This is a genomic window from Clostridium kluyveri, assembly GCF_001902295.1.
Classification (GTDB): Bacteria; Bacillota; Clostridia; order Clostridiales; family Clostridiaceae; genus Clostridium_B; species Clostridium_B kluyveri_B.
Window position 1 is genome coordinate 4,260,630 of sequence record NZ_CP018335.1, and the last position, 193,724, is coordinate 4,454,353.

At 30.6% G+C, this 193,724-nt stretch carries 174 protein-coding genes, 8 tRNA genes, 6 rRNA genes, 1 other RNA gene, 2 pseudogenes, 1 riboswitch and 4 other annotated features (1 of these 196 only partly in view); of the genes and pseudogenes, 33 read left to right on the top strand and 158 right to left on the bottom strand.

All coding sequences use genetic code 11. From position 1 onward, the window contains the following. The 6 genes and pseudogenes from BS101_RS20885 to recD2 all read right to left on the bottom strand — a co-directional run. A pseudogene (locus tag BS101_RS20885) lies at nt 1-414 on the bottom strand (reverse transcriptase domain-containing protein); its annotated part reaches 309 nt to the left of the window's first position; the annotation flags it as partial. A 96-nt stretch (nt 415-510) separates the two neighbouring features. Continuing rightward, entirely contained in the window at nt 511-711 is a 201-nt protein-coding gene (locus tag BS101_RS23070) for a hypothetical protein (protein WP_156876098.1), read from the bottom strand. A gap of 444 nt (nt 712-1,155) precedes the next feature. Next, nucleotides 1,156-1,278 carry a hypothetical protein gene (locus tag BS101_RS24335; protein WP_265872806.1) on the bottom strand — a complete coding sequence of 41 codons (123 nt, stop codon included), beginning with the start codon at nt 1,276-1,278 and terminating at the stop codon, nt 1,156-1,158. A gap of 752 nt (nt 1,279-2,030) precedes the next feature. After that, entirely contained in the window at nt 2,031-2,711 is a 681-nt protein-coding gene (locus BS101_RS20895) for a ComF family protein (RefSeq protein ID WP_073540653.1), read from the bottom strand. Continuing rightward, the gene (locus tag BS101_RS20900; RefSeq protein WP_242951353.1) at nt 2,684-3,694 is read right to left on the bottom strand and encodes a hypothetical protein; all 1,011 of its coding nucleotides are present in this window, start codon (nt 3,692-3,694) and stop codon (nt 2,684-2,686) included. The genes BS101_RS20895 and BS101_RS20900 overlap by 28 nt, the downstream gene beginning before the upstream one ends. Beyond that, nucleotides 3,681-5,933 carry an SF1B family DNA helicase RecD2 gene (gene recD2, locus BS101_RS20905; protein WP_073540657.1) on the bottom strand — a complete coding sequence of 751 codons (2,253 nt, stop codon included), beginning with the start codon at nt 5,931-5,933 and terminating at the stop codon, nt 3,681-3,683. Before recD2 ends, BS101_RS20900 begins: the two co-directional genes overlap by 14 nt. Before the next feature lie 564 nt (nt 5,934-6,497). Here recD2 and BS101_RS20910 point away from each other — a divergent pair. Both BS101_RS20910 and BS101_RS20915 read left to right on the top strand, forming a co-directional pair. Next, nucleotides 6,498-7,076 carry a hypothetical protein gene (locus BS101_RS20910; RefSeq protein WP_073540659.1) on the top strand — a complete coding sequence of 193 codons (579 nt, stop codon included), beginning with the start codon at nt 6,498-6,500 and terminating at the stop codon, nt 7,074-7,076. Between the two features lie 41 nt (nt 7,077-7,117). Then, entirely contained in the window at nt 7,118-8,221 is a 1,104-nt protein-coding gene (locus tag BS101_RS20915) for an ABC transporter substrate-binding protein (RefSeq protein WP_073540661.1), read from the top strand. A 76-nt stretch (nt 8,222-8,297) separates the two neighbouring features. On the opposite strand, the gene metK is transcribed toward BS101_RS20915, so the two are convergent. The 6 genes from metK to BS101_RS20945 form a co-directional block, all read right to left on the bottom strand. Continuing rightward, a complete protein-coding gene (gene metK, locus BS101_RS20920) occupies nt 8,298-9,473 on the bottom strand; it encodes a methionine adenosyltransferase (RefSeq protein ID WP_073540663.1) in 1,176 nt (391 codons plus the stop codon). A 68-nt stretch (nt 9,474-9,541) separates the two neighbouring features. Then, nucleotides 9,542-9,647: riboswitch (SAM riboswitch) on the bottom strand. Nucleotides 9,648-9,722: 75 nt separating this feature from the next. Then, nucleotides 9,723-9,807 (bottom strand) — tRNA-Tyr (locus BS101_RS20925). Nucleotides 9,808-9,812: 5 nt separating this feature from the next. Beyond that, nucleotides 9,813-9,888, bottom strand: a tRNA-Thr gene (locus BS101_RS20930). A 20-nt stretch (nt 9,889-9,908) separates the two neighbouring features. Then, nucleotides 9,909-9,984, bottom strand: a tRNA-Val gene (locus BS101_RS20935). A 9-nt stretch (nt 9,985-9,993) separates the two neighbouring features. Further along, nucleotides 9,994-10,078, bottom strand: a tRNA-Tyr gene (locus BS101_RS20940). A 5-nt stretch (nt 10,079-10,083) separates the two neighbouring features. Next, a tRNA-Thr gene (locus BS101_RS20945) sits at nt 10,084-10,159 on the bottom strand. A 410-nt stretch (nt 10,160-10,569) separates the two neighbouring features. On the opposite strand from BS101_RS20945, the gene yyaC (BS101_RS20950) reads away from it, so the two are divergent. Next, the gene (gene yyaC, locus BS101_RS20950; RefSeq protein ID WP_073540665.1) at nt 10,570-11,109 is read left to right on the top strand and encodes a spore protease YyaC; all 540 of its coding nucleotides are present in this window, start codon (nt 10,570-10,572) and stop codon (nt 11,107-11,109) included. Nucleotides 11,110-11,209: 100 nt separating this feature from the next. Here yyaC (BS101_RS20950) and BS101_RS20955 read toward each other — a convergent pair whose 3' ends face one another. From BS101_RS20955 to BS101_RS21105, 30 genes are all read right to left on the bottom strand, one after another. Beyond that, entirely contained in the window at nt 11,210-12,241 is a 1,032-nt protein-coding gene (locus BS101_RS20955; protein ID WP_012103999.1) for a rod shape-determining protein, read from the bottom strand. A 96-nt stretch (nt 12,242-12,337) separates the two neighbouring features. After that, on the bottom strand, nt 12,338-12,592 hold the full coding sequence (spoIIID, locus tag BS101_RS20960) for a sporulation transcriptional regulator SpoIIID (RefSeq protein WP_012104000.1): 255 nt from the start codon (nt 12,590-12,592) through the stop codon (nt 12,338-12,340). A 208-nt stretch (nt 12,593-12,800) separates the two neighbouring features. After that, nucleotides 12,801-13,532 carry a M23 family metallopeptidase gene (locus BS101_RS20965; protein ID WP_073540666.1) on the bottom strand — a complete coding sequence of 244 codons (732 nt, stop codon included), beginning with the start codon at nt 13,530-13,532 and terminating at the stop codon, nt 12,801-12,803. 145 nt (nt 13,533-13,677) lie between these two features. Next, nucleotides 13,678-14,715: a stage II sporulation protein D gene (gene spoIID / locus BS101_RS20970; protein WP_073540668.1), complete on the bottom strand. Its 1,038-nt coding sequence runs from the start codon at nt 14,713-14,715 to the stop codon at nt 13,678-13,680. 138 nt (nt 14,716-14,853) lie between these two features. Beyond that, nucleotides 14,854-16,113 (bottom strand): UDP-N-acetylglucosamine 1-carboxyvinyltransferase, encoded by a 1,260-nt coding sequence (gene murA / locus BS101_RS20975; RefSeq protein ID WP_073540670.1) that lies wholly within the window; start codon nt 16,111-16,113, stop codon nt 14,854-14,856. A 320-nt stretch (nt 16,114-16,433) separates the two neighbouring features. After that, nucleotides 16,434-17,168, bottom strand: a complete 735-nt coding sequence (locus BS101_RS20980) for a hypothetical protein (RefSeq protein WP_073541452.1) — start codon at nt 17,166-17,168, stop codon at nt 16,434-16,436. Nucleotides 17,169-17,449: 281 nt separating this feature from the next. After that, a complete protein-coding gene (locus BS101_RS20985) occupies nt 17,450-17,851 on the bottom strand; it encodes a F0F1 ATP synthase subunit epsilon (RefSeq protein ID WP_073540672.1) in 402 nt (133 codons plus the stop codon). Nucleotides 17,852-17,901: 50 nt separating this feature from the next. Beyond that, nucleotides 17,902-19,296 (bottom strand): F0F1 ATP synthase subunit beta, encoded by a 1,395-nt coding sequence (gene atpD / locus BS101_RS20990; protein ID WP_073540674.1) that lies wholly within the window; start codon nt 19,294-19,296, stop codon nt 17,902-17,904. Between the two features lie 12 nt (nt 19,297-19,308). After that, nucleotides 19,309-20,160: an ATP synthase F1 subunit gamma gene (gene atpG / locus BS101_RS20995; RefSeq protein ID WP_073540676.1), complete on the bottom strand. Its 852-nt coding sequence runs from the start codon at nt 20,158-20,160 to the stop codon at nt 19,309-19,311. Between the two features lie 26 nt (nt 20,161-20,186). Continuing rightward, a complete protein-coding gene (gene atpA / locus BS101_RS21000) occupies nt 20,187-21,701 on the bottom strand; it encodes a F0F1 ATP synthase subunit alpha (RefSeq protein WP_073540678.1) in 1,515 nt (504 codons plus the stop codon). Between the two features lie 4 nt (nt 21,702-21,705). Further along, nucleotides 21,706-22,251, bottom strand: a complete 546-nt coding sequence (locus tag BS101_RS21005; protein WP_073540680.1) for a F0F1 ATP synthase subunit delta — start codon at nt 22,249-22,251, stop codon at nt 21,706-21,708. Between the two features lie 4 nt (nt 22,252-22,255). Continuing rightward, a complete protein-coding gene (locus BS101_RS21010; protein WP_073540682.1) occupies nt 22,256-22,735 on the bottom strand; it encodes a F0F1 ATP synthase subunit B in 480 nt (159 codons plus the stop codon). Nucleotides 22,736-22,796: 61 nt separating this feature from the next. Continuing rightward, nucleotides 22,797-23,042: an ATP synthase F0 subunit C gene (atpE, locus tag BS101_RS21015; RefSeq protein WP_012104011.1), complete on the bottom strand. Its 246-nt coding sequence runs from the start codon at nt 23,040-23,042 to the stop codon at nt 22,797-22,799. Between the two features lie 49 nt (nt 23,043-23,091). Beyond that, nucleotides 23,092-23,775 carry a F0F1 ATP synthase subunit A gene (locus BS101_RS21020; protein ID WP_073540694.1) on the bottom strand — a complete coding sequence of 228 codons (684 nt, stop codon included), beginning with the start codon at nt 23,773-23,775 and terminating at the stop codon, nt 23,092-23,094. A 32-nt stretch (nt 23,776-23,807) separates the two neighbouring features. Continuing rightward, nucleotides 23,808-24,176, bottom strand: coding sequence for an ATP synthase subunit I (locus BS101_RS21025; RefSeq protein ID WP_073540696.1), 369 nt, complete (start codon nt 24,174-24,176; stop codon nt 23,808-23,810). A 412-nt stretch (nt 24,177-24,588) separates the two neighbouring features. Beyond that, complete coding sequence (locus tag BS101_RS21030) at nt 24,589-25,770, bottom strand: acetyl-CoA C-acetyltransferase (protein WP_073540698.1); 1,182 nt, start codon at nt 25,768-25,770, stop codon at nt 24,589-24,591. 734 nt (nt 25,771-26,504) lie between these two features. Further along, nucleotides 26,505-27,680: an acetyl-CoA C-acetyltransferase gene (locus BS101_RS21035; RefSeq protein WP_073540700.1), complete on the bottom strand. Its 1,176-nt coding sequence runs from the start codon at nt 27,678-27,680 to the stop codon at nt 26,505-26,507. 857 nt (nt 27,681-28,537) lie between these two features. Beyond that, entirely contained in the window at nt 28,538-29,713 is a 1,176-nt protein-coding gene (locus tag BS101_RS21045) for an acetyl-CoA C-acetyltransferase (protein WP_073540702.1), read from the bottom strand. A gap of 180 nt (nt 29,714-29,893) precedes the next feature. Then, a complete protein-coding gene (gene wecB, locus BS101_RS21050) occupies nt 29,894-31,042 on the bottom strand; it encodes a non-hydrolyzing UDP-N-acetylglucosamine 2-epimerase (RefSeq protein ID WP_073540704.1) in 1,149 nt (382 codons plus the stop codon). A 51-nt stretch (nt 31,043-31,093) separates the two neighbouring features. Then, nucleotides 31,094-32,122, bottom strand: a complete 1,029-nt coding sequence (locus tag BS101_RS21055) for an MraY family glycosyltransferase (protein ID WP_073540706.1) — start codon at nt 32,120-32,122, stop codon at nt 31,094-31,096. Between the two features lie 149 nt (nt 32,123-32,271). Next, nucleotides 32,272-32,688, bottom strand: a complete 417-nt coding sequence (locus tag BS101_RS21060; protein WP_073540708.1) for a deoxycytidylate deaminase — start codon at nt 32,686-32,688, stop codon at nt 32,272-32,274. Nucleotides 32,689-32,887: 199 nt separating this feature from the next. Next, complete coding sequence (gene upp, locus BS101_RS21065) at nt 32,888-33,517, bottom strand: uracil phosphoribosyltransferase (protein ID WP_073540710.1); 630 nt, start codon at nt 33,515-33,517, stop codon at nt 32,888-32,890. A 75-nt stretch (nt 33,518-33,592) separates the two neighbouring features. Then, complete coding sequence (rpiB, locus tag BS101_RS21070; protein WP_073540712.1) at nt 33,593-34,042, bottom strand: ribose 5-phosphate isomerase B; 450 nt, start codon at nt 34,040-34,042, stop codon at nt 33,593-33,595. Between the two features lie 97 nt (nt 34,043-34,139). After that, nucleotides 34,140-34,598 (bottom strand): low molecular weight protein arginine phosphatase, encoded by a 459-nt coding sequence (locus BS101_RS21075; RefSeq protein WP_073540714.1) that lies wholly within the window; start codon nt 34,596-34,598, stop codon nt 34,140-34,142. 21 nt (nt 34,599-34,619) lie between these two features. Then, nucleotides 34,620-35,672, bottom strand: coding sequence for an L-threonylcarbamoyladenylate synthase (locus BS101_RS21080; RefSeq protein ID WP_073540716.1), 1,053 nt, complete (start codon nt 35,670-35,672; stop codon nt 34,620-34,622). Nucleotides 35,673-35,738: 66 nt separating this feature from the next. Beyond that, a complete protein-coding gene (locus tag BS101_RS21085) occupies nt 35,739-36,461 on the bottom strand; it encodes a ZIP family metal transporter (protein WP_073540718.1) in 723 nt (240 codons plus the stop codon). 72 nt (nt 36,462-36,533) lie between these two features. Then, nucleotides 36,534-37,169, bottom strand: a complete 636-nt coding sequence (locus BS101_RS21090) for a hypothetical protein (protein WP_073540720.1) — start codon at nt 37,167-37,169, stop codon at nt 36,534-36,536. 60 nt (nt 37,170-37,229) lie between these two features. Beyond that, on the bottom strand, nt 37,230-38,303 hold the full coding sequence (gene prfA / locus BS101_RS21095) for a peptide chain release factor 1 (protein WP_073540722.1): 1,074 nt from the start codon (nt 38,301-38,303) through the stop codon (nt 37,230-37,232). Between the two features lie 117 nt (nt 38,304-38,420). Next, nucleotides 38,421-39,284 (bottom strand): peptide chain release factor N(5)-glutamine methyltransferase, encoded by an 864-nt coding sequence (gene prmC / locus BS101_RS21100; RefSeq protein WP_073540724.1) that lies wholly within the window; start codon nt 39,282-39,284, stop codon nt 38,421-38,423. Beyond that, on the bottom strand, nt 39,284-40,225 hold the full coding sequence (locus BS101_RS21105; protein WP_073540726.1) for a DUF1385 domain-containing protein: 942 nt from the start codon (nt 40,223-40,225) through the stop codon (nt 39,284-39,286). Before BS101_RS21105 ends, prmC begins: the two co-directional genes overlap by 1 nt. Before the next feature lie 260 nt (nt 40,226-40,485). On the opposite strand from BS101_RS21105, the gene BS101_RS21110 reads away from it, so the two are divergent. Further along, a complete protein-coding gene (locus BS101_RS21110; protein WP_073540728.1) occupies nt 40,486-42,486 on the top strand; it encodes a methyl-accepting chemotaxis protein in 2,001 nt (666 codons plus the stop codon). Nucleotides 42,487-42,612: 126 nt separating this feature from the next. Further along, the gene (rpmE, locus tag BS101_RS21115; protein WP_012104031.1) at nt 42,613-42,825 is read left to right on the top strand and encodes a 50S ribosomal protein L31; all 213 of its coding nucleotides are present in this window, start codon (nt 42,613-42,615) and stop codon (nt 42,823-42,825) included. 55 nt (nt 42,826-42,880) lie between these two features. Here rpmE and rho read toward each other — a convergent pair whose 3' ends face one another. The 6 genes from rho to ypeB form a co-directional block, all read right to left on the bottom strand. Continuing rightward, on the bottom strand, nt 42,881-44,311 hold the full coding sequence (gene rho, locus BS101_RS21120) for a transcription termination factor Rho (RefSeq protein ID WP_416232354.1): 1,431 nt from the start codon (nt 44,309-44,311) through the stop codon (nt 42,881-42,883). Between the two features lie 220 nt (nt 44,312-44,531). Then, complete coding sequence (locus tag BS101_RS21125) at nt 44,532-44,876, bottom strand: hypothetical protein (protein WP_073540740.1); 345 nt, start codon at nt 44,874-44,876, stop codon at nt 44,532-44,534. 284 nt (nt 44,877-45,160) lie between these two features. Further along, nucleotides 45,161-46,774, bottom strand: coding sequence for a CTP synthase (locus BS101_RS21130; protein ID WP_073540742.1), 1,614 nt, complete (start codon nt 46,772-46,774; stop codon nt 45,161-45,163). A gap of 255 nt (nt 46,775-47,029) precedes the next feature. Beyond that, nucleotides 47,030-47,338, bottom strand: a complete 309-nt coding sequence (locus BS101_RS21135) for a ribose-5-phosphate isomerase (protein ID WP_073540744.1) — start codon at nt 47,336-47,338, stop codon at nt 47,030-47,032. 229 nt (nt 47,339-47,567) lie between these two features. Beyond that, nucleotides 47,568-47,981: a DUF1934 domain-containing protein gene (locus BS101_RS21140; protein WP_073540746.1), complete on the bottom strand. Its 414-nt coding sequence runs from the start codon at nt 47,979-47,981 to the stop codon at nt 47,568-47,570. A gap of 415 nt (nt 47,982-48,396) precedes the next feature. Further along, nucleotides 48,397-49,767, bottom strand: coding sequence for a germination protein YpeB (gene ypeB, locus BS101_RS21145; RefSeq protein WP_073540748.1), 1,371 nt, complete (start codon nt 49,765-49,767; stop codon nt 48,397-48,399). A gap of 276 nt (nt 49,768-50,043) precedes the next feature. Here ypeB and BS101_RS21150 point away from each other — a divergent pair, with 276 nt between their 5' ends. Continuing rightward, nucleotides 50,044-51,252, top strand: a complete 1,209-nt coding sequence (locus tag BS101_RS21150; RefSeq protein ID WP_073540749.1) for an MGDG synthase family glycosyltransferase — start codon at nt 50,044-50,046, stop codon at nt 51,250-51,252. Nucleotides 51,253-51,422: 170 nt separating this feature from the next. Here BS101_RS21150 and spoIIR read toward each other — a convergent pair whose 3' ends face one another. The 11 genes from spoIIR to BS101_RS21205 form a co-directional block, all read right to left on the bottom strand. Next, a complete protein-coding gene (spoIIR, locus tag BS101_RS21155) occupies nt 51,423-52,058 on the bottom strand; it encodes a stage II sporulation protein R (RefSeq protein WP_073540751.1) in 636 nt (211 codons plus the stop codon). A gap of 76 nt (nt 52,059-52,134) precedes the next feature. Then, nucleotides 52,135-54,378, bottom strand: a complete 2,244-nt coding sequence (locus tag BS101_RS21160; RefSeq protein ID WP_073540753.1) for a Ger(x)C family spore germination protein — start codon at nt 54,376-54,378, stop codon at nt 52,135-52,137. A 53-nt stretch (nt 54,379-54,431) separates the two neighbouring features. Continuing rightward, on the bottom strand, nt 54,432-55,889 hold the full coding sequence (locus BS101_RS21165; protein ID WP_073540754.1) for a spore germination protein: 1,458 nt from the start codon (nt 55,887-55,889) through the stop codon (nt 54,432-54,434). Between the two features lie 15 nt (nt 55,890-55,904). Then, a complete protein-coding gene (locus BS101_RS24480) occupies nt 55,905-56,099 on the bottom strand; it encodes a CLC_0170 family protein (RefSeq protein WP_073540756.1) in 195 nt (64 codons plus the stop codon). A 144-nt stretch (nt 56,100-56,243) separates the two neighbouring features. Beyond that, nucleotides 56,244-57,086 carry a 4-(cytidine 5'-diphospho)-2-C-methyl-D-erythritol kinase gene (gene ispE, locus BS101_RS21175; RefSeq protein ID WP_073540758.1) on the bottom strand — a complete coding sequence of 281 codons (843 nt, stop codon included), beginning with the start codon at nt 57,084-57,086 and terminating at the stop codon, nt 56,244-56,246. Nucleotides 57,087-57,207: 121 nt separating this feature from the next. Further along, nucleotides 57,208-59,832, bottom strand: a complete 2,625-nt coding sequence (cphA, locus tag BS101_RS21180; protein ID WP_073540760.1) for a cyanophycin synthetase — start codon at nt 59,830-59,832, stop codon at nt 57,208-57,210. Nucleotides 59,833-60,120: 288 nt separating this feature from the next. Next, nucleotides 60,121-60,921 carry a cyanophycinase gene (locus BS101_RS21185; protein ID WP_073540762.1) on the bottom strand — a complete coding sequence of 267 codons (801 nt, stop codon included), beginning with the start codon at nt 60,919-60,921 and terminating at the stop codon, nt 60,121-60,123. A 423-nt stretch (nt 60,922-61,344) separates the two neighbouring features. After that, nucleotides 61,345-62,898 carry a DUF3794 and LysM peptidoglycan-binding domain-containing protein gene (locus tag BS101_RS21190; RefSeq protein ID WP_073540764.1) on the bottom strand — a complete coding sequence of 518 codons (1,554 nt, stop codon included), beginning with the start codon at nt 62,896-62,898 and terminating at the stop codon, nt 61,345-61,347. A gap of 492 nt (nt 62,899-63,390) precedes the next feature. Next, nucleotides 63,391-63,627 carry a Veg family protein gene (locus BS101_RS21195; protein ID WP_012104047.1) on the bottom strand — a complete coding sequence of 79 codons (237 nt, stop codon included), beginning with the start codon at nt 63,625-63,627 and terminating at the stop codon, nt 63,391-63,393. 204 nt (nt 63,628-63,831) lie between these two features. Next, complete coding sequence (yabG, locus tag BS101_RS21200) at nt 63,832-64,719, bottom strand: sporulation peptidase YabG (RefSeq protein WP_073540766.1); 888 nt, start codon at nt 64,717-64,719, stop codon at nt 63,832-63,834. 124 nt (nt 64,720-64,843) lie between these two features. After that, nucleotides 64,844-65,851, bottom strand: coding sequence for a CotS family spore coat protein (locus BS101_RS21205; protein WP_073540768.1), 1,008 nt, complete (start codon nt 65,849-65,851; stop codon nt 64,844-64,846). 113 nt (nt 65,852-65,964) lie between these two features. Here BS101_RS21205 and BS101_RS21210 point away from each other — a divergent pair, with 113 nt between their 5' ends. Then, nucleotides 65,965-67,092 (top strand): glycosyltransferase family 4 protein, encoded by a 1,128-nt coding sequence (locus tag BS101_RS21210; protein WP_073540770.1) that lies wholly within the window; start codon nt 65,965-65,967, stop codon nt 67,090-67,092. A gap of 213 nt (nt 67,093-67,305) precedes the next feature. On the opposite strand, the gene BS101_RS21215 is transcribed toward BS101_RS21210, so the two are convergent. The 4 genes from BS101_RS21215 to BS101_RS21230 are packed head-to-tail and all read right to left on the bottom strand — an operon-like array spanning nt 67,306 to nt 70,381. Then, a complete protein-coding gene (locus BS101_RS21215) occupies nt 67,306-68,331 on the bottom strand; it encodes a CotS family spore coat protein (RefSeq protein WP_073540772.1) in 1,026 nt (341 codons plus the stop codon). A gap of 26 nt (nt 68,332-68,357) precedes the next feature. Then, nucleotides 68,358-69,119 carry a spore coat protein gene (locus BS101_RS21220; RefSeq protein WP_073540773.1) on the bottom strand — a complete coding sequence of 254 codons (762 nt, stop codon included), beginning with the start codon at nt 69,117-69,119 and terminating at the stop codon, nt 68,358-68,360. A gap of 34 nt (nt 69,120-69,153) precedes the next feature. After that, on the bottom strand, nt 69,154-69,351 hold the full coding sequence (locus BS101_RS21225) for a hypothetical protein (protein WP_073541454.1): 198 nt from the start codon (nt 69,349-69,351) through the stop codon (nt 69,154-69,156). Nucleotides 69,352-69,373: 22 nt separating this feature from the next. Further along, nucleotides 69,374-70,381, bottom strand: a complete 1,008-nt coding sequence (locus BS101_RS21230) for a CotS family spore coat protein (RefSeq protein ID WP_073540775.1) — start codon at nt 70,379-70,381, stop codon at nt 69,374-69,376. Nucleotides 70,382-70,563: 182 nt separating this feature from the next. Between BS101_RS21230 and BS101_RS21235 the strand changes: the two genes are divergently transcribed. Then, nucleotides 70,564-71,682: a glycosyltransferase family 4 protein gene (locus BS101_RS21235; protein ID WP_073540777.1), complete on the top strand. Its 1,119-nt coding sequence runs from the start codon at nt 70,564-70,566 to the stop codon at nt 71,680-71,682. Nucleotides 71,683-71,947: 265 nt separating this feature from the next. Here the strand turns inward: BS101_RS21235 and BS101_RS21240 are convergent, their stop codons facing one another. Both BS101_RS21240 and BS101_RS21245 read right to left on the bottom strand, forming a co-directional pair. After that, nucleotides 71,948-73,213 (bottom strand): ABC transporter substrate-binding protein, encoded by a 1,266-nt coding sequence (locus BS101_RS21240; protein ID WP_073540779.1) that lies wholly within the window; start codon nt 73,211-73,213, stop codon nt 71,948-71,950. A gap of 103 nt (nt 73,214-73,316) precedes the next feature. Continuing rightward, nucleotides 73,317-74,699: a radical SAM protein gene (locus tag BS101_RS21245; RefSeq protein WP_073540781.1), complete on the bottom strand. Its 1,383-nt coding sequence runs from the start codon at nt 74,697-74,699 to the stop codon at nt 73,317-73,319. Nucleotides 74,700-74,907: 208 nt separating this feature from the next. Here BS101_RS21245 and BS101_RS21250 point away from each other — a divergent pair, with 208 nt between their 5' ends. Continuing rightward, entirely contained in the window at nt 74,908-75,519 is a 612-nt protein-coding gene (locus BS101_RS21250; protein WP_073540783.1) for a DNA-3-methyladenine glycosylase, read from the top strand. 21 nt (nt 75,520-75,540) lie between these two features. Next, nucleotides 75,541-75,792, top strand: a complete 252-nt coding sequence (locus tag BS101_RS21255; protein ID WP_073540785.1) for a GIY-YIG nuclease family protein — start codon at nt 75,541-75,543, stop codon at nt 75,790-75,792. A 66-nt stretch (nt 75,793-75,858) separates the two neighbouring features. On the opposite strand, the gene BS101_RS21260 is transcribed toward BS101_RS21255, so the two are convergent. Further along, nucleotides 75,859-76,926, bottom strand: a complete 1,068-nt coding sequence (locus BS101_RS21260) for a mannose-1-phosphate guanylyltransferase (RefSeq protein WP_073540787.1) — start codon at nt 76,924-76,926, stop codon at nt 75,859-75,861. Nucleotides 76,927-77,129: 203 nt separating this feature from the next. Then, nucleotides 77,130-81,185 (bottom strand): AAA domain-containing protein, encoded by a 4,056-nt coding sequence (locus BS101_RS21265; RefSeq protein ID WP_073540789.1) that lies wholly within the window; start codon nt 81,183-81,185, stop codon nt 77,130-77,132. Between the two features lie 281 nt (nt 81,186-81,466). On the opposite strand from BS101_RS21265, the gene BS101_RS21270 reads away from it, so the two are divergent. Further along, nucleotides 81,467-82,081, top strand: a complete 615-nt coding sequence (locus tag BS101_RS21270) for a TetR/AcrR family transcriptional regulator (protein WP_073540791.1) — start codon at nt 81,467-81,469, stop codon at nt 82,079-82,081. Continuing rightward, the gene (gene ppsA / locus BS101_RS21275) at nt 82,078-84,702 is read left to right on the top strand and encodes a phosphoenolpyruvate synthase (RefSeq protein ID WP_073540793.1); all 2,625 of its coding nucleotides are present in this window, start codon (nt 82,078-82,080) and stop codon (nt 84,700-84,702) included. The genes BS101_RS21270 and ppsA overlap by 4 nt, the downstream gene beginning before the upstream one ends. Before the next feature lie 177 nt (nt 84,703-84,879). Here ppsA and BS101_RS21280 read toward each other — a convergent pair whose 3' ends face one another. From BS101_RS21280 to BS101_RS21295, 4 genes are all read right to left on the bottom strand, one after another. Further along, nucleotides 84,880-85,488 (bottom strand): DedA family protein, encoded by a 609-nt coding sequence (locus BS101_RS21280; protein ID WP_012104069.1) that lies wholly within the window; start codon nt 85,486-85,488, stop codon nt 84,880-84,882. A 138-nt stretch (nt 85,489-85,626) separates the two neighbouring features. After that, nucleotides 85,627-86,625: a LacI family DNA-binding transcriptional regulator gene (locus BS101_RS21285; protein ID WP_073540795.1), complete on the bottom strand. Its 999-nt coding sequence runs from the start codon at nt 86,623-86,625 to the stop codon at nt 85,627-85,629. A 66-nt stretch (nt 86,626-86,691) separates the two neighbouring features. Further along, on the bottom strand, nt 86,692-89,796 hold the full coding sequence (ileS, locus tag BS101_RS21290; RefSeq protein ID WP_073540797.1) for an isoleucine--tRNA ligase: 3,105 nt from the start codon (nt 89,794-89,796) through the stop codon (nt 86,692-86,694). Between the two features lie 160 nt (nt 89,797-89,956). Next, nucleotides 89,957-90,180 (bottom strand) — a binding site (T-box leader). 83 nt (nt 90,181-90,263) lie between these two features. Continuing rightward, on the bottom strand, nt 90,264-92,063 hold the full coding sequence (locus BS101_RS21295) for an N-acetylmuramoyl-L-alanine amidase (protein WP_073540799.1): 1,800 nt from the start codon (nt 92,061-92,063) through the stop codon (nt 90,264-90,266). A gap of 227 nt (nt 92,064-92,290) precedes the next feature. On the opposite strand from BS101_RS21295, the gene BS101_RS21300 reads away from it, so the two are divergent. After that, entirely contained in the window at nt 92,291-92,923 is a 633-nt protein-coding gene (locus BS101_RS21300; RefSeq protein ID WP_073540800.1) for an MBL fold metallo-hydrolase, read from the top strand. A 66-nt stretch (nt 92,924-92,989) separates the two neighbouring features. Here the strand turns inward: BS101_RS21300 and BS101_RS21305 are convergent, their stop codons facing one another. The 3 genes from BS101_RS21305 to BS101_RS21315 form a co-directional block, all read right to left on the bottom strand. After that, the gene (locus tag BS101_RS21305; protein WP_073540802.1) at nt 92,990-93,355 is read right to left on the bottom strand and encodes an ArsR/SmtB family transcription factor; all 366 of its coding nucleotides are present in this window, start codon (nt 93,353-93,355) and stop codon (nt 92,990-92,992) included. Between the two features lie 34 nt (nt 93,356-93,389). Next, nucleotides 93,390-93,914 (bottom strand): anaerobic ribonucleoside-triphosphate reductase activating protein, encoded by a 525-nt coding sequence (nrdG, locus tag BS101_RS21310; protein WP_073540804.1) that lies wholly within the window; start codon nt 93,912-93,914, stop codon nt 93,390-93,392. A gap of 152 nt (nt 93,915-94,066) precedes the next feature. Further along, the gene (locus BS101_RS21315; protein ID WP_073540806.1) at nt 94,067-96,172 is read right to left on the bottom strand and encodes an anaerobic ribonucleoside triphosphate reductase; all 2,106 of its coding nucleotides are present in this window, start codon (nt 96,170-96,172) and stop codon (nt 94,067-94,069) included. A gap of 264 nt (nt 96,173-96,436) precedes the next feature. On the opposite strand from BS101_RS21315, the gene BS101_RS21320 reads away from it, so the two are divergent. Next, entirely contained in the window at nt 96,437-96,628 is a 192-nt protein-coding gene (locus BS101_RS21320) for a hypothetical protein (RefSeq protein WP_073540808.1), read from the top strand. A gap of 104 nt (nt 96,629-96,732) precedes the next feature. Here the strand turns inward: BS101_RS21320 and BS101_RS21325 are convergent, their stop codons facing one another. The 12 genes from BS101_RS21325 to BS101_RS21380 all read right to left on the bottom strand — a co-directional run bounded on the left by BS101_RS21325 (nt 96,733) and on the right by BS101_RS21380 (nt 107,898). Continuing rightward, a complete protein-coding gene (locus BS101_RS21325) occupies nt 96,733-96,921 on the bottom strand; it encodes a ferredoxin (protein WP_073540810.1) in 189 nt (62 codons plus the stop codon). A gap of 160 nt (nt 96,922-97,081) precedes the next feature. Next, nucleotides 97,082-97,921, bottom strand: coding sequence for a hypothetical protein (locus BS101_RS21330; RefSeq protein ID WP_073540812.1), 840 nt, complete (start codon nt 97,919-97,921; stop codon nt 97,082-97,084). Nucleotides 97,922-98,035: 114 nt separating this feature from the next. Then, nucleotides 98,036-98,632 carry a hypothetical protein gene (locus tag BS101_RS21335; RefSeq protein WP_073540814.1) on the bottom strand — a complete coding sequence of 199 codons (597 nt, stop codon included), beginning with the start codon at nt 98,630-98,632 and terminating at the stop codon, nt 98,036-98,038. A gap of 4 nt (nt 98,633-98,636) precedes the next feature. After that, a complete protein-coding gene (locus tag BS101_RS21340) occupies nt 98,637-99,965 on the bottom strand; it encodes a hypothetical protein (protein ID WP_073540816.1) in 1,329 nt (442 codons plus the stop codon). A gap of 91 nt (nt 99,966-100,056) precedes the next feature. After that, nucleotides 100,057-100,902, bottom strand: a complete 846-nt coding sequence (gene rsmA, locus BS101_RS21345) for a 16S rRNA (adenine(1518)-N(6)/adenine(1519)-N(6))-dimethyltransferase RsmA (RefSeq protein WP_073540818.1) — start codon at nt 100,900-100,902, stop codon at nt 100,057-100,059. Then, complete coding sequence (gene rnmV, locus BS101_RS21350; protein ID WP_073540820.1) at nt 100,895-101,455, bottom strand: ribonuclease M5; 561 nt, start codon at nt 101,453-101,455, stop codon at nt 100,895-100,897. The genes rsmA and rnmV overlap by 8 nt, the downstream gene beginning before the upstream one ends. Before the next feature lie 59 nt (nt 101,456-101,514). Beyond that, nucleotides 101,515-102,570 carry a 3D domain-containing protein gene (locus BS101_RS21355; protein WP_073540822.1) on the bottom strand — a complete coding sequence of 352 codons (1,056 nt, stop codon included), beginning with the start codon at nt 102,568-102,570 and terminating at the stop codon, nt 101,515-101,517. Nucleotides 102,571-102,936: 366 nt separating this feature from the next. Further along, a complete protein-coding gene (locus BS101_RS21360; protein ID WP_198039531.1) occupies nt 102,937-103,710 on the bottom strand; it encodes a TatD family hydrolase in 774 nt (257 codons plus the stop codon). Nucleotides 103,711-103,844: 134 nt separating this feature from the next. Next, nucleotides 103,845-105,809 carry a methionine--tRNA ligase gene (gene metG / locus BS101_RS21365; protein ID WP_265875010.1) on the bottom strand — a complete coding sequence of 655 codons (1,965 nt, stop codon included), beginning with the start codon at nt 105,807-105,809 and terminating at the stop codon, nt 103,845-103,847. Between the two features lie 38 nt (nt 105,810-105,847). Then, nucleotides 105,848-106,094, bottom strand: a binding site (T-box leader). Nucleotides 106,095-106,116: 22 nt separating this feature from the next. Next, the gene (locus BS101_RS21370; RefSeq protein ID WP_073540826.1) at nt 106,117-106,695 is read right to left on the bottom strand and encodes a uracil-DNA glycosylase; all 579 of its coding nucleotides are present in this window, start codon (nt 106,693-106,695) and stop codon (nt 106,117-106,119) included. Between the two features lie 88 nt (nt 106,696-106,783). Beyond that, the gene (locus BS101_RS21375; protein ID WP_012104087.1) at nt 106,784-107,302 is read right to left on the bottom strand and encodes a spore maturation protein; all 519 of its coding nucleotides are present in this window, start codon (nt 107,300-107,302) and stop codon (nt 106,784-106,786) included. A 20-nt stretch (nt 107,303-107,322) separates the two neighbouring features. Next, nucleotides 107,323-107,898: a nucleoside recognition domain-containing protein gene (locus BS101_RS21380; RefSeq protein ID WP_012104088.1), complete on the bottom strand. Its 576-nt coding sequence runs from the start codon at nt 107,896-107,898 to the stop codon at nt 107,323-107,325. Between the two features lie 285 nt (nt 107,899-108,183). Here BS101_RS21380 and BS101_RS21385 point away from each other — a divergent pair, with 285 nt between their 5' ends. Continuing rightward, nucleotides 108,184-108,426, top strand: coding sequence for a metal-binding protein (locus BS101_RS21385; protein WP_073540828.1), 243 nt, complete (start codon nt 108,184-108,186; stop codon nt 108,424-108,426). A 77-nt stretch (nt 108,427-108,503) separates the two neighbouring features. Here the strand turns inward: BS101_RS21385 and BS101_RS21390 are convergent, their stop codons facing one another. Further along, complete coding sequence (locus tag BS101_RS21390; RefSeq protein ID WP_073540834.1) at nt 108,504-109,997, bottom strand: N-acetylglucosaminidase; 1,494 nt, start codon at nt 109,995-109,997, stop codon at nt 108,504-108,506. 36 nt (nt 109,998-110,033) lie between these two features. Then, nucleotides 110,034-110,624, bottom strand: coding sequence for a polysaccharide deacetylase family protein (locus BS101_RS21395; RefSeq protein ID WP_242951355.1), 591 nt, complete (start codon nt 110,622-110,624; stop codon nt 110,034-110,036). Nucleotides 110,625-111,509: 885 nt separating this feature from the next. On the opposite strand from BS101_RS21395, the gene BS101_RS23075 reads away from it, so the two are divergent. Next, nucleotides 111,510-111,671, top strand: a complete 162-nt coding sequence (locus tag BS101_RS23075; RefSeq protein ID WP_156876117.1) for a hypothetical protein — start codon at nt 111,510-111,512, stop codon at nt 111,669-111,671. A gap of 63 nt (nt 111,672-111,734) precedes the next feature. Then, complete coding sequence (gene ispF, locus BS101_RS21400) at nt 111,735-112,229, top strand: 2-C-methyl-D-erythritol 2,4-cyclodiphosphate synthase (protein WP_073540838.1); 495 nt, start codon at nt 111,735-111,737, stop codon at nt 112,227-112,229. A gap of 80 nt (nt 112,230-112,309) precedes the next feature. On the opposite strand, the gene BS101_RS21405 is transcribed toward ispF, so the two are convergent. Both BS101_RS21405 and BS101_RS23585 read right to left on the bottom strand, forming a co-directional pair. Continuing rightward, on the bottom strand, nt 112,310-112,906 hold the full coding sequence (locus BS101_RS21405) for a DUF1836 domain-containing protein (RefSeq protein ID WP_073540840.1): 597 nt from the start codon (nt 112,904-112,906) through the stop codon (nt 112,310-112,312). A gap of 294 nt (nt 112,907-113,200) precedes the next feature. Then, nucleotides 113,201-113,620 carry a hypothetical protein gene (locus BS101_RS23585; RefSeq protein WP_198039532.1) on the bottom strand — a complete coding sequence of 140 codons (420 nt, stop codon included), beginning with the start codon at nt 113,618-113,620 and terminating at the stop codon, nt 113,201-113,203. A gap of 282 nt (nt 113,621-113,902) precedes the next feature. Here BS101_RS23585 and BS101_RS21415 point away from each other — a divergent pair, with 282 nt between their 5' ends. From BS101_RS21415 to rbr, 5 genes are all read left to right on the top strand, one after another. Beyond that, on the top strand, nt 113,903-114,553 hold the full coding sequence (locus BS101_RS21415; protein WP_073540857.1) for a PspA/IM30 family protein: 651 nt from the start codon (nt 113,903-113,905) through the stop codon (nt 114,551-114,553). An 8-nt stretch (nt 114,554-114,561) separates the two neighbouring features. Further along, the gene (locus BS101_RS21420; protein ID WP_073540859.1) at nt 114,562-115,215 is read left to right on the top strand and encodes a DUF1292 domain-containing protein; all 654 of its coding nucleotides are present in this window, start codon (nt 114,562-114,564) and stop codon (nt 115,213-115,215) included. Between the two features lie 563 nt (nt 115,216-115,778). Beyond that, a complete protein-coding gene (locus BS101_RS21425; RefSeq protein WP_073540861.1) occupies nt 115,779-115,919 on the top strand; it encodes a zinc ribbon-containing protein in 141 nt (46 codons plus the stop codon). Nucleotides 115,920-115,987: 68 nt separating this feature from the next. Then, nucleotides 115,988-116,362 (top strand): desulfoferrodoxin, encoded by a 375-nt coding sequence (locus tag BS101_RS21430; protein WP_073540863.1) that lies wholly within the window; start codon nt 115,988-115,990, stop codon nt 116,360-116,362. Between the two features lie 21 nt (nt 116,363-116,383). Continuing rightward, entirely contained in the window at nt 116,384-116,968 is a 585-nt protein-coding gene (gene rbr / locus BS101_RS21435) for a rubrerythrin (protein ID WP_073540865.1), read from the top strand. 112 nt (nt 116,969-117,080) lie between these two features. On the opposite strand, the gene BS101_RS21440 is transcribed toward rbr, so the two are convergent. Beyond that, complete coding sequence (locus tag BS101_RS21440; RefSeq protein WP_242951356.1) at nt 117,081-118,481, bottom strand: HD domain-containing protein; 1,401 nt, start codon at nt 118,479-118,481, stop codon at nt 117,081-117,083. Between the two features lie 383 nt (nt 118,482-118,864). Here BS101_RS21440 and BS101_RS21445 point away from each other — a divergent pair, with 383 nt between their 5' ends. Beyond that, nucleotides 118,865-119,110, top strand: coding sequence for an AbrB/MazE/SpoVT family DNA-binding domain-containing protein (locus tag BS101_RS21445; RefSeq protein WP_012104103.1), 246 nt, complete (start codon nt 118,865-118,867; stop codon nt 119,108-119,110). Nucleotides 119,111-119,274: 164 nt separating this feature from the next. On the opposite strand, the gene BS101_RS21450 is transcribed toward BS101_RS21445, so the two are convergent. The 13 genes from BS101_RS21450 to BS101_RS21510 all read right to left on the bottom strand — a co-directional run bounded on the left by BS101_RS21450 (nt 119,275) and on the right by BS101_RS21510 (nt 129,396). Next, a complete protein-coding gene (locus tag BS101_RS21450) occupies nt 119,275-120,363 on the bottom strand; it encodes an NlpC/P60 family protein (protein WP_073540867.1) in 1,089 nt (362 codons plus the stop codon). A 348-nt stretch (nt 120,364-120,711) separates the two neighbouring features. Continuing rightward, complete coding sequence (gene rsmI / locus BS101_RS21455; protein ID WP_073540869.1) at nt 120,712-121,551, bottom strand: 16S rRNA (cytidine(1402)-2'-O)-methyltransferase; 840 nt, start codon at nt 121,549-121,551, stop codon at nt 120,712-120,714. 15 nt (nt 121,552-121,566) lie between these two features. Next, a complete protein-coding gene (locus BS101_RS21460) occupies nt 121,567-122,307 on the bottom strand; it encodes a tRNA1(Val) (adenine(37)-N6)-methyltransferase (protein ID WP_073540871.1) in 741 nt (246 codons plus the stop codon). Nucleotides 122,308-122,436: 129 nt separating this feature from the next. Next, a complete protein-coding gene (locus BS101_RS21465; RefSeq protein WP_073540873.1) occupies nt 122,437-123,201 on the bottom strand; it encodes an OmpA/MotB family protein in 765 nt (254 codons plus the stop codon). After that, entirely contained in the window at nt 123,198-123,992 is a 795-nt protein-coding gene (locus tag BS101_RS21470; protein WP_073540875.1) for a flagellar motor protein, read from the bottom strand. Before BS101_RS21470 ends, BS101_RS21465 begins: the two co-directional genes overlap by 4 nt. Before the next feature lie 258 nt (nt 123,993-124,250). Beyond that, nucleotides 124,251-124,424 carry a DUF362 domain-containing protein gene (locus tag BS101_RS21475; RefSeq protein WP_012621042.1) on the bottom strand — a complete coding sequence of 58 codons (174 nt, stop codon included), beginning with the start codon at nt 124,422-124,424 and terminating at the stop codon, nt 124,251-124,253. 89 nt (nt 124,425-124,513) lie between these two features. Continuing rightward, complete coding sequence (locus BS101_RS21480; protein WP_073540877.1) at nt 124,514-124,717, bottom strand: heavy-metal-associated domain-containing protein; 204 nt, start codon at nt 124,715-124,717, stop codon at nt 124,514-124,516. Between the two features lie 11 nt (nt 124,718-124,728). After that, nucleotides 124,729-125,637 (bottom strand): PSP1 domain-containing protein, encoded by a 909-nt coding sequence (locus tag BS101_RS21485; RefSeq protein ID WP_073540879.1) that lies wholly within the window; start codon nt 125,635-125,637, stop codon nt 124,729-124,731. Nucleotides 125,638-125,644: 7 nt separating this feature from the next. Then, the gene (locus BS101_RS21490; protein ID WP_073540881.1) at nt 125,645-126,589 is read right to left on the bottom strand and encodes a DNA polymerase III subunit delta'; all 945 of its coding nucleotides are present in this window, start codon (nt 126,587-126,589) and stop codon (nt 125,645-125,647) included. Between the two features lie 15 nt (nt 126,590-126,604). Then, nucleotides 126,605-126,934, bottom strand: a complete 330-nt coding sequence (locus BS101_RS21495; protein ID WP_073540883.1) for a cyclic-di-AMP receptor — start codon at nt 126,932-126,934, stop codon at nt 126,605-126,607. Between the two features lie 125 nt (nt 126,935-127,059). After that, a complete protein-coding gene (locus BS101_RS21500; protein ID WP_073540885.1) occupies nt 127,060-127,746 on the bottom strand; it encodes a dTMP kinase in 687 nt (228 codons plus the stop codon). A gap of 19 nt (nt 127,747-127,765) precedes the next feature. After that, nucleotides 127,766-129,205 carry an aminotransferase class I/II-fold pyridoxal phosphate-dependent enzyme gene (locus tag BS101_RS21505; RefSeq protein WP_073540887.1) on the bottom strand — a complete coding sequence of 480 codons (1,440 nt, stop codon included), beginning with the start codon at nt 129,203-129,205 and terminating at the stop codon, nt 127,766-127,768. Beyond that, nucleotides 129,184-129,396, bottom strand: coding sequence for a sigma factor G inhibitor Gin (locus BS101_RS21510; RefSeq protein ID WP_073540900.1), 213 nt, complete (start codon nt 129,394-129,396; stop codon nt 129,184-129,186). The genes BS101_RS21505 and BS101_RS21510 overlap by 22 nt, the downstream gene beginning before the upstream one ends. Before the next feature lie 312 nt (nt 129,397-129,708). Here BS101_RS21510 and BS101_RS21515 point away from each other — a divergent pair, with 312 nt between their 5' ends. The 4 genes from BS101_RS21515 to BS101_RS21530 all read left to right on the top strand — a co-directional run bounded on the left by BS101_RS21515 (nt 129,709) and on the right by BS101_RS21530 (nt 133,435). Continuing rightward, nucleotides 129,709-130,650, top strand: coding sequence for a magnesium transporter CorA family protein (locus tag BS101_RS21515; protein WP_073540902.1), 942 nt, complete (start codon nt 129,709-129,711; stop codon nt 130,648-130,650). 18 nt (nt 130,651-130,668) lie between these two features. Continuing rightward, nucleotides 130,669-131,583, top strand: coding sequence for a S66 peptidase family protein (locus tag BS101_RS21520; RefSeq protein WP_073540904.1), 915 nt, complete (start codon nt 130,669-130,671; stop codon nt 131,581-131,583). A gap of 162 nt (nt 131,584-131,745) precedes the next feature. Continuing rightward, nucleotides 131,746-132,489: a peptidylprolyl isomerase gene (locus BS101_RS21525; RefSeq protein ID WP_073540905.1), complete on the top strand. Its 744-nt coding sequence runs from the start codon at nt 131,746-131,748 to the stop codon at nt 132,487-132,489. 220 nt (nt 132,490-132,709) lie between these two features. Continuing rightward, the gene (locus BS101_RS21530) at nt 132,710-133,435 is read left to right on the top strand and encodes an NAD-dependent protein deacylase (protein ID WP_073540907.1); all 726 of its coding nucleotides are present in this window, start codon (nt 132,710-132,712) and stop codon (nt 133,433-133,435) included. Between the two features lie 70 nt (nt 133,436-133,505). On the opposite strand, the gene rrf (BS101_RS21535) is transcribed toward BS101_RS21530, so the two are convergent. From rrf (BS101_RS21535) to BS101_RS21550, 4 genes are all read right to left on the bottom strand, one after another. Then, nucleotides 133,506-133,622: ribosomal RNA gene (gene rrf, locus BS101_RS21535) — 5S ribosomal RNA — on the bottom strand. Nucleotides 133,623-133,679: 57 nt separating this feature from the next. Next, nucleotides 133,680-136,576 (bottom strand): 23S ribosomal RNA (locus tag BS101_RS21540). A 574-nt stretch (nt 136,577-137,150) separates the two neighbouring features. Further along, nucleotides 137,151-138,663, bottom strand: a 16S ribosomal RNA gene (locus BS101_RS21545). Together the 16S, 23S and 5S rRNA genes form the textbook arrangement of a ribosomal RNA operon. An 809-nt stretch (nt 138,664-139,472) precedes the next feature. After that, nucleotides 139,473-140,621: a pyridoxal-phosphate-dependent aminotransferase family protein gene (locus tag BS101_RS21550; RefSeq protein WP_073540909.1), complete on the bottom strand. Its 1,149-nt coding sequence runs from the start codon at nt 140,619-140,621 to the stop codon at nt 139,473-139,475. Between the two features lie 157 nt (nt 140,622-140,778). Here BS101_RS21550 and BS101_RS21555 point away from each other — a divergent pair, with 157 nt between their 5' ends. Continuing rightward, a complete protein-coding gene (locus BS101_RS21555; RefSeq protein WP_073540911.1) occupies nt 140,779-141,375 on the top strand; it encodes a uracil-DNA glycosylase in 597 nt (198 codons plus the stop codon). Here BS101_RS21555 and BS101_RS21560 read toward each other — a convergent pair. The 24 genes from BS101_RS21560 to BS101_RS24690 form a co-directional block, all read right to left on the bottom strand. Further along, nucleotides 141,372-141,809, bottom strand: a complete 438-nt coding sequence (locus tag BS101_RS21560) for a VanZ family protein (protein WP_073540913.1) — start codon at nt 141,807-141,809, stop codon at nt 141,372-141,374. The genes BS101_RS21555 and BS101_RS21560 overlap by 4 nt on opposite strands. 10 nt (nt 141,810-141,819) lie before the next feature. After that, entirely contained in the window at nt 141,820-142,773 is a 954-nt protein-coding gene (locus BS101_RS21565; protein WP_073540915.1) for a hydrolase, read from the bottom strand. Nucleotides 142,774-142,795: 22 nt separating this feature from the next. Next, entirely contained in the window at nt 142,796-143,815 is a 1,020-nt protein-coding gene (locus tag BS101_RS21570) for a M42 family metallopeptidase (protein WP_073540917.1), read from the bottom strand. Beyond that, nucleotides 143,806-144,837, bottom strand: a complete 1,032-nt coding sequence (locus BS101_RS21575; RefSeq protein ID WP_073540919.1) for a M20/M25/M40 family metallo-hydrolase — start codon at nt 144,835-144,837, stop codon at nt 143,806-143,808. The genes BS101_RS21570 and BS101_RS21575 overlap by 10 nt, the downstream gene beginning before the upstream one ends. A gap of 191 nt (nt 144,838-145,028) precedes the next feature. Then, nucleotides 145,029-145,104 (bottom strand) — tRNA-Lys (locus BS101_RS21580). 7 nt (nt 145,105-145,111) lie between these two features. After that, a 5S ribosomal RNA gene (gene rrf, locus BS101_RS21585) occupies nt 145,112-145,228 on the bottom strand. 57 nt (nt 145,229-145,285) lie between these two features. Then, a 23S ribosomal RNA gene (locus BS101_RS21590) occupies nt 145,286-148,182 on the bottom strand. 678 nt (nt 148,183-148,860) lie between these two features. After that, a 16S ribosomal RNA gene (locus BS101_RS21595) occupies nt 148,861-150,373 on the bottom strand. An 849-nt stretch (nt 150,374-151,222) separates the two neighbouring features. After that, nucleotides 151,223-152,470: a DUF1015 domain-containing protein gene (locus BS101_RS21600; protein ID WP_073540921.1), complete on the bottom strand. Its 1,248-nt coding sequence runs from the start codon at nt 152,468-152,470 to the stop codon at nt 151,223-151,225. Nucleotides 152,471-152,492: 22 nt separating this feature from the next. Next, the gene (locus BS101_RS21605) at nt 152,493-153,425 is read right to left on the bottom strand and encodes a D-2-hydroxyacid dehydrogenase (protein WP_073540923.1); all 933 of its coding nucleotides are present in this window, start codon (nt 153,423-153,425) and stop codon (nt 152,493-152,495) included. A gap of 19 nt (nt 153,426-153,444) precedes the next feature. Further along, complete coding sequence (locus BS101_RS21610; protein WP_073540925.1) at nt 153,445-154,515, bottom strand: pyridoxal-phosphate-dependent aminotransferase family protein; 1,071 nt, start codon at nt 154,513-154,515, stop codon at nt 153,445-153,447. 97 nt (nt 154,516-154,612) lie between these two features. Then, nucleotides 154,613-154,814, bottom strand: a binding site (T-box leader). A gap of 34 nt (nt 154,815-154,848) precedes the next feature. Then, nucleotides 154,849-155,047: a binding site (T-box leader), on the bottom strand. Between the two features lie 344 nt (nt 155,048-155,391). Next, complete coding sequence (locus tag BS101_RS21620; RefSeq protein WP_073540929.1) at nt 155,392-156,174, bottom strand: EFR1 family ferrodoxin; 783 nt, start codon at nt 156,172-156,174, stop codon at nt 155,392-155,394. 85 nt (nt 156,175-156,259) lie between these two features. Then, on the bottom strand, nt 156,260-156,949 hold the full coding sequence (locus BS101_RS21625) for a hydrolase (protein WP_073540931.1): 690 nt from the start codon (nt 156,947-156,949) through the stop codon (nt 156,260-156,262). A gap of 56 nt (nt 156,950-157,005) precedes the next feature. Further along, complete coding sequence (locus BS101_RS21630) at nt 157,006-157,524, bottom strand: NAD(+) diphosphatase (RefSeq protein WP_073540933.1); 519 nt, start codon at nt 157,522-157,524, stop codon at nt 157,006-157,008. A 143-nt stretch (nt 157,525-157,667) separates the two neighbouring features. Then, nucleotides 157,668-158,360, bottom strand: coding sequence for a DNA/RNA nuclease SfsA (sfsA, locus tag BS101_RS21635; protein WP_073540935.1), 693 nt, complete (start codon nt 158,358-158,360; stop codon nt 157,668-157,670). A 364-nt stretch (nt 158,361-158,724) separates the two neighbouring features. Then, nucleotides 158,725-158,982, bottom strand: coding sequence for a pro-sigmaK processing inhibitor BofA family protein (locus BS101_RS21640; protein ID WP_073540937.1), 258 nt, complete (start codon nt 158,980-158,982; stop codon nt 158,725-158,727). A 126-nt stretch (nt 158,983-159,108) separates the two neighbouring features. Beyond that, nucleotides 159,109-159,396 carry a DUF2508 family protein gene (locus BS101_RS21645; RefSeq protein WP_073540939.1) on the bottom strand — a complete coding sequence of 96 codons (288 nt, stop codon included), beginning with the start codon at nt 159,394-159,396 and terminating at the stop codon, nt 159,109-159,111. A gap of 75 nt (nt 159,397-159,471) precedes the next feature. Then, nucleotides 159,472-160,068: a recombination mediator RecR gene (gene recR, locus BS101_RS21650; RefSeq protein WP_012104138.1), complete on the bottom strand. Its 597-nt coding sequence runs from the start codon at nt 160,066-160,068 to the stop codon at nt 159,472-159,474. Nucleotides 160,069-160,117: 49 nt separating this feature from the next. Then, nucleotides 160,118-160,462 (bottom strand): YbaB/EbfC family nucleoid-associated protein, encoded by a 345-nt coding sequence (locus tag BS101_RS21655; RefSeq protein WP_073540941.1) that lies wholly within the window; start codon nt 160,460-160,462, stop codon nt 160,118-160,120. Nucleotides 160,463-160,542: 80 nt separating this feature from the next. Continuing rightward, the gene (gene dnaX, locus BS101_RS21660) at nt 160,543-162,204 is read right to left on the bottom strand and encodes a DNA polymerase III subunit gamma/tau (protein WP_073540943.1); all 1,662 of its coding nucleotides are present in this window, start codon (nt 162,202-162,204) and stop codon (nt 160,543-160,545) included. A gap of 104 nt (nt 162,205-162,308) precedes the next feature. Then, nucleotides 162,309-162,574, bottom strand: an RNA gene (gene ffs / locus BS101_RS21665) — signal recognition particle sRNA large type. Between the two features lie 11 nt (nt 162,575-162,585). Then, a tRNA-Ser gene (locus tag BS101_RS21670) sits at nt 162,586-162,675 on the bottom strand. A gap of 218 nt (nt 162,676-162,893) precedes the next feature. Continuing rightward, nucleotides 162,894-164,321: a [FeFe] hydrogenase H-cluster radical SAM maturase HydG gene (hydG, locus tag BS101_RS21675; protein WP_073540945.1), complete on the bottom strand. Its 1,428-nt coding sequence runs from the start codon at nt 164,319-164,321 to the stop codon at nt 162,894-162,896. Nucleotides 164,322-164,739: 418 nt separating this feature from the next. Next, nucleotides 164,740-164,919 carry a transposase gene (locus BS101_RS24690; RefSeq protein ID WP_431732558.1) on the bottom strand — a complete coding sequence of 60 codons (180 nt, stop codon included), beginning with the start codon at nt 164,917-164,919 and terminating at the stop codon, nt 164,740-164,742. Nucleotides 164,920-165,486: 567 nt separating this feature from the next. Between BS101_RS24690 and BS101_RS21685 the strand changes: the two genes are divergently transcribed. Next, nucleotides 165,487-166,257, top strand: coding sequence for a hypothetical protein (locus tag BS101_RS21685; RefSeq protein WP_073540949.1), 771 nt, complete (start codon nt 165,487-165,489; stop codon nt 166,255-166,257). 448 nt (nt 166,258-166,705) lie between these two features. Here the strand turns inward: BS101_RS21685 and BS101_RS21690 are convergent, their stop codons facing one another. The 3 genes from BS101_RS21690 to BS101_RS21700 form a co-directional block, all read right to left on the bottom strand. After that, nucleotides 166,706-167,041, bottom strand: a complete 336-nt coding sequence (locus tag BS101_RS21690; RefSeq protein WP_073540951.1) for a type II toxin-antitoxin system PemK/MazF family toxin — start codon at nt 167,039-167,041, stop codon at nt 166,706-166,708. A 233-nt stretch (nt 167,042-167,274) separates the two neighbouring features. Next, the gene (locus tag BS101_RS23590) at nt 167,275-167,424 is read right to left on the bottom strand and encodes a hypothetical protein (RefSeq protein ID WP_198039534.1); all 150 of its coding nucleotides are present in this window, start codon (nt 167,422-167,424) and stop codon (nt 167,275-167,277) included. A gap of 479 nt (nt 167,425-167,903) precedes the next feature. Next, nucleotides 167,904-167,979: transfer RNA gene (locus tag BS101_RS21700), tRNA-Thr, on the bottom strand. 278 nt (nt 167,980-168,257) lie between these two features. On the opposite strand from BS101_RS21700, the gene hsp18 reads away from it, so the two are divergent. Then, nucleotides 168,258-168,704, top strand: a complete 447-nt coding sequence (gene hsp18, locus BS101_RS21705) for a heat shock protein Hsp18 (RefSeq protein WP_073540953.1) — start codon at nt 168,258-168,260, stop codon at nt 168,702-168,704. Nucleotides 168,705-168,773: 69 nt separating this feature from the next. On the opposite strand, the gene BS101_RS21710 is transcribed toward hsp18, so the two are convergent. The 11 genes from BS101_RS21710 to BS101_RS21760 all read right to left on the bottom strand — a co-directional run bounded on the left by BS101_RS21710 (nt 168,774) and on the right by BS101_RS21760 (nt 178,187). Further along, a complete protein-coding gene (locus tag BS101_RS21710) occupies nt 168,774-170,108 on the bottom strand; it encodes a replicative DNA helicase (protein ID WP_073540955.1) in 1,335 nt (444 codons plus the stop codon). Between the two features lie 49 nt (nt 170,109-170,157). Beyond that, on the bottom strand, nt 170,158-172,017 hold the full coding sequence (gene lonC, locus BS101_RS21715) for a Lon family ATP-dependent protease (protein WP_198039628.1): 1,860 nt from the start codon (nt 172,015-172,017) through the stop codon (nt 170,158-170,160). Nucleotides 172,018-172,065: 48 nt separating this feature from the next. Then, nucleotides 172,066-172,509, bottom strand: coding sequence for a 50S ribosomal protein L9 (gene rplI, locus BS101_RS21720; RefSeq protein ID WP_012104217.1), 444 nt, complete (start codon nt 172,507-172,509; stop codon nt 172,066-172,068). Then, nucleotides 172,510-174,495 carry a DHH family phosphoesterase gene (locus BS101_RS21725; RefSeq protein ID WP_073540970.1) on the bottom strand — a complete coding sequence of 662 codons (1,986 nt, stop codon included), beginning with the start codon at nt 174,493-174,495 and terminating at the stop codon, nt 172,510-172,512. A gap of 18 nt (nt 174,496-174,513) precedes the next feature. After that, nucleotides 174,514-175,500: a YybS family protein gene (locus tag BS101_RS21730; RefSeq protein ID WP_073540972.1), complete on the bottom strand. Its 987-nt coding sequence runs from the start codon at nt 175,498-175,500 to the stop codon at nt 174,514-174,516. A gap of 11 nt (nt 175,501-175,511) precedes the next feature. After that, complete coding sequence (locus tag BS101_RS21735; protein WP_073540974.1) at nt 175,512-175,829, bottom strand: MazG-like family protein; 318 nt, start codon at nt 175,827-175,829, stop codon at nt 175,512-175,514. A gap of 143 nt (nt 175,830-175,972) precedes the next feature. Then, entirely contained in the window at nt 175,973-176,227 is a 255-nt protein-coding gene (gene rpsR / locus BS101_RS21740; RefSeq protein WP_012104221.1) for a 30S ribosomal protein S18, read from the bottom strand. Nucleotides 176,228-176,248: 21 nt separating this feature from the next. After that, nucleotides 176,249-176,689, bottom strand: a complete 441-nt coding sequence (locus tag BS101_RS21745; RefSeq protein WP_073540976.1) for a single-stranded DNA-binding protein — start codon at nt 176,687-176,689, stop codon at nt 176,249-176,251. A 12-nt stretch (nt 176,690-176,701) separates the two neighbouring features. Next, a complete protein-coding gene (gene rpsF / locus BS101_RS21750; protein ID WP_012104223.1) occupies nt 176,702-176,989 on the bottom strand; it encodes a 30S ribosomal protein S6 in 288 nt (95 codons plus the stop codon). Between the two features lie 129 nt (nt 176,990-177,118). Continuing rightward, nucleotides 177,119-177,328 carry a DUF951 domain-containing protein gene (locus BS101_RS21755; RefSeq protein ID WP_073540978.1) on the bottom strand — a complete coding sequence of 70 codons (210 nt, stop codon included), beginning with the start codon at nt 177,326-177,328 and terminating at the stop codon, nt 177,119-177,121. A 4-nt stretch (nt 177,329-177,332) separates the two neighbouring features. Next, complete coding sequence (locus BS101_RS21760) at nt 177,333-178,187, bottom strand: mechanosensitive ion channel family protein (RefSeq protein ID WP_073540980.1); 855 nt, start codon at nt 178,185-178,187, stop codon at nt 177,333-177,335. A 221-nt stretch (nt 178,188-178,408) separates the two neighbouring features. On the opposite strand from BS101_RS21760, the gene BS101_RS21765 reads away from it, so the two are divergent. From BS101_RS21765 to yyaC (BS101_RS21775), 3 genes are all read left to right on the top strand, one after another. Further along, nucleotides 178,409-179,791, top strand: a complete 1,383-nt coding sequence (locus tag BS101_RS21765) for a DDE-type integrase/transposase/recombinase (RefSeq protein WP_207649440.1) — start codon at nt 178,409-178,411, stop codon at nt 179,789-179,791. 626 nt (nt 179,792-180,417) lie between these two features. After that, nucleotides 180,418-181,473, top strand: a complete 1,056-nt coding sequence (ytvI, locus tag BS101_RS21770; protein WP_073540984.1) for a sporulation integral membrane protein YtvI — start codon at nt 180,418-180,420, stop codon at nt 181,471-181,473. A 76-nt stretch (nt 181,474-181,549) separates the two neighbouring features. Then, on the top strand, nt 181,550-182,137 hold the full coding sequence (gene yyaC / locus BS101_RS21775; RefSeq protein WP_073540986.1) for a spore protease YyaC: 588 nt from the start codon (nt 181,550-181,552) through the stop codon (nt 182,135-182,137). 184 nt (nt 182,138-182,321) lie between these two features. Here yyaC (BS101_RS21775) and BS101_RS21780 read toward each other — a convergent pair whose 3' ends face one another. The 12 genes and pseudogenes from BS101_RS21780 to rpmH form a co-directional block, all read right to left on the bottom strand. Next, nucleotides 182,322-182,825: a DUF4446 family protein gene (locus BS101_RS21780; protein WP_073540988.1), complete on the bottom strand. Its 504-nt coding sequence runs from the start codon at nt 182,823-182,825 to the stop codon at nt 182,322-182,324. A gap of 125 nt (nt 182,826-182,950) precedes the next feature. Beyond that, nucleotides 182,951-183,811, bottom strand: a complete 861-nt coding sequence (locus BS101_RS21785; protein WP_073540990.1) for a ParB/RepB/Spo0J family partition protein — start codon at nt 183,809-183,811, stop codon at nt 182,951-182,953. 7 nt (nt 183,812-183,818) lie between these two features. Next, a pseudogene (locus BS101_RS21790) lies at nt 183,819-184,544 on the bottom strand (ParA family protein); the annotation flags it as partial. A gap of 150 nt (nt 184,545-184,694) precedes the next feature. Then, nucleotides 184,695-186,083, bottom strand: coding sequence for a reverse transcriptase/maturase family protein (locus tag BS101_RS21795; RefSeq protein ID WP_073540994.1), 1,389 nt, complete (start codon nt 186,081-186,083; stop codon nt 184,695-184,697). An 877-nt stretch (nt 186,084-186,960) separates the two neighbouring features. Then, complete coding sequence (gene rsmG / locus BS101_RS21800) at nt 186,961-187,674, bottom strand: 16S rRNA (guanine(527)-N(7))-methyltransferase RsmG (protein ID WP_073540996.1); 714 nt, start codon at nt 187,672-187,674, stop codon at nt 186,961-186,963. Nucleotides 187,675-187,698: 24 nt separating this feature from the next. After that, a complete protein-coding gene (gene mnmG, locus BS101_RS21805) occupies nt 187,699-189,585 on the bottom strand; it encodes a tRNA uridine-5-carboxymethylaminomethyl(34) synthesis enzyme MnmG (protein WP_073540998.1) in 1,887 nt (628 codons plus the stop codon). Nucleotides 189,586-189,595: 10 nt separating this feature from the next. Further along, nucleotides 189,596-190,975 (bottom strand): tRNA uridine-5-carboxymethylaminomethyl(34) synthesis GTPase MnmE, encoded by a 1,380-nt coding sequence (gene mnmE / locus BS101_RS21810; RefSeq protein ID WP_073541000.1) that lies wholly within the window; start codon nt 190,973-190,975, stop codon nt 189,596-189,598. A gap of 70 nt (nt 190,976-191,045) precedes the next feature. Next, on the bottom strand, nt 191,046-191,672 hold the full coding sequence (gene jag, locus BS101_RS21815; protein ID WP_073541002.1) for an RNA-binding cell elongation regulator Jag/EloR: 627 nt from the start codon (nt 191,670-191,672) through the stop codon (nt 191,046-191,048). Between the two features lie 16 nt (nt 191,673-191,688). Further along, a complete protein-coding gene (locus BS101_RS21820; RefSeq protein ID WP_073541004.1) occupies nt 191,689-192,354 on the bottom strand; it encodes a membrane protein insertase YidC in 666 nt (221 codons plus the stop codon). A gap of 20 nt (nt 192,355-192,374) precedes the next feature. After that, complete coding sequence (gene yidD, locus BS101_RS21825) at nt 192,375-192,584, bottom strand: membrane protein insertion efficiency factor YidD (RefSeq protein WP_012104237.1); 210 nt, start codon at nt 192,582-192,584, stop codon at nt 192,375-192,377. Next, complete coding sequence (gene rnpA, locus BS101_RS21830; protein WP_073541006.1) at nt 192,581-192,919, bottom strand: ribonuclease P protein component; 339 nt, start codon at nt 192,917-192,919, stop codon at nt 192,581-192,583. The genes yidD and rnpA overlap by 4 nt, the downstream gene beginning before the upstream one ends. A gap of 50 nt (nt 192,920-192,969) precedes the next feature. Beyond that, nucleotides 192,970-193,104, bottom strand: coding sequence for a 50S ribosomal protein L34 (rpmH, locus tag BS101_RS21835; protein ID WP_012104240.1), 135 nt, complete (start codon nt 193,102-193,104; stop codon nt 192,970-192,972). Nucleotides 193,105-193,724: the final 620 nt, after the last annotated feature.

A 193,724-nucleotide genomic window follows, 5' to 3' on the forward strand; every position in this document is an offset into this window, starting at 1 on the left:
ACATTGCTGCATTATTCTATCATCTATGCAGGGTATCCCCAATGGTCTAGTTTTACCATTGTTTTTAGGGATTTCAATACGTCTTACACTTTTAGGTTGATAATTTTTAAATTTATCTTGAATATATTTGATATATTTTTCAATACCCATATTTTTTATAAATTCAATATTTAAACCATCTGTCCCCACAGTTATGGAGCCTTTGTTTTTCTTGATATTCCTATAAGCTAGTAGGATGTTTTGTTCAGAGACTATATACTGCATCAGGTTAGTAAATTTATTATCTTTACTGCTTTGGCTATACAAATTATCAAATATTTCTTGCATGTCATAGTATTCATTGTTTCTTAGTTTCTGTTTCTTCTTTAATAAGCTTTCCTTCAAGTCTATTACTCTCCCTTCTGGGGATTTCATATCTCTTAGTCATACCAGAACCTTGAATTATTCAGTATTTAATTTTCAAATAACAACTTGTCTAGTGGCTATTGCTCTATTTCCATTACAGAAACTTCACTGCTTCATGCCACCACTCTCACTTAGATTAAGATAAGTTATACATTGACTGCTTTCCTTATCACTACTTCTTCGGTAATAAAACCTCCATATTCTAAGCTTTCCTTGTTCCGTTATTGCTATCTGTACATATATCCGTAGGTCATCAGTATGAGCCTGTAGGCTTGATAATGCCTTTAACACTATATGGATTTTCATAGATTAAAGTTTTACTAATCCACACCCACTACACATATGTGTTATACCCATTTCTAGGTATTCGTTGTTTAGACCCGTACATTCCTGATTTCGTCAGTTCCCTTTGGAACATCCTAACCATAGATATTTTATAGACCCTAGCTCTATCACTACTCGACCACCTCTGGTTCGCATTTCGTGTAAATATTTGTATTTACTTACGGTAGCTCTCAAGCCATTTAACGAGCTTTTAACCCTCTGATGTTTACTCATCAAAACGCTAATCGTATCCTTTGAGAAGGCATTTCAAGGCGTTACCCTATCATTCTACCTTTCACAATAACAGTTCTAATTTCTGAATTTAACCAGCTAATTAGGCTAGTTTTGTAGAAGACCCTCGCCTTCCTTTGTCTAGCAACAAGTCACACTTAATCCAACTTCTTCTCCATATCATCCACTCCAAAACTATATTTTGATATTGTAATCTAAACTTAATTCATCTCCTGGTAATCCCCTTATTCCACAATTATGGCTAGGAGTTTCAAAAATAGCAGTTAAAAGTTCTATAAAATAAAAAGAACACTTCACCCTATAAGGGCAAAATGAACATTCTGCTATACCACCTTAATATAAAGTCAGCTTTTTCAGGTACGGAGATTACTCGATACCCTGTCCTTTTAACGGTGGACTATCCGTTTATTGCTACTGCTATTTCACATCACATCTCAGAGACCCATTCAATATAGACTACAGTATTTGGCTCTCACTATCCCAAATTCACTTTAACTAAATTTCCATATCTACTACTTCTCTTCACTGACTTTTACTCTTATTTTTTACATCATATACCTGTTGGGGTAAAAAGTCAATATGTTGGTAAATTTTAATTTTATGAAATAAATTATACTTACTCTTTAAATCACATTGTTTATTTTACCACATAAAAACACTGAAAAATTCAACTATAAATAATTTTGCACCATATCATAATTACAGTCATAACCTTATTGAAGCAGAAATACTACCCAAAAACATAGTCATTTTTTTCTAAGGCGGGAATATTTAAAATTAAATTAATATAGCAGCCTTAAAAAAGGCTGCTGTGCCGCACAAATAGTGCTATCGCTAAGTTAGTTGACCTGGTCTTTGCCCCCACACTCGCCTGCTGGAACGTTCACTACCCGGAATTACCCTCTCACTATTAATTCTCTCGTAATTTTACGGCAGGACTTACTTCTAAGCCGCACCATGCTCATTAAATATTTTATTTAACTTACGTGGATCGTTTTGCCTGCGACTGGCCTCGATTTTCAACCACAAACCTAACTCAACTAATAAAATTATACCTTACTTTTAGCTCCAGTCAATATATTAATTTTCCCCACTTTAGCTTTAATAAGTTCACTACAACAATAAAAGGCCGTAGCACCAGTAGTTAATACATCGTCTATTACTAAAATGTTTTTATTTTCTATAGAATGTTCATTATTAATCCTAAAACTTCCTTGAATATTATCCCATCTATTCATTTTGCTCAATCCAATTTGATCTTTGGTATCTTTTATTTTATCTAGGCAGGATACAACAGGTTTATCCACATATTTCCCCAGCAATCTTGCCAGATATTCACTTTGATTGTACCCTCTTTTTTTAATACTTTTCTTTGTCATAGGTACATAAGTTATAATATCAAACTCAATTCTATTATTAAATATTGTATCTTTCATGTACTTTGCTATAACTTCTCCTGCCCTAAAGGAATTTTTATATTTTAACTTTAAAATAAGTTCCATCATACTTCCCGAATAATAGGCACTGCTATAACATCTACACTGTTTATTATGAACTTTTATATCAAAGCTATCTTTACAAATTTTTATATTACTTTTACAAGTGGTACATATAATTTTATCCTTATATAGTTCTTCTCTGCATAATATACATTTTTCATCTCCACAATACACTAAATCCAGTACACACTCTAATAAAAATCTTAGACTTTTAACAAACCCATTTTCCATGCTTTCCTATTAAAATTTCTAGTTATATTTTTAGTTTCTTCTATATGTATACTTTCTAAATTAGCTAATAATATAACCTCTTCTTTTAAGCTATTTTCACCTCTTCCTGTATCTCTTCCCCTGCACAAATAGACAAACCTTTTATAATCAAACTGTGGATTATCCGCAAAATATACCATTATATCACATTTTTTTACACTGCATATATTTCTATGAAAAGAATTAGTTATTAATATGTCATTTACTCCATGTAAAAATTCTTTAATCAACATTTCATTAGATTTTCCATCAAAAAAAGTTATAATATTTTTACTAAAGTTTTTACAATATTTATAAACATATAGGTATACATTTTGTAATTTTTGTTCATCAGGAACATATATTATAGTTTTTTTTCCTATATCCATAGACCATCTTAAATATTCGTATACAACAAATGGTATATCCTCATTCATATCAAGCCTTGTAGATATCACCCTTGGTTCTACTATTTGTATTCCTTTTCTAACGGGCATAAATATTTCTCTGGAATGTTTGAATATATTCTGTATAGAACATATAATAACTTTACTATCTTTACAGCTTAATTTATCAATCAAATCGAATATTTCATATTTATTGTATTTGGAAAAACTATTTATGTCATCATATATAATCAATTTAAACTTTTCCTTTAGTCTTATGGCATTTTCAAAATTGCATATTTTCAGCTTACATTCTGTAAAATTTTCTGAATTCTCCACATAGGCATAATCTACAATTTTTCCATACTTTTCTATATTCTTTATTATATCAATATTACCCAATTCCTCATTAGTTATATAAATTACATTCTTATTTTCAGTTACATAATTTTGAATAATCTGAATAAAACTCTTAGTTGAATTATACGGAACAGAAATAACACTTAGAAAAGACTCTTTAGTAAAACTCCACTTTAATATCTCTTCACTTATTTCTTTTTTCCTATCAGCGAAACTCATTTTGTTCCAAAGTAACATCCACTTCACTCTCCATTATATCCATTATTCTATATTTTAATAAGGAATACCTCTCAAAACTTTTATTATTACTTATCATGAAGGTTAAAGCTCTTAAATCTCCTACAAGTACCACCATCTCTTTCGCCCTAGTTATAGCTGTATATAGTAAATTTCTATTCATAAGTAAAACCGGTCCCATAAACATAGGAACAATAATAACTGGAAATTCACTCCCCTGACTTTTATGTATAGTTATTCCATAAGCTAAATCTAATTCATCTAAACATATATTATCATATACAACCCTTTTCTCTTCGTCAAATATAACAGTTACTGTATCCTTCTCTTCATCAATATCTTCAATATATCCAAAATCTCCATTAAAAATGCCCATACCTTTTTCCTCTTTTTCTCCTGAAATTACTGTCCACTTTAAAGTATAGTTATTTTTAATTTGCATTACCTTATCTCCAACTCTAAAAATCATATCTCTAAAATACTTTTCTTTTTTATTATTACTTTTAGGATTTAAAGCTTCCTGAAGTTTTCTATTTAAATTTGATACTCCTAAAATTCCTTTTCTCATAGGAGATAGTATTTGAATATGTTTCATTTTATCCCAATGCCCATTAAATGCGGGTAATCTTTTATTTGCTAATTCTACTAAAAGATTTAATATATTGGAAAATTCCAAGGCTTTTATAAAATAAAAATCTTTAAGTTTTTTATTTAAGATCGGCATTTCTCCTAAATTTATTTTATGAGCATTTACTATAATCATGCTCTCTCTTGACTGTCTAAATATTTCTTTTAATCTGACTACCTTAATGCACCGGCTATCTATAAGATCTCTAAGTACATTTCCAGGTCCTACAGAAGGAAGCTGCTCTGAATCTCCTACTATTATAAGTCTAGTTTTTAATGAAATAGCCTTTAATAAATTATTCATCATTACTATATCTATCATAGAGGCTTCATCTATAATTACCACATCACATTGAAGGGGAGATTCTTCTCCACGAGAAAAAAATAATGCTTCATCATCACTTTCTACACCTATTTCAAGTAATCTATGTATAGTTTTCGCCTCTCTTTTAGTTGCCTCCGACATTCTCTTTGCAGCCCTTCCAGTAGGTGCCGCCATAAGGACTTTCAAGTTTGATTTTTCAAATAACTGAATCATACAATTAATTATAGTAGTCTTTCCTGTTCCAGGCCCTCCTGTTATTATTTCTACACTATTTTCTACTGATCCTTTAATTGCTTCTTTTTGTGAAAAAGCAAATTTTATGTTATTGGCCTTTTCAAAATTTTTAATTTCCTCATATATATTTAAATCTATATCTTTACACTTATTAAAAGCTAAGGTCAATATCTTCTTAGTTACACTTAATTCGCAATAATAATACGTCATGGAGAATACACAAATCTTATCTCCATATTTTTCTACCTTTATTTTTCCATTTAAGGAGCTTTCATATATATTTTTTTCCAGTTCTTTTTGACTCACTCCAAGTATACTCATTCCATTTCTTATCAATACGTCTATAGGCACATAAGTATTTCCCCTGCTGCAAAATTTATTTATTAAATATTTTATACCACTTTGTACTCTAAAGGGAGAATCTTTTTCTATACCAAGACCCCTTGCTATTTTATCTGCTATTTTGAATCCTATTCCTGATATTTCTTCTGTAAGAATATAGGGATTTTCTTTTACTATATTTATTGAGTTAGCTCCCAACTTTTTGTATATTTTTACACATTGATTAGGGGTTACTCCATAAGTTTGCATAAATATCATTATATTTCTTATTTCATATTGCTTGGAATAAGATTTTTCTATTAGGGATATCTTTTTTGATCCTATACCCTCTATCTCTTTTAACCTTTCTATATTGTTATCTAATATATGGAGTGTGTTTTTTCCAAACTTCTCCACTATCTTTTTTGCAGTAACCGGTCCTATGCCTGATATAATACCTGAAGACAAATACTTTTCTATGCCAACTAAGGTATTTGGAATTATTTCCTTAAATAGTTTAACTTTAAATTGATGGCCAAATTCAGGATGAACTACCCACTCTCCTGAAACCTCCAAATTTTGTCCTTCTATTATATAAGGTATACATCCAACTATAGTTATTGTATCTTCTTTTTCTTTTATCTTAGCCACTGTATACCCATTATCCTTATTTTGAAATATTATATCTTCTACAACTCCCTGTAATTCCTGCATATAACTCACCTTAATACAAAATTATTTATAAAATTTAAAAACATAATAACACTATTCACCATTATTATACACTTACACGTTATAAAAATATATATAAATGTGTTCGTGCAGCATTTAACCCTATAGTACTTTATGGGCAATAATCTAATCCTTTAAAACAAAATCCAGAAAAATTGTATCTAAAATATTATATTGAAAAATAAAGTTCATCATAAATGATAAATTATCAAAAAAATATTGAAAAAATTATTGAAATATAATTTTTCTTATATTATAATAAACACAAAATTATACGAAATATAATAAAATTGTATTAAACATAATAAAACATTACAATAATTATACTAATACCTTCTACCTAATTGCTATATATTATCAAATTACTATTTGAAATATATATTTTAAGATCTCAAAGGGGGGGAATTTCTACGTATAAAGAAAATTTCCAATATAATACACATAACCTAACTTTTATGCAATGTGCAGAATGTCAGTCACCTATTATTTCAAGTATTCTTTCTACAATAAAAGATAGTGTAGTAATTATTCACTCACCTTTGGGATGTGCGTTGTGGTTCGGGAACAACAGCACTAGATATACAAAATGTTATTGATTCTATCCAGGATAATTATTCAATTCCTTTAATCACGGTCACCTGCGAACTTTACAATTCTAAAACATGGGGTTCTGGATTTAACTCCAAAAAAGCTGGGGGCTTCAATAAACTTATAAAAACTATCCATAAAGAGGAAAAATTTTATAATGTTATTAATTTTAGTGGTAATGATGATATAAAAGAAATACTTAATGGTTTAAGATCCTGGAGTGCTAGAATGGGCATATCAACATTATGGATTGAAAACGAGTTGGAGTTTTATGGTTACAAAGGAATGTTAAAATTTGCACAAAAATTATTAGACTTAATCAATAACAGAAGTTTTGTAGAAAATATTAAGAAATACGCAACATTACCGTATCAAAAATGGTGGATGAAAGAAAATCTATTAAAAAGGAGGCAATGTTTTATTTCTATGAGTCCTCCTATTTCAGATAGGTTGATACTCAATAAAAGTTATGTTGGATATGAAGGAGGGCTAGCTTTTATAGAAGATATTTTTTCCTACATATTAAGAGGATCATAAATCAAAAAAATATTACAATAAAATAATAAAGGAGAGCTAATATGAAAAAAACAAATTCAAAAATTTTAATTTTATTTACAGCAATTACAGTCATGCTCATGTCAATTATTAGTACAGGCTGTGGAAATGAAAAAAATAGTACATCCACCAAGCAAGAAAATTCAACATCCTCAACAAGAAAAATAGTTGATGGTACTGGTAAAACAGTCACAATACCCTATGAAGTTACTAGAATAGCTGCATCTGGAGCTTTAAATCAGATAGTCTTAATACTTGGTGGAGCAGATAAATTGGTGGCAACAGCCCAAGGGGTTCAAACAGGTTTTTTTCCTAAAGTTTATCCTAGGATAACAGAAATTCCCGCTGCCTACACAGGTTCAGGCCCTGGAACTTTAAACATGGAGACTTTACTTAAAGCAAACTCACAAGTAGTTTTTGGTACATTTACTCAAACTGAACAAGAAAGATTACAAAAAGCTAATATAGCTTTTCTAGGACTAAAATTGGAAACCCCTGAAGATATAAAAAATACTATCACTATGGTTGGAAAAGTACTTGGAGAAAGCGGTGAAGAGAAAGCTAAAAAATTTAATGAATACTATGATAATAATATAAAATATGTTAGTGACAAGACTAAGTCTAGTGAAAAAGTTAAAGTATTTGTTGCCAGTGGTACCCCAAAAGGGTCACTTACCACAATTGGTTCCAATGACATAAATACTTCCTACATAGAGGCTGCTGGAGGTATAAATATAGCCGCAGAAAATATTTCTAAAGAATCTAGCACTAGCAATGAAGGTACCAGTGTTGATTTTGAGTTTCTATACAAAAATCAGCCAGATGTGATTATAGCCACAAGTAAGAATACTTACGATTATATCATGGACACAAGCAGTTCAAATCAATGGCAATCTCTAACGGCTGTAAAAAATAAACAAGTTTATCTTAATCCTAAAGGAGTATATTTATGGTCTGTAAGAAGTGCAGAAGGTGCATTACAACCTTTATGGCTAGCCAAAAATCTCCATCCTGACTTATTTAATGATTTAGATATTAAAGAAAAAGTAAAGGAATTTTACAAAAATTATTATTATTATGATCTATCAGATAATGATCTGGAGGATATATTAAATCCAAAAAAATAAATATACATTATAGATACCTATTCAAAATAATTAAAATAAAAACTCTGTACTATAAATTATACAGAGTTTTTTATTATTAAAGATAATTTTTTATATCGTTAACCTTATTTAATTTTTCCCAAGGTAAGTCTATATCAGTTCTTCCAAAGTGTCCATAAGCTGCGGCCTGTCTGTATATAGGCCTTCTTAACTCTAATTCTCTTATTATTACTGCTGGTCTTAAATCAAACACTTTATTTACTATATCAATTATCTTCTTCTCAGATATCTTTTCAGTACCAAATGTATCCACATTTATTGAAACAGGTTCTGCTACACCTATAGCATAAGCAATCTGTATTTCCAACTTATCAGCAACTCCTGCAGCAACCAAATTTTTAGCTACCCATCTAGCGGCATAAGCAGCGGATCTATCAACCTTAGTAGGATCCTTTCCGGAAAATGCTCCTCCACCGTGTCTTCCGTAGCCACCATAGGTATCAACTATTATTTTTCTTCCTGTAAGCCCAGAGTCTCCTTGTGGACCTCCAACTACAAATCTTCCTGTTGGATTTATAAAATATTTAGTGTTAGAATCTAAAAATTCCGGTGGAACAACAGGTTCTATAACATTCTTTATTATATCTTTTTCAATTTGTTCTTTGGTGACAAATTCATCATGTTGGGTAGACACCACTATTGTGTCTACTCTAACTGGCTTATTCCCCTCATATTCTATAGTAACCTGTGTCTTTCCATCAGGTCTTAAATAATCCAATATGCCCTCTTTTCTAACTTGTGATAATCTCTTTGAAAGCTTATGAGCCAAGTTTATGGGCATAGGCATATACTCTGGAGTTTCATTTGTTGCAAATCCGAACATCATACCCTGATCTCCAGCCCCTATAGCGTCCACCTTTTCCATCTTGCCTACTTTAGCTTCCAAAGATTCATTAACTCCCATAGCTATATCTGAGGATTGTTCATCAATTGAACTAAGTACTGCACAAGTGTCACAATCAAATCCATATTTAGCCCTAGTATATCCTATTTCCCTTATGGTTTTTCTAACTATTTTAGGGATATCAATATAACAATTAGTAGATATTTCCCCCATAACCAAAACCATACCTGTAGTAGTTGCAGTCTCACATGCCACTCTTCCCTGAGGATCCTGTTCCAAAATAGCATCTAAGATAGCATCTGAAATTTGATCGCACATTTTATCAGGATGTCCTTCCGTAACTGATTCAGATGTAAACAGCTTTCTCATTCTTAATACCTCCCTCTATAAAATAAAAAAACCACTTCAATAAGAAGAGGTTAAATAAATTAACTACTCTCTTATCTTGCAGCCTTTAAAACTGCTGGAATTGGCACCTTAATGATTAAAGCACTGGTTGCCGGGCTTCACAGGGCCTTTTCCCTCCACCTCTCTTGATAAGAGCTTCATATAATAAATTTTATTAGTTATGAAAACAACAAATTAAGTAAAATAAAAAACACCCAAAAGTGCCTTTTATGGTGGAGGAAGATGGATTCGAACCATCGAAGTCACTGACAACAGATTTACAGTCTGCCCCCTTTGGCCACTCGGGAATTCCTCCGCATTTGGTGCTGGCAGTAGGCTTCGAACCCACGACCTACTGATTACAAGTCAGTTGCTCTACCTGCTGAGCTATGCCAGCTTATTTTATTATTAGATAAATGGTGGGCACAACAGGGATCGAACCTGTGACCCCCTGCTTGTAAGGCAGGTGCTCTCCCAGCTGAGCTATGCGCCCCAATTTTTGTGGTGGAGGAAGATGGATTCGAACCATCGAAGTCACTGACAACAGATTTACAGTCTGCCCCCTTTGGCCACTCGGGAATTCCTCCATATTTGGTGCTGGCAGTAGGCTTCGAACCCACGACCTACTGATTACAAGTCAGTTGCTCTACCTGCTGAGCTATGCCAGCTTATTTCTTAACTATGTATTTTATATAATACAAACACACATGCCTAACGTAAATTAGTATACATTCTCATTCATTTATTTTCAAACCTACTATACCCGTATAATGTAATATTAAAGGTTTATTACTCCATATTTCTTTAGATTTCTTTGAAAATCATATGTATATGGTTGAAATTTAATATTTTACCGCTTCTCATCATATACATTATATATAATGTTCTCTATAAAGTTATTTATAGATTCAGGTGGAAGTTTGTTCATAAATAATGCTTACCTCCATCTGAACCTTAGAAGAACTTATCCAGAACACAGCAGCACTCATCTCCCCATTTTAAAGAAACCGGGTATTAGCTAGTTGCTCCCTTTGGATAAAAACACTTATAGAGTTATACATAAAGGAAGGTGAATATATTGAATAGAGTAAAAGTCAATTATAAAAATCCTTTGTCCTATCATGAACTTGCCTATTTTCTAAAGAATTATATTAATAAAGATACTATTATTGTATGTATTGGTACCGATAGATATATAGGAGACTGTTTAGGTCCTTTGGTAGGTACTCTACTAAAGTGCAAACACTTTCCTCTGCCTACTTATGGTACAATTTCAGATCCTATACATGCTTTAAACATAGAAGACAAATTAAAACAAATAAAATCACTTCATCCCTATAGTACTATTATAGGGATAGATGCTTGTTTAGGAAATTTAGAAGCCATAGGAGAAATTCAAGTAAGGGACTTCCCTGTACATCCTGGTAAGGGCGTGGGAAAATCTCTTCCAAATGTAGGGGATTTTTCAATAATAGGCATAGTTGATTCAAATGAAAATGAAAATCTTTTTAATAATTCTAATAATATACGTCTCAATTTAATTTTAAATATGGCTGAAGTAATACTTTATTCATTAATTCATTCATATTATTTATATTATAACAATATATTATCTTAAGCCTATGCAATAAAAAAACTAACTCAACTAAACTTAATCTACAATATAATAAGTTAGAATTTACCCCTTTAATATCTTAAAAATATATTTTTGTATACATTTAATCTATTAATGTTATGTCATCACCGGTAAAAAAAACTTCCATCTTATCTAAATATTCAAGAACTTTGCCTGTGCCTAAAGCCACACAGGATATAGGGTCTTCAGCCACATAAACGGGTACTTTTGTAACTTCCCTTATTAAATCACTTAGCCCATTTAACAATGCTCCTCCACCAGTCATAAAGATACCTTTTTCAGCTATATCTGCTGCTAATTCTGGTGGAGTCTTTTCTAATACTGCATGTGTTGTATCAGCTATAGAATTTACAATTTCCTTTAAAGCTATTCTCATTTCCTCTGAAGATACTGTTATGTTTTTAGGAAGTCCTGTAATCAAATCTCTTCCTCTTATTTCCATAGTCACTTCCTCTTCCCTGTCAAAGGCAGAACCTATATTTATTTTTAAATCCTCTGAAGTTCTTTCCCCAATCATCAATTTATGTTCTTTTCTGATATATTTCATTATGGCCTCATCAAATTTATCTCCTGCTATTTTTATAGAAGACCTTACAACTATTCCTCCTAGAGAAATCACTGCTACATCCGTAGTTCCTCCACCTATATCTATTACCATATTACCACTGGCTTTAGTTATATCAATTCCTGCTCCTATAGCTGCAGCTAAAGGTTCTTCAATCAAGAATACCTTTTTTGCGCCTGCATTTTTAGCCGCATCAATTACAGCTCTCTTTTCAACTTCAGTAGATTCACAAGGGACACATACTACTATTCTAGGTGCCGACATTCTTTTTTTTCCACAAGCCTTACTTATAAAATACTTTAACATCTTTTCTGTTACATCATAATCAGATATAACCCCTTCCCTCAGTGGACGAATAGCCACAATATTTCCTGGTGTCCTCCCTATCATCTGCCATGCCTCTTCTCCCACAGCAAGTACTTTATTTTTAATCTTATCTATAGCAACAACTGAAGGTTCTTTTAAAATTACTCCCTTCCCTTTAATATAAACAAGTACTGTAGCTGTTCCCAAATCTATACCCATATCAGTTCCTATATTAAAAAACATTCCTTTTTCACTCCTAATCTTACTAGCTTTTCACAATAAAAATATAAATTATCATATTTATTATCATATCATATTCTAATTGTAATGGGAATGTTTTTACCCCTCAATAGCCTTATATTTCATCTTCGTAGCTTTTCCACCTCTTATATGCCTTTCTGCCTTGTTATAGTCCAATATATTCTTAGCTTCCTGGGCGATTTGCGGATTTATCTTTGGTAACCTTTCTGTCATATCCTTGTGTATAGTACTTTTACTTACTCCAAAAACTTTAGCGGTTTTTCTTATAGTAGCTTTAGAACCTATTATATACTTGGCAACTTCTAAAACCCTTTCTTCAATATAATCTTTCAAATTTATTCAACTCCTTTATACACTTCACCGCAATAAATAAAAAACTTCTAAAATATATTTATAAACACTTTCTATTTATATATAATCTATGTTCTCATAATTTTTCACAGTTGCTCGTCCCCCTATATTTATAAATATGCTCATTAACATTTTTAAATTCATGATGTGTTGGCCATTTCTCCATAAAATGGTGAGAAATGGCCTAATACTAATATTTTATATATTTAGCTGGATCTACAAACTCACTGCCTTTTAAAATTGCAAAATGCAAATGATCTCCATATTTTTCATAGGCCGCTCTCAATGTACTTCTTCCTACTATTCCTATAGCAGTTCCTTTTTTCAATGTTTGCCCCACACTAACTTCAACATTATCGTCTAGGTTAGAATAGACAGTCTTTAACCCATTTTGATGATCTATAATAACTTCCACTCCATCTTGGGTTGCTTTATTTACTTCTTCTACTTTTCCATCCATAGCCGCAAATACAGGTTTTCCCAGCTTTGTTTGTATATCGTATCCTAAATTTGGTCTATAGGTACCTGTAGAATCCCAATATACAGGATCCTCAGAATATGCTCTTGCAATATTTCCTTCCACTGGCTTTTGAAAAGAAGTACTAACTGAACTAGATACACTTTTTGAAGTTTCTTCGGATTGATTAGTATTTGTTTTTTCGCTAGTATTTGTTTTTTCACTCTTTTTTACCTGGAGAGCATTATCATAATTAGAAGAAGGCTTTTCATCTGTTTGGGCTGTTTCTTTGGTCTGCTTTTGTTGTAAACTTACACTTTTCTGCAACTCAGCACTTTGATTCTTATTATTTCTAGCAGTTATTATTGCAACTGTTGCTACAACACAAAGACAAATAAATAAGATTATATAAAAACCCTCCTTCTTTAAAAAGTTAAATGCTCTACTAAAAATTTTTCTGTCCATATGAACACCTCCTTTTTGTAGTTTGTCCAGACAATAACAAAAAATACATATTTTATAATTTTTTCTTCATAATTTTTGTAAAAATAATAAAGAGACAAAATGAAATCTCATCTTATCTCTTTATTATCTACTCCTTAGATAAACTTTATTTATCATAAAATACTTCTAAATTTTGAAGTTCCGTCTTATTGTAATAATGAGCTAATATCTCTTTATAAGTCTTACCCTGCTTAGCCATAGCATTTGCTCCCCACTGACTCATTCCCACTCTATGGCCATATCCGACACACTCAATAATGATATCATCTTTAAAATATATATTAAAATCTGAAGAATTTAATGACATAATAGTTCTAAATTTTGCTCCTGATATGGTAACTGATCCTAATTTAATTTCTTTAACAGACCCTCCTTCATTTCTAGATTCTATAGATACTTGATTAGATAAATTTTTTATAGACAATCCTGAATTGGAGTATTGAGAATTTACTTTATCTACAAAATTGGCATAAGATACTTTTATAGAAGTCCTATACTTAGATGCATCTTCTTCACCAGGACTTTCTACACTCTTTAAATATTCTTCCCCCTTTCCAAATACATCCACTGCATTTTCCGTTTTTCCCCCACTTACCGCAAAATAATAAGGTTCCATAACCAATTCATTTTTATAAGTTAACACCTGGCCTGAAGTAACTTTTACTGCACTTACTATCTTATTCCAATACTCCTCTCTCTTAGACTCAGGCCAATTTTTCATTCTTTCATCTTTACTTGTAAATACTTGACACTTAACTGTATCACATACGTCCGCCCCTGTATTACTTTCGTATTTTTCCCCCCCATATATCTCCATATGGGCTGCTCCAAAAGTTCTAGCTGCTACAGCTTGGGCCTTAATTGCTTCTTCCGAAAATTCTGCTGGCATTTCGGCCGCTACAACTCCTACTATGTATTCTTCTAAGTTCATTTTTTCTATTTTATTTTTTTCAGTTATATACACTTTTATATACTGTGGATTATAATTATAACTTTTACTTATGGATTTCATTAAAAATTCAGGTACGATGTATTGGCTAATTTTCATACCATTTATACCCACGGAAAGTAATATTATAAATGCTGTGCTCATGGATATTAAAATAATAAATTTTTTAAAAAAATTTATAATGTATCTTCTCATTTTGTTCTCCCATATTATGACTTAATATATTTTTATTACATCATAATTTAAATTATTCCACTGGAGACCTTTTGAATATTAAAAAAAGAAGAAAATTTTTGTTATTTTTTTCTCCTTTTTCTATTAACAATATAAAAATTATTCATTTACCCTTTCAATATCAGCTCCTAATGATTTTAATTTTTTTTCAATATCTACATATCCTCTATCTATATGATATATATCTATAACTTCTGTTTTTCCTTCTGCTGCTAATCCACAAAGTATGAGTGCTGCACCAGCTCTGAGATCCGTAGCTTTTACTTCTGCTCCTGTAAGCTTATCAACTCCTTCTATAACTGCACTTCTTCCATCTATCTTTATATTTGCTCCCATTCTTTTCATTTCCATTACATGCATAAATCTATTTTCAAAAATGGTTTCAGTTATAATACTTGTACCTTTAACTGTACTTAATAAACCAGTTACTTGTGATTGCATATCAGTAGGAAATCCTGGATAAGGCATGGTCTTAATATCTATAGGATTTAATTCTCTATTTCCATCTACAATTAAACTATTTCCCTCGCATTTTATATATACCCCTGCCTCAGTAAGTTTAGCAATTATAGGCTTTAAATATTCCTCATTTATACCATTTATTCTAATCTTACTTTTTGTTATAGCTGCAGCTACCATAAATGTTCCTGACTCTATCCTATCACATATGGGGCTATGACTACTTCCTTTTAAATTTTTTACTCCTTTTATGTGAATAGCTCTAGACCCTGCACCAGTAATATTTGCACCCATACTATTCAAAAAGTCTGCCAGATCCTTTATTTCCGGTTCTTCCGCTGCATTTTCTATTATAGTTTCCCCTTCAGCAGTTACTGCTGCCATCATTATATTTTCTGTAGCCCCTACTGATGGAAAATCCAAATATATTTTATTTCCTATTAATTTTTTAGCTTTTGCTTCCACAAATCCATGCTCTACATTTACCTTTGCACCAAGAGCAGCAAATCCTTTTAAATGTAAATCTATTGGTCTAGATCCAATATTACACCCTCCAGGAAGACATAATTTAAATCCTCCAAATCTGGATATCATAGGTCCCATTATTAAAAATGACGCCCTCATTTTTTTCACTAGTTCACTACAGGGATCGCAATAACTTATATTAGAAGTATCTATAATAATCTTATTTAAATTTTTATCTATAATTACATCTGCAGATATACTTTTTAATATATTACTTATTACAAAAACATCTTCCAACATTGGAACATTATCTATAATGCATTTATCTCCACTTAAAATGGAAGCCGCTATAATGGGCAATACTGAATTTTTAGCAGCACTGATGTTAACTTCTCCATGGAGGCTACTTCCCCCCTTAATTACTATTTTACTCATAGTGTTCCTCCATTCTATAATTGCTGATATGTTAATTAATTTTTACCAATTCAATGACTATTCTTTGACTATAAACAATGTTTATTTTTATATTAAATAGTATAAAAATAACTCACAAGTCAAAGATGGTAAACTCATTTCACTTAGAATTAAGGAAATAAGATCCTTTGATAGTTTTCTATCACATAGGATTTTATTAACAAAATATTATGTAAAATAGCTTATTCAGCCCACAATTATTTTTGAACACATAATAAGTATTAAAGAGACAGTACCTATGCTTAAAATTAAAATCTATTATAATTCAATAATATATATTATTAATATGGCGCCATTATCTGTGGAGTTCCCATAATTATATAAGTATCCATATCATATTTCATAACTGCATAATTAAAATCTATTAAATCTCCATTGCTTTGTATACTTTCATATCTATGGGTATATGCAGTATTAGTATATCCCTCTTGTAAAGTCACAGTTTTAATATTACATGCATGCTGATATTCTAGAATTTCTTTTATCTGCTTATTTAAGGTTTCAACCTTTCCATTTTCAACTTTTGCCTTAACATATTGAAAATATTTATACTTTTTTACTTCCTTTGGAATACATTTATTTAAATTGTTTTTTATATTTTTTAATTCGTATACATTACTTTTTTGTACGATGTTAACCGTTACAATATTATAGTCTTCATATTTCACACTCTGTATATAACCTTCAACGTAGTCATTGTTAAAATCCACAGAATACATTTGATCATTTTTACATACATTCTTATTTAATTTGTAATATTCATTTAATTTCATAAATATCTTGTTTGCCGTTTTTTCCCCACAATCAGTAGTAGTAAAAACTAACATACCTCCCCATTCTGTGGGATAGCTGTGAGTTCTATCCAATATGTCTTTAAATAAGTCTACTTTTTCTAAAGAGGTGCTGTCTCTTTTAAATATCTGCTTATTATAATGGCTGTTTACTGATGTTCCTAGATAACATTGAAAAGATATTAAATATATTATCAAAAAAAATATTATTCCTAGTTTCTTCATAATAATGTAATTCTGCAAGTACTATACAGAACTTTTCACCTCCTTACCTTTACTTTAGAAATTATGGACAACTTTTCCATTACTATTCGCAAAAACTTTTATTTTATATTATTTTTACCTTCAAAAAATAAAAATTCCATAAGGAGGACCTTATATTAATATATAAATTTACATAATAGAATGTGCATATTTAAACTAAAAAAACACTATTAAGATTTATCACCTGTTACGGTGTTCTTAATAGTGTTTTTTATTTTTACCAAATAGACTAATTTACTGAATTATTTTAGTAGATTAATTCTAGCTAAGGCCCTATTTAACGCTAGCTGTGCTCTCTTTACATCTATTCCATCTTTTTTATGGGCCAATCTTTGTTCCGCTCTTCTTTTGGCCTCTTCTGCTCTTTTTAAGTCTATTTCTTCTGGCCATTCACAAACATCACATAAGATTTTCAATTCATTATTTTTTATTTCTAATATTCCATTTGAGGTAAATGCCTTTAATTCCTTGCCGCCTTTTTCTATTATACGAGTATCTGTGGATTTCAAAGTAGTAATTAAAGGCATATGTCCCGGAAGAATAGTTATATTACCTTGAATGCTATCTGTTATTACTTCTAATACCTCTCCTTTATAAAATTCTCTATCAGGAGTAAGGATAGTTAATTTCAGAACTTCTGCCATATTAATTCTCCTTTTTAAAGTACCTAAACTTTATCCTTTTTAACACACATTTAACTTTTAACCATATTTTTAGCAGATTCAACAACTTCATCTATGCTTCCCTTAAACAAGAAAGCTGTCTCTGGTAAATCATCGTACTTACCTTCAAGTATTTCTTTAAAACCTCTTATAGTTTCTTTTATAGGTACATATTTTCCTTCATATCCTGTAAACTGTTCTGCCACAGAAAATGGCTGTGACAAAAATCTCTGTATTCTTCTCGCTCTTATAACTACCAATCTATCTTCTTCTGAAAGTTCGTCTACGCCTAAAATTGCTATAATATCTTGAAGTTCACTATATCTTTCAAGTATATGTTTAACATCTGAAGCCACTTTATAATGTTCCTCCCCTACAACTCTAGGATCGAGTATTCTTGATGTTGAAGCTAGTGGATCAACTGCAGGATAAATACCAATTTCTGATATAGACCTTGAAAGCACCGTAGTGGCATCAAGATGTGTAAAAGTTGTGGCTGGTGCCGGATCTGTTAAGTCGTCTGCTGGAACATATACTGCCTGAACAGAAGTAATAGATCCATGTTTTGTAGAAGTTATTCTCTCTTGAAGAGAACCCATTTCTGTGGCAAGTGTGGGTTGATATCCAACAGCACTAGGTATTCTTCCAAGTAATGCCGAAACTTCCGAACCTGCTTGAGTAAACCTGAATATGTTATCTATAAATAAAAGTACATCCTGTCCTTCATCTCTAAAGTGTTCCGCCATAGTAAGCCCTGTAAGTGCAACTCTCATTCTTGCACCTGGTGGTTCATTCATTTGTCCAAATACTAAGGCAGTTTTATTTATAACTCCTGATTCCTGCATTTCATAGTATAAATCATTACCTTCTCTGGTTCTTTCTCCTACACCCGTAAAGACAGATAATCCACCATGTTCTTTTGCAATATTATTTATAAGTTCTTGTATAATAACTGTCTTACCTACACCTGCTCCGCCAAACAACCCTATTTTACCACCTTTTTGATATGGTGCAATGAGATCAATAACTTTGATACCCGTTTCAAACATTTCAGGTTTAACAGATTGATCTTCAAAACTTGGTGCCGGTCTATGAATAGGAGAATATTCATCTGCTTCTACTTCTCCATTTTCATCAATAGGCTGCCCTAACATATTAAAAAGTCTCCCTAAAACCGGTTTTCCAACAGGCACAGATATAGGTGCTCCAGTATCTAAAGCATCCATGCCTCTCATCAACCCATCTGTACTCTCCATAGATATAGTTCTTACTATATCATCACCTAAGTGCTGTGCTACTTCCGTAATAATTTTTGCATTTCCCGATTCTATACTTATGGCATTATATATATCTGGAAGGTTTTCTTCATCAAATTTTATATCCACTACAGGTCCTATAACCTGAACGACCTTGCCTATATTAGGCATGAACATCCCTCCTTACTTTAGAGCTTCTGCTCCTCCAACTATTTCGGTTATTTCCTGCGTTATAGCAGTTTGTCTTTCTCTATTATATTGAAGATTTAGTTTATCTAATAAATCATTTGCATTTTTAGTAGCTCCATCCATCGCCGTCATTCTAGAAGATTGTTCACTAACCTTTGAGTTTATAATACAATTAAGTACTTTTTGTCTTAGATGAAGTTCCACTATACCTTCTATCATTTCGTCCGCAGATGGTTCAAATTTCACAATAAAATTTCTTTTTTCTACTTCCCTAACCTCTAATGGAAGTAATTTTTCAACAATCACATTTTGTTTAATAGTTGAAATAAACTTAGTAAATACTATATTGATTTCTCCAATCTCACCACTTCTATAAAGCTCCAATGCTTTATAGACTACATCTTCTGTTTCTTTTATTGTGGGAACATCCGGAATATCTATGTATTCTGATTCTATATTATAATTGAGTCTTCTAAAATACATTTTCCCTTTTTGTCCCATGGTTATTAAAAGAAAATCTTCCTTCTCTTTTGACCTTATGGAATTTAACTCATTTACCACATTAGCATTGAATCCTCCACACAATCCTGTATCAGAATTCAAAACTATATATAATTTTTTATTGCTTTTATTACCCTTTATATAAATATTATTTTGTTCAGCTTCCATTGCCAATTCATTTACAATAGAACTAAAAAGCTCGCAATATTTATTATTTGCCTCAAGTTTTTTTCTCACTTTTCTAAGTTTAGAGGTGGCGATAAGTCCCATGGCCTTGGTTATTTTTTGAGTGCTGGTTATTGATTTTATTCTTCTTTTGATTGTAACAAGTCCTGCTCCTGCCATATTTCACCTCCCTGAGATAAATATACCTATCCCTCTATTAAAAATATTTTTTTGAATTCTTCTACAGCATTTCTAAGTTTATCACTTAATTCATCAGATATAACTTGTTTTTCCTTTATTTCATCTCCTATTTCTCTATGATGGGTATCCATATAATCAAGAAATTCTTCTTCAAATTCTGATATCCTTTCTACCGGTATATCCATTATGTAATTTCTGCTGGCTGCAAACAATATCATTACTTGTTTTTCCACAGCCATTGGTTTATATTGAGGCTGCTTTAATATTTCTGTTAATCTCTTACCTTTTTCAAGAGTTCTCTTTGATTCTTTATCCAAATCGGAGCCAAATTGTGCAAAAGATGCAAGTTCCCTATATTGTGCCAAATCTATTCTAAGGGTACCTGCTACTTGCTTCATAGCCTTAATTTGTGCATTACCTCCAACTCTAGATACAGATATACCCGCATTTATAGCAGGCCTTTGACCGGAATAAAAAAGTTCTGTTTCTAAAAATATCTGTCCATCCGTTATAGAAATAACATTAGTAGGTATATATGCGGTAACATCTCCTGCCAGTGTTTCTATTATAGGCAGTGCTGTAAGTGATCCTCCTCCCAACTTATCTGAAAGTTTAGCAGCTCTTTCTAAGAGTCTTGAATGGAGATAGAAAACATCTCCCGGATATGCTTCCCTTCCCGGCGGTCTTCGAAGTAACAAAGACATAGCCCTATATGCCACTGCATGCTTAGATAAATCATCATATACTATAAGCACATCTTTTCCTTTATTCATAAAATATTCTCCCATGGAGCAGCCTGCATAAGGAGCAATATATTGAAGCGGTGCTGATTCAGAAGCAGATGCAGATACCACTATAGTATAATCCATGGCATTTGTCTCTATCAAATTATTTACTATATGTGCTACTGTAGATTGTTTTTGTCCTATAGCTACATAAATGCATATTACATCTTTTCCTTTTTGATTTATTATGGTATCCATGGCAATAGCAGTTTTACCAGTCTGCCTATCTCCTATTATAAGTTCTCTTTGCCCTCTGCCAATTGGTATCATAGCATCTATAGCTTTTATTCCTGTCTGCAAAGGTTGCTTAACTGCCTGCCTGGTTATAACCCCCGGTGCCACAAGATCTACAGCTCTAGTTTCAGTAGTATTAATAGCACCCTTGCCATCAATAGGATGTCCTAATGAATTTACAACTCTTCCTATAATATTTTCTCCTACAGGTACTTCTACAACTTTACTTGTTCTCTTTACTGTATTCCCTTCCTTTATTCCCTCCTGAGAACCTAAAAGAACACAGCCTACATTATCCTGTTCAAGATTTAGAGCCATAGCATAAACATCATTAGGAAACTCCAAAAGTTCTCCTGCCATACATCCATTAAGACCATAAACTCTAGCAATACCATCACCAATTTGAATTATTGTACCTGAATCAACTGTCTCTATTTTCTTTTCATATTTTTCTATTTGACTTTTTATAATTGAAGTTATTTCTTCAGGTTTTACGTTCATAGGCTCACCTCTGTTCTCCTTTAAGCATTATTTTTTTCATTTCAGAAAGTTTTGATTTTACAGTTCCGTCAATAACCATATTATTTACCTCGACATAAACTCCACCTATTATTTCAGGATCTAATTCTTCTTTAATCAAAACTTCTTTATTAAACTTTCTCTTTAATTTTTCAGTTAGAGTCTCCCTCTCATCATCTTCTAAAGGAATAACAGTTTTTACTGTAGCAATAACTGTATTATGATTTTCAAGATATATCTTTCCCATTTCTTTAAGCTTACCATACAATTGATTAATTCTTCCTTTATCAATAAGTATTAATAAAAACGAAAGTATATCTTCATTTATTTTACCTTCAAAAATATTTATAAATGTTTTTTTCTTTTCAGCAGTACTAATTTCAGGATGCTCTATAAATTCTAAAAATTGAGTATTATTATTTATTATATCTGCAACATCCTTTAATTCCTCTAAATATTCTTCAACTTTTCCTTTTTCCTCTGCAATTTTATAAAGTGCAAGAGCATATCTTCTATCTAAATATTCATACATCTTTTTAGATACCTACCTTAGCTATAAAGTCCTTAATAAGTTTTCTATGTTGTTCTTCATCAATAGATCCTTCTAAGGCTTTCGATGACACTAAAATAGCTAAATCTACCACTTGATTTTTTATGTCATCCTGGGCTTTTTCTCTTTCTCTATCTGCTTCATTCTTCGCCCTGTCTAGTATTAACTGTGCTTCCCTGCGTGCTTCATTTAATACATTTTCTGAAATTTGTTCTGCTTTATTTTTATAACCCTCAACAATATTTTTACCTTCTTCTTTTGAGCCTTTCAATAATGCCTCATGTTTGGTAATCAGCTCTTTGGATTTTTTTTCATTTTCATAGGCATTTTTAATCTTTGAATTAATTTCCTGCCGTCTACTGGTAAGTACATTATCAACTGGTTTAAAAAAGAAATGTCTTAAAATAATGTATAATACAATAAAATTTATTATCGTTATAACAACTGTAACCCAATTAACTTGCATGTTAAACTTCAATCCTCCCCTCTAAAATGTATGTTTAAATTTGGTGAGGTATATAATAAAATCAAACTTTAAATGCTAAAATAAGAGCTATCAATAGGGAATAAATAGCTGTTACTTCTGATAAGGCTGCACTTACAAAGAACATACTTAATATTTTACCACTTGCCTCTGGCTGTCTTGAAACACCTTCAACTGCCTTTCCCGTAGCGATACCAATTCCAATACCTCCGCCTAAGCATCCTATAGCTGCTAATCCCGCTCCTATAGCTGCCATACCTGATATAAATGATTGTGAATCTAAATTCATAATAAAAATCCTCCTTGAAAATAAATTAAATATTAAAAAATTAAATATATTAGTGTTCAGCAACAATTTTTATATTCATTACTGTTAACATAACAAATACTATCATTTGTATTGATCCATCAAATAAATCAAAGAAAGCATGCAAAGGAATGGGTATCAAAAACTGTGAGAACCATGCGATATTTCCTAATCCTTCATATACTATTCCAATAATTACAGCTCCTGCAGTTAAGTTTCCAAACAGTCGGAGACTTAAAGACACTGGAAGAACTAATCTCTCTACAATATTAAGAGGTAATAACATTACAACTGGTTTAGTATAACCTATAAAATAATTTTTCAATCCAGTTTTTTTAATGGCATTAAATTGAACCAATACAAAAGTTATAAGTGCTAAGCCTAATGTAACACTCAAATCTTCCGTAGGAGCTTTTAATCCTATAATTACTGGTACAATATTCATTACCAATATATATATTGCGAGAGTTCCTATATACGGCACAAATGATATGTACTCTTTTCCCATGTTATTTTTAACTAAATTTTGTACTGCCTCAACAATCATCTCAACAACATTCTGTCTTCCATCCGGCAGTCTTTGCATATTTCGTGTAAAAAACTTTGCTAAAACAGCTAAAATTAAAATAATACCCCATTGTACCACAACACTAGAAGTTATAGGAATATCAAATGATCCCAAATGTATTGAAAACAATGGTGAAAAGTGTTCCACTTCATCACATCCCTTCTATAATTATTATAAGTTTATGTTTTGTTATTTTCAAAAGCTAAATATATATATACGCCTAATAGATTACAAGTATAGCCAAATAAATATGCTATTGCATTATATTTGTTGTATCTAAAAGTAATATACCCTATTCCTGTAGCAATCATAATTCTAATAATAAAACCTATAAGATATAAAAATGCCGATGAACTTTTAAATTTATGTAACATTGATCTACCTAGTATATTGTTAACAAAAAAATTAAACATAGCTATAGACATTCCAAGTAGAATAAATAATCCATATCTCTTGAAAAACAACTGTGATAAACCCGCTAATAATATACCTATTATTACATTAATTAAAAATACCATCTTTGTATTTCCTAAAATATTTCTATCCATCAATTCCTCCTTTTACAAATAAGTACATATTAAAAATTAGATTACTGTTTTTAAACATATTTTATCATAATATAGAAAATTTCAAAAGCTTATTACATACTTTTACTAAGGTATGTAATAAATTTATAATACTATTTAATCCTTTACAGCTAATATAATACACAGCTTTTGTCAGCATACAACTTTAATTATATACCCTAAAAATATAATCTAAAAGCTTGATTTTTCTCTAAATTGTTTATTTTTCTTTAATCTAAGTAAATTAATGCTATATTTTGCAGTAATTACTCATTAAATCTGTATATTTAAAATTTTATATGGTAATAAATATTTAATGACACGTAAAAATAAAGAAAGCATTAAATCAATACTTTCTTTATTTTCCCTCTTAAATATTTAAAATATGTTTAAATTATCTTTCAACTATTACAGCAGTTCCTTGTCCTCCGCCTATGCAGAGTGTTGCAAGACCTTTCTTGGAATCTCTCTTTTGCATTTCATGAAGTAATGTAACAAGTATTCTTGCACCTGATGATCCAACTGGATGTCCAAGAGCTATAGCTCCTCCATTTACATTTACTTTGCTCATATCAAATTCTAAATCTCTTGCTACTGCTATACTTTGAGCAGCAAATGCTTCGTTTGCTTCTATTAAATCTAAATCTTTTATTGTCAAATTAGCTTTTTTAAGTGCTATTTTTGTTGCATAATATGGTCCATATCCCATTATAGCTGGGTCTAATCCTGCACTTCCGTAAGAAACATATTTTGCAAGTGGTTTAATTCCAAGTTCTTTTGCTTTATCTGCACTCATTAAAACTAATGATGCTGCTGAATCATTTATTCCTGAAGAGTTACCTGCTGTAACTGTTCCTGTTCCATCTTTCTTAAATGCTGGTTTTAATTTTGCTAATGCTTCCATAGTTGTTCCGAATCTTGGATCTTCATCAGTATCAAAAACTATTTCTTTCTTTTTCTGCTTAACAGTTACTGGAACTATTTCATCTTTGAATCTTCCTGATTTTATAGCAGCTTCTGCTTTCTGTTGTGATGCTAATGCAAATTTGTCTTGATCTTCTCTTGTTATTCCCCATTTTTCTGCTATATTTTCAGCTGTAATTCCCATATGATAATTGTTAAATGAATCTATAAGGCCATCATGTAACATAGCATCATATATTTTTCCTTCTCCCATTCTATATCCATATCTAGCTTTTGGAATTAAATATGGTGAAGCAGACATATTTTCTGATCCTCCAACTACAACTACATCATCGTCTCCATTTTGTATAAGACTAGCTGCTAAACTTACTGTTCTAAGTCCTGAACCGCAAAGCTTGTTCACTGTGAAAGCTGGAACTTCCACTGGGAGTCCTGCATATACAGTTGCTTGTCTTGCTAAACTTTGTCCAACACCTGCTTGTATTACGTTTCCAAATATAACTTCATCTACATCTCCTGGTTTAATACCAGCTCTTTTTACTGCTTCCTTTACAACTATAGCTCCTAAATCTACAGCAGAAACATCTTTTAAAGTTCCCCCAAAGCTTCCTATAGCTGTTCTTACAGCACTTACAATAACTACTTCTCTCATAACAAATCCTCCTATAATTTATTTTTTATAATATTTTACATTCAGATTATTGTAAAATTACAATTATGTTAAATTTCATAATTCTAACTAACTATTATTACAACTTTTACAAAAATGTCGTGTTTATCTTGATAAAACTTTTACAAATCCTGAAATCTCCCATACGAATTTCACAATTATCTAAACTTATTTAAAATATTGATTATTTCAAATAAGCAATTTAATTCACACAATTATATTATACTAGTTAATTGATATTTAATCAATATTTCTTGTTAAAAAAAACACAAAGTCATATAAATGAAAGCATATGTGAACATTTTCATTTATATTTGACTTATTCCTTTATATTTTAATATTTTAACTGTAAATGCCATAATATACGATATTTTATAATATATTAGAAGTTTCAAATTACTTATATTAACTTTTATGAATATTATTACACTTATCTGCACAACCTATTTTATTGAAGTTTACATTCTCAACAAAATCTCCATGCAGTTAGGACATGTCTGAAAAGTCAAAGTTCCTATACTATTTGCATAAAATAAATATAGAGGCACAATAAATAAAGGCAAGAAAAGCAGTTGAATTGATGATTACTGCCCTATTTTAGCTACAGGAAATAAAACTTATGTACATTACTCTAATAAAAAAAGCAAAGTAAGTAATCATTACGATACTTACTTTGTTCTTTATTTTAGACTACAAATATAATCCATTATATAAAATTATCTTTCAACTATTAGTGCAGTTCCCATTCCTCCTCCTATACATAATGTTGCAAGTCCCTTTTTCGCATCTCTTCTCTGCATTTCATAAAGTAATGTAACAAGTATTCTTGCGCCAGAGCAGCCAACTGGGTGTCCAAGAGCTATTGCTCCACCATTTACATTTACTTTGCTCATATCAAATTCTAAATCTTTTGCTACTGCTAAACTTTGTGAAGCGAATGCTTCATTTGCTTCTATTAAGTCTAAATCTGCAACTGACAAGTTAGCTTTTTCAAGTGCCAGCTTTGTTGCATAGAAAGGTCCGTATCCCATTATTGTTGGGTCTAATCCTTTACTTCCATAGGAAACAATCTTTGCAAGAGGCTTAATTCCAAGTTCTTTTGCTTTATCTGCACTCATTACAACTAAAGCTGCTGCTGCATCATTTATTCCCGAAGCATTACCTGCTGTAACTGTTCCATCTTTTTTGAATGATGGTTTCAATTTTGCTAATGCTTCTATAGTTGTCCCAAATCTAGGGAATTCATCAGTATCAAAAATTATTTCTTTCTTTTTCTGCTTAACGGTTACTGGAACTATTTCATCTTTAAATTTTCCTGCCTTTATGGCTGCTTCTGCTTTTTGTTGTGATGCTAATGAAAATTCATCCTGCATCTCTCTTGTTATTCCCCATTTTTCTGCTATGTTTTCAGCTGTAATTCCCATGTGGTAATCGTTAAATGCTTCCCAAAGTCCATCTTTTATCATGGCATCAACTAATCTTCCTTCTCCCATTCTATGTCCCCATCTAGCCTTTGGAATTAGATATGGTGCAGCGGACATGTTTTCTGTCCCACCAACTACAACAATATCATCATCTCCAATTTTTATGAGCTGAGCTGCCAAACTTACTGCTCTAAGTCCTGAACCGCAAACCTTATTTAGTGTAAACGCTGGTACTTCTACAGGAATACCTGCTTTTACAGCAGCTTGTCTTCCTGGACTTTGTCCAAGACCTGCCTGTATTACGTTTCCAAATATAACTTCATCTACTTGTTCTGGTTTGATACCTGCTCTTTTTACTGCCTCTTTTATGACTATTGCCCCCAAATCTACAGCAGGAATATCTTTTAAAGTTCCACCAAAACTCCCTATAGCTGTTCTTACTGCACTTACAATAACTACATCCTTCATAAAATGAACCCTCCTAAAATAAATTTATTTAAACCTAAATCTTTAGTAAAGTTTAAATCACTTAAATTTCAAGTGTTTTGAATCTTAGTGCTCATATTCTTAAATATAAGCTATATTAGTTCATCAAAAAATTTTTATAAATGATGAAATTGTATGATGTTACTTCACAATTATTTAAGTTTATATCTTAAACATCATTATTCAAAATAATTTAATTAATTCATACAATTTGAATATATTAATTATACTAACTAATTAATTTTTTATCAATATGTATTGTTAAAAAAAACACAAAGCTTATCAAAGATATATTTATAGACAGCTTTTACACTGTTTTTTAAGTTATTTAATCATATGTAAACATATTGACTTAAAATAAGCAAATATGCTTTATTTTAAGATATTTCAAACTAGAAAACAAATGAATTTACATTTAAATGTTTAGTCCCCAAAATAAACATAGAAAAATATAACTTAAATATAAATACATTAATAGCATCTATTTGATTTTTAAAATAAATTACTATATAAGGAATTATTTTAATTTGTTGTATAATTTAGAATTATATCCTAGTATTAAATTTAAAGTTAACTACTTTTTTGGTTATTCTGATATTTGTTAGAAAGATTATACTTCCTATCTTGACTTTTAAGATTTCTTATGAACACTTTCTAACTTCATTTTCTGTAATCATAAGCTCCCGTTCTCCTTTATAATCATTGCTGAATAGTCTAAACAAATACTGAGCTCCATTTTTCTCTAAAAAGTGAACTAATACAACAAATAAAAGACTGCCGACAAATTTTGTCGACAGTCTAAATCATCTATTTTTCATGTCTAAAGTAACATTTTTTATTTATCTCTCTACTATTAAAGCAGTTCCCATTCCACCGCCTATACATAATGTTGCAAGGCCTTTTTTTGCATCTCTTCTCTGCATTTCATGAAGTAATGTAACAAGTATTCTTGCTCCTGATGCTCCAACTGGATGTCCAAGAGCTATTGCTCCTCCATTTACATTTACTTTGCTCATATCAAATTCTAAATCTTTTGCTACTGCCAAACTCTGTGAAGCGAATGCTTCATTTGCTTCTATTAAGTCTAAATCTGCAACTGACAAGTTAGCTTTTTCAAGTGCTGCTTTTGTTGCATGGAAAGGACCATATCCCATTATTGTTGGATCCAATCCTGCACTTCCATAGGAAACAATCTTTGCAAGTGGTTTAATTCCAAGTTCTTTTGCCTTATCTGCACTCATTACAACCAAAGCTGCTGCTGCATCATTTATTCCTGAAGCATTACCTGCTGTAACTGTTCCATCTTTTTTGAATGCCGGTCTCAATTTTGCTAGTGTTTCAGCAGTTGTTCCTGGTTTTATATACTCATCAGTATCAAAAACTACTTCTTTCTTTTTTATCTTAACAGTTACTGGAACTATTTCATCTTTGAATTTACCTGCTTTTTGAGCTGCTTCTGCTTTTTGCTGGGATGATGCTGAAAATTCATCTTGCTCTTCTCTTGTTAAACCCCATTTTTCTGCTATGTTTTCAGCTGTAATTCCCATATGATAATTGTTGAATGCCTCCCAAAGTCCATCTTTTATCATAGCATCAACTATTTTACCTTCTCCCATTCTATGTCCCCATCTAGCTTTTGGGAGTACATATGGAGCAGCAGACATGTTTTCCATTCCACCAACTACGACAACATCAGCATCTCCAGCTTTTATAACCTGAGCTGCCAAACTTACTGATCTAAGTCCTGAACCACAAACCTTATTTAATGTGAATGCTGGAACTTCTACAGGAATACCTGCTTTTACAGCTGCCTGTCTCGCTGGACTCTGACCAAGACCTGCCTGTATTACATTTCCAAATATAACTTCATCTATTTGTTCTGGCTTAACATTTGCTCTTTTTACTGCTTCTTTTATAACTACAGCTCCTAATTCTACTGCTGGAACATCTTTCAAAGTTCCACCGAAACTTCCTATAGCTGTTCTCACTGCACTTACAATAACTACTTCTCTCATCGTAAATCCTCCTAAAAGTTTATTTTATTTTTAACTAAAATTTAACCTATCCGATGTTTAATATCCTGATGACAAGCTAATTATACTAAGTAATCATAACGTTGTCAATGTTGTTGTTAAAAAAAACACAAAGGTTTTTTATACTCCTATAATTAACTTACTAACCTAAACATAGTATACTCAAATAAACTCTTCATATTCCCCTTTTTCTATATTAAAATACTGCAAAATAGCTGCAGCTATTCTCCCTGATGCCTTACCATCCCCATAAGGATTTACGGCTTTACTCATCACATCATATTTACTGGAATCTGATATAAGTTCACTTGCCAGTTTTATTATATCCCTCTTCTTTGTTCCAACTAATTTTACTGTACCTGCTTTTACCGCTTCTGGTCTTTCAGTTACATTTCTAAGTACCAATACAGGTTTGCCAAGATGTGGAGCTTCTTCTTGAAGTCCTCCAGAATCAGTCATAACCATATAACACCTATCCATCAAATTATGAGTTTCTTTAGTATCTAAAGGATCTAGAAGATGAACTCTAGTAACATTTCCAAGTATTTTATATACCATATCTTTCACTTTAGGATTTAAATGTACAAGGTAGATTACCTCTACTTCTTTATTTTCTTCTACTATTTTTTTTAATGCATTACAGATATTTTCAATGCCTTCTCCCCAATTTTCCCTCCTATGAGCAGTTACCATTATTACTTTACTTTTATGATAATCTATATTATTTAATTCATTATTATTAAACACATAGTCTTTATCCACAGTAAATTTCATTGAATCTATTACTGTATTTCCAGTAACAAATATTTCATTCATAGGTACTCCTTCCCTAAGGAGGTTCTCTCTGGAACCAGATGTTGGTGCAAAATGAAGATCAGCTATAGCTCCTGTAAGTTTTCTATTCATTTCCTCCGGAAAAGGAAAATACTTATCATAAGTTCTAAGGCCTGCTTCTACATGACCTACTCTTATCTTTTTATAAAAAGCTGCTAGTGCTCCTGCAAATGTAGTAGTAGTATCTCCATGAACAAGCACCAAGTCTGGATTTTCTCTATCAAACACTTCTTCAAGTCCTTGAAGTACCCTGCTGGTTATACCTGTCAATGTTTGATTGCTTTTCATTATATTTAAATCAAAATCAGGTATAATATTAAAAAGTTTTAGAACTTGATCCAGCATCTCTCTGTGTTGGGCTGTAACACATATCTTATTTTCTATATTATGTCTTTTTTCAAACTCTTTAATTAACGGAGCCATTTTTATTGCTTCAGGCCTTGTTCCAAATATCGTGATAATTTTAAGTTTATTCATATTAAACCTCCATTTTTAGGTATCTAAAACAACTAGAAAATGAAAGATACCTTAATCTCTATGTTCAAAAAACCCCGCCCTCCAGGCTATAAAAACTAAAACCACCATAATTATCGCCAGAAGAAAATAAGATAGTTGTGCATTTATTTCCATAGCTATTATAGAAAAACTGCCTAATACTGCACTTATAGCATACATTGTTCCAACAGCTTGTTTCTGACTAAATCCCATGTCAAGAAGTCTATGGTGAAGATGTCCTCTATCAGCTTGCATAATAGGTTTACCATTTATCTTTCTTCTTATCACGGCAAAAAGAGTATCGTATATTGGTATTCCAAGTGCAAGAATAGGAACTGCTATAGAAAATGCTGCAGCGGATTTTATAGCTCCTTCAATGGATATAGATGCAAGTAAAAATCCAAGCAGCTGTGCCCCCGTATCTCCCATAAATATAGAAGCAGGATTAAAATTATAGGGTAAAAATCCAAGTATAGACCCACATAGTATAATGGCAAGTATTGCAGGCTCATATCTATTATTTAATAATGCTATAATCAAAATAGTCAAAGAAGATATCAATCCAATACCTGATGCCAGACCATCTAAACCATCTATCAAATTCAAGGCATTGGTAATGCCCACTACCCAAATTATAGTTAATGGAATGGACATCACTCCCACATTGGTAAATTGATGTAAGCTATCAAAGGGATTAGTTATTCGTACTATTTTTACTCCATATATAATTAAAATTATAGAAGCTGCAATTTGAAATATTAATTTATATCTGGGCTTTATATCAAATTTATCATCTAAGAATCCACCTATTACTATTATTGTAGCACCTAATACAAGCCCCACCTCTTCTCTTGTAAAACTTCCTTTTTTTAATAATAATGTAATTACAAAGGAAGCATATATAGACAATCCTCCTAAAAGTGGGGTAGGCTTACTGTGTATCCTTCTATCCCCCTCTGGCACATCTATAATCTGTAACTTTAAAGCAATCTTTTTAACAATTGGCGTAAATATAACTGAAAGCACTGTTGATACTATTGCAAATAGGTATAAACTACTCATATTAACCTTCCTTAATCATATCTTCTGTTTATCCCAAGGCTATTATTGTTAATCCCCTATTCCTGAAAATTGGAAATTAGCGCTATTATGCCTCTTTATGATCTATTTTAAGATTCAGAAGAATAAAAATATTTCATCCAGATATTATATTATTTTACTCTTTCTATACATATTAATTCAATTTCAGGTACTTTTTTAAACCAATTAATTTCTGGTATATAATCTTCACAATATATAACCCTTTTAACTCCACAGTTAATTATTAATTTTTGGCATTCCGGACAAGGCATATGGGTTACATATAGTGTAGAGTTTTCCCTATCATCTGGTGATACTTCAAGCAAACAATTCACTTCTGCATGAATGGTTCTTATACAATGATTATCTTTCATATAACATCCTGCTTCATCACAATGTTCTAATCCCCTAGGACTACCATTATATCCCGTACCTTTTATTCTTCTATTCTTTACAAGAACTGCCCCTACATGCAATCTAGGGCACGTGCTTCTCTCTGCAACTTGAAAAGCAATATCTATAAAATAATTATCCCAATCTTTCCTCATAGTTAGCAATTGTCTCCTTAATATATAATAATACATTATATATTATAAACTATTAGATAATGTTTTGGAACAATTCCTTTCCTGTTATAGGTCATATATTAAAATCTTGCTACTTTAAAAATGAATTATCATAAAATACTTTAAGAAAAGCCCATTAAATTATAAATTGGGCTTTTCTTACTAAAAATTAAAATAATTTTTACTTTGTTCCATATAACCTATCACCAGCATCTCCAAGGCCTGGAACTATATATCCATTTTTATTTAACTCTTTATCTATGGCTGCCGTATAAATATCAACATCTGGATGTGCTTCTGTAACTGACTTTATACCGTCTTCTGCAGCTATCAAACACATAAGCCTTATATTCTTAGCACCTTTTTGTTTTAACATAGCTATAGCATCTATAGCTGAGCCTCCTGTAGCAAGCATAGGGTCTGTAACAATCACTTCTCTTTCCCCTATGTCTTGAGGTAACTTACAAAAATATTCTACAGGTTTTAATGTAGTTTCATCCCTATAAAGCCCTATATGTCCCACTTTTGCTGCAGGTATAAGTTTTAACATTCCTCCCACCATTCCGAGGCCTGCCCTTAATATAGGCACTACTGCCACCTTTTTCCCTGAAAGCATCTTACAAGTTGTATCACATATAGGGGTCTCTATTTCTACTTCTTCTGTTTGAAGATTTCTAGTTACTTCATAAGCCATAAGCATAGCTACTTCTTCTACAAGTTCTCTAAAATCTTTAGAGCCTGTTCGCTTATCTCTTATCAAAGCTAATTTATGTAATATAAGTGGATGTGTTATTTGTGTTACTTTACTCATTAAATATATCCTCCAATTCCATTAAGGTATTCCTTAATAATTTGCAGTAAATAATTATAACTAATCAGTTGTATATTATCTGCTGTATTTTTTTTCTATTTCTCCTATTTTATCTATCCTCTTCTGATGTCTACCTCCTTGAAACTCAGTAAATAAAAAATTATCTACTATATCAAGGGCAAGTCCTACACCTACTACTCTTTGACCTATAGCTAGTATATTAGCATTATTATGCTCCCTACAGGCATGTGCACTGAAAGTGTCCCCACAAAGTGCAGCTCTCACTCCCGGTATTTTATTTGCAGCTATACTTATTCCTATGCCGGTCCCACACACCAATATTCCAAAATCATAATTTTTATTTACAACCTGTTCTCCAACTTTTAATGCATAATCTGGATAATCACAGGATTCTTCCGAGAAAGTTCCAAAATCTTCAAACTCTAAACCTTTATTCCTTAAATGTTCTATTATTTCTTTCTTCAAAGGAAAACCCGCATGGTCACTACCTAAAGCAATTTTCATAAAAAATACCTCCAAAAATATATAATATATTATTTAAAATTATATTGCAAATAATTTAATAAAAACATAACCTCGCAAAAAAAGAAGATAACAACATTTAATTAATGCTTATATCTTCCTTTAATTTCTTTATTAGCAACGAAATACTATTTTCCAGTTCAGCATAGACAATTCTATATTTATATATATCCTGTCCAAAAGGATCCTTTATATCTCCTTTCAATGAAACAAATTCATTTAAAGTATATATTTTATTTTTGAAATTGGTAAAATTTTGTCTTAATATATCTCTCATATAAGCAGTCATTGTTAAAATAATTTTTGAATCTTTTATCATGGAATTACTTAACTGCAGGGCTTTTCTGCTGCTTATATCTACATCAATATTTTCTTTTAAAACTACTACTGAATTTCTAGAAGCAATACTATTTGGTACTACTGACAATCCTGCAGAAACAGCTTTTATGTCTTTTATATCAGATTTAGAATTAAATATAACTTCTGCCATACAGCTCCTACAAGTATTCCCAGTGCAGACAAATAATATATTTTCCATCTGCTAACCTCCCCTAAAAAATTATACTTTTATAATATCAAAACCAGCAGATTTATTCAATCTGTTCATTATTGCTAATCCTATGCCTTTTTCCTCAAAAGCCTCCGATATTATAATATCAACTTTATTATCATCAAAACTCCTAAGTGTTTCAAATAAATTTTTAGACACACTTAACATATTATGTCTACTTCCCACAGATATTACTAACGCATTCTTATAAAATTCTCTTGTCTCATCTGTAGCAATTATTCCTACAGTTTTATTTTCACTTATATAATTCTCTACCATTTCATTAATTTTTGCAATAGTTTTATTTAAATTTCCTTTAACTATTTTTACTGGAGCATTAGGGGCATAATGCCTATACTTCATTCCAGGAGACTTAGGCCTATTATTACCCTCGGCTTTTTTCATTACAGCCGGATCAATATAAACTTCTTTTTCTATTTCCCTCAACATCTCAAGAGTTATACCACCAGGCCTTAATATACAACTAGGACTTACAGTACAATCTATAACTGTAGATTCTACTCCAACATCACACATGCTTCCTCCTAATATAAGATCTACTTTACCATTTAAATCTTCTATACACCTGTCTACATCCGTAGGACTTGGTTTTCCTGATACATTTGCAGAAGGTGCTGCAATGGGAACCTTTGCTGCTTTTATAAGTTCTCTGGCTATAATATTAGATGGCATCCTAATTCCCACACTATCAAGAGATGCACTTGTAATATCTGGAATAATAGAGGATTTAGGAAGAATTATAGTCATAGGACCAGGCCAAAAATTCTGTATGAACTTAAGAGCCACAGGTGATATATCTATAACCAACGGTTTCATATCTTTTATTTCAGCTATATGTACAATCAAGGGATTGTCCTGAGGCCTACCTTTAGCTTTAAATATTTTCTCTACCGCTTCGGAATCAAGCGCATTTGCCCCAAGCCCATATACAGTTTCCGTAGGGAAAGCCACCAATCCTCCATTTCTTATTATTTCTCCTGCTTCTTTAATAATTTCTACATCCAAATTACCTTCATCTAAAATTTTTACTTTTGTATTCATAAAACAATATCCCTTCTTTAAATTAAAACAAATTTTTAATATGCTCTTTTATTACATTTTATAGATTTATAATATCTGTACTATTACAAGTCCTAAAATAATGCCACTTAAAGTTCCAAGTGTACTTGTTATACCTTCCCAAAGCTTTGAAGATTCCGGTATCATCTCTCCACATATAACATACAGCATTATTCCAGAGGCTATAGAAAGACACATACCTAATACATCAGGAGAGATGTTTGCTATATAAGCACCTGTAAAGGTTCCTATGGCAGTAGGAAAAGCTGTAATAAAGGCATAAAAAAGTATCTTTGAATTTTTTACTTTAGATGCCACAAGGGGTGCCGCTACCGCAATGCCTTCTGGTATATCATGAATTGTAATTATAATACTCATTTTTATTCCAAGTGTACTACCTGCTGCAAAGCCACATCCCACTATTATTCCTTCCGGGAAATTATGAAGCATAAGTCCTAAAGAAGCCATAAATGCCGTTCTAATATGCCGATTAGAATTATTTATATTTATTTTGTCATCAACTATAGCAATAATTATAACTCCTAAAATCACAAATAAAATAGTATACGATAAACTCCACTTACTAGTGGCCTCTGGGATCAGATCAAATACTACCACCGATAACATTACTCCTCCTGCAAAACCAATTATAAACCCCAGTAACTTATTAGACGGGTTTTTAACTGCCGCTCCTAATGAAGCACCTATCATAGTCCCTAAAAGAGATACTATGCTTCCTATTATTACTATATAGAACATATCTATATGCAAAATAAACTCACCTTTATCTATTATTTATATTTCATATTTATTGCAATAATCTATAATATATGAATTATATTTTCAAGTAGTTATATTTTTCTTATATAGATTGTAATTTTCCGAATTCTCCCTATAGTATTTTATTTTTTCTATGGTTTCTTTAGTAAAATAGGCATAAACACAACTTTTATAAACAGTATCCAAAAAAAGATATTTATTTAATCTTCCATTTTTTACTATAGTATAATAAAATTTTGCATTGGGACGTAAAATTTTAAGCTTATTGTACTGATGAGCTAAATAAGGGTGTTTTCTCAAAAACTCTCTATTTACAGGAATAATTCTATTATTTCTAGATTTAGCTGTAGATAAAAAGATAACTCTAAAGTCTACTGATTTACTATTTTTTACTATATAATTTTCTACATGTACTAATACAACCTTACTACATATTATGTTTAATTTAACATTTCTCACTCCCATATTTATTTTTAGCCTATATCCATCATACTCAAATTTTAAAAACTCATTATTAATTGTAATAATAATTGTTAAAAAAATTAGGCTCTCTAAAACTATAAGATAAAACATATAAAACACATAAAATTTTCTGTTTAAAATAAAAACTATTGGTAAAAGAAAAAAAATAAAAACCATTGACAGCATAAATATCTTATAAGATTTTTTTTGCTTTCTAATGGCTTTATCTATATTCATACTTTCCCGTTAGTGCAATTTAACGGTTTCCATCTCCTCTCTGAATTATCCTGATAATTTTTATCTGCTGCCTATAGATTTCATCTTCTGGGCTTGATCTTCTGTTATTAATGCATCTATTATTTCATCTATATCCCCATTTAAAAATGAATCAAGTTTATATAAAGTCATTCCTATTCTATGATCTGTAACTCTTCCCTGTGGATAATTATAAGTTCTTATTCGCTCACTTCTATCCCCTGTACCTACCTGATTTTTTCTATCTTCTGCAATGCTTGCATTTCTTTCTTCTTGAGCTTTTTCATAAAGCCTTGATTTAAGTACCTTCATAGCCTTCTCTTTATTTTTAAGCTGAGATTTTTCATCCTGACAGGATACCACAAGGCCTGTTGGTAAATGTGTGATTCTCACTGCTGAATCAGTAGTGTTGACACACTGTCCCCCATGACCTGATGCCCTAAATACATCTATCCTTATATCATTTTGATTAACTACTATATCTACATCATCAACTTCTGGCAGTACAGCTACAGTAGCCGTTGATGTATGAATCCTTCCACTGGATTCTGTATCTGGAACTCTCTGCACTCTGTGAGTGCCACTTTCATATTTCAACCTGCTATAGGCATCCTTGCCTTTTACCATAAATACAATTTCTTTAAATCCTCCTATATCAGTAGCACTTAAACTTATAGTTTCTACTTTCCATCCTTTAATTTCTGCATACCGTGTATACATTCTTGTAAGATTTGCTGCAAATAAAGCTGCTTCTTCACCCCCTGCACCGCCTCTTATCTCTACAAATACATTTTTATCATCATTTGGATCTTTAGGAAGAAGTAATATTTTAAGCTCATTTTCTCTTTTTTCTATAACATCCCCAAGCCTTTTTATTTCTTCCTGTTCCATCTCCCTCATATCTTTATCTGTTTCTTCCCTCAGCATTTCTTTATTGTCTTCCAAATCCTGCAGTGCTTCTTTATATTCTCTATATTTCATAACTATTTCTTCTAATTCTGCATGTTCTTTACACAATTTTTGCCATTTTTTTTGTTCTGCTATAATTGTGGGGTCACTTATTTTAATAGACAGTTCTTCATATTTATTTTCTATGAAATTAAGTCTTTCTAACATAATTTTATCACTCCGTATAAATATTTTCACAACTAATTATTATATCATATCATTTCTATTCATCACAATAAATGTTATAATCTTAAAAAATAATATCTGTTGCATAACATTTAAATGTTATGCAATCACTGCTTTAATGACTCTATCTTTTCCTGCTAAATCTTTTATACAGGTTATATTTTTAAATCCATATTTCATTAGTATACTTGTAACATCTTTTTTCTGATCATATCCTATCTCAAACATAAGTATGCCGTTTTCAATTAGGACTTTTAGACTCTGTTTAACTATTTTCCTATAAAACTCTAATCCATCTTCTCCTCCACTTAAAGCTTCATGAGGTTCATAGTTCTTTACATCCTCCATTAAAGTATCTATGACACTTTCTTTTATATAAGGAGGATTACATACAATCATATTAAATTTTATTTCGTTCAAAATAAAATACTCCATTAAATCACTTTTAACAATACTTATTCTTTTGCTTAAGCTGTACCTTCTTACATTCTGTTCTGCCACCTCACAGGCTGTATCTGATATATCACAACATATTACATTTATATGTTCCACAAACTTAGCCAATGATACTCCAATAGCTCCTGTGCCACAGCACAAATCGCATATATTATAAAACTCATTACTATCTATCTCTTTTAAGGCCTGTTCTACTAAAGTTTCCGTATCTGGCCGTGGTATTAATACTCCAGGTTTTACTATAAAATCCATTCCCATGAACTCACATTGTCCTAATATATATTTTACAGGCATTTTTTCTTCTCTTAATTTTAAATAGTAATAATATTTTTCGGCTTCTTCTTTAGTAACTTTATAATCTGCATTTATAACTATAAATAGTCTATCCTTATTTATAGCCTTCCCTAATAAAAGCTGGGAATCTAAAATATAACTGATGATTTTTTTATCCTTTAAAACTTTATAGCCATATTTCAAAAGTGTACTAACATCATAAAATTCAACCATTATAGTAATTCTCTACTTTCCTCTTGTTCTTTATCTATTCCTTCTGCACTCTTTAATGCTCTAATTGCTACTTCCAATTGTTTATAATCTGGTTCTCTTGTAGTAATTTTCTGAAGCATAAGTCCAGGATAAGATATAATTTTAGATAAAAAATTATCATTTTTTCCTACCCATTTTATAAGTTCATAGGTAACTCCAGAAACTACAGGCAATAAAATTATTCTGTATAAAATTCTCTCCCAGATGTTTCCCCATCCTGTTAATGAGAAGAGTATTATACTTATTATCATAACTAAAAATAAAAAATTAGTGCCGCATCTTGGGTGGAGCCTGGTAAACTTCTGTGCATTCTCCGGTGTAAGTTCCTTTGAATTTTCATAGCAGAAAATAGTTTTATGTTCTGCACCGTGATACTGGAACACCCTTTTTATATCCTCCATATTCCCTATTAAAAACAAGTACATAAGGAAAACAATTACCCTAATTACTCCCTCAATTATATTAAGAATTATACTATCATATACTGAGAATTTTTTAAATATATTTGCCACAAAGGTGGGAAATATAAAAAATAAAACCGTGGCAATAACTAAAGATATAAATAAAGTTATTACCATAATTATACTTTCAGTTTTTTCCTTAAATATATTTTGAAACCACCTGTCAAATTTAGATGGCTCATCATACTCTTCAAAAAAAGAAGCAGAATAATTTAATGAACGTATACCTATAACTAGAGATTCTATCAAGGATACGAATCCTCTTATAATAGGTAATCCTAAAAAAATACTTCTTTTACTGTAGGGTATACTTTCTTCTACATTAACAATAATCTCACCATTTGACTTTCTTATAGCTGTAGCTATACCGTGTACGCCCCTCATCATAACACCTTCTATTATTGCCTGTCCTCCAACAGATGTACTTTTCACTACTAACATCCCTCCTTTTAAAAGCTTTTTAAATTATTAAATATATTTTAACAAAGTCATAACATATATAAAAGTATGTATTTTGGTATTACTCTTTTTAAAGAAGTTAAAAACCCCAAAATATATATGATACTTTCATAAAAAAACTATATATAACATATCAAATTATCAAAACAACCGCCGATATATAAATAATATCAATGATATCATCATATAAAAATACTTTTAGAATACTTTATTTTTTATTATAGCAAAAAGGAGGACTGATTATGAAAAGTATTAAAAGTAAAATGACCCTTTTAACTTTATCACTAACTATATTATTACTACTTTGTTCATCTATAGGAAGTTATTTAGTATCTAGAAATATTATTATAAATCAATATAGTGACAAAATGATTATATCATCACAGAACTATTCAAATATAGTAAACAGTTGGTTAGATAAAGAAACTGCTCTATTTAAACAAATTGTACAGACTATGTATGATAACAATATTGTAGGTGATAATACTAAATCACTTGCCTATTTTAAAGAAAAGCTTAAATCAAATTCTAACATATCTGACTTATACATGGGACTTCCAAGTGGAGGTATATTAGATGGAGCAGGTTGGGTACCTCCAGATAGTTATAACTGTACAAAAAGATCCTGGTATAAGAATACAATAGAACAAAATAAAATATCATATATACCATATTTTGATATGTATACTAAAAAAATAGTTGTATCCATAACAATGCCTGTAGAAAAGGATGGGCAGCTTATAGGAGTAATGGCAGAAGATTTAAAGATGGATGTTATTACGGAAGTAATCGGGAAGGCAACCCCTGTTGAAAACAGCTATGGTTATTTATTAAATGAAGAAAATAACGTACTTGTTCATCCATATAAAGAACTTAAACCTTCGGGGGAAACACTTAAAAATTTAAATACTTTCAGTGGCGGAAAATACATTGAAATTGCAAATAAAAATAATAAGTTATTATCTTTGAAAGACTATGATGGTATAAATAAATATTTTTTATCCTCTAAAGTGAAAATATCCAACTGGACCGTAGGATTTGCGGTACCTAAAAGTGAATTTACTAAAAAATTAAATTCACTTGTAATTTTAAATTTAATTATTTTCATTGTATGTATAATCGCTGCTATTATAGTCTCTAGATATATTTCAAACATTATATCTAAACCTATAAAAAATATAAGATATGTTATATCTGAAATAGAAAAATTAAATTTTAAATATGATAAAAATAAATTAAATGATACAATTAAAAATAAGGATGAATTAGGTGTAATAGCAGCAGATATAAAATCATTATCAGGTACTTTAATTGCCATAATTAAAAATATCAAAAACAGCTCTAACAATATATCCACTCATTCATCTAGTATAGCCGCTTCATTATATGAAACCTCAAGGTCAATAGATGAAGTTTCTAAGACCACAGAAGAAATGGCCAAAGGTTCCATTATTCAAGTAAATAATGCTAATGATGGAGTAAATAAATTGGATGATTTATCCTACGAAATTAAAGACGTGTCAAATGCTGTTGAGAAAGTTAAAAAATACTTTTATACTACAAAAGATACAAGTTCCCGTGGAGTACAGACAATAAAACTGTTAAGCTCAAAATTGAAGGACAATAACAAAGCATCTAATCAGGTATCAAAAAGTATGCATAATTTAACACAAAAATCTCAATCTATAGGTGAAATAGTAAGTACCATAACATCTGTATCAGAACAGACCAATCTCTTGGCATTAAATGCTGCTATTGAAGCTGCCAGAGCTGGAGAAGCTGGAAGAGGATTTTCTGTAGTTGCAGATCAGGTAAGAGCTCTTTCAGAACAAACTAAACAAGCCATAGGTAAAATTTCAAAAGTAATACAAGAAATACAAGATGAAATAAAAATGGCACAAAAAAATGTTATTGATTCCAATAAAATCAATTCTGAAGTCACTGAAAATATGGAACAATCCAATAAATTATTCTTAATAATTGAAAACTCTATAAATGATATGTTAACAAATGTAGATATATTGACTGAAAAGATTAATCGGGTAGAACTAAATAAAAATTCCGTTATACAGGCTATAAAAAATATATCTGATATTTCACAGGAATCTTCTGCTGGAAGTCAGCAATTGGCCGCTTCAGTGGAAGAACAAAATAACTCCATAGAAGCTATAAATGAAAATATGCAGGAACTTAAAAATATCTATGTTGAATTAAATGATATAATAAACAGATTTAATTTATAACTTGAATATAGTTTTTTAATACTAACAGTGTTATAGAAAAGCAAAATTTGACTTAATTTCACCTCTATGTTATAATACAGAAGTTAAAATTTAAAGTTCTCTTTAAACTTGAAAGAGGTGAATATTATGAAAAAAGGCATACATCCAGAATACTATCATGATTCGGTAGTTAAGTGCGCATGTGGAAACACTTTTACAACTGGTTCAACACAAAAAGAATTAAAAGTGGAAATATGCTCTAAGTGCCATCCTTTCTTTACTGGTAAACAAAAATTAGTAGATGCCGGTGGAAGAGTTGATAGATTCTTAAAGAAATTTAATTTAAAAAATGAAGAATAAAGTTTCTCACTTTACTTATAAACCTGTCTTTTTTTAAGACAGGTTTTTATCTTAATTATTTATTTGCATATTTTCCCATATCCATTTTATTAGCAATGTTAATAAGCTGCATATTATTCTTAGTTTTTGACATTAAACTTATCAACTGTTCTAAAATATTTTGATTATTATTTTCATCATATAATACCTTTCTTATGTTAAAAGCAGTCTCTTTTTCTGCTCCGTTCTCAAAGAGTAAATCATCTCTTCTTGTACCTGATTTATACACATTTATAGCAGGGAATATTCTTCTTTCCTGAAGCTTTCTGTCTAGATGAACTTCCATATTACCAGTTCCTTTAAATTCCTCAAATATCATATCATCCATTCTGCTTCCAGTTTCAATAAGAGCAGTGGCAAGTATGGTAAGACTTCCCCCTTCTTCTATGTTTCTTGCTGCGCCAAAAAATTTTTTGGGCATTACAAGTGCTCCAGGATCTAATCCTCCTGAAAGAGTCCTGCCTGTGGGAGTTATGGTTAAATTATAAGCTCGTGAAAGTCTGGTAATACTATCTAAAAGTATTACTACATCCTGTCCTTGTTCTACCATTCGCTTTGTTCTCTCAAGTACCATATAAGCAACTTTAGTATGATGTTCTGGTTCTTCATCAAAAGTTGAATAAATTACTTCTCCATTTATAGACCTTTGCATATCTGTGACTTCTTCCGGTCTTTCATCTATAAGTACAACTATAAGTTTTATTTCTGGATGATTTTTTGAAATACTTTGGGCTATTTTTTTTAGAAGAGTAGTTTTACCTGCTTTAGGAGGGGCAACTATAATTCCTCTCTGACCTTTTCCTATAGGCGAGATTATGTCCATAAGTCTAGTAGATAAATCTGAACTATTAGTTTCTAGCCTTAGTCTTTGATTGGGATATATGGGAGTAAGGGTTTCAAAAGGTTTTCTTCCAACTGCTCTTTCTGGATTTTCTCCATTTACTCTCTCAACATACAATAATGCCTTAAATTTTTCTCCTTCTTTTGGAGTTCTGACCTTTCCACAGACTTCATCTCCAGTTTTTAAGTTAAATCTTCTTATTTGAGAAGGAGATACATATATATCGTCAGGACCTGTTAAATAATTTTTTCCTCTTAAAAATCCATAATTATTATTTTCAATTATCTCAAGTACTCCCCTTGCACTATCTGATTCATTTATCATTTCTTTAAGTTTTTCTTTTTTTTCACCACAATTTATTTTTGATTCTTCTATTTTTGGTTCCTGAAGCTTCACTTCATCCAATTTTGAAGTGGGTTCTACTTCCCTACACTTTCCTATTGATTCATTCTTAGGACTTATTTTCTCTCTAAGAATGACTCCATCTTTTTTTATATGTGCTGGAGAAACTTTTTTTATTTCTTCAATTAATTCAACCTTTTTATACCTTGATATATTCTTTATTTGTAAAGCCTTGGCAACTTCTCTCAACTCAGTAACTGTCATGTCATTTATATCTTTATCCTTCAAAAGGTAACACCTCACAATTATTTAAATTCAAATCATACTATAATTTAATTAGGGAATACTAAAAATAAATATTGAATACATATATGAATATATTTAATCAACTAAAAAGATTTTATACAGAAAGGATACTTTTAACATACATTATACCCTTTTTTCATAGTTTAATCCATATTTTTTGTATAAATAATAAAAAAAATCATATCATTGCATATATTTTGGTGTTAACTTTATTGTGTTTTAGAATTTCATTTTCTATGATTTTACAGTTGCCTATATATAATATAGGTAATCCTAATATATCACATCCTCCGATTATCATACCTTTTCTAATAAGTTCACCTATACTGTATTTATAATAATGTGTATTTTCACAAAATATACATTTTACTTTTAAAGACAATATTTTATTATTTAAAAAGCTCACATCTAAGGAAGTAGAATTTTGATTAATTTTATTTAGATTAAATGCGGAAAAATTTTTAAGAATATAATTTCCTTCTAAGGTTTTTATGGCAATACCCATATTTGTTTCAAATATCATAAAACTCACCTCCTGAATTGTATCTTGAACTTTTTATCAAGTAATTCTAGGGCTCAGGTAGAGTTTGCTGTAGAGAAATGCTTATCTCCATCTGAACCTTAAAAGAACTTATCTAAACAACTATTTATATATTTAATTTCTATAAATATCATCAAAATCCTTCATAAAATTCTCTATAATAACCTATAATTATATTATTTTCTTTCGACAAAAATTTATTATGGTTACCGCACTATAATATCCAAAAATTAACAACTAATTAAATATATTAAATAGTTAGTTGTTTAATCAAACTTATGCTTACTATTCAAAGATGCTTTTATAAAATCTCTAAATAAAGGATGGGGTCTATTAGGTCTTGATTTAAGTTCAGGATGAAATTGTACACCTACAAACCATGGATGCTCCTCTATTTCTATAATTTCTACTAGTTTTGAATCAGGACTTGTTCCTGAAAGTATTAAGCCCTTTTCTGTTAATTCATCCCTATAAATATTATTAAATTCATATCTATGCCTATGTCTTTCATATATGACATCTTCCCCATAAGCTTTAAAAGAAATACTATTTTTCAAAAGTTTGCAAGGATATTTTCCAAGTCTCATAGTGCCTCCCTTTTCATCTATGTCTTTTTGATCCGGCATTAAATCTATAACAGGATATTTAGTTTCAGGGTTTATCTCTGAACTATGAGCTCCTTCGTATTTAAGTACACTTCTAGCAAATTCTATTAAAGCACATTGCATTCCAAGACATATACCGAAAAAAGGGATTTTATTTTTTCTAGCCCAACCTGCTGTTAATATTTTCCCTTCTATTCCCCTATCACCAAAACCTCCTGGAATCAATATTCCATCTATGTCATTTAAATACTCTTCTATATTGTCCTTTGTGATATCCTCAGAATTCAGCCATTTTATATTTACATTTGCATCATTAGCATATCCCCCATGACTTAATGCTTCCACTACAGATATGTATGCATCATGAAGTTCTACATACTTTCCTACTAAAGCTATATTAACATTTTTAGATAATTTTTTTATTTTGTTTACCATACTGATCCATTCGGTATTATCTGTCTCATTACATTGCAACTTCAATTTTTTACATACTAAGTTATCCAGCCCTTCTCTATGAAGCATTAGTGGAACTTCGTATAAATTTTCTGCATCCAAGTTTTGTATCACCGAATCTCTTTCTACATTACAAAATAACCCTATTTTTTCTTTTAGATCATTGGAAATTAATTTCTCTGAACGGCACACTATTATATCTGGCTGTATACCTATACTTCTTAATTCTTTAACTGAATGTTGAGTAGGCTTGGTTTTCAATTCTCCTGATTTTTTTAAATAAGGTACTAATGTAACATGTATAAAACATACATTTTCAACACCAACATCATATTTTATCTGTCTTATAGCTTCTAAAAAAGGTAGTGATTCTATATCTCCTACGGTACCTCCAATCTCAGTTATAACTACATCTATATTTTTTTCTTCTGCAACTTTATATACTCTTGCTTTTATCTCATTTGTTATATGAGGAATTACTTGAACCGTACTCCCTAAATAATCTCCCTTTCTCTCTTTTGATATCACTGCCCAATATATTTTTCCTGTGGTAATATTATTGTTTCTACTTAAACTTTCGTCTATAAATCTTTCATAATGGCCTAAATCTAAGTCTGTTTCTGCTCCATCATCTGTAACAAAAACCTCTCCATGTTGATATGGACTCATAGTCCCTGGATCTATATTTATATATGGATCAAATTTCTGAATTGAAACCTTAAGTCCTCTATTTTTTAATAATCTTCCTAATGAAGCAGCCGTTATTCCCTTTCCTAATGAAGATACTACTCCCCCTGTTACAAATATATATTTTGTATTCATAAAAATTCCTGCTTTTAAAAGCAGCGTCACCCCCTACATTTTTATCATAATAAAATTCATTATTTTATAAACTTTTAATTACATCGTCTAAAATAAAATTCTGAAAACTATTGACAAAATATTTAATTAGTCTTATAATTAAAAGTACCCTTATAATACGAATGGTATGTTTTTATGAAAAACATACTTAATATGATAGCATATTTTTTCTTTATATTCTAGTTATTTTATTTTCTTATTAGAAAATTATTTATTTTATTTTGCTCTATTCATTATCTCTTCTGCTTCAAAGTACATTTCTCTTATGTGTTTATTTAATAACAATTTCTCTTCTGCCTTTTTTATATTATTCTTTATGTTATTCTTATTTAATAGAGGAAAGTCTTTTTGAATCAATTCTAAATCACAGCATTTGTATTTTTTTATAAGTAAAAAATATAAGTGTTTACAAGATCTATCCTTTAATATTTGAAGTAAATCCTGTTTATCCAAACCTTTATATTCACATAATATATTAATTATTTTACAATATACCTCTTCTTTATCTGTAAAATATCTTTTCATATATGCTCTCCTTTTAATTTTGTCCCAAGGTTGCTATTGCCAATGCTTTTGTCTTTTTTTGATAAAGAATAATCACTGCATTATCTCCGAATAAGTTTTTCTTATGCCTCTTATGCCCATTCACAGAAAAGTATTACTTATGGCAAACTTTATTTGAGTATAACACTCATCTAATATTTAATTAATTGCCATATATCAATATTTTTAATCACAAATAAACACAGGAAATTTAATCCTGTGTTTTTATATTTATCTTTAATTGTGTATTTTGGGGAGCTTGTCCAGCAGCACTCATACTATAGTTGACAAATACATCCCCTCCTGCCTCATTTACATTTATATTTAATTTACTAGTTTCTATTTTTAGTTCTATAGTACCGTAAGGTGTCTTATAAATTGAAACACTCCCTTTATCCTTGTTAAAATCCATTTTAGTACTGGTACTTCCCATTCTTATAAGAGAAAATTTATTATCTTTTATTCTCAATGTAGTAGTAGTTCCCTCCATACCGGAAAGCTCAGTTTCCTCATAAACAGCATAATAAGAATCATCTTTTCTGTAAAAATTGCCTGGAGTAACAACCTCTATAACTTCATTATCAATTTGCTTACTAGATACAGATATAATAGCCTTTTTTTTCATGATATACTTATACTTTACTAAGATATAAATATTACACTGTATACTTAAAATTACATATAGAATCGATTCTTAGTAAATCTATAAGATTTCTCACCTTCCCTTCTTAACATTTTCACACCCTCCAATTTATCATTTCTTTTTTCATTCCAGTACTATGTTAATATCTATTACTATAGTATTTTAATTATACCAAAGTAATTTTCATATTTAAATGTATTATCAATTGATTATTATATTAAAATATATTTTAAAAAATCACACTCACTATTACAAAGGAGTGTGATTTAATATTTATGTGGTGGCTGTCATTATTAAAATCTAAACTTTTTCAAAGAGATACCTAATCACTATGACATCCATAGATAAAGTCATTTTTATGAATAAATCTACCTAAATCCAAGAATCATTTTACAAATTATATGGTAAGCTGACCATTTGGGGTATTTATTATTTGAATTATTCTTTCTTCATATCCAGTTTCCGTATTTATATAAACTTTAAAATCATCATCATTATAGTTACCGGAAAACTCATAACATAATACTTCTTTATTAGTATCTGTAGGAATTACAGTAATCCTTTGGTTTGATATATTTAACCTGCTTCCAACTTTTTCTTTAGCTTTTTCATAACTTATTTTAGGATTGGATATTTTCCTGATATCTTCATGGGCTACTAAATATTTCTCTGATTCCACCCCTATAATTTCTCCATTATCTAAAGCTACTTTTAACTTTATTTGATCTGGATACATAACAATTCCATCCTGACTATACACATAATTTATAACTGCTACATTGCCATATTTTAAAGAATATGTGGAGATCATATTCTGATACCCTAAGTCATTTAAATACTTCAATCCAATGTCCACCGCTTTTGCTACATTTATTGAACTATTATTTATACTTCTATCATTTATTAAGTAAAATATTTTTCCTCCATTTTTGCTTATTTCACAGACTACCCTATCTTCTTTTCTAGCTCTACCTTTAAGTGCTGCTGTAAATCTATAGGTCTTTATATCGGTCTTTCCATTAACTTCTGATACTTCTAGATTTTCTATTTTATTTTTTCCTATGACTCCTCTGGCTATTTTCTCTGCATCACTTTTCGATACCTCTTTTTGTGAGTTAATTTTAGGTGTTATTTCAAGTACATTATCTGAAAACGGTCCATCATAAATTAGCGCAGGATATTGAACTACTTGCTTTTGTATTCCTTCAAATTGCTGAGATACAGACGTTCCATTACTTTTGGCAAGAACTCCAGTAATCTTCTTCCTTATTTCTCCCCACCCTACTTTTCCTTGATTTATGTTATCCGATACAGATTTCAATTGATTTTCTAAAATAACAGATTCCTTTTTTAATTCTTCTATATTTTTATAATCTTCATCAGTTAATTGATTACCTTCTGTAGAGGATTTAGCTAGACTATAGCAAAAATCTCCAGTTTGAGTCAAAAATTTACTAGTATCCGATATTGTTGGCTGTGATACCGGCAGTGAATGCAGTTTATCACTTGCTACAGCAGAATGCCTAAATATTTCTTCAAAAACGGCTATTTTCTGTTCCCTTGAACCAACTATAGCTGCTTTAGTTAAATTTACCCTTATATTTTCAACTGCATCTATTAATTCATACATACTTTTACCATATTCACCTTGTAAATAATTTCTATAATCGTTCCTCTCAAGAGTCATTAAAACTGCAAATGTACTTGAAAATACTACAATAAGTGTTACTAGGGCAGTATATATTATTCTCTTTTTAGTAGTCCTCATGAATTTACACCTCTTCCTTACAAGTATTTTTGTAGTAATTATAATAAGAACACCTTTAATATATGTATCATTAGTGTATATACTATATTATCTGCATTTATCTAATTGTTATGTATTATTTGATTAATATATATGTAAACGCTAATACTACTATTATATTTAACTTTTACTAGTATTCTTTATTATTAATTTTTTCTTAAATGTTTGTTAAACTAGTTTATTATTTTTGCTGCATTCTATATAATAAAATTACACATTGAATCAGAAGGTGATTAAATGAAGGTTTTAATTCTTTCAATTTCTGCTGGTGGTGGTCATGGCACCGCTGCAGAAGCCCTAAAAGATTACATAGTTTTAAGAGCACCACAATCAGAAATACAGATTATTGATACTCTTAAATATATAAATCCTATAATAGATAAGGTAGTAATAGGAGGATATTTGAAATCTTTAAAGGTATATCCTTATTTATATGGAAAATTATATACATATTCGGAATATGACTATAAAATTACAAATGTTATAAGTTCAAGACTTATTGAAGCTATGACTTGTAAATTACTTCCGCTTATTAATGATTTTAATCCGGATATATTAATATCCACTCATTCGTTTTCTGCTGAAATGTTGTCAGTGCTAAAATCAAAATATAATATGACCATACCTTGTATGTGTATAATTACTGATTATTATCCTCACAATTCCTGGCTTCATCCTTATTTAGATGCCTATGTAGTTTCTAACGAAGATATGATTGACAAAATGATATCTAAGGGCATCCCAGAGAATACCATTTACAATTTAGGTATACCTGTTAAGCCTGAATTTAGCATAAATTATTGCAGAGAAGATATTTTAAAAAGCTTACAGCTATCTCCTGCTAAATTCACCATATTAATCATGGGTGGAAGTTTAGGTATGGGAAAAATATTAAACATATATAAACAGTTGGATAAAGTTAATGCAGATATTCAAATAATAATAATAACAGGTAAAAATAAAAAACTTTATTCAGAACTTTTAAAAATTGGAGAAAGTTCTCTAAAAAACACAATAATTATAGGTTTTACTCAACATGTGAACAAATATATGCAAGCTAGTAATCTTCTTTTGACTAAACCAGGAGGACTTACTATTACCGAAGCTTTAATATGTAAAATACCCATAGGTCTTCTTTCTCCTATACCTGGTCAAGAGGAAAAAAATGCAGAATTCTTACTAAAACATAACCTTGCTATAGATTTAACTGACATAGAAAAATTCAAGGAAAATATAGAAAAGCTGTTAAATTCTAAAGATATCCTGAACATCATGAGTGAAAACTGCTATAAATTTTCTAAACCTTATGCTAGTGATGACATATTTAATTTAATTGATAGACTTGTACAAAAAAAATTAATTGAACCTTATTTTTTAAAACCAAAAAAGTCAATGTTAAAGGTAACATTGGAGCATTTTCTAAATGCTCAGAAAAATATTTTCTAAGAGTTATCTTAAAATTATTTTACAGTATACAATGTTTTGTTAAGAAGTATACTGTATAAATTTTCATTTAAATTAATGCCACATTTTAAGCTTAGAATTAAGAGTAAATATTTAAAATAAATTATAACTCTTAATTCTATAATTCAATTCTTATGCTATATATCATATCTTTATATTCCCATACCTTTTAATAATTCTAATATTTTAAATTTAACTTTTATATTATTTTTATTATTCATATTTAACGCATTATTATTAACCATTTTATATTCTTCTGGTGTTAAAACTTTTTTCATTTCATCTGATACTTTTTTATAAGATACTTGTCCTTTTGTAATGTCTACAAAACACAAAGGAGGGAACATTACACACCACCAGTTCTGACCTTTTCCATTACCTATAATTATTCTATAAGCTTCATAGGTGCCCTGTGGAAGAGTTATGTTACCATAACTCTTTATAGGAAAATTAACCTGGGATAAACTACCTTTAGCTTGATAATCATAACCCTGTTCTTTTATCACCTTATTTGCTATATCTAATATTATTTTATTATTTTCTTTTATAACTCTCCTTGAATCATCTATATTTTTACAATTCTTTAATTTAGGTATCATATATTTTAATACCTCATCTCTAACTTTTAATTTAAGATTCTGATCATACTCTGAATCACTATTTGCTATAACGTGAAATCTTATGATTTTAGAGGCTACATCATCCTGTATATTATTACTCTTTACTTTAACTAAATAAGAACATATAATACATATGCTTATAATAAATACTAATACAAATTTTTTCATAGACTATACCCCCATTTTCTAATCTTGTAATATATTAGTAATTATTACCATTTACTTCTTTTATATTCATTCTATTTTATTTTACTACGCCAATTCTTCTTATTTTCGTATCTACATTCACATTTACAACTGCATTTTTATATACTTCTTCCCAGTTACCCTTTATTTGTTTCCATACATGGGGATGATATTTCTCAATATATTCTCTAAATCCTATAGGGTCAATTTCTAAATCCCTTTGGGTGAATTTTACCACTTGCTCACATTCTCTAGATATAACCTCATTAAAATTTTTCTCAATATAGCTTAATTTGTCTACAGATAAAATATTATTGTTAGTATAGTAGTTTTTTATCTGTCCCTCTATATCTAAATATATATAAAATGATAATTTCCCTTTGCTTTGGTACATTCTCATTTTTCTCATTATATTATCCATTGTTATATCCACAGGATGATTATCTACATATATCATCTTTTTCCCACCTTTTAAATTACCTCTCAATAATTCTATATCAGCGGTTTCTATTTCATTTAAACTCCCTTTTTGTTTAAAATCTTTAATTGCAGTTGTTCCTGCAATCTTTATATTTTTATTATCATTATCCATAACAATTCTAGGTAATATGCTGTTTCCATTTTCACTCATTTGGATTAAAAAATCATTTAAGGTAACAGGTACAATCTCACTACTTTTAGCATCATTTTCTATTAAGCCTAGTATATAACTCTCAACACTATTTTCTACTGAAGTCTTGAATTTTACATACTTTTGTGAACTTCCTTGTGATGTAACTATATACATATTTCTATTTAAAGAAGGTTCTCTCTGAAGATAATCAACTACTTCCTTTACCACATCAGGATACATCATCAAATTTTGTCCTAGTACTAGCAACTTTGTATGACTAAACCTTACAGACCTACTGCTTTTAAGCATAGCACTACTTATTGCATCCTGTATTGAGTATGAATCTACATCTATATATTTATCTCCAGATATGCCACCTTTATCCGGTCCTAATTTGCTTAAGTCTGGGGTTCCAAAAGTTACATGAAGCTTTTTTAACTCCATATCTGTTGGCTTAACATTTTTAGACTCCTTTCTTTTTCCTATATCCTCCCCTGCATCTATTCCTACTACAGAAACTAAATCAGTGTTTTCTATTTCAACTTTATCCCAACATCCAGTTAGAAGTACACAAATCAGAAGTATAGACATTACTTTTCCACTATGAAATCTTTTTTTAAATTTTCCTGCCAAAAGTATAATTATAGGAAGTATGACTGAACTGTATAAAAATAATATAGGTATAAATCTATCCCCTACATTATATACTTCTGCTATATTTTGGGGATATAAAGACATTATATATATCACAGGAGCTATTATGGCAGATGAAAGTTTTATATCATCTAATTTAAATATATCCTTTATTATATCAGAGGATAAATAATACACATTGGAAAAGGTAGTAAAATAAAATATGATCCAAATAGCCATTATTGCGCCTTCCCATCTTTCTATAAAAGCTCCTTGTATATTTATAGAATTTATCATAGTTATAGTAGGCCACAATAATATTTTAGTTTGTTCTTTAGAGAAAATGGCTAAAGAAAAAATGACGATTATAACATAAAATAAAGTTATGAATACAATACTCTTTAAAACTGTCTTAGTTATAGTTGATTTATTTTTTACAAAAGGTCCTATTAAATATATTATTTCTATACCTGCAAAGCTGTATATGGAACTTTTTAATGCATCTAGATGACTGTAAATGCTGCTATTGAATACAGGCAGAATATTAGTAAAATCCGTTTTATTCAAAGCACATAATAAAACTAATATCACAGGTATAAACATTACCCAAAAACAAACTTCATTAAATTTTATCAAAGTCCCCAATTCATTTCTTACAAGATAAATTCCTGCAAATATAGTTATGATTATTAAAAATTCTGTAGGAGTTTTTTCAAGCAAATACATCTTTATAACTTCCACAAATATTCTCATACCTAAAGATATAGAGAATATACTATATACAACAAAAATAAGAGCTAAAATACCCCCTAATATTTTTCCAAAGTTTTGTTCAAGTATAATGTTAAACTTATTATATTCATTGGCTTTTATACTTTTATAGCAAATATAAAATATAAAATAAATTATTATTCCACCTATTATGGCTACAATCCACCCATCAGTGCCCACTTTGCTTGCCAATTGTCTTGGGTAGGAGAATATTCCCACCCCCACAATAGTTGCTATAATGGTACTAAATAATCCAAATTCCTTTATAAAATTCTCATGCTGCATCTAATATATCCCCCTCCCTTTTTTAAATTTAAAACCTATGTGATTAAAATTTTTTATCTTTGTCTTACTTTATCTTGAGTATTCATATACTTAGGTCTTCTTTTTAAAAAATTAATAGGTACTCTTATATACATGTCTTTGAAATCATTAGTATTTTCATTTACCATTGGAGATAAATAGGATACCCCAAAACTTTTAAGTCTAATTAGATGTATTAAAGTGAATATAAGTCCAATCATAATTCCGTAGAACCCTGCTATTGCCGCAAAAATTATAAGTAAGAATCTAATCATCCTAAATGCTGAAGTCATTTCATAATTAGGGGTAGTAAAACTAGTTATGGCCGTAATAGAAACTATAATTATCATTATAGGACTTACTATTCCAGCCTGAACTGCTGCCTGACCTATAATTAGCCCTCCCACTATACCTGTAGTAGCACCTATAGCTTTGGGTAATCTAGCTATGGATTCTAATAATAATGCCAAACTCACTTCCATAATTATAGCTTCAATAAATGCAGGGAATGGAACTCCTTCTCTAGAAGCTGCAATAAAATATGCTAATTTAGTAGGTATTATTCCTGTATGGAAAGAAGTAACTGCTACATAAAGAGAAGGCATTATAAGTGAAATTATAATAGATATAAATCGTATTATCCTTATAGTTGATCCATATATCCATCTCTGATAATAATCATCTGGTGACTGAAATAAATTTGCCATTGTGGTAGGTACTATAACAGCAAAGGGAGAGTTATCCACTAACACTGCGATTCTTCCTTCATATAATGCGGAAGATACCACATCAGGTCTTTCAGTACTTTGAATCTGAGGAAAAAAAGACCATTTATTATCTTCTATAAGCTGCTCTATATATCCACTATCTAAAACTGCATCTATATTTATATTGTCTAATCTTTTCATGAGCTCTTCCAATACCTTAGTATCCACTATATCATTTATATACATCACCACTAAATCAGTCTTAGATCTTACTCCCAAAGGCTTAGATACAATCTTAAGCCTAGTATCTCTTATTCTTCTTCTTATTAATGCTGTATTAAATCTAATAGTTTCTGTAAATCCATCTCTAGACCCTCTTAAAACAGTCTCTCCTGAAGGTTCCGATACCCCCCTTGCAGGCCATAATCTTGTTGAAAGTATATAAAAGCTCTTCAATCCCTCAAGTACCATCAGAGTATCACCTGATAGTATTAGATCTATTCCTTTTTTGAAATCTTCTAATTCTTTTACATCAGATATAGTTATCAACTTATCTTTTATACCCTCTGCATGTTGCACATATCGGGCTCTAGTCATTAGCCCCCTTAATAAATCACTTAAAAGTATTTTATCTGCCATTCCATCTATATATACCAGAGCACATTTAACATCCCCTATATAAAATTCTCTGAAAACTATATCTGAATTGTCTTTAAATAATTCTTTTAAGTAGCTTATATTTTTATCCACCTGGGGATATATAGAACTTATTACTTCTTCTTTCATGGTAGTCACTTCCTTTTAAAAAGAATATATAGAAAAAATATACATTGCAGTTGAAAATACTATGAAAAATATTCCAATTAACCTAGATTTTAAAGCTGTTTTTCTTAATTTATCTCTTTTAAACTTTTTAGGATCAATAAATGTTAAAAAAATTCCTTGGACTATCATAAGTATAAAAAAATATTTATTAAACAAGTGAATCAGTTTCACACTTTTTCCTTCTTTCCTTCATTATTTCAGACGTTATTTTAAAATAATCTTAAATTATTCTTTGCCTATTAAAGGCTATTTATACATAAAAAACTGCTGACAATATAATCTGCCAGCAGTGAATTAATTCATATTATTAAATATTTATACAGTTCTTGTAATAAACACTTCTTTATATTTAGTTTTCATTTTATCATAACATATTTGTGCTTTTAACATATCATCAAAAAAAGCAAAGATACTTGGACCACTTCCGCTCATCAAAGCACCTAATGCACCAAAATCAATTAGTTCATTTTTTATTTTTCTTAATAAAGGGTGTTTTTTTAAAGTTACATTTTCCAATACATTTTTCATATTTTTACTCACTTTTGATAGCGAACCTGAATTTATAGCATTTATTAACATATCCGTATCGGGATGAATCTTTATTTTATTTATATCCAAACTTTTATATACCTCTGCAGTACTTACGCCAAAAAATGGTTTGACTAATACTAAAACATGATTTTTAAAAGAAGAAATAGATGTAACTTTTTCTCCTATTCCCTGGCATAGAGCAGTTCCCCCTATCATACAATAAGGTACATCTGCACCTATGCTTGTTCCTAATTTAATTAAATTCTTATATTCTAATTCAGGTATGTATATATCTCTCATAACTTTTAATACTGCGGCTGCATCTGAACTTCCTCCCGCAAGTCCAGCTGCTACAGGTATATTTTTAATTATATCTATACTTACTCCACTTTTTATGCCATAGCTGCTTGCAAATAATTCTACTGCTTTATATACTAAATTTCTCTTATCACATGGAATATATGACTTATTACATTTTATTTCTATTCCTTTTTCAATAGGAGTTATGTTTAAAAGATCATATAAATCTATAGTTTGCATTATCATCTTTAAAAGATGATATCCATCTTCTCTTTTTCCTATTACATCTAATGAAAGGTTTATTTTGGCATAGGCTTTTATTAACATAACGCATTATTACTCCTTCCAAATCATTTCACCATAATAACAAATTAAACAAGTTCTAAAATAGTATAATACTATTTTGAAATTAAAGCTATACTTTTATTTATGAAGTATAGCTTTTCTCCTATATCATGGCTATGGAATTTAACTTTTTATTTATTTCATCCAATCTATTGTCTAATAGTTTTACTAAAGATTCCATTTCCTCAAAAAATATTATTATAAAATCTCCTTCTTTAGCAGTATTTATTGCCTTTTCCAGAGCCATTTTTTCATTTAATATGGTCTCTACTTTTTTTGTGCTAAAACCTGTTTTTATTATACCTTTCTTTAATATGGAAGCTATGGTTCCAGATTTCCTACCCCTTTTGTCTTTATCCTCTTTAATATATATGTAATCAAAGCTTTTTCCTGCGATCCTACCAACTTTTTCAACGCTTTCATCATTTCTGTCCCCTGGTACTCCAATTATTCCAACCAACCTTTTATAATTAAAATTTTTAGCCGCATTTATCACTGACTTATATCCTTCTACATTATGACCATAATCTAAAACTACTTTTACTCCATTTAAATCATATACATTAAACCTTCCAGGATTAAAACAAGCATCACAATAAAAACTTTTCAATCCTTCCTTTATAACAGAATAATCTATATTAAGTCCAATTGCAGCTGCACAAGCAGCCATGGCATTTTCTATATTGTAAACTAATTTTCCACCTAAGGATATCTTTATGTCCTCTACGGATATAATAGGTATAATTTTATTTTTTTTCTCTAAATACATAATGGACTGATCAATATATACACCATACCCTCCCATATTTATATTGTTCCTGAGAATTAAATTGTTCTTATCTTTTGAAAACATTATAATATTACTTTTCATTCTATTAATTATATTTTTACTTACTAAATCATCTGCATTTAAAACTACATATCCTTTTTTCTTTACAGCCTCTCCAACCAAAGCTTTTACATATGCTAAATCCTCCAGGCTATATATTCCATCAATACCTAGATGATCTTCTGTTATATTAGTTATTACTGCCACATCTGCCAGATCATAAGCAAGCCCTTTTTTTATTATGCCACCTCTTGCAGTTTCTAATACTGCCGCTTCTACTTCTTCATTTTCTAAAACAGTTTTAGCACTTAAGTATCCTGTAGTATCTCCCCTGCATAGACACTTATTATCTATATATATTCCTCCTGTAGTAGTCATGCCTACTTTATATCTCGCCTTACTTAAAATATGTGCAATAAGCCTAGTGGTAGTAGTCTTGCCATTAGTTCCTGTAACTGAAACTAATGGTATAGATTTAGATTTAGGAAACAACATATCTAGTATGGCTCCTGCTACATTTCTACTCTTACCTTTTCCCGGATAATGATGCATTCTAATACCTGGTGCTGCATTTACTTCTATTATGGCTCCGCCACTTTCAAATAAAGGCTTGCCAATATCACTACAACAGATATCTATGCCACATATATCCAATCCAATAGTACTTGCTGCCCTTTCACAAATATCTATATTTTCCTTACATATTAAATCTGTACAATCTATTGATTTTCCTCCTGTAGATAAGTTTCCATTTTCCCTTAGTGTAAGCCGCTTATCCTTTGGAAGAATACTATCTAAAGTATAATTATTTTTATTTATATAAGCTTTTAATTCTTCATCTATTTTTATTCTAGTTAAAGGCTTCTCATGCCCCTCTCCTCTCATAGTATCTTTATTTATATCTTCTATCAATTCCATTACAGTTTTTACTCCATCTCCTATAACATATGGAGGTATCCTCTCAGATACAGCTACCACATTGCCATCAACCACACATACTCTGAAATCCTTACCATATATGTTCTTTTCCATCATTATATCTCTAAAACTTTTAGATAATATATTATAAGCCTCCATGGCTTGTTTTTCATTTTGTATGTTTACAAATACTCCTCTACCTTGATTCCCACAACAAGGTTTTAACACTATAGGATACCCTATTTCCTTGGCTGTTATAAACAATTCCAATGGATTTTTTATCCTTCCCCCTTCAGCTACAGGTAAACATTGATTTTTAAGCATTTCTTTAGTCAACATCTTATCACAGGATATATCTACACCTACAGCCTTTGTATCACAAGATATGGTAGCTTCTATAATTTTACTATATTTGCCGTATCCTAATCGAAACATACTTTCATTTCCTATTCTAGTTATAGGTATCCCTCTTTTTTTAGCTTCTAATAGTATACATAATGTGCTAGAACCTATCTTTTCATATTTTAATACTTCTTCCAAATGACACATAGCCTCATTAAAATTATAATCTGTTCCTTTTATAAAAGAATTTATTAAATTAACAGCTATTTTTCCAACTTCCACTGCTGTATTTTTATATATATATTCATATATTATATAATACTTATCTCCTCTTATCTCTCTTGACTTGCCATATGATACATCAATACCTAAGTTATTTTCCACAGCAATTATGATGTGCTCACAGACATGGGCTAAATAGGTTCCTTCTATTAATCTCTTTTTAAAACCCTGTCTTTCATTTATACCGCATCTATGTTTCTCCAATTCCGGTATGGTCTTTAATAATCTTTCATTGAATTCTGGTATTTTATTAGTTGGAGTTTCACCATATCCCTCCAAATCTACAGACATTTTTATGCACTTTTTATGAGCAAATATATTTCTTCCCTCAAAAATTATAAAATCATCTATTCTCATTTTTGCGTATATTGCCCGTTACGTAAACAATTCAATTTTTAAATTTGTATAAAAACCCTGTTTACTTCCCCATTCACAGTATCCGATTTAGCACAATAGCTCCCTCGTTTGGTCTGATACTCCAAGGGCTTAAAATCCCGTTTAATTTACGGTATATCAGCATTAATTCATATGCTACTTACTGATTTAACGGTTTTTTCAGACTCCTCCCTTATATCTATTTGACCTTTTATCAATATATAGTTTGAACTTTATCAATAACATAACTTATGCCAATTCATAAAAATATTATGAAGGTAATTTACTTGTAAAATTAAATCTATTTCCCTGTTTAAGCACATGTACTTTTACGTTAAATATGGACAATATATCATCTGGATATTGTTCTGATACATTGCTGTAAGTTATATCAGAGCCATCTATCACATATACTGCTCCAGAGCCCATTACCACAAATTGCCCATTATCTTTAACTATAATAGCTGTATCCTCATCTATTCCAATACCCAAACTTTGAGGATTTTCCGCTATCCCCACTAAAAGCCTTCCTATTCTTCCTCTTTGCGCAAAGTGCTGATCAATAATTACTCCTTTTATAAATCCTAATCCGGGAGCCATCTTCAAAGTACATTTTTTCGGAGATTCATCATTAGGACCTGTTATTATCATAGTATCGCTCATAATAGAAGCTCCTGCAGAAGTTCCAACAAAAGTACATCCATTTTCATATAGTTCTTGAATTTTTGAATATAATGGTGTTCCGCCTATAAGACTTGTTATCCTAAGCTGATCTCCTCCTGTAAAGAATATTAATGAAGCATTTTCTATTGTCTTTATGCTGTTCGTAGCAAAAGCACCTTTTCTATCTACTATATTTAATATTCTCACATTTTTTATACCTAGTTGTGTAAATATTTTATAATATTCATTTCCCAACTCCTCAGGTACTTCAGAGGCAATAGTAGCAATTACAAGTATATCTCTGTCTTTTGCTAATTTATTGCAAACCTCTTTTAATATTTTTTTTTCACCAGTTTTATCTTCTGCTCCTCCTATTATTATTAAATTTCCTTCCAATTTTTCTTCCAAAGTTATACACCTTCTTTTGTGGATATTTTATATTTTTTCCACATTCTTAATTATTATGCGCAGGATATATGAAAATAAGGCCTCATTAACTCCTCTTTAATTATCTTCTAACCATATATTAAGTGATTCAGAGGTTTGGGTGGAGTTTGCTTATTTAGATAAAATAAAAACTTCAGCAGATCACTACTGAAGCATAATTTTCTTAAAATATCAAGTGATTCTTAGGCTCAGGTGGAGTTTGCTCATAAGTCCTACCTTTCCAGCTGAACCTTATTAACAGTATTCTTAGTGTCTTTAGCACTTAGAATACGTTATCCTTTAGGAGAAGAACTTATCCAGGGGCGTAGCAGTGCTTATACCCAATTTTGAAGAAAATGGGGATGTTAGCAATGGTAGCCTTCGGATAAATTTAAACTTTTTTAATTATATTATAGCCCTTCCAGGTATAATAAGTTTTCCTCCTACTTTTATAATATCTGGATCCTCTATATTATTTAATTTTATTAAATTTTCTATAGTGGTGTAGTACTTCTTCGCTATTTTCCACAGAGTATCATCCTGTTGAATCACATATATAGTCAAACTAGACTTTTTAGTAGGGAATTCTCCCTCAATGGCCTCTATATCTACTAAAAATTCTTTTCTGGTAACATAATTTACTCTTGCATAAACTTCAACTACTGCTTTTATAGCTATGGTATCTATTTCTATACTTGCTTCTATACTTTCTAAAGATATTTTCGATATACACTGCATATCGATTTTACTGTCAGGTATATCTACACTACAACTAAAAGGTATTTCATCGCAAATCTTATTTACCTGGTTATCCGAATCTTTATACAATACTTTTACGTTTAAAACTCCTTCGACAATAACTTTATCCTCTACTATTTTTTTATCGGTAATACATACATCTCCATAACACATAAGTATTTCCACAGGATTAGACTTACCTTCTAATTCTATATTGGATTTAATTATACTAGGAACAGTGTTCTGTCCATGAACTACATTCAATCCGTAATCTTTTCTGTCCATTTGCATAAGATTAGATGGAGAATAGGCATCCTCTATTATATCAATATCTTCTTTATACATAACCTTGGTATTAGCTGTTATAAGAGCTTCTACTTCAATAGTTCTATTCTCTCCCAAATCATCCTCCCTAACATCCCGTTCCACTTCACTTATATTAAAGTCAGTATAACTTTCCATGGAAGGAAGTGCTCCCTCTAGCGGAAGTTCCTTATTTACAAGCACATCTCTTTCCACACATACAATATCCTTAGTATCTTTTCCTCTATAAAGGAATCTTATAAGTACATAAGCTTCTATAGCTATTCTATCTTCTAATATTGTTATATTTTTTTTATGCACATTCACATCATATTGCAATATACTTCCTACCTGCGGTTTATCCATAGGTATTGGTATCTCAGTCTTTGCTACTAAATCTCCCGAAACCGTACCTACTATTTTATCTATAGTAGCAGGATTTTTTAACATCTGTACATTTTCAGAACCTGTAATATCTTTTATAACCTCAAAATTATATTTTTTATATACTTCTGCCTTTAATTTTATGATTCCTTCAATAGATACTTTTCTTTCATTTACAGCTGTACAATTCATATGCTCCACATAACAATTAGAATCACAGGACATCATATGCTCTGCTCCTGGCATTTCTACATAGTTAGAAAAATTTCCAGTATAAATCACACTATAAATACCCATATCCTCATCTTCTTTAGCGCGATAAAGTATAGTATATTCAACTTTACCCTCCAAAAATATTTTATCTTCCATTACTTCCTTATTAGTTATAACAGGTCTCGCTTCAAGAATTAAGATATCTGTTACATCCGGGTGAGTATCTGGTATTACATATTCTTCTTTTATAATAGTATCAGAGAAATTTTCAGACAGCATCTGTTCACATTCTATATTTTCCTTAACAAAGTCTATATCCATATTTATCTACCTCCCCATAAGGCCTACTATTTATATATATAAATTGAAAGTAGAAAATATGCTAACATTATAAATAATTTTATACTATCCATTAATATTGACATTTATAAAGTTTTGACGTAATATTAAATTGGTTGTTAACCATATAACCTCTCATAAATTCTCAATACCCTTTTATACCATAGAAGAAAGATGGAAGCTTGCCATCTTTCTTCTTACCCTATAATATATATTTATATTTTAACTTGAAAATTTATAAACAAAAGTAGCATCCAGAACAACCTCTGCTCTACATACTACTTCCAAATTAAATTATAAAATTTTAAATACCACACACAAATGATGACTATATCATAGTTTTGCATGGGTAAACTTTATATCTAAAGATTTAATTAAACTAAATGATTATCATTGGGATAAAAAGAATAGCAGTTTCACTAAATTGATTTAACAAATATTGTGAAATAAACTGGCACTAAGTCAAATACCACTTTACACTGAGAAAACCAATTGAACTGTTTTAGTTAAAACATCCGAATAACTATATGTCACTTTCCTTTGGGTGTCATTCTCTAACCTAATTACAAATATGCTAGGATAAGCTTTTTCTATTATTCCTTTATTTATAAAAACTTTTCTCCTACCCCCATTTGCTTTTAAGGTTACCTTATCTCCTACATGATTTTCTATATTCTCTCTTATAGAAGCTAATACGTTCGAACCATCCATTCCAAACACCCTCTTTCTACAACTTATATTATACACTTTAAATGTGTTTATGTCAACTAAACACTTTAGTATATCCTTAATAAATTACTTTGTCAATATTAAATCTTTGTTAACAGACTTAACTTGCCTTTATTTATACTATTAAATATGATTATTTCCTTAAGTGTCTTATCTATATAATAATATTTACAATTTTTATAATTTTTATACATATGGTGATTTTGGAAATCCCTCTCTATATTTCCCTCTTGTCTGTAGTCCTCCTATACCATTGGTTCTTGTTATAGTATTTTGCAGGGCTTCTTGAATTGACACAACCTTTTCTATATTAGTATAAGCTATTTTTTCACACAAGAACACTGGATCTAAACAATGTATAAGTACTCTACTAGGTGAACTTGCAAAATTTGCACCTGAATCTAAAATTTTTTCATAGCAGGATTGACAGGCTCCTGCAAATATCACTAAATCATCGTAATTAGATTTATAATTTCTGAGTTCTGATACTGTTTGAACGAAATATTTGGAATTTTTGTAATTATTTAAATCCATATAATCCTGTGTATCTTTTACTATAGCGTCATGTCCTGTAATTACAATTATATCTGGTTTAACTTCTTTTACTAATTCTATAACTTTTGTAGGTTGTTCCTTTTCCACTATATTTTTACCAACTACATCTAGTAAAAGCTGCTTATATACTTTAATACATACATCTAAATATTCTGCATCTCCATCTATGTGAAGAATCCTTCCGGGTCTTCCAAAAGCCAATTCATTTTTAGAGTTATGGGATGCAAATTTTGTTACATTATATTCCTGCCTAGAATTACCCCTATATCTAAATCCCCCTCTATTCATTAAAATATTCTTAATTGATTCATTCACTTGTTTATTAAATACTTTTTCCTCTTCTGTGAGGGTATTTTCAGGGATAACTTCTAAGTCATCTTCTTTGGAATCTGCAATTATCCTTAAATTTATCCCTTTCAAACTATATATAACACCCTCTTTAGTATGTTTTGAATCTATTATTTTAAAAGTTATATCTTTATTATAGGATTTTCTTACCACTACATCACCTATTTTCATATTATATACATCCCCATATATAAAAAGTCATGATATATATTATGATCATATGTCATTTTAAGTGCAAGAAATAAGGTCTATACTGGATTAATTTAAAACCCAGATATAGACCTTATTTTTTAATTCAGATATTTTTTTCACTATAGATTTCTTTAAATTTTTCAATAAAGCCAATATATTTCTCCTGTTCAGCTATTAATTCTTCCAATTTTTTATTGAAAGTATTTGTTGGCCAGTTGACCTCATTATAATAATATCTATTTGCTAGTCTCCAAAAACGTTGAGGAAATAGTAAGAAAGCGTATATAACCTTATATTCCTCTTCTTTAATCGGACTAACTTCATTATATGAATCAATAATAAGCCGTGCATTTTCTATATTCCAATTAGATCTTTTTAAAACTTTAATCATAAAAGAGGAAATATCATAAGAGCGTAGTTCCCTCTTACAATAATCAAAATCTATTACATTGAATGTGTCATCTTCATCTACTACTATATTGTGGTAGGTAAAATCATGATGGCAAAATCCTTTTTCTCCTTCGGTAATGCTGCATAATTCATCATATTTAGAATCTCGTAATACTTCAATAGCCTTTTTACCAAAGTCTTTATAAAATTTAACTGCTTTCATATAATTTAAATCAAAATTTCCCTTATTATTTTTTTTTCTCCCCATATCTTTCATCTTATCCAAGGCCTTAACTCTTTTTTCCATAAGGTGATGCCATCTTCCAAGATCAGTCTTTAACTTACTATTCTCAGGTGGTTCATATCCTTTAGAGGCTATATGCATATTTGCTAAACACTTAGCAGCATTTATAACATCTTCCCTATTTTTAAAATCACACTCTCTCCCTTTAATCCATTCTGATAGCGTATATATATCTTCATTAATGATTGCATATGGATTTCCTTCTATATTAATAGAGTACTTATCCACATGTGGAAATCCATTTTTTATAAGATGTTCTTTTGCCCCATAAACAAACAAAAGTTTTTGAGTTCCATAATTTATCTTTTTGAGACATTTCATTCCTTTGTCTGTTTTTAATAAATATACTCCTCTACTTGGTTTTATATTTTCAATTTTTACATTGAATTGTCTTTCTATTTCAAATTCTCGCATCATACTAATCACCCCTATATATTTATATGAACACCTAAATTAATTTAGAAGAACATTAACATTTTTAACTTCAAATTAATATAATGAAATATATTAATTTAGAGAGGGACAATTTTATGAGAATAGGCATTGATGGACGTGCCGCTAAATGGTATAGAGGTACTGGCATAGGAACTTATACTTATCAATTAATAAAATGTTTAAATAATATTGATAGTATAAATAATTATTTACTTTTCATGCCTGAAAGCTTTAAGAATGATATATACCTTAAAAAAAATTTCAAATTAGATAATGCCCCACAAAGTGATAAAATTAATTTCTGGGAAGAGATTAATATACCTAATATAATAAAAAATAATAAAATAGATCTATATCATGTACCTCAAAACGGAGTTGGACTTCCTATTAATAAAAATTGTAGGTTTATAATAACACTTCATGATGTGATCCCATATAGAATGCCTGAAACTGTAAGTAATAGATATCTTAAAATTTTCTCAGAATATATACCTAAAATAGTACCTCTATGTGATGGCATTATTACAGTTTCTAATTTTTCTAAAAAAGACATAGTTAAATCTTTTAATTTTCCTGAAAATAAAATATATGTTACTCATTTAGCTAGTGAAGATATCTACAAACCTATGGATAAAAGAATAAGTAGATATGTAGCTAAAAAATACTATTCTATAACTGAAGATTATATACTTTATGTGGGTGGATTTAGTCCTCGTAAAAATATATTGGGACTTATTGATAGCTTTAGTAAACTTATAACTTCATATAAAAAACCTTTATTTTTAGTAATAGCCGGTAAAAAAGGTGAATCGTACAGCATTTACAAAGAACGTACTGAAAAACTAAATATATCTGATAAAGTTTTATTTCCTGGTTTTATTTCTATAGAACATCTCCCTTATATATATAATGCAGCTAAATTATTTGTATATCCTTCCTTTTATGAAGGGTTTGGGCTCCCTCCTATAGAAGCCATGGCTTGTGGAATACCTGTAATAACATCAAACACTACATCCCTCCCTGAAGTGGTCGGTAAAGGTGCCCTGCTTATAAATCCCTTAAATAAAGCTAATTTATGTGAAGCTATGCTAGAAGTACTTTCAGATAATAATCTTAAGAATAAATTGATATCTTCTGGTATTAAAAGAGCTTCCGAACTAAGTTGGAAGAAAACTATTAAAAATACTATAAACATATATAACAAAATTATGAATATCAAATAATATTCTTTGTGTTACTTTTAAACACCTATATTCCATATAATATTGCAAAATTGTAAAAACCGCTTACAACATGTTTTTGCGGTTTTTATTGTTGCTTCCTAATTGATAATTTTCACGATTTAAAATATAATTTTTATGTAAAAAAACTGCCACACTAATTATTTAGTGCGACAGTCCCGTATTCTTCATTTTACCAGTGCTAAATATGATCTCCTATTTAATTAAAATTTTATTTTTGAATTCCTCCAAAAATTCTTCTCTATCTTCTTTATATCTGATTTTTCTTTTTAATCTATCCAAAAATATTTCTTCCCTCCAATCTTTTCGCTTAGTATAATAGTCTCTAGATATAGTATAAAAATCATTAGGAAAATTTAACATAGCATATAATACTTCTAATTCCCTATTGCTCAATGTGTTCTTATTACAATAACTATCTATTATCAGCTTTGCCTTTTCTATATCAAAAGCAAAATTTTTAACGACTTTATTTATAAAATTACATAAATCATGTACTTTGAGATCTATAATAGCATAGTCAAAATCTACAAAATAAGCTTCATTATTATTTATTAATATGTTATGGTAAGCCAAATCATGATGACATACTACTATTTTGTCCTCCTCACTACATAACTTATAATAATAAGATTCTTCAAGCATACTTTCACTTTTTCTTATTTGCTCTATATAATAGCTAGAGTTTTTTATAAATATTTCATCAAATTCCGTTTTCTTTTCATGTATATTAGCTATATTTTGGAAAAATTCCATTTCCTGAATTCTTCGATTAAAAATATCAATAAGTTTTCCATTATTATATTTATTTTGTATATTTGTTTTGAAACCTTCAGATGCAAGATGAAACTCTCCAAGTCCCTCAGCTGCAATACTCAAATCTACAGGATTACTAAAATTACATTCCCTACCATAAACTACATCCATTATACAATACATATCTCCATTCCATATGGTATATATATCTCCTTCTTTATTTTCTACGAAATTAACTACTCTTGGAAATTTACTTCTTACATAAGTTAAAAGTTCATCTATAAAATTCAACTCATCCAAAGTATACTCTAATTTCTTGAATATTTTCTTACCCTTATCTGAAGAAACCATATACACTTTTCTAATAGGTATGACATCATATACTTTTAAATCAAATCTATCAAAAAGTTCTACACATAGATCATATTCAGTTAAATATTTTTTTTCACTATATCTATCTATCAATTTAAAAGCCTCCTATTAACTATTATTTAAATTAAACTTTCTCCATCCTCATTAATGGATTTATCTAATCTAAGTAAATATTCATCTTCTGTCCAGTTTTTTGTATTATATCTATATTTATTGCAGCATTTCATGAATTGATAAGGATAAGATATTATAGATAATATAAATTGCAAGCTATTATCATCTAAAGACTCCTCAATACAAAAACTTTTTATAAGTTCACTAAAATTTATATCTATGCCTTTTCTTTTTATCTTATTCAGAAAATACACTAAATCCATTTCAACCATATTATAGCAGCAATTTTTTATATTTATTACTTGTATATCTTTTGTTTTCCTCAAATTATCAAAGTAAATATCTGTGAGACACATTTCCACCCTACTCATACTTCTAAGTATCAAATCTATATAATTGTTTTTGTATAGATTTTCCATACATCTTTCTGCCCTAATTAAATACCCTTCTCCCACTTTATTTAGTTTTTCTTCAAAATTACTTCTGTTTTTATAACTGGATATCTGTTCTAAATATTTTTTTAATTTCCTTATATATATCTTATAACGTTCTACTACTCTTCCTATATTGTTATCTAGACGTTTATTCATAACTCCTGTATAACCTAAAGTTCTCTTATGAAATTCACTTATTATAGATATTTGCTCCTTTATTCTATTTAAAGTTAAGGATTCTTGTTTTAAATCCCTATTGAATTGCTTCACCACATATATTCCTTTTGATTTTAAATATTCTATAAAACACAGTTCAACATTGTCACTATACACCTTTAAACCACCTCACCCTTATAATGTCACTATTTCATCTGTGTTTCTTCTTCATTTCCTTTAACATATGTCTTCTCTTTTTTTCAAGTTTCATGACTTCTTTTTTTCTTTTATTAATTTTTTCTAAATGTTTAACAGTTTTCTTAAGACTTTCTACTTTATTATCATAGAAACCTAAATCTTTATTTTCAGTTTCTTCTTCATTTTTATGACGAGATTTTTTATGTGACATAAGTGATTCCCCCTTAAACCTTTTAATTGTATTTCCAATTTCTAAATTCATCTATAAACTCTAATTTTTCTTCTTTATCTTTAAGTATCTTCTTTAATTTTTTCATAAAAAAATCTTTTCCCCAAGGCTGCTTCTCCATGTAATACTGTATTCCAAGCTGCCAAAAATCTTGAGGAAATTCTATAAAAGCAGCCATAATAGGTATATCTTTCTCTTTTACATCATTTATGGAACTATAGGTGTCAATAATAAAAAATGCATTATTTATATTCCATCTTCCATTTTTCATTCTCCTTAAGAGCAAACTTGATAGATCATGCAGATGAGTGTCTAATATACAATAATCAAAATCTATTATATTAACTTCTCCTTTAGTATCTATTAAAATATTGTGATTTGCATAATCATGGTGACAGAATCCCATATTTTTTATTTCTTCTTTCATATTATCCATATAATTACTTTTCTTTAAATGATTTATAGATTTTTCTGCCAATTCGATTTCTCTATCAATATGGTTTAAATATAATGTATCAAATTCTGATTTAGATTCTTTTTCCAGTATTATTTTTCTAAAGCTTATCATTTCCTCTTGACGATGCTTAAAAGTATCTATCCATTTAAACCATCCTATCCTTGGATTCATATCTTTGGTAATCTGAAAATTATAGCTTTTTTTGTGCAGTTCTCCTAGTTTAGAGGTGGCTACTAAAATATCTAAAGGATTATCATAATTGCACTCTCTACAGATAATCCATTCACACAAATAGGCATAAGAATTTTCCATTTTTATATAATCTTTTTCATCTTTAGTCTTAATTATTTTAGGTATACTTCTGAATCTTTTATTTTGGAGATGTTTTATAGCAGAAATTATAAATAAGAAATGCCCGTAATCATAATTTATTACCTTTAAACAGTATTCATTACAGTTGGTATGGATTCTATATATACTTTTTATTTTTTCTATAAACTCAATATGGAGATCGTAAGCATCTTCAACATACTCTCGAACTTTTAATATATCCAAAAGCTTTTCCTCCAAAAATTATTATATATGTAGTATATGACTAATCATATATGTATGTGATAAAAGAAGTTTACTTGAATCTTAATCTGAAAGTTCTGGTCACCTTTTTATAGTAATGTTAATAATATGTAATATAACAGTTTTAATTACTTTAAAGTTACTGGAATGTGGAGGTATGAATAATGAAAATTGCCATAGACGCAAGGGGAGCTAACTGGTATAATGGTACCGGTATAGGAACTTATACCAGTAAAATATTAAAATATATAATAAAAAATCACAAAGAAAATTTTTATCACATATACTGGTCAGGTAGTAATTATAATAAATTACAGCAAGAAAATACTAAGATAATAATAGCCTCTAAAAGGCAGCATAGATTTTTTGAGCAATACTACTTTCCAGTAAATTTAAGAAAAGAAAACGTAGATATATACCATATTCCTCAAAACGGTATTGGCATATCCGAAAATATAGGATGCAAAAAAGTAGTCACCATCCATGACTTGATACCTTATATACTTCCTGAAACAGTGGGAAAAGGATATTTATCAAAATTTTTGAAGGAAATGCCTAGAATTATTAATTCAGTTGATGGGATAATAACTGTTTCTAATTGTTCAAAAAAAGATATTTTAAAATTTTTTCCTATAAATGAAGATAAAATATTTGTAACTCCTTTAGCTGCGGATAAAAAATACAAACCCCTAGATAAAGATAAGTGTAAATATAAAATACATCTTAATTATAACATAGAGAATCCATTTATCCTCTATATAGGAGGTTTTAGCCCAAGAAAGAATGTATCATCATTAATTACTGCCTTTTCTAAAATTCATAAAAAACTAGATAGAAATTATGATTTAGTAATTGTAGGCTCCAATAAAGATGATTCTGATATATTAAAGAATTTAAGTATAGATTTGAACATAGATAAAAATATTAAATTTACAGGATTCATAGAAGAAAAAATGATGCCTATTTTTTACAATGCCTGTGATATATTCATATATCCATCTTTATATGAAGGTTTTGGACTTCCTCCCCTAGAAGCTATGAGCTGCGGTACTCCTGTGATAGCTTCCAATATTTCATCTATTCCAGAAGTAGTAGGAGATGGCGGAATTCTTATAAATCCCTTTGATATGGAAAACTTTATGTATTCCATAGAAGCTTTGATTAATGATATCAATATAAGGAAAGACTTAAGCTCAAAGGCCTTAAAACAAGCAGATAAATTTTCTTGGGAAAAAACTTCTGAAGAAACCATTGAAGTTTACAAAAAAGTTTTAAACAGATAAAAATTTATCTAAAATCTACAACTAGCTAATATAAGCAAAAACCTTTTAACTATTTACGCTCCTAGTTAAAAGGCTTTGCTTATATGTTAAAATTCCCTATATGATTAATCCCTAAATATATTATAGCTTAAATTTAAAATTTTGTAAACGTTTTATGATATTTATTTTAAAATAATTTTATCCAGAGGATGTTATCTACTCTGCTGGCACATCCATGCTTACTGAAAATAGTGGTTAAACATCTCTGTTCCCCTTTGAATAAGTTTTATTTATGCTTTAAAGAATTCTCTATATTTTTAACTATAGTTTTAAAATCCTGAATTTTCATATTATAACTAGTTAGTGTATTCTCTGTTACTTCCCTTACTTCTGGGAAGTCTTTAGTATAATTTATACTAAAAGATCCTGTTTCTATGCCGGCAAATAAATTCCATACCTCACTATTAAAATAGGAAATATTTTTATTAAAATCTACAAGGTTATATATATTCATATTTACTGGAAATCTACCATAATAGTTTAACAAATCCATTTGCAGTTTATCATCCATAAGCGTAAATTTTACAAATTCCTGTACTAGATTAGCTGACGATGTGCTTTTGTTTATAAGCAAATTTACTCCTCCTAGAGATACATCCCTATTTCCACCGGATTCAAAAGCTGGTAATTTTATTATTGCCCACTTACCTGAACCCTCAGAATACTTCATCAAATCTGTGATGCAAGCAGGATCTCCTATAAATGACACTATTTCATTTGCTTGTGCTTTAGCTATAATTTCACTTTCAGAATCAAAATCTTTAATTAACCCTTCTCCATATAAAATCTTAGGTATCTCAACTAGTCTGTTCCAATTTGAAGACTGAAAATCTAATTCTCCTTTTTCATTAAAATAGCTAGTCCCTAATTGATTGGCAAGTAATAAATATATATCATTATTATCATCTAAAGTATTAGCTACAAATACTTTTCCTGTATTTTTATTTATTTTTCTACCTGCCTCTATATAATCACTCCAGGTTTTTATAGCTTCTGCATCTATCCCTTGACTTAAAAATATATCTTTTCTATATATCAGAGCTCTAGGATAAGTATCCCAAGGCACTGCATACACTTTTCCTTTTGTACTATTGTTATTAATTTTATTACTTAAAAGTATACTTTTATAGGGATTAATCAGATCTGTAACCTCTAAAAATCTGCCTGAATTTTCAGAGAGCACATATTTTACATAACTATCATCTACAGTTATTATATCTGCATTATATTGAGAATTATTTAGTATGGATTTAACATTACTATTTACATCTTTTAATACTTTAATATCCACGTTAACCTTCTCATGTAACAACTTAAATCTATCTGCAGCTAATTTTAACTGTGGCCTATGAACTTCGTCAGTAATAATCTCAATCTTTCCTTTTAATATTTCTTTATTTGTTTCTCCATTTTTTCTTTGACTATAAAAAAATGCTAATATTATAATAATTACCAGTATTAAAAACACTACTATTTTTCTATATATTTTCATAAGAGTTCTCCTATTACTTGTAACTTAATATATATGTTTTATACTAACAAATATAATTTTATCTTTCAATACGTTATTTGGAATACGTACCTAAATATGATATTTAACCTTTAGACATATCATAATTACCTTTGGATTTAAAACTCTCTTCCCATGCTTTTTGTGCATAAGGCTTAAATTCCTGAGATATTTTATCGAGTTTTTTTTGAAATTCTAAATCTTGAAGCATCATCTGTGCCCCTTCATCTGTGGGCCTTGCTCCTGTTTTTTTTGCAATACTTCTAATTTCCTCTGTATTATCAATCATCATGCAAGGCAATAACAAATTAGAATTATAAGGCTGTCTATGCCTAAGTTCTCTAAAAAAGTTTGAATTAAATACATCCTCAAGCTTTTTCCCTTTTAAATTATCCACTGAAAAATGAGCAAATATACAAGGCTCTACATCTTCTTTAGAATTTATATGGCAATAATACTTTCCTGCAATACACCCCCCTACATATGGTGCATCGTTAAAAAAGTCTATAACAAAATACGGCTTTGTGTTTCTCATTTCTCTTATTCTCTCGCCTAGATATATTCTTTGCTCTGGAGTAAGCATTAAATTTACATCAGGCTCTTTACCCACTGGCATAAATATAAAATACCATCCCATCTTTGCTCCTTTTTCTATAAGCATATCTATAAACTCGTCTGATGTAACCTTATTTATATTATATCTACTAACAGCAGTAGATACCCCAAATAAAACGCCTCTATCTTTTAAGAGCTTCATAGCATTCATAACTGAATTAAATACACCTTTTCCTCTCCTCCCATCAGTTTCCTCTTCAAACCCTTCAACAGAAAACATAGGAAGAACATTTCCGAGTTCTTTTACTTTATCTGCTAACTTTTCATTGAAAAGTGTACCATTTGAAAAGGGTACAAACATACAGTCATTATACTTTTTATATATGTTCAACATATAATCATTTATAAAAGGTTCTCCTCCAAGGATTACAAAAAAATAGATTCCAAGATCTCTAGCTTCTTTAATAATTCTATCTACTTCTTTTTCTGGAATATCATCCTTCTTACTGTAACTTGCAGCATAACATCCCCTGCATTTCAAATTACACCTCATAGATGGACTTATGAGAATAGTAAAAGGTATTTTTATATTTCTTTCATTTAAAATTTTTTTTCTTTTTGGCATTCCATACCATACTGCATTTCCAAAAAAGTTTGCAAAAAATTTATTCTTACATTTTCTGTTTGAATCTTTAATGATATTTATGACAAGTTCATGAACTTTAGGATTAGTTTTATATAATTTTTCTACCTCCTCAATTTTAGTTAAATTATCTTCATCTTTTCTTATTGCTTTTTTTATAAGAGCAAATAGTCTGTAAATATTTTCTTCAGGATTTTTATTAAGCAATTCTATACCCGTTTTAACCAAAGCATCTTTAACCGTTTTTTCCAAGATTTCAGTGGTTTTCATATGCTATTCCTCCCAATTATTTTGTAAAACTATTTCCATTTAGTATTTCTCTGCTATTTGATATATATTCAATAAATTAATTTTTATTCTATAAAATGGTTATTAATTTGCACATTAACAACATACTCAGTTATTCCTGAAGTTTGACAAAATATCTTATTCATATATAATTATTATTAAATTTAAATATTAAAGGATTGTGTTATTGTTGAAAAGATTACAGCGAAACTTTTACAGTAAAGATACTTTATCAATTGCCAAAAATCTTTTGGGAAAAATATTGGTTCATGAAATAAAAGGCAAAAAATTATCTGGTAGAATAGTTGAAACAGAAGCCTATAAGGGAATTACGGATAAAGCCGCTCATTCTTACATGAATAAGAGAACAGAAAGGACGGAAGTAATGTATGGTCCTTGTGGATTTTCATATGTATTTATGATATACGGTATGTATCATTGTTTTAATGTTGTAACTGAGGCTGAAGGTATACCTGAAGCAATCCTCATAAGAGCCATAGAACCTATTCGTTGTATAGACGATATATCCCTTAACAGATATAAAAAGAAATTCGCCCATTTAAATAAAAACCAAATAAAAAACCTGACCAACGGTCCGGGCAAATTATGCAAGGCACTACTCATAGATAAGAACCAAAACAAAAGAGATCTCTGTAATAGTAATCTCTATATTGCAGAAGATAATTTTGAAAACTTTAAAATAAAAAGTGCAAAAAGAATAGGTGTGGACTATGCAGGAGATGCAGCAGATTACCTCTGGAGATTTTATATAGAAAATAACTTTTACGTATCTGTAAAGTGAATTTAAGAAAGTGGATTATATATGGATTACGTTTATATAGTAAAATGTAGTGATGAAACATTATATACAGGCTATACTAATAATTTAGAAAAAAGGGTACAAGCTCATAACAACAAAAAAGGAGCCAAATACACTAAGGGCAGGCTCCCTGTACAACTTATATATTTTGAGAAATACAACTCCAAAAAAGAAGCTCTACATAGAGAATACATTATAAAAAAAATGACCAGAAAGAATAAATTGGATTTAATTAAATCATTTAAAAAAAGATAATAAGAGTATGCTTACATTTATATAAACATATTTATTGATAAAATTTGGAATATATATCTCAGTTTTTTATAAGTACTTTTTTAAATTGTTTTTCTTTTTTAAAATATCCACTAGATATTTTATTTCTTGATCTTTATTTTTATCCATAATTAAAAGTACATCCTTGCAATCTACTACTATTAAATCTTTTACTCCAAATACTATAATCAGCTTATCTTCCCCATACACAGTACAGCTTTCACTGGCTTCCAATACTGCATTACCCTTTACATTATTACCATCAAAGTCTTTCAGAAATCTTCCTAAAGCATTAAAAGTTCCTATATCATCCCATAAGAACTCACATTTAATTACATAAGCCTTTCTAGTTTTTTGCATTACTCCAAAATCCACAGATATTCCGTCTATAGAATTATATTGTTCTTTTATTATTTTTTCTTCTTGTTCTGTGTCCAAATTTTTATATATTGAAAGCATACACTTATACATTTTAGGGAGATATTTTTGCATTTCTCTCAAGAATACATCTGCTCTCCACACAAATATACCACTATTCCATAGATAAGTACCTTTAAGTATCAAATCTTTGGCAACTTCTAAATTAGGCTTTTCTAGAAATCTTTCTACTTTAAAAGTAGCAATCCTAGCGTTTATTCTTTCTCCCATATTTATATAGCCATACCCCGTTTCAGGTCTTGAAGGTTTAATTCCCATAGTTACAAGACCTTTTCTTCTTTCTGCTATTTCTACGGCTTGAAAAATAGTATCTATAAATAATTTCTCATTTTCTATATAATGATCCGATGGTAAGATTATCATAGTGGCAGAAGGATCTCTTTTTAACAATTTTACTGCGGAAAATCCTATACATGTAGCAGTCTCCTTGTTCTCTGGTTCCGCAAATATATTTCCTTCGTTTATATCTGGAAGTTCTTCTTGAACTTTATCTATATATTCTTTATTAGTAATTATATATATATTCTCTTCATTGACCAAAGGCTTAATTCTATCTACCGTATTTCTTAAGAAACTTTTATTATTTATAATTTTTAGAAACTGCTTAGGATTTTTAGCCCTTGATAATGGAAATAATCTTGTTCCTTTACCACCTGCAAGAATTAGCGCATATAACAATAACTTCACTCCAAAAATGCTTGCTATGCTTTATAATATGTATAGGTTATTGTAAGTGTGAAATGTAATATAGCATTTAAATGCTAAAAGTATATAAAATAGAAAAAAGCATTTCAAAATCACTTTTGAAACACTTTTCACCTTATAATTGACTTTATACTTATTTTAATAATACAATGCAAACCCATAATCTTTAAAAATAACTATACTACTCTGAGATTTTTGGCATCAATTTCTTCTATTTTATACTGTTCTATTCCTATATCTCTTAATTTTTCCCATAATTTATTCATAACCCTTTCTGGGTCATAATAGAACTCACTTCCTCTTATCCTATAAAATATCCATCCCACCCTTTCTAAATCTAATTGTCTCTCTATATTTTCCTTCCAATTATATTTCTCTGAATACATATCCCCCTCACATATAATAGCTACCCTATTTCTAGATCCTTCTACTATAAAATCCACTTTATATTTACCTATTTTTACCTCTGGAATTACATTATATCCTTTATTCTTTATAATATTATAGATATCCTTTTGGAACCTAGACTGGAATATATAGTCTACATTTTTATTATTGGCATAATATTTATCATAATTTAGACAATAGTTTAAAAGACAATAACGTGCACACTCTACATTTAAATCTTCTAATTCTATAGAATAAAATAGCCACATTTGATTTCTGGCTCTGCTAGCTGCTACATTAAATCTTCTAATATCATTTTCTCTCATAAGAGGAGCAAATTTCACATCATTTGAAATTACCATGGACAAGAACATTATATCCCTTTCATCCCCCTGGAAAGAATAGGCATCCCCACATATGAGCTTTCTTTTTATCATTTCTTCTACGCCTATCTTTTCCCTAAGCATGCCCTCTATTAAATGCCCTTGAGCTTCTCCAAGTAAAGATATAACCCCCATAGTCATATTAGAATATTTTATGTCATTACAACAAGCTACAACTTTCTCTACCAGACATTTTGCTTCTTTTACATTAATAGGCTTAGCAGAATCTCTCACTCCATCTTTAACTTTAATGGCATTTATAGGAGGATAAAATTTCTCATATGCTTTAGGATATCTCAAAGGTATTATCTCTCCCGAATAGCTTAAATCATTGCTAAAATTTATTATTTCAGGAATACACCTAAAATGCTCTTTTAACATTAATCTACTTGGAAATACTCTAAGGGCTGTATCATAAAGACTCGTTTGGAGATCAAACCATTCTTTTTGAGGTATATCTTTTAGATATTTATCTATCAAATTATATATGTTACTCTGGTCAATTCCAACAATTTCTGGACTTATTTGTTTGTCATCTCCTACTATTACTGCCCTTTTAGCTCTCATGAGTGCACATAATGAAAATATATCACTTTGACTGCTTTCATCAAATATTATTACATCAAACATATTTTTAGACAACTTTATATTTTCAATGATTCTATTTAAAGGCATAATCCATACTGGAATTACTTCTTTACATTTTTCCATTTCATTTTGAGCTATTTTCCTATATTCAGGTACCATTTTACCTCTACCCTTGCCAATTCTCTTTACTGCCTGAAGCCATGAAAATAAACTTCTTTTTTGATTTTCAGTAGTTTGACGTATTTCATTATACCAAGTTTTTTTGGAAACTATATCCTTTATTATTATCTTTTCTTTATTTTTTTCCTCTTCTATACTTTCTTCTAAGGCTTTTGGGCTTAAACTATACATATCATTTAAAAAATTATTCCATTGAGTCCATCTCCATGCTTGTTCCCAATTCTTAAATTTTTCTCCTGATAAATTCCAATTTTCCATTATATTTTCAGCAGTATTAGGACATACTTTACTAATTCTACCTAATAATTCATCTATTTTAGAGGATTTATTCTTTATAGCACTCATTTCCTTCAATCTTCCCAATGTTTGTTTAATTTTATCCGTATTCAACTCTTCTATAGCCTTATGAAGACCTTTCAACCTTTCTGAATTACTTATTGTTTTTTTGAAAACTTCTATATATGCCTTAGCCTGATTATATTTATTTATATTTTTTATAGCTTTTACACACTTAATTAAATATTCATAAGTTTCTTTTTTATACCAATTGATATATGGAGGAATTGATATTCTTCCAAAACCTTCCATAACGCGCTTTTTATATTTTGTATTCCAATTTACAATTTCGCTCAAATATTCTAAATTTTTTTCAATGGAAATGAGATCAGTTTCTTTTAGGTTAGCACTTATAATTTTTCCGCCATAATCTTTTATAGTGTTATTCCAAATAGCTTTTAATTCTTTGAATATTTGTTCCTGCTGTGTATACAGCTTAACTGTCATAGCTTGATTCATAGTTTTTAAAGGCTTACCATCTACTTTACAATTATCTAATATATAATTATATTCTGAATGGAGCATAATAAAAAATTTACTTATTTTGCCACTGTCATTTAAAGAATTGTACAATGCATTAAACTTTTCTATGAACTTGTCCATATTAATATCTTTAGGAATTTCCACCTTATGATTTCTCAGCTGATTCCTGATCCTGCCAAGCATTAATATATAGTTATTGCTTTTATATAATAAATCCTTAAGTGTTTCCCTTGTTATATTGCTGCTGTAATAATTATACATCATGTTTCCCCACATGCCCTCTTCAAAATATGAAATTCTATTTTTGCACTCCTCAATTAATTTTAATAGTTTATCGTAATCACATCTATCATTATAAGGTATATGCCATCCTTCTACTGTTTCAACGCATTTTTCATATTCCATAGTCAATTGCTTATATTCTTCTACTTTTTCACAAAACTCCTCCTCATCAGGTAGTCTGGTTACTATATTCTTTATACTATCGAAACGACATTTTTCAGTCTTATCCAATTCTCTTAACAAATAGATTAATAGTTCAAACTCTTTTTCTGAAATAGGTATATTTTCATTAATATCCACTTTGTCATCTATCCAACTATACTTGTCCTTATTATCTTTTACCCATTTTGCCATATACATAGTATTATAATTTTTTCCCTTATAATTCACACTATAGTTTTCTAACTTCTCTACCTGTTTAAGCTTTTCGTACAAAATCTGCTGATTTTTTCTACAATGGTTCAACTTTCTTTCTAGTAGTTTGATATTATCATACATCACTTCAGGATCCTCTGATAAATTATCTGCTATTTTCCTTACAGACTCATTGAGATCATTTAAAGAGTTAGCATCATTACCCAATATGCTTATACATAATGGCTTTATTTCATCCGGTATTTTCTCTGTTAATACCTTAAGCGCTCTGCTTGTCTGACTTGTTACCAATACCCTTTTACCATAGGCAAGAAGATGACATATTAAATTTATTATAGTATGACTTTTACCAGTACCTGGAGGACCCTGCACAACTACCCCATAATTTTCAGATATACGTTTTATTATTTCTTTTTGATCTGAGTTTGCCGGCAATGGAAAAAGTAAATCTTGTCCCACATTTCTCCATTGATTTATATCTTCTTCACTATAATCTATATCTTTCTCATCTACTAAAGCTTTAATAGTTTCAGGTATCTTATATCCACTATCTATTCCTCTTATTATATTATTAATTTCCACTTCCCATAATTTCATACTATTTTTTCTTGCTAAAATAACAGAAGTATCATAGATAACCGGAAATTCTTCAAAATTAATTTTTTTCCTTGAAAATTTATTTTTATTAACCACTCCCCTAGTATCTATATTAGAAAGTAACTCTAAGAATATATCCTCGATCTCTATCATGTTCCTAAGATCTAAATTACTCTCGTTCACTTTATCCTCCAACTTAAAAATATTAGCTACATCACATTGTTTTAAATCTTCAAATAGAAAAGTTTCCAAAGCCGTTTTGCCAGAAGGAATTAGCATAAAGCTTCCTTTTACCTTGTTAAACTCTATTTTCATCCTGGTTGTTAGAACTGGATAAATAATTTTATCGTTTTCCAGCTTCCATACTATTAATCCGTGCCCGAAAACTATCTCAAAATTCTCTCCATTTTTTTCATTCTCTTGATATAAGTTAAAAAATTCTCTATATAGCTTATTATCCTTATTTACTTCTACCCAAGATTCACTGTTAGGTGTATGGCAAAATTCTTCTTCCCAGTATAACTTATCACAATCATAAATATTTTTTATGCATTTTTGATTCAGTTCCTTTAAATTTAACAAGTAATAAAATATCCTTTTTACCTTATCCCTATAATTCATAATTCCCCTCCTATAATGGCAACCAATAATTATATTTACTTTTATGTTAAATTATACCATCAATTAGAAAAAATTTCAAAAATTTCGTTAAACAAAATTCAGATATCTGCGACAATATTTTTTTATAATGTCTAAATATAGAAAAAGAATTAGGATATTTATTAAATAGAACATAATGATTGGAATTATTCATAAAAGTACTATTGACCAAATCGGTTGATAATAATATACTTATATCATTATCAACCGATTCGGTTTATAAATTTTGAGAGGTGACTTTTGTGAAAAAATTTTTAAATTTGCCTGTAAAAAAACAAAAGACAATTATAGATGCTGCACTTAAATCTTTTGCTGCCAATGGTTATAAGAAAACCTCCGTAAGCGACATTGCTGCTGCTGCGGAAATTTCAAAAGCAATGGTATTTCATTACTTCGGTACAAAGAAAGCCTTATATCTTTATTTAATTGAGCTGTGCGGAAATATTATTATGAAGGAAGTTAATGAAAAATTTGATTATACCATTACTGATTTCTTTGACAGGATTAAAATTTCATCTAATATTGAAATTGCAATTATGAGAAAACATAATGCAATTCCGGCCTTTTTAACAAGTATGTATTTTGAAAATGATGAGGAAGTAAAAGAAGACATAAGAGGCATCTTAGCGAAAGGAGAGGGTTTCAGAAACAAAATTGCTTTTGATGGTATGGACTGTTCAAGATTTAAAGAAGGTATTGATCCAGAGCTAGTTATGAAAATGCTTCTCTGGCTTACTGATGGGTACATGAATCAAGTATCCAGTAAGACAGAGATCGATTATGAAGACTTTTTAAAAGAATTTGAGGAATGCATAGATTTACTTAGAAACAATTTTTATAAGGAGGAATATATATGAGTTTATATGTGTTAGGTTTTCAAGAGATTGATAAATCAAAACTTCCGGTAGTAGGAGGCAAAGGTGCCAACCTTGGGGAATTGTCCAAAATTAAGGGAATAGCTGTTCCAGATGGTTTTTGCATAACTACTGAAGCATATAAAAGAATTGTTGACAACAATCCTGAATTTAATGTATTGATTGATAAATTATCCCTTTTAAAGGTAGATGACAGGGGAAAAATCGGCCAGCTCTGCAAAAAAATCCGCGAGGTTATAGAAGATATGGACATTTCAAAGGATATTGTAGAAGAGGTATCACAATATATTTTAAAGCTTGGGAAAAAAAATGCCTATGCCGTGCGCTCAAGTGCCACAGCAGAGGATTTGCCCCTAGCTTCCTTTGCAGGTCAGCAAGATACCTATCTGAATATTATGGGAAAAAATAACATACTGAAGTATATCAAAAAGTGCTGGGCATCACTTTACACAGACAGAGCAGTAATTTATCGTATACAAAATGATTTTTACCACCGCAAAGTTTATCTATCTGTAGTAATACAGAAGATGGTTTTTCCACAGACTTCAGGAATAATGTTTACTGCAGATCCTGTCACCGCAAACAGAAAGGTTGTATCCATTGATGCAAGCTTTGGGCTTGGGGAAGCTCTTGTATCTGGTTTAGTAAATCCAGATATCTATAAAGTGCGGCAAGGCAGAATACTAGATAAAAAGATATCTGCCAAGAAATCGGCCATATATGCACTAGAGACAGGCGGCACAAAGGAGCAAGAGATTGAAGCTGCACAGCAAAATAATCAAGCACTTTCAGATGATCGGATTTTACAACTGGAGAGTATGGGTAGAAAGATTGAGGCATATTTTGAATGTCCACAAGATATAGAATGGTGCTTTTATGAAGATAAATTCTATATTGTTCAAAGTCGTCCTATCACTACATTATATCCTATACCTTCGGAAACTAAGGATGGGAAGAATCATGTATATATCTCATTTGGACACCGGCAGATGATGACCGAAGCCATGAGGCCGCTGGGAATGTCTCTTTTCCAGACTTTATTCAAACAGATGATCAGCGGCGTCATGAGTGAGATGGGTGGAAGACTTTATATAGATGTATCTCGTGAGATTTCTTCCCCCTTTGGCAGGATGACATTTATAAAAGGTCTTGATACGGTGGATGTTCTAATGAAGAGTGCTATTATTAATCTAACGAAACGAAAGAATTTCATGAAAACTCTGTATAAGGGAAAGACAGTCATGCCTCCAAAATCAATGTGGCTGAAATGGTTAAACCTTACCATAAAAGACTATAGGGCAAACGATCCAGCTATAGTGGAAAGATTAATGAATAATAATAAGGCTCTGATGCTGGAACTTGAGCAAAATATTACTAAAGTTTCGGGAGATAAACTGTTTGATTTTATTCTAAAGAGTATGAAGCAAATAATGGATACTATTTTTGATAGCTATGGAGTGGTTTTTGCGGGAGCCTATGCCTCTTATTGGATAAACAAGAATATTCAAAAATGGCTGGGTAAAAAAAATGCAGCTGATATCCTTGCTCAATCTGTATCTAATAATGTTACATCTGAAATGGGACTTGAGCTTTTGGATGTAGCGGATGTTGTCAGACAGTATCCAGAAGTGATTGAATATTTCCAGCAGCCGAAAGAAGCTACTTTTTTTAAAGATTTAAGAAAACTAGAAGGTGGCTTAGATGTTACTAATTCAATTAAAGCATATCTTAAGAAATATGGTATGCGTTGTTCAGCTGAAATTGATATAACAAGAACGAGATGGAATGAAAGACCAACCATACTTGTTCCTGCTATTCTAAGTAATATCAAAGCTTTTGGGCCAAATGCACATGGTATTAAGTTTGAACAGGGACTAAAGGACGCAAAGCAGAAGGAGCAGGAAATTCTAAGTAGCCTTGAGAAATTGCCTGGCGGAAAAAGAAAAGCCAAGAAGGCAAAAAAAGCAATCAGTGTTTTACGTAACTATGCCGGTTACCGTGAATTCAATAAATATGTCCTCATATGGTTTGATTGGATTATCAAACAGGCGTTAATGAAAGAAGCTGATATTTTAGTTTATAAGGGTATAATAGGTCATAAAGAGGATATATATTACCTGACTTTTGATGAACTTAGGGATATTGTTAAAACAAATAGGCTGGATTACAGTATTATAACTAAGAGGAAAGAAGAATATGAAATCTTTAAAAAACTTACACCTCCTCGTGTGATAACATCTGAAGGAGAGATTATATCTGGTGAATATGATACCAGCAGCATACCTCATGGAGCATTAGCAGGGGTACCCGTTTCTTCAGGCGTTGTGGAGGGGCGTGCAAGGGTTGTTTTAAAAATGGAGGATGCCAATATAGAGGAAGGAGATATTTTAGTCACAACATTTACTGATCCTAGTTGGACTCCGCTATTTGTATCGATTAAGGGCCTGGTTACCGAAGTAGGCGGGATGATGACCCATGGGGCTGTTGTTGCAAGAGAATATGGCCTACCTGCAGTGGTGAGCGTTGAGAATGCTACAAAATTGATTAAAGACGGACAGAGAATAAGAATAAATGGAAAAGAAGGGTATGTAGAAATTCTGTGATAAACAAGTTAAAATATACAATTCTAAGGAAGAACAGCCTTATGAAAAGAGTTAAAAAAACTTTGAATACGAATTTCATGCCTTATTCATATGTTACTTTGAAAAACCAGCAAATTAATTGCTGGTCTTTCAAAGTAACATTAATATTTTTTAATCAAATGATATTTATATACGTGCCTATGAATTTTCTGTCTGTACCTTTTTAGATATCAACTTATAAAGAATAAATGCAATTATTAAAATCACTAAAGCTATATCTGCAAAATGGAACCATTCACGTATAATCGTCCAATTTTCTCCCATTTTATAACCAGCATATCCTAAAAGTACACTCCATATAGCGGATCCTAATAAAGTATATATGGTAAATTTTTTAACATCCATTTTACTTATACCTGCCGGAAGAGAAATAAATGTCCTAATTATAGGTAAGAGCCTAGAATAAAATACTATTTTTTCTCCATATTTATTAAAATAATAATCACTTTTTTCAATATGGGACTTAGATAATCTAAGCTTATCAGCATATTTTTCAACTAAGGGTCTTCCACCTATTTTACCAATATAATATGCCCCTATAGAACCTGCTGTTCCTCCGAGCGTTCCAAAGATTATAACAAGAGTTAGATTTAATCTTCCTGTAAAGCTTAAATATCCTCCAAAAGGTAATATAGCTTCACTTGGGATAGGTATGCAAGCACTCTCCAAGGCCATAGCTATGAATGTGCCTGCATAACCTGTTTTGTCCAGGACAAAAATAACTACATCAATTATTCTTTCTATCATCATACGTTCCTTTCCCACGAAAAATATGTATTTTATTTATACTCTATTATATATTATATCCCGGAATTTTTGTATTAATTTTCTATAAACAGTGTTAATAATGAGTTTATCAAAGCCAACTACACTTAATTTTGCATATTATTTTTTACAAGAGTCTCTTTCAATTAGCTGATGAGGTAATACATAATTTGTATTATCCATTTTCTGATTGTTTATTAATTTTATAAGCATTCTCATACCCACAGAACCCATATCATAAATAGGTTGGGCTACAGTAGTCAATTTAGGATAAAATATAGATGCTGAATATATATTGTCAAATCCCATGACATCTACATCTTCCGGCACTTTAATGCCCCTATCTCTTAGCGCATTTATGGCTCCCATGGCAATTTCATCACTACTGCAAAATATGGCATCTACATCTACCTTATCTAATATTTTATTTATACCCTCATACCCATCTTTTGCTTTTAGGTTACTAAAGTAAGTTCTGTTCTTATCAACTTGTAAATTATTCTCCTCAAGGGCTTTCTTATATCCTTTATACCTTACTGCACTTGCATTAGCCATGTTTCCACTGGCACCTATATAGGCTATTTTTTGGTTCCCCTTATTTATTAAATAAGTCACTCCATCATATGCCGCCTTTTCATTATCAATAGTTACACTAGGAATATCCTCTTTGTCATTTGTGGTTTCTACTAATACCATTGGAATCTGAAGTTGTTTTATAAGATTTAGCATATCTTCTTCCAAAGAATTACTCATATATAAAACTCCATCGGACATTTTTTCTTTTAAAACTTTTAAATATTCCGTTTCCTTTTCTATATCCAAATCAGTATTACACAGCATTATATTATAATCATATATATTTGCTACATCCTCAGCTCCTCTTACAATCTCAGGATAAAATTGATTGGATATATCAGGAATTATTATTCCTATAGTTCTCGTCTTTTGGGTTTTAAGACTTCTCGCTACTATGTTAGGTCTATATCCTAGTTTTTTAATAGCTGCTAAAACCTTCTTTTTAGTTTCCTCATTCACAACATCTACATCATTGAGTACTCTGGAAACTGTAGCTATAGAAACCCCTGCCTCCTTAGCAACGTCTTTAATTGATGTGGCCATTTTATCACCTACCGATTTGTTTTTTATAATTATACTTACAAAATTACTTTATTACAAGGTAATTTATTATTTTAATACCTCTGCTGCAATATTAAATTTTTCTCCATTAATATTACAACCACTATATTCCCTATTTTCATTATAAACAACTTCTACTGCAAGAGTTTCTTTTTTAATTTGAGCTTCAAATTTTTTAACTACTTCTTCAAGTTTTTCATTATCTGAAACATATAACTTTATTTTATCCGCAACTTCAAATCCACTTTCTTTTCTCATATTTTGTATTTTACTTAATATTTCCCTTAGATTTCCTTCTTCTTTAAGTTCTTCTGTAATTGTAGTTTCTAGAACTATTCCTGTACTCCCTTCTCCAGCAAAAGCAAAACCTTCTAATCCTTCCATGGTAATAAGTAAATTTTCTGAATTCAACTCTATTTCAGTTTCATCTATTTTTATTTTTACCACTTCATTATTATTTATTTTACCCGCTAAATCCATTTGATTCATAGAAGATATACTTTGTTTTATTTTAGGTATCATCCTTCCATATTTTTTTCCGAGTACAGGAAGATTAGGTTTTATATTAAAATTAACGTATTTTGATAAATCTGCATTAAAAACTATATTTTTAATATTTAACTCACTTTTTATTATATCATCATAGTATTCAGGAAGTGTTTTTACACTTATGAGCATTTCAGATAGAGGCTGCCTGTTTTTTATATTAGCCGCATTTCTAGCACTTCTTCCTAATTTCACTATTTTATAACACTCTTCCATATTTTTTTCTAAATCACTATCTACTAGATTTGAATCATACTCCGGCCATTTACACAAATGTATACTTTCCGGTACATCCTTGTTTAAGCTTAAAACGAGATTTTGATAAATTTCTTCCGTCATAAATGGTACAAAAGGTGCTGCAATTAAGCATAATTTATTCAATACATTATATAAAGTTACATAAGCTCCTATTTTATCTTCTACCAATTCTTCATTCCAAAATCTAGTTCTATTTCTTCTTACATACCAATTTGAAAGTTCATCCACAAAATTTCCGATACTTTCTGCAGCCTGTGTAATTCTATAGTTATCCAAGTTCCCCTCTGTGGTTTTTATTAGTGAATTCAACCTTGAAATAACCCATTTATCCATTACATTTTCACTTACAAAATGTGAATATTCCAAAGGATTGAATTTATCTAAATCTGCATAGAGCACATAAAAGGAATATACATTCCAAAGTGTACCTAAAAACTTTCTCTGACTATCTTGAACTGCTTCTTCATAGAATCTAGATGGAAGCCATGGCGCACTTTCTGTATAAAAATACCACCTAACAGCATCTGCTCCTTCATTCTCTAGTACCACTTCAGGACCCAATACATTTCCCTTGTGCTTTGACATCTTAAGGCCATGTTTATCCAATACGTGTCCTAAGACCAGACAATTTTCAAAGGAACTTTTATCAAATAACACTGTAGATATGGCCATAAGGGTATAAAACCATCCTCTGGTCTGATCTACAGCTTCAGATATAAACTGAGCTGGAAAATTCTTTTCAAAAAGCTCCCTATTTTCAAATGGATAATGATGTTGTGCAAAAGGCATAGAACCTGAATCAAACCAACAATCAATTACTTCTGGTACCCTTTCCATTTCTTTGTGGCATTTATCACATTTCAATTTAACTTCATCTATATATGGTTTATGAAGTTCTATATCATCTGGTACATCAATTCCCTTTTCCTTTAATTCTTCAATACTTCCTATACATTCCCTATGGCCGCACTCACACTCCCATATAGGCAGTGGTGTGCCCCAGTATCTTTCTCTGCTGAGTCCCCAGTCTATTACCCCTTCAACAAACTTCCCAAATCTTCCCGTTCTTATATTGTCAGGATACCAGTTTGTATCATTCGTATTTTTAATAAGCTTATCCCTCATAGCTGACATTCTAATGAACCAGGTATCTCTTGGATAATATAGAAGCGTAGTATCACATCTCCAGCAAAATGGATAAGAGTGAGTAAATTTCTCTGCCTTATACAATATGTCCTTCTCTTTTAAGTATGCTATTATTTTAGGGTCTGCATCTTTTACAAAGAGTCCCTTCCATGGGGTAACTTCATCTTTAAATTTCCCTTGTGTAGTTACAGAATTTATCATAGGTATATTGTGCTTTATGCATGTAATACTATCATCTTCACCAAATGCCGGTGCAGTATGTACAATTCCAGTACCATCTGTCAAGGTTACATAATCACCATGAACAACATAATGGGCTTTCCCCTCAAAAGGTGTAAAATTAAACATAGGTTCATACTCTACTCCCAGCATTTCTTCACCTTTAAATTTCTTTACAATTTCATATTCCCCTTCTAACTTTTCAAGAAGTCCTTCTGCTAATATCAAGTGCTCTCCATTATTGATTACTTCTACATAATCATAACTTTTATTTATTGTCAAAGCCATATTATTAGGTAATGTCCATGGGGTTGTAGTCCATGCAAGAATATATTTGTCTTCATTCTTAATTTTAAATTTAACATATACAGATATTTCTTTTACATCCTTATACCCTTGTGAAACTTCATGTGAGGAAAGGGCAGTGCCGCATCTAGGACAATAAGGTACTATTTTATGCCCCTTATACAAAAGATTTTTATCCCATATTTGTTTCAAGGCCCACCATTCAGATTCTATATAATGGTTGTCATAAGTTACATAAGGGTCATCCATATCTACCCAGAAACCTATTCTGTCAGACATCTTTCTCCATTGACTTACATAAGTAAAAACACTATCTTTGCACTTTTTTATAAAATCCTCTACTCCGTATTTTTCAATTTGAGGTTTTCCTGAGATTCCAAGGCTTTTTTCAACTTCTAGCTCAACAGGAAGACCGTGTGTATCCCACCCTGCTTTTCTTAAAACCCTATATCCTTTCATAACTTTATATCTAGGTATAAGATCTTTTATAACTCTGGTTAAAACGTGTCCTATGTGAGGTTTCCCGTTGGCAGTTGGAGGTCCGTCATAAAAAGTAAAATATTCTCCATCCTCGTTAGAATTAAAGCTTTTCTCCACTACTTTTCTATCCTGCCACAATTTTAAAATATCTTTTTCCACCTGTACAAAACTTTTATTATTATCAATTTTTTTATACATAAATTGAGCTCCTTTCATCTTCAATGTTAATTTTTTACTATTTGTTTTGTTTTATACATGACTTGAATATGCTACTTGGAATGCATACAATTATATTCATATTTAAAGCATTATTATTTAAATTAATTTTTAGATTATTTACAATAAAAAAACTTCATCCAAATAGGACGAAGTTAAATTCGCTATACCACCTATGGTAATCCTAGAACACTAACATGGTATTCTATAACGCAGAATTACGTAAAAATTTACTCAGATAGTTAAATACTTTTCAATTTTCAAACTCCCAGGTGATTTTCTCTAAGTTACCCTACGGATTCTCACCACTGGCCGCTCTCTGTAAATGATATAAACCCAAATACTTTTCCTGTTCAAAGTTTTTAAAATGTTTACTATTGAATTTTTCTCTATTATATTATATGAAAATTTTATTGTCAATTTATTTACAACAAAATTTTCAAACTCAATTAATATCCAAGAGCTTTCAGTATTCCATCGGCTATAGCTTGTGCAAATTTTGCCCTGTATTCATCACTGCTCAATTTTGCAGCATCCTCAGGATTTGTTACAAAACCTAATTCTGTTAATACTGCCGGTGCAGTTGTATTTTTTGCAATATAAAGCCAGCTTCCATCTTTTAAGCCTCTATTATAAGTTCCTACTTCTTCTACAATGCTGTTTTGTATATATGTGGCTAGCCTTTTACCTTCTTCATTTCCTGTATAATATAAAGTCTCTGTACCATTAGCCGAAGAAACATCAAAAGAATTGGTATGGATACATACAAAATATTTAGCATTGACACTATTTGATATATCACAACGCTTTTGAAGACTCTCTGTAACACTCATTGGAGTGGAACGCATATCTGTTGTCCTTGTATATACTACATTTATTCCGTGTTCTTCAAGTATTTTACCTGTTTTTAACCCCACTGCCAGTGTAATATCATCTTCTTGAAGTCCATTTATTCCGGTAGCACCCACATCACTTCCCATTCCATGTCCTGGATCTATAACTATTATAGGAGCTGTACTTGAAGGCGGCGTTTGCTGAGCCTTTGCAACTATAGTTAAAGTAAGAGTTACTTGTTTTTCATATCCTGCTGCAGTGCCCTTATATGTAAATGTACCAGTTTTAGATGAATCCACTTTCTCTGAATCCCATATGACGCCCACTTTTTGGGTAGTTCCATTGCTCATAGTAGCTTGTACACTAATTGGAAGAGAGTAATCATCCCCCTCAGTTATCTGATTAGCTAAATCTGATATGGAACTTACCATCAGTTCTTTATTTTCATTTAATGAACTTAAGGATTCTAAAACTCCCTTTGCAATAGCAGCTGCACTTTTATTTTGATAATCATCACTTCCAAGCAAACTGCTTTCCTCAGAATTAGTCATAAACCCTAATTCTACCATAACAGCTGGTGATAAAGTTCCTCTCAGTATTTCATGCTGAGACTGTCCCTCTTTAACACCCCTACTCGCACGTCCAGTATAGCTGACCATTTCATTTTGTATTTTGTTGGCAATATTTTTAGCTTCATCACTATACCCTGCATAATAAGTTTCTATACCATTTACTGCTGAATTTTCAGCATAAGAATTACAATGTATAGTAACAAACACATCTGACTTTGCATTATTTGCTATATCAAAACGAGATTTTAAATCTGAACTACTATCCCAGGAAATATTATCATCTTTTCTAGTGTACACCACATTTACTCCATTTTGCTCCAGTATGTTTCCCACCTTTAATGCTACAGCTAAATCTACATCTTTTTCATTTAAACCTGATCCACTAATATTTCCTTTATCATTTCCTCCATGACCTGCATCAATAGTAACTGTATATTTTGCACTAGAAATTGGATTTGATTTTACACTAAATTGCATTTTAGATTCACCATAACTTTTGCCACTTATAGATTTTAATCCGCTTTTCACAATTAAATTATAAGTTTTACCATAGGTATACTGAGTTTTAGGTGCAACTACCAAATCACTTCCATTATCCGCTAATTGTACAGATATCGGTACAGAATTCCCATCACCATCTACAACTACTATATTTGAATCATTTACTGTACTCTCATCTAACTGCATATTGAACTTTATTTTCCATGATTTATCGATTTCTATGTCTTTTCCTATAACTGTTCCATTATATGCAGAAGCATGAACCATACTGATTTTTACAAAAGTCATAAATATAAATATAAAACTTAAAAGCATAATTTTATAAACTTTTGTATCTTTCAAAAAATCACCTCCTTATCATAAATTTCTAGATAATAAGATTTTAAAACTTGCATCTATAAAATTTTCCATGTAACATATACTATTATAATATAAAAAAGGTTAATTTTATAGATTTTTATAAATAAAGTTACCCTCGTTTAAATGTTAACTTTAATATAATTTATTTTTTACACCAATTGTCACAATTCAACTTTCAAAAAATAGATAAAAAGAAAGGAAAGGATTTTATGGAAATACAATGGATGGCTCATTCCTGTTTTTTATTAAAAGATTCAAAAGGGAAAAAAGTTTTAACAGATCCCTTCGATGAAACTGTTGGATATAATACTTTTCAGGGGGATGTAGATATAGTCACCACAAGTCACAATCACTTTGATCACTGTTATACTGAAAAAATAAAATATAAACATCTTATAAACACTGTAGGCTCCTATAATTTATTTGAAATAAATATTAAGGGTATACCTTCTTATCATGACAAAGTACAAGGTGCTAAAAGAGGAAAAAATATAATATTTATTATAGAAATGGATGGGTATAGAATATGCCACTTAGGAGATATAGGCTATATATTGACTGAAAATGAATTAAAACAATTAGGTAATATTGATATACTTTTCATTCCCATAGGAGGTAACTTTACTATAGATGGCAGGGAAGCTGCTAAATTAGCTAAAGCTATCAACAGCCACATAGTAATTCCCATGCATTATAAAACCTCTTGTTTAACCTTCGAGCTGGAAGGATTAGATCAATTCCTTAAATATATGAAAAATGGAAAAAGAGTTAAAAGTAATACACTAAATATAGAAAATAAATTATCCAATTATAATGTGGTCACTATACTTGATTTTACATAAAATACAAAACACATCTCTCTTTTAAATGAAAAAATTTCTAAAAATTATTTTAAATCTTTAGAAATTTTAATTGTGTTCCACATGTTCTAGTCCTGCATTAAATAATCTATCTATATGTTCATCATCCAAAGAATAATAAACGGATTTTCCTTCTCTTCTAAACTTGACTAGCCTTGCAGCCTTTAGAATTCTTAATTGATGTGATATAGCAGACTGGCTCATTTGAACTACTTCTGCTATATCACATACACATAGTTCTTTTTTAGATAAAGAATATATTATCTTAATTCTCGTATAATCACCCAAAATTTTAAAAAGTTCTGATAACTTCATAAAAGTTTTTTCACTTAACATATTTTCTTTCACATATTCTATATTTTGTTTATTAATTTTAGTACAAGAGCAAACTTCAATCTTCGAATCATCTTTCAAAAATACCACCTCACTATGAGATATTATATTATATTTATCTATAATCTTTCAACTTAAAATTCTTAATTATGGTATTACCATACTGTAAACTTTTTTTAACATCAACAATTCTCTGATTTCTAGAACCCTTAAACTTCAATCTATTGTCCTTTTTATCTTCTTCAAATTTTCCATCTACCAATACATCTATATTTTTCAATAACTCTTGCCAGGACTTGTTATCTTTATTGTCTAATATATATTCAAATGTATATCCTGTATAACACCATATATTTAGATCTAATTCTTTAATTTTATGGGCCATATATGCAAAAGCTTCTGCCTGTTCAAAAGGATCACCTCCTGAAAAGGTAACTCCCTTTATAAGAGGATTAATCTTCACATCATGGATTAAAATATTTATATCTTTTAATTCTCCTCCATTAAAACAATGGGTGGATGGGTTAAAACATCCCTTGCAGTTATGTCTGCATCCTTGTGCAAAAAATACTCTCCTCATACCAGGTCCATTTACAAGACTTTCGTGAGCAATACCTGCTAATCTAACCTTATTATTCACTATTATTCCACTTCCCTTATTAAAATATATAAAGTAAATAATAAATTGAATATTATCTGGTCTATTTTACATAATGTTTTTACTATACATAAAATTTTATGTAAAAATCATTAGGTAAAATAGACAAATTCAACTTTTACAAACATGTCGGTTTAATAATAAACTATTTTATTACTACCTTGTGCTATTCTGTCCTTTCTCTCTGCAGTTTTTCCTGCTCCAAATCTTTCATCCAAGGATAAATATCCTGTTACCCTTGATATGCCTTGTATATTGCCACTACCACAATGAGGACACTTATTCTCTCCATGTAAATAAGTACCACATTCCCTGCAATATCTTATATGAAAATTTATTCCTATATAGGATATATTTGTATTGTCATAGGCATAGTTGATTATATCCCTAATAATTTCTTCCGATGGATAATCATCTATTTCTATATAACTTATATGTCCACCATTACAAATTTTGTGATAAGGAGCTTCAATATCTATTTTATCTTTTATAGATATTGGAAATCCTACAGGTATATGATAAGAATTAGTATAATAGTCTTTATCCGTTATACCATGTATTTCTCCAAATATTTTTTTATCCTGTAATATGAACTTCCCACTTAAGCCCTCTGCAGGTGTAGCATAACAACTCCAATTCAGATGAGTCTGTTCTATAAATTTATCTGTATATTTTCTGATATAAGAAATTATTTTCACTCCAAGTTCCCTTGAATTTTCATCCTCACCATGATGTTTTCCCGTTAGCGCAATTAATGTCTCCGCAAGTCCAATAAATCCTATAGCCCAGGTACCCTGCTTTAATATAGGCTCTATAGAATCATCTAATTTTAAATTTTCGGAGCCTTTCATAAGTCCTTGACCTACTACAAAAGGTAAGTCCTTAACTTTTAATCTTTTTAAAATAACATACCTATGCATTAGAGATTCTTTGGCTAAATTTAACCTATTATCTAATAGTTCAAAAAATTTATCTATATTCTTCTTAGCCAAAATTCCTAGTCTAGGTAAATTAATTGTCACCGGCGCTATGTTTCCTCTTCCTTTTGTCCCTGGTTCTCCATTCACATTTGAACACACATAAGTTCTGCATCCCATAGTAGCTGGTATCACGCCTTTATCATAATACGCTTTATTAAAATCAGCATCTAAATTCATAAAAGTAGGATTCATTCTCTTTGAAGCTACTCTACATGCAATTTTAAATAGATAATAATAAGGATCATCTTGTTCTTTGTTTACTCCTTTTTTAACTCTGAATATTATGTTGGGAAATATAGGCTGTTCTCCCTTTCCCAGCCCCTTTTCATATTCAGTTAAAAATACCTCGCATACTAAAGCCGCATCTTTGGATTTTGGTATCCCTAAATTTATTGAGCTAAAAGGTACCTGTGAGCCTGCCCTTGAATGCATAGTATTTAAATTGTAAATTATCCCCTGCATTGCCTGCTCTACATTTTTTCTTAACCGTTTTTCCGAAATATGTTTTATCCTATTTTCTTCTACTCCTACTTCCCTAAGATACTGTATTATTTCTCTTCTCGTAGGTTCCACAAAAACAGCCATATCATTATCAAAATCAGGATGAGACTGTCCGCCAAACATGTCATTTTGAGATGATTGCAGTAATATACAGGAAAGTTCTGCCGCAGATTCTATTCTCTTTGGAGTTCTAATATTCCCATATCCCGTATTAAACCCATATAAGAGCATTTCTTTAGTTGGTATATGAAGGCAGTTAATAGTTAAATTATAGCTATCTAAGTCATGATAATATATATCTCCATTTTCATGAGCTTTTGCTAAATATTTCGGCATAGCCCCCAAATTATGCCATTTATTTGATTCACTAGCTATTCTAAGCAGTTTAGAACTAAAATTATTTCCTACATTAGCATTGTCTCTATCCGTTTCTACACCTATCTTATCAATAACCTTCATAAGATCTGATTTTATATCTCTTATTTTAGTTCTTTCACTTCTATAATTTGAATATACCAATCCTATTTTTCTATGACCATTTTTCAAAAGAATTTTTTCAACTATATTTTGTATTTCTTCAACCTCTATTTCTTTTACATTACGCTCTTCTATTTCTTTTATAACTTTTTGAGTTAAATCTATAAAATCACTCTCTTTTAATTCATAGCCAATTTCTTCTGATGCACTTTTTATGGCATTAGTTATTTTTATAGAATTGAATTCTACTTTTCTACCATCTCTTTTCACAACATGTAGCATACACTATGCCTCCTAACTACTATATATTGTGTATATGTCTTATTCATTATACTATGTAAAATTTAAAATATCAATTTTGCAATTTAGCTTTATCACAACTTAACAAACTCTCTAAGTCATATTTCTTCCATTTCTTTTAATTATTATCCCTAAATGGTACTTGATATTTTATTATGTATTATATAGTAAAATATGAATAATAATTAAATACATAGTTAACACTAAATGAAGTATGTAAATTAAATTTTGAGGAGGAAATATTTTATGATTGGAGAAATAATTGATATGAATGTTTCTCATGCTCTTATAAGTTTTCAAGATGGAACCACTAAAGATGTAAATATTACTCATCTACCTTCAAATTCAAAAATAGGTGATAGAGTAAATATAAATCCTAATTCCTCGCCTACTTTAAATGATAAACTAAATGATACATATCCTATAAATATATTATAAAAACACAAAACAATAAAAAACTGTGTATAAACCCGCTTAAAAAATATTAATTTAAATACTTCACGACAAATTTATACACAGTCTATTATTTAATTTTACAATATCTATTCTACTGTAATAGCAGAAACAGGACAGCTTTCTGCCGCTTCTTTAGCAGAATCCTGAGATGTTTTTGGTACTTCATTTGCCGCAGCTACTGCTTTCCCATCATCATCCATATCAAACACATCTGGACATACCTCTGGACATAATCCACAACTTATACAGGTAGCTTTATCAACTAATGCTTTCATAATATTATCCCCATATTAATTATAATATAATTAATATATAATGGGATTTTCACCCCTTTCATCTATAATCATGAAATTATAAAACATACTTTCTATATCCAAGAAAGCTTATTTTAGTATTCTCAAAAATATGATTTATTATAGATGAATTAAAATTATTTTAAAATCCTTCTAATTTGTCTTCAGATATAGTAACATTCCATCTTCCATTTTCATAAACGTCCTTTATATAATAGATCTTCTCGCTTTTCTTTTTTACATCCCAAAATTTAATAGTAGCTTTATACAATGTAGTCTTATATCCTTCCGTTTTTACTGTAACCCATACATCATACTTTTCCTTATCATTATTTCCAATATTAGCATTCTTAAATTTATCAGTAAGCTCAGATTTAAATTCCTCTAAGTCTGTAGATAATATGAATCTTGCCGCATCTATATCTTCATTGAAATTTATTCCAATTTTTTTATCCTTATCCTTAAAATATTTATTTAATGTTTCTATTATGGAACCATAATATACTTCTGTAAAGTTACTTGGAGGCATTCTTATATTCCAAAAACTATTTATTATATTATTATCTATCCTCTTTGGTACTATGTATATTTGCTTTCCATTATAGAGATTTCCTGCTTCATCCTTATCAAGTCCTGCTATATATGAAAATTTATGAATCTTATTATTTGTCTCCATTATTTCCAGTGTATAATCTGGTTGCAGAGAAGATTTTTTAGATACCTTTTTAGCTGAAGCCAAAATATCATATAAATCCTCAATAGTATCTTGATCAGTAACTACAAATTTAAAGCCTTGATCTCTGGTACTTTGAATAGTTATCTCTTTTACCTTGCCTTGCTTTATATACTCAAAATCAGAATTTTTTAGTCCAGCTTTAACCTTTAACTGATCTAATTTACTACATCCGCATAATAAAAATATTCCTATTAAAACAATTAATATGAAAAATATATTGATTCTTTTTTTTACAACCCCATCCATTACCTTCACCTACTGTCAACAATATTAAAAATCTCTAAATAATTATATCATATTTAAATATAAAAAATCCCCTTCCATAATGATAAACTGAAAGGGAACAAATTATACATATCTCTATTTATACTCTAGTGTTTTAACGATAGTTTCAAATATAGTTGGCATATTTTCTTTAAAATCTGACTCATTTACAAAAAAAGAAAATCTACAAAATTGAGTTCCTTTTTTTAAAAAATACTCTATACCTTTATAGCTATCTCCCACTTCCTTTGTAATAGTATATTCAATTAAGTACCCACTGACCCCATTAATTTCAATCTCACTTATGTGATAATTCTTATATAAATTCTGCTTTTGAGATATAATTTTACTATTTTCTAAAAATGATTTTAGACTTCCATCTAAATTCCATACTTCAACAAATCCTCTTATTTTATTATCTTCACTTTTAAAATCACTATGATATAATATTTCATTTCCAGACATATCTTGATTCTCAGAGGACCACTTAGAAGGTAGTTTATATCTTAATTTACTTTGCATTCCTTCATATTGAGTTAAATATTTTATATTATTTTGCATAAGAGCTGTAAATTTTAATTTCATATCGAAATTCTTTTCAAGTCCTAAAAGTACCATCATAAGACCTATTATAATTATGGTGACTCCCAGTTTTCTCTTATTTATTACTATTGATTTAATAATAGGTGTCATAGTTTCACTTTTTTACTGGTATAACTATGGTGTTTGTTTTAAAATCATAGAACATTAACCAGTACCCCATTTTATCTTTACCTTCCTTAGGTATCCATGTAACAAATCCTGATTTACCTCCATAAGGCTGATCCTTTTTACTATTAGTGCCTGGTATACCATATATCAAATATTTTACTTTATTATTCTTATCAAATTTATACCCTGTTAAATAATGAAAATGTTTCTTTATATAAGGATAATATCCTATCATAGGATAGTAAACTAAGGCATATCTACTATAATTATCCATATTGTACATGTCTTCTATAGAATTTGCAGGTACCTTATACCATTTACATCTTTTTAATTCTTTGTTTAAACTCTTTATTTCTTTAAAACCATAAACAAGTCTATTAAAAAAATTCCCTTGTGAATTTCTTTGGTAATTTCTATTCATACCTCTATCTTCACATTTATTATCATTTGCTTTTAATTTTTCACAATGATTTTCTGCAAAATTGTCTATATATAGAGAGTCCTCTTCTCCCAACTCCTTTTTTAAAGTTATATTTTCTTCCTGAAGATCTTCTCTGATTTTTGACTCAAACATATCCTCTGATATTGGTTCTTCTTTTTCGTCTGCAAAAGTCTTTTTACTTTTTTGATTATCTTCCTCGTCCTGATTATTTTGAATTTCCTCCGAAAGTTGCTTGTCTTCTTCATTATCTTTTTCAATTTCAGTTTTTTCTCTATCCCTTTTAGCTTTTTCTATACTTTCTTCATATTTATCAAATATACTCTTTTCATTATTTTCTGCCGCTTTTTCTACTATTTCATCTTCATTTACTTCTACTTCATCTTCGTTTATTTTATTTTCATCTTGTTCCACATAATCCTTTGTTTTATCATCTTTGTCATCTTTGTCTTCTATTAATTCAAAAGACCTCCAATTTGGTATTTCAGTACTCGAGAACCCACTCATTACAGGTATTATATTATTATCTAATATTCTGACTATAGCAGCTCCCGACACTTTATCCATGGCTATTCCACTTCCTGCTACATCATTTATTGGATATTCATAAAATGTATCTGCTCTTCCATAATCATCTATGTTCATTTCACCAATTTTAATTATATTTTTTATACCTTTTTTATTACATATTAGCATCATATAATAGGGGGTTTTTTCTTTTTTCAAATTTTGTACGTAATAAGATATTTTACATTTATCATTTTTTGTCTCCAATTTTGCATATCCTGAAGCAATCTTGTCAGAAGCTAAAGAGTACCCTTTTTCATCTTCTTGTAATATTATAAAGTACCTACTATAACTCTTTTTCTGTGCCAACTTCTATACCTCCATATATTATCTTCATTATAATATATGAGATAACTCTCAAAAAGTGAACAAATAGTTTTGTCCTCAATTATAAAACATATTATAACCCATATATTAATTCATATATGCAATCTGATAATAGGCCGAATTCCTCTATGGAAAGAGTTTCTCCTCTCCTCTTGGGATCTATTCCAGATTTATCAAATGCTTTTTCTATGTATTCTCTAGATAACTTTAGTGCTTTTAAAGCATTCCATAAAGTTTTCCTTCTCATATTAAAAGAACATCTTATTATCCTAAAAAATAAATCTTCACTTTTAATCTTAACTCTAGGATTACTTAACTTAGTTAACTTTATAACTATAGACTCAACTTTAGGCGATGGAATGAAAGCATAAGGACTAACTTTTCTAAGTACTTCTACATCGCAATAATATTGAACCAATAAAGAAAGTGCCCCATATCGCTTACAATTAGGTTCCGATATTATTCTTTCACCCACTTCTTTTTGAATCATTATAGTTAAAGTTTTGAAATTATACTTATTATTTAGAATTTTTGAAATAATAGGTGTAGTAATATAATATGGAAGATTAGCTACAATTTTTATACTTGATTCATCTTTTATTATCTCATTAAAATTTGTCTTTAATACATCTTTATGTATTAATTCAAAATTTGGATAATGCTTTAACTCTTCCTTTAGTATGGCAATTAAATCTGAATCCACTTCTATGGCACAAACTTTCTTAGCCCTTTTTAAAAGTTCCTTTGTTAATGTTCCCACTCCTGGTCCTATTTCTATAACAAAATCATTTTTATTTATATCTGTGCCTTCTAATATATCCTGTAATACTGAATTATCTATCAAAAAATTTTGCCCTAAATTTTTTGAAAATCTAAAATTATATTTTTCCACTATTTCCTTAGTAGATAAATTACTCATCTTTCTTCTCCTTCATTAAATTACTTACCTTATCTATTGCTTTATCAAACTCTTCCCTAGCTATACCATAATTATTTAGTCTCTTTAGAAACTGAGATGCATTACAATAGCCTATACCTAATTCTCTGCCAAGCATATCTCTTTTCATCTTAGATTTTATACATCCTGTAAGCTCAAAAAATACCATATCTTCCACTTTGAATTCTTTTCTCTCTTCTTTTAATTCACATTTAGCATTTTTCAAAGCATTTATTATAGTTTCAGGCAATGCATTTTCAACACCAATATTTCCATTTTTTATCCCATCTTCTTGAGATATATAGGCATGTTTTATCCCTTTAACTCTTTTAGATATAATTTTCCTTATTTTTTCTCCTGCAAAGTCAGGATCTGTCATAACTATTACACCTTGTCTATTTTGAGCCTCTTTTATTTTATCAATAACTTTTTTATTTATTCCAAAGCCACCTACAGCTATTAATTCTGCATCTACAGCTCTCTTAACTGCGGATATATCGTCCTTTCCTTCAACGATTATTACTTCCTTAATCATATTCTCCCCCATTAACATTTAATTTTTTTCATCAAAAGAAAAAATAGGAGCACGTGCCCCTAATCCATAACATAAACATTAATCCATTGCACACCCCAGTTATTTGCTTCAGAAGCAGAATTAAAAAACAAATCTACCCTATTACCTTTAATGGCACCTCCTGTATCTTCAGCTATGGCATATCCATATCCTTCTATATAAAGTTTGGTACCAAGTGGTATAACTCTGGGATCAACTGCTACAGAGCTGTAGCTTCCACTATTTCTCCTTGCCACAGTTCCTGAAGCTGTTATACCAAAGTCTGGATGCCCAGGTCCCTTGCCTGTACTTTCATAGTCTGCAGTATATGCAGTTGCTTTCATCTGCAAAAATTTAGCATAACTAAGGTTTCCTCCTCTAGAAAAGGTATAATCACTATTTAATGTTCCCACTGCTACTATTTTCTGTACTGGTTCTTTCTTTACGATTTCACTTATAACCTTCCTAGAGACTTCTTTACCATCCTCATATATTATTCTGGTAATAGTTTGCTTCTCTCCATTTTGCCCCTCTTGTAAAACTTTTTTAGCCCCGCTTTCAACTTCACTATCATTTTTTATAACTATATCATAGCCTATATTTGTAATCTCTTTTATGTCTTTAGTCTTTACCCTAGTCACTACTACTTTTAATCCTTTTTTAATTGCATAATTTTTAGATGGATATACTTTATCAAGATTTGAAAGTTGAATTTTTTCTGCCCGCAACATATTTTCCACATTATGTTCAGCAGACTTTATATCTAATTTCTTACCATCCACTTTTACTTCAATTAAAACTGCTCTTGTAATTAATAATTTACCTTTATCTTTCACTCTACTGTCTAGACTAGGCTTTACTTTATCCTTTGATCCCAATTTAATCCCATTATTATCCAAAATTTCTTTGTAAGTACCACCAAAAGTAGTAACTTTCTTGTCACTGCCATCTACTGAGATAGTTATAGTTTTTATCATATTAAATATTATTAAACTTATAACTACTAAACTTATTGTTAAACCTATAACTATAATAGATTCTATCTTAGGACCATCGGAAAAATATTTCTTTAAGTAAGTCTTAAACCTTTCCATCATAAAAATACCTCCTCTGGGCAAGAGCGACATACCTCATTATAAACGGATCTTAAATTTATGTCAAATATCGCCCAGGATAAATTGTAAAAAAATTCTAAATGCAGCTTTGTGCATAAACTATAAATAAAAAATATTTATTTATGATACCAGTATTATTAGTTAATAAAGTATAAATTTATACCTCAATTTAGATAAATATATAATTCATGCTTAATTACAAAACTAAATTATATTTTTAAATTACAATTTATGTTATTTTTAGGTGGTATTATTGTGATTTTATTACATCTTATGCTATAAATATATTTTAAATTACTTATGAGATAACTAATGGATATAATTATAGTATATTCATATTTATAAATATTATGTTACATTAAGAAGATGTTTAGTATTGGCAATTGTTATTTTACTTACTTCCTCTTTTGTAATTCCTTTTATCTCAGCTATTTTTGATATGATAAACTCTATATATTCTGATCTATTTCTCTTCCCCCTGAAAGGTACCGGAGCCATATAAGGACAATCAGTTTCCACTAAAATTCTATCCATAGGTATTTCTCTTACTACATCTAGTGATTTTTTTGCATTTTTAAAAGTTACTACTCCAGTAAATCCTATATAATAACCAAGCTTTATACATTCTTTTGCAAACTCTACGCTTCCTGAGAAACAATGTATTTCTCCAACAATACCTTTAAATTGTTTTATTATATCTAAAACATCTTTATGTGCTTCTCTATCGTGTATAATTACAGGAAGGTTTAATTCTCTTGCTAATTCCATTTGTCTTATAAATACAGATTTTTGTACTTCTTTAGGTGGATTTTCTTTATAATAGTAATCAAGACCTATTTCTCCGATAGCCTTTACTTTTTGGTTTTGAGACATAATTTTTAACTCATTTTCCGTGCTGCTGTCAAATTCATCTGAATATTCTGGGTGTATGCCTACCGCTGCATAAAATATATCATGTTCATTTGCCAATTTAACAGAAGTTCGGGCACCTTCTATGGAAGAACCGCAATTTAATACCCCAATTATATTATTTTTTTTCAATTCATTTATCAATATATTCCTATCACCATCAAATTGTTCATCATCATAATGTGCATGAGCATCAAATATATTCAACTTCACGTTATCTCTTCTCCTTTTTTAAATCAAACTCTTCCTAGATCCAGATGGAGGAAATTATCCACCACCTAAACCTAAAAATTACTTAATTGGACTTAGAAATCCTATATTTATATCAGAAACTACTTAAATATATTTTATTTTACTATACTCCCAGTAGGAAGTTCTCCTTGAATAGATAGCGTAAATAATTTACTGTCATCATTTGAAGCTGCACATAATATCATTCCTTCTGAGAGTTCTCCCTTTAATCTTACTGGCTTTAAATTTGCTACAACCACCACATACTTTCCTAAAAGTTCTTCTGGCTTGTAATATTTAGATATGCCTGATATTACCTGCCTTTTTTCCTGCCCTAATTCAAGCTGCAGTTTAAGTAACTTTTTAGAACCTTTTATGGCCTCACATTCCAATACTCTTGCAATCCTAAGATCTAATTTTTCAAAGTCATCTATGGCTATTTCTTCTTTTATAGGTTCTACTTTGAAATTCTGTAGGGCACTTTTTTCTTCTTTTAGACTATTTAACTCTTCTATCTTCTTATCCACATCTATTCTAGGAAATAATATATCTCCTTTATTTACTTTAGTTCCTGACCTAGTTCCATCAAAAGAAGCTATGCTGTCCCAAGATGTGACCTCCACATTAAGCTGTTTATAGATTTTTTCACTGGTTTCAGGAAGAAATGCCGAAAGACATACAGATATTATTCTCAATGATTCTGATAGATTATAAAGTACCGTTCCCAATCTATTCTTTTTACTTTCATCTTTGGCTAATATCCATGGAGTAGTTTCATCTATATATTTATTAGTTCTTGATACAAGTTCCCATATGTTATCTAGCGCCTCAGGTATTCTTAAATGGTTCATATGTTTTTCTATTTTTATAGGTGTATCTAAAGCTAAACCTATAAGTTCATCATCTATATCTTCTTTTTCTTTTGGTGCCGGCATAATGCCATCAAAATATTTTTCTATCATAGTACAAGTTCTTGATAATAAATTTCCTAAATCATTAGCTAAATCTGAATTAATTTTCTTTATAAATATCTCATTATTAAATAATCCATCAGCACCAAAAGGAATTTCCCTAAGTAGATAATATCTAACTGCATCTGTTCCAAAATGATTTACTAAAACTACAGGATCCACTACATTTCCTTTAGATTTTGACATTTTTCCTCCATCTACTAGAAGCCAACCGTGTCCAAATACTTTTTCAGGTACTTCTTCCCCTAAAGCCATAAGCATTATAGGCCAGTAAATCGTATGAAACCTCAATATATCTTTACCTACTAAATGTACATTTGCCGGCCAGTATTTTTTATATAACTTGTCATCTTCACTGCCATAACCTAGTGCTGTTATATAATTTGCAAGTGCATCTATCCATACATATATTACATGCTTGTTATCAAAAGTCACAGGTATTCCCCAGTCAAAAGAAGTCCTTGAAACACAAAGATCCTGAAGCCCTGGTTTCAAAAAATTATTTAACATTTCATTTTTTCGAGACTCAGGTTGTATAAAATCAGGATGAGTTTTAATATGTTTTATAAGAGCAGGTGCATATTTTGACATTTTAAAGAAATAAGCTTCCTCTTTAGCTTTTTCAACCGCTCTACCACAATCAGGACATTTTCCATCTACCAATTGAGTTTCAGTCCAAAATGACTCACAGGGTGTGCAATACCACCCTTCGTAATTTCCTTTGTATATATCTCCTTGCTCATATAATTTTTTAAATATTTTCTGAACTGCTGCTATGTGATATTTTTCTGTAGTTCTTATAAATTTATCATAATTTATATTCATTATTTTCCACAAGTCTTTAATTCCTGATACTATTTCATCTACATACTCTTTAGGAGGAACTCCTTTAGCCTCTGCCAACCTTTGAATCTTTTGTCCATGTTCATCTGTACCCGTTAAAAGCATTACATCATAACCTGTAATTCTTTTAAATCTAGCAAGGGCATCTGCTGCAACGGTAGTATATGTATTACCTATATGAAGATTTGCCGATGGATAATAAATAGGCGTAGTAATGTAATATGTTCCTTTGGTCATGTTTATATCTCTCCTTCTCTTGTAATTTATATTAAAAATAAAAAGCCTCTATATGAAAACTTTTTCCATATAGAGGCGTAAAATACGCTTTACCACTCTATTTCATCTTTATCTCACAATAAAGATATCTATAAGTAACTAACATTACTTTTCAATATAACGGTTGCTGCCGTACCATCCTAATTATTAATTCTAGTACTTCAAATGGTATACTCCAGAGCCATATTCATAAATCATTTTGTTTCCGACTTTCACCAAATTGTCGGTTCTCTTTGAACAAAACCAATTTACTACTCTTTCCTTCATGGTATTTAACATTATAATATGTCATATACTTTTATGTGTCAATATTTTTTATTTCAAAAATCTCTTCATATTTTCTTCTTATATTTTTTAAGTCTTGCCAAAATAAAGGTTTTTTATTCTCATCTCTCAATATAGCAGAGGGATGAAAAGTAGCGGTTATATAAAATCCTTTTCTTTCAACCCATTTCCCTCTATCTCGTGTAATTCTCCAATCTTTACCCAATATACAGCCCATTGCAGTAGCTCCAAGACAAACTATTATTTTAGGTTTTATAAGTGCTACCTGATTTCTTAAATAAGGAAGACATGCTTTTTCTTCATCTTCATAAGGAGTTCTATTATTTTTAGGTCTACATTTGCAAATATTACATATATAATAATCCTTTTTTCTGTACAAATCCAGTGCTTCAAGGGCTTTAGTCAAAAGCTTTCCTGCCTTTCCCACAAAAGGTAATCCAATTCTATCCTCATCTGCTCCAGGTGCTTCTCCTATAAACACTAAACCTGCTTTAGGATTTCCATCTCCAAAAACCATGTTTATTCTACTATCACCTAAACCACACTTATTACAATTTATACATTGTTCATATAGCTCTCTCCACTTTAACAACTTTAATCTCACCTCAAGGTACCATTATAAGTTATATTATACAACTAAAAACTTAAAATAAATACATCCTTTTTATATAAAAATCTCATTAAAACATAATTTTAACTACTGTTACCGCCATTATTACTGATACCAAATCTGCCATTATGGCTGCCCAAAGAGCATGTCTTATTTTTTTTATGCCTACTGCTCCAAAATAAACTGTTAATGTATAAAATATAGTTTCCGTTGAACCCATAATTACAGAAGCTACTCTGCCTATATAACTATCAGTCCCAAAATTACTTAGTATTTCACTAAATACACCAAGAGCACCACTTCCAGATAAAGGTTTTATAAATACAAGAGGTACCACTTCTGCTGGAACACCTATAAAATTTACTATTGGTTTTATAAACCCTATAAAATAATCTAAAGCTTTAGATTCCCTAAATACACCTACGGCTAACAACATAGCAAGCAAATATGGAAATATCTTAATACATATAAAAATGCCCTCTTTAGCCCCTTCTACAAAGCAATCATATACTTTAACTTTTTTTATTATGCCATAAGTAACTATGGAAACTATAATTATAGGAATTATACTCTTTATTATGTAATTCAAAATTTTCCTCCTTTCATTCATCAAAAATATTTATCCATTATTTTACAACATATCACTCCAACTATTGCCGCTATAGTAGTGGTAATCACAGCTGGTATTATTGTTTCCGCAGGATTTTTGGAACCCATGGCAGCCCTAATGGAAATAACTGTGGTAGGCAGAAATTGTATACATGCTGCATTTAATACCAGGAAAAGCACCATATCATCACTGGCTTCTTCTTTTTCATTATTTAAACGACTTAATTCTTTCATGGCTTTTATTCCAAAAGGAGTGGCTGCATTTGATAGACCCATCATATTAGCAGTGATATTCATAACTATTGCTCCCATCGCTTTTTCATCTTTAGCAGCTTTTTTAAACAATAGTTTTAATATTGGCTTCATAAGCTTGGCTATTTTATACGTAAGCCCACTCTTTTCTGCTATTTTCATTATTCCACACCACAAGCACATTATTCCCACAAGGTTTATTATAAGCTTCACTGTTGAATCTGAAGAAGCTATAATAGATTTAGATATTTCCGCGCCTCTGCCGCAGACAATACCAAATATTATTCCAAAAGCCAAAATAAAAAACCATATAATATTAATCATAATTAACTCACTTTCTATCCTTAAAATTGTTATAAAAAATTATTTTACTTTTATATAATTAATATATGATAGTTGTTATACATAAAATTCCTATTTAAAATATGTAAAATTTATATTGAAAATATTTTTTAAGAGTGTTAGTATTTTTGATATGATGTTTTTATCCAAATGCAGCAATCAGCTAATACGCGCCTGGATAAGTTCTTCTAAGATTCAGGTGGAGAATAGCATTTCTTATGAGCAAACTTCACTCAAAACTGAGAATCACTTGATGGGAGGTCAAAAATGATATTTAACGATATAATGAAATACATAGAAAGTGAATATTCAATTATAAATTATACTCCTTGTAAAGTATGCGGTGGCAATTATATAGTAAAATATTCAAATGAAATTTTAATTGATGATATTCCTTATGATATATGTCACTGTGTATGTTCAAGCTGCGGTTATGAAAAGATTTTTCAATTTTGTGCACCTTTTGTAAAAGGAACTCTCCCTGTAAATATAAGAGCTATATTAAATTAAAAACTTTAATCTTAGAATAAATAAAAAACCACTATGAAGCTTAATTAGCTCATAGTGGTTTTTATATTATTAAAATTTTATTTTAATCTAGGTATTTCAAATTTCAATGCAGTATTAGAATTTGAAGATATGGCCTTTATTCCATTTACTATATTCGGAATTTGTTTATATGCCCAAGCTATGTCTGTAGCATATTGATGCTCCCCTGGATCCTCAGGGTTCCATCTCATCTTATAAAGTGTGTCTTGATTTTTTTCAGGGTTATTTATATACTGGGATGCTATCCATGCTGCTCCCCCTGAAAGAGCTTCTTCTGGAGTAAACCACCCCTCGGCATATGCTTTTTCGGTGCCGTTAATTAGTGGGTTATCATCAGTAGCTCCTATGCCAAAAAAGTTATATACTGGTTCTCCATGCACATAGTTACCGCTGTCATCAACAGCTCCTCCTGTAGCCAATTCTGAAGTTCCATATCCCGTCTCAAGCATTGCATGAGATATTAGGTAGGCTACGCTTACATTATTTTTCTTGGCTGCATCTAAAAATGTTTGTCCCATTCCTTCAAAAATTCCTTTCCCTTTTAAGTAACTATTTAAATCATCTACTGTAATTCCTTCTGAATATGTAAGTTTTAAAAATTGATATTTTCCATAGCCATCTAGAAAATTATCTGGATTGACATAATACTTTATTTGATTTTTAGTTGCAGCATTATCCATTATACTGGTCTCTACAAAAACTGGCTTGCTATATGAATTAAACTGTTTCTGTACCATATCATCTAAAGTTATACCATATTCCACGTATTCATTGTTATCATTATTAACACTATTAACACACCTAAAATAATTTACTATGTAATTATCATAATCTGTATTTATATCCTTATGTGCTCCTGTTACCCCCTGTCTCTTCACATATATAATCACCTTGTACTTTTCTCCATTAGTTCCTGAACTCAATGTACTTAGCGCCGTTATTTTTCCCTCTACTGCAGTAGTATATCCTTTAGTAAGTTCTGTATATACTCCACTTTCTCCCGATTGTTTATTCACAAAAACCCTGTATTGAACATTTGATGTATCAGAGTTTACTAAAAATCCCTGATATTGAGATGACAGTAAAGGTGTATATTCAAATTTACTGGAAGTTATTTTTGGAAGTCCTGAATAACTTGTACCATCTGAATACTCATTTATCGTTGTAAATTCCAAACTTGCTGGACTGGATAGGCTTTTACCCGAAATTGATTGAAGTCCTGTTCCTATAACTAAATTATATGTCTCACCAGGATCATATCCTGATACTCTAGGACTTATTATTATAGTACTTAAATCACTTCCTTGGGTTATTACCACAGGTACCTGAACATTGTTTTTATCCATAACCTTTATATTAGTATTATTTACAGTAGTTGATTTCAATTCAATGTTAAATTTAACAGTCCACTCTTTATTAGTATTAATGTCTACCCTAGGTTCCGTCAAAGAAGAATCTGCATGTACCTTGAATTGAGAAAATGTTATAAAAAATAACATCACTAAAATAAGTGCTTTTACTCTCTTTTTCAAAACTACACCTCCTAAAAATACAATTAAAAATTTTACTTAATTTGAAACTTCATAATGACTATTTGTCAGCCTTCTTTTAAATTCATCCATATTGTGATTATTACTCACATATACTCTATTTAGAGTATATAATCCCTGATCTTTATTGGACCATCCTCCTACGGTAGTAAAGGCCATATTATATCCTGCTGATTTTACAGCTTTCAAAGTATTTTCATTCCATTTTCCATAGGGATATGCAATATATTTTACTTCTTTACCTAAAATCCTTTCTAGAAATTCTTTTGAATCTTTGAGAGTCTTTATTTGAGCATCATAATCCAAACTATTTAAATTATCGTGATTTACAGTATGACTTTCAATACTTATATTACAGCTGGACATTTCTTTTAATTCATTAGAAGTTAAAAAATTCTTTTCTTTATCTATAGTACTTGTAATTACAAATATAGTAGCTTTAAAACCAAATTCTTTTAATATAGGAAAAGCATTTTCATAATTATCTTTATAACCATCATCAAAAGTTATAATTACAGATTTATTAGGTACTGGGTTATTGTTCACTAAAAAATTATAAAATTCATCTAAACTAAGTGTAGTGTACTTATTATCCTTTAAGTATTGCATTTGCTGTCTAAATTTTTCTTCTGAAATTCTAAGCTCATTTCCCTTTTCATAATCTATAGAATGATAATATAATACAGGGATAGATTGTGAATTATATATTAAATTACCTTCTATAGATTGAGTGTCTTTATCTACAACTTCGTTAGTATATTGTTTTTCCTTGTGACTTTCAATCTGGTTAGAATTTAAGTTTTTAGTTATATCACTTTTTTTTTTCCATCTGTAAATAAAAATGCAATTTTATAAATCACAAATATTCCAGACAAAATAAATAATATTATCATTAATTTAATTAAAATTTTTCTAATATTATTTTTCATTTTTTCACTTCCCTGTTAAAATATACTTAATATTTTATGAATTATACACATTATCCACAAACAACTGTGGACAACTTCTTATTTTTATAATTACCATAACTTTTAAAATTTTATATACATATACACTATTACTATAAAATCTTTATTTAATGTAGATTATACTAAAAAATTATTAATTTGTCTAAATTTAATTAAGTACACATAAAACACAGAAGAGAATATTTATTAACAGTCTCCATCTAAATATGAAAATATCCTGACATTTTAAATAAATATATTTATTTAAAATAGTAGTAACTAAATTACACCCATTACCATATAATATTAATACCCACACAGTTACAAAGCTCATATATTAGAACTAACATTTCCTCGTACAAAAAATATACCTTTTTATCTCAAAAAATTAAGAGGAATATATTTCCTCTTAATTTCTTTAATTTACTGACTTCAAATAGGTTTTTTTCTAAAATAATTTTTATATTTCTTATAATTTTATTAACATTTGTTTGAATTTATGCTATTATTTAAATAAGTAAATATTTTATGAAAGGTGGGGTTATTTATGAAAGATAACGTTACCAAAGTAGATTTTTCAAAAAATAAAAGAACTGAAAAAAAGACATTACTTATTTCAATAAAAAGATTTTTTATTGGTCTTTTCAGTTCCAAAAATGCCAATAAAGAAGATAATAAAATAATTCCATATTCTCGTTATATATCCTAGGTGCTGATGACGCACCTTTTTTATTTCATATATATAAAATATACTAAGAATGGAGGATTTACTATGAGAGTAGGACTTGGCTATGACGTACATAAATTAGGTTATAATACACCGCTTATATTAGGTGGTGTAAACATCCCTTTTAACAAAGGATTGATTGGACATTCTGACGCCGATGTACTTGTTCATGCAATAATGGATGCTTTATTAGGAGCTTTATCTTTAGGAGATATAGGAAAACATTTTCCCCCTAGCGATATGAAATACAAAAATATATCTAGCCTCAAATTATTAAATTATGTATCAAATCTAATAAAAAGGAAAGGATATTCTATAGGCAATATAGATTCCACTATAATAGCTGAAGAACCCAAGTTATTTCCTTATATACCTGACATGAGATTAAATATAGCTAAAATCTTAAAAGTAGATACATCTATAATAAGCGTAAAAGCTACTACTGAGGAAGGTCTAGGATTTACAGGTAAAAAAGAAGGAATAGCTGCTCAAAGCATATGCTTATTATATAATAATTTAAAGCAACCTATAGATTTCTAATTTATTCTAACTTTATATATTGTTAAAAACTTCCTTAATTATAAACTCTGACAAAAGCCACAAGGAAGTTTTTAACAATTTTATTTTTCTTCATAATTATTTACTATATTTTGAACTAACTTTTTAATTGCACTTGCTTGACAAATTAAAGACATTACCATGAAAAAAACCATTATTTTTTCTTCTTCATGAATTTTTAAATCCATACCTTTTACTATACTCTGAAATTTATTTTCATTAAAATATTCCTTTTCTATTAAGTTTTCAAAGCTATCCTCCTGCAGATCAGAAAATATCTTATATGCGTTTTCCCATGATATTATATCATCTTCTCCATTATTTATTTCATTAAATGCTAACCTAAATACTTTTTTTATCTCCTCCGTAGTTAATATAGGCCTCATATAACTCAATAAAGTGAGCTGAACTAAATGAACTTTGGTATAACCTCTTTTTTTTCCGTCCTCCGGTTTAGATATAACTTCATTTTTTATATAATTTTGCACTATATTATTAGTATATTTTTCTCCTTTAAATTTATCATTTAAATAATCTGTTACCTGAGATAAAAATAGATCATATCTTGGTAAGTCTTCATAGGGTACTATACTATTATCTGATATGTTTTTAGCAATCTTATTTATATATTCTATTCCAAACTTATGTTCATTCAACATTAACATCCTCCAAACCAATGTATTTCTACAAAAAATTCAAAACATTAAACCATATATATATATTATATTGTATACACATGTTGTTTACAAATCAAACATTCTATAAAAATATAAGATTTCATTAGAATATCTTAGATATGCAGTATTATTCTACTCTAAATAAGTTAATATTATACTTGTTATATGTTATAATATACTATATACTAAATTGTGTACAGTGTTGAACATATTATGTTACTATTATAGTGGAAAACATATATTGTTTTAGGTATCTATTCATTAATCAACGAATAGCTAAAGATGCCTAAAGAGGGAGGTGTGTAAAATTAAGTTAAATAAAAAATATTTTATCATATCTCTGTTACTTACTTTTTTATTTTTATGGGTATACGTTGTTACTCCACAATTGATTACTTTAAGAACAACTACAGATTCTATTACTGTACATGCTAAAAGTTCAAAATCCAGAAGTTCTTCTTCAACTAGAAGTACTTCAAAATCTTCTGGAAATAGCTTTAAATCCAGTAATTTCTCTTCACCTAAATCTAGTACTAGTAGTAGTTCTAAAAGTAATACTAATTCTAGTTCCAAAAGTAGCACTAGTGGAGATTTTAAATCCGGAAGTTTTTCTTCGCCTAAATCCAGTACTAGTTCTAATACTAATAATAGCTCTAATTCCAGCAATAGCTCTAGTGGAGACTTTAAATCTGGCAATTTTTCTTCATCTAAGTCCAGTAGTAGTTCTAATACATCATCTGCTAATAATAACTCACAATCTAGTAAAGGCTATACCGATGAAAAAAAACGATCTATTTTACCTATACCCATCCCTATATTTTGGGGCAATAACCACTATACAGGTAACAGCAGCAGTCTTTTATCAAGTTTCTTCTGGGGTTTTGTTAAATTTATAATATTTATTATTATATTAATATTTATCATCAATATAATAAAAAAGCACAAAAGAAATAAAAAATAAATTGTAGGAGGATTTTTATGGGAGTATTAAAAAGAATATCTAATATTTTTAGGGCAAAGGTAAATGACACTTTAGACGGGATAGAAAATCCTATTGAATTACTTGACCAAAAACTTAGAGATATGGAGGACAGCCTAAATAAAGCTAAACTGTCTTCTGCCCAAATACTAGGTAATGTACATGAGATTAAGAAAAAAATGGAGGATTCGAAAAGAATATCTTTAGAATTTGATGAAAAAGTTAAACTTGCCTTGAGTAAAAATAATGAAGAATTAGCTAAAAAGGCTCTGGAGCGAAAATTAGAAGCTGATAAAACTTATACCTCTTTAGAATCAAGTTATAAAGATGCCTGTGAAAAAGCTGAAGCAATAAAAGCTAAGTTAAAAGAATTGGAAGAAGAAATTAGGAAAACTAGAGCATATAGAGACGAAGCTGCCGCAAGATTTAACAATGCTGAAGCCTCTAAAAAAGTAAATGAAATATTAGCAAATGTAGAAACAGGTGGTAATAAAATAAATATGGAGGACATTGAAAGAAAGATTCAGAAAAAGGAAGCTTTAGCTGAAGGGCTTGGCGATTTAAGGCAGGAAGACTCCCTAGAAAAAGAATTTGAAAAATTAGACGAAATCAATATAGATGAAGAATTAAAAAAATACAAGCAAAATTAGGTGATACCATGGGAAAAACAGATCAGTTTATAAAAACAGAAAAGGATAAATACGGAAAAATATTTGTAGATATAAACTACGCTATAAGTTCTGTTTCTCCTTTTTTGGACAAGGACACTTTAGATATAAGAAAATATGCAGCTAAAATATCAATCTTAAAAAAATATATAGATTTAATTGAAGAAACAGAAAGGGAATTTAAAAATACGAGCTTCTTAAATAAATTAAAAGGTACTAAGTATATATCTCCAATAAAAGACTATAAAAATGATAATTATGACTCTCTATTACAACTTGAAAAATGTTCTACTTGTGAATGCTTAAACTGCACGGCACCCTGTAATTTCGATAGTTGCCTTGGATGTAAATCCGCTTCTAAAATTGTATATTGTGATAGAAAAAGAATAAATGCTTCAAAATATGATGCTTTCTTTGTAGATTTAATTAATAATAAAACTGGTGAAAATAATAGATATACCGTACTTTCAACTCTTCAAGATGTACAATTAAATAAAAGATATATAATTATCGAAAATATTGCCTTAAAAGAAAAATTCATATTATATTATTATCCTGGAATTTCCGAAGATAGTTATGGAGAAATATCAAATAGCCAAGAATTTGACTTTATAGTTTCAACTTTTCAAGTCATAGAAGAATAAATATCACTAATTTAAAATATTTGTCCACAGAAAACATAAAGTTATCAACAATTTCTGTGGATAACTTATATATATTACATCAAAATTAAAAGAATACTTATTTATATTGTAATTAAGTGTTCAGACTACTAACAAACATGTTTTGTCATCAGTTTTTTGTTTTAGACAAAAAAGATTTTGAATTTTTATGGGGCTGTCACATAATTTAATTATGCAACAGCCTCTTTTATTTTTGTTTTTAGTATACTTCACCACATGGACTTACAGCAAATCCAAGCGCATACATAATAGTGTTTATCTCCCACTTTAGAGAAGGTGGCAGTATTATCTAATTCTAGTGTTCGGATAAATCAAAAGACTCCATATAGACTGTATAATTAATTTTAAATTATTATTATTTAAAATTAATTATTAAAAAATTATAATAACTATTGAATATTATATTTTCTTAGAGTATAATTAAATAAATGATGGGAGCCCTTTATGGCACATACCCATATAAAACCTGTTATTATAAGCATTAAATTCAATAGGTTAATTTATTTTATTTAGGAGGGATACTTATGAAATATACTATAGGTAATAAGCCAGGCAAAGGTAACTATAAATGTACTACATGTGGTGAAATAGTAGTTCTCGAAAAGGATACAGATTTTTTACATCGTTGTCCTAGGTGCCATCGTATAGAATTTGAAAAAATTTAATATTACCAAGTGATTCTTAGATTAATGCAAAAAAAATTTTTAATTATAAATATTAGGGAGGAATAATTATGATAGAAGTTAAGCAAGTATATAAATGTGAAGTCTGTGGAAACATAGTGGAGGTTCTTTATAATGGAGGAGGCACTTTGGCTTGCTGTGGCCAACCAATGAAGCTTATTGAAGAAAATACTGTAGATGCAGCTTCTGAAAAGCATGTACCCGTAATTGAAGAAATAGATGGAGGAGTAGTAGTCAAAGTTGGATCAGTTGAACATCCAATGCTGCCAGAACATTATATTCAATGGATTGAAGTTCACACTGAAAATAAAATTTATAGAAAGTATTTAAAACCAGGAGAAAAACCAGAAGCTACATTTAAATTAGATGAAAAATTAGTAATGGTACGAGAATATTGTAATTTACATGGACTCTGGAAAAAATAATAAAAATAGGAGGTAATTTTTATGGCATCTTTAAAAGGTACAAAAACTGCTGAAAATTTAATGAAGGCTTTTGCGGGAGAATCTCAAGCAAGAAATAGATACACTTATTATTCATCCACTGCTAAAAAGGAAGGTTATGTTCAAATTTCTAACATATTTTTAGAAACTGCTGAAAATGAGAAAGAACATGCCAAAAGATTTTTTAAATTTTTAAATGAAGATTTATTAGGAGAATCTGTAGAAATAAATGCTTCTTATCCAGTTGCTCTGGGAGATACCAAAACAATTCTTAAAGCAGCTGCAAAAGGTGAGAATGAAGAATGGTCGAAACTTTATCCAGAATTTGCTGACGTAGCTGATAAAGAAGGTTTTTCTAATATAGCAGAGGTCTTTAGAAAAATAGCTGAAGTTGAAAAACATCATGAAGAAAGATATTTAGCTTTGCTTAAAAATATAGAAAACAATACCGTATTTAAAAAGCAAAAAGCACACAAATGGAAATGTATTAACTGTGGATATATTTATGAAGGAGTATTTGCTCCTGAAGTTTGTCCTTCCTGTGCACATCCTCAATCATATTTTGAAATATTTATAGAAAACTATTAGTAACTTCAAAAGGAGTATTGCAAAACCACTTTAAAAGGTAGTTTTGCAATACTCCTTTTGTAATCAATATAAATACTTATTTATATCGTAAATAAGTATTCTTTTAATTAAGTTAAATATAAATTTTAGAAGTCTGTGATTTTAAATAATTTAATGCATCTTCTCTAGTAATTATTTCTCCTAAATATCTAAGCCTACGAATACTTTCAATTGCAGTCTTTACCTGAGGTCCTGATTTAACCAGTACTTCGACAACCTCTTCTCCACTTAGAATTTTATTATCTCGTATACTACAATATAATTTATATTCTTTTAACATTTCCTCAATAAATTCTTTAAACCCTGAATTTTTATCTTTTATCTCTAATAACATTTTGGTAGCACAATTATCACAAAACGCAGTAATAATTATTTCTACTACATATCCATCATATTTATTAAAAAATTTATAAAAAGCCTTTTTTCTATTTACAGTTTTATTAGTAAAAATGTTTAATGGATACATATGCCCTTCTACTATATTTTCTATATATTTTACTGCCTTTTTAGATAATTTCATATAATTGCAAAAATCTCTACATATGGCTGCCCCTTTTATTTCATGCTTGTGAAAACTCACTTTATTTCCTACCTTTTTATATACTTCATATTTACCTATATCATGTAAAAAGCATGCTAAAGCTGCATATTCTTTTAATGTAAATTCACCCATTTTAGTATCTAACTTACTAATATCTAAATTTTGAAGATTTATACTGCCATTTAAAATATCCTTAAATATTCCATAAGTTAAATTCAAGTGGGTAAATACATCCTCCACATGATATTTACATTTTCCTATAGTTTTAGATTCTTCTATATAGGGAACTATATTTTTTAATATTCCGTAATTATCAAGAACTTCAAAAGCCCTTCCATATTTATCGTTTTCTATTATAAGCATAAACTCATTAAAAACTCTTTCTTTAGGCAAATCCATTATTTTATCTTTAAATTTTTCAATATTATTCTCAGTTTCTAAATTAAAATGCATTCCCAGAGTTATACAAAATCTGATACCTCTTAATATCCTACACGGATCCTCTTCTAAGCTCCTATCAGTAACATTTTTTAATATCCTACTTTGAATAGCTCTTCTTCCGTAAAAAGGATCTATTATTTTATTATCACTAAATCTTAGCGCTAAAGCATTAATAGTAAAATCTCTATTTCCTAAATCTTCTTCAATAGAATTTCCTTTCATAAGGGATACGTCTATTTTACTTTTATCTTTTATACATCTATATATAGATACACTTTCTTTTATAGGGAAAAATTTATATCCTTTATTTTGAAGCCTACTTATAAATTCATGAATATCCCCATTAAACACAAAATCTGCATCTTTAGGCTGAGAGGCTATATTCATCAATTTATTTCTTATATATCCTCCTACTAAATATAATTCTCCTTCTACTTCATTAATTGTATCTTTTGCATCATAAATAAATTTTTTTATATAATTCAAATTCATCACCTACTCCCCTATTTATTTTATCATACAAGAATACTGAATTTCTACAGATAAAATTTCCTTATTTTAAAATCAGTATATTTTAAATAACTTATTTTAAATTTCGACATATAATATGAATTATCCATTTAGTTACTTTTTTCTTATATATATTTCAAAAATCATCTAATTTTTTCTTTTATTTTATTATTAATCCTAAAATTAAATCATTATAAAATTGTAATTATTATTGACTTTTGTATATTCTGGTAGTATATTAACTTTAGATGGAATTTGATAAGAAATTTGTAAATATATTATGAAAATGTGTTGACTTTTAATGTAATTTTTGCTATTATTTAATTGTATCTATGTCGAATTATGGAATCAAAGGGGGAAAACAAATGAAATCGACAGGTGTTGTAAGAAGAGTAGACGAGCTAGGAAGAATTGTTATTCCTATAGAATTAAGAAGAACTCTAGACATCGCTGAGAAGGATGCCTTAGAAATATATGTAGATGGCGAACAAATCATATTGAAAAAATATGAACCTGCATGTATTTTCTGTGGGGATGCACGAGATGTAGTAAACTACAGAGGCAAAAATATTTGCAAAAGCTGTCTAAATGAATTAAAAGAAGGAAGATAACAATCACATAAAAAACTGACATCGAAATTTAGATGTCAGTTTTTTATTTCTTTTTAATGATTAATATACTTATAAAACATCACAGCTAAACTCCTTGTGGTACAAAATAAAGCTAACTATGTATATATGCTTCTATTCTGACTATATATTCTATGTGTATGTTATTATCTAACTCGTCTTCCCCCACTAAAATCAGATCTAGCATCCAAAGATGATATCTTCACTACATCTCCTGTCTTAGGTGCATGAATATACGCTCCATCACCCACATATATTCCAACATGGTGTGCAGGGTAACCAAAAAATACTAAATCTCCCGGTTCAAGTTCACCCCTGGATACAGCTGTGCCTGTATTTTGCTGATCTTGTGAAACTCTTGGAAGACTAATTCCAAAATGTGCATATACATACTGAACTAAACCTGAACAATCGAAACCTGAAGGAGATGTTCCTCCCCATACATATGGAACTCCTAAAAAATTAGAAGCATATGCAACCACTGCACTAGAGGATACTAATTGTTCTCCTCCTCTTGAAACACTTATACTGGAACTTCCATCTGAATTTGTGATTCTTGGAGCGGAATCCCTCATCTGCTGTACATTATTTGATGCCGTGGCTATTAATTGTGAAGTACTAGTATCTACCGCTTTAAGAGCTTCTTCTTTTTTATTTAAATCCGCTATTAAATTAGTTTGAGTGTCTTTGTCACTACTAAGCTTGTCCAGTTTTTGTTCATTTTCAGTCTTCAGTGCCAAAAGTCTATTATTCTCACTATCTAATTTTTGCTTGTCCTTATCTAATTGTTCCTTTTTATCTGTTAAACTGCCTATAACTTGTTTATCAAAACCCATTATCTTTTTTATATTATCTATTCTGGATATAAAATCATTCAAATTATCTGCATCAAGTATAACACCAAGATAACTATCCATGCCATTTATATACATGACCTTTACTCTCTTGTTAAATAACTCCTGCTGACTTTCTATATTTTTCTCCGTAGTTGCTATAGTCTCCTGAGTCTTTTTTATATTATCTGAAACTTTAGCAATATCCTTTTTATTTTCATCAACCTTCTGCATAACTTGTACTATTTCATTGTCTAATTTTTCAACTTTAATTTCTAACTGTTGTTTTTCCTGTTTAATTTCAGCTAGTGAATTTGAACTGCCAGGTGCCGCTAGTACATTTCCAGTTATTGATAATGACATTGCTAGGGCAATTACAACAGATAATGTCCTTTTATTCAATATTTCATACCTCCTTGTAAAATATTTAACAAATTTCTCTCCTAATATACATAAGCAGAGTACATGTTTTACTCTAAATTATGGGTTTAGAGCCTCCTTTAAACAAAACTTAAAACCATACCTAATTGATATTAAGTATAGTTTTAAATTTAACATGTGTATATTATATCATTAAATTGGAATACTTCTCAACGCTTATATTAAATTTTCTTAATAAAAATTAAATTTTTACTGCAAATCCATAATTTTTATTGATAAACTCATTATTTTTTGTTGTATTTTTTAATAAAATAATAACTATATAAGATATTATTTTTATTATTTCATTTTAATTTCATATTTTTGCTATTATAAATTAATAGAATATTTATAAATTTGAGATTTACAAATATTTCTGTCTTTGGCCACTTTTTTTACGGCTTCTTTTTTATTTAAACCTTTTTCAATATACATTCTTATGTGATCTTCTATGGACAAATCCACCCATTTTTCCATTTGTTCTTTTAAAAGTTCTCTTTTATCCCTACCTTCTATTACAAGAACAAATTCTCCTTTTATGCTGCTTTCTGAATAATATTTTATAGATTCTTCTATAGTAAATCTTAATATTTGTTCATAAACTTTAGTAAGCTCTCTACATATAGCTATACGCCTGTTATCTAAAATATCTTTCAGAATCTCTAAAGTATTTATTAGTCTATGTGGAGATTCATATATTATAAGAGTTTCACTTCTATCTTTTACACTTTGTAAAAAAGTTCTTTTGTCCTTATTTTCTCGAGGTAAAAATCCCATAAATATAAATTGAGAAGTATCCATACCCGAATAGACTAAGGCTGTGGTTACAGCAGTAGCACCAGGTAATACTTCAAAATCTATCCCTTCTTCTATACATTTACGTACAATGATGTTTCCCGGATCTGATATTCCCGGAGTACCTGCATCACTTACCAATGCTATATTTTTTCCATCTTTTAGTTTTTGTATTAACAATTCACTCTTATCATTTTCATTATATTTATGATAGCTCATAAGAGGTCTTTTTATATTAAAATGATTCAATAATTTTAAACTCTGCCTGGTATCTTCTGCCGCTATCAAATCTACATTTTTAAGTGTATCTAAAGCCCTTAAAGTAATATCTTTTAAATTTCCTATAGGAGTTGCTACTAAAAAAAGTTTACCCATATTTAACCTCTCCTCCTATCTTCCATATATTTCATTAATTTCTTCACTATAACTTCCATCTAACTCACGTATATATATAGGCACACCCCATTTTAAAAATCGCCCTCCATTATTTTGTCCTTCTATAAGCACCATGTTAGGAGCTTTATTTATACTGGGTTGAACCATTCTTATGAATTTAGGTTCTATCCCATGCTGTCTCATAGTACAAATAATATCTGCCATTCTATCCGGTCTATGTATCATATAAAATTTACCATTATCTTTTAACACGGCTTTCGCTGCCCTTATAACATCTTCTAATTCACAACATATTTCATGTCTGGCAATAGCATTTTTTTCTTTTGAATTTATTATTCCAGAACCTTTTAATTTATAAGGTGGATTAACTGTAACTACATCTGCTTTAGGTATACTCTTTAAATAATTTAAATCTTTTAAATCCTTATTAATAAACTCTATGATATTCTCCATATTATTGAACTTCACAGTTCTTATGGACATCTCTACCATATCTTTTTGTATTTCTATACCTATTATTTTACTTGCCTGTGTTTTTCCGGATAATATAAATGGAACTATTCCCGTACCACTACATAAGTCAATTATCCTAGCTCCCCTTTTTACTCTAGCAAAATTAGCAAGAAGTACCGCATCTACCCCAAACCTAAAAGCATCTTTTTTTTGTATAATACATAATCCTTTCAATTGTAAATCGTCTAGAGTTTCATTATCTTTTAATAAATTATTATTCACATAAATACCTCATTTTTGAATTGATATTTTTAATTATGATTTAAATATTCTTCATTGTCAAATACTCATAAATTTATATATAAAAATTCCAGGATATATACTCCTGGAATTTTTGAGTGTTATACTATTCTATTTATTAATGGAATTACTATTAATACCATTTTCCTCAACTGCATTAAATTTGCTATTTAATATAACTATATCAACTCTTCTATTCTTAGCTTTGCCTTCATCTGTGGAGTTATCTCCCACAGGTCTATATTCCCCATAGCCAATTGCAGATAATTTTTCTGGTTCAATTCCAGCATTTTTTATAAGAAACTCAGTGACATTAGATGCCCTATCACAGGATAACTTCCAATTAGAAGAATATTGATTATTACTAATAGGGATGTTATCTGTATGTCCTTCTATCCTCATATAGTTCCCAAGTTGATTTAAAATTTTACCTATTTCTACAAGCTTTTGCTGAAACTCCGGTTTTATATCAGCTCTTCCCGTATCAAATAGCAAAGTATCGTTCATACTTACAATAAGTCCTCTTTCATTTATGCTGGTAGATACACTTCCACTCATTTCACTATTTTTCAGATATTTATCCACTTCTGATTTTAGTTCAGATAATTTCTTTTCCTGATCATCTGTATCAGTTTGCTGTGTTTCTTCAGGATCTACAGTTTCTTTTATACTTGAAGTATCATCACTTCCTATTACACTTTTTCCTCCACCCATAGACATCTTTAAAGACTCTGCTACCTGCTTATATTTAGATGCACTTATATTGCTCATAGAATACATTACAACAAAAAATATCATAAGTAAAGTTATTAAATCGGAATAAGTAAGCAGCCATCTTTCTGAATTTTCTTCTGCATGCTTTTTTTTCTTTTTCATAATTGCTGTTTACCATCCATTTCTTCAAATCTAACTAATTCTTCTTTATTTAGAAAGCTCTTCAATTTCTCTGCTATGGTATTCGGATTTATTCCTTCTTGTATGTATAATATTCCTTCAACTATCAAAGTTTTTTCTTTTACTTCTTTATCATCGAGCACATTTAATCTATTAGCTATAGGAAGCCATATAATATTTGCAGCGCCAATACCATATAATGTTGCCAAAAACGCTACTGCTATCTTAGGTCCTAATGTAGATGGATCTTCTAAATTACCCAAAACATGAACTAGTCCCATAACTGTACCTACTATACCCATAGTAGGAGAATATCCACCCGCACTTTGAAATACGGCTGCTCCCTGTCTATGTCTTTCTGAGGTAGATTCTAATTCTAACTCCAATATGCTCCTAACTGCTTGAGGATCTACTCCATCTACCACAAGTTGTAATCCTTTTTTTATGAAAGGATCTAGATTAGGATCACTAGATATTTCTCCTTCTAAACTTAAAAGCCCATTTTTCCTGGTTCTATAAGATACATCTTTAAAATAGGATATTAAAGAAGGCAACTCCGTTTTTGGAGGACTTATCATAACTTTAACCATTTTTGGAATTCTTTTTAGCAACTCTAAAGGAAAAGACACCCCCACAGCCCCAATTGTTCCACCAAATACTATCATAGCTGCTGTAGGCCCCAAAAGAGCTGAAAGATGTCCTCCATCTAGTATGAATCCCCCACCTAGGGCTAATAGTCCAAAAATTAAGAATAAAATAACAGATATATCCATATTATACCTCCATTTAATGCATTTTGCTACTAAAACTCTTATTTGAATCCTTTCACCTATATTTTATTAATCGGTTAAAATGACCTACTCTTTATACAATGTTTTATGTATTTATAGATATAAGAATATAGAACTTTATCCAAATATATAAACTCTACCTAAGCCTAAGAATTACTTGATGCTTGATATAAAAACTTGTCCCAAAATTAAAAAGACTACCCTAGGCAGCCTTTTTAAAAGTAACTCTAATCATTTACACTAGTCCGCTTGAACTGGTGCTCCTACAGGACAGACACTAGCACAGCTTCCACAATCTATACATGTACCATCATCTATTAAAAATTGAGTATCTCCTTGACTTATGCATTCAACTGGACATTCTGAAGCACATGCTCCACAATTCATACATGCATCTGTAATTTTATATGCCATTATACTACACCTCCTTAGATTTTAAGAATCAATATGTTTTTATATCCTATAACATTTTATCATATTTATTATAATTTTTAAAGATAATTTTAGAACACCGCATAACCCACATCTTCAAGACATTGTATTATTTTATCTTCTGTTATGAAGTAATCATCATATACTATACTTACCTCACATTTTTGTGTATTTATCTGACATGCTATTACTCCCTCATTATTAGAAATAGCTTTTCTTATATTATTTACATCTCTATTATTACGTATATTAGGAATTTTAAATACAGATTTCATACACTAACCCCCTAGTCCTCATTAAATAAGTGTTTAATTATATCCTCATCTTCAGCTTCTTCTATATCAATCTTTATTTCATCCTCATTTATATTTCCTTCAAATCCCCCAGATATCATGTGAATATCATGTATAGATATATCCTTTATCACATCTTCTCCATCTTTAACTCTTATTTTTACTTTAATCATCTCTTTCACCACAGAATTACTTGTAACTTCCCCCTGTCCATATGATGTATCCACAATGGAACCTACCTTAGGTAATTTCTTTCTTATCCTTTCGTAAGTATCCTGTTCATAATTTAAACAGCACATAAGCCTTCCACACATACCTGATATTTTTGTGGGGTTTAAGGACAAATTTTGTTCTTTAGCCATTTTTATAGAAACTGGCACAAAATCTCCTAAAAAAGTAGAACAGCACATGGTTCTGCCACAAGGTCCAAGACCTCCCACCATTTTAGCCTCATCTCTTACTCCTATTTGTCTAAGTTCTATTCGGGTTCTGAATATTGAAGCAAGATCTTTTACCAATTCTCTAAAATCTACTCTTCCATCTGCAGTAAAATAAAATATAACTTTATTATTATCGAAAGTATATTCTACATCTATAAGTTTCATTTTCAGATCATGCTGTTGTATTTTTTCAATACATACTTTAAATGCTTCACTTTCTTTTTCCTTATTTTCATTATGTTTTTTTATATCTTCTTCTGTAGCCACTCTCAATACATTTTTAAGTGGTGAAACTATATTACTTTCATTTATAGCCTTAGGAGCTATAACACATTTGCCAAATTCTACCCCTCTAGCCGTTTCCACTATTATGTTGTCATATTTTTTTATATCTAAATTATCCGGTGAAAAATAATATATTTTTCCAGCCTTTTTAAATCGCACTCCTACAACTGTTACCATGTTTTATTTATACCTCCTGCATTTTCATCAGCATAGAATCAAAAACCAAGGTTGAATTTACATTTTTATCTAACTTTTCTCTAATACTTCCTATAATATCAATAATAGCATTTAACTTATTAAATGAAAACATTTCTCCTATATCTTTTAGCTCTTGAAACTTATCCCTATTTATAATTAAATCACTATTACCCGTTTCCTTATATATGAGAACATCACGTATATAAGACAACATACAGGTAAGTATCTCTTCCCAATTATCTTTTTCTTTAAATAAGCAATTAGGAAATTCTAAAGTAATGTTTATATCTTCATCATATAATTTCTTAAATATTTTTATAGTTATATTCCTTATTTCTTTTAAAACTGAACTTGAAATAAATTTTTCTGCTCTTCCAGGTATACCATCACTAAAAGCCATAATAGAATTTAATTCTTGTTCATATAATCCAGGGAATTTATTATTCAAAAATTTTTTCATATCTTTTGAATTTAGCCTATTAAGTTTATATATCTGACATCTGGATTTTACTGTGTCTAAAATTCCATCCAGTTTTTCACACAATAGTATAATGAAACTTCCTTTTGGTGGTTCTTCTATAGTTTTCAATAATGCATTCTGAGCAGTTTCCGTAATTTTATCAGAATTATATAGTATTATTACTTTTTTGTCACCTTCATATGGTTTTTTATTAATCTCCTCTATTATATATTTTATTTCTTCTATACCAATAGATTTTTTATTTTTAAATAACTTAAGTTCTATTATATCTACATATTGTTTAATTTCATTTTTACCTAGTATTTTTATGGCCAATTCTTCAGCAAACAAACTCTTTCCAAGTCCATCTTCTCCTACAAAAATACTAGCATGAGAAAGTCTATTCAGTTTTATAGAATTTTCTATCTGAGATTTTATCATGTCATGACCTATTATCCTATAAAAACTCACCCTTAAATTTACCTCCTAGATTTTAATAAACTTATCCACATCTACTACAAATATATTTGCTCCTCCAACTTCTATTTCCATGGAATAAGGCATATATATCCCTGTAGCACTTGCAACCGAAGAAGGAGCAGTTATAACTTGTTTTCTAGTTTTACATACCTGTTCAATATAGGCTACCACTTTATCTACGCCATCTTCTTCTACCCCTATCATTAAAGTTGTATTACCTGCTTTTAAAAACCCTCCTGTGGTGGCAAGTTTAGTTACTTTAAATTCATGCTCCGTTAAAACTTTTAATAAATCTCCTGAATCATCATCCTGAACAATAGCTATGATTAATTTCACAAGGCATCCCTCCTTCTGGTTTTATGTGAAAATCATCTGAATTTTTAAAATTAACTTATAATAATTATAGCATAAGTACTTATTTTAATTATATAATCTTATATTAGACTATTTAATACGGGTTATTATATTATTATGTTTTTTACTAAACTATATATATTCTCATGAATTTCATTTACTGTGTTTATTCTATTATTTTCTATACAAGAAATTTTACTCCAACCATATTTATCTGCCACATATACCGCATTATTATATGAATTAATTAAATATTCATAATTACTCTCATGTATATCTTTCTTAGCATTACCTGTAAATTTGTTATTCCTCTCAATCATGAGATTTTTACTATACTCAGGGGGCATATCTAAAAATATCACACAGTCAGGTACTGGCAGCTTAAATATATTGAATTCAAAATCCCACAGCCATTTTAAAAACTTATCCTTTTCTTCTATATTATCAATTTTGGAAGCCTGATGTACCATGTTGGATGTAGTATATCTATCTGATAGAACTATGCCTCCACCTTCATAGAACTTTTTCCACTGTGTTTTATAAGAAGCAAATCTATCTACACCATAAAAAGTAGATGCAACATAGGCACTTACATCTTCAGGATTTTCTCCAAAGTCTCCATTTAAGTACATTTTTACCAAGGCGGATGATTCACTATTATAATTGGGATATTCTACTTTTTTTACACTGTATTTTTCACCTAAAAGTCTATTATAAAGCTTTCTGGTCTGTGTAGCTTTACCACTGCCATCACATCCTTCTATAACTATAAGTTTCCCTTTTAATGATTCCATTTAAACTTCCCCCATTAATTTATTTTACAACTGAAATCTTATTATCTTTTATGCCTACTATAGCCACTCCAGATTTTACATAGTATTTTATAATTTTTAAAATATTTCTATCTATTATCTCCCCCATCAACAATAAAGGTACTCCTGGAGGATAGGGTGTTACATTAACTGCTGATGTTCTTCCCAATGAACTTTCTACATTTATTATCTCCATTTCTGAATTTATAACTTCATAAGGCAATACATCCATTTTGGGCACTTCATACTCCATCATATCTATTCTTTTATATGTAAATTTTTCTAAATTACAATTTTTTAATGCTCTATACAATTTTTCAAATTCTTCTTCTTTATTAAAAGGAGAAAAAATTAATATTACATTAAAATTATCACTCATTTCAGCTTGAATTTTTGATTTTCTTAAATAGTCCAATAATAAATTTGCACTATAGCCTTTTCCCAAATTTATAGTATATCTGGTGGAATCCATATTCCACACATTTGACGGTAAATTTTCATCATATACTAATATATCCTTTTTTCCAATTACATTGAATCCTTTTATAAGATTTATTTTATCCCTATAATATTGGCTTATTTCAATAAGTTTTTCATAATCTTCATGCCCATATTTTTCAAGATAAAATCTGGCATAATCCATAGAACAAAGTGCTATATAAGAGGGACTTGTACTTAAAAATATTTTAGAATAAAAATCAACTTTATCTAAATCCTCTTTATTATTAATATGTAAATAAGCAGTTTGAGTGAAACTTGGCAGTGTCTTATGTACACTTGTAACTACCATATCAGCTCCCATCTTAACTGCACTCTTAGGTAAACTTTTATGAACCCCAAAATGAGCGCCATGAGCACAGTCAACTAAAATTTTCATATTATATTCTCTAGCTTTTTCTATTATAAATTCTAAATTACTGCATATGCCATAATAATTAGGATATGTAATAATTATTCCTTTTGCATCTTTATTTTCATCTAAGGTTTTTAAAAAATGCTCCAAATTTATACAAACAGGAGCATTTAATCTTGTACTTATAATATTTTTTAAATATACGGGATTTAACTTTCTCATAATTATCCCATTAAATACAGAGCTATGACAGTTTCTTTCTACCAAAACTTTATCTCCCTCATTAAAACTGCTAAATAGCATTATCATGTTTCCTGAGGTGCTGCCATTAACCAGAAAATAAGATTTTTTACTTCCATAAAAATCTCTAAGACGCTCGCTGGCATCTAATATTATACTTTTGGGATTATGAAGATTGTCTACTCCATCTACTTCTGTAATATCAAACTTTAAAATATTATCTATAAACTTCCTTCCTATTGAAGTATTAAAAAATCCCCTGCCATTTTTATGTCCAGGCATACAAAATGATATATTATTTTCTTCGATGTATTTTAAAACTCCTTCTAAAAGCGGTAATTCTGACAATGGATTATCTCTCCTTTTATAATAAAACGTACTATAGTTTTTTTTATTCTCTGTTTATAATACTCATAAAAATCTACATTATTTTCTAACTTTAATAATCTTTTTTCACAACTTATACATATTCCTCTACCATATATTATTATACCATTACTCAAAGGCTTTCCGCATATTATACAATACTTTTTTTTCATTCACATCCTCCTAGCAAGTCCTAATTATGAATTAATAAATTAATTTTATCATTTAGATTCTCGCCTTTTAATGTATATAATATTCAATTGAATTTTATTTTATTTTTTTATCCTAATATTATATAATATTCAATTTATCCTTAAATTTATTTTGTCCACATAAATAAATTTAAATTTTAATATAGTATTATTATGTAGATATTAATAATATCATATTCAAAAGTATACTTCATAAGCTATAATGTAAATAGCCATCAACAATCACTTAGCTAAAGATAATAATTATACCATATTTACTTAGGAGGACATTATATGATATCAATTTATAAAACTATAGATACATCAAACAAGTTGCAATCTTTAGACACTATAGAACATGGCTGTTGGATTAATATTATAGCACCTTCTGATGAAGATTTACTTTTAATATCAAAAAAAACTGGTGTTTCACTAGATTTTTTGAGAGCTGCCCTTGATGAAGAAGAAACATCCCGTATAGATACAGAAGATAATAATTTACTTGTAATAGTTGATATTCCTTTTACTGAAATGGAGGTCAATTCTTTAACTTATGACTCCTACCCTCTGGCAATAATTCATACTGAATTTATTTTAATAACTGTTTGTTTAAAAAACAGTAAAATTCTTACAGATTTTATAGCTGGTAAAGTGAAATCATTTTATACCTTTAAACGCTCTAGATTCATATTACAAATACTCTATAGGATAGCAAGTTATTATCTACTTTATTTAAGACAAATAGATAAAAAAAGTGTGATGATTGAACAGAGACTTCATAAATCTATGAAAAACAAAGAATTTATTCAACTTTTATCTTTAGAAAAATCCCTAGTTTATTTTTCTACATCTTTAAAGGCAAATGAAATAACCCTAGAAAAAATGTTAAAATTAGAACTTTTACAAAAATATCCTGAAGATCAGGATATCTTAGAAGATGTTATTATCGAAAATAAACAGGCTATAGAAATGACCAATATTTATAGCAATATTCTAGCGGGAACTATGGATGCATTTGCTTCAGTTGTATCTAATAATTTGAATATAGTTATGAAACTTTTAGCATCTGTAACCATAGTTATGTCTATACCAAATATAATATTTGGTTCTTTTGGTATGAATGTATCCGGCATACCTTTTGGAAAACATACAAATGCTTTTTGGATCATATATGGAGTTACAGCTTTAATTTGTGTTATATCCATAATATTTCTGAAGAAAAAGGATTTATTTTAATTTTGGAAGGTGATAGTTTTGTTAGGGAAAAAGCTAAAAAAAGGAGATACTATAGGAATCGTATCTCCTTCAAGCAGTGAGGAGCCCAAAAAAATAGAAGAAAGCATTAAGTTTTTAGAAAACTTGGGGTTTAACGTTAAAAGTGGAAAACATATTTACGATAGATGGGGCTATCTAGCCGGCAAGGACAAAGATAGAGTACAAGATCTTATGGATATGTTCTTAGACAAAAAAGTAGATATAATACTGTGTATAAGAGGTGGATATGGTGCTATGAGACTTCTTCCTCTTATAGACTTTGATATTATAGAAAAAAATCCAAAAATATTTGCTGGATTCAGTGATATAACTACTTTACTGAATAACATATATCAAAGATGTAATTTAATTACCTTTCACTCTCCTATGTGCAATTCTCAATTTGATTCCTCTACATTAAAAAGCTTTTTAGATACACTGATGTTTGGATATAATCCTTTTACTATAGAAAATACTGATAATATACCTACAGATTATTTTAATGGTGAATATGTTAAAGGAGAGCTTGTAGGAGGTAATCTGTCTTTAATATGCAGTACACTTGGCACACCTTATGCCATAAATACCAAAGACAAAATACTATTTATAGAAGAGGTAGAAGAAGAACCTTATAAGATTGATAGAATGCTTACACATTTGTCTCTAAGTGGAATTCTTCAACAATGTAGAGGTTTCATTATAGGTCAATTTAAAGACTGTGAATTTTCTAAGTATAAAGAGAGCTTAACTTTATCTGAAATATTTGAAGATAGAATATTGAGTCTTAGAAAACCAACTTTAACTAATTTTCAATCTGGCCATTCATATCCTAAAATAACTATCCCAATTGGTGCAGAAGTAGAAATAGATTTGAAAAATGGCAAAATACATTTATCGGAACCCGTGGTAAGATAAAGTAATTTTTAGACTTAAGTAAGGTCTGACATAATAAATGCTTTCTTCCATCTAAATCTTAAGTAATTGAATATTTTACTACCTTTTATTTTGTATAGAAAAACTATGCAAAGTATGTAATAATTAATTATGAGTTATAAATTATATTTAAGGAGAAAATGTATGCAAAATAATGTATTGGCAATTGTTAATAATGTGGAAATAACCGAAAATGATTTCCAAAATATAATAAAGAGATTTCCTGCAGAAAGGCAGCAATATTTTAATACAGATGAAGGTAAAAAACAGTTATTAGATGAAATTATATCTTTTGAACTTTTTTATAATTATGGTAAGGAAATTGAATTAGAAAAAGATAAAGATTATTTAATTAAGTTAGAAATGACTAAAAAGGAATTATTAATTCAAGAGACAATATCTAAAGTTATGGAAAATATTAAAGTTACTGATAAAGAGGTAGAAGATTATTATACCAATAACAAATCTATGTATAAAAAACCTGAAAATGTCACTGCAAGACATATATTAGTGGATTCTTTTGAAAAGGCTGCTCAAATATCCAATGAGATAGAAAAAGGTCTGTCTTTTGAGGATGCAGCAAAAAAATACTCCTCATGTCCATCTAAAGCCCAAGGTGGTAACTTAGGTAACTTTACTAGGGGACAGATGGTACCTGAATTTGAAACAGCAGCTTTCCAATTGGAAATAGATACATTAAGCAAACCTGTAAAAACTCAATTCGGATATCACCTTATAAAAGTAGAGAAAAAAGAAAAAGATTCTATAAAAGGTTTCGACGAAGTAAAAAATGCTATAAAAAATGGGCTATTACAAGAAAAAAGAACTCTTGAATATTCAAAATGCATTAATAACTTAAAAGATAAATACCCAATTCAAATCAAGTGATTCAGAGGTTCAGGTGGAGCTTGCTATAAATAAATGCTTATCTTCATCTGAACCTTATTAACAGTATTCTTAGTGTCTTTAGTACTTAGAATACATATTCTTTAGGAAAAGAACTTATCCAAGTGCCTAGCAGTTCTTATCCACTTTGAATAAGTTGGGGATATCGGCTAATTATAGCGTTTGGATAAAATAATATTTAATATAAATTAGGGGTGATTTTATGAGTTACGAAAAGTTAAAATCAGTTGTAGACTCAAGTGAAAATATTGTATTTTTAGGAGGTGCTGGAGTTTCTACTGAATCAAATATACCTGATTTTAGATCTGAAGCAGGTATATATAAGACTAAAAATAATTTTTCATATCCTCCCGAAATAATGCTAAGTCATACATTTTTCATGTCTCATACTGAAGACTTCTTTGACTTCTACAGAAAAAAAATGATATATAAAGATGCAAAACCCAATGATACGCATTATGCTTTAGCAGAATTAGAAAAAATGGGAAAGCTAAAGGCCATAATAACCCAAAATATCGATGGACTTCATCAAATGGCAGGATCACATAATGTGTTAGAATTACACGGTTCAATTCACAGAAACTACTGTACTAGATGTAATAAATTCTTTGATTTAGATTATGTAATAAAAAGTACTAATCTTATTCCGAAATGTGATAAGTGTAATGGATTAGTTAAACCAGATGTAGTTTTATATGAAGAGAGCTTGGATATGGATGTATTAAATAACTCTGTGGAGTATATACGTAAAGCAGATATTTTAATTGTAGGAGGTACATCTCTAGTAGTATATCCTGCAGCAGGACTGGTTGATTATTTTAATGGCAGTAATTTAGTTCTTATAAATAAATCTACTACTCCTTATGATAATAAAGCTAATATAGTTATACATGACAGCATAGGAAAAGTTTTAAAAAGTATACTTTAAAGTATACTTTTTAAAATGCTTGTTTCAGTGATAAAAATAGAATGTCAATAAGACATTCTATTTAAAACATATCCGGCAGCGACCTGCTCTCCCACAGGGCCTCCCCTGCAGTACCATGGGCACTGTGGAACTTAACCTTCCTGTTCGAAATGGTAAGGGGTGTTGCCTCCACGTTATTGCCACCAGATTTGTATTCTCTTGTTCAGAAGACTTTATCCCCTGAAAATTGCACAGTAAATATTATTTGGTCAAGCCCTCGACCTATTAGTATCAGTCAGCTTAACATGTTGCCATGCTTACACCCCTGACCTATCTCCTCCTCTTCTCGGAGGGGTCTTACTGGCTTTCGCCATGGGAAATCTTGTCTTGGGGTGGGCTTCACACTTAGATGCTTTCAGCGTTTATCCCTTCCCGACTTAGCTACCCAGCTGTGCTCCTGGCGGAACAACTGGTTCACCAGCGGTCAGTCCATCCCGGTCCTCTCGTACTAGGGACAGCTCCCCTCAAATTTCCTACGCCCGCGACGGATAGGGACCGAACTGTCTCACGACGTTCTGAACCCAGCTCGCGTGCCGCTTTAATGGGCGAACAGCCCAACCCTTGGGACCTACTCCAGCCCCAGGATGCGACGAGCCGACATCGAGGTGCCAAACCTCCCCGTCGATGTGAACTCTTGGGGGAGATCAGCCTGTTATCCCCGAGGTAGCTTTTATCCGTTGAGCGATGGCCCTCCCACGAGGTACCACCGGATCACTAAGCCCGACTTTCGTCCCTGCTCCACCTGTGTGTGTCGCAGTCAAGCTCCCTTTTGCCTTTGCACTCTCCGAAGAATTTCCAACCCTTCTGAGGGAACCTTTGTACGCCTCCGTTACTCTTTTGGAGGCGACCGCCCCAGTCAAACTGCCCGCCTATCATTGTCCCGTGTCCAGTTTCATGCACTCCGGTTAGAATTCCAGTACTGCCAGGGTGGTATCCCAACGTTGACTCCAGAAATGCTGGCGCACTTCCTTCTCTGCCTCCCACCTATCCTGTACAGGCAATACCAAAATTCAGTGATAAACTGCAGTAAAGCTCTACGGGGTCTTTCCGTCCAATCGCGGGTAGCAAGCATCTTCACTTGCACTTCAATTTCGCCGGATTTGTTGTTGAGACAGTGCCCAAATCATTACGCCATTCGTGCGGGTCGGAACTTACCCGACAAGGAATTTCGCTACCTTAGGACCGTTATAGTTACGGCCGCCGTTTACTGGGGCTTAAGTTCTTGCCTTCGCTTACGCTAAGCAGTCCCCTTAACCTTCCAGCACCGGGCAGGCGTCAGCCCCTATACTTCAGCTTTCGCTTTAGCAGAGACCTGTGTTTTTGATAAACAGTTGCTTGGGCCTTTTCTCTGCGGCCTCTTTCGAGGCACTCCTTTTCCCTAAGTTACGGAGTCAATTTGCCGAGTTCCTTAACAACAATTCTTCCGATGGTCTTAGGATTCTCTCCTCACCTACCTGTGTCGGTTTGCGGTACGGGCACACTCCTGCTCCATAGAGACTTTTCTTGGCAGTGTGAAATCAGATACTCGTCCTTGCGGACTCCCCTTCAAAGCCCAGGATTATCGGACATACGGTTTTTCCTTTATGTCCTCCCTCACTCCTTGGACACACATCCATTCGTGTGCACATCCTATCCTTCTGCGTCATCCCTTCTGTTCTTTTTCGCAAAAATGTGGTACCGGAATCTCAACCGGTTGTCCATCGCCTACGCCTTTCGGCCTCGGCTTAGGTCCCGACTTACCCTGGGCGGACGAACCTTCCCCAGGAAACCTTAGGTTTTCGACCAATAAGATTCTCACTTATTTCTCGCTACTTATGCCAGCATTCTCTCTCCTGCACTGTCCACCATTCCTTCCGGTATGGCTTCTGCCTGTGCAGCATGCTCCTCTACCGCCCTTTCAGGCCCATAGCTTCGGTGGTAAGTTTTAGCCCCGGACATCTTCGGCGCATGACCTCTTGACTAGTGAGCTATTACGCACTCTTTAAATGTATGGCTGCTTCTAAGCCAACATCCTAGTTGTCTTCGAAATCACACATCCTTTTCCACTTAACTTACACTTCGGGACCTTAGCTGTTGATCTGGGCTTTTTCCCTTTTGACTACGGATCTTATCATTCGCAGTCTGACTGCCGGGATTCAAGTATATGGCATTCGGAGTTTGATAAGGTTCGGTAACTGTTGTCAGCCCCTACCCCAGTCAGTGCTCTACCTCCATTACTCACTCCCGACGCTAGCCCTAAAGCTATTTCGAGGAGAACCAGCTATCTCCGAGTTCGATTGGAATTTCTCCGCTATCCACAGCTCATCCCATGGTTTTTCAACACCAACGTGGTTCGGTCCTCCACGAAATTTTACTTCCGCTTCAACCTGGCCATGGATAGGTCACCCGGTTTCGGGTCTACGGCATACAACTCCCCGCCCTTTTCAGACTCGGTTTCCCTTCGGCTCCGTACCTTAAGTACTTAACCTTGCTGCATACCGTAACTCGCTGGCTCGTTCTACAAAAAGCACGCCGTCGTACTTTAACGTACTTCGACTGTTTGTGGACACACGGTTTCAGGTTCTATTTCACTCCCCTCCCGGGGTTCTTTTCACCTTTCCCTCACGGTACTCCTCCTCTATCGGTCACCAGGTAGTATTTAGCCTTGGGAGGTGGTCCTCCCTGCTTCCCACAAGGTTTCTCGTGTCTCGTGGTACTCCGGTACAGGTTTTTTTGTTTCTGCTTTTCACTTACAGGGCTTTTACCTTCTGCGGCCCAACTTTCCAGTTGAATTCAATTAAGCTTCCACATTTTTTATTACCTGACCTCTACCCCGGAAACAAGTTTCCGGTTTGGGCTCTTTCCCTTTCGCTCGCCGCTACTTAGAAAATCGATTTTTCTTTCTCTTCCTCCGGGTACTTAGATGTTTCAGTTCCCCGGGTTTTCCCCTCCATGCCTATATATTCAGCATGCAGTACCTATTGTTTTATAGGTGGGTTTCCCCATTCGGACATCTCTGGTTCTCTGGCTATTTGCGCCTACCCAGAGCTTTTCGCAGCTTATCACGTCCTTCTTCGGCTCCTGGTGCCAAGGCATCCTCCATGCGCCCTTTGTAGCTTGACCTTGTTACCGAAAATTACTGCTAACTTCGCACAGCTTCGTCAAGCCTTTCCCTGCGGTGCTCATTTACACAAGTAAACTCTGCTCCTCACTCAAGTCTTTCCTCGCTCTGCTCGTTATCACTAATTTTCTTTTAAAAATTGCTACTAACTTCGTACAACTGCGTCAAATGCCTCACTGTGGTGCTCATTTACATAAGTAAATTCTGCTCCTCCTTCGGCCTTTTCCTTGCTGTACTCGTTATTATCAATTTTTATCCTTAGTTATTTATTATAACTGTTTGTTATAACCTATCTATAAGCATAACTTTAATTATACTTAATACTACAAAGGTTATTTCTAACCTTAGCTTTACTTCTTTTATTTACTGTGCAATTTTCAAAGGACAATTTCTTTCAACCTACAGTGCTTATCTAAAACTTACACCCTAAAATGAAAGCGGAATCTAGCTTTTAGTTGTCAACTTTCATTGCCAACTGACTATGATCCCTCAAAATTAAACAGAATAAAGGGTAACTTATTTATCTCAAATTCCAGCTTTTAAGGCAGGTTATTTTCCAGCCTTTCGACTCCTTAGAAAGGAGGTGATCCAGCCGCAGGTTCTCCTACGGCTACCTTGTTACGACTTCACCCCAATCACTAACCCCACCTTCGGCCGCGTCCTCCTTTTGGTTAGACTACGGACTTCGGGTGTTGCCAGCTCTCATGGTGTGACGGGCGGTGTGTACAAGACCCGGGAACGTATTCACCGCGACATGCTGATTCGCGATTACTAGCAACTCCAACTTCATGCAGGCGGGTTTCAGCCTGCAATCCGAACTGGGGGCAGTTTTTGAGATTTGCTCCTCCTCGCGGTATTGCTTCTCTCTGTTCTGCCCATTGTAGCACGTGTGTTGCCCTGGACATAAGGGGCATGATGATTTGACGTCATCCCCACCTTCCTCCACGTTAACCGCGGCAGTCTCGTTAGGGTGCCCACCTTTACGTGATGGCAACTAACGACAGGGGTTGCGCTCGTTGCAGGACTTAACCTAACATCTCACGACACGAGCTGACGACAACCATGCACCACCTGTCTCCCTGCCCCGAAGGGCTTCCTCCATTACGAGTTATTCAGGGGATGTCAAGTCCAGGTAAGGTTCTTCGCGTTGCTTCGAATTAAACCACATGCTCCGCTGCTTGTGCGGGTCCCCGTCAATTCCTTTGAGTTTTAATCTTGCGATCGTACTTCCCAGGCGGAGTACTTATTGTGTTTACTGCGGCACAGGGGGGGTCGATACCCCCTACACCTAGTACTCATCGTTTACGGCGTGGACTACCAGGGTATCTAATCCTGTTTGCTACCCACGCTTTCGTGCCTCAGCGTCAGTTACAGTCCAGAGAACCGCCTTCGCCACTGGTGTTCTTCCTAATCTCTACGCATTTCACCGCTACACTAGGAATTCCGTTCTCCTCTCCTGCACTCTAGATATCCAGTTTGAAATGCACTGCCCGGGTTAAGCCCGGGTCTTTCACATCTCACTTAAATATCCGCCTGCACACCCTTTACGCCCAGTAATTCCGGACAACGCTCGCCACCTACGTATTACCGCGGCTGCTGGCACGTAGTTAGCCGTGGCTTCCTCTTCCGGTACCGTCATTATCGTCCCGGATGACAGAGCTTTACGATCCGAAAACCTTCTTCACTCACGCGGCGTTGCTGCATCAGGGTTTCCCCCATTGTGCAATATTCCCCACTGCTGCCTCCCGTAGGAGTCTGGACCGTATCTCAGTTCCAATGTGGCCGTTCACCCTCTCAGGTCGGCTACGCATCGTCGCCTTGGGGGGCTTTTATCCCTCCAACTAGCTAATGCGACGCGGGCCCATCTCAAAGCGGATTTCTCCTTTAAGGTATTTACCATGCGATATTTACCTTTTATGCGGTATTAATCTCCCTTTCGGGAGGCTATCCCCCTCTTTGAGCCAGGTTACCCACGTGTTACTCACCCGTCCGCCGCTAATCCATCCCCGAAGGGACTTCTTCGCTCGACTTGCATGTGTTAGGCACGCCGCCAGCGTTCGTCCTGAGCCAGGATCAAACTCTTAATTTAAAAGTTTCATTGACTCTGTTAAAAAATTAATACTAACTTCATATTTCTGCGTCAAGCCTTTCGCTGCGGTACTCATTTACCCAAAGTAAACTCTGTTCCTCACTCAAGTCTTTCCTTGAACTATTCGTTATTATTAATTTTTTGAAAATCACTATTAGCTTCGCCCAGCGACCTCATATGCCTCATTCCGGTGCTCAATTACATAAGTAAGTTCCGCTCCTCATTCAGCCTTTTCCTCGCTGTACTTGCTACTAGCAATTTTAGTATATCTCTTCCAGTAAAGTACCGGATAAACATACTTTATTACGAAATTACTCTCTCTACTGCTCTCGCAGCTCAAAAGAATTGCTGGTTTATTCTTAATAAATAAGTTTACCTATCTTCTTCATTCTGTTTAATTTTCAAGGATCATATCTAACCTTTACTGCCGCCTGTTTTCCCAGACAGCTTTTATAGTATATCATCTCATTTTCCCTTTGTCAACACTTTTTTTAGCATTTCAAAGATTAAAATTTTGAAGGTACACATGCTGCTAAAATTACTATTCTATATTTCGCAGCAACATGTGATATTCTATCATAATTTATTTTAATGTCTCTGTGAGATATATCCATTATATAAAAATAACTTTTATATACACCATATAATTCTTATTTTCTATAATATACTTATATTGATACGCTAGGTTATGTTTATTTATCTGAAGTCCACTATATTTTAAAACTTTATCCTGAAACTACCATTACTGGTACTCCAACTTTCTTCAAAGTGGGAAATAAGCATTACCCTATAGCAAGCTCCACCTAAGCCTAAAAATAACTTGCTCCGAACTGTCTTAGAAAAAATTGAGGCATATCACATTTACATTGAAATCCCATATGCTTTAAAGCTTCCTGAAGAGCATAAAGACTATAACTTATTAAGTCTTTTTTGGCATTTTCTCCCATATGACCTATTCTTATAACCTTATTTTTCAAATATCCAAAAGAACCTGCTATCATAATATTAAAATTAATTAACATGAATTCTCTGAGCTGCTTTTCTTCTATACCTTTTGGAACCTCAATAACGGTAACTGTATTAGAATAACCTTTTTCCACATATAGATTAAGGCCTGCTTCTATAATAGTCTTTCTTAAACTTTCAGCAATTATTCTATGTCTTTCCAAAATATTTTTATCTTCTAGAATATTATCTAAAGCTACTTTAAGTCCAATTATATTACTTATTGGAGGGGTATATGGAAACCATTTATTTTCATAGTATTTTTCCCAAATTAGTAAATTACAATAAAAAGACCTTATGGGCTCTTTTCTACTTTTCATAGCTAACAAGGCTTCTTCACCCATACTAATCAGAGTAAGCCCCGGAGGAGCTGAAATACATTTTTGCGAACCACCTATAACTATATCTATATCCCAATTATCAACTTCTAATTTTTCTCCTCCCATTGCAGAAACACTATCTACTAAAGTCAATATACCTCTTTTTTTAAGCAAAGGACATATTTTTGACACATCATTCAATACTCCTGAAGGAGTATCACAATGTACAATAGTTGCATATTTGAAATTACTATCTTTATCTAAAAATTTTGCCAATTCTATTACATCTATTTCTCTCCTCCTATTTCCTTTAAAAAATTCCACCTTCCCACCATATAATTTTACTAAATCAGCAAATCCTTCTCCAAATATGCCATTATCAATCACAAGAACCCTATCTCCTTCTTCTGTAAGAGAAGCACAGGCTGCTTCTAATCCTAACATGCCCTCTCCACCTAATATTATAGTCTGATTTTTAGTTTTTAATAATCGGCCTATTTCTTTACAGGCATCTCTATAAAAATCATAAAATTTTACATCCAGATCTGGATTAGTAGTCCTCATACTCATTGCAAGCCTAACATTTTCTCTAATTTCTGTAGGCCCTGGAGTCAGTACATATGGAATGTTCAAGAAAATCACCTCTTTAAATAATTTTAGTAGTATTATAATACTATTGTTTTTTTTAATGAAATGTATGGATACAATTTATTAAAAGTCAATTATATATTTGACACTTATGTTAAAATATAAAAAAGATTATTTAATTATTGAAGAAAGGAATTCTTTTATGAAAGCTGAAGAAAAAATTAGAGAAAAAATTAGAGAGATATGTGAGAGTTATAAGGATACACCTACAGAAGGATACATTTCTGGCAGTGGACCTATTCCTTGTCCTATACTATTTATTGGAGAAGCTCCAGGAAAAACAGAAATAATACAAGGAAAACCTTTTGTTGGTATGGCAGGAAAAACTTTTGAGAATTATTTAACTTCTATAGGGTTAAGAAGAGAAGAAGTAAGAATCACAAATACTTGTTTTTTTAGACCAATTAAGATTAAAATATCAAAAGATGGTAAAGAAACTATAAGCAACAGAACTCCTAAAATATCAGAAATTAAATTATTCAAAGAAATATTAAATGAAGAAATTAATCTTGTAAATCCTAAAATAATTATTACATTAGGGAATATACCTTTAAAAAGTTTTACTGAATTTGACTCCATAGGAAAATGTCATGGTACTATCTATTTTAATGAGAATCTAAAGAAACCCGTATTTCCTATGTACCATCCTTCTGCTTTGACTTACAATAGAAATAAAAATTTTCAATCTATATATGAGGAGGACTGGGAAAAATTAAAAGGAGCTCTAAATACCCTTTAGTTCTCCTTTTCACAAAAAATTTTTTTATGAATAAAATAACCTACTAATAGTCCCATACTACCTCCTATTATGTCTATAAATATATCTTTTATTCTGGCTGTTCTTCCAGGTATAAATATTTGATGAATTTCATCCGTACATGCATATAGAACTACTATAACAATGGAAATTATAAATACTTTTTTTATTTCAAACTTACCTTTTATAATATTAAACAATAGTATAGCTAGTATAAAATACTCAAGAAAATGGGAGGCCTTTCTAACCATAAAATTAGATAAATTTCCAAAGAAAGCATTTAAGTCCAAACCTAAAGTTTGAATTAGATATATAAAAAATCTACTTTTTTCATTTGACATGGTAGATGTTTCATTCGAAAAAATAAATATTACTACCATCCATAGTATAACTAAAATCCATTTAATTTTCTTCATATAACTTTTCTTATATTAGCTCCTTAAAATTTTCTAATTCATTTAATACCTTTATAGTATTTTCTATATCATAAATAGATATCATCTCTGAAGTAGAATATTTATATCTACATGGTACTGCAATCTCGCCAGTTCTTATGCCTATCCGCTCTTTATGTACAAGTCCTCCTTGGGATTTACTTGTGCTTATACTGTATTGAAATTTTACATCCGCTCTTTCAGCAGCATTTTCTAATATATCTTTTATATCTTTATGCATTATCAAAGAACTATCCATAATCTTTAATACGGGACCATCACCTATATCTATTTTTGTTTCCTCTTTATTTTTTGTGTTTTCAACGCCTACTATTATACAATAGTCAGGATTTATAGTATTTGCAGCTATTCTTGCACCTATTCCTCCAATTTCTCCTTGAGAAGCAAATACAAAGTTAAATTCGATATCATTTATTTCAATACTTTCTAAAAGCTTCAAAAGTATATAACATCCTACCTTATTATGAAGTAGAGGACTTATTATATTATTATTTCCCACTTTTAAATAAGGTCCCACAAGTGATGCCATGTCTCCTTCTTTTATCTTTTTTAATGTATCTTCCCTGTTACTTGTGCCTATATCCACAAAAACACCTTTTGAAGATGTACACACTTTACCCAGTGTACCATTATGAAATCTTATAAAGCTATGTGATATATCCTGAGTATTAAACTCTCCTATACTATTTACTTTTATCATTCCATCTTCTTCTATATCATTAACTATAAATCCCACTGAATCCATATTGGAACATATCATAACTTTATTTTTACCAGTTCCCACTTTCACTAATATATTACCTATATTATCTTCATGTATATCATGATCAGATTCCTTTAAACTCTCTTTTATCACTTGTCTAATTTCATCTTCTTTTCCACTAATCCCAAAAGAATTAATTAATTTTAACAAAAGCTTATCCATAATTTTCACCCCTTATACCATTCTAAATATTTATACTATAGTCCTCTAAATAGCTTTTTAATAAAATTAAAGTATTATCATAATCAGCTAAGCTGCATATAGAAATATTAAAATTCATGTATCTGCATGGCAATAATATCGATGCAGTTTTGCAATTATTAACAGTAAGATACGCTGCTTTAAGTTCTCCTTCTCCGTGAGTATCTCCAATTTTTTGATATGGTATTCCTATGTCATCTGCCTTATTCCGGATAGATTCTACAATGCCTCTATCGAATATACACTGTCCACCTTTAAAAGGTATAACAGGACCTTCTCTTAATTTACTTGTCCTGAAATAACTGGGAATTTCCATATAATCTATACTATTTATGGTGTCTAAAATTATGACCATATCTGGATTAATATTGTAAGCAGCTGCATGAATTCCTCTTTGGTCTATATTTCCCTGAACATTAAATACACCATATAAGTTGCAATTTAAATCTTCTTTCAATAACTCCATAAGTATAGAACATCCTACTCTATTATCTAAAGCTTTCCCTTTTAAAAGGTTATCTCCAAAATGAGAAAATTCATTATTAAATACTACAAAATCTCCTAATGATATAATCCTCCTACATTCCTCTTCAGAAGAAGCGCCTATATCTATACACATATTTTCGTAGGATATATTTTCATCTTTTTCTTTCTTGCTCTGAATATGTATTGGCTTCATTCCAATAACCCCTGGTATTTTTTTATCTCCAATTAAAACAGCCTTAGCAGGAAGTGAATTTTTATCTATATCCCCCAATGTGGAAAATTTTAATGTTCCATCTTTATTATAGGCTGTTATTATGAGACCTAATTCATCTACGTGAGAAATCACCATTATTTTAGGTAAAGAATCATTTTGTCTATCCTTATGAACTATAATATTTCCCATTCTATCTATAAGTATATTATCAGTAAAAGTACTTAATTCATCTCTTATTACATTCCTAATGTGTTCCTCATATCCCGAAGGCCCTATAGAATTACAGAGTTTTTCTAAAAACAAAATAATCCCTCCAATTCACTCTCTTTTAAATCCTGAATAAATCTTGCTAACAGTCTTCCTGTATTTCTTATATCTTCGATGTTAACTACTTCCACTGATGTATGCATATACTTTATAGGAATAGATATAAGAATTGTAGCTATTCCTCCCACGGAAGTTTGAATATCCCAAGCATCCGTTCCTGTATTTCCTGGTTCTACTTCAACCTGATAAGGGATATTATACTTATCTGCTGTTTCTATTAATCTATTTCTGATTTTAGCATGTATATTAGGTCCTATGCATATAACTGGTCCTTTGCCCAGCTTATTTTCTCTATTATTATCTCCTAATATTCCACCATCAAAGGTTACATCAAGTGCTATACCTATATCAGGCCTAATATCATAACTTACCATTTTTGCTCCTCTATGACCCACTTCTTCCTGGCATGAGCACACGAAATATATATCCAAATCAGAATTTACATTTTTAAGTTCTTCTGCACAAACGTACATAGCAAAAATACTGGCTCTATTATCTATAGATTTACAGCTTACATTATTATTCAAAAGATATATCATCTTTCTATCTAATGTGATATAATCCCCTAATTTAACTATACCGTTTAACTTCTCTTTATTAAATCCAGTTTCTATATATAAATTTTTCATAGAAACTTTACTTTTCTCTTTATCATCATAATTATATTTTAATGCTACAATTCCAGATATATTTTCTTTTCCATGAATGATGACTTCCTGAGACACAAGACTTTTAGCATCTATTCCAAAGCCTTCAAATTTTATAAATCCATCTTCTGAAATTTCTTTTACCATTAAAAAAACTTCATCCACATGGGACATTATCATTAATTTATTAGAAGTTATACCTTTCTTGTGTATATACATGTTATTTAATTTAGTTATAGTTGTGTTTCCAAATTCATTAAAATTGTCCTTTATAATAGAATACAACCAATCTTCCCTTCCACTTGGTGCATGGGCTTCACATATTATTCTAAAAAAGTCTAAATCTTTCATATTTGCCTCCAATCAAATATATTAGTAATGTAATTGTACTTCAGCTAATCGTTATGGATCACTTTAATTATAACATAATTATAATGAAAATTTTTCAATTATCGGAATATAATAATTTATTGTGAATCTAATTAAATATATGATTTTTTGTAAAAATAATAAGGAAGCATATTATTAATATGCTTCCTTATTGGTGGCTCACCGGGGAATCGAACCCCGGACAACATGATTAAAAGTCATGTGCTCTACCAACTGAGCTAGTGAACCAAAACATATCCGGCAGCGACCTGCTCTCCCACAGGGCCTCCCCTGCAGTACCATGGGCACTGTGGAACTTAACCTTCCTGTTCGAAATGGTAAGGGGTGTTGCCTCCACGTTATTGCCACCAGATTTGTATTCTCTTGTTCAGAAGACTTTATCCCCTGAAAATTGCACAGTAAATATTATTTGGTCAAGCCCTCGACCTATTAGTATCAGTCAGCTTAACATGTTGCCATGCTTACACCCCTGACCTATCTCCTCCTCTTCTCGGAGGGGTCTTACTGGCTTTCGCCATGGGAAATCTTGTCTTGGGGTGGGCTTCACACTTAGATGCTTTCAGCGTTTATCCCTTCCCGACTTAGCTACCCAGCTGTGCTCCTGGCGGAACAACTGGTTCACCAGCGGTCAGTCCATCCCGGTCCTCTCGTACTAGGGACAGCTCCCCTCAAATTTCCTACGCCCGCGACGGATAGGGACCGAACTGTCTCACGACGTTCTGAACCCAGCTCGCGTGCCGCTTTAATGGGCGAACAGCCCAACCCTTGGGACCTACTCCAGCCCCAGGATGCGACGAGCCGACATCGAGGTGCCAAACCTCCCCGTCGATGTGAACTCTTGGGGGAGATCAGCCTGTTATCCCCGAGGTAGCTTTTATCCGTTGAGCGATGGCCCTCCCACGAGGTACCACCGGATCACTAAGCCCGACTTTCGTCCCTGCTCCACCTGTGTGTGTCGCAGTCAAGCTCCCTTTTGCCTTTGCACTCTCCGAAGAATTTCCAACCCTTCTGAGGGAACCTTTGTACGCCTCCGTTACTCTTTTGGAGGCGACCGCCCCAGTCAAACTGCCCGCCTATCATTGTCCCGTGTCCAGTTTCATGCACTCCGGTTAGAATTCCAGTACTGCCAGGGTGGTATCCCAACGTTGACTCCAGAAATGCTGGCGCACTTCCTTCTCTGCCTCCCACCTATCCTGTACAGGCAATACCAAAATTCAGTGATAAACTGCAGTAAAGCTCTACGGGGTCTTTCCGTCCAATCGCGGGTAGCAAGCATCTTCACTTGCACTTCAATTTCGCCGGATTTGTTGTTGAGACAGTGCCCAAATCATTACGCCATTCGTGCGGGTCGGAACTTACCCGACAAGGAATTTCGCTACCTTAGGACCGTTATAGTTACGGCCGCCGTTTACTGGGGCTTAAGTTCTTGCCTTCGCTTACGCTAAGCAGTCCCCTTAACCTTCCAGCACCGGGCAGGCGTCAGCCCCTATACTTCAGCTTTCGCTTTAGCAGAGACCTGTGTTTTTGATAAACAGTTGCTTGGGCCTTTTCTCTGCGGCCTCTTTCGAGGCACTCCTTTTCCCTAAGTTACGGAGTCAATTTGCCGAGTTCCTTAACAACAATTCTTCCGATGGTCTTAGGATTCTCTCCTCACCTACCTGTGTCGGTTTGCGGTACGGGCACACTCCTGCTCCATAGAGACTTTTCTTGGCAGTGTGAAATCAGATACTCGTCCTTGCGGACTCCCCTTCAAAGCCCAGGATTATCGGACATACGGTTTTTCCTTTATGTCCTCCCTCACTCCTTGGACACACATCCATTCGTGTGCACATCCTATCCTTCTGCGTCATCCCTTCTGTTCTTTTTCGCAAAAATGTGGTACCGGAATCTCAACCGGTTGTCCATCGCCTACGCCTTTCGGCCTCGGCTTAGGTCCCGACTTACCCTGGGCGGACGAACCTTCCCCAGGAAACCTTAGGTTTTCGACCAATAAGATTCTCACTTATTTCTCGCTACTTATGCCAGCATTCTCTCTCCTGCACTGTCCACCATTCCTTCCGGTATGGCTTCTGCCTGTGCAGCATGCTCCTCTACCGCCCTTTCAGGCCCATAGCTTCGGTGGTAAGTTTTAGCCCCGGACATCTTCGGCGCATGACCTCTTGACTAGTGAGCTATTACGCACTCTTTAAATGTATGGCTGCTTCTAAGCCAACATCCTAGTTGTCTTCGAAATCACACATCCTTTTCCACTTAACTTACACTTCGGGACCTTAGCTGTTGATCTGGGCTTTTTCCCTTTTGACTACGGATCTTATCATTCGCAGTCTGACTGCCGGGATTCAAGTATATGGCATTCGGAGTTTGATAAGGTTCGGTAACTGTTGTCAGCCCCTACCCCAGTCAGTGCTCTACCTCCATTACTCACTCCCGACGCTAGCCCTAAAGCTATTTCGAGGAGAACCAGCTATCTCCGAGTTCGATTGGAATTTCTCCGCTATCCACAGCTCATCCCATGGTTTTTCAACACCAACGTGGTTCGGTCCTCCACGAAATTTTACTTCCGCTTCAACCTGGCCATGGATAGGTCACCCGGTTTCGGGTCTACGGCATACAACTCCCCGCCCTTTTCAGACTCGGTTTCCCTTCGGCTCCGTACCTTAAGTACTTAACCTTGCTGCATACCGTAACTCGCTGGCTCGTTCTACAAAAAGCACGCCGTCGTACTTTAACGTACTTCGACTGTTTGTGGACACACGGTTTCAGGTTCTATTTCACTCCCCTCCCGGGGTTCTTTTCACCTTTCCCTCACGGTACTCCTCCTCTATCGGTCACCAGGTAGTATTTAGCCTTGGGAGGTGGTCCTCCCTGCTTCCCACAAGGTTTCTCGTGTCTCGTGGTACTCCGGTACAGGTTTTTTTGTTTCTGCTTTTCACTTACAGGGCTTTTACCTTCTGCGGCCCAACTTTCCAGTTGAATTCAATTAAGCTTCCACATTTTTTATTACCTGACCTCTACCCCGGAAACAAGTTTCCGGTTTGGGCTCTTTCCCTTTCGCTCGCCGCTACTTAGAAAATCGATTTTTCTTTCTCTTCCTCCGGGTACTTAGATGTTTCAGTTCCCCGGGTTTTCCCCTCCATGCCTATATATTCAGCATGCAGTACCTATTGTTTTATAGGTGGGTTTCCCCATTCGGACATCTCTGGTTCTCTGGCTATTTGCGCCTACCCAGAGCTTTTCGCAGCTTATCACGTCCTTCTTCGGCTCCTGGTGCCAAGGCATCCTCCATGCGCCCTTTGTAGCTTGACCTGATAATTTAGTCCAAATCTTCGATTTGGTTACTAAATTGCACTCCTCAGCCTCAGCTGAGTGAGTTTCATTAAAAAATTGCTATTAACTTCGTACAACTGCGTCAAATGCCTCACTGTGGTGCTCATTTACATAAGTAAATTCTACTCCTCCTTCGACCTTTTCCTTGCTGTACTCGTTATTATCAATTTTTATCCTTAGTTATTTATTATAACTGTTTGTTATAACCTATCTATAAGTATAACTTTAATTATACTTACTACTACAAAGGTTATTTCTAACCTTAGCTTTACTTCTTTTATTTACTGTGCAATTTTCAAAGGACAAAATTCTTTCAATTCACAGTGCACAATTTACTATTACTGTTTACACCGTACAATTGGAATGGGAATCTAACTGTCAATTGTCAATTCTTTATTGTCAACTGACTATGATCCCTCAAAATTAAACAGAATAAGCAGGAAGTTGCTAATAACTTCACAATCCATCGTCAAAACTTTCCCTGCGGTGCTCATTTACACAAGTAAACTCTGCTCCTCACTCAAGCTTTTCCTTGACTTGTTCGTTATTATCAATTTCTGGTCTATACTCACATTTTAAGTATAAACTCGGTAAATCTTATTTATCTCAAATTCCAGCTTTTAAGGCAGGTTTTTTCCCAGCCTTTCGACTCCTTAGAAAGGAGGTGATCCAGCCGCAGGTTCTCCTACGGCTACCTTGTTACGACTTCACCCCAATCACTAACCCCACCTTCGGCCGCGTCCTCCTTTTGGTTAGACTACGGACTTCGGGTGTTGCCAGCTCTCATGGTGTGACGGGCGGTGTGTACAAGACCCGGGAACGTATTCACCGCGACATGCTGATTCGCGATTACTAGCAACTCCAACTTCATGCAGGCGGGTTTCAGCCTGCAATCCGAACTGGGGGCAGTTTTTGAGATTTGCTCCTCCTCGCGGTATTGCTTCTCTCTGTTCTGCCCATTGTAGCACGTGTGTTGCCCTGGACATAAGGGGCATGATGATTTGACGTCATCCCCACCTTCCTCCACGTTAACCGCGGCAGTCTCGTTAGGGTGCCCACCTTTACGTGATGGCAACTAACGACAGGGGTTGCGCTCGTTGCAGGACTTAACCTAACATCTCACGACACGAGCTGACGACAACCATGCACCACCTGTCTCCCTGCCCCGAAGGGCTTCCTCCATTACGAGTTATTCAGGGGATGTCAAGTCCAGGTAAGGTTCTTCGCGTTGCTTCGAATTAAACCACATGCTCCGCTGCTTGTGCGGGTCCCCGTCAATTCCTTTGAGTTTTAATCTTGCGATCGTACTTCCCAGGCGGAGTACTTATTGTGTTTACTGCGGCACAGGGGGGGTCGATACCCCCTACACCTAGTACTCATCGTTTACGGCGTGGACTACCAGGGTATCTAATCCTGTTTGCTACCCACGCTTTCGTGCCTCAGCGTCAGTTACAGTCCAGAGAATCGCCTTCGCCACTGGTGTTCTTCCTAATCTCTACGCATTTCACCGCTACACTAGGAATTCCATTCTCCTCTCCTGCACTCTAGATATCCAGTTTGAAATGCACTGCCCGGGTTAAGCCCGGGTCTTTCACATCTCACTTAAATATCCGCCTGCACACCCTTTACGCCCAGTAATTCCGGACAACGCTCGCCACCTACGTATTACCGCGGCTGCTGGCACGTAGTTAGCCGTGGCTTCCTCTTCCGGTACCGTCATTATCGTCCCGGATGACAGAGCTTTACGATCCGAAAACCTTCTTCACTCACGCGGCGTTGCTGCATCAGGGTTTCCCCCATTGTGCAATATTCCCCACTGCTGCCTCCCGTAGGAGTCTGGACCGTATCTCAGTTCCAATGTGGCCGTTCACCCTCTCAGGTCGGCTACGCATCGTCGCCTTGGGGGGCTTTTATCCCTCCAACTAGCTAATGCGACGCGGGCCCATCTCAAAGCGGATTTCTCCTTTAAGGTATTTACCATGCGATATTTACCTTTTATGCGGTATTAATCTCCCTTTCGGGAGGCTATCCCCCTCTTTGAGCCAGGTTACCCACGTGTTACTCACCCGTCCGCCGCTAATCCATCCCCGAAGGGACTTCTTCGCTCGACTTGCATGTGTTAGGCACGCCGCCAGCGTTCGTCCTGAGCCAGGATCAAACTCTTAATTTAAAAGTTTCATTGACTCTGTTAAAAAATTAATACTAACTTCATATTTCTGCGTCAAGCCTTTCGCTGCGGTACTCATTTACCCAAAGTAAACTCTGTTCCTCACTCAAGTCTTTCCTTGAACTATTCGTTATTATTAATTTTTTGAAAATCACTATTAGCTTCGCCCAGCGACCTCATATGCCTCATTCCGGTGCTCAATTACATAAGTAAGTTCCGCTCCTCATTCAGCCTTTTCCTCGCTGTACTCGCTACTAGCAATTTTAGTATATCTCTTCCAGTAAAGTACCGGATAAACATACTTTATTACGAAATTACTCTCTCTACTGCTCTCGCAGCTCAAAAGAATTGCTGGTTTATTCTTAATAAATAAGTTTACCTATCTTCTTCATTCTGTTTAATTTTCAAGGATCATATCTAACCTTTACTGCCGCCTGTTTTCCCAGACAGCTTTTATAGTATATCATCTCATTTTCCCCTTGTCAACACTTTTTTAACATTTTTTTATATTAATTAAATCCGTTGAAGTTACTTACTTTCAGGTACTATCGACATGACGAAGGTTATTATATCACAGCCTTACATATTAAAATTTATTTCTGTGGTAAAATTATAAGGTTACCTTATTATATCTTGTATATTCTATTCATTTCTACATCTTTTACATAAAGATACACAAGGATATGTTTATTAAAGTCCTACTACTTCAAGTCTCCATATAATACTTAAAAATTCATTAGCTTATACAGATATATTACAAAAAACACTAAAAGATATAGAAATTTACCTTAAAATAAATTTATATATCTTTGCATATATACTCTGAATACAATAACTGATTTAATTAAGTAATTATTTTAACTTGTGAATGAACAGACCACTTCTAAGCTTTGGCTCAAACCAAGTAGATTTAGGAGGCATTACTTCTCCAGCATCTGCAATATTCATTAAATCTTCCAATGTAGTAGGATACATTGAAAATGCAACACCTGTATTCTTCTCATCTATTCTATGCTCTAATTCCTTAAGCCCTCTTATCCCACCTACAAAATCGATTCTATTATCTGTACGAGGATCCTTTATCCCCAAAATTGGATTTAACAAATTATTTTGAAGAATAGATACATCTAATCTTTCAACAGGATCAAGGGGATCATAAGTTCCTTCTTTAGCAGTGAGTCTATACCACCTGCCATTTAAATACATTCCATAATTATGTTTAGAAGAAGGCTTATATGGCCCTTGGCTCTGACATATATCTATATTAAACTTCTCTAAAATTTTATTCATATACTCTTCATTAGAAAGACCATTCAAATCCTTGACAATTCTATTGTAATCTATAATATTTAAATGTGAGTGTGGAAAAATTACCGATAGAAAAAAATTAAATTCCTCACTTCCTGAATAGTTGGGATTTTCTTCTCTTCTTTTAAGTCCTACTTTTACTGCTGAAGCTGCCCTATGATGACCATCTGCTATATATAAACTATCTACATTTTTAAATAAATCACAAATATTATTTATTGTTTCCTCATCATCCACAACCCATACAGTATTCTTAACTCCATCCTCTGCTGTAAAATCATAAACAGGATCTTTTTGTATCCAGGTATTTATCAGATTATCAATTTTATCGTTATATTTATAAGTTAAAAATATAGGTCCCGTATTTGCATCACAAAAATCTACGTGATTTATTCTATCTTGTTCCTTATCTTTTCTCGTATGCTCATGTTTTTTAATCTTATTATTAATATAATCATCTATAGATGTACATGCTACTATACCAATCTGACTTTTTCCATTCATAATTAACCTATAAATATATAGATTTTCCTTTTCATCTTGTATTAATACCTTACTGTCTATCATACTTTGTAAATTTTCATTAGCTTTTATATAAACTTCCCTATCATATAAGTTTATATTTTCATCTAAATCAATTTCTGATTTATCCACATGTAGAAAAGAATATTTATTACCTTTTGCAATTTCTTTTGCCTCTTTGCTATTCATAACATCATAGGGAAGTTCAGCAACCTTTTGAACTATATCCGCTCTGGGTCTTAGTGCTTTAAATGACTTTAAAGTTATCATTTCTTTCTCCTTTTATAGTATATTAACATACATTAATTAAATTTTTATCAAGATAATATTGTTCTACTATATTCACTATTTCCATGCCTATTCTCTTTTGAGCTTCACAAGTTGATGCTCCTATGTGAGGTGTTGCTGATACTCTATCATTATTTAGAAGCTCCTCACAGGGGCTAGGTTCATTTTCGAATACATCTATTCCAGCCCCCGCAACTTTACCACAATCTAATGCATTTATCAAGGCCTTCTCATCTATTATTCCGCCTCTTGCACAATTTATTATATATACTCCATCTTTCATGATATTAAATTCTTCTTCTCCTATTAAAGCTTTCTGGTCTTTACTAAACGGAATGTGGAATGTTATATAATCTGCTCTTTTCAATAAATCTTTAAATTCACAAAATTCATAATTATTATATCCCTTTGCCATTCCAAGTTTATCTGTATATATTATTTTCATCCCTAATGCATTTGCTCTTTTGGCAACTTCTTTTGCAATCCTTCCAAAACCTACAATTCCCAAGGTTTTACCATATAATTCTACTCCTTTGTATTGGCTTTTATGCCATTCATTATTTCTCATAGTCACATTAGAAATATTTACATATCTTGATATAGCAAACATATGCGCAAGTGTTAACTCTGCCACTGAAGCAGCACTGGCATTTGGAGTATTCTTAACAACTATTCCATTTTGAAGTGCATAATCTACATCGATATTATCTACTCCTACTCCTCCTCTTATTATAAGCTTTAATTTTCCGTCTTTAGCTGCATCTATGAGTGGTTTTCTTATTTTAGTAGCAGATCTCACTATTATAACATCAAACTCTTTTATTTTACCTTTTAATTCTTCTTCATCAAAGTGTTTATCTATGACTTCATACCCGTCTTCCACAAGTTTATTTAAAGCTTCTTTATCCATTCCATCACTAACTAATATCTTTATCATCATTAAAACCTCCCAAAATCTATAATTTTAATATATAATTAATATTTTCTAAAAGTTCCTTTATATCTGAAATATGACAATCAGCCATATGAGCTATTCTAAATGTCTTTTCTTTCAATTTCCCATAACCATTGGAAATTTGAAATCCTCTTTCACCTAGTTCTTTATTCAAATCTGCTACACTTATATCTCTAATATTCTCAATATTAGTAAGGGTATTTGAAAGATACCTTTCATCAGCGAACAATCTAAAATATTCTCTAGCCCAGCTTCTAACATATTCAGCCATCTCTAAATGTCTTTTATATCTATTTTCCAATCCTTCTTCTAGTATTTTATCCAACTGATAATCCATAGCAAACATATGTGAAATAGAAGGTGTTGAAGGATACTGATAATTTTTTTTCTGTATATAATCATAAAGTGAAAGTAAATCCAAATAATACCCTCTAAATTCTACTTTTTTTGCTCTCTCTACTGCTTTCTTTGAAAAGGAACAAGCTGCTATCCCTGGAGGAAGTCCTAAAGCTTTCTGACTGGATGTCAAACATATATCTACACCAAGTTCATCTACTTCTATTTTAGTACCTCCCATAGAACTAACTGTATCTAGACACCATACAACCTCTGGATATTTCTTTACAACTTCAGATATTTCCTCTACAGGATTCATTACACCAGTTGAAGTTTCATTATGAGTTATACAAATTACATCATATTTATTGGAATCTAATACTCCATGAATCTTTTCTACATCTAAGGCCTTTCCCCATTCCACTTCATATAAATCTGCTGGCACATTGTTATTTTTAGCCATTTCATACCATCTTTTTCCAAAAGCACCTATTGAAAAAACTGCTGCTCTCTTTGCTGTACAGGTCCTTACAGCGCCTTCCATCAGTCCACTTCCTGAACTAGTAGATAATAATATCTCTTCATTTGTATTAAATAAAATTCTTAATTTATCACTAATTCTCTTTTGCAATGCTGAAGCTTCTTTAGTTCTATGCCCTATCATGGGTTGAGACATTTTTTTTAGCACATCTTCTTTTACTTCTACAGGTCCTGGAATAAATAATTTTTTATGCATACTTGTACCTCCAAAATTTACGTAATTACTTAAAATGAACACTATAATTAATATACAAAAATCAATATAAGTATAAAATAAAAGAGTCAATCATCCCTTTAGGGACGATTGACTCGCGTTGCCACCCTTATTAATTATACTTTTTATGTATAATTCTCTCAACTTAAATAACGGTTTTCCGTATTATTCATCATAATAATCCTCCGAGGCGGATTCACAAAAGTATGGGTACCAGTTTACACCAACCACTGACTCTCTTTTACCTGAACTTATGTTACTATTCTCTTCATAGGATAATATTTAATTTTAATATAAAAAAGCCAATCAAACCCCATTAGGGACGATTGGCTCGCGTTACCACCCTTATTGATTATATAAAAATATAATCCACTCATTAAAATAACGGACTTTCCGTACTACTCATCGCAGTAAATCTCCAAGATGGATTCACAAAAGTGTGGGCATCAGCTTCCACCAGCCGCTGACTCTCTTTTACCTAAACTTATGTTACTATTCTCTTCATAGAATGATATTTAATTCATTAAGTTTTAAGATTTGTTATTTATTATATGTTGTATTCTTATATATGTCAATACTTATTTTAAAAATAAATTATACTTTTTATTTTTAGACATTTTTTAATTAATACTTATCATCTTTCCAATCTTATTAAATAGATTTTTTGTGCATGTATTGTTAGAAAAGTTTATACAATTACTACAATCATTGGAAATATAACTGGTTTGTAAACCTAGCATATAGCTCTTAGCTCTATATTCTTTACAATTCTCTGCAATAATCATTTTATTTTGCAATGAAAACATTCAATTCACTCCCCAAAATATTATAACCTTAGTATTGTCTAAATTTTAAATTTTATTTATTCAAATTTAATACTTTCATTATATTTTTTTGGGTTTGATCTATTTTTTTATTTTTATATCTTATAGCATTTATAGGGCATATATGTATACACCTAAGACATAGGATACATTTACTATGAAAAATTGCACGTCCTCCTTCAAATGTTATATTTCCCTGTGGACAATTTCTTAAGCACAATCCACACTTATTACACTCTTTTGTGGCATATATGTTCTTAGATAATTTAGGAATCATATTTTTAAACACACAATACGTTATTTTATCTAACTGGAACTTAACAAAAAAAGTATTTTCCTTAATAGTTTTATTTTTTATGAAATTTTCTATTATATTTTTAGTTTTTTTATCAGCTTTAATTAATAAATTTTCTATTTCATTTTTCGTAGGTTTTTTACCTATAGAAAAATAATAGTTATTTGGCATTTTCACACTAATCTGTGCTGAAATAATATATCCCTTTTTCTTTAAACATTTTGCCATAAAACAACATGCAGAAGAAGATTCAGCTGCTTGTGTACAATATATTATAGCTCTTTTACTTTCCTTTAAAGAATCAAGCTTATTTAAAAAATCCCTTACAACTTTAGGCGGAAACTCTACATGAACTGGTGAACCTATAATTATAAAATCACATTTTTTAACTTCTTTATCTTCTATATATTGAATATCTATTAAATCTACATCTATATTATAAGGTTCAAAATTCTCTTTAAATCTATCTGCCACCCATTTAGTATTTCCGGTGCCACTAAAATAATATAAAATGCCTCTCATGCCATAATAACCTTAACTTTTATATTTACTAAACTTACAAAATACAAAAGAAATTATTCCTCTCTAAATATAATATATTTTTATTCTAATCAAATTTTTTATTTGCCTCGGCATATATTTGTCTGTTTCTAACCATAATCTTGCTTAAAATCTCTGCTGATGTAGGCGGAGTAAATGCTATTGCATTAGCTCCTGCTAAAATAGTTTCTTTTATGGTTTCCTCTGTTGGACCACCTGTAGCTATTATAGGAAAACTAGGATATTCATCTCTAATTTTTTTTACTATTTTAGGAGTTTCTTTAGCACCCGATACATTTATTATAGTAACTCCAGCTTCCACTCTTTCTTTTACATTCTCATACTCTGATACTATTGTTACTATTATAGGTATATCTATGGTATCTCTTACCTGCCTTATAACCTGATTTGGAGTAGGGCTATTTAAAACAACTCCCATAGCCCCTTTAAATTCTGCATCTAAAGCTAAGTTTGTAACTCTTCTTCCTGCCACAGCTCTCCCGCCAACCCCACAAAATACAGGTATATCGGCAGATAAAAGAATTGCTTGAGTTATAAGAGGCTGAGGTGTAAATGGATATACTGCAATAACTGCATCCGCATTGCTATTTTTTATAACTGCTACATCTGTAGTAAATAAAAAAGATTTTAACCTTTTACCAAATATTCTTATACCACTTGCTTCTCTAATAACCTCAGGTACTTTAATCATATGTCTTATAGGGATCCCTTTTATTTCGGGTATATATTTAGCCATATTTTCTCCCCCTTTTTGTTCTTCAAACTATTAGCCTATTGCAGTATTAAAAATACCTATTTTATAAATTCTTCAGCATATTCTATTTCTTCTAAAACTTTTCTTATTATTCTTTTTCCAACTTCATTATCTTTCATTTCATTTAGGACATCTTTTACATGAATCCAATGAGCTTCCTCCACTTCAGCAGATTTTTTTATATATCCACTGCCATAGTTGGCCATAAACATAAGCATTAATAATTCTTTCTTATTGTTAATTACATATTCACTTCCTAAATATTTTAAATCTTTTATTTTAATACCAGCTTCCTCATATACTTCTCTATGAACAGTTTGTTCTACATTTTCACCATTTGTAACATATCCCGATAATAAAACCCTGCAATTTTTAAATATATAACTCTGTTTTAATAATAATATATAATTTCCCTTTACAACCGCCACCATTACACAGGGTCTTGGAGTATCAAAATACATTATCTTGTCCTCAGGACAGTACGGCACTCCCCCTTCGTCCCAGCTGTATTTTTCTTCTAATTTTCTTCCACACATAGGACAATATATAAATTTCATAAACACGCTGCTATAAAAGCAGCTACACCCCCTTTGATTTTAATAAAATTTTTATATGTCATATTTTAAACATTAATATATTAATATTATAAACTACATATACAAAATTAAAAAATAAATTTAATATCTATATATGCAACTTATTATAATTGTACCTTTATTTCATCTTTTAAAATTATAAAATTTTCACCTACATCACAATCATAGGCAATTACCTGAACATAATTCTCCTTTGCATGTCTCAAAGCTTCTCCAAATTTTTTATCCATTTCATCATGAGGTCTAAAATATTTAACATCTTTCATTTGAATCAAAAACAACACTGCTGCATCCATTCCAGATTTTTTTACTTCTATTAATTCTAACAAATGCTTTCTTCCTCTTTCTGTGGGTGCATCTGGAAACATAGCCACTCCTTTTTTTTCTAAGGTAACCCCCTTTACCTCAACATAACATTTTAAATTTTCATCTCCCGAAAGTTTAAAATCAAATCTGCTATTTCCAAAAGTCTTTTCTCTCTCTATTTTATTATATTTGGTAAAATAACTTATCTTTCTATTTTCTAATGCCTCTTCTACAACTTTATTTGGAATCTGTGAATCTATATTTATTAATTTATTTTCTTTATATCCAGCTATCAAATCGTATTTAGTCTTCCTATTGACGCCATTTTCTTCTCTTAATAATATTGTAGCTTTTGGAAGAAGTATTTCTCTGCATCTTCCTGTGTTGGGTACATGGACCATTATCTCTGAACCATTCAACTTTACATAAGCTTGAAATCTATTAGGTCTTCTAATAAATTCAGCTTTTACTATATTTTTATGAAATATCAACCTACCAACTCCAGTAAAACTAAATTTATTTAATTTATATATTTAGATCATACCAGATTCTTATATACAACATACAATTTATTTTTGTTATATTTTTATGAATAAGTTTTTATCCGAAGGCTGCCATTGCGACACCCCCATCTTCTTCAAAGTGAAGGATAAGCACTGCTACGCCCCTGGATAATTTCTTTCCCTAAAGGATAATGTATTCTAAGTGCTAAAGACACTAAGAATACTGTTAATAAAGTTCAGATAACGATGTGTATTCCTTACAAACAAACTCCACCTGAACCTCTGAATCACTTGATAATAAAAAAACTTCATCTAGAAAGTAAAAAGATGAAGATTTCATACACTAAAATTTTTAAAAAAACAATTTAAATATTATAAGAAATATTACCCCTGGTATCCCAAGAAAACCTGCAATAAGCGCAGTAACGGCATTAATTCCTATACTAAATCCAAAGTAACTTCCTATTAAATTTACAATTACTAAAAGCACCACGCCAAGCACTGCATTTATAATGAGTTTAAATAATATTTTTATAGGCCATGAAAATACTTTTACAATAACATATAATCCCACTATAGCAATTAAAAAATATCCTATATATTCAACCATACTTATTCCTCCCATATAACCCACTATTAGTATAATTATCTGCTTAATTATAAATTACCACTTAATTTATATTCTAACAGTAAAAAAATATTAATACAAAAGAAATAAGTCTAAATTTTTTATTTTTTAAGATAACTTTCTAGTATTATCTAAGTTCTTAGATATATTTTTATATTTTAATTTAATTTTATTCCTTCTCATTTCATTTAATAGATACATATATTTTGCTTTTGCTGCTTCTTCCATATATATAGCATAATCCACCAGATGAGGATCTTTTACAGTATCAAAATATATTCTACATCGCTCTAATTCTTGCCTGGCCATTTCTATATCCTTTAACAATTTTTTCTGCTTCGGTGTGTACTTTGAACCTTTTCTCAGTAAATACTGAACTACACTATACTTATTCATAGAACATAAAACCTCCTAAAGTTTATACATTATTTTAATAATTAACATAAACTATATATAATATACAAATTTTACTTATATTTCTGTTCTACCTTCCAGTGCCTTCAATAGTGTAACCTCATCTGCATATTCTAAATTTCCTCCTACTGGAATGCCATGAGCTATCCTGGTAACTTTTACTCCAAGGTGTTTTAGTATTTTAGATATATACATAGCTGTAGCTTCTCCCTCTACATTAGGATTAGTAGCTACTATAACTTCATTCACATCACCATTTATTCTTCTTATAAGTTCTCTAAGTTTTATATCTTCAGGTCCTCTTCCTGCCATAGGTGATATATTACCATGTAATACATGATAAACTCCATTATATTCTTTTATTCTCTCCATGGACATTATATCTTTAGGTTCTTCAATTACACAAATTATACTTTTATCTCTATTAGGATTTGAACATATGGCACAAGGGTCAGAATCTGTAAAATTTCCACAAATAGAACAATACTTTATAGTACCTCTTGCCTTAACTAAAGCTTTGGCAAATTCTCTTACCTCATCTGCAGGTAAATTCAATACATGTAATGTAAGTCTCTGGGCTGTTTTACGTCCTATTCCTGGAAGTTTTGCAAACTCTTCTATTAATTTTTCGATAGCAACAGGATAAAAATCCATAACATCACCTCAATTATAAAGCCCCATCTTTTAAGATGGGGTTGTAAATTTAAAACATTCCTGGAATATTAAGTCCACCAGTTAACTTCTTCATTTCAGAAGCAGTTTGATCTTCCGCATTTTTTAATGCCTGGTTACATGCAGTTAATACCAGATCCTCAAGCATTTCTATATCTTCTGGATCAACAACCTCTGGTTTTATCTTTATACTTACTATTTGTTTCTTTCCATTTACTACTACTGTTATGGCTTCTCCACCGGCAGTAGCAGAAAACTCTTTATTTTCAAGCTCTGATTGCATATCCTCCATCTGTTTTTGAAACTTTTGAGCCTGTTTCATTAAATTATTCATATTTCCCCCGCCACCAAAGTTAGGGAATCCTCCTCTTGCCATAGCATATTTCCTCCTCAATTAAGTAATATCCATTTAATTATATCATATTTCTATGAAATCCTGTTTGCGTTTCACATATATTATTCATCAAGTATTTCTACTACATCTTCTCCAAAAGTATCTTTTAAAAGTTGTTCCCTTGAGGGACTATTGTCTTGTGTATCATTCTCTATAGAATATTTAACTGTAACTTTTTCTTTTAGTATTTCTGAAAATATCTGTTCTACTATCTTTATATTTTCTTGTTTTTCCAGTCTCTGTTTATGAAAGGCATAATTCTTATCATACTCTATAGTTATTATTCCCTTTTCACAATTTACTATTTTACCTGTAGTAAGTGCTGCAAATAATACCATGTAATGTCTACTCTTAAATAATTCAAGTATATCTTTCCATCTTTTTTTTACTATATCTAATGTAATTTTTGAATACATATTCTCTTCTATTATAGATTGTGTTCCCTTACTTATCAAATTTTTTTCTCTATTATCATGACGGTTGACTTCCCCAATTATGATATCTTTCTTAATTATATCCCTAGATATTCCTAATTCTTTAGAAGGTATTTTCTCATGAAAAACTTTCATTCCCCCTTGTTTAAAAGCTTCTTCCAATTTATTTAGCCTAGAAAGCATTATCTCTTTGGATGTATCATACTCTATCTTGCACATTTTTATTACTGCGAGTTCTAGATAAATTCTACTCTGTTTAACCCATTTAGATTGCTCCTCGGCATCCTGAAATATATTTATATGTCTCATTATTTCTTCTACACGTATTTTCTGTGCCTGCTCTTTTAAAAGTTCTATATTCTCCTCTGATATATCTAAAACCTCTTCTGGATTATTAGATACCTTTACCATCAATAAATTTCTCAAATGTACTATCATTTCTTTAATAAAATTATATATATCTTTTCCACTTAAAACTATATCATCAATTACCTTCATAGATAGTTCTACATTTTTTTCTATTATGCTGTCCGTAAGATGAAATAAATTTTCATTTGTAACTAACCCCAGCATATCAATAACACTATTATATTCAACTTTTCCATTTCCCATAGATATGGCCTGATCCAATACACTTAGCGCATCTCTCATAGCTCCATCACATATCCTTGATATCAAATTTAAACTTCTATCGTCTGCAAATATTCCCTCTTCATTAACTATAACTCTAAGTCTATTAAATATCTCTGAGCTTTTTATTCTTCTGAAATCAAATTTCTGGCACCTGGAAAGTATGGTTACAGGAAGCTTTTGTGGATCTGTAGTTGCAAGTATGAAAATTACATTTAAAGGGGGTTCCTCTAGAGTTTTTAAGAATGCATTTACAGCTTCTTGAGTAAGCATATGTACTTCGTCCATTATATACACCTTATACTTACCTTCCTGTGGTGGATACTTTACATTTTCTATTACATCTTTTATATCTTCAAGCCTTCTTTTAGATGCTGTATCCATTTCAATTACATCCATTGAAATACCTTGACTTATCTTTTTGCACATTTCGCATTCATTACAGGGTTCTCCTTGTTGAACATTTAAACAATTTACTGCCTTTGCCAGTATTTTTGCCATTGAAGTTTTTCCCGTACCTCTAGTTCCAGAAAATAAATAAGCATGAGCTACTCTATTATTTAGTATTTGATTTTTTAACGTAACAGTTATATGATTCTGACCTACTACATCTGTGAAATTTTTAGGTCTCCACTCTCTATATAGGGTAGTATAAGACATATCATCACCTTCTTATTTATAAATCTAATATTATGTTTAAAAATATATAATTTTATATAATAAAAAAGATACCTCATGGTATCTTTAAATGCAAATTATTAAAGTCGTGCACCTTGCTTCGTCTAATAAAACACAAGCGTTACCCATACAGTTAACTCAAACCAGGTTTATCCACGGCACACAAAAATATTCACTTACCGCTGCTTCCTTCCGGACCTGACGGGGTTCATGAGTTTTTGTTGCGTGGGACCAAGCTCTCAACGCCACTTTTATGGGTCAGACCTCACATTTTAAAGTCTAAGCTAGGAATTCAACCCTGCTATAGCGGATTGCAGGTTACAGGGCACCGCTAACTCCCCATCTAGCACGACAAAGTTAAAATGGCGGAGAGAGGGGGATTCGAACCCCCGGTAGAGTTTCCCCTACACACGCTTTCCAGGCGTGCTCCTTCAACCGCTCGGACATCTCTCCACAAAGTTTACTCATGAAAATAAATTAGGTATTTAATTTAAAACTAAATACTTCAACAGAACAATCAATATTATACTATTAAAATTATATAATTTCAATAGTGTAATTAAGATTTATTTTTATAAATTTAACATCCATATTGTAAAAATAAAAACTGAGATATCTCTTAGGATTTCCCAGTCTTTAATTTACCATTGTTGAAAAGATATTTAATTATTTTAGAACCTTAAATCCCTTTCCCCATTTCTAATACGATTAAGATAATTCACAGCTTTTTCACGCTGATTTTCATTTGGAACATTTTTAATTTCATTATCGATCATTTTCTGACCTATGTCTTTTAATTCATCATCTGCATAATCTTTTAAATATTCCTCAAAAGTTAATAGTGCATTTGGTAGGCAATAATTACCTATATTACCAGACTTGGCTAGGGGCATAAACCTATCTCCTGTTCTGCCTGCACGATAACAGGCCGTACAATAGCTTGGCACATATCCATCCTTTACAAGTCCTTTAATCACATCAATAGGTTTTCTATGATCTGCCAAATTAAACTGCGGCTTTTCTTCAATTCCATGATCATCTATAGTTTTTCTTTTAGCATATCCTCCCACCCCTACACAAGAACCTGCACTCATCTGAGAAATGCCAACCTCTAAAAGCTCCTTACGGAACTCAATACTTTCTCTGGTAGAAAGAATCATTCCCGTATAAGGAACTGCAAGTCGAATAGTTGCAACTACTTTTTTAAAATCTTTATCCTTTACTAAATAAGGAAAATTACTATAATCCACACCTTCTGCTGGTAAAAGTCTAGGAAAGGAAATTGTATGTGGCCCAACTCCATGAACTGCTTCTAGATGTTCAGCATGCATTAAAAGAGCTACTGTTTCATAGTGGTAATCATATAGGCCATATAGAGGGCCAATTCCTACATCATCAATGCCGCCGCCTCCCATTGCCCTATCCATAGCTTCTGTGTGCCATTCATAATTATGCTTTGGTCCAAAATGCATATCAAGGTAGGTAGGTTTGTGGTATGTTTCTTGAAATAAAATATATGTTCCTATTCCTACGTCTTTTAATTTTTTATAATTTTCTTCAGTTGTAGCAGCAATATCTACATTTACTCTCCTAATAGCACCATTTTCGAATTTTTCATTATAAATGGTCTTTATACACTCTAAAATATATTCAATTGGACATTTTTCATCATCCTCACCTGCCTCAAGAAGGAGTCTTTTATGTCCCATAGCTTCCAATGCCTTAACCTCTTCCCTTAGTTCATCCTGTGAAAGCTGATGTCTGCCAATTTTATTTGCACACCTATATCCACAATATTTACAGTTATTCACACAATAACTTGATAGATAAAGTGGTGCAAACAATACAATTCTCCTGCCATAAATTTTTTCCTTGACTTCTTTCGCAATCTTATACATTTTTTCAAGAGTTTCCTTATCATCAATCTCTAGCAAAACAGCTGCTTCTCTATGGGTAAGTCCTTTATACTCTTTTGCTTTAGATAAAATCCTATTAATTTCATTTTTGTCTTTAACAAGTTTTTGGGCCTCATTAATTGATTGTAAAACCTCTCCATCCTCGATGAATTCATTAGAATCCATTGATTTTACATTATACATATTTTTACCCCTTTCTAAAATAATTTTACAAAATATCCCCTTAAATATTTATAATCTCCATTGTCATTCAATTATATTAAAATAAAAACTCCCTTTCCGAAACTCATTCAGAAAGGGAGCAGATTAGCAAAAATAGAAATAAACCATGCCAAATGCACGCCTTTCCGCTGGAAATGCCTCACGGTCAGGTAAATCAACAAGCCTTGTATCCCCAAGTAAATTTAATACAAGCAAATACAATGCATACTAGAAAATAATTAACTTTCTTATGTTAGTTTTAACATACATATTTGGCTTTGTCAAACACGTATTAGATAACTGCAATAAGTAACATATATGTATAACGCATTGTGCTAGATCCTATATTCCAAAATATTGAATTTAAAAAAAGCACAAAAATTTCTTGCTGGTATATCCTTTATCTCCTAGTATTTTTAATGTGTTTATTTGCTTCAACTAATTCAAACACAGCTGCTCTATCATCAACATTTGCAGTGGTTATAATAAAGTTTGTTATAAAGCCCTTCATTGAAACTAAGGCATGAAGCTTTAATCCAAAATAAGTTTCTTTTTGTTCTATTAAATCTTGTTCTATCACCAATATTAGAAAATAAATCACGATAGTTCTTTTTTACAAAGTCAAACAATGCTTTTTCAGAGGCTATTGTGGCAGCTTGGCCTACAATACTAATTGTTATAGTTTCTTTTCCTAATTTAATTATAATCCAGGTGATTAGTTTTTGTTAGGGTTTTTCTTATAATATATTAACTAGCACAATGCGTTATGTATAATTATATTTAATCTTTGTGTATAAAAACAGCATATTATACATCTATTAAATATACACTACTCTGTTTTGTTTGCCACTGGCTTGCCAGCAGTCCCTAATCCTTTCTAAATACCATCCCAGTAAGTGCAAAAGACATATTGAGTAAATATATAGTTATTTATTATATAAAATTCCATATATGTATTAACCTCCTCTTAACATATACGATAAAGTAATGAGGTGTATAGTTATATATTAGTAAAAATATGGATTGATTCCTGAAATTACATTTCAATATATTTATCCTGTATTACCACAATAATTTGTAAATTTATTTTTAAGTATTATTTATAAACTATACACCTTTAAACAAATATGAGAGGAGTTAATTAATATTGAAGCTAAATACCTACCTATATTCTTTATTTAATAAAAACATATATAATGATTTAAAATATCAACAATTGAATTTAATACAGTCTTTAAATAACACAGTTAAGAGAAATTTGAATACTTCAAGTTCAGATAATATATCTATTACTAATGGAAAGCAGCTAATTGAAAACCAACAGCATCTTTTATCCCTTAAGGAAATTCAAGGTAGCGATATAAAACAGTTAACTGCTTCTAATAATATTCTCGAATTGAGTGAAGGCTCATTTTATAAATTAAAAACAAATTCTGGTACACTAGCAATATATACAGTTGATAATAGTGGTAACATTTATATGCCTTATTCACAGCTTGGTCTTGACGATAATTTAACTTTACCATCATCAGATTATGGGGAAATAAGTAAAACATCAAGATTGCTTTCAAGCCTTGCAAAAGATAAAACTGCTTTTCTTGTTCGAACTGGAGGATACAGCGATACAGAAATAAAAGAAATATTAAATAATGTTGGTATTACTCCTGGGTGGTTTGAAATTAAAAGTGGTTCACAATCCAATAAATTTTATCTATTGGATAATGGACTTATATATCCAGAATATCAAGTAGAAGCTGAAAGGCGTGGATTTAATCAATCTAATTGGTTTGAATATGGTTATACAAAAGATTCAGTATTTATAGTTGAGGGAAAAGAATATAAATTAGATGAAAATGGCCATTTGAATATTCCAGAAGGTTTAGGATGTCTTATGGATAATATGAAGATTATAAAATAATATTATGACTTTATTTATATTTTAGCTTGTTGAATAATTCATAATCTGGAATTCATGTGATATTATGTGCATTGCACTAACCGCATTAAAAATTGCTAAATTTACTATATTAAATGGATTATTATTAGAATCTTTAAATACTCCAGGGATACTTTCTTGATGTTATTCCTTACTCTTTTTCATTAAATTCATCTATTAGTGTATGTATGATAGAAGCACCCATTTAATATGATGTTCATAACACTTTTTACCATAGAACCTTGGGTTTTCCAAGTTATATAAACCCTTAAGTACAGAAAATAATTGTTCCATTTTTATTCTATGTCTATATAGACTATTACCTATTGGAGATTCACGAAATAAAGCATTCTTATATCATAAAGTGATGACTTATTTAGTTTTACAATTACTGTTATTCAACAAGCTACGTTATATATAATAAAAATATTTACTCTTCTGTTAGAATTTCAATAACCGTTTCGGTTACTTTTTTCATTTTTTCGTTAGCCAAATGCCCAATTCTATAAATAATTATATTTTCATCAGCCGTAAATATTTTATTAGGTCTTATATTGCTATCTTTCATTAATGCTTCTTTAGTAAAATCGTCATTTCTGAGCTTAATTGAGTATATATCACATATATTTTGACTTGTTATTTGTGAAAGTATTAAATCATGACCTTCTGGGTCAGCTAATACCAATGCCGGACGTCTCTTTGAATTGGATAAATCAGAAAATGGAAAGGGTACAACAACCACATCACCTTTTATAAATTCTCCCATGCTTTATCCTCCTCTGGATCAAGCCAATCCTTTGCTAAACTCTTTTCACTTGCAAGTGTTATGTCATCTATTTCTAGATTTCTGTCTTTATTCTTCTTAAATTCTATATAATCTATATAATCTGCTACTTCCTGTAATAAATAAGGTGGTAATGCTTCAATTTTTTTACTACATCATCTATTTTAATCATCTATATCACCTTCCCCAAATCAAATTTATATTATCATTATATATTATTTTTTACTAAATTCCATAGTTCTTTCAACTTCATTCTTGTACAATTGAATAAAGATATCCATGATTGTATTATTCTTTAAATTTTCAAAATTAATGTTATTTTCACATTTTACATCGTCATCAGTTTTATATAATGAATAATACATAATTTCATCATGTTTATAAATACAGTAAAATTTTTCAATTCTATGCTTTCAATACTCAAAATTGTATCCTCCTTATTATCCATCAATATATACTATTCCTTTATTATATTATATCCTATAATTTACCTGCTTAAAATAAATATATTTTTAAATTTTATATATCTCTGATGCAACGTAGAAAAGTCACATAATGAAGTTTATTCCACCATGTGACCTACTTTTATATCCATCTTAATATGTCAGTATTATATACATATTTAATCAAGAATAGAATCTATGCCCCTCTCTAATATATCTGATTTATCCATGCCCTTACCTTATCTCTGTGTCATTAGGTCAAAATAGATCCACTAACAACTTGTCTGAATTTTCATCAACAGGTCATATTTCATAGACTTCACATTATGCTCATTTTGTCCAATTCTAAACAATCAGGCCAAAACCAATACAATCCTGCATCCATTTTAGCCTGACAACCTTGGTGCTCCCAACAGGAGTCGAACCTGCGACCTATTGATTACGAATCAATTGCTCTACCATCTGAGCTATAGGAGCAAAATATACAATATTATTTTAATACAAATTTTCTTTATAATCAAATATAAAAAATTTTTTTATATTTCATCTACTTAAGCAGTAAAAATCATTAAAATTTTTAGTTTACTTTTAAATATATTGTTTATACTAAATTATATACTCTTTAATAGCAATTTCTAATTCTTAGTAGAAAAATCTATACTTTTTAGACTTTGACTTTCTTTGACTTTTAGTATACTATATAGATGTAATAAAAATTAATAAATAATAAAGTCATATACAAGGAGGTATGTATTATGTTTGATATGGTTCCATTTAGAAAAAATGATTCTATAAGAAGAGGTGATGATGCTGAGAACTTCTTCAATTCTTTCTTTAACAATGATTTTTTAACGCCATTTAACATGAACTTATTTAATAATGGACTTAAAGTTGATCTTAAAGAAACTGATACTTCCTATCTGATTGAAGCAGATCTTCCAGGTATAAGAAAGGATGCTATAGATTTGAATTTTGACAATAACTATCTAACAATATCTGCTAAACGAGATGACACTATAGAAGATAACAAAGAAAATTTCATAAGAAGAGAAAGAAGATATGGTGAATTTAAGAGAAGCTTTTATATTGACAATGTAGATGAAAAAAATATTACTGCTTCTTTTGAAGAAGGAGTTTTAAAAATTGAACTTCCAAAGTTAGAAAAAGGAAAGGGAACTAATAATAAAATAGAAATACACTAATTTACGCCTTCCTCTATAAACTCATAATAAACTATAAGGAACTATATTAAAAGTATAGTTCCTTATAGTTTATTCCTGATGTATTACATCCAGATTTCCAAATTTACTGAATTGCCCCATCCAAGCTAATTTTATGGTACCAGTAGGACCATTTCTTTGTTTTGCAATAATGCATTCTGCCACATTTTTTTCTTCTGTTTCTTTATTATAATATTCATCTCTATATAAAAACATAACTATATCTGCATCCTGCTCTATAGAACCTGATTCTCTTAAATCTGAAAGCATAGGTCTGTGATCCGATCTAGCCTCTGGAGCACGGGATAATTGTGAAAGCGCTATAACAGGACACTGCATCTCTTTTGCAAGTGATTTTATAAATCTAGATATTTCTGATACCTCCTGTTGTCTACTTTCCGAATTTCTTCCACCACTCATAAGCTGCAGATAATCTATAATTATAATATCTATACCATGCTCTATTTTTAATCTTCTACATTTGGATCTCATTTCCATAATGGATATTCCTGCAGTATCATCTATAAATATTTTTGCTTCAGCCAAAGGTCCTGAAGCTCGGGCAATGTTTTCCCAATCCTTATCCTCTAAATTTCCCGTTCTAAGTTTTAGCATATCTATATGTGCTTCAGAACATAATAATTTATATGCTAATTGCTCCTTTGACATTTCAAGAGAAAATACAGCCACTCTCTTACCCTCTCTTAAAGCTGCATATTCTGCTATATTCAATGCAAAGGTCGTTTTACCCATAGAGGGCCTGGCAGCTACCAAAACCATATCACCCTTTTGAAATCCTGAGGTTTTAGCATCTAATTCCCTAAACCCAGAAGCTACCCCTGTAGTCTGCCCTTTATTGTTGAACAATCTTTCTATCTCTAAAAATCCTCTTTCAAGTACAACATTCATAGGCTCAAAATCAGATACCTTTCTATTATTGGACAAATCAAATATAGATTTTTCGGCCATATCAATAGTTTTCTCTACATTATTTTGATTATTATAACTTTCCTCTATTATCTTTGTAGAAGCTTTAATAAGTTTTCTAAGGGTAGATTTATCTTTTATAATCTTTATATAAGATTGTAAATTAACAGTTGATACTATAGAGCCACTTAACTCACTTATATATGTTATTCCCCCTGCAGCTTCCAATTTAGATTTAGATTTCAAACTTTCAGTCAATGTTATTATATCTACAGCTATATCCCTCTTATATAAATCTAGAATAGCTTCAAATATAACCTTATGTGATTCTCTATAAAAATCATCAACTTTTAAGATTTCCATAGATTCAACTATGGAAGACTTATCAACAAGCATTGAACCAATTACACTTTGCTCAGCTTCCAAATTATGAGGTATACTTCCTAAAGGTGCATCCATGGATATCCTCACTCCTTAAACTTATATACAATTACTTCTATATTATTTACTAAAATACTATTTTCATCAATTCTTCAATATTAGATACTGGTTCAACTTTTATATCCTTAATATCCGTAGGTACCTCTTTCAGGTTTTCTATAGGTATAACCATTGTTTTTATTCCATTCCTTTTAGCACCATAGGTTTTCTCGAAGATTCCGCCTACAGGCTTTATATTACCTCTTAAAGATATTTCTCCTGTAATAGCAATATCCTGCTTTAAAGGCTTATTTAAAAGAGAACTTATTATGCAAACTGTAATAGCAGCTCCTGCAGAAGGTCCATCAATTCTTCCTCCTCCTATTATATTTACATGAATATCATAATCACTTATATCCTTATCCGTTATTTTTCTTATTACTGAAGCAGCGTTAAATACTGAATCCTTTGCCATACTTCCTGCTGTATCATTAAATCTTACAACTCCTCTTCCTTTTTCCTTGGCTTTAAATGCCACTGATTCTATTTCTATAGTAGAACCTATGTATCCACTTACTCCCAATCCATAAATATGGCCTACTTCATATTCTGATTTTAAAGACACCTCTTCAAAAGATTTAAACCTACCTATAGATATAATCTTTTTTAAATCTTCTACTGTAATCTTAATTTTGTTATTTAAATCTTTAACGCCGCTATTATAAAGTACATATCCATACACATCTGATAATATATTAATAGCCTTTCTTCCCTCAATAGTATACTTACTTATAAGTTCAGATACTCCACTTTCCATTTCTATATTCAACTTTAGTGCTGCATTTTCAACTATACTCTGTATATCTTTTATAGAAAGAGGCTCAAAATAAACTTCTGTACATCTTGACCTAAGAGCTGGATTTATTTCTCCTGGCTCCCTAGTAGTAGCCCCTATTAGTAAAAAATCTGCCGGAGCTCCCTTATCAAATAAATATTTTATATACTTTGGAATACTTTCATCATCAGGATCATAATATGAAGATGAAAATTCAACTCTCTTATCCTCTAATACTTTTAATAATTTATTTTGAAGCATTTCATCTAGCTCACCGATTTCATCTATAAAAAGTACCCCTCCATGTGCTTCTGTAACAAGTCCAAGCTTTGGTTCTGGTATACCCCCTTCTGCCAGATCCCTTCTTGTACCTTGATATATAGGATCATGTACAGAACCTAAGAGAGGATTTGTAATTTCTCTAGGATCCCATCTTAAGGTAGTACCATCAACTTCTACAAATTTAGCATCTTTATTAAAAGGAGTAAATTTTAATTTTTTTGCCTCTTCAAGAGCAATTCTGGCAGCAGTAGTTTTACCTACACCAGGAGGTCCATATAAAATTATATGCTGTGGATAGGGTGATGCTATTTTAGAAAGTATAGATTCCACAGCTCTCCTTTGACCTATAATTTCATCAAAAGTTTCTGGTCTTAAAAGTCTTTGTATATTTTTACTAAGACTTTTAGAATCTAATACTTCAAGTTTTGCATACTTTTTTAAAGTTTTAGCATTTTCTGGTCCTCTTTGCTTCTTTATAATACTTAATCTTACCTCGTCCATGTACTTGTCCTGACGTTCTGTAACATTCTTTTCTACTTCTCTTTCAATTTTAGTTCTTACATACCTCTCTGCTAAAGTCTCCGCAAGCCAATTATTGGTATCCTCTAAAGCATTATATATGTTAGACTGATTTGGTATAATACTTAATCCTTTTCCATCACTTACTATTTTATTTAAAGCATATATTCTTTTGAATACATCCTCACTGTTTATGTAATCTTGAAGATTATACTTTTCCACCTTGTCATTTATAGTGGCTTCATCCATAACTTTCTTTAATAAATCATATAATACTTTAACTTGAATATCTATTGGTATGGAATTATTCATTTCTTTATCCAAACCATCAATAAATTGTAACTTCACGAGTTTTCCTCCTTATTTTTCTGCAATAATTACTTTTATTTTTGTAGATATTTCAGGATATAATTTAACTTCCACATCATAAGTACCAAGCTGTCTTATATTATTAATTACTATCTTTTTCTTATCTATATTTATTTTAAATTTTTTATTTAGTTCATCTGAAATATCCTTTCCGGTTATAGAACCGAATATTCTTCCATTTTCTCCTGATTTAACAGTTAAATTTATTTCCTTTCCCTTTAATTCTGCTGCAAGCTTTTGTGCTGCTTCAATTTCTGCAAGCTTCTGTTTTCTTTCAGCTTCCTTTTTATTGTTCCATATATGAAGATTAGTTTTATTTGCCTCTTCTGCAAATCCTTTTGGTATTAAATAATTTCTGGCATATCCATCTGAAGCATTTATAACTTCACCTTTTTTCCCTAGAGTTTTTACGTCTTTTAATAATATAACTTTCATTTATTTTTCACTCTCCTTAACATATTTCTTTATGGCATCTTTTAATTTCAACAAGGCTTCATCTATAGTTACATATTCCAATTTTGCTCCTGCCATAGTAATATGTCCTCCTCCGCCTAAGGTTTCAAGTATAACTTGCACATTTATATCTCCTAGGGATCTTCCGCTAATGAATATTTCATCTTTTATTTTAACAAAAACAAAAGACGCTTGAATACCTGTAATATTTAGCAATTCATCTGCCGCTTGAGCTGCTAATAGTATACTTTCTATTTGCTTAGGACATACCGCTATAGCAATATTATTATATATATTAGCTGACCTTATAATTTCAGCCCTTTTCAAATAAGTTTTTAAATCATAAGAAAAAAATTTTTTTATTTCTATAGTATCCGCACCAAGTCTTCTTAAAAATGAAGCAGCTTCAAAAGTCCTTACTCCAGTTTTAAAATAGAAATTTTTAGTATCTACACATATCCCTGCAAGAAGAGCTTCCGCTTCTATAGTTTTTATGTCAGGCTTTTCTACCATATATGGCAGCATTTCCGTAACTAATTCAGAAGTAGATGACGCATACGGTTCAATATAACTTAAAAGTGAACCTTTAATAAAATCTGTAGTTCTTCTATGATGGTCAATTATAACCATCCTGCTAAATTTATTCACTAAATCCATACTTTCTACATAGCCTTCACTGTGAACATCTACAATTATGAGAAGACTGTTTTCATCCATTTTATCCTCACAATCTCTGCTATGTATAAATACATCCTTATATTCTTTTTCTTCCTTTATCTTAGCCAATATAAGTTTTGTACTTTCATTTGGATTATTTAATACAATATAACACATCTTACCCAGTAGACCTACCACACTGTGTATTCCTACTGCAGCACCTAAACAATCTATATCTGGCTTGATATGTCCCATTATAAATATACTACTGCTATCATTTATTATATCTACAAGTGCTTGAGCTACCACCCTTGCCTTTACCTTAGTTCTTTTTTCAACTTCTTTGGCTTTTCCACCATAAAATAGTAACTTATCTCCATTTTTTACGACCGCTTGATCTCCACCTCTACCTAATGCCAATTCTTTAGCCGATACCGCATATTTTTCATTTTCTAAAGGAGTGTCTCCTCCTCTGCCTATACCTATACTTAAAGTTACTGCAAGCTTGTTTCCCATGTTTATTTCTCTTACAGTATCTAATATTTCAAATTTTTTTTCCATTTCTTTTTCTATATACTTATTCTGTATACAAAATATATATTTATTGGATTCATACTTTCTAATCATTGCATTTAAACTCTGTGCATAAATATTTATAGTTCTTTCTATCTCTGCTATTATAAGTGGCCTATCATCTTCATCCATAGCCTTAACTACATCATCAAAATTATCCACTTCCATAAGCATTATAGTATCTTTATTTGCATTTATTGAATTTACCATATCATAGGATTGGCTCACATCGTAAAGATATAATATAACAATCTTATCCTTAGATTTTTCAGAAGTACCTACTATATTTGTGTATATATCATAATATTTATCCTTGATTTTTATATATTTAAATACACTTTCCTTGCCATTTACCGCCTGTTTAATATTAAAATCTCTTGCAATATTTTTAATATTTTGACCTAATATATCTTTTCCTTTTAATATAGAGGAAAAGTTCTGATTATACCAAAGTACATCTCCAGTTACCTTTATTATAACAAGGGGAAATGGGAATTTAACAAGTGTACTTGTAGTAGCTATATCAAGTTTAGATGAGAAATCTTCTATGAATTTTTTCCATTCATTTTTCCTGAATTTTGTATTTTTTATATTATAGATTACAAGCAGCACGTACAAAGCAATAGTTATGCTGCCAATTATTATATGTCCATACAGCATTAATAATAAAATCAGCACTGCAATTATTATCATATATACTTTATTACTAGTTATAAAATAATTATAATTATCTTGCATTAAATAAAACCCCCGGTACTATTTTTTTAACTTTCTATAAGGGTCGAGTTTTCTAAAATCAAATATCATATCTATAAATCCTATAATAGTATAAAATAAAGATAATCTTGACATGGCTGTAAATATTATTATTAAGGCAGCAATCTTTTTAGACATTTTGTACTTATCTATTAAATAATATGTAATCAATGCTATCCCATCTAATAAAAGTACGAATTGAAGTATAGTCCCTGATGAATTAGCCAGATATTCTCCTATAACTATATTTTTTCTATCGAGCAGCATTCCTATAACAAGAATTAAACCAACCAATGTACCTATTCTGGTATTCATATACCATTGACCAATTGGTTTAATTTCCTTAACTTCGTATCTTAATTTTTTAAGTACAACTAACGTTACCATATAATTTAAATAAGACGAAATAAATGATAAAATTACAACCATAGCTGGAATAAGTCTCATAATATATTCTGGTGTAAATACCTTAAATATTTCTTCGATTACAGCAGCTTCACTGCTTGACATTCCAGCTCTTTTATACATATCTTTGCTTAATTCCATTGACTGCTTTAAACCTGCCAGCATTTCATTAACAAATCCATATATTCCACCTTTATTTATGAGCATAGTATAAATAAACAAATAAAATATTATTCCTAAAGCAAAAGATATAGCTACAAAGATAATTGTATTTCCAAACTCTTTTTTATTTTTTATACAATATCCTAAAGTCATTCCTGTAAGCCCTATTAATAATATTGAAGCTAATGCACTTATAGGATTATAAAGCATTGCTATAAATATACCACTAGCTGCTACAGAAATCAAAGTAACCTTATAGTTTTGCCTTATATATAATATTGTTATAGGAATAGGTATTATAAAATTAATAACTATAGATAATATAGGTATATATATATTTATAAGAACTATTACTACTGTAAATGCCGTTATAATACCTGCTTCTGCTAAAGCCTTTACATTATACGTTTTACCTTGCATATCTACCTCCATTAATTTCTGTCTTTAAGATAATTATATAATTTGGTTAAATCTTTCCCATCTTTTTCTATTTTATCTTCTTCAATTATACCAATTTTTAACTTTCTTTTTATAGTTTCATCTACGGCTGTATGAGAGTATCCTAATCTTTCTGCAAGCAAGTATAATATTATTATTGCTCCAGAAATACAATCTAATATGGCTTCTTGTGCTACATTACTTCCTTTTGTAAGTAATTTAAAAAAATCTCCTATTATACATAGAAGATCCGCCTTTAAATCCTCTATCATTTTAACATTATACATTATGTTAAAATTTTGTTTTTTCATACAGTTCTCCTCCTATTCTTTAATTATATTTTAGTTTCTTTTATATTTTTGTGCAATAAATAGAAGTAATAGATTTAAACTTAATTGTATAATTTCAGATTAGGTTTAAAAAAAGTGAAGAATACAAATTCTTCACTTTTTAACTACTCTGTTGTAAATGGTAATAAAGCTATGTTTCTAGCCCTCTTAATCGCTCTAGTCAATTCTCTTTGATGCTTTGCACAGTTTCCAGAAATTCTTCTTGGAAGAATTTTTCCTCTTTCTGTAACATATTTTCTTAATTTATTTATATCTTTATAGTCTATAAACTCAGACTTATCCATACAAAAAGCACAAACTTTTCTCTTGGCTCTTCTTAATTTTCCGGAATTTCTTCTTCCGCCTTCTCTATTTGCCATACTGCTTCTCCCTCCTTACTCTTAAAATGGGATATCTCCCTCATCAACTGGAGTAATATCTTCTCCGTAGATATCTTCATTAAAACTTGAGTCTTTACCAAAATCTTCAGATAGAACTTCAGTGTTATTGTCTCTTACAGACTTCTGTCCCCATTCAAGAAATTGGACTTCTTCTGCAATAACTTCAGTAACATATTTTCTAATACCGTCTCTAGATTCATAACTTCTAGTTTGGATTCTGCCACTAATGCCTATAAGCTTTCCTTTACTCATATAATTAGCAGTAGATTCAGCTTGTTTTCCCCATACAACAATGGGAATAAAGTCTGCCTCTCTCTGTCCATCTCTAGTAAATCTTCTATCAACAGCTATAGTAAAGGTAGTAACTGCTTTTCCCATTCCTGGTGTAAATCTTAATTCCGGATCTTTAGTTAATCTTCCAATTAAAACAACTTTATTCAATTAAAACACCACCTATTTTTCATCCTTTACTATTATATGTCTAACAACTGTATCTGTAATTCTAAATACTCTATCTAACTCTTTTGGCAAAGTAGGATCAGCATTAAAAGTTATCAGGGTATAATATCCTTCGTTAACTTTTTTTATTTCATAGGCAAGCTTTCTCTTACCCCAAATATCAACGTTTTCTATTACACCTCCACCATTTTCTATTACACCTTTAAATTTTTCTACATTAGCTTTATAACCTTCCTCATCTAATGATGGGTGTAATATAAATATAGTTTCGTATTTACCCATTGAATTCCACCTCCTCCCCTCGGACTAATGGCTGTGATTTTCACAGCAGGGACTACGTTTTCTTATTTTACTACTTTTTCTATATAAAATCAATTAATTTTTTTAACAGCTAAAATTCACAATATATAATCATACTTCCTGTATATCAGGTGAGTTTTGCTTTATAACCTTTTTTATATTTTTTTCAAATTTACTTCTTGGAAGCATTACTATCCTGCTGCAACCACAACATTTTATTTTTATATCAGCACCAAGTCTTATCACTTCCCATTCATTACTGCCACAAGGATGACCTTTTTTCATCTGCACTATATCACCAATATAAAAAATTTTTTTCATATATTTATTCCTCCTTTAAAATTTTTACTGATGAATAAGGAATTTTAATATTTTCTTGTTTTAATACTTCCCATATTTGTTTTCTAAGTTTCATTTCCATATCCCATTGTGTCATTGTCTTTGTCTTACCGGCTATTCTAATAGTCACTCTATCATCTTTAATGCTTGTTATCCCCTGAACAGTCGGTCCTTCTACAATAACAGAATTTTCATTCTTAAACTTTTCACATAATTCCGACATTATACTCATAACTCTATTTATATTTTCATCATATGCAATATCTGTATCTATAATAATCCTAGCATTCCCTTTTGAGTGATTAGTAATTTGGGTTATAAGGCTATTTGGTATTATATGTAAATCACCATTAAAATCCCTTATTTTAGTAATTCTTAATTCTACACTTTCTACAATACCACCTTTGTCATCTATATTTATATAATCTCCCACTGCAAATTGATCCTCAAATAATATAAAAAAGCCATTTATTATATCTTTTATAATACTCTGTGCTCCAAGTCCAAATGCCACTCCACCTATACCTGCAAAAGTCAGACCGGTTATACCTATTTTAGGCGATATTATGGCAATTATACTAAATATGCCAAAGAAATATACTGCATATTTCAATACACTTCTTAAAATAGCTCCTATGGTTTTAGCTTTTTTATCATCCAATGAAATTTTAAAATTCTTCTGTTTTGAAACATATTTATTTATTATTTTATTTCCAATTTTAACGACAAGATACATAATGATTAATATAATTATTATTTTAAGGACTGTCTCTCCAAAATTATATATACTTTCTTTAGGTATTTTCAATTTTTTATATATTTCAATTAAACTTTCTTTCATATTTCCCCCCCATTTTTAAAAATGGTATTGTCAAAAATTTTAATATAATTTCTGACGTAACCCTTTCATTTTTAACAATTTTATATAAATAACTTGCTCCCCCCAAACTTTTAGGGTAAATTAGTGATTTGCAAAGTCATAATTTCCAGCAAAGAAGAAAGGAGCAAGCTACAAGCATGATTAACGAGTTTCTTGTTAAATACATTATTTACCTACACAATATGATTAACCTATTATTTATTCTTTTAGTTGGCAAACCCATGTTTACCCCTGCCTCTGACGAACCAGTAAAAAAGGAATATAGAAAGCTTCAGGTAGACAAAATACCTATATTTGAAATACCTGAAAAGCTTGATTATAAAGTTCTTCTACATAACTATTTTGAAAGTCACAAGAAAGAACTTACACCTGTTAAGCCACGTAAGAATAAAACTATCATTCCTAAAGAAGTTAAGTGTCCTAAATGTGGTGCTCCCCACCAGTATCTTTACGATAATAATGGTGGCAGAGGTCAATACCTTTGTAAGGTGTGCAACACAGTATTTAACCCTAAAAATTATTTTCAAAAGTCCGTTATTTTAAAATGTCCTTACTGTGGTAAAACACTTGAAAAAATCAAAACTCGCAAGGACTTTTATGTGCATAAATGTAAGAATGATGAGTGTGATTTTTATAAAACCAATTTAGCTTCAATGACTAAAAAAGAAAGAGAAGACTTTAAAAATAACCCTCACAACTATAAAGTTAGATATATAACTAGGGAATTTACTTTTGACTATAAGCCTTTTAGCAGTAAAAGCCCTGTTAAATCTAAAATTAGTCTGCCTAAAATAATGGTTTCGTCTCATACTTTAGGATTAATTATGTCTTACTACGTAAACTACCATATGTCTTCAAGACAGACGGCTTCAATAATGAGGGATATTCACGGTATTAAAATATCTCATCAAACAGTTTTAAACTACGCTGATGCTGTATCCCATGTGGTAAAGCCCTTTGTTGATAACTACAATTATGAGTTATCTAATTCTTTTTGTGGTGATGAAACATACATAAAAGTTAACGGTAAATGGCAGTATATCTTCTTTTTCTTTGACTCTGTTAAGAAAATTATTCTTTCTTATAGAGTTTCACCAAATAGAGATACTCTTTCAGCAGTTGAAGCTTTAGACGACGTTTTATCAAAGCTTAAGGATATACCTAAAAAACTAAATTTCATTGTTGATGGTAATCCAATCTACTTGTTGGCACAACATTTTTTCGCAAGCGAAGACATTAACTTCGATATTACTCAAGTCATAGGTCTTACAAACAATGATGACGTTTCAAAGGAATACAGACCTTTAAAACAGATAATTGAACGTCTTAATAGAACCTTTAAAGGCAGTTATAGGACAACCTGTGGTTTTAATAGTTCAGATGGTTCTATAGCATTTGTAACATTATTTGCTGCATATTTTAATTTTCTAAGAACTCATTCAACACTTAATCATAAGGTTCCAGTTCAAATACCTGTACTTCAAAGTCTTCAAACCATGCCAGCTCGTTGGTGTAAGCTTGTTGAACTAGCTCAAGACTATTGTATATCACAGGCTACCTCCTAAGATTTTATATCTATTTAGCTGAGCCCTAAAGCAGCTGTTGGCGTCAGCGAACCCTTGACAAACCGAATTAGACAAATTTTAAAATTGGTTTTCAGAGGGCTTTTTGTCATGTCTTTATATCTTTTCCCTTCGCCCTCTTCAAGGTAAAACAAAATTTGGATAATGTTTGTCAAGGGCAACTGCGGTTATTTGTAACAAACTTACATTTATGGGTGCCCTAAAAATTTATTATTTTATAGTTTTTCATAAACTTTTTACACTACCTTAAAAATTATAAATAAATTTAGATTATTTATAATTCATATTATTCCTTAGTCCATGCTAAAACATAGTACATTAATTAAATACTTCTTAATCTTTCATTAATTATGCAAAATTTTACTATTATAAGTATATACAAGGCTATTATATTATTTTATAATTATTATACATAGATTATTTTAACACATGAATTTTATTTAGAATTCATATGTTAAAATATTTTAGTCCACGATATAATTATATAACAAATATGTTTTGTTTTTAATAATATATATATGATTATTATGTAAATTAAAAATATATATTAGAATTATTATTAATAATCAAAATAATAGTAAAAATTTTATAGGAGTTGATATATACTCATGAGTGATTTGATAAATAAAATTGATAAAATTAGTATATTTTTTATAGTCTATACCATACTCTTCTTAACATTTTTTAATACTCTTGACTACACTTTACCTTTTGTCCTAGCTTTTTTATGTGCATTAGTACTTAGAAAGCCTACAATTTTTATTTCACAAAAACTAAAAATTAAAAGCGGAATTGCTTCTTTAATTACAACCTTGGTATTCTTTACAATAATAATAACTTTGTTAGTTTTAGGAATAACTACCATAAGTCAAGAAGCTATACAACTTGGGAAAAACACCCAAACATATATTTCTAAGAATTCAACTGATATATATAACTCATTTTATAAATTGCAAAAATATTATAACGATTTGGATCCTTATATAATAAATACTTTAGAAAAAAACTTTACGAATTTTGTTACTAAGACTTCAAATATAATAGTAGATTTTTCTGGCAAACTAGTATCTTATATAATAAATCTAATAGCCACAATACCTTACATATTGATGGTGGTGCTTTTTACTTTATTAACTACATATTTTTTTACAAAGGATATGAGTTCCTCCAAGATAAATATGCAAAATTTAATACCAAACAACAAAACAGATAAATTATTAAAAATATATTCTGAAACCAAAAAAATGTTAGGTAATTATTTACTTTCCTACATGATTATAATTTTATTTACATTTTTGGAAACCATAATAGTATTTTTAATTTTCAAAGTTAAATATGCTGTAATACTTAGCGTAATATGTGCTATAGCAGATTTACTTCCTATTCTAGGAATTGGAGCTATATATATACCTATAGCTTTTATCTACTTAATAGTATTTAAAAATTATGTTACATTTATAGGACTACTTATATGTTATATATTAGTTTCTATAATAAGGCAAATTATTGAGCCTAAAATAGTTTCATCTTCTCTTGGAATACATCCTGTAGCAGTTCTCGCAGCATTATTTATAGGATTAAAAGCAAATGGCATATCTGGAATGATATTTTGCATATTTTTAGTAGTATTTTTTAATATATTTAGAAAACTGGATATGTTCTAAATTTTATAACAAAATATATAAATTTATAGTATAAAAAACCTCTATATGGTAAAGATTCTAATATAGGAGGTTTTTTATGATTAAGAAATTAATAATAGATCCCACAGCTAAAAATTCAATATATACTTTAAGAGACACTATTAGTAATGAAATATTTCCTATAGTCAAATCTAAAAGAACCATAGTAATACTATGTATAGGAACAGACAGATCCACTGGAGATAGTTTAGGACCTATAGTAGGAGATAAATTAAAGTTTTTAGTAAGAAATAGAGTTGCATTATATGGAAATTTACAATATCCAGTACATGCTAAAAATATTTCCGATATAATAACTGAAATAAATTCTAAATATAATAATCCCTTTACAATAGCAATTGACGCTTGCCTCGGTAATATTCAAAATGTAGGTAAAATAATACTAGAGTCCAAACCTCTTCATCCTGGTTCTGCTATGAATAAATCACTTCCTAAAGTAGGTGATTTAAGTATAACGGGTATTGTAAATATATGTGGTGCAATGGAGTTTATGGTTTTACAAAACACCCGATTATTTACTGTTATGCAATTAGCTGATACAATTTCTAAAGGCGTATATCACTCTATATTAAAAACTATAGGTGGAAAAAGTAATACTAGTTTTCTCCGAAATGTAGAGGCTTGATATATAAAATATTTACTACTAATTTGTCTTTTTAATAAATAACATTTCATTAATTACAATATCTTTAAAAGTTCCATATGTCATTCATTCATAAAACCAGATGATTATAATAACCTTTTAATACAAACACAAAAAACTCCTTAAATTTATAAATATTCCAAAGGAGTTTTTTATTGAAATAAGACTATATTCTTTTATTTATGCAATCTTCTAAAACTTGTTGTTCCTCTTGAGATAAACCATATCTTGATAGACCACTATCTATAGGTTTAGCATAAGTAGTACTTTCATCTCTTCCATATATTCCTGTAATTATTACACCATCATTTTTTTCATCCAATAATGCTATTGAAAAACTCAAATCACTTCCTACATCTTCAAAGGCTCTATATCTTATAACAGATATTTTTTGTATACAACAACTTACTTTAGAATTCAAGTCGTTATAAAGATTTTTTATATTTTCATATTGATTTTTTACATTATCTATACTATCCAAATATCCAATAATAAATTCTTCTAAATTTTTATTATTAGAGCCTCTCATAAATTTTCTGTATCTTTTTTCCAATCTATTTAAAGACTTCAAAATTACTAAATTCATAATAAATAATATTATTATAATTATAATTAATCCAATTGTAATGTATACGTGTAATCCATTTATTAGGTTAATGATATTTTGCATATTTTTCTCCTTTCATAGAGATTAAAATGAATAATACTTTCTTTAAATTTAATAACATACCCATTATATATATATGAAAAGAATTTTTGTTTAAAAATGTTTCATGTGAAACATTTTTAAACAAATTAGATTTTTAATATATCCAATATTCTCTGCAAATCCTCCTGAGAATAATATTCTATTTCTATTTTACCTTTATTTCTTTTATCCATTAATAAAACTTTTGTACCAAATAAGTTTTCTAACTTGTCTTTTATATCTAAATAATAAACATTTTGTTCTTTAGTCTGATTTTGCTGTGGTTTTTTATGTGAATTAACATTTTTAATAAGTTTTTCTACATCTCTAACAGTAAGATTTTTATCTATAATAGTTTGAGCTAGCTTATATTGTAAATCATTACTTTCTAAGCCTAATAGGGCTCTTCCATGTCCTTCAGTAATGACTCCATCTATAAGATAATTTTGAACTCTATCATCTAAATTTAAAAGTCTCATACAGTTAGTAATCTTAGTTCTAGATTTTCCAATTTTATTACTTAACTCTTCTTGAGTTAAATTTAACTCAGTAACCAATTTTTTATAGGCTAGAGCTTCTTCTATGGGATTTAAATCCTGTCTTTGTATATTTTCTATTAGAGAAACTTCTAAAATTTCATTACCTGATAAATTCATTATAATTACAGGTATCTCTTTTATATTAGCTAATTTAGCAGCTCTCCATCTTCTCTCTCCTACAATTATACTGTATGTATTATCTTCAATTTCATTAACTACAAGAGGTTGTATTATACCATACTCTTTTATTGATTGAGAAAGTTCTAATATCTTGTCCTTGTCGAACTTTTTTCTAGGCTGACTTTTATTTGCAACTATGAAATCAATATCAATATATTTAATATCTTTTTGATTTTCTTCTCCAATGTCCAAAGTATTTTCAGGTATTAGTGCCCTAAGTCCTTTCCCTAATCCATATTTTTTATTCAAATCACATTCACTCCTTTTGCTTATGTAAAAATTCTTTAGTCAATCTCTCATAAGCTTCCGCACCTTTACACTTATCATCATAAAGTACTATAGGTAGTCCAAAACTAGGAGCTTCCGCCAGTCTTATATTTCTAGGTATAGTAGTATCATAAACTTTATCTTTAAAATACTTTTTCACCTCTAAAACAACTTGATTTGATAAATTAGTTCTGGTATCACACATACTCATAATTACTCCCTCAATTTTTAAATTCGTATTCAATGACTCCTTAACTAATTTAACTGTGTTTATCAATTGTCCAACACCTTCCAAAGCATAAAACTCACATTGAATTGGAATAAGCACACTATCTGATGCAGTAAGTGCATTTATGATCAATAGTCCTAAAGATGGTGGACAATCTATAAATATAAAATCAAAATCCTGTTTCAAGTTCTTTAACTTGCTTTTCAATATTTTTTCTCTGTTTTTCTTACTTATTAATTCTATTTCACATCCAGCCAATTCCATTATTGAAGGAATTATATAGAAATTATCTATAAGCTCACAGGGTACTATTGCCTCATTTATGTTAACCCTTGATGTCAAAACATCATATATAGAAATCTCTATATTTCTCTTATCAAAACCCAATCCGCTGGTAGTATTACCTTGAGGATCAATATCTATATTTAATATTTTATATCCTTGCATAGCTAAGTATGCACTTAAATTAATACAAGTGGTAGTTTTGTAGGGTAGGAACCCAACGTCTTACTGTAACCAAATCACAGCAGATTTTTGTGAACCCCCCTCCGAACCGAACGTACACCTTTCAATGTATTCGGCTCTCCAGTTATTTATATTAAAAGGTAAATCTATGTTAAGTTCTCCTTGTTTAAGCTACTTCCAAATTATATCATTCACATTTGCAAGAGGCTTATTTTTCCTCTCTAAGGACTCATTACAATAAATTATAGTTTCCATACCGTTTTTTGTCATATAATTGATTCCCACAACTTTTTTTAATACATTTTTATCTTTTCCCTTAAAGACTATACCATATTTATTTATTACCTGTTTAACTGATATTTGTTCTTTTCTTGCCAGAGTCTTTACCAAACTTAAATAATGATAAAATTTAAATTTTCTAACTTTTACATTCACATCTGAGGCTAAACAGTAATAATTATATAAATCTATGATTTCTCTATTATAGAGAGAAATTATTTTAAATACGGATAAGTTAATTCTAGAATTATTATGTATTGGCTTTCCATTTAAAATAAAAGGTTTAATTATTTTTCTTATCACTTCAGCAGGTATTAATAATTGTATTATTTCAGTATCTCTTTTTTCTTTAGATTTATCAATTTTATTACCTTTAAAATTATTATTTAATTTAGTTATTTCATAGCCTAAAAATTTCACTCTCTGTTTATTTAAATCAATGATAAAGATTTCTTCTTCGGTAATTTCTATATTTAACTTATCTTTTAAAAAAACTTTTATATTTTCTATCATATATTCAGCTAAATCTTTAGTTTCAAAAATAAAAATAATAAAATTATCTAAATACCGTATATATTTTACTTGTCCAAATTCTTTATTTATATATTTATCAAACTTATCTAAATATATATTAATCAATATATTAGCCAAATTTTCTCTTTGTGGTATCCCTGACCATGTATCATAATTTTTTTTTCCTTTCATATATCCTGCCGCAAGAAACTTACGAACAAGATTTATAAAACGTCCGTCAGATATTTTTTCACATAATAACTTTATAACAAAATCATAATTTATATTATAAAAACAACTTTCTATATTACCCTTAACAGCCCATCTAGCACCATTACAAGTAGTTTTTATCTTATAAAGAGCAGTATGACAATTTTTATTGGGAATAAATCCATGAGAATTAACACTAAAATTAACATTGTATATAGATTGGAGAATTTCCACAATTATTTGCTGTATTAAATTATCATATAAACCTTTTATTTGAGAATGTTTTTTATTTTGCTTATCTGATTTTTCTAATGACTCTGGATAATAACTTTCATTCTTTAATTTTTCAATTATTTTATGAACACCTTCAGTATTAAAACTATGTACTTTTTCTGTAACAACATTGCCTGTATTTTCACCTGCAGAATAAACTTGAAAATATGCCCTTAAATAGAAATCCATATTAAATAAATATCTATATATTCTTTGAAATTTATAATTTGGGTTCTTATTAGATTTATCTTTTAATATTGCCAATATTAATTCAGCTTTTTGCATTTCGCATACCTCCTTAATTAGACAATAAAAATAACCTTCCTTCCTTCGCCATGTAATAGGCTTTCCCTATCTCGGACTACTATGAAGGTTCCGTAATCATAATGGATATTTAAAATTTTTCAATTCACAGTACTTAAAATATTCCACCTTAGACTATCTCCGTTTAGATTAATAAAAGCGATAATATGACTTAGGTCTTCTGTTCGTTTCTCGTACACCTCATAATAAGATGTTGGGAATATCTACAACGTTAATAAAACACAGGTAAAATTTTATTTTTAAATATTCCGTTTACGTATTCAAATGGTCTTCGTAAACCCCGGCAGTTAGAGCTAAGAAACTAGAATTCAAGCAATCCAGCCTTGACCTTATCATATCCTAACCTTGCATATCAGTATCTTAACCATCTTTAGAAACTATATGCTTTAATAGACATGCTATGGTTCCCTTGATGTTTCCACCTTCAGGTAAGTCTATTGGTTAACAAGGTATCGTTGTAACCTTGACTGTATTTAAACAGCATTCTTTTATAACCCATTACGGACGCACACCTACGCCGCCTTTTTGATTAAATATGGATATTATTTTCATTTAAGTTCCCCCTTTCTAGGTTTTCTATTTTCTTATTTTTAATTATATATTTTTATTTACAATAATAAAAGAGTTTTTGCTATAAATTCTTTTATTTATAGCAAAATACATATAAAATTTATAATTTTATCCATCAATTTTATATGTACAATATAAAATTGAAAAATACAAAAAATTAAAGTAAAATGTTTCACGTGAAACATTTTACTTTTTAAGAATTATAATCACCAATTAATATCATCCAATTCTTTATTAACAAGTTCTCCTAAAGATTTTTTAAATTCAGCTACCTTAATGGATTCTTAGATACGATACCTGCTTTTCTTGGATACTTACCAGAAGTATGTATTATTTTTTTTATTACTACTAAATTATGATTGAACTCATCATCTTCAACTTTTATTATATCTTCAATTTTACCACCTAAAATATTAATTGCATTCTTGCTTTCTGTAATCTCATCTTCAACAGAAGGCCCTTTCATTGCTATAAAATATCCTCCCACTTTTATATAAGGAATACAAAATTCACTTAAAACTGTTAAATTAGCCACGGCCCTTGATACTACAACATCACTCTTTTCCCTATACTCTATTTTTCTTGCAAAATCCTCTGCTCTTCCATGTATACATGTTACATCATTTAATTTAATATTTAAGATAACTTGATTTAAAAAATTTATTCTTTTATTCAAAGAATCCAAAAGTATAAGTTTTACTTCTGGTTTAATTATTTTTATGGGTATACCTGGAAATCCTGCACCAGTTCCCACATCAATGATACTTTTAGCATCTTTTAAAGGCAAAAATTTAAATACTCTGATACTATCTATGAAATGCTTCTTAATTATATCTTTTTCATCTACTATAGCAGTAAGATTCATCTTATCATTCCATAATTTAAGTATATCCTTATATTCAATAAACTTATTATACTTTTCTTGGTTAAAATTTAGTCCTAAATCTTTACATACAGTGTCCATAATCTCAAAATAATCCATAATATTTTCTCCCAAATTGTTATTTTATAGAAGTTTTTCTCTATGTTTTTTCTCCAGATGAACTAATAAAACAGAAATATCTGCTGGTGAAACTCCTGAAATTCTGGAAGCTTGACCTATACTTATAGGTCGTATTTTCTTTAACTTCTGATTTGCTTCTATTCTTAATCCCTTAACTTCATCATAGTCTATATTTTCAGGTATAAACTTACTTTCAAATTTCTTAAACTGTTGAACCTGCTCTAGCTGCTTTTTTATATATCCCTCATATTTTGAAATGATATTCACTTCTTCTTGAACATCTTCATTTAATTCAGGTCTATCCCTATCAAGCATCTGAAGTTTAAAATAATCAAGTTCTGGTCTTTTTATCAATTCGTATAAACTTACACTTTTTTTCAATTCAGATGAATTCAATGAATTTAAAAACTCAATTACTTCTTTCTTAGGTGTTATATAAAGATTCTTTATTCTTTTTATTTCAATTTCTATATTATTTTTTCTCTCTAGATATTTATCATATCTTTCTTTAGTAACCAACCCTATTTTATATCCCATTTCTGTAAGCCTTAAATCTGCATTATCTTGTCTAAGTATAAGCCTGTACTCAGAACGGGATGTCATCATTCTATAAGGCTCTTCCGTTCCCTTTGTAACTAAGTCATCTATTAAAACTCCTATATAAGCATCAGATCTTTTTAAGATAAAAGGTTCTTTTCCTTTAACTTTAAGGGCAGCATTGATACCTGCAACTATGCCCTGTGATGCTGCTTCTTCGTATCCAGAACTTCCATTTAACTGACCTGCTCCAAATAACCCTTCAACTTTTTTAAATTCTAAAGTAAGTTTTAACTGCAGTGGATTTATACAATCATATTCAATAGCATACCCTGTCCTTAAAAATTCCACATTTTCAAGGCCTATTATAGTCCTATACATAGCAATCTGAACATCTTCAGGCATTGATGTAGATGCACCATCTACATATAACTCATTTGTATCTTCACCTTCAGGTTCAATAAATATTTGATGATTTTCCTTATCTGGAAATCTAACTATTTTATCCTCAATAGAAGGACAATATCTTGGTCCTACTGACTTAATGGAGCCATTAAAAAGAGGAGATCTATTTATATTTTCTCTTATAACTTTTGTAGTATTTTCTGTAGTATATGTTAAATAACAAGACACCTGTTTTCTATCTAAATTCTCACTCATAAAAGAAAAAGGAACTATTCTTTCATCACCTGGCTGTTCTACCATTTTAGAAAAATCCACGCTGCGTCCATTTACTCTAGCTGGTGTACCTGTTTTAAATCTTCTGATTTCTATTCCCAAATCCAATAAGCTTTGTGAAAGATCATTGGCGGGCATAAATCCATTTGGACCTGAACTATAGCTTACGTCACCTATAATTACCTTACCTTTTAAATAAGTTCCTGTAGATAGAACGATAGTTTTTGTTTCAAAATACGCCCCATTCTTGGTTATAGCGCCACAAACTTTACCTTCATTGTCAATTCTTATACCTATCACTTCTAATTGTTTTAAATCTAAATTATGCTGTCTCTCAAGTACACTTTTCATTCTTCCTGAGTAATTTCTCTTATCTGCTTGTGCCCTTAATGAATGCACAGCAGGTCCTTTAGAAGTATTGAGCATTCTTGACTGTATAAAAGTAGCATCAATATTTACTCCCATCTCTCCACCTAAAGCATCTATTTCTCTTACTAAATGTCCCTTAGCAGTTCCCCCTATATTAGGGTTACATGGCATAAATCCTATGCTATCTAAATTCATGGTGCACATTAAAGTTCTACAACCCATTCTAGCTGCAGCAAGTCCTGCCTCACATCCAGCATGACCTGCACCTATAACTATTACATCATATCTTCCTGAAAAATACTCCAAATCTAATTACCTACTTTCCTAAACAAAATTGTGAAAATATTTTATCTATTATATCTTCTTCTAAAGTATCACCAGTTATTTTTCCTAAATTAATCCATGCATTTTTTATATCTATAGACACTAAATCTATAGCTAAAGTACTTTTTAATGTTTGCAGGGCTTCAATACAACTTTCCTTAGCTCTAATTAGTCCTTCTTTATGTCTGGTATTAGTTATAAACAAATCTTCTGACTTAATTTCTCCTTTAAAGAATAATTCTTTAATACAGTTCTTGATTTTATCCAAACCTTCTCCATTTTTAATAGAGGTTTTTATTATAAATCTTGAATTTAAATTACAAATATCATTTAAATCTATTTTATCACCTATATCAGTTTTATTTAATAAAATAATGTATTTTCTATGATTTACATAATTTATTATTTCATTATCTTCCTCGTCCAACTCTTTACTTGAATCCAACATTAATATAACTAAATCCGATTCATCTATTTTTTCTTTAGACTTTTCCACACCTATTTTCTCTACTATATCATCAGTTTTTCTTATACCAGCTGTATCAATTATTTTTATAGGAATTCCACCTATATTCATATACTCTTCTATAACATCCCTAGTTGTACCAGGTATATCTGTAACTATAGCTTTATTTTCTTCAATTAAAGAATTCAATAAAGATGATTTTCCTACATTAGGTTTTCCTACAATTACTACACTCAAGCCCTCTCTAACTATTTTTCCTTCTTCTGCATTACTCAATATATAATTTATTTTATCTAATATTTTATTTATCTTTAAGTAAACCTGCTCTGAAGTGATTTCTTCTAGATCTTCTTCTGGATAGTTGACAGTAGCTTCTATATGTGCAATTATCTCTAAAAGTTCTTCTCTCAATAAATTAATTTCTTTAGAAATTTTACCTTGTGATTGCTGTACAGCCGATTTTACTGAAATATGGCTTTTCGCCCTAATTATATCAATTACTGCTTCTGCCTGACTTAAATCAATCCTTCCATTTAAAAATGCCCTTTTTGTAAATTCGCCAGGTTCAGCAAGTCTAGCACCTGCTTTAATAACTTCTTCCATTACCTTTCTTGTGGCTAATACTCCACCATGACAGTTTATTTCTACTATATCTTCAGCAGTATAGCTTTTAGGACTTTTCATAAAGCTTACAAGCACTTCATCTAATATTTCACCAGTATCTTTCTCTATTATAAAACCATATCTCATGGAATAAGGTTTTATATCTAATAAGTCTCTATGATTTTTTCCTCTAAATATACTATTAGCTATACTGAGAGAATTTTCTCCTGAAATTCTTATAATAGATATACCACCTTCTCCTAAAACGGTAGCAATAGCTGTTATTGTATCAAATTCTAACATAATCTTAGTTTCCTCCAAATAAAATTATATAACTTTTAAAGATTTAAAAAAAGAAAGCCTTTAGGCTTTCTTAGAATTTCTTAAAATCTACTACAACTCTTCTAAAAGGTTCTTGACCCTCACTATAGGTATTTACATAAAAATCATTTTGAAGTGAAGAATGAATTATTCTTCTTTCATAGGGATTCATTGGTTCTAATTTTACAGTTCTACCTGTCCTTTTAACCTTTTCAGCAACTTTTCTTGCAAGTCTTTTTAATGTCTCTTCTCTTTTTAATCTATAATTTTCTGTATCTAAAATAACTCTTTTATATTCCATATCATGATTTTTATTTACTACAAGACTTATAAGATATTGAATAGCATCTAATGTTTCTCCTCTATAGCCAATAAGTATTCCCATATCAGAACCAGTTAAACATATTTTTATAACATCATTATTCTCTTTAATTTGTATTTCAGCTTTTACTTTCATACAATGCAGAATATTTTTTAAAAATACATTTGCCTCTTTTATGTAGTCTCTTTTTACCTTAACCTTTATTTTAGCGGGCCTAACCCCTATAAAGTTCAAAAAACCTTTGTTACCTGGATCTAATATTTCAATTTCCACTTTATCTCTTTCAACTCTTAACTCCAGTAATGCATTTTTGATTGCTTCTTCAACAGTCTTTCCAGTAACCTCTATAATTTTCATAATACGCAGCCACCCCCTAAGCTTTACTAGGACTAGTGTTCTTCTTGGTTCCAATCCTCTTTATAACTAAAGTTTGTGCTATTTGAATCAAATTACTAACAACCCAATACAATACCAATGCAGATTTAAAACTCAAGCTCATAAATACCATAAATCCAGACATTCCTATATTCATAGTTTGTGTCTGTTTGGCCTGTTCACTATTATTTGAAGACATCATAAAATATGTAGATAAATAAGTAGTTATTCCAGATAAAATAGCAAGAAATATATCTCTTTTAGCTAAATCACTTATCCATAAAAAACTAACACCATTTATTCCAGATAAATTATTAAAAACATAGTAGAGGGCAATTAAAATAGGCCATTGAATAAGAAGTGGTAAACATCCGCTGAAAGGACTAGCACCTTTTTCCTTATATAATTTCATCATTTCCTGCTGAGCTCTTTGTGGATCTTTTTTATATTTTTCCTGCAACTTTTTAACTTCTGGCTGAATTTCATTCATTATAAGTGACGACTTCAACTGTTTTACACCTAATGGAAGTATTATAATTCTAATTATTAAAGTCATTAAAATTATTGCTATGCCATAAGATACATTTTGATTAGGTATAAGTGAAGTCACATTACGATGTAAAAACTCAAAAAACTGAACAAAAGCATTATTTAGATATTGCAAAACTTTACTCCTCCTGAAATTTATTTAACTGGGTCATATCCACCCTTACAAAATGGATTGCACCTCAATATTCTCTTTATAGACATAAATCCACCTTTTATAATACCATGTTTTTGTAAAGCTTCCAATACATATTGTGAACAAGTAGGATAAAATCTACAACAAGGTACCTTTAGAGGGGAAATGTATTTCCTATATACTTTGATTAAAAAAATTAAAAACTTTTTCACTTATACAAACCTGCTTTTTTAATTAAATTTTTCACAGAATTATTTATCTCCACATAACTTTTTCCGTTAGATGTCTTTCTAGCTATAAATACTAAATCGTACCCATTTTCAACTTTTATATAGTCCCTATTTAGTCTAAAACTTTCTTTAATTAATCTTTTAATTCTATTTCTAATAACACTTTTACCTACTTTTTTACTTACCGATACACCTAATCTATTTACATTCTTTCTATTCATATATACATATAATACTAACAAATTATTAGAAAAAGATTTTCCCCTTTTATATACAGCCCTAAATTCTGCATTTTTTTTTATCCTATAAACATCCATCTGTCTTTGCTCCTTTTTTCTGCTTGCAGAAAAAGGCCACAAAAGCGGCCTTATGCTGTTAATCTTTTTCTACCTTTTTGTCTTCTTCTCTTAATAACATTTCTTCCTGATAGAGTTCTCATTCTCTTTCTAAAGCCATGCTCTCTTTTTCTTTGCTTCTTTTTTGGCTGATAAGTCATCCACATAATCCACACAACTCCTTTCTTCAAGTTTAATATTTAATAACATTTATTTAACATTATAAAATTCAATAAGCATAATTACTTCTGAAACCGAATATTAAAAACAAAAATCTAACTTTTTAAATACATTTACAGTAGAAACACTAAATCCATCCTAAAGTTTCACTATTAAATTATATATTCACTAAGTTACAATGTCAATACAAATTAAAAAGTATAGAATTCAATAAAAAAGTTCACATATCAACATTTTTATTTATTTTTGTGGATAACTTATTGAATAGGTAGTTGCGTTTTGATATTATATTATAGGGACTTGTGGATAAATTTATAATTCATATCACTTATCCACACTTGTGGATAAGTATGTGTATAACTTTATAATTTATGTGTATAACATATTTCTATATATGCATTATTGCCCAATTTATCTAGTATTATTCACTGTTGATAATGTTGATATATATTTTGTTAATAATGTGGATAACTTTTTTTATTTAAAAATATCCACATTATTATACACATGTGAATATTTTTATCCACATGTGTCAAAAAAATATAATATACTTATAATTTTCTGTGGATATATTGTGAATTATTTTTATAAGACTGGAGGATACAAA

Excerpts from the sequence above, each read along its gene's own strand:
- dnaX (WP_073540943.1), bottom strand. The coding sequence starts at position 162,204 with ATGTCTTATACTACCCTATATAGAGAGTGGAGACCTAAAAATTTCACA.
- BS101_RS21320 (WP_073540808.1), top strand. The coding sequence starts at position 96,437 with ATGATTGGAGAAATAATTGATATGAATGTTTCTCATGCTCTTATAAGT.
- BS101_RS20895 (WP_073540653.1), bottom strand. The coding sequence starts at position 2,711 with ATGGAAAATGGGTTTGTTAAAAGTCTAAGATTTTTATTAGAGTGTGTA.
- BS101_RS21475 (WP_012621042.1), bottom strand. The coding sequence starts at position 124,424 with ATGGCATATAAAATTACAGATGCATGTATGAATTGTGGAGCATGTGCT.
- BS101_RS21600 (WP_073540921.1), bottom strand. The coding sequence starts at position 152,470 with ATGATAACTTTAAAGTCATTTAAAGCACTAAGACCCAGAGCGGATATA.
- BS101_RS21560 (WP_073540913.1), bottom strand. The coding sequence starts at position 141,809 with ATGAAGAAAATTAAATGGATTTTAGTTATACTATGGATGGTAGTAATA.
- BS101_RS21385 (WP_073540828.1), top strand. The coding sequence starts at position 108,184 with ATGATATTTAACGATATAATGAAATACATAGAAAGTGAATATTCAATT.
- BS101_RS21655 (WP_073540941.1), bottom strand. The coding sequence starts at position 160,462 with ATGGCAAGAGGAGGATTCCCTAACTTTGGTGGCGGGGGAAATATGAAT.
- rnmV (WP_073540820.1), bottom strand. The coding sequence starts at position 101,455 with ATGATTAAGGAAGTAATAATCGTTGAAGGAAAGGACGATATATCCGCA.
- BS101_RS21060 (WP_073540708.1), bottom strand. The coding sequence starts at position 32,688 with ATGAGGAAAGATTGGGATAATTATTTTATAGATATTGCTTTTCAAGTT.
- BS101_RS21640 (WP_073540937.1), bottom strand. The coding sequence starts at position 158,982 with ATGGTTGAATATATAGGATATTTTTTAATTGCTATAGTGGGATTATAT.
- BS101_RS21240 (WP_073540779.1), bottom strand. The coding sequence starts at position 73,213 with ATGAAAATATATAGAAAAATAGTAGTGTTTTTAATACTGGTAATTATT.
- BS101_RS21265 (WP_073540789.1), bottom strand. The coding sequence starts at position 81,185 with ATGAATTATAGGGATAAGGTAAAAAGGATATTTTATTACTTGTTAAAT.
- BS101_RS21025 (WP_073540696.1), bottom strand. The coding sequence starts at position 24,176 with ATGGATAGAAATATTTTAGGAAATACAAAGATGGTATTTTTAATTAAT.
- BS101_RS21255 (WP_073540785.1), top strand. The coding sequence starts at position 75,541 with ATGGATTACGTTTATATAGTAAAATGTAGTGATGAAACATTATATACA.
- BS101_RS21610 (WP_073540925.1), bottom strand. The coding sequence starts at position 154,515 with ATGCATAAAAAATTATTTATTCCAGGACCTGTAGAAGTAAAAGAAGAT.
- atpA (WP_073540678.1), bottom strand. The coding sequence starts at position 21,701 with ATGAACGTAAAACCTGAAGAAATAACTTCAATTATAAAAAGTCAAATA.
- BS101_RS21500 (WP_073540885.1), bottom strand. The coding sequence starts at position 127,746 with ATGGAATCATTAAAAGGGAAACTTATAGTTATAGAAGGATGTGATGGC.
- BS101_RS21575 (WP_073540919.1), bottom strand. The coding sequence starts at position 144,837 with ATGAAAGATTTAGACTTTTTTAGAATAATATGTGAAGCCCATGCACCA.
- BS101_RS21325 (WP_073540810.1), bottom strand. The coding sequence starts at position 96,921 with ATGAAAGCATTAGTTGATAAAGCTACCTGTATAAGTTGTGGATTATGT.
- rho (WP_416232354.1), bottom strand. The coding sequence starts at position 44,311 with ATGACAGTTACTGAGTTGAGAGAAGTTGCCAAGGCTTTACAAATAAAG.
- murA (WP_073540670.1), bottom strand. The coding sequence starts at position 16,113 with ATGAGTAAAATAGTAATTAAGGGGGGAAGTAGCCTCCATGGAGAAGTT.
- BS101_RS21440 (WP_242951356.1), bottom strand. The coding sequence starts at position 118,481 with ATGAATTTGAATTATATAAAAAAATTTATTTATGATGCAAAAGATACA.
- spoIIR (WP_073540751.1), bottom strand. The coding sequence starts at position 52,058 with ATGAAAAAATTTGTATTAGTATTTATTATAAGCATATGTATTATATGT.
- BS101_RS21335 (WP_073540814.1), bottom strand. The coding sequence starts at position 98,632 with ATGACACCTATTATTAAATCAATAGTAATAAATAAGAGAAAACTGGGA.
- BS101_RS21315 (WP_073540806.1), bottom strand. The coding sequence starts at position 96,172 with ATGCTACATGTTGTGAAAAGAGATGGTAGAAAAGTAGAATTCAATTCT.
- BS101_RS23075 (WP_156876117.1), top strand. The coding sequence starts at position 111,510 with ATGAAAGATAACGTTACCAAAGTAGATTTTTCAAAAAATAAAAGAACT.
- BS101_RS21075 (WP_073540714.1), bottom strand. The coding sequence starts at position 34,598 with ATGGAAAATATATTATTTGTCTGCACTGGGAATACTTGTAGGAGCTGT.
- BS101_RS21645 (WP_073540939.1), bottom strand. The coding sequence starts at position 159,396 with ATGAATAAGTATAGTGTAGTTCAGTATTTACTGAGAAAAGGTTCAAAG.
- BS101_RS21725 (WP_073540970.1), bottom strand. The coding sequence starts at position 174,495 with ATGCAAGATAATTATAATTATTTTATAACTAGTAATAAAGTATATATG.
- rpmE (WP_012104031.1), top strand. The coding sequence starts at position 42,613 with ATGAAAAAAGGCATACATCCAGAATACTATCATGATTCGGTAGTTAAG.
- BS101_RS21225 (WP_073541454.1), bottom strand. The coding sequence starts at position 69,351 with ATGTCACATAAAAAATCTCGTCATAAAAATGAAGAAGAAACTGAAAAT.
- atpD (WP_073540674.1), bottom strand. The coding sequence starts at position 19,296 with ATGCCTAATATAGGCAAGGTCGTTCAGGTTATAGGACCTGTAGTGGAT.
- BS101_RS21035 (WP_073540700.1), bottom strand. The coding sequence starts at position 27,680 with ATGAAGGATGTAGTTATTGTAAGTGCAGTAAGAACAGCTATAGGGAGT.
- BS101_RS21010 (WP_073540682.1), bottom strand. The coding sequence starts at position 22,735 with ATGCAAGTTAATTGGGTTACAGTTGTTATAACGATAATAAATTTTATT.
- BS101_RS21480 (WP_073540877.1), bottom strand. The coding sequence starts at position 124,717 with ATGAAATCTGTATTTAAAATTCCTAATATACGTAATAATAGAGATGTA.
- yabG (WP_073540766.1), bottom strand. The coding sequence starts at position 64,719 with ATGAAAATAGGTGATGTAGTGGTAAGAAAATCCTATAATAAAGATATA.
- BS101_RS21140 (WP_073540746.1), bottom strand. The coding sequence starts at position 47,981 with ATGAAAAAAAAGGCTATTATATCTGTATCTAGTAAGCAAATTGATAAT.
- BS101_RS21760 (WP_073540980.1), bottom strand. The coding sequence starts at position 178,187 with ATGAAAGAAAGTTTAATTGAAATATATAAAAAATTGAAAATACCTAAA.
- atpE (WP_012104011.1), bottom strand. The coding sequence starts at position 23,042 with ATGAATTTAGATTCACAATCATTTATATCAGGTATGGCAGCTATAGGA.
- rplI (WP_012104217.1), bottom strand. The coding sequence starts at position 172,509 with ATGAAAGTTATATTATTAAAAGACGTAAAAACTCTAGGGAAAAAAGGT.
- BS101_RS21090 (WP_073540720.1), bottom strand. The coding sequence starts at position 37,169 with ATGAATATAGATAAAGCCATTAGAAAGCAAAAAAAATCTTATAAGATA.
- BS101_RS21045 (WP_073540702.1), bottom strand. The coding sequence starts at position 29,713 with ATGAGAGAAGTAGTTATTGTAAGTGCAGTGAGAACAGCTATAGGAAGT.
- BS101_RS21130 (WP_073540742.1), bottom strand. The coding sequence starts at position 46,774 with ATGAATACAAAATATATATTTGTAACAGGGGGAGTAGTATCTTCATTA.
- BS101_RS21620 (WP_073540929.1), bottom strand. The coding sequence starts at position 156,174 with ATGAGAGGCATTTTATATTATTTTAGTGGCACCGGAAATACTAAATGG.
- BS101_RS21765 (WP_207649440.1), top strand. The coding sequence starts at position 178,409 with ATGATTAACCTATTATTTATTCTTTTAGTTGGCAAACCCATGTTTACC.
- BS101_RS23070 (WP_156876098.1), bottom strand. The coding sequence starts at position 711 with ATGAAAATCCATATAGTGTTAAAGGCATTATCAAGCCTACAGGCTCAT.
- metK (WP_073540663.1), bottom strand. The coding sequence starts at position 9,473 with ATGAGAAAGCTGTTTACATCTGAATCAGTTACGGAAGGACATCCTGAT.
- BS101_RS20985 (WP_073540672.1), bottom strand. The coding sequence starts at position 17,851 with ATGGCAGAAGTTCTGAAATTAACTATCCTTACTCCTGATAGAGAATTT.
- upp (WP_073540710.1), bottom strand. The coding sequence starts at position 33,517 with ATGAGTAAAGTAACACAAATAACACATCCACTTATATTACATAAATTA.
- BS101_RS21555 (WP_073540911.1), top strand. The coding sequence starts at position 140,779 with ATGAAAGCTGAAGAAAAAATTAGAGAAAAAATTAGAGAGATATGTGAG.
- BS101_RS21280 (WP_012104069.1), bottom strand. The coding sequence starts at position 85,488 with ATGATAGAAAGAATAATTGATGTAGTTATTTTTGTCCTGGACAAAACA.
- BS101_RS21080 (WP_073540716.1), bottom strand. The coding sequence starts at position 35,672 with ATGAATACAAAAGTAAAAATTTTAGATGAAGGTAATTTGGATGTAGAA.
- BS101_RS20900 (WP_242951353.1), bottom strand. The coding sequence starts at position 3,694 with ATGAGTTTCGCTGATAGGAAAAAAGAAATAAGTGAAGAGATATTAAAG.
- BS101_RS21465 (WP_073540873.1), bottom strand. The coding sequence starts at position 123,201 with ATGAAAAAGAAAAAAAAGCATGCAGAAGAAAATTCAGAAAGATGGCTG.
- BS101_RS21510 (WP_073540900.1), bottom strand. The coding sequence starts at position 129,396 with ATGAAAAAAAAGTATTGTATAATATGCGGAAAGCCTTTGAGTAATGGT.
- BS101_RS21160 (WP_073540753.1), bottom strand. The coding sequence starts at position 54,378 with ATGCAGCATGAGAATTTTATAAAGGAATTTGGATTATTTAGTACCATT.
- BS101_RS21425 (WP_073540861.1), top strand. The coding sequence starts at position 115,779 with ATGAAATATACTATAGGTAATAAGCCAGGCAAAGGTAACTATAAATGT.
- rpmH (WP_012104240.1), bottom strand. The coding sequence starts at position 193,104 with ATGTGGATGACTTATCAGCCAAAAAAGAAGCAAAGAAAAAGAGAGCAT.
- atpG (WP_073540676.1), bottom strand. The coding sequence starts at position 20,160 with ATGGCAGGAGCAGGACTTGTTACAATCAAAAGAAGAATAAAATCAATA.
- BS101_RS21150 (WP_073540749.1), top strand. The coding sequence starts at position 50,044 with ATGAAGGTTTTAATTCTTTCAATTTCTGCTGGTGGTGGTCATGGCACC.
- prfA (WP_073540722.1), bottom strand. The coding sequence starts at position 38,303 with ATGTTAGAAAGACTTAATTTCATAGAAAATAAATATGAAGAACTGTCT.
- rsmI (WP_073540869.1), bottom strand. The coding sequence starts at position 121,551 with ATGGGTAAACTTTTTTTAGTAGCAACTCCTATAGGAAATTTAAAAGAT.
- BS101_RS21605 (WP_073540923.1), bottom strand. The coding sequence starts at position 153,425 with ATGATAAAGATATTAGTTAGTGATGGAATGGATAAAGAAGCTTTAAAT.
- BS101_RS20955 (WP_012103999.1), bottom strand. The coding sequence starts at position 12,241 with ATGTTTTTTAATATAGGAACTGATATGGGTATAGATTTGGGAACAGCT.
- BS101_RS21630 (WP_073540933.1), bottom strand. The coding sequence starts at position 157,524 with ATGAAATTTATATATTGTCCTATGTGTGGAAGAAAATTAGAAGAAAAA.
- BS101_RS21030 (WP_073540698.1), bottom strand. The coding sequence starts at position 25,770 with ATGAGAGAAGTAGTTATTGTAAGTGCTGTAAGAACAGCTATAGGAAGC.
- recD2 (WP_073540657.1), bottom strand. The coding sequence starts at position 5,933 with ATGCAGGAATTACAGGGAGTTGTAGAAGATATAATATTTCAAAATAAG.
- BS101_RS21430 (WP_073540863.1), top strand. The coding sequence starts at position 115,988 with ATGATAGAAGTTAAGCAAGTATATAAATGTGAAGTCTGTGGAAACATA.
- wecB (WP_073540704.1), bottom strand. The coding sequence starts at position 31,042 with ATGAATAAACTTAAAATTATCACGATATTTGGAACAAGGCCTGAAGCA.
- BS101_RS21380 (WP_012104088.1), bottom strand. The coding sequence starts at position 107,898 with ATGATTAATATTATATGGTTTTTTATTTTGGCTTTTGGAATAATATTT.
- BS101_RS21110 (WP_073540728.1), top strand. The coding sequence starts at position 40,486 with ATGAAAAGTATTAAAAGTAAAATGACCCTTTTAACTTTATCACTAACT.
- BS101_RS21285 (WP_073540795.1), bottom strand. The coding sequence starts at position 86,625 with ATGGCCACATCAATTAAAGACGTTGCTAAGGAGGCAGGGGTTTCTATA.
- rpiB (WP_073540712.1), bottom strand. The coding sequence starts at position 34,042 with ATGAAAATTGCTTTAGGTAGTGACCATGCGGGTTTTCCTTTGAAGAAA.
- BS101_RS21405 (WP_073540840.1), bottom strand. The coding sequence starts at position 112,906 with ATGTTGAATGAACATAAGTTTGGAATAGAATATATAAATAAGATTGCT.
- BS101_RS21530 (WP_073540907.1), top strand. The coding sequence starts at position 132,710 with ATGAGTTACGAAAAGTTAAAATCAGTTGTAGACTCAAGTGAAAATATT.
- BS101_RS21355 (WP_073540822.1), bottom strand. The coding sequence starts at position 102,570 with ATGATGGAAAGGTTTAAGACTTACTTAAAGAAATATTTTTCCGATGGT.
- BS101_RS21235 (WP_073540777.1), top strand. The coding sequence starts at position 70,564 with ATGAAAATTGCCATAGACGCAAGGGGAGCTAACTGGTATAATGGTACC.
- BS101_RS23590 (WP_198039534.1), bottom strand. The coding sequence starts at position 167,424 with ATGTATTATTCATTATATAAAACTGATGACGATGTAAAATGTGAAAAT.
- cphA (WP_073540760.1), bottom strand. The coding sequence starts at position 59,832 with ATGAGAATAGATGATTTTATAATTTTTGAGGGAAGAAATATATTTGCT.
- BS101_RS21105 (WP_073540726.1), bottom strand. The coding sequence starts at position 40,225 with ATGTTAGTAGTGAAAAGTACATCTGTTGGAGGACAGGCAATAATAGAA.
- BS101_RS21690 (WP_073540951.1), bottom strand. The coding sequence starts at position 167,041 with ATGGGAGAATTTATAAAAGGTGATGTGGTTGTTGTACCCTTTCCATTT.
- ppsA (WP_073540793.1), top strand. The coding sequence starts at position 82,078 with ATGAGTTTATATGTGTTAGGTTTTCAAGAGATTGATAAATCAAAACTT.
- ispF (WP_073540838.1), top strand. The coding sequence starts at position 111,735 with ATGAGAGTAGGACTTGGCTATGACGTACATAAATTAGGTTATAATACA.
- BS101_RS21735 (WP_073540974.1), bottom strand. The coding sequence starts at position 175,829 with ATGAAAAAACAAAATTTTAACATAATGTATAATGTTAAAATGATAGAG.
- ypeB (WP_073540748.1), bottom strand. The coding sequence starts at position 49,767 with ATGAGGACTACTAAAAAGAGAATAATATATACTGCCCTAGTAACACTT.
- spoIID (WP_073540668.1), bottom strand. The coding sequence starts at position 14,715 with ATGAGAAGATACATTATAAATTTTTTTAAAAAATTTATTATTTTAATA.
- recR (WP_012104138.1), bottom strand. The coding sequence starts at position 160,068 with ATGGATTTTTATCCTGTTGCTATCGAAAAATTAATAGAAGAGTTTGCA.
- BS101_RS21730 (WP_073540972.1), bottom strand. The coding sequence starts at position 175,500 with ATGCAAGGTAAAACGTATAATGTAAAGGCTTTAGCAGAAGCAGGTATT.
- BS101_RS21165 (WP_073540754.1), bottom strand. The coding sequence starts at position 55,889 with ATGAAAGAAGAAGTAATAAGTTCTATATATCCCCAGGTGGATAAAAAT.
- ileS (WP_073540797.1), bottom strand. The coding sequence starts at position 89,796 with ATGTATAAAAAAATTGATAATAATAAAAGTTTTGTACAGGTGGAAAAA.
- ytvI (WP_073540984.1), top strand. The coding sequence starts at position 180,418 with ATGAGTGATTTGATAAATAAAATTGATAAAATTAGTATATTTTTTATA.
- BS101_RS20915 (WP_073540661.1), top strand. The coding sequence starts at position 7,118 with ATGAAAAAAACAAATTCAAAAATTTTAATTTTATTTACAGCAATTACA.
- yyaC (WP_073540986.1), top strand. The coding sequence starts at position 181,550 with ATGATTAAGAAATTAATAATAGATCCCACAGCTAAAAATTCAATATAT.
- BS101_RS21330 (WP_073540812.1), bottom strand. The coding sequence starts at position 97,921 with ATGGATGGGGTTGTAAAAAAAAGAATCAATATATTTTTCATATTAATT.
- BS101_RS21245 (WP_073540781.1), bottom strand. The coding sequence starts at position 74,699 with ATGAAAACCACTGAAATCTTGGAAAAAACGGTTAAAGATGCTTTGGTT.
- ispE (WP_073540758.1), bottom strand. The coding sequence starts at position 57,086 with ATGTTAATAAAAGCCTATGCCAAAATAAACCTTTCATTAGATGTAATA.
- BS101_RS21300 (WP_073540800.1), top strand. The coding sequence starts at position 92,291 with ATGGAAATACAATGGATGGCTCATTCCTGTTTTTTATTAAAAGATTCA.
- BS101_RS21710 (WP_073540955.1), bottom strand. The coding sequence starts at position 170,108 with ATGGATGCACCTTTAGGAAGTATACCTCATAATTTGGAAGCTGAGCAA.
- BS101_RS21420 (WP_073540859.1), top strand. The coding sequence starts at position 114,562 with ATGGGAAAAACAGATCAGTTTATAAAAACAGAAAAGGATAAATACGGA.
- BS101_RS21565 (WP_073540915.1), bottom strand. The coding sequence starts at position 142,773 with ATGGATAAGCTTTTGTTAAAATTAATTAATTCTTTTGGGATTAGTGGA.
- rsmG (WP_073540996.1), bottom strand. The coding sequence starts at position 187,674 with ATGGATTATTTTGAGATTATGGACACTGTATGTAAAGATTTAGGACTA.
- BS101_RS21190 (WP_073540764.1), bottom strand. The coding sequence starts at position 62,898 with ATGGATATAGACTTTGTTAAGGAAAATATAGAATGTGAACAGATGCTG.
- BS101_RS21055 (WP_073540706.1), bottom strand. The coding sequence starts at position 32,122 with ATGAGTAGTTTATACCTATTTGCAATAGTATCAACAGTGCTTTCAGTT.
- BS101_RS21515 (WP_073540902.1), top strand. The coding sequence starts at position 129,709 with ATGATATCAATTTATAAAACTATAGATACATCAAACAAGTTGCAATCT.
- rbr (WP_073540865.1), top strand. The coding sequence starts at position 116,384 with ATGGCATCTTTAAAAGGTACAAAAACTGCTGAAAATTTAATGAAGGCT.
- BS101_RS21210 (WP_073540770.1), top strand. The coding sequence starts at position 65,965 with ATGAGAATAGGCATTGATGGACGTGCCGCTAAATGGTATAGAGGTACT.
- BS101_RS21795 (WP_073540994.1), bottom strand. The coding sequence starts at position 186,083 with ATGCAAAAAGCTGAATTAATATTGGCAATATTAAAAGATAAATCTAAT.
- lonC (WP_198039628.1), bottom strand. The coding sequence starts at position 172,017 with ATGAATAATTCCATACCAATAGATATTCAAGTTAAAGTATTATATGAT.
- BS101_RS21470 (WP_073540875.1), bottom strand. The coding sequence starts at position 123,992 with ATGGATATATCTGTTATTTTATTCTTAATTTTTGGACTATTAGCCCTA.
- rpsF (WP_012104223.1), bottom strand. The coding sequence starts at position 176,989 with ATGGGTAAATACGAAACTATATTTATATTACACCCATCATTAGATGAG.
- BS101_RS21135 (WP_073540744.1), bottom strand. The coding sequence starts at position 47,338 with ATGAAAAGATATTTTACAGATAAAGAAGAGGTATATTGTAAAATAATT.
- hydG (WP_073540945.1), bottom strand. The coding sequence starts at position 164,321 with ATGTATAATGTAAAATCAATGGATTCTAATGAATTCATCGAGGATGGA.
- BS101_RS21755 (WP_073540978.1), bottom strand. The coding sequence starts at position 177,328 with ATGAAAAAAATTTTTTATATTGGTGATATAGTGCAGATGAAAAAAGGT.
- mnmE (WP_073541000.1), bottom strand. The coding sequence starts at position 190,975 with ATGTTAGAATTTGATACAATAACAGCTATTGCTACCGTTTTAGGAGAA.
- BS101_RS20965 (WP_073540666.1), bottom strand. The coding sequence starts at position 13,532 with ATGGACAGAAAAATTTTTAGTAGAGCATTTAACTTTTTAAAGAAGGAG.
- BS101_RS21125 (WP_073540740.1), bottom strand. The coding sequence starts at position 44,876 with ATGATATTTGAAACAAATATGGGTATTGCCATAAAAACCTTAGAAGGA.
- BS101_RS20980 (WP_073541452.1), bottom strand. The coding sequence starts at position 17,168 with ATGAAGAAACTAGGAATAATATTTTTTTTGATAATATATTTAATATCT.
- BS101_RS21195 (WP_012104047.1), bottom strand. The coding sequence starts at position 63,627 with ATGGATGGTTCGAACGTATTAGCTTCTATAAGAGAGAATATAGAAAAT.
- rpsR (WP_012104221.1), bottom strand. The coding sequence starts at position 176,227 with ATGGCAAATAGAGAAGGCGGAAGAAGAAATTCCGGAAAATTAAGAAGA.
- prmC (WP_073540724.1), bottom strand. The coding sequence starts at position 39,284 with ATGGTTGAATTTTATGATGTTAGTACACTTTTGAAATATGGCTATAAA.
- BS101_RS21445 (WP_012104103.1), top strand. The coding sequence starts at position 118,865 with ATGAAATCGACAGGTGTTGTAAGAAGAGTAGACGAGCTAGGAAGAATT.
- BS101_RS21780 (WP_073540988.1), bottom strand. The coding sequence starts at position 182,825 with ATGCAAAATATCATTAACCTAATAAATGGATTACACGTATACATTACA.
- jag (WP_073541002.1), bottom strand. The coding sequence starts at position 191,672 with ATGAAAATTATAGAGGTTACTGGAAAGACTGTTGAAGAAGCAATCAAA.
- BS101_RS21205 (WP_073540768.1), bottom strand. The coding sequence starts at position 65,851 with ATGATGCGAGAATTTGAAATAGAAAGACAATTCAATGTAAAAATTGAA.
- BS101_RS21485 (WP_073540879.1), bottom strand. The coding sequence starts at position 125,637 with ATGGTAACAGTTGTAGGAGTGCGATTTAAAAAGGCTGGAAAAATATAT.
- BS101_RS21625 (WP_073540931.1), bottom strand. The coding sequence starts at position 156,949 with ATGGCTAAATATATACCCGAAATAAAAGGGATCCCTATAAGACATATG.
- BS101_RS21415 (WP_073540857.1), top strand. The coding sequence starts at position 113,903 with ATGGGAGTATTAAAAAGAATATCTAATATTTTTAGGGCAAAGGTAAAT.
- BS101_RS21005 (WP_073540680.1), bottom strand. The coding sequence starts at position 22,251 with ATGTATGAATATTTAGATAGAAGATATGCTCTTGCACTTTATAAAATT.
- BS101_RS21395 (WP_242951355.1), bottom strand. The coding sequence starts at position 110,624 with ATGCAATACTTAAAGGATAATAAGTACACTACACTTAGTTTAGATGAA.
- BS101_RS21525 (WP_073540905.1), top strand. The coding sequence starts at position 131,746 with ATGCAAAATAATGTATTGGCAATTGTTAATAATGTGGAAATAACCGAA.
- hsp18 (WP_073540953.1), top strand. The coding sequence starts at position 168,258 with ATGTTTGATATGGTTCCATTTAGAAAAAATGATTCTATAAGAAGAGGT.
- rnpA (WP_073541006.1), bottom strand. The coding sequence starts at position 192,919 with ATGGATGTTTATAGGATAAAAAAAAATGCAGAATTTAGGGCTGTATAT.
- rsmA (WP_073540818.1), bottom strand. The coding sequence starts at position 100,902 with ATGAGTAATTTATCTACTAAGGAAATAGTGGAAAAATATAATTTTAGA.